The sequence below is a fragment of the Candidatus Poriferisodalis sp. genome, assembly GCF_965208925.1.
In the GTDB taxonomy this organism is placed as follows: Bacteria; Actinomycetota; Acidimicrobiia; order Acidimicrobiales; family Poriferisodalaceae; genus Poriferisodalis.
The window spans coordinates 1,375,208-1,605,893 of sequence record NZ_OZ242364.1 but is presented as its reverse complement, the minus strand read 5'-3'; the positions used below and the strand labels follow the sequence as shown (position 1 = coordinate 1,605,893).

Below are 230,686 nucleotides of genomic sequence, written 5' to 3'. Positions count from 1 at the left end.
GCGGCTGGCGGGTGTGCCTGCGATGGCGGTGTGGTGTCGGTGGAGATTGTAGGTGTGGACCCAGTTCTGGAGGCGTCGGCGGCGGTCGGGTTCTGAGCGGAATTTGTGGTTGTAGAGGAATTCTTCGGCCATGGTGCGGTTGAACCGTTCGACTTTGCCGTTGGTCTGAGGCCGGTAGGGGCGGGTGAGCCGGTGTTTGGTGCGGTTCTCGGCGAGTGCCTCGGCGAACTTGTCGGACGTGAAGTTCTTGGCGTTGTCGGTCATGACGGCGTCGATGCCGACGTTGAGCCGGTCGAACCAGTCGCGGGCGTTGCGCCAGAACGCCGCCGCGGTGACAGCGCGTTCGTTGTCGTGGGCCTCGACGTAGGCGACGCGGGAGTGATCGTCCACAGCGACATGCAGGTAGGTGTATCCCCGCCGTTTGCGCTTGGCGCGCTTGGCCTTGGCCGAGCCGCGGCCGTGGACGCGCCAGCCCCCGCCGGGGGGCACCTTGGCGACCTTCTTCACGTCGATATGGACCAGCTCGCCCGCATGGGCCTTCTCATAGCGGCGCACCCGCTCACCGGTGGGCCGGTCGATCCAGCTCAGCCGGTTCAGGCCGTGGCGCACCAGCACCCGATGCACCGTCGACGCCGGCACGCCCACCCGCGCGGCCAGCCGCGCCGGGCCGAGCCGCTCCCGGCGCCGCAGCGAGCAGATCCTCTGCTCGACCCGCCCCGGAGTGCGGGCCGGCGAGCTGACGGGCCGGCTCGACCGGTCCTCGAGGCCAGCTCGCCCTTCGGCCTGGTAGCGCTTCACCCACTTGTCCACCGTCTGACGGGCGCAGCCCATCTGAGCCGCCACCGCCGTCTTGGACTGGCCAGCCGCCACCCGCTCCACCATCACCAGCCGAGAATGCGGCGACAGCCTCGGCCGCGGCGCAGCCCGCCGCACCGCCACTGCACTACTGTCGATCACTGAGCCTCCGTTCGCAGACGGGATCCCAACAGACCCCACACTGCCACGGAGGCTCAACTCATCCCAAGACCAGAACCGTCAACAACGTCCATGGGCACTACAGCTAGTTCTCGCCACTTTGCCTGAATCTCGTTACCAAACTCGACCGTCGGCGACGCGGACAAGACTTCCTGCAGGGAACCTCTGTCGATGGTTAGTTGATGCGAACGCTCCAACTGTTCCATCATCCAATCGCCGACCGTCAGGTTCTCATTGTGGTCTTCGACGATGTACTCGCAGATGAACTGCGTCAATCGATCTTCGTTCCAGCGCTGCCATATATTGAACCGATTCTCGCCCAGGCCGAGACCTCGGTCGTTACGTATGAGTATTTTCTGTCCGTCATCGAGCACGACGTACTCGGATAGCTCGACACGGACTGCAGCGCTCGCGCGTCGTGCCTTCACACCGATTTCGACTGCCGGTACAACTTGAGGATTCGACGGAGGCGTACCGGAACGTGATGTCACTAGTTGCGCCAAAGAGGCTTGTGTGCCCGAGTGTGCCACATCGCTTTGGGGTGACGCGTCCGCTTCTGCTTCAACGGCGCCGGCGTGGTCGTCATCACCAGCAAGTTCGCACACGACCAACAACTTCGCTACCGCGTGTGGACCACCGTGCACTCCATCATCCCTGTGTCTCGCCATTTCCAATTAGGAGCCTAGTAACTAACCGAGCAGTCCAAATCCGCACGATGCGTTTCGGTCGGCCCCGCATGAATGTCCCGAAAGCCAGGAACATCAATCTTCACCGACACCACAGAACGCCAACTCTGCCTAACTGACGGTTGATCACACGTGACGTGTAGCGATACACGTTCTTCCGGTCGAGCTTCGCTAGTCCTTGAGCCCTTGGATTCATACCAGCAGTGCGAATAGTCGCGGAAACAGTAGTACGCCTCCAGATCAACTGTCACATACGCAGTATCGGGGCATGCATCAATGGAGTACTCATCCCAGAAGGCTTTGACTGCAACATCGCCAGGTGGGTTACGAGAATCGTGGATGTAGTCGCTGCTGCCATAGATGTGGCAGCCAAGATAGGGCCACGAACCACCCGCTATTCCGGCGCCTCCTCGTGGATTCAACCAGCCGTCCAAGTCGCCGCCGCTGGTCTCCGGCGCTGGAGCTGGCGCTATTCCGGCGACAATGGGTTCGCCGGACGACTTCCCCGATTGACCCACGGCGGGTCCGTCGGCAGCCGATGCAGGTGACACCGTCCAAGCGGCCAACGTCACCGCACTGAGCACGGCCACTCCGCATACGACCCGTAGCTTGAATCTCATTCGCTCTACCTCCATGGCGATGACGGGTCAGCATAACCCATGAAGAGATTGGGTCAACTTCTCCAATTTGATTCACACATGAGGCGCGATGACTCATCGGCGGAGGCATTCTTTGGCCTTCCGCCGATTCTTCGGATGCGATCTGCCGAGTGGGTCTTGGCTCAGCGGAACAGGCCGTCGCCGATGCCCTCGGCGATCTCCTCCGGCGAGTAGCCGGTTTCGGCCCACACCTCGAAGTTGTGCTCCCCCAGGTACGCGGGGCTGAGATGGCGGGGCGTCCAACGCTGGCCGTTCCACAACCCGGCGAATGCGTCGACGGTCCGCTCGCCGAAGACTGCGTGATCGACGGCTTGCCAGAAGGCACGAGCAGCATGCTGGGGATCGTCGGCGAATAGCTGGTGGGAGCTCTGCACCGGCCCCGCCGGCACACCTGCGCCCTGCAGGGCGTCGGCCGCCTCGGCTGCGGTGCGGCCAGCAGCCCACTCCCCCAGCACGACGTCGATCATCGACCTGCGGTCCCGCCGGGCCGCCTCGGTGGCGAGCGAGGGATCGTCCAGCCGGGGATCGGCGAGCAGGCCGACCAGCCCGAGCCACTGCGCCGGCTCGGTCACCGTGACGGCCACGAATCCGTCACCCGTCGCATACACCTCGTTGGGCACATGGTCTGCAATGCCGTCGCGGTTGCCCTCGGGGCTCGGCGGCGACACGCCAGCCGACTGGCGGATGACCGCCGCGCCGATCGAGTAGGTCCCGACTTCGAGCTGCGCCATGTCGATGCGCTGCCCCTCGCCGGTGCGCTCACGGGCATACAGCGCGCCGACGGTAGAGACTGCTGCGGCATAGCCGGCCAGGTGGTCGTTCAGCGAGAAGCCCGGGCCGACGTCGCCGCGATCGGCGAAGTTGGTGAGGTGCGTGATGCCGCACACGGCGTGCACCGTCGGCGCGTACGAGATGACATGCCGCCACGGTCCGTCGTGGCCGCAGCCCGACATCGTCACGTAGACGAGCCGCGGATTCCACTCATGCACGGTTTCCCAGTCGAGTCCCCACGAGTCGAGCACCCCTGCACTGAAGTTCTCGATGAGCACATCGCAGGTCTCGATCAGCCGCCGGGCGGCCGCCAGCGCGTCAGGATGCTTCATGTCCAGCGTGGCGCTGCGCTTGGAGCGGTTCCACACGAAGTAATACGGGAAGTCCGGGGAGTTGACGATGGTGGAGCGCTCCTCGCTCTGGATGCGGATCACATCGGCACCCAGGTCGCCGAGCAGCTTCGTGGCCGACGGCCCGGCCAGCACCCAGGTGAAGTCCGCCACACGGATCCCGTCCAGCGGGCGCCGATCGCCGTCGTTCCCGGTCGACGCTGCTTCAGCCATGCTGCCGGTGTCGCCATTGCGTGCCTCGGTGGGCGGCGCCGCCCACGACGCGAGCACCTCGTCGAGCGGCGTGTCGACACTGGCCGGCGGACTCGGCGGGACTGTCCCTGCTCGGCCGGCGTCGCTCCAGCGAACCAGCCGGCTCGGCACCCGAACCGGGCCGGGCTGGCCAGATGCAGCACGATCTGACACTCGCGAACCGTTCGCTGCCGCCGCGCCGGGCGGCAGGACGTCGGCGAGGAACTCCCGGTGCGCGAACTGCGGGTTGGCGCAGACCTCAGCGATGTCGAGCACCCCGCCGAAGGCCACATGCCGCTCCTGCGCCTCCCACCACACCTCACGCGCATCCTGGGGCCGGATCCACCGCCGCACGGCGTCCATCACCTCGTCCACGCTGAGCAGCAGCTCAGCCGGTTCGAGGCCCAGCCACTTCTCGGCATCGCCGGCCCCGGTGGAGATCATCCACTCCAGCAGCAAGTCCGGCGTCGGAGTGGGCGTGATCATGACGTAACCGCCGTCTCCCCCCGTGCACTCGGCGAGGTCATAGGCACGCAGCCAGTGCAGAGCGCCCTGGCGCGGGGCCACCTTGGGCAGGGGCAGCAGGTCGTCGAAGAAGTACTGCATGAACAGGTTCTCGATGGAACCGGTGACGGTCTCGTGAACGGACAGGTCGACGTGCGCCCCCCGACCTGTCGAGCGTGCTGAGGTCGCCGCGGCGACGCCGGAGGTCGCTGCGACGAAGCCCGCGTAGTTGTACGCCTGACGGCCCCACACGTTGAGCGGCCGGTCAGCCAGGCCCGTGAGCGCCATCATCCCGCCCATGGCGGCGGCCACCAGGTCTGAGCCGAGCCAGTGTGCTCGCGGGCCGGTGCGCCCGAACGGCGTGATCGACACCTGCACCAGTGCTGGGTTGACTGCGCTCATGTCCGCGTAGTCGAGGCCCAACTCGGCCAGCCGGCCAGGGCGTTCGGTCTCGACAATCACGTCGGCCGCAGCAGCCAATCGACGGTACGCCTCTCGACCCTCGGCGGTGCCCAAGTCCAGGCGGCAGCGGCGCTTGCCGCCGTCGTACCACCAGTCGGCAACCCCACCGAGCGCCGCTGAGGCCGGATCTGCCAGCGGCAGGCCCGGCGAGCCCGTGCCCACTCTCACCACATCGGCACCCAACTCGGTCAGCAGCTTCGTCCCGAATCGGCCCTCGTCTCCCGTCAGGTCGACGACACGCAAGCCCGACAGCGCCCCGTGGACCGTCGAGGAGTCCTGACTGTGGGAGCCGGCAGGCGGGTTCATGACGGCTCGAAACTAGCCCCGGCGTGCGCTCCAGCAGATGGCGACGGGCCTTCCGGCCGAAGACGCCGATGACGCAGCCGCCGCGGGCCGCGAGCGCTCAGTCGAACGCGGCTGCCATGAAGTTGCGGTACAGCTGCTCGGCATCAGAGGCGAAGCCCTCCATGCAGCGGTCCGCGTCAGCGGCCAGCGCGTCCAGCGAACCGGGCCCGAGCGTCGACTCAAGGGCCTCTCGGTAGGCGTCGATGGCTCCCCAATTCCGCACCGTGTCGTCCTCCACCTCGACGTGGTATTGCATCGACCAGGCCCGCGGCCCGACCCGCATCGCCTGCACGCGGCACTCCGGCGAGCTGGCGAGCACCACCGCGTCGTCGGGCGGCTGTGCCACCTGCACCGAGTGCCACTGCAGCGCGTGCTGGCGGTCGCTCATCTGGCGGAAGATCGGGTCGTCGCGGCCCTCCGGCGTGAGATCCACGGCCAGCACGCCGATCTCGGGCGGGCGCTGCGGCCCGCACGTGCCGCCCAAGGCGTCGGCCAGCAGCTGATGCCCCAGGCAGAGCCCGAGGAACGGTCGCTGCAGCTCGCGCACCCAGCGGCGGATGGCCCGCTTCTCGGGCACCAGCCAGGGGCAGTCCTCTACGTCCCACACGTCCATCGGGCCGCCCATCACCCACATGGCGTCGAAGTCCTCCAGCGGCGGGATGGGCTCCCCTTCGTCGAGCTCGACGGCGGTCCATTCGACGCCGTCGGCCCGCAGGAAGTCGCGCAGCCGCCCAGGATGCTCGCAGTCGATGTGCTGCAGTACCAGGAGTCGCATCGCCCCCGTTGCTACCACGTCGAGGACGGGGGTCAGTCTGGGGTGGTGCAGAGACCCGCGAGGCTGCTGATCGCGGTGTCGCGGCGGGGCTGGCGCACCTCGTGCTCGTCGTAGCCGTTGGTGGTGTAGCCGAGCGACAGCCCGGTGGCCGGATCGGCCCAGGCCAGCTGCCCGCCGGCGCCGTTGTGCCCGAATGCCATCGGCGACACGGTGCGGCCCAGCCCGCGCATGTTCGACATGCCGTCGTCGCCGGCCAGGAACAGCCCGATCGAACGGTTGGCGGGCATGCCCATCGGGTCAGGCAGGGTGTTGCGCACCTCGCCGGTGCCCGTGGCCAGCATCGCGGGATCCCAGAGTTCGTCGGGGTTGTGGAGCAGGCCCTGGTAGAAGAGCGCCAGATCCACAGCGGTGCCGAAGCCCCCGCCGCCCGGCACGCCCACTTCCCGAACCGAGGGCTCGTTGAAGCGCAGGATCGCCTCGTTGGTGACCTCGGTCATAGGCAGCTCCCGCACGCCGAAGGTCGCCTCGAGCTCGTCGGGCGTCGCCGGCTCGCCCACCAGGATCAGTTCTGCGATGCCGTCCTGGTCGTCGGGCGCCAAGCCCAGCAGCTGGGGCAGTCCCAGCGGCCCGGTGACCCGGTCGTGGACTCCGTCGCGGAAGTCGTTGCCGGTGACTGCGTTGATGATCTCGGCGAGCACCCAGTGCGCCGACGTCGGGTGGTACTCGTAGCGCGTGCCGGGCTCCCAGTTGAGCCGCCAGTTGGCCATGGACACCAGCCGGGACTCCGAGGTGTCCCACTCCGGCGGCTTCAGCGGGGCATGCGGGAAGCCCGAGGTGTGCAGCATCACCTGCTCAACGGTGATCCGGTCCTTGCCGTTCTCGCCGAATGCCGGCACGTAGCCGGCCGCGGTGGCGTCGAGCTCCACCACCCCTTCGCTGATGAGCTGCCACATCGTCGAAGCCACGAATGGCTTGGTGGCCGAGAAGATGCAGTAGCGGGTTTCGTCGGTGGCATCGCCGTAGGTGGCCTGCGCAACGATCTCTCCATCGAAGCCGACCGCCACCTGGCAGCTCGGCAGCAGCCCCGATTCCACCTCGCGCTTGCAGCGGTCGAGCAGCGCGTCGATGCGGGATGGTTGGACAGTGGATGCAGCGTCAGTTGTTGTGCTCACGGCCTTGGCCTAGCACCCGCGGCTACGTTCTCGCTCGCGAACAAGAGCGGGAAGCCCCGGGCCCGAGCGGCCCGTGAGCGAAGCTCACATGAGCGGGAAGCACAGGGGGACACCATGAGCGACAGCATGCCGGCCGACGGCAAGATCGAGTTCGGGCTGGCCATTCGCCGCAGCGACGACATCGCCGGCCAGGCCCAGGAGATCGAAGCGCTCGGCTACGACTACGCCACCACCGGCGAGCACGTCTTCTTTCACGTGCCGACGTCGAACGGGTTCATCTCGCTGGCGGTCGCAGCCGGGGCCACCACCACGCTCAAGCTGATGACGTCCATCACGCTCATCCCGCTCTATCCGGCGGCGCTGTGCGCGAAGCTCGCCGCGTCCCTCGATGTGGCTTCGGGCGGGCGCTTCCATCTCGGCGTGGGCGTGGGCGGCGAGATGCCGTCGGAGTTCGAGGCCTGCGGGGTGCCGGTACGCGAGCGCGGCGCCCGGACCAACGAGGCGCTCGAGATCATGCAGCGGCTGTGGACCGAGGACGACGTCACCTTCGAGGGCCGCTTCAACACGCTGTCCGGCGTGACGCTCGCGCCCAAGCCGGCATCGCCGCCTCCCGTGTGGGTGTCGGGCCGCCAGGACGCCGCGTGGCGGCGGGCGGCACGGTACGGCGACGGCTGGCTGCCGTACATGTACACGCCCGAGCGCCTGGCCGAGTCCAATGAGGCCATCGCCCGCTACCGGGAGGACGCCGGCAACCCCACGCCGGTGACGCCGGGGCTGTTCATCTTCTTCTGCTGCCATCCCGACAACGACACAGCCATCTCCTACGCGGCAGAGCGGCTGTCCAAGCAGTACGCCCAAGATTTCAGCCAACTGGTGCACAAGTACGCCATCGCCGGCGATCCAGATCGCTGCGTGGCGCGCCTGAACGAATACATCGACGCCGGCGCCCGCACGATCGTGCTCAGTGCTGCCTCCCCGATGAGCTATATCGAGCAGAGCGAACGTTTCATGGCCGATGAGGTGCTGCCACGCATCCGCGAGGGGCGGGCCTGATCGCCGAAGGGGACGCCGATGTCCGCAAAGCGATTCTTCGAGACCACGCTGGCAGCGGAGCGCATCGAGGAGCTCAGCGCTTCGGGAGCATGGCCGAACCGGCTGCTCGACGAGCGGATCGACAGGTGGACGGCCGAGCGGGCCGGCGAGCCGGTCATCACCGATCGCTTCGGCACCATGACCTGGGGCCAGCTCGGCACCGAAGTGGACGCTGCCAGCAAGGGCCTGCTGGAGATCGGCGTGCGGCCCGGCACGGTCGTCCAGCTGCAGCTGCCAAATTGGCGCCATTTCGTGGTGACAGCGGTGGCGTGCGACCGCATCGGAGCGGTGGTGAACCCGGTGGCACCGATCTTCCGGCACAACGAGCTCACGGTGATGAGCGATCTCGGACGGCCGATGGTGGTGGTCACCGCCGACAGCTACCGGGGCTTCCAGCTCGCCGAAATGCACGCCGAGCTGCGCGAGCGCTGCGAATGGGTCACCGAGCTGGTGGTGGTGCCCGGCCCCGAAACCCTGCAGTCGGATGCGAGCGGGGACGAATCGTGGCTGCCGGAGGGTGCGATCACCTGGGAGGACCTGATCGAGGAGGGCCGGTTCTCGTCCTACGACCGCGCCGCGGTCGACCTGTGCCGGCCGGGGCCCAACGACGTGTGCGAGATGATGTTCACCTCGGGTACCACGGGCCTGCCTAAGGGCGTCATGCACACCCACAACATCCTGTCGGTGGCCGTCGACGCCTTCCTCGACACGGTGTGCGTGGGGCTCGAGCCGCACCCCGGCGCCGGCGCGCCGCAGGCGTACGTCACCCATATGGCCTCCACCCTGGGCCACCAGACCGGTTACCTCTACGGGATGCGGCTGCCGCTGTACACGGGCGGCCACGTCGTCATGCAGGACGTGTGGGACCCCGCGGAGTTCGTGGGGCTCATCGGCAAGCACCGGATCCAGCTGTCGATGGGTGCGACGCCGTTCCTGGCAGATGTGCTCGACGTCGACGATCTGGCCGGCTACGACCTCTCCTCGTGGCAGCGATTCCTGTGCGCGGGCGCGGCGATCCCTCGCCCGGTGCTCGAACGTGCGCTCGAGCTGTTGCCCGATTGCGTTGTGATGCCGGGCTGGGGCATGACCGAGACCGGCCTGCTGACCGTGGGCCGGCCCAGCGACCCGCTCGAGCGACGGCTCACCGACGGCCGGGCCGTGGACGACAACGAGGTCCGGGTGATCGGCGAGGCCGGCCAGGCCGTGCTGGAGGTCGAGGGCGACCTGCAGTGCCGCGGCAGCGCGCTGTTCGCCGGCTACATGGCCGGGCGGGAGTTCACCGAGCAGTTCTGGACAGACGGCTGGTTCGACACCGGCGACCGTGCGGTCATGAACAGCGACGGCTACATCAGCATCGCAGGACGCACGAAGGACCTGGTGATCCGCGGCGGCGAGAACGTCCCCGTCAAGGAAGTCGAAGATGTCCTGCTGCGGCACCCAGCTGTCGGTGTTGCCGCGATCGTCGCCAAGCCTCATGAACGACTCGGCGAGATCGGCTGTGCGTTCGTTCAACCCATCGGCGAAGCGCCGACGCTGGCTGAGCTCACCGAGTTTCTGAACGACCAACAGGTGACGCGCCAGTTCTGGCCCGAGGAACTCGTCATCGTCGACGAGTTCCCGATGACGCCGAGCGGCAAGATCCAGAAGTACCGGCTGCGCGAACGCTTCAGCTAAGCCGCACAGGCTCGCGTTTCGCCACGGGTGTCGACGGGACTAAGTCGGACAGGTCATCTGAGGCTTCCGTTGCAGGCGACCAAAGACGACGATCCCCGATCTACGCACCAATCTGGGCACCCTATGTGTGCCAGTAGCAAATGGCGTCGTTCGGAGGCAGCTGAATGCAGTGTTGATGAATGACTGCCTCACATGTCCATCCCTTGCGGGAGTGATCTGGATCCCACACGCAGTAGTAGTCGGTATGGGCACCGGCAGGTACGGTCGTGGCCAATAGCGCAAACATGGCAACGAGAATCGCAACGAAAGCACCTCGCAGCCGTTTCAACACACTCCTGCTGTGGCGCTAATTGGGCGCAGGAGGAAGTCCATCGCCCGCCGATACCAGTCTGTCCGACATCTTGCCTCGATTCATTTCGGCCTTCGCTTGGAGCGATGGCCTCATGGCTGAATGAGCAAAACACTACATGATGCCGAGATAATGCGTATATCTACAGATTCCTACACTTGGAGTTCGCCGGGGCTCGGGACAGTCTGCGATGTTTCACGCAGCTCAGCTGGATCGGCGCCATGGCATGCCATATCGGCCCGCATGTCACACCAGGGCCCCACCAGTCAAGGCGCCGAGCGATGCGTGATCGGGATACCGTCGGTTGTGTAGGTAACTCTCGAGTCCCACAGCAACCAGTCGGTGATGCCAAGATCAGCTGCAGCGTCGATCTGAGCGCGAACCTCGTCTGGCCCATACTCGATGGCCAAAGAAAAGTCCTGCAGCCAAGGCACGACCGCCGTGTTGGTGCCGCTGAGCACTCTCTGGAATTGAGCCAACGATGCCCGAGTGATGTCGTAGGGCTGGGCCTCGGGATGGGCCACGCCATACTCGCCTCGGCCCCAGTGAGATGGGTAGACCATCGGCGCCACGTAGTCGACGTGATCGGACATAGCGCCGATGTCCTGCGCCACCCACTCACCCCGGTCGGCTGCAATACCGAACACGGCCACGCCGTGGAACACTTGATGGCTGCGCAGCATCTTCCCTGCTTCGGCCAAGAAACTCACGATGACCGGTGACGGGTCGCCGCCGTCCCAACCGGGAATCCGCATCGCGCTCAGATCGCCTTCAGGACGGCGTATGTAATCCCACATGATGTCGTCGATGCCGGCCGCGGCCGCCTCGGCTGCAATGTCCAAGTTGTACTGGCGCACCACCGAGTTGTTGAAGTTGGTAAAGCCGCCATAGCTCGGCAAGAGACTCCCGTCTGGCGTTTGCAGGACCCAGTCGAGGCTGCCATTCGCGACGGCGTATCGGGCCAGTGCCGGATCTCGGAACGCCACAATGCGCCCGATGACCCGCACGCCCAGTCCGTGCAGCTCGTCGATGGCGTCCCGCAGGTCGTACAGCTCTCTCGACGCACCGGTCAGCTGGGCCAGCCGTACCTCGGTCCGGTGGCCGATGCGACCATCCTCGTCCTTGAGGTCAAGCTGCACTGTGTTGATGCGGCCCTGCTCTATGAGTGAGATGACGTCCGACCGAAGTCCGTCGTGAGCCCAGGCGGCGGCGCTGACGTGAACTCCGGTGGTGTGCGGGTAGCCGATCGGCACGATCACATCGAATTCGGTGCTGTTGCCGGCAGCGTCTGTGGCGATCACCGGGACCGGGCCGCCAGGCGGGCTCGGCAAGGTGAGGCTGAACGTGCCCGATGCCGTGTCGAGTTGCTGATCCCCGATCTGCAGGGACACGCCAGGCTCGACGGAACCGGCCAACACCACCTGCTCGCCCAGTGCCACCGGATCGAAGACCCTGGGCAGTTCCACCTCTGGAGGTGTCCCGTCCACCGTGAACGTGACCACTGCGGTTGCCGTGCCGAAGAAGCGCCGATCGACGTCAAGCGTGACGACGTGCGCGCCTTCGGTCAGTTCCGGCACCGGCCACACGATCCGGTTGTCGTAGCGCTGCACGCCGCTCACCGGGAAGCCGTCGAGCAGCATCTGCGCCGAGGTGACGTCGCCGCCGTCGACGCTGAACTCCAAAACGGTCCCCGCCAGCCTGGCCGGCTGCAGCATCGCACCTTCGTTGATGCCCGAGACGGTGATCTCGGTGACGCGCAACGCGTTCATCGCCACGAAGCCCACGCCGATGGTGGCAGCGATCAGCAAGATCGCGACGACCAGACGCCCGTGACGACGGCGCCTGGGCGGCGGCCCCGCAATGCCGACCACGGCGCGGTCGGCCGCCCGGCGCGCACGCCGGCTCAGACCCGTTGCATAGAGCGGCGCCTCGGGCTTCGGCGGCCGCCACGGATAGCCCCAGCCCTCGGCCGGGTCGGCCGGACCGGCTGTCTCGTGGCCATCGGGGCCGCCGGCAAGGTCGTTTCCGATCAGGGACGGCCCCACTTCATGGCCGTGCCGGGTGAGCGACCAGCGCGCTCCCCGCAGCCCGGGCACGGAGCCGGCCTGCGCCACGATGCCCGATTGCTGCAGCGTGCCGAGCGACATCTGCACCGTCTGGTTGTCCAGCGCCACGGCCGCGCTGATCTCGCCGATCTCGGCCGTTCCCCCTCGGCTGAGCAGCTCGCGCAGAACGCGCCTGTCGGCGGGCGCCAACAATGGCATCGGATCGAGTGTATTGAGGCCGCCAGATGGCCTTCGGTCAGGCGTGCCGCCGATTCAGCTCAGCGATGCCTGGGCCGGATGGCGGGCCGTGACCGTCGTGGTGATGCCGCCTCGCACCAGCCAGCGTGTCTCGACCGTGGCTTGCTTGGGGGCGACGGCCGCTACCAAGTCGTCGAGGATGCGGTTGGTGATGGCTTCGTGATGGACCGGCTCGTCCCGGTAGCTCCACAGGTAGAGCTTGAGCGATTTCAGTTCCACGATGCGGCGATCGGGGATGTACGCGATATCGACCGTGGCGTAATCGGGCTGCCCGGTCACGGGGCACACGCAGGTCAGCTCAGGCGTCGTGCACCGCACCTCGTAGTCGCGGTCCGGGTAGGGGTCGTCGAGCGCGATCAGGTCTCGGGACGGTTCGCTTCCCATGTCGGAACTCCTCGGCTGGCGGGCGCAGGTACCCGTCAGTACGACAGGGTGGCGTGCGGGGTGTTCTCCGCCAACCCGAGCGGCGTCACCGCAACGAATTCGGTGCGCTCGGTGAATTCAGCCAGGTTGCGGGCGTTGGTGTAGCTCATGGCGCTGCGCAGGCCGGCCATCAGCTCTCCGATCAGCTTGCCCGCCTCGCCCCGGTAGGGCACGGTGCCCTCGACGCCCTCCGGCGCCCGCTGCTCGAAGTACTCGTCGTCGACTTCCTCGCCGTGGCGCTCGGCCCGGGCTTCGATGGCTTCGAAGCTGGCCATGCCGCGGATGCGCTTGCGCAGACCGTGCGGGCCCTGCTCGACCTCGCCGGGACTCTCCTTGGTGCCCGCCAGCATGCTGCCGATCATCACGGTCTCCGCACCCACGGCCAGCGCCTTGGCAATGTCGCCCGATGTCCTGATGCCGCCGTCGGCAATGACCGGTACGTCGAACCCGGCCTCAGCCAGTCCGATGACCACGCTGTCGGTCGCGGACAATTGCGGCACCCCCACCCCGGCCACCAGCCTCGTGGTGCAGACCCCACCCGGCCCGACACCCACCTTGATCGCGTCAGCGCCAGCGTCGGCCATGTCGATCGCGCCGTCGATGGTGGCCACGTTGCCGGCGATCACGTCGGTGTCGGCGAAGTGGTCCTTCAGGCGGCGAACCCCGTCGATGGCGTGGTCGGCGTGACCGTGCGCGATGTCGAGCACGAGCACATCGGCTCCTGCCGCTACCAGTGCCTTGGCCCGGTCGCCCATGTCGTGGTCGGTGCCCACGGCGCCGCCAGCAACGAGCGTGCCGTCGGCGGCGTTCTTGATGGCCGTGATCTGGGCTGCCTGCGCGTCGATGGGCATGAACCGGTGGACGATGCCCGCGCCGCCCAGACGGCCCATGGCGATTGCCATTTCGTGCTCGCAAACCGTGTCCATGTTGGCGGCAATCACCGGCAGATCCAGCGGGATATTGCGGGACAGTCGGGTGCGCACAGACACGTGGCTGCGGCTGCGGATCGACGAGCGCTGAGGCACGATCAGCACGTCGTCGAAGGTCAGTCCGGTTCTCAGGTCGCGGAGTTTCATGAGCGGCCCCAAGCTACCGTGAGCCGCCATGAGCTCCCGGCGCCGGACCGTCTTGACGGTCGTCGCGCTGCTCGTGATCGTCGCCGCTGCAGCGGCTGTCGGCGTCTGGCGGGTGCTCGGCGACGCCCCCGAAGAGGTCAGCCTGGCCGAGGCAGTCGAAGTCGCTGAACAGGTGCAAGAAGAGGCCGAGGCCCAACCGGACACAACGGATGCTGGCAGCGATGTTCGCCAGCGCGACGACGCTGTGCAGGAGACCGACGAGAACAGCGACGCCAGCCATGCAGGCGACGGCGATGGTGCGGCCGGCGCAACCAGCAGCGAAAGCGGCACCGATGTCGACACGACATCCGACGGCGTCGCGATGGCCGCTGCCGAACTTGACGGCACGTGGGCTGTGGATGCAGAGACCGGGGAGTTCACACTGGAGGACGCAACCGGTTCCTTCGCCGGATTCCGGGTTGACGAGGAGCTTGCGCGCATCGGTGCATTCACCGCCGTAGGTCGCACCGGCGATGTCAGCGGCAGCTTGGTGATCGCTGAGGAGTCGGTGACCTCGGTGGAGATCCAAGTCGACCTGACCACGCTGCGAACCGACGACAGCCGCCGCGACGGTGCGATTCAACGGGCCCTGCGCACCTCCCAGCACCCGACTGCGACGTTCTCGCTCACCGAGGAGCTGAGCATCGACGGCGCGGCGGAGGCCGGCACGGCCGTCACCCTGTCCGCGGCCGGCGACTTGACCGTGAACGGCATCACCCAACCCGTCGTTGTCGACATCGAGGCCCAGCTCGTCGGCAGCGTCATCGCCGTCGTCGGCTCGGTCGAGATCATCTTCGCCGACTTCGACGTGACCGTGCCGCAGGTGCCCATCGTCCTGTCCGCCGAGGACCACGGAATCATGGAGTTTCTGTTGCTGTTCCGGCGCTCTTGAGCGTCTGAACCATCAGACACAGAAGACGCTCTTGACCTGAGAAATCTGCCGGCGCAGCGTTGAACCGGCGGGTCGGGCATCATGTGGCACCGATCCGGCACATCAGGTTGAACTCAGGAGCACCACATGGCACCCATGTCTGCAGCACCGCTGTCCAAGTCCTACGCCACCGTCAACGGCAAGCAGATGGCGTACCACGAGTCCGGCTCCGGCGATGCCGCGGTGTTCCTGCACGGCAACCCGACGTCGTCGTACCTGTGGCGCAACATCGTGCCGCACGTCTCGCCGCATGCTCGCTGCATCGTCCCCGACCTGATCGGCCAGGGTGACTCCGACAAGCTGGACGACACCGGGCCCGACTCGTACCGGTTCGTCGAGCACCGCGGCTACCTCGACGGCCTGCTCGACCAGCTCGACCTCGGCGACAACATCACGTTCGTGATCCACGACTGGGGATCGGCACTGGGTTTCGACTGGGCCAACCGGCACCGCGACCGCGTCGGCGGCCTGGCGTACATGGAGGCCATCGTGCGGCCGATGTCCTGGGCGGAGTGGCCCGAGGCGGCAGCCGGCATCTTCCAGGGCTTCCGGTCGCCTGCTGGCGAGGAGATGGTCATCACCAAGAACCTGTTCGTGGAAGCGGTGCTGCCCGGCTCGATCCAGCGCAAGCTGTCCGACGAGGAGATGAACGAATACCGGCGCCCGTTCGTCGAGCCCGAACACCGGCGTCCCACCCTGACGTGGCCGCGCCAGATCCCGATCGAGGGCGAGCCGGCCGATGTCACCCAGATCGTGACCGACTACGGCGAATGGCTGTCGAACTCAGACGTGCCCAAGCTGCTCGTCAACGCCGACCCCGGCGCGATCCTGAACGGCCCGCAGCTGGAGTACTGCCGCACCTGGCCGAACCAGACCGAGGTGACCGTCAAGGGCAATCACTTCTGCCAGGAGGACAGCCCCGACGAGATCGGCCAAGCCATCGCCGACTGGCTGGCCAACCGCTGATCCATCGGCGGCGTCAGTGCTGCCGCCGAGCTAGCTCAGTCCGACTGCTTGACGGGCGCGGGCCTCGCGCTGCTTGCGCTCGATCTCCTCGCGCTTCTCCACCGGAGTCTGGTTGGTGATCACCTGGTAGAGGTCGGTGTCGATGTCGTCGAGGACGACGTCGCCGGCCAGCACCGCTGACTTCCAGTCCTGGTGCTCGGCGTCGCGCTCGTGGAACTCGGGCATCACTTCGGCAGCGAACAGCTCGAGGCTGGAGCAGATGTCCTCGTGGGTGTTCTTGCCGGCCTGGTTCAGCAGGATGAGCTGATCGACGTGCGCCTCTTCGTACATCTCCAGCTTGCGGCGGATCGTGTCGGGTGAGCCGACCAGGCCGACGTTGTTGCTGGCCTTCTGGCCCTTCGGCGACTTCTTCCACTCCTGGTACTCGTCCCACAGGTTGACCGAGCCCGGCTCGACCGGGCCGTGGGAGTTGTAGAAGACCAGCGAGAACTGGAAGAACGTCCAGCCCTCGGCCTTGGCTTGGGCCTCCTCGTCGGTCTCCGCGCACATGAACGGGCTGACCACCGCGACACCGGGGTTGGTCTGGTAGTCGCAGAGCAGATCGAGGTGGTTGAGGTAGTTGTTGTAGTAGGCGTTCACCCAGGCTCGGGCGGCATCGGCAGACACGAACGAGAAGCCCAGCGCGCCCATGCCCCGCTGGGCGGCCATGACGATCGTGTCGAGCTGGCTGCAGGCCACCCACAGCGGCGGATGCGGCTTCTGGTAGGGCTTCGGCACCACGTTGCGGGCGGGGAACTTGAAGACCTCACCGTCGTAGGAGTGGTTCACTTCCTGGAACATCGGCATCAGGCAGCGCACGGCGTCCTCCCACACGACGCGCTTGTCGCGGAAGCGGCGGTCGAAAGGATGCAGCTCGGTGACCGAGGAGCCCTCGCCGATGCCCAGCTCCACCCGGCCACCGCTGACGATGTCGAGCGTGGAGACCCGCTCGGCCACCCGAGCGGGATGATTGGTGGGCAGCTGCACGATGCCGTGGCCCAGCCGGATGTTCTTCGTGCGCTGGCTCGCGGCCGCCAGGAACACCTCGGGTGCCGAGCTGTGGCTGTACTCCTCCAGGAAGTGGTGCTCGACTTCCCACGCATAGTCGTATCCCAGCTTGTCGGCCAGCTCGATCTGGTCGAGCGCCTGCTGGAACAGCACATACTCCGAGTCGTCGTTCCACGGCCTCGGCAGTTGGAGCTCGTAGAAGATGCCGAACTTCATGGGTCGCCTCCGGGGTCGCGGGCCGTCGGCCATCCTACGTTGGAGGCCTTCCGCGGTTCCCGAGAAGGCTGGGTTCAAGGCTGAGAGCAGGCCGACCAGACACTAGTGTTTGGTCTGAGGGCTGTACGAGGGCAAAGACCGCAATGGAGACAGCAACCGTCGGATTCATCGGCTTGGGCACGATGGGCGGGCCCATGTGCGTTCGCCTGGCTCGTGCCGGCCATGCCGTGCAGGCTTTCGATCTGAACCCGCAGGCCCTGGAAGCTCCGGTCGAGGCCGGTGCGACAGCGGTCGGCTCGGCTGCGGAGGCGGCGGCTGGTGCCGGGGTCTTGCTGACTTCGCTGCCCGCCCCCACCCAGGTCGAGGCCGTGATGTGCGATGCCGGTGCGCTCGCGGTGTTGTCGCCGGGATCGACGTGGGTGGACTTGACGACGAGTCGGCCCGAGCTGATCCGCCGTCTGGTCGCCGAGGCGCCGCCTGGCGTTGCCGTGGTCGACGCGCCGGTGACCGGCGCCGTGGATGGTGCCCGCAATGGCAGGCTCACGCTGTTCGCCGGCGGCGAGCCGGAGGCGATTGAGCGCGTGCGCCCGGTGCTGGAACGGCTCGGGCGGGTGATCGCTTGCGGCGAGTTGGGCACGGGCTGTGTGACGAAGCTGGTCACGAACCAGCTGTGGTTTGTGGGTGCTGCGGCACTGGCCGAGGGGCTGGCGGTGGGCGCGCGCAACGGCGTGGAGCTCGGCGACCTCTGGGAGGCCATCAAGGCCAGCGTGGGAGACAGCTTCGTGGCCCGCCATGACGCGCCCAGCATCTTCGCCGGGCATTACGACCCGTCGTTCTCCTTGGGACTGTGCCTCAAAGACCTGGGTCTGCTGGCCGAGCTGGAGGAAGCAGTCGGGGCCGACCTGCCGATGACCGCTGCCGCCCGCGCGGCGTTCGCCCGTGCGGCTGAGCGCTACGGCGACGATGCGCCGGAGCTCAGCGTGGCACGCCGCATCGAAGACGATGCAGACCTGTCGCTGCGGCTCGACGGCGACTGGATCCCGCACTGGGAGGCATAGAGGGATGAACGTGGCCAGCCCGAGTCCGACCCGATCCGATGAGGCGGCTGAATCTGCAGCGGCGCTTGGCGTGGATCGCCTGGTCGACACTGAGCGCTACCCGCTGGATGGGCGAGACCTGCCCGCCGACGATGCGCGCCACGCTGCGTACTGGCGTGCGGTCGAGACAGCTCGGACGGGCCTGCGGTCTGACGGCTGCGCACTGCTGAAGGAATTCGTCACTCCGACCGCAATTCGCCTACTCAACGACGAGATCGTCGCGGCGAAGCCGCAGACCCACTTCTCGATGCAGGTCATCAACCCGTACTTCCACACCCAGATCAATCCCGAATTCGCCGACGACCATCCGGTGAACACGTTCACCGAGCGGTCGAGCGGCTTCATTCCCGGTGATGCCTGGCCATCGGTGTGCGCCATGGACACGCTGTTCCGGGCACCCCAGGTCTGCCGCCTGCTGGCCGACTGCCTCGAGATCGACGAGCTGCACTGCTACGACGACCCGCTGGCCGGCCTGACGGCCAACATCCTCGATCCCGGTCAGCAGTTCCCGTGGCACTTCGACACCAACGACTTCGCCGTGACGGTGCTGGTGCAGCCCGCGGACGAGGGAGGCCTGTTCGAGTACGCGCCTGGGGTGCGCACCGCCGCCGACGAGGGTTTCAACGCCATCGGCGGGCTGCTGGCCGGCGGGCGCGACGGCGTGCACACGCTGGACCTGTGCCCCGGCGACCTGCAGATCTTCCGCGGCCGCTACTCCCTGCACCGGGTGACCCGGGTTGCTGCGAGCTCGCAGCCTCGCCACGCGGCGATTTTCGCCTACACGCACCAGCCCGGCGTCATCGGGCGAGTCGAGCGAACCCGCCAGCTATTCGGCCGGGTCCTGGCCGAGCACGAAGAAACCGAGCGCAGCCGCGTGCGCGAGGACGACCTGCTGGACTGACGCAACGTTGCCGGCTCAACCGGCGTCGGGTGGTCCCAGGAGCTGCCGGGAAATCGATGGTGCTCGGCGCCGGTGAGCGGCGTACGGTGCGGGCGTGAGCAATACCGACCAGTCAGCACAGAACGGCGCGCAGGCCCCCTCGACACGCATGAAGCTGCGGCGGATGGCCGAGCGTGGCCGCTACGGCGACGACGAGGTGCGCGAGATCCTCGACGCGGGACTCATCGCACACGTCGGCGTGGACACGCCCGACGGGCCGCTGGTGCTGCCGATGGCATATGGCCGCGACGACGAGAACCTGTACCTGCACGGAGCGCTGGCCAACCACTTGCTGAACTCCGGCGAGGGCACCGAGATCTGCGTGACGGTGACCCATCTGGATGGCTTGGTGATGGCACGCACGCCGTTCCACAACTCGATGAACTTCCGGTGCGTCGTGGTACGCGGACTGGCTCGCCGGATCACCGACGCCGCCGCCAAGGAGCGAGCCCTGAAGCTGGTGACCGACCACATCGTGGCCAACTGGGACACGTCACGGCCGCCGAGTGCAGAGGACCTGCGAGCGACGCTGGTGCTGGAGCTGCCGCTGGCGGAGGCATCCGCCAAGGTGCGATCTGGCGACCCGGTCGACGACGCCGAGGACATGGCCGGCAACTGGTGGGCCGGCGTGGTGCCCCTCACGACTCGCTTCGAGCTGCCGACGCCCGCTGCCGACCTGACCGAAGGCATCCCCACCCCCACCGCCGTCGCCAACCTCGCCCACCGCACCCCCGACGCCCGCGCATCGAACTAGCGGCCGCAGGGCCGCCGTGCCCGCCGTGGCGTCACAGGCTTATTCGCGGCCCTCGGTGGGGACTGCCGGATCAAGCGTGTGGTAGTCGGCGGCATCGTCGACGAAAATGGCCAGTTCGGTGTGCAGGCCCGAGGGAAGGTCGAGCGTGCCGGCGCAGATCGCAATGGTGTCGCTCTGATGCGCTTTGCCCTCCCCCACCTTCCAAAACAGCGACGCGCCGCACTCCCGGCAGAAGCCGTAGGCCACGTTGGGATCGTCGGCCGGGTGGTGCCACGCCAAGGATGCGTCGGAAACCATTCGGAGGTCCGCGCTCTTGCATCCAGTAGCCGCCATGAAGTGCCCCGTCCAGCGACGGCACCGCCAGCAGTGGCAGTTCCACACCTGCCGGATCGGCCCATGTACCTCGTAGCTGACACCACCACACAGGCAATGACCCGATGCCACCGGCTTTGACACAGACTGGGCCGTTTCGCTCATGACACTCCTCCGAAAGCGAGCCGTCATCTCGGCAAGGCTGTGATTTTCCCATGGCGCGGGAGGCAGCCTGGTCCCCGTTCCCGTCGCATCGAATCTCGGTCAGGCCTAAGAAATCCGCGAACAAAGCGGCTTCCCGGAGTAGGACACTTTGCGTACGGTGTCCGCCATGGGCGCGACCGGCCACGCTGAGCAAGACCTCTCAGACAGAAGTCCATGGTTGACGCTTGCGGGCTTTGGCCCAGCTGGCTTGAGGGCCGAGCCGGGCAGTATTGACGACGCCGTCTACCACCATGACGTGGCGCAACCGGACGAGGGCTCCGGGGGCACGACGAGCGCCAATACTCGTTTGTGGATGCCACGAGCTTCGAAGTGATGCGCCAGCGACGAATCCGCGAAGCCCTGGCGTTCGACGGCGACTTCGCCGCTGCCGGTTTCGTCCACGTGCTCCCCTGACCGAGGCCTATGTAGGTCGCCTGACTCGCAACTGCCTCGAAGCGGCGAAGAGACTGAGAGATGCCGGTGATGGAGACGCTGCGTGGGTCGATCACGTCGGTGGGCTTCGCGTCGGGTCATCGGTTCGTGATCGGCGACTGGCGGCACAGTCCCATCGGCCCGTTCGCCGACATCATGTGGGCACAGCCCGACGGGCGCCGGATGCTGCTCGCCGAGCCGGCGGTCGCGGCCTACATCGTCTCGGTGTATCCGTTCGACGAGGTACGCGACCAGGCAGTCACAGCCGAACGCAAGGGTCGCATCTACACCGTTGCTTCGGACGGCCTGAGGCTGGACATGAAGATTGGCCTGGCGACGCTCCGCTTGCCGCCACGCCCCCGCAGGATCACTTCGACTGTCGAGAACTGGTGCGCCCGCAAGCTCCTCGATGTCCGCACTCATGGCACCAGTCCGACCGGCGTCGTCGAGTGGTACCGAACCCGCTCAGCCCGCAGAGTTGTCGCCGCGACAGCGAGCCTCGACGGTGTCGACCTCGGGTCGCTCGCCCCCCTCGACCCACCGCTCGGCTTCGGCTTCACCGACCCGTCCCGGCAGCCATCCCACGTCAGGCTGCGCGTCGACCTACAGCGCAGTGGCTGATTCGACATTCCGGGCCCATTTCAGTGTTCGCTGCATTCTCTCGATGCTGTGCGCGCGCTGCAGTGGGTCGCAGTCAGCCTGCGGACACAGAGACACGGAGCCCGCGTCGTAGAGTGTCTTCCGTGAGCAGCCGAGCGGAGCTATGGACGATCGGCCACTCCAATCATGAAGCGGGGCACTTCCTCGGGCTCCTGGACCAGTACGGAATCGAGGTAGTTGCCGATGTCCGCTCTCAGCCGTACGCCAAGTACGCAGAGCACTTCAGCCAGGCGCCCTTGAAGCGGTTGCTCGCCGATGCCGGTGTCGCCTACGTTTTTCTCGGCAGGGAATTGGGTGGAAGGCCGTCGGAACCTGAGTTGTACGACGACGCTGGCCACGTGCTCTACGGAGAGGTCGCCCGGAGCAAGAGATTCAGCGAGGGTCTTGAGCGCCTACTGCACGGAGCCGAGACTCATCGCGTCGCAATGCTATGCAGTGAGGAGGACCCAACACTTTGTCACCGTCGACTTCTGATCACGCGGGCGCTGTTGGATACCGAGACGCCACCGACCATCGAACACATACGGGGCGACGGACGACTCGTCTCAGAACTTGAATTGGGCCGCGCGGACTCGCTCGCGGGCGAACAGCTGGCACTATTTGGAGCTACCACCACATGGAAATCTGCACAATCGGTTTCACAAAACACAGCGCGCAGAGTTTCTTCGAGCTCTTGACTTCCGAAGGCGTGGAACAAGTCGTAGACGTACGACTGAACAACACAGGTCAATTGGCCGGCTTCGCCAAGAGGGATGACCTTCGGTATCTGCTGAATCGACTCTGTGGCGCCGAGTATCTGCATGAGCCCGAGCTTCTTGCCCCAACATCTGATCTGCTCAAGGCTTACCGGAATGATGAACTTACGTGGGACGACTATGAGCTTCGCTTCCTCGAGCTCATGACGCACCGCAGGCTCGAAGACAAGCTGTCACCTGAAATGTTCACTACGCGTACTGCCCTCCTATGTAGCGAACACACCGCCGAACACTGTCACCGTCGCCTGATTGTCGATTACTTGGCGATTCACTGGCCCGACATAACTGCATTGCATCTGCCACGATCAGCTGACATCAACCTTTAGGCAGGCAGGCTCTCATGTCCCGTACGGAACTGCTGTGCCTGGCAAATTCTTGGAAGCTGGGGGGCCGGTGCTTCGCTGGCCTAGCGAATGACGGCTCTTGGGTACGGCCTGTGACAGATACGTCTACTGGCACGCTGCCCAACAGTGCATGTGTTCTCAATACAGGCAGAGTCGTAGAGGCGCTCGACGTTGTGAAACTGAAGCTGAAACGCCCGGAGCCAAGACTCTACCAGCCGGAGAACTGGGTAGTTGGCAACAAAGAATGGCATTATGTGAAGACACAAACCCTCGGCGACGTAGGCCAACTACTTGACAGTGTCCGCGCAGATGATTCACCTATTTTTGGCACACGTACTGATAGCGTTTCATGGCAGCGCATACAGGAATCTCCACCAGCAGCATCGCTTACGTTAATCAGAACGTCGAATCCGCACTTTTATGTGCGACGAAAACCCAACGGATCCAACCAAACACGTGTGAAGTTCGTACATGGCGACAGCGTGTATGATCTATCCATATCATTTGAATTGGCCTTGCCCCACAATGACACAGGAAGCAATGAGTCGCCTACAGACTGGTATCTCACAATAAGCCTCGGAGAGCCATTCGAAGAACAACATAACCGCTGTTACAAGCTAGTCGCGGGTGCACTCGAGATTCCCCGATAGTGGTCTACGGCTGGGATTGGCCACGGCAGCTACACGGAATGGGTTGTTCAAGCTAAGCGTCCAACGATACGTGCGTAGGTGCTCTGATCTCGCAAGTCTCGGACAAGCTTCTCAACCCATGCCGATGTGTAACCATATCCACCGGCCAACTTGTCGTAGCGGCAGTAGCGCTGATCGGTTGCCTCAGGCTCGCCGGCATCGCTCGGCGGCCGAACCTTGAAGTACTTCCAGCATCGCGTGTGGGTGTCCATGGTGAAACGGGCATTGAGTTGACTGCTCACTCGCTCAACGACGTCACTCGGTCGATGCAGATCGTCTGAAGCGACAGCCACTCGCTTCGGCTTGGTCACGATGGCGGTATGAGGCAATGCTGCCAAGAGTTCGTCGCTGACTTCGTCAGACTTCACGAATGTCACCGCTGCATCGGCGCTGCGCTCGCGGTTGGCGGTCGTCGAGACGAAGAAGATCCGCATGCAGTATCGAGCGTCGCCCAGAATCTCTTCGGGCACTTGTCGGCGCTCCCTGTCCAAGAACTCAACGATGTCGAGAGGTAGCTGAGCCTGGATTCGCTTTAGCTCCGGCTCACGTCTGAACTTGCCGATCTGGAGTGGCAGGTAGAGCTGATCGCCTAGGGCTGATTCCGCACCGAAGTTGCTGACAAGGACTTCCTCAAAGTTGATGAGCATCGACTGGGCGTAGCCTGCGGTGGGTGCATCGAGTGCTGGCAGGTAGCGATGAGCGATCCGGTTCCGCAACCGCAGGAAGTAGCGGAGGTTTTCGGCCACCGACGGATGCAGTCGCTCCTCGCCGGCGAGACCGATCAGCTCGTCCGTGTCGAGGATTCGCGGCCGGCCTTCGACAGTCCTGATTTTGCGGTCGTCGTCTCGGTCGAAGTAATCGATGCCCTCGCGTTCGAGAATGGCCTGCAACAGTGAATTCCAAGCAATGACCATCAGCAGGATGAACTGCTCTGTCCGATAGCCGCTGCTTGGGTCGTTGAAGGCTCGAAGAGCCGCTAGTGCGCTCTCACGCGCTTTCGCGACCAGCAGGTACTCGACGCTCAGCTCGTCGGAGTCGGATGGCGGGATGCCGTGGACCCGAAGCATGCGTTCAAGCTCCTCGATCCGCTGCGCCTGACGGGAGCGGCCCTCGGTTGCGATACCAAGCCACTTCTTGACATAGGCGGTGAATGCCTTGCCATGCGACGTGGGGTTGTCCCAGAACTCGATCTCGAGGGCCGACTTGGGCTCGCCCGCATGCCAACGGTCGAACATCTCCTGAGCAACCCGGCGGTGATCGTCATCGCTCAGGCTCCCATCACCTGTGCCTGCCACCTCAGCGACCGTATGCGCGTAAGTGAAGCCGAGCGCGGATGTAGCGCCGCTACTGGGTTTAGGTACGCGCTCGAAGGAACCATGAGGCATGCCCCGGTTCCATCGCGGCCACCGCCTCCTGCGATGGCAAGGGGCTGAAGGAGACAGGTAGCCCGTGGTCGCGACTGAGCTGAGTTGGCGCTGGACCGCTCAGATTTGGCAGTCGCGCTTCTCGACAATGACATCGTCCCCAGCCTCCGGCGCGAAGCGCGCAGGCTGCCATTCGGTCCACGGTGTTCCATACTCGGAAACAGACCTAAGGAACCGAAGAGCGGTTCTGACGCTGGCACTCGGATGCCGACGACTATCGACCGTGTCGAGGTCGCCAAGTACACGGATTCGGTATTCGACCGAGGCCCAGTATCGGAACCGAGCTGGGGGCGGACTGTCAGGAATCGGATCACCCGACCAGTGGCCTGGCTGCCAGCTGTCGACGACGACGCCGATTGATTCATCGTCCAATGGGTCGAGCCCAGTCACCACAGTTGTTGGTACGCCGTACTTGAGGGCCGACCATGCGCGATCGATCAGAGTACAATTGTTCGCATCTTTACGCCATTCGATTTGGACTTGGCGTCCTGGTCTCGCTTCGTCCCGAACTCGTAAGGTGAGCCGAGCGACGCCGTTGGACACGACCTCGCCCCTCAAGCGGTGCGGCGGAATCTTGATCTTGTACTCGCTGATGGTCTCGACAGCGAGTCCGGGCACCGAGTCCCGACGAGCTTCGATCCTCGCAATCACCCGTCGGGTCACGGCACCTCGCACCAACTCACGAGTCGCGACTATCAGCCTTGACCTCCGCACGGAGTTCAAGGCCCACCTCGACGATCTGCGCAACACGCGCCACAATCTGGTCGAAGACGCGAGAATCGCCGTTGCGACAACGATCGCAAGCACCTCGATCGTCAAGACTTCGCGAAACGTCATTACAAGACAGGCTCGCCAATTGCCGCAGCGGTCAACGCTCTAGTTTCCGGTTCGCTGCTAGTGGGGCCTTAAGCAATAGACCGCTCGACCACGCGGGGACGAACCTCCGAGACCGACGCGGGGTCACCGCTCTGAAGCCCACCGTGCTCAACGCCTAAGCCCGCGGAGGTTTGCGTTCAGCGGGGGTAGGGGTCGGGAGATCTGAGGCTGGGATGAGTGGGCCGTGGACGATGCGTTCGAGGAGGTCGCCAGCTAGCGGGGTGGCCTCAACTGTGTGTTCGAGGATCGCAAGCAGCAGGAGGAGTTCCTTGGACTGGGTCCAGCGGGCAGGGCGGATGTCGTCGAGTTCGCTGGATTTCTTGCCCTTGCGGTTTTTCATTCGGTAGCCCAGCCACGATTGCAGCACCTTGAGGCCGGAGACTTCGAAGTCCCAGACTTCGGGGCCAACCGGAGCGAAAACGCCATTGCCGACAAGAAGCTCCTCGCTCTCGAGGTCGTAGTCGAAGCCCTCCGGCATACCGCTGATGGTCACGACTTCGACAGCTCGGCTTTCGGGCAGCCTGGCGTTCTTGTTGGGGGCGAATCGTTCACCCCAGGTGTGCCACCACAGGAGATCACGCCCGAAGGCGACGGCCTCATTGAACAGGGCCAGATCGCTTGTCATCGGAATGTGCACGGGTCCAGCAACTTCAGCAAGCTGGTCGCCGTATCGCTCGCTGAACGCCGCCGTGCCGCCGAGACCGTAGACGTAGGCCATGAGGTCCTCAGCCGTCGGAGTCTCACCAAGTGCATCGCCGACAGTTGCCAGAACCCCTCTTGTGACATTGGCTGTTTCTGATTCTGCATCGCGATACAGCGGCATCATGCTGCCATCGCCGTAGGAACCCCTGAATGCGTGAACATCCGGGACTTCTGCGCCAGCGATCAGAACTGGGCCTCGGCCCAGAGGGATTGACGAAGTTATGGTCGAGAGCACAACCTGATCTGGCCCCATCGTTCGCCAGAGTTGGGGGCGCGGAAAATCGGCGACGCGGTTGTCCGCTATGACCCACTGCCGGTCGAAGCTGCGGTAGCCGTACCGAGCGAGGGTCTCGGGTTCCGCCTCACGATCAAGGCTCTTCAGCGAGGGAAGCCGGACTGATCCGCCCCGCAGTGGGCGCACCCTCGAGGCTGCCTTACGATCACGCGTCTCTTTCAGCAGATCACCACGCCGTCGTGGTACCGCTTCAGCAAGAGCACGCCAACGGCGCCGCAAGACACTCGCTGACTCTGCGATGGGCCATGTGCGCTTGAGCTGGCATCCGGAGTGACTCCAGGGGAACAAGTCGGTGATCTCCGGCCACTCGTGATACTCGTGCGCACTCACGGGCACGAAACGCTCCAAGCGTTCGCCGGCTACGAGTTGCAAGCCTCCATCCAGCTTCATCCGTTCCAGACTCGCGAACTTGTCGGCCCGACTGCCTTCGATGCGGCAGAAGCGCACTACGCAGCTACCGGTGGACGTATCGCCAGTACGGATACCAACAGCGATGGCGACCGGTGTCTGAATGTCGAAGACGTTTCCATCTTTGTGTGCGCCCCTCAGATCGCCGCCGAGGTCGATGATCCACAGCTCATCGAACGTCTCACGCAGCAGGTGCCGCACGCCGCCCATCGAAACTCCCTCGAGATACGACGACGCCGTAATGAACGCCACGATGCCCGGGCCTGGCGGCAGTTCAGTCGCCTGCCACACGGCCCAGCGCCAGAAGTAGACGTAATCGTTGTACACAGCCTTGAGGTGGATACCCAGCCCTGCTTGACTCATTGGTTCCGTGACTGCTCGCAACAGAGGCGAACCCTCAACGCCGGGGGTCTCAAAGCGGACGACACCGCCCTTGCGCTTGCCAGTGTCGCCAAGGGCCCGCTGTTCGCGGTCATACGGCGGATTGCCAATCACGACCGTAAAGCACTTCCGCGCCTTGAGATCCGCTGCCGCGGCACCCTCGACGGAGATTGGGTCAGCCATCGTGCCAAATTGGCCTTGGGTTGCCTGATGCTCAAGAGAATCGGTAAGCAGCACACTGACTTCCGCATCAGCGATGCCGTGAGTGTGAAGCTCCAAGGCCACCTTGAGATGCGCGATCGCATAGGGGCCAAGCATCAGCTCGAAGCCATGCATCTGCGGCAGCACGTGGCGGCGCAAGTGTTCTGGCCATTCGTTCTCGCTGCCGCCGCCCGACAGGAACGATTCGCGGGCTTGGCGTAGCCAAGCCACGAGGAATGTGCCAGTGCCAGTGGCCGGATCGATCATGGTCACGAACGGCTGATCTGCCGACACTTCGCCGGGGACGTCGAAGCCATTGCGCGCCGCAGTCTCGGCCCAACTGGAGGAGTCGGCCACGCCCATTGCGAGACCGAATCGTTGGCGCAGCACCTCGTCCACGGCCCGCACCATGAAATCGACCACCGGCTGAGGCGTATAGAACGCACCGGCGTCGGCGCGCATCTTGCGGTCGTACTGCTTCAGGAACTCTTCGTAGAAGTGGATGACTGGGTCGCCGCCCTTCGCAGTCGTGCCGAACTGGTCGAGGATCGCTTCGACGTTGCTGACACGAAGATCGGCGATGAGCTGGTCAAGGCCGCTGCCGGCAAGGTCGAGCACGCTGGCCTCATCGTGGACCTGTTCGAAGAACGCCTCTAAGAACGGATTGGACAACGGCACAGCGGAGTAAACGGGCGACGTTCCGAAGTCTTCCGGCGAGGTGACTCGGCTCGACAGCAATCCGTAGACGAGCGTCTGCGCACACATGTCAGCGAAACGGGCCGAGTCCACGTCGGCGATCAGCTGCGAACGGACGGTTTCGAGCATGGCTGTGAACGGGCCCGCTCCCTCTTCCGCAGCCAGTGCTTCATCGATCTGCTCGCGAAGGTCCCTGGCACAGGCAGCCATCTGCTCAGCCAGTCGGGAAGCAGTCGAGATGACCGCGCCGTGAGGCAGCTTGAACGCCTCCCGCCACTGAGCGGCCCATGCGTCGGCGACTGCCTGATCGTCGGCAGGCCATGCCAAGCGTGGCAGCAGTTCATGATGGAGCCGCGCAAGGTGACGGTCGCTGCCTTGACGGGGTCGCCACGCCAAAGAGCGGATCTCATCTGCGCGCCCATCGCGGTTCCACAGGGCCAGCAGATGCAGCTGCACTGTCTGGTCGCCCCCGGTGGTCACCACGAACAGCAAATTCTCTGCATCCCAACGCGGTCGGTTGTCACCCGGCGCCCGTTGGCTCCGTCGGCGAGCAAACGCTTGGGCCACCCGCCGGAACTGAGTAACGGGCAGCCGTTCGCGATCGAATTCGACGAAGAAGATGCCCCACGGCTGATCAGCACTCAGCGGTCGCAACTGGCGCAGCCGTCGCAGGCTCGACATCTCAGCCGGGTCGATGCCGACCTCCTCCGGCAGCCACTCCCAAGTCAGATGCTCCTCATCCATGTCTGCGACATCGAGTGGCCAGCCGAGCTCCTCCCCCAAGTACTCGAACAGATCGGACTGGGTGCGGATGCGCCGCAGCACCGAGCCGCTCAGTGTGGGCCGTGGTTGCGCCATCAGTTCAGCTCCATCCAGCAGTCGAGGCGTGGACGTGGCGCATCGGCCGGGACCTGAGCCACCCGCTCGTAACCGTTCGCAATGTGCGCGAGCACCCGATCTCGTACCTTGACCAGATCGGCCGGATCGAAATCGGTACGGCGGAGAGTCTTCGGCGTCGACCGAATGTGCTGCGCGATGTCACCGATGTCATCGTCTGCCTCGTGAATCACATCGGCGTCGGCGTTGTAGAGATACCAGCGGGTTGAGCCAGCTTCGAGGGTGAATGTGCCTGTCTCGGTGTCCAGCGCCGGAAGCGTGTAGCACAGGAACACACCACGCACGCCTTCGTCGACATCATCTTCGGCAAGAGCCGAGGTCCCCGGCAGCTTCGGGTCTCGCGAACGCCAAGCCGGGTAGTGGGCTTCGCTATCTCGACCGGAGAAAGCAGCGCCCGGCAGCGCCTCAAGTCGCTCGGCGAGGCCGGCGTGATCGCGGAGCAGGTCTTGGTACTCCAAGTGCATCTGCTCAATCGACGTCACCTCGCCCTCGTAACCGGCGTTGAACTCCTTGAGTGCCTCGTAGTCGTCTTCAGGTTTCAACAACTTTCGGCCCTCGATCCCGAACGTGCGCGAGATCAGCAGTGTCTTACCGCTGACGCGCCCATACAGCCGAAGAATCCGGTCAAGGTCATCGGGCGGCAGGAAGTTCCAGAACTTCACCTCCCCGCGCTCGGACGCTGCGGCGGGGTTGTCAGCCTTGATCTGATCTTCGATGGTTGGGTTCATGCGGCGGTCGACTCGTCCGATGCGTTGCATGAGCCGCACCGGGTTCCAATGGATGTCGTAATTGATCAGCAGGGTCGCGTCCTGCAGGTTCAGGCCCTCCGACAAGACATCGGTCGATACAAGGACGGTTATCTCCTCGCCTGATTCCAAGTCGGTCGGAGAGATGCCGTTGTAGTAGGGCGCGAATCGGCGTATTGCCGAAGCACGCCGGGCTGACGAGCCACCATCGAGCTGCGCGAGCCCTGCGATACCGGCCTCGCGCAGGTGCTTCGCCAGATACCGGGCCGTGTGGGCAAACTCGGTGAACACGAGCACCTTGCGACCTCGCACCTCATCGCTCTTCAGCAATTCGATGAGTCGGCGCAGCTTGTCGTCGTCGCTCGGCTTGAACTCCTTCGTCTTGGCCAAGAATCCGGCGATGCGATTCAGGTCGTGCCGAACCTCAACCAGGATTGCCGAGACGTCGTAATCGTCGCGGTTCAGTTTCTCAGCCGCCTCCTCCCACTCGGGAGGAACGATGTCATCAGTGTCACCATCGCCGTCGAACTCGTCGTCGTCGACATCTAGTCCAAGCTGCTGCTCGGGACGGAAGCCGATGATCTCGGCGTTGTCGTAAGTCCATTGATCGAGCTCGGCGCGCTCACGCGTCGTCTCGACGTTCGCACGAGCGAAGGCCAAGAGCTTCCGCATGAGCATGTCGAGCGAGAGATGGAATGCGAAGACGCTGCTCTCGAAGCGCTTGAGGAACATCGACCTGATGAGGCCGACGACCTGCTTCTGACGGTTCTCGTCGAGAGGATTGATGTCAGCACTGTCGCCGATGTAGTAGTGCAACGGGTAATAGATCGGCAGCGTGAACAGCGGATTCTCGCGCTTGAAGGCTTCCTCGAACATATCGAGCACTTCGCCGTACGACTTGCGGATCGAGTAGTCGGCGACCTGGGGTTCCTGCCGACGAGGGAACATCGCTGTGTCAGCGCCCTGTGCGATCTGGCTTCGCTTGGCGTACGCGCGGCTGCGCTGCACGACCAGCTCACGCGAGATCGCACCTGTTCCGATATGGCCGATGCTCTCGTCAGCGAGCTCGAACAGCATCGGCTGCCCGCCATCAGCGCCGCCGGAAGTTCCTTCGAGAGCGCGTTCAACGTTTCGGAAGTGCGTCGTCAGGTTGTTGATCCCCAGCGTCTGTGCAAAGTACCTGTCGTCCCCGGCGGTGAACAGCTCGATCATGTGGCGAAGGTCAGTGACGCGGTTGTTGATCGGCGTCGCTGTGAGCATGAACAGCTGCTTGTACCGGTGAGAATCGCTGCGCTCCCCGGCACGAGAGCCATGCGCGCCGTGCACGAGATCGAATAGCCGCCAGTAGCGCGAGCGGGTGTCCTCGCCTCCTGGGCCTTCGTACACCCCCTGACGGCCGCGGTTCCGGAAGTGGTGAGCCTCATCAATCACGACGGCATCGGCCAGCCCAGCGATCCGCTCAAACCGTTCGGGGTAGTCGCCACCACGGCTGAGGTCGGTGTGAGCAAAAACCGCGAGGTTGGAAAAGTCGGTACCCCCGCCAGCACCACCGATGTGACCAAGCCACTGGCGAAGATGCGGTATCCAGACGCCCTCGACGGCGGCCTTCGGAGCGAACAGCACAACCCGCTTGCTCTCGCGCAGCACGAGACGCTCAATGAGCATGAGACCGACGAAGGTCTTGCCCAATCCGACGCCATCGCAAAGGAAGGCCCCGCCGTGCTGGCGAGCGATCTTCATGAGCGACCAATAGGCCTCACGCTGATACTGGTCGAGCTGGTCGAACACCTTGGATTCGGTTCGATCCCACTCGCCTCCTGGAAGCTCGTGGCCCCGGAAGTACTCGTGCAGCGCCTTGGCGTACACGATGAACGGTGTCAGCTCGGCAGTGTGGCGAGTGATGGTCTGCAACACCTCGTCGGTGACTGGCTCTGCGCGGTCCCAGTGCTCATCGAACCAGCCCTGCAGCTGCGCAACCTCGGCGCCGACCTGCACTTGGATGTTGAGCTCCGTGTTCTGCGTCAGGCCCGGACGAGTGAAGTTGCTTGAACCCACCAGCGCCCTGGCTCCCACCACCTCAAGCTTGGAGTGTGTGATGTAGGCCTTCGCATGGAACTTCGACTTGCGGAACACGCGGCACTCGATCTGGCCGCTCTTCAGAGCATCGACAATGGCCGCGACGCCGTTCAAGAACGGGTTCCGGCCCTTCTCGCCTTCCAAACTCCCGTCCAAACGCCCAACGCGCTCGGTGAGTGCTGTCGAGAATGCCTGCTTGGTGCGCAGCGAGACCTCGTCGCCCATGAGAATGCGGATCTTGTCGAGCTGCTGCCAACGCCCGTCCAACTCCAGCAGCGAGCCGATTTCGAAGAACCCGGTCGCTATGTCGAAGCGGTGCGAAATCTCACACCACTGCCGCAGGTACTCCAGCCCGGTCCAGCCGGACACCGAATTGTCCACGATGAACAGCTCGCTGCCGTCGGTACCGCCACCGCGACTCGGAGCCCGCTCACTCATCGGCGCGACCATACCGGTGCCTTGTGACACGACCGATGCGAACGCGCCGGACCGGACTCGGTAGCGGCGGGGTTGAGCGGTTATCGGCGCTAGCCACCGGCTGGTGGGACGGCGAGGCGATAGATCCAATGGCTGCCGCGCGGGTCGATTGCGTGAAACAGCAGGTGTTCGCCGTATTCGCTCCAGCGCAGAGTCGGCGTGCTGCCTGCAGCGGTCTGCGCACCCCCGTCCACGGCGACCGTGTACTCCTCGGTGCTGCCCGGATCGCGCAGCACACGGACGGCAACGGTTGCGCGGTCCGCTGACCACTCGCTTATCGCTGCGATTGCCGATCCGTCGCCTGACCACGAACCGCGGCTGTCGACAACGCCATCCAACAGCACTGAGCCGGACAGGTCGTCGAGCCGCACCATGCCCAGTTCACCGCCGATCCGGTAGGCGATGGCCTGGCCGTCGGGAGACCACGATGGCGCCGACAAGCTTTCGGCACTGGCCGAGATCACCTGCTCGGTGCCGTCCGACAGGTCCACCACGACGATGCGGTGCTCGAAGCGGGTGCTGCCGTCGGCCTCGCTCACGCGCAGTCGGCGGGCGAACGCAATGCGGCCCTCGTCGGGAGACCACGCGGGGTCGTGATCCAACACGTTTCCGTGCGTGACCTGAGCGAGGCCCAAGCCATTCGGCAGGATCATGAAGATGTGGCTGGCCCGCTCTCCCTCCACGATCGCGCCCTGCGAGAACGCAATCCACTGGCTGTCAGGCGACCACACCGGCGCATTCAGGCCGTACTGGGCCGTGAGGAAGGGCATATCGCTCGTTCCGTCACCGTTGGCAACCCACAGAGTGCTGCCGACCCGGAACACCATGCGCCGGCAGTCGGGCGACCACGACAGGTGATCGACGCCTTCGGGCTTGGTGCTGGCGAAGCGCAGGGGGAGCTGCACCCGCTGAGCGGGAAGCACTCCCCTGCAGACCTCGGCGGGGGGGCCGGGTTCGTCGAGCCGGACCCTGCTGGGGATGTACGGCTCCACGCCCGACACTGGATGCTCCGGTTCGCCGAAGGCCTCCGACAGCTCTGTGCCGGACTCGTCGCCGGCCTCGGTTGGCTCGTCGCCCGATGCAGACGGCTCCGAATCCGCCGGCGCCTCGGCAGCGGCAGCGGTCGTCAGCGGCGCGGCATCCTCCTCGGGCGCAACCGCATCTGCACTCGTCTCGGGGACCTCTGCTGCCGACTCGGCGTCGTCGGCGGCCTCATTTGTTCCCAACAGCGAACTGACCGCGGCAGCAGCAATGAGCAGTACGCCAGCGACGGCCGCGACCAGCCACCATCGCGTTCGAGGCTCATCGGATCCGCGGCGGCCCGAGCGCTGTACCACCATGCGCGCGACCGTACTTGCAACCGCTCACGCGCAGCCCGTCAGAGGACGGACGAATCCGCGCATCTAGGGTGGCCCGGTGCCCAAGCCGCTGATCGGACTGTCGGGACGGCGTCGCGCCGGCGCACGCATCCGGGGCTTCCCGCCGGTGTTCGTCGACGTCGAGGTGGATCTGTACATCGCTCACTACGCCCAAGCGGTCCACGCCGCGGGGGCCGTCGCGGTGCATGTGCCGCTCGACGCCGACCCGGCCGAGGTGGTGCCTCGCCTCGACGGCGTGCTGCTCACCGGCGGCGAAGACGTGGCCGCCTGCCTGTACGCCGATCGCCTGCACGAGCAGGTGTACGACGGCATCGACCCGTTCGCCGAGCGCGCCGCCGGATTCGACAACGACAGCAGCAGCGTCGTCGACATGGTTCCGATGCTCGCTCGCAGCGGCGCCGAACAGAGCAATCCATCCGTCGCCGACGACAGCGTTCCGCTGCGCGATGCGTTCGAGATTGCGCTGCTCGACGCCGCTGTCAACAGCGGCTTGCCGGTGCTGGGCATCTGCCGCGGGCCGCAGCTCATCAACATCGCCGCCGGAGGCACCCTGCACCAGCACCTGCCCGAGCACGCAGCCACCGACGGGCCGCCCGACGCCACGCCCCACACCGTCATCACCGTCGAAGGCAGCCAGCTGCGCGAGATGTACGGCCCAGAGGTGGCGGTGAACTCACTGCATCACCAAGCAGTGGATGAACTCGGCGACGGCTACATCGCTACAGCCCACTCCCCCGACGGGATCATCGAGGGCATCGAGCATGCGGAGCTGCCGATCCTGGCCGTGCAATGGCATCCCGAACTCATGGCCGAGGCACTCGTCGATCCCTGCTTCCGCTGGCTCGTCGACAACGCCAGCCGCTGATCAGCTGCCGGGAGCAGCGCCCTCGACGGCAGCGCGCACTCGCGGGATGACACTTCGAGCCAGACGCTCCAGCGAATCGTTCATGATTGAGGGCTGCAGGCCGGGCGGGCCGCCCCACGTGCACACATCGGTGACGCCGTACTGCCCGATGAACGCAGTCAGCTCGGCCGCGCAGTGGTCCTCGTCGCCGACGATCCAGCCTTGGGGAATCGCGCCCTTCGACGGGTCGAACGCCGTGAACTCGTCGGGTGTCTCGTCGAAGAGCCGGGCGTACACGCCCGCCCGGTAGCGCTCCGCGGCCCGGATCTGCTGCCAGGCGCCCTCGCGGTCGTCGGTCACGAACACCGAGCGGATGATGCCCACCCGGTAGTCGCCGGGATCACGCCCGGTCGCCCGCAGCTCGTCCCGCCAGGGCTCGAGCACGATGCCGGGTGCACCCTGGGGCAGCAGGTGTGTGTCGAACCGGGCGGCCCGCAGGGCGGCATTGCGGCTCATGCCTGCGATCCACAGCGGCGGCCCGCCCGGCTGCACCGGCGCAGGGGTCACCAGCAGATCGTCGAAGCGCCAACGCTTGCCTTCGAAGCTGAACGGTTCGCCCTGCCAGGCCAGCTGCAAAATCTGCACCAGCTCCTCGGTGAGCGACACCCGGCGCGACTGGGGAATGCCGAACCCCCGGAACTCGTGTGCCGCGTAGCCCATGCCGATGCCGAGCTCGATGCGCCCGCCAGAGATGTTGTCGAGCACGGCAAGGTCTTCGGCAAGACGGATCGGGTGGACGAACGGCGCCAGCAGGATGTCGGTGGAGATGCGAATCCGGGACGTACGCGCCGCCACCGCACCCGCCATGGGCACGAAGTTGGGCAGGTGGCCGTCGTCGAGGAAGTGGTGCTCGGTGAACCACGCCAGCTCGAAGCCCAGTTCGTCGGCCATCTCGAGCTGGTCGAGCGCCTGCGCATACATCTCGACCAGCGGCACGTCGCTGCCGGGCGGGCTGCGCAAGTCGTGAACGACGCCGAATCGCAGGGGTTGAGCCATTGCCGGAGACTAGGGCCAGGCGGGCCACGCCGACCGGTCGGCGCCATGCCGGCACGAAATTTCCTAATGCCCGTTCGACTATTGTGGGAGGCAGATCACTTGGGGGGACCAGACATGGCAGCTGCAGCGACCGACGGCACCTCGAACGGCAGCGCCGGGGGCACGAACGACTACGAGGTCATCATCATCGGCGCCGGCGTGGCCGGCATCTACCAGATGTACCGGCTGGCCGAGCGCGGCGTGCACGCAACGGTGCTCGAGATGGGCAGCGACCTCGGCGGCACCTGGTTCTGGAACCGCTACCCCGGCTGCCGCTTCGACTCGGAGAGCTACAGCTACGGCTACTCGTTCTCCGAGGAGCTGCTCGACGAGTGGCACTGGAAGGAGCACTTCTCGGGCCAGCCCGAGAATCTGCGCTACCTGAACTATGTGGCCGAGAAGTTCGACCTGCGCCAGTACATGCAGTTCAACTGCACCGTCGAGTCGGCCCACTTCGACGACGAGGCGGGCAAGTGGCGGCTGCACCTGACTGACGGCCGCGATCTGAGCTGCCGCTTCCTGCTGACCGCGCTGGGTCTGCTGTCCGCACCCACCTACCCCCGCATTGAGGGCGTCGAGGCCGACGGCACCGATGTGTTCGAGGGTCCCTCGTTCCACACCTACCACTGGCCCGCCGAGCCGGTCGAGATCAAGGGCAAGCGCGTTGCCGTGATCGGCACCGGCGCCACCGGCGTGCAGGCCATCGCCGCCATCGGCGAGCAGGCCGAGCACCTGACGGTGTTCCAGCGGCGGCCCAACTGGTGCGCGCCGCTGCACAACAGCGAGATCTCTCCCGAGGAGATGGACGGCATCCGCGCTCGCTACGACGAGATCTTCGCCCAATGCGCTCGCACCCCGGGCGGCTTCGTGCATGAGCCGATCCGCAGCGGATTCAACAACGTCTCCGCCGAAGAGCGCCGTGCACAGTGGGAGAAGCTGTACGGCCAGCCCGGCTTCGGAATCTGGATGGCCAACTACCGCGAGATCTTCTTCGACGAGGAGGCCAACGCCGAGCTCTCGGCGTTCATCGCCGACAAGATCCGCGAGCGGGTCGACGACCCCGTCGTGGCCGAGAAGCTCATCCCGAAAGACCACGGCTTCGGCGTGCAGCGGGTGCCGCTCGAGACGAGCTACTACGAGACGTACAACCGGCCGAACGTGTCGCTCGTCGATCTGCAGGAGACGCCGATCGAACGGATCACGCCCACCGGCATCCAGACCACCGATCAGCACTACGAGTTTGACCTGATCGTGTACGCGACCGGTTTCGACGCCATGACCGGTGCCTTCGACCGCATCGACTTCCGAGGCACCGGCGGCCAGAAGCTGGCCGACAAGTGGTCCGACGGCCCGGTCACGTTCCTCGGCATGATGGTCAACGGCTTCCCCAACCTGCTGACGATTGCCGGCCCGCAGAGCGGCTCAGCCTCCACCAACTACCCCCGCGGCATCGAGATCGGCGTCGAGTGGGTCACCGGTCTCATGGACTTCGTCTGGAAGAACGGCTACACCCGCTTCGAGGCAGACGCCGAGGCCGAGCGGGAATGGACCGACCACGTCATCGACATGTACAGCATGATGCTGATGCGCAAGGCGCAGGGCTGGTTCACCGGGTACAACTCCAACATCGACGGGCACGAAGCGGGCACGATCCGCTACTTCGTGTACAACGGCGGCGCTCCCAAGTACAAGCGCCGCATCGACGAGGTCGCCGACGGCGACTACCAGGAAGTCGCCTTCAGCACCGAGCGCGAGCTGGCAGGCACCGCCTAGCGCCGCTGCCGATCAGCGTGCGCCGCTGAGCGCGCACAGGCGAGTTCCCCATTCCGGTGAGGTGAATCGTGGACATCTCAGGCGCCGCTGCCATCGTGGGAGTCGCCGAGACCGACTACATGCGCGGCACCTCGCTGAGCGTGCCCGAGCTGGTGCTGGAAGCGACCATGGCCGCCATCGCCGACGCCGGGCTGGACCCCAGCGAGATCGACGGCATCCTGCCGCCCCCGGGATTCATCTCGTCCGAGGAGATCGCCGCCAACCTCGGCGCAGACGACATCCGCTACGCCGTCACTGTTCACATGGGCGGCGCAAGCCCCGTGGCAGCGCTGCAGTCGGCGACCATGGCGATCGCCGCGGGCATCGCCACCAACGTCGTCGTCACCGTGGGCTGGAACGGCTACTCGGCAATGCGGCCCCGGCCCGATGCCCGGCCCACGAAACGCCGCATGGAAGCCGGCCCGTTCGTGGATGTGAGCCGCAACTTCTACGCGCCCTACGGCGTGCGCTCGGCGGTGCAGTGGTACTCGATGTACATCCAGCGCTATGTCGACCTGTACGGCGTGGAGCCCACCGACGCAGCCCAGGTCGCGCTGACCTGCCGCGAGCACGCGCACCTCAACGACAAGGCGCTGATGGGCGGTCGGCCGATGACCATGGACGACTACCTGGCCTCGCCGCTCATCACCGAGCCGATGCGGAAGTTCGACTGCTGCCTGGAGACCGACTGCGCGGCCGCGGTGGTGCTGACCTCGCCCGAACGAGCCAAGGACCTGCCCCATGCACCGGTGCTGTGGCTGGGCGGCGCCGAGGGGCACCCCTACCCCGCCGATGAGATCACCAACCGGCCCGACATGCTGAAGCTCGGCCTGGACTCGGCTGCGCCGCGGGCGTTCGCGATGGCGGGCGTCCAGCCGGCCGACATGGATTTCCTGCAGATCTACGACTGCTTCACCTACGTCGTGATGATGGAGCTCGAAGCCATCGGCATGTGCCCGAAGGGCGGCGCCAAGGAATTCGTGGCCGACGGGAACATCTCGCTCGCAGGCCGCTACCCGATGAACACCCACGGCGGCTTGCTGTCCCAAGGTCACGCCTGGGGTCTCAACCACGTGGTGGAAGCGACACGCCAGCTGCGTCACGATGCCGGCGACGCACAGGTGCGCGGCGCCGAGCTGGGCGTCGTGACCGGCTACGGAGACCTCGGCGACGGCAGCATCGCCGTGCTTGCCCGAGGCTGAGGACCGGCCGCGATGAACCCGATCCGATGAACCCAATCCAATGAACACAGCCAAGCCGGCCCGCAAATACGTGCCCAAGCCGGAGGGCCTGAATCTCGAATTCCACCTGGCCTGCCTGGAAGCAGGGACGCTGTGCATCCAGCGGTGCACCGACTGCGCGCTGTTCCGTCACCCCCCGCGCTGGTACTGCCCGTCGTGCCACAGCCGCAGCTACGACTTCGCGCCCGTTGCCGGCAGCGGCCGCATCTACTCGATGGCGGTGAACCACTTCACCATCGATCGCGGTTGGGCCGACGAGCTGCCGTACATCACCGCAGTGGTGGAGCTCGACGAGGGCCCTCGCATTGTCGGCTCACTGCGCGATGCGGGTCCAGGCGAGGCCGGCCTCGGGCGGCCCGTGCGCGTCTCGGTGGAGCCTCGAGGCACCGAGTTCGCCTACCTCTGGGTCGACCCGGCCTAGGGGCCCGATCGCCCTTTGACCGGTCAGCGCTGATTACCCTCCGGCCGTCGCCAACCGGAGGATCCCCCTGCCCATGAGCATGCTCGGCACCCGCGTGGAGCGGAAGGAAGACCCAGAACTCCTCACCATCGGCGGCACGTACGTCGATGACATCGAATGCGAAGGCGCACTGCACGCAGTGTTCGTCCGATCGACGATGGCCCACGCCGACATCACGGCCATCCAGCTCGACGAAGCACGGCAGATGCCTGGCGTGGTGGGCGCCTTCACCGCAGCCGATCTCGAGCTCAGCGCCGATCCGCCTCGCATGCCCATGCTCAATCAGCAGATGCTGCGCTCCCCGCTGGCGACAGATCGGGTGCGGTATGTGGGCGAGCCGTACGCCGTGGTGGTCGCCGAGTCGCAGTCCCAGGCGACCGACGCCGCCGAGCTGGTGTATGCCGACTACGAACCGCTTGACGCTCTGCTGGACACCGCCGAGGCCGCGCTCAATGACCGTCTGCTGTTCCCCGAAGCCGAGACCAACACGGTGTTCGCCATCCCGCCGAGCCAGCAGAACGGGCAGGATCCCTTCGCCGACTGCGAGGTCGTTGTCGAGCTGGCGTTTGACAACCCCCGGATGACTGCGGCCCCGCTCGAGCCTCGCACGGCCCTTGCCTCGTGGGACGCCGGCGCACAGCGGCTCACCTACTGGGCATGCACCCAGTTCCCGCATCAGACCCGCGACACCATCTCTGCCTTCTGCGGGCTGGAGCCCAGCCAGGTGCACGTCATCACGCCCGATGTGGGCGGTGGATTCGGGGCCAAGAACGCCCAGTACGTCGAGGATTTCGTGATTGCCCGCCTGACCTGCCGTCTCGGACGGCCGGTGCGCTGGGCCGAGACACGTTCGGAGGCCATGATCGGCTTCACGCACGCTCGGGCAATCTCGTATGCCGCACGCCTCGGGGGCACCCGAGACGGCGACGTGACGGCATACGAGGTGGATGCGCTGCAAGACGCCGGCGCCTACCCGATGGTCGGTTCGGTACTGCCGATGTTCGTCCGCATCATGGCGACCGGCGTCTACGACATCCCGAACGTGGCGGTCTCCACGAACTCGGTCACGACGAACACTGCCCCGGTGGGCGCGTACCGGGGCGCTGGGCGCCCGGAGGCGGCGCTGGCGATCGAGCGGATGATGGACCTGTTCGCGGCGGAGATCGAGATGGACCCGGGCGAGCTGCGCCGCCGCAACTTCATCCCTCCTGAGGCGTTCCCGTTCACGACACCGACCGGCGCGGACATGGACTCGGGCGAGTACGCCAAGGCCCTCGACGCCGTGATGGAGGCCGCGGACTATGCCGGCCTGCGGGCCGAGCAGGAGCGGCGCCGCTCAGCGGGCTCGCCGAGGCTGCTCGGACTGGGCTGGAGCGCGTACGTGGAGATCTCGAACCCGATGGGCGCGCCGGAGTTCGGCAGCCTGGAAGTCCGCGACGACGGATCGGCGCTGGTGCTCACCGGCTCGTCCAATCACGGCCAGGGCCACCACACGGCATACGCCCAGATCGCGAGCGACCTCACCGGCATTGCGTTCGAGAAGATCGAGGTACGCCACGGCGACACCGACGAGGTCAAGCGTGGCGGCGGCACCGGCGGCTCCCGCTCGCTGCAGACGGGCGGGGTGGCAGTCTTCGAAGCAGCGCAGGCTGTGGTCGAGCAGGCCAGGGAGGCGGCCGCGACGATGCTCGAGGCCGATCCCGCCGACATCGTGCTGGACGTCGACGCGGGCACGTTCGCCGTGGTCGGCACCCCCGCCCGGTCACTCGACTGGGCTCAGATCGCTGCTCATGTCATCCGCTCCGAAGGCGGCGAGCTGCACGCTGAGAGCGATTTCCAGCCGCCGGCCGCCACGTTCCCCTTCGGCGTGCAGCTCTCGGTCGTAGAGGTCGACAGCGACACCGGCCAGGTCACGCCGCTGCGCCATGTGACCTGCGACGACGCCGGCGTGATCGTGAACCCGATGATCGTGGAAGGCCAGGTGCACGGCGGGGTTGCGTCGGGGATCGCCCATGCGCTCGGCGAGGTGTTCGTCTATGACGAGGACGGCAACCCGCTGACCGGCAACTTCATGGACTACGCCATCGCATCAGCCGCGGAGCTGCCGAGCTTCGAGCGGATCCCGCTCGAGACCCCGACCGATCGCAACCCGCTCGGCGCGAAGGGGATCGGCGAGTCGGGCACCATCGGGGCCACACCGGCAGTGCACAACGCCGTGGTGGATGCGCTGTCGCATCTCGGTGTGCGCCACGTCGAGCTGCCCTGTACGCCCGAACGGGTCTGGCGGCACCTGCAAGAGCACTAGCGACATCCATGCCGCGTGGCGGCGCCTGGGGGCAGGTTCAGCGCGGCTCGGTGGTGTTGAGCCCGCTCGCCAGCACGGCGATCAGGGCTGCAACGCCGATTCCGGCCGAGGCGAGGTAGGTGGCAGTCGGGCTGACCGTGAAGAGGGGCAGCCAGACCACCGAGCCGATGGCGTGGCCGACGAAGCGGTGGGACAGGGTGAACGACAGCGCACCCCCCCGGTTGTCAGGCGCAGCCACCGAGGCCAGCGACTGAAAGCTGACCACGACGGTCTGCGTCGCGGCGCCTGCGACAAGCCAGATGGCCGCCAGCGTCCAGGCCGATCGGGCAACCGGCAGCATGGCGACCAGTCCCGAGCAGACGGCGATGGCCACGGTGGCGGCCTGGCGCCCGCCCCAGCGATCCAGCACGATCCCCCACAGCGGCGCTGCTGCCATGCCGGCCACCCCGCCTGCGAACAGCAGCAGGCCGGTCCTGGATCCCGTCAACCCGATGACGTCGCGACTGCTCAGGCCCACGAGCACCCGCGCCCCGATGGGTCCGAGGGCGCTCAGCAGCGCGGTGGCTGCCAGCAGCAGCACCGGGCGGCGCAGCAATGTACGCATGCGGGGACGTGCGCCGAGCGTCTGGGTCGTGCCGGCAGCGCTGGTTCCTGCGTCGGCGGGGTTCGGCATCAGCAGGGCAATGGCGGCACCGACGACGGCCGTCGCCAGGAACGCCAGCCGCCAGTTCACATCGGCGCTCAGGCCGCCCAGTATCGGAGCCGTCAGCTGGCCGAGCGCCTGACCGGCGGCATAGCGGCCCACGATCCGGCCCACGCCCGATGCGGCCACCGCCTCGGTCAGCGCTGCCAGCAGCAGCGGGGTGATGAACGCGTTCATCGAGCCTTGCGCGACACGAGCCACCAGGAACCACAGGTATGACGGGGCGATGGCACATGCCGCCGTCGCGACGGCGTACAGGGCGATCGCCGGACGGAGTATCCGGGATCGGCCCCAGCGGTCGGCAATCGTGCCCGACACCAGCAACAGGCCTGCGAACGGCAGCAGGTAGCACCACAGCGCCCACCCGATCTGAGCGGTCGTGACCGAGTAGGTCGTGCGCAGCTCGGGGATCATCGGCAGCATCACGAAGGTGCCGAGCGGCCCCATCGAACCGCCGAGATAGAGCAGCGCACGGCGCCACTCGCCGTTCACCGCCGTCTCCCCATAAGCCCCCGCACGCTACTTCGCAGCCGCTGGAGGGATTTAGGCGTTCGCACTGCTGCCCGGGGCGCAGCCGCTCGCGCCTACGATCGCCGCGCGACGAACGGGGGCAGTCATGGCCGAAGAAGCGCCTATGCCGTCCCGACGCCCAACGCCCACGGCTTCCGAAGCCGGATTGTCTCATGTGCGGGTGCTGGAGCTTGCCGGCGGTGTGGGAATCGCCTGGGCGGCGAAGCTCTATGCCGACCTGGGCGCCGACGTCATACGCGTCGAGAACGGCAACGACGCGGTCCGGTTGCGGCCCCACGATGTTCACCGATGGCTGAATTCCAACAAGCGGTCTGTCCGATCACTGAGCGATGAGCTGATCCGCGGTGCCGACATGGTGATCCACGATCGCCGCGACCTGCCGGATCTGACGCAGCAGAACAGCCAGCTTGTCGTGCTTGCCTTCACTTCGTTCGGACTCACCGGGCCATATGCGCACTATGACGCCGCCGAGATCAACGTCATCCACGCATCCAGCTGGGGGAATCTGTCACCGGGCGGTGCCACTGATCCCGACCTGCCGCCCCTGAAAGCGCCGGGCCATCACGCCAACATCAACGTGGCCAGCGTGGCCGCGATCGTGGCCCTTGCGGCCACCGAGCGAGCCGCCGTGAGCGGCCAGGGCGAGCACATCGACTTCGCCGCCGTCGCAGCAGCAGCCAAGATCACCGAAGTCGCTCCTGCCGCAGTCTCGTTCCTGGGCGTGGTGGCCTCCCGGCTCGGCACCCGCACGGTGGTGCCGTGGCGGATCTTCCAGTGCACCGATGGGCTGCTGCAGCTCATCTGTCCCGAGCAATCCCAGTGGGAGGCCTTCGTCGAGCTCATGGGCTCGCCCGAATGGGCGTCACTCGAGGTGTTCGCCACCGGGCCGGACCGGACCCAGAACGCCGATGTCCTCAACATGTATCTGGCGGAATGGTTCGCCGATCAGCAGGCCGACGAGATCTACCACGCGGCCCAGGCTGCCCGAGTTGCGGTGACACCGGTCAACACGATGGCCCAGCTCGAAGCCAACGAGCACTTCGCCGAGCGCGGGTTCTTCGCCACAACCCCCGACGGGCTGAAGCTGCCGGGGCCGGGGTTCCAGATGGATCAGCCGTGGTGGCGTCTGGCTGCCGAAGCACCCGACGCCGGCGCCCACGAGGGAGAAGGCTGGCGGCACCGCACGGTTCCGGTCCGCAATGCCGAAGCCGTCACGGGAACCAACAGCAGCTCCGCCGCAACCCGGGGGCGCCGCCCGCTTGAGGGAGTGCGGGTCTGTGACTTCACCTGGATCTGGGCCGGTCCGTTCTGCACCCAGATCTTGGCCCACCTCGGAGCCGACGTCATCAAGCTCGAGTCTCCCGACCATCTGTGCATGTTCCGGCGGCTGCCGCTGAACCCGCCCGACAGCCCGCCGCCGCCACATGACACCTCGGGCCTGTTCCAGCTCTACAACTCCGACAAGCGCAGTGTCGGCATCGACTTGTCGCACCCCGATGCCGCGGAGGTCGTTGCACGGCTCGTCGCCATCAGCGACGTAGCGGTCGACAACTTCGGCGTCGGCGTCATGGATCGGCTCGGGTTCGGTGCCGAGCAACTGCGCGCCATCAACCCGGACATCGTCATCGCCTCGCTGTCCGGCTATGGAAGCACTGGACCCTGTGCCGAATATGTGGCGTACGGGCCCGCGGGCGGGGCGTTCGCCGGCCTGTACGCCTCCAACGGCTACGAGGACGGTCCGGCGCTCGAGACCGGTGTGGCTGTCGGCGATCCATGCACGGGTATCACCGCTGCATGGGCGGTGGTGGCATCACTCGCAGCTCGCCGCCACAGCGGCATCGCGGCCACGATCGACGTCGCGATGACAGAAGCCGTCGCAGCGACGGTCGGCGAAGGCTGGATGCAGTACGTGACCGACGGCCGATCGCCCGCTCCCCTCGGCAACCACGATCCGATCTGGTCGCCGCACAACTGCTACCGGGCTCACGGCGACGACGAATGGGTCACCATCGCCTGCACCGACGAACCCATGTGGCAGTCGCTGTGCGCGGTCATCGATCCTGGCCTCGCCCGGCGGCCAGAGTTCGCGACAGCTGCAGATCGCAAGCGGAACGAAGCCGAGCTCGACGCCGCCATCTCGGCATGGACGCAGTCGCGAGATCGCCGGCAGATCACCGAAGAGCTGCAGGCAGCCGGCGTGACTGCCTTCGGGTCGGTGACGTCACACGAGCTGTGGACGGGCGACGCCCACTTCGAAGCGATCGGCATGCTCGAACGGCCCCACCACCCGCTCACCGGGGACCGGGTGGTGCCAGGCATCCCCTGGCGCTTGAGAGACGGCCCCAACGGATTGCGGCGCCCGGCGCCCCTGCTGGGCCAGCACACCGTCGAGGTCCTGACCGATGTGCTGAACTACGCGCCCGAAGAGGTGGGCGAGCTGATGGCCCGAGGAGTGGTTCAGGAGCCCGCCGCGGCTCAAACGCACTGAGGCAGAGCGTGAGCTGCGAGTCCACACCGCCTTCCCGCGGCCTCGGGGTCATTGCCGCGCTGCGATCTGTATTGCATTTCGTTAGACTCAATGCATGACGCAACTGGTGGCGCGGATCGATGACAGCCTGCTCGCCCAGCTTGACGAACTCGTCGCCAGCGGGGATGCGCGATCCCGTTCAGATGCGGTGCGGCGTGCCCTTGAAGAAATGCTCGACCGCAGGCGACGGCGCCAGATCGGCGAGGCCATCGTGGACGCGTACCGCCGGATTCCCGAGACGGACGACGAACTGGAATGGGCGGCCCACAGCACCCGGACGCTCATCGCTGAGGAGCCGTGGTGACACCTGCTCAATGCGACGTCTGGTGGGCCGAGAGCGAGAACGAGCGGCGGCCGGTGCTCGTCGTCACCCGCAACGAAGCAATCGATGTGCTCAACAAGCTCGTCGTCGCCCCGATCACACGCACCGTGCGGGGCATTCCAACTGAGTTGGCGCTCGACGCAGACGATGGACTCCCCCACCCCTGTGCAGCGTCGTTCGACAACCTCCGAGTGGTGCTCAAGTCACACCTCACTGAGCGCGTCAGCGCCTTGCCCCACCGTCGACCGGAAGTTTGCGCCGCGCTCGGCGCCATGGCGGACTGCTGATCGGCGAAGCGCGAACCGATCTCAGGCGCTCGCGGCAGCTTGGACGGTGGTGGTGACCTCGGGCGTCAGGTCGAGGCCGTGGAAGTTCTGCAGGCGCTCGATGGTCTCCGCGTAGCGCTCACGCTTGCGGGCTTCCCGATCGGGGGCACGCTCGGCGAACTCGGGCATCACCTCGTTGGCGAACAGCTCCATTGACTCGCAGATGTCCTCGTGGCGGTTGCGGCCCGCCTGGCTCACGAAGATCAGCTCGTCGACGCCGGCGTCCTCGTAGGCCCGCACGAACTCGCGGATCTGGTCCGGTGTGCCGATGCAGCCGCGCAGCGAGTCCAGACCGCCGGCCGAGACCAGGTTCTCGGCGCCTTCGGAACCGACGGCTGCCTGCACCGTGGCCGTCAGCTTGGCGAATCCCATCTCCTCCCGGTTCTCCTCGAACTGACTCCAGATGTCGGTCGCGCCGGGCGTGTGGGTGCCGAAGGCGTAGTAGTGCAGCAGCGAGTACGCGAAGAAATGGAAGCCGTCGAGGCCCCGGTCGATCGCCGTCTGCTCATCGGGGTGGCACATGAAGCCCGTCGTCACCGCGATGTTCGGGTTCGGCGCCAGTCCCGCCGGGTCGGTGCAGGCCTCGAAGGCGGCGTAGTAATCCGACACCCACTGACGGGCCTCGTCAGGGTCGATGAACGAGAAGCTCAGCGCACCGAGGCCCCGCTGGCCCGCCATCAGGATCGTGTCGCGCTGGCTGCACGCCACCCACATCGGCGGGTGCGGGCGCTGCAGTGGCTTGGGCACCACGTTGCGCGCCGGCATCGAGAAGAACTTGCCGGTGTGTCCCTCGTACGGCGACTGCGCCATCATCTTGGCGATCTCAGGCACCGCCTCTTCCCACATGGCGCGCTTGTCGGCCCGCTCGATCTCGAAGCCGCCGAGCTCCATGTCGCTCGACGTTTCGCCGGTGCCGAACTCGACCCGGCCGTTCGAGATGATGTCGAGCGTGCCGATGCGCTCGGCCACCCGGGCCGGATGGTTGTAGCCGGGCAGCACCGGAACGATGCCGTGGCCGATGCGGATGTTCTGGGTGGTCGCAGCGCAGGCCGACAGGAACACCTCCGGCGCCGAGGAGTGCGAGTACTCCTCCAGGAAGTGGTGCTCCACCTCCCACACCGTGCTGAAGCCCAGCTTGTCGGCGAGCTGCACCTGCTCGAGGGCCTCGTGGATGACGCGGGCCTCGGCGCCGTCGTCCCAAGGACGGGGCAGCTGGTGCTCGTAGAAGATGCTGAAGCGCATGTCGGTTCCTTTCGCGTTCAGTCCAAAGCTGCGATGCTGGCGAACGCAGCGTCCACGATGCGACCGCCCCGCGGATCGCCGGTGATGGCTGCATCCATCCTGTTCATCACGTAGGCCACCGACGCTCGCACGTCGAAGTCCACCACGGCAATGGATCCGCCCCAGCCGCCCCAGTACATGTGATTCGGATTCGGGCTGGTCACCCAGCCGTCGAGCTGGCGGGCGAATCCCAGGCCGTGCCGCAGGTGCAGCAGCAGCACCTCGTCGACATTGTCGATCTGCTCTTCGAGGCCCCTGCGCGCCCCGGCCTCGGACATGATCCGCACGCCGTCGACGGCGCCGCCGCACGCCAGCATCGAGTGGATGCGCGCAACCGCACGGGCATTGCCGATCCCGCCCGCAGCGGGAATCTCGGCCGCTCGCCACTCACGCGTGCGAGGCTCGGTGGCGTCCAGCGCGCAGCTCGACAAGGTGCGCACAGCGACCGAATCGGGGTCGATCGGCACGCCGCTCGCCTCGAGCACCTCCAACAGGGACGGTGGCGGCAACAGCTCGCCGACTCGGTGATCCTCCGAGGCGGGCAGGCTCATCCAGAAGTCCGCATCCAGCGGCTCGGCGATCTCCTCGCGGAACCAGTCGGCCATGCGCTTGCCGGTGATGCGGTAGAGGATCTCGCCTTCGAGGTTGCCTTGGGTGACAGCGTGATAGCCCGATTTGGTGCCCGGCTCCCACCACAGCTCTTGGGCAGCCAGCCGTTCGGCGATGGCATCAAGGTCGTACAGGTCCGCAGCCGTCACCGGCGGCACGAATCCGGGCAGCCCCGCCGTGTGCGACATGACGTGGCTCACCAGCACGCCCTCCTTGCCGTTCTGGGCGAACTCGGGCCAGTACTCGCACACGGGCGCATCGAAGTCCAGCTCGCCGCGGTCGGCCAGGGCGAGCATGCAGGTGGCCGCCATGGTCTTGGTAGTGGAGTACACGTTGACGATGGTGTCCCGTTCCCACGGGGTGCCGTGCGGGTCGGCGTCGCCGGCCCAGATGTCCACGACAGCCTCGCCCTCGAAGGTCACCGCCGCCGCCGCGCCTACTTCGAGGCCTTCGGCGAAGTTCCGCTCGAAGGCGTCGCGGACAGGCTCGAAGCCCTCCTTGCACGTCCCGTGAATGTCCATGGCCTGCCCTCTCTGCCGTACCGGGCCGCATTCGCTGCGGCTTGCTGGCACATGATGGCAGCGAAGTCTCGCCGAGACGCAACGCCGCCCAGCGGGCACGTGACGCGTAGCGTGTCGGTGAGGTCAGCAGATGAGCATCACGGAGACTTCAGCTTCGAGCGTCCCTGACGGCAGCGGCGTCACTGCGGCCGCGCTGGAGGTGCGGAACCTGGTGGCCGGCTGGGGGGGTGTACCCGCCGTGCGCGGACTGTCTTTGCACGTGCATCCGGGCGAGGTCGTGGCGCTGCTGGGGCCCAATGGCGCCGGCAAGACCACCACGCTGCTCACCATCGCAGGCGTGCTCAAGCCCATCGACGGCGAGATCGAGGTGCTCGGCTCGCCCCTCGGACATGCCAGTGCCCACCAGATCGCCCGCCGCGGCGTCGCCCTGCTGCCTGAGGACCGCGGCATCTTCTTCCAGCTCTCCGTCGCGGAGAACCTCCGCCTGCACCGCCACCGTCACAGCGAGGTCGCCGAGTCTGATGTGATCGGTTGGTTCCCGGCCCTGGAAGAGCTGCTGGACCGCCGGACCGGGCTGCTCTCGGGCGGTGAGCAGCAGATGCTGGCACTGGGATGCAAGCTCATCGCCGATCCGAGACTCCTGATGGTCGACGAGATGAGCCTGGGACTCGCGCCGATCATCGTGGAGCGGCTGCTGCCGGTGGTACGCCGCATCGCCGACGAGACAGGCACCGCGGTGCTGCTGGTGGAACAGCACGTGCACGCAGCGCTGGCCATCACCGATCGGGCATATGTGCTGAACCACGGCGAGCTGGCACTGTCAGGCACCGCCGAGGAACTGTCACAGCGGCCCGAAGTGCTCGAGGCCAGCTACCTCGGGGAGCGCACCCTCGACCAGGAGTAGCGTCGGGACCGCTATGCGCTCTCCACTGACACGATTCCTGGCCCTGTTGCTCACCCTCGGGCTTGTCACCGCCGCGTGCGGTGGTTCCGGCGACGGAAGCAGCGACGACGACGCCGGGGCCGAATCGGCGCCCGCCGCTGCCGACGAGACTGGCGACGGGGCGTCGGCGACCGATGACGGGGACGGTGCCGGCACGGCGGGTGAGGGCGACAGCGTCGGCGACACCTCAGCGGCCACGGCCACCATCGACCGCACCGGCGAAGTCATCAAGGTCGGTTACGTCAACAATGAGGGCGGCAACATCTCACTGCCGGAGCTGCGCATCGGCGGCGAGGTGGCCATCGGGGTCATCAACGACGCCGGCGGGATCAACGGCGCCATGATCGAGCCGGTCATCTGCCTCTCCGACGGCACGCCAGAGAGCGCCATCAACTGCGCTGTCAAGCTCATCGAGGAAGACGTCGTGATGGCCTACATGGGCGTCGAGCTGGCGTCAGAAGCGGCGCTCAGCCTGTGGCTGGACGCCGGCATCCCCTACGTCTCGTCCCACTCGTGGGGCCCCACCGAGCGCAACAGCCCCGGAGCATTCCTGCTGCATGTCGCCACCGGCGCCTTTGCCGTCGGCCCGGCCAAGACCTTCAAAGAGCTCGGCATCGATCACATCGCCGTGGTCATCCAGGACTTATCCACCGCCCTGGACTTCATGGACAACATCATCGCTCCGGTGCTCGAGCACCACGGCATCAAGATGACGCGCGTCGTGGTGGACATCGCCGCGCCCGACTGGACCGCCGCAATCGCTGCAGCTCAGTCCGCCGGTGTCGAGGGCATGATGGGTCAGCTCGACGAGTTCGGCTGCATCGGCATGGTCGGTTCGGCTGCCGCGAGCGGCTTCGACAAGCCGATCTTCGCCGGGTCGTGCACGCTCTACATCGACGTGCTCGGGCCTGCTGCTATCGGCACCTACACCCAGGGCGACCAATGGGTCCCGTGGGTCGCCGAGTTCGCGCCGCCCGAGATCCAGGACCGCCTCGACGAATACGCGGATCACATGACGGCGGCCGGGCACGAGAAGCTGATCGAGGGCTTCGGCATCGCGCCGTACGGGGCATGGCGCGAGATCGAGTTCATTCTCGAGACGATCGAGGGCCCGATCACTGCCACCTCGATCACCGATGCATTCACCAATGCGGGCGAGACGCCCGGCTGGTTCGGCCCCAACCTGCGATGCGGGCTGGCGCCGTGGCCGCCGGAGTCCTCGCACTGCATGTCGCACATCATGGTGTGGCAGGTCGTCGAGGCCGACGATGGAACGCTGCGCCGGATCGTGCTCGGCGACGGACTCTTCGACGCCTACGAGCTGAGCGGGCTGTAAGGAGGCGAAGCCGCGGCCCGAACGGCGCGTGAGCGGAGCAGACACGAGCGGAAATAGCGGCCATTATCTGAAGGGCCTCTGGATGATCTGCGAGCATCTGCGGATGAGTGATCGGCGGGTCTGAATTGGATCAGTACCTTCTCTTCGCGATCATCGGCTTGGGATCGGGCTGCATCTACGCGGCCCTGTCCATGGGCCTCGTCATCACCTACCGGGGCACGGGCATCGTCAACTTCGCCACTGGGGCCATGGCGATGTGGGGGGCCTACGTCTACGACGAGCTCAACCGCACCGGCGACCTCGTACTGCCCGTGGTCATCATCCGCAACCGCATCGGCCTCGGAGGATCCTCGGGCACGGTGCCCTTCGCGGTGGCGATCATCCTCGCCGTGCTGTCGTGCAGCCTCATCGGCCTGATGGTGCACTTCTTGGTCTTCCGGCCGCTGCGACGTGCCCCGATCCTGGCCCGCGTGGTGGCATCAGTGGGCGTGCTGCTGGTGGTGCAGGCCCTGATCGTGATGCACTTCACCAGCGGGGCCCGCGTGGTCGCGCCGATCCTGCCCAACGAACCGGTCAGCTTCGCCGGCATCAGCTTCTCGCGTGACCGCCTGTGGCTCACCGCTGTCGTGCTGGCAACGACGGTTGCGGTGTGGGCGTGGTTCCGCTTCACCCGCATAGGTCTCGCGACACGGGCATCCACCGAGAACGAACGGGCGGTCAGCCTGGCCCGTTACTCGCCGCAGGTGCTCGCCGGTTCCACCTGGGTGCTGTCGGCCACCGTCGTCGGCTTCCTCATGATCTTGGCATCGCCGATCGCCCCGCCGAACCCCAGGACATACATCCTCGCGATCGTGCCGGCGCTCGCCGCAGCGGTCATCGGCCGGCTGCTGTCCATCGCAGTCACCGTGGCGGCCGCCTTCGCCCTCGGCATCTTCCAGTCGATCGTGGTGTACCAGAGCACCAGCCCGTGGTGGCCCGACTGGGCCGTGTCGGGGATACCCGAGGCGCTGCCGTTCGGGGTGATCGTGATCGCCCTGTTCGGCCTGGGCCGCACGCTGCCCACCCGCGGTGCAGTCCAAGCCGACCCCCTGCCCGAGGTCACCAGGCCCCAGATGCGCCCGGGTGTGATCGCGGCGATGGTGGCGGCCGCCGGCGTGCTGATGGTGGTGGCCCAGGGCGGCTACCGCATCGGGATCATCACCAGCATGATCATGACCATCGTCATGCTGTCGCTGGTGGTGCTGACCGGCCTGGTCGGCCAGATCTCGCTGGCGCAGGCCGCCATCGCCGGCGCCTCAGGCTTCGCTCTCAGCAAGCTGGGCGACTCGCTCGGCATCCCGTTTCCCATCTCGCTGCTGCTGGCGGCCCTCATGGCCACCGGATTCGGGCTCGTGGTGGGCGTCTCCGCCCTGCGGATTCGCGGCGCGCAACTCGCCGTGGTCACGCTGTCGGGTGCCGTGGCGCTCGAGGAATTCGTCTTCCGCAACACGGCCATCACCGGGCTGTTCGGGAACCCCATCTCCGGCCCGACGCTGCTCGGGGTGGACCTGAGCATGCGAGAGGGACGGAACTTCGCACGGCTGCAGTTCGGGTTCCTGGTGCTGGCCGTGGTGACCGTGTGTGCCGTCGCCGTGGGGAACTTGGCGCGCAGCGCCACCGGGCGACGGTTCCTGGCCATCCGATCGAATGAGCGTGCCGGCGCGTCCATCGGCATCTCGGTCGCGAGGACCAAGATGCTCGCCTTCGGGATTGCGTCGTTCCTGGCCGGGGTGGGCGGCGCGTTCATCGGCTTCAGCCGCGGCCAGCTGTCCGCAGAGAGCTTCGCCGTGCTGATCGGCCTGAGCTTCCTGGCGTTGGCCTACCTCTGCGGCATCACCAGCGTCGCGGGGGCGATCATCGCCGGATTGTTCGCACCGCTCGGCGTGGTGTACATCACCGCCGACCGGGTCGCCCCGCTCGGCCGGTGGTACCAGTTCGCGGCCGGCGTCTCGCTCGTGCTCGCCGCCATCTTCTTCTCCGAAGGCGTCGCCGGCGCCTACCGCCAGAATCTCCGCAGGCTGAAGGCCTGGCGCGCCGCCAGGCGAACGGTCACCGCCATCCGGGAGGGCAGCGATCCCCTCGAGCGGCTCGGCGACGCCGCTGAGTACCCGAGCGGTCAGATCCCTGCTGGGTCGCGCTACCGGCGCAAGATCCGGCCGACGAGCTTCGCTCACGCTCCTGTCGTGCTCGACGTCGCTGATCTCACGGTGAGGTTCGGCGGGCTGAAAGCCGTGGACGGCGCATCGCTGCAGATTCGCGAGGGACAGATCGTCGGCCTGATCGGGCCGAACGGTGCCGGCAAGACGACATTCGTCGATGCGCTGACCGGTTTCGTGCCCTCGCGCGGGCAGGTCACATTCTGCGGGAAAGCGCTCACCAGCGAGCCGCCGCATGTGCGCGCCCAGCTCGGCCTGACGCGCACATGGCAGTCGCTCGAACTGTTCGACGACCTGACCGTGCGAGAGAACGTGCAGGTCGCTGCCGAGCATTCCTCGTTCGGCTCGGTGCTGGCCGACTTCGTGAAGCCGACGAGACCCGCCGAGGAATCGCGGGTGGATGCGGCTATGGAACTGGTCGGGCTGGCGCGTGACACCGCGGCGAAGCCCGCAAATCTGCCGCTGGGCAGCCAGAAGCTCGTGGGCGTTGCGCGTGCGATCGCGCCGGCGCCGCGGGTGATGCTCGCCGACGAGCCCGCTGCGGGGCTGACCACTCCGGAGAGCATCGCGCTGGGCGTACGACTGCTGGATGTGGCTTCAGAGGGCGTGTCGATCCTGCTGATCGACCACGACATGGGCCTCGTGCTCGAGGTGTGCGACTACATCTACGTGCTCGAATTCGGCCAGATCATCGCCCAAGGCACGTCAACGGAGATCCGGACCAACGAGGCGGTTATTGACGCCTACCTCGGCTCAGGCGCCCACGCCTGAGTTGCTCAAGCCGGTTCCGGATCGCGGCGCCGGGCCACCTCAGCAGCGATCAGCAGCGTCGCGATGGCGGCGACAATGCCGAGCACGAGCACAATCGCCCGTGCGTCGGGATCGTGCGCATCGGGGTCGAGGGTTGCGGCGGCCTGCAGGAGGTCATCGAGCAGCGTGTTGACGTCAGCCTGCAGCGCAGAAGTCGCTTGACGGCTCGACGCGATCAGCTCGGCTTCCTGAGCGATCAGGGGAAGCCGGTACCGGAGCGAGTCGAACAGGTTGTCGTCCCCGTCGCCCAAGGCGATGAACTGGCGTGTCAGCGGAACCAGTTGCGGGTGCACCGCGCTTCCGCCCTCTCGCTCCAAGTACGCGGCGCTCGTCTCCAGGCGGTGGGCCGCCGTCGTGAACCTCTCCTCGGCTTCAGCAATCAACGTCGGCTCGGAAATGACAAACGTGATGATGAATCCTGAGAAGGTTCGGAAGAGCGAGCTGAAGACGAGCGTGAGGTGCCGGTACCGCATGAGCTCTGAATGGGATAGCGGATCCGAATCGGCGGGCACATCCTCGGCGAACTCACTCCTTCCGGTCAGCATGTAATACAGCTGGTTGTCGAGGCTCGAGACGACCGCCGGCCGAAGCTGGTAGTCGAAGAACGCCCTCAGTTGCGCCCGTTGACCTTCGGCGGCCTGCAGTGCCCCTACGAGCTCCGGGCGGCCGTCATGGATCTGCTCGACGTCGGCCTGCGTTTGGTCGACCGATGCGCGCATCCGGGCGACGGCGTCACCGTGACCCGCGGCATCGAGGATGTCCAAGTTCTGGTGGATGCCGGAGATGTCGGCTGTGGCAGCGTCCCGGGTTGCCGGCAAGTCTCCCAACGGCGTCGTCGGGGCGCTCCTGGCCGTGGCAACCGCCGCGACGGAGCCCACATGCTGGTCAACTGCCAGAGCTGCATTCAGAACTTCGGCGATCCCGCCGTACCCGTCGACGGATCCGACGCTGTCGACCGCTTGGGTCAAGAACGCCGCAGCCTCCGCCTGCAGCGCCGCCACAGTCCCGTCAATTGCGGTGATATCGCGCGCCTCCTGCGCGCCCAGACCCAGGCGGATCTTCATCATGTCGATCATGTTCGCTTCGCCGTAGGCACCGTCCACGAGTTCCCTCGAGAGCGGGATCAGCGTGGGATCCAGATCTTGGTGGGTGTCTTCGGCAAATACCTCGAGGCTGTCAGAGAGCTGGTACATCACGAGGTCGATGTTCTCTTCGACCGTGGCGATGAAGGCAATGTTCGGCTGCCTCGCCGCAACCTCGAGCAGGACCGAGCCCTGGTCGACTTGCTGCGTCATGAGCGCGAGGCGCGAGTACCGCAGCAGGTCGTCGGGTGAGACGGCATCGCCGCGATCGGAGATCAAGCCAGCGAACACGTCGTCCTCGCTCGCCACCGACGCGGGCACAAGCTCCCAATTGGTCATGGCGATGATCTCTTGCCGGCGTCGTTCGGATTCGCGCAGCACCTCGGCCAGGGCGAGTCGCCGGCGTTCGATCTCCGCGGCGGTCTGGGCAAGGTCATTGGTCAGCTCACGCATCGTCGCCGATGCCTGCTCGTACCCCGCGGCCTGCAGGGCGTCAAGCTGCTCATTCAGCGCATCGATCTCAGCCTCCATGGAGGCTCGGGACTCTGCCAAGGTCTCGGGCGTCATGCCCGCGTTGGTTCTCACCGATGCAGCGTCCGCCAGGGACTTCACCTGTCGCACCACTGCCAACGCGGTCGTCACCGCACCGATGTCGGGTTCGTCATCCGTCGGGGTTGCCGAGTCGCCGGCGACGACCCAGCCGACGGCCGTGCTCGCAGCGATGAGTGCAAGCACGACCAGCGTGATCGTGGCCAGCCTGGCCGACACCCGCAGACGGCCCATTACTGCGTGTCCCCAAGATTGGCTGCCGGAACGAACCTGCCCTCGTCGTTGATCACGGTGAGGAGCACCTCGTCAGAGCCCTGGTTGTCGTCCGGCCCGTAGTGCAGGCTCACGCCCGAGAGGTCGATGGACTGCAACTCGGTGAATGCGCCCAGGAAGCACTTGCGTGTGAGGTCGGCCCCGCACGTGTCAAGTGCGACGATGGCCAATCGTCCCGCCAGGTACCCCTCCAGCGAGGCGAATCCGGGCGCGGCGTCCGGATCGATCTCGCCGAGTGCGGCCCGGTACTCCGCTACGACCGGGGTGTCGGTGTCATCCGGAATCGGAACCACCTGGGTGACGTACACGCCGGGGGCATCGTCTCCCAGCTCGGTTGCCAGCGCGTTGCTCCCCACGAAGGAGACCGCCATGAAGACGGGATCGACGTCCATGCGCAGCAGCTTGATCGCCTTGGCCACGGGCTGGTAGGCGCCGATGAAGATGACCGCCTCGGGTTGCGAGTCTGCGATGTGGAACACCGCAGCCTTCACCGCGCTGGAGTTCCGCTCGTAGTACCAGGTGGCAACGGGAGCGAGCCCGCGTCTGTCGAGCGCCTCGGTCACACCGTTCAGGCCGGATTGGCCGAACGAGTCGTTCTGGTACATCACTGCGACCCTGGTGACGCCCAGATCGGAGGTGAGCCGCTCGACCATGTGCTCGGTTTCCTGCGCGTACGAGGCTCGCAGGTTCACCACCGAATTCAGATCGGGATTCCGCAGGAAGCCGGCGCCGGTGAACGGGGCCACGAACGGCACGGCCCGCGACTCGGCGAGGGGAACAGCGGACCGCGATGTCGGCGTCCCCACCTCTCCGATGAGGGCGAACACCCGCTCCTTGGCGATCAGATCACGCGTGTTCGCGAAGGCAAACCCCGGCTCGTACCGGTCATCCAACGTGACCAGCTCCAGCATGCGACCGTGGACGCCGCCTGCTCGGTTCTGCTCGTGGAAGGCAGCCTCGATGCCCAAGCGCATGGCGTGCCCCAGTGCCTGCGCCGGGCCGCTGAAGGCCGCCGACTGCCCGAACAGGACACGATCGTCGGAGACGCCCGGGTTCGCCGGAGCACCAGCCATCGGCGCTGTTGTGGGCGCAGCATCCTCAGCGGCGTCGGCCGTCGGAGCATCATCCGGCGCGGCACCGGTGCACGCCGCCATCAGGATGGCTACGCCCGCAACCAGAGCTGCGAGCCCTCGGCTTCCTGGGAAGGGGTTGGCCGTGACTCTGGACATGGCGTCGTTCCTTTGGCGAGCGTCGCGGAAGCGTCCCGTCAAGCGACGGATGAGGCGACAGTAGATGCGCCGCAGAGGTGCCCGGCGATAACGGCGCGTATCTGCATGAGCGCTCTTGGTCGTCAGCGTGAATCTCAGTGATACGGCCTAGCAGCGGGCTCCCGCGACGAGGGCAGCGTGGATGCGGGCGGGATTCAGCGGCAGCTCGTCGATGGTGATGCCCATGGGCGCAAGCGCGTCGCAGACTGCATTCGCGATCGCGGCGTACGGGCCGAGCGTGCCGCCCTCGCCCACGCCGCGGATCTGGTTCAGGTTGTGCGCCGGGTCGGCCACGTGGCCCAGCTCGATCGACGGCATCCGGTCGGCGGTGATGGCCAGGTAGTCCATGAAGGTGCCCGAATGCAGCTGGCCGTCAGCGTCATAGACGAAGTGCTCGTAGAGCGCGCCGCCCACGCCCTGCGCTATGGCGCCGTGCATCTGGCCCTCCACGATCATCGGGTTGATGACGCGGCCGGTGTCCTCCACGCACACAATGCGCGCCACGTCCACCTCACCGGTGTCGAGGTCTACGGCAACCACCGCGGCTTGCGCGCCAGCAGCGAACGTGCCGGTCATCGGGTCGTAGAAGCGCATGGCCTCCAGGCCAGGCTCGACGCCAGGCGGGAGCCGGTGCGGTTCGAAGTAGGCCACGTGCGCCACCTCGCCGAGGGTGACGCCGACAGCAGGCGCATCCTGCGTGTGGATGAAGCCGTCGTCGATGCTCAGCCAGTCGGGCTCGGCCTCGAGCAGGTGAGCCGCGATGACCAACGCCTTGGTCAGAACGGCACGAGCTGCCAGCGTTGCTGCCCCCGAGCCGATGACGCCCTGACGGCTGGCGAATGCACCCATCCCGAACGAGATGCGATCGGTGTCGCCCATCTCTACCGTCACCTGCTCGACCCCGACGCCGAGCTCGGCGGCTACCACCTGCGCCATGGTCGTTTCCAGGCCCTGGCCCTGTGAGGTGACGCCCATGGCGGCAGTGACCGTCCCCGACGGGTCGATGCGCACCTCGGCCGACTCGTGGCCGGTGCGGAACGGCAGTCGCGGGCCGGCCGACGCCTTCTGCCCCAGCCCGGTCAGCTCGTTGTAACAGGCGAAGCCGATCCCGGTAGCTGCCGTCTTGCCGCGGGTCGTGCTGGGGGCCGGCCCGGATGCTGCGGCACCATCACTGCGCGCCGCCTGCTGGGCCCTCCGGAAACCTTCGTAATCCACGAGATCAGCCGCCTGTTCCAGGCACTCCACGTAAGTGCGTGAATCGTGCACCAGTCGCGTGGGCGCCGTGTACGGCAGATCCTCGGGTGCAACCAGGTTGCGACGGCGGATGTCGACGGGGTCCATGCCGAGCTCGGCGGCCGCGTCGTCGAGCAGGCGCTCCATCACGAACACGGTCGCCGGCCGGGCCACGCCCCGGTACGGCCCGGTCGGCGTGGTGTTGGTGGCCACGCCCAGCACCTCGCAGCGGTAGTGGAAGAGCTTGTAGGGGCCGGTCAGCAGGCCCCCAGCCATGAGCGGCTCGATGCCAGCCGTCCACGGCGGCGAGCTGTAGGCGCCCACGTTGGCATGCAGCACCGCATCGATCGCGACCAGGGTTCCGTCGGCCTCGAATCCAGCCCGCACCGTGTAGTGATGGTCGCGGGCGTGAAGCGCGGTGGCCATGTGCTCAGAGCGGGTTTCCACCCACCCGACAGGGCGGCCGAGCCGCCGGGCGAGCTGGCTCACCACGACATCTTCGGGATACAGCGCTCCCTTGACGCCGAACCCGCCGCCGACGTCGCCGACCACCATGCGTACGGCGCTGTCAGCCAAGCCGAGCACCTTCGCCAGACCGTTGCGGTGCAGGTACGGCACCTGGGACGTGGCGTGCAGCGTCAGCTTGGTGCCCTCGCGATTCCAGATCGCCACAGCACCACGGCCCTCCATGGGCGTGGCCCCGTGCCGGTTGGTGCGGTAGCGGCGCTCGACCACCAGATGCGAGCCGGCGAGCGCTGTGTCCGCGTCACCGGCATCGAAGGTGCGGGTGACGATGAGGTTGTCGGGTGCGATGTCATGTACTGGTTCGGAAGGATCCGCGGCAGCAGCCACGGCGTCGACGTGCACCCGGAGCTCGTCGTAGGCCACCTCCACGAGCTCGGCGGCATCGGCGGCCGCTGCAGCAGTGGCGGCCACCACCGCCGCAACAGCCTCGCCCTGGTAGCGCACCTTGTCGGTCGCGAGCACGGGCTGAGGAGTGTTCACATGGGTCGGCAGCGCCGACTCGGCGACGAGTGCCAAGCCGGCGAAGTCCGGGTCGGCGCCGGCCGCGACGTCAACCACACCGGGAGCCTGCCGAGCAGCCGAGACATCGATCGAAACGATCCGAGCATGCGCCACGGGACTGCGCACGAATGCCACCGCGAGCTGCCCGTCGTAGCGGACGTTGGCGATGTAGCGGCCGCGCCCTCGCAACAGCCGGCCGTCTTCGCGCCGGGGCACCGGCTCGCCGAACGGGCCGCCCTCGGTGGGCGCTGTCTCATCCAGCCGGAATGGCTCGTCTGCCACGGTGCTCTCTCCCCGACCGGCATCTCACCGGCGGTGCGAGCACAAGCCGGGCAGATGACATGAGCCGCTCAGACCATCGAGTAGCCGCCGTTGACGGAGACGGTTTGGCCGGTGGTCCATCCTGACAGCGGCGAGGCCAGCAGCAGCACCATCGGCGGCACGTCGTCGGGCACGCCGACCCGCCGCAAGGGGTACATCTTGGCGATGCGGGCCATGCGCTCGTCGTCGGCATTGCCGGTGTGGTGGGCGAAGCGTTCCGAGCGCACCAATCCGAGCGACACCGTGTTGGCACGGATCCCGTTGCGGCCGAACTCCTTGGCGACCGACTTCATCAGACCCATTGTGGATGCCCGCGTGGTGGCCACGCCCGCGAGGCGGCTTTCGCCCACCCGGCCTGAGTCGCCCATGAGCGACACGATCGATCCCGCTGTGCCGGCGTCGACCATGTGACGCACGACTGCCTGGGTCATCCGCATGGTGCCCATCACCGTCACATCCACCATCCGCGCCAGCTCGTCGGGGTCGGCGTCGACGAACGGCCCCGTGTCGGTGTAGGCGGCATTGTTGATGAGCACGTCGATGCCGCCGAACTCGCTGACGACCTGGCCCACCGTGCGCTCCACATCGTCCTGGCTGGTGACGTCGCATCGGACGGCGAGCGCTGCCCGACCCGACTCCTGGGCTGCGGCAGCACCCTTCTCGGCGCCTTCGCTCGAAGCGTTGTAGGCGAAGGCCACGTTCGCACCCTCGTCGGCGAACGCCGCGGCGATGGCCAATCCCAGCCCCTGTCCGGCGCCAGTCACCAGGACGTTCTTACCTGCCAGCTGCAGATCCATCGCACGCTCCGCTCTGTGACTCGCCGCCTACCCGAGGCGACGCAAGTCTGCCGCGAGCGGAGCGAGAGCGCCCACGCAACATCGCATCGCACGAATGCGACGGCCGACAAGTACAGCCGTAATCCGGTGCAGCGCGGCTGTGGCCTAGGGGTATGGTGACGGCCATGGGGTACGAGCCGACGGAATACCACCCGGCCTTCGAGGAGTACTCCGAGACGGTGTACGAGCTGGCCGAGGACGGCGTCGAGGTCATCCAGGCGCGCATCGCCGAACGGCTGGAGGTCTCGCGCCCAGCGGTGTCGGAGATGATCCGCCGTATGCAACGTGAGGGCCTGGTCAACGTGGATGACCACGCCCACATCAGCCTCACCGACGAGGGTCAGCAGATCGCCACGACGGTGGTGCGACGGCACCGGTTGGCCGAGCGGTTCCTGACCGACATCTTGAAGCTGAACTGGGCGGATGCCCATCACGAGGCCGGCCGCTGGGAGCACGTCATCTCGCCCGTCGTCGAGCAGGCGATGATGGAAGTGCTCGAAGATCCGAACACGTGCCCGCACGGCAATCCGATTCCCGGCACCGACTATGTCGCGCCGACCGATGCCAAGCCGCTTGCCGAGATCGGCGCCAGCGGCGCATTCACTGTGCAGCGCATTCCCGAAGAGCTCGAGTTCGAAACGGGACAGCTCGAGTTCCTGGAGCAATCAGGGCTGATGCCGGGCCGAGCGGGCGAGGTTCTGTCGGTGGCTCCCGATGGCACCGCCACCGTCCGGATGCCCGAAGGCACGGTCGGCGTGAGCGCCTACACCGCTGCCCGCATCCTCGTCACTGCCACGGTCTGAGCCAGCCATTCGCGCGCAGACCGGGCGTCGGCGCTGCGCCGGCGCGACCCGATTGCGCTTGTGGCGTTAGCGATGCCTAACATGGAGCATCAAGATTGCGTGTACCGCCCGGCGGTGTGCGCATGAGTCGCCCGAGAGGCCGCCGCTGCCATGATCGTCTGCCAGTGCCTCGCCACGAACGAGGCAACCATCCGGCACTTCGCTACACACGGTGCGGTCACGGTGGCGGACATCGGTCGGGTGTGCGGCGCGGGCACCGATTGCGGCAGCTGCCTGATGACGATTCGAGCCGTGCTGGATCAATGTCGAGATGTCGAGCTTGATCCGGCGCACCACAGGGTGCACTCCATCGCGTTCGACCCGATTGTCGTCGGCACCTGATCGCTGCAGGCGGAACACGGCGCGACGTGCGCTGCGACGATGGGCGCATAGGGTGGAGCCATGCGAGGTTCGCCTGAAGTCATCGAGTTCTTGAACGAAGCGCTCACGGCCGAGCTGACGGCCATCAACCAGTACTTCGCCGCCTCGAAGATCGCTGAGAACTGGGGCTACGGCCGGCTGGCGTCGCAGTATCACGAGGAATCCGTCGAAGAGATGCGCGATGCCGAGAAGCTGATGGAGCGCATCCTGCTGCTGGATGCGCTGCCCAACATGCAGCGGCTCGGCACGGTGATGATCGGCGAGACCGTGCCCGAACAGCTCGCACTCGACCGCCAACTCGAAGAGAACGCCATCGAGCGGTACCGGGCCGGCGTGCGCCTGTGCCTCGACCACGGAGACGCCGGCACCCGCGAACTGCTGGAGCACCTGCTGGTCGGCGAGGAAGAGCATCTCGACTGGATCGAGACCCAGCAGAGCCTCATTGAGGACATCGGCGTCGAGCGCTACCTGCAATCTCAGATCGGCGACGAGTAGAGCCGCTCGCACCCGGTGTGCAGGGCGGGGCCGCCCTCTGCTCCGGGAATCCAGCAGGTTCCAACCTCGCAGAGTTCGGCCCCGCCCTGCACACCTGACGTACCGGTGCGCTACGAGGTGCCGAGCAGTTCGATGCCGGGGTCGTAGGCGGCGGCTGCGAACCAGAAGGTGTCGATGTGCTCGATGGGCTGGAGCTGGGCGCCCGCCAACGGGCCGTCGAGTGCCCGGCCGAGTATTGACCAGGTGGAGCCAGTCTGATCGTCGGTGAATGCTCCGGGGCCAGCCGAGCTCGCGGCGCCGGGCTTGCGGGTGAACGTCAGCGCCTGACCGTCCACATTGGGGTCGAACACGCCCGTCGCGCCGACATCACGTCCGAAGGCCACCTGCTGATGCTGGATCGGTGTGGCCGTGCCGGGGAGATGGAGCGCTACCACCGGCGTGCCGTCCAGGTCGAGCGTCAGCACGCCTGCTGAGCTCAGCGTGTCGAGTTGCACTGCGACCGAGGCGCCGCCATGGCGGACGACCAGCACGCGGGTCTGCGGTGGCAGGCGATCGTCGGGCGTGCCGCTGAAGAACATCGGATTGCCGTCGGGCGTGTCGTAGTTGACGTAGGCATTGGTGCCGTATGAGCGCCCGAAGCCGCCGGGACGTGTCATCACCAGGCCGTTGGGGTGCTCGGCGAGGAACGTCTCCCAAGCCACGGTGGCGACTGGGATCAGCTCGAGCTGCGATCCGGTCAGCGCGCCGGCGATGGCCTGCCCGGTGTAGTGGGCCCACAGGCTCTCGGTCTGACGGTCGTACATCACAAGCGCCGAGTTGTAGAGCCGCCCCGAGGTGCCGAAGTCGAAGATGCGATCGCCGAGCTGGCGGTAGTACCCGATGGCCGTATTGCACAGCGGGCAGAAGGTGATGGTGACCGGCTCGCCGCCGACGGTGTCGTTGACGATCTCGTGCCACAGCAGCACCTGCGCGGGGTAGGCACGAGCGTCGCCGTTGAGGGTGAGCGTGACCACGGCCTCCTGCGGCTGCAGGAAGCCGACGTCGGTAGCCCGCTCGAACTCCGGTGCGTCGATGGACGGGATGCCGTCGGGCGGCGGCCCGCCGGAGAGGACATCGAGGGGCGACACCAGCGGTTCGGGCAGCAGCGGTGCGGTCATGCCCTCGCGCAGCGCGGAGACGGTGGACTCACGCGGGCCGCCGGGGATCTGGGTGACCCTGACGTCGACGATCAACTCATCTGGCGAGGTCGACCGGGGTGCCGCGGCTGTGGTCGCCGGCGCGGACTCGGCGCTCGCTGGCCCCGTCGAATTGGAGCCGGCGCTGTCCGGCTCAGCCTGCTGATCGCTCGACGGCGTGTCAGCACAACCCGCCGCGATGAGCATGAGCGCTGCTGCCAGCAGTGCCAGCACGCCGCGGGCACCAAGCCGTCGTGTGGCCGCTGACGTCAGCCGGAACCGATCCAGACGGCGGCAGGTCGTCGTACCAGCGCGGATGTCGGCCGGTACCGATGCCGCTGTCGTAGGAGCCATCGTGCGACGGTACTCCGGCTGCCCGCGCCGCCATGTTCACAAGCCGATGCACCTGCGTCCCGGCAGATGCCACAGCGCCCAAGACCCCGCCGGTTCGTCGACGAGATGCCGGGCGTTCGTGCAGCGCTGTGCCAGGTCATCGTCGGCGATCACCAGCTCGGAGCACGGTCGGTCGCCGGCGTTCAGCCTGACCCGTTCGTGGGTGATCTCGGGCAGCTCCAAGCGGTAGAGCCACAGCGCGTAGTCGGGCACCGACATCCGGTCGTGAGCGAGACAGATCAGGCCGTCGTCTTCAACAGCGCCCGACACGGCTTCGGCGGCGGTGACCTGGTCGCGTGCGACGGCACCGACATCGGCGAGATGGCGATGGTTCGACACCGTGCCGACCGTCCCCAGTGCCAGCACGCCAGCGACGAGCGTGCCGAGCGCGGCCGTGGGGGTGACAGCGGTGCGTCGGCGGAGACGCCCGCTGCCGCTGTCCGATGCCGGCCGCGGGGCTGATGCGACGGGTTCTCCGGCATCGATGGCCGCGTAGGAGCGCCGCGCTGCGGCGGCGAGCAACGTGCCGAGCAGGGTCACAGCGAGGGCCGCCACAGCCACGGCGCTCAGCCGATCATCGAGCCACGTCCACGCCGGGCTGAACGACAGCGTCATGATGCGGCGCGGTGCCGCGTCGTAGTCGCCGGCTACAGCGACCACCACTGCAAACGAGATCACCAGCACGGCCGTCGCTGTCCCGAGCACGGCCGAACCGCTTGGCGTCAAGGTGCTCCGACGACTCGCCGTCGAACATGGCGAAGCACCGATGCCCGACGTCGCCGATTCTCCGCGAGGCGCTGTCGGCCGGGCCGCGAGCCACGCCAGCGCGGCGACGGCCAACGGCACCGCCCACGGGTCGACATAGCGGCCGTAGAGCAGCGCATCGGCCCGTGCGCTTCCAGTGAGTGTCCAGCCGCCGAGCAGCACCGCTCCGAGCGCTCCGAGCGCCAAGCAGACCAGCGCAACCGTGAGCGGTTCCAGGTTGCTGGTGCATTCCTGCGGAGGCCGAGCGCCCGGGCTTCGGTCAGCGCCCCTGGACAACGGCTCTCGGCGACGCCGTCGCCTGAGCAGCCCTCCGGTTGTCTCTGCCGGCAGATCCGAGACGGTGACCTCATCCGCGTCGTCGACAGGCCACCGTAGGCACAGCCTGAGTGCGACCCCTAATCCCGCCACCAGACCGATGACGCCGAGCCCGACAGTTCCGCCGCCCAAGGCCAGCAGCTGTCCCAACACTGTGGCGATCGGCTCGGCGCCACGGTCGAGCTGCGCCGCCTCGCTCAGCCGCTCCGTGGGCCAGGTGCCGGTCAGCGACAGTGCGAGCGCAGTTGCAGCACCGCCGACCAGCAACCCGCCGCCAAGACTGGCCCACGCTCGACGGCCGATCCGGCAGAGCAACGCCGTCAGCACCACGGCGGCGACCAGCACGATCATCCGGGCGTGCAAGGCGACGGCCAGCGTCGCTACCAGTCCTGCCCGGGCCCACGCCCGCCGGCTCGCCCCAGAACCGGCAACCTTCGCGGCGAAGGCCACCGCGAGCGCCACGACGAGCACTGCCAGGGTCAGCAGCGTCTCGGGCCAGGCGATGCGCGAGGCGCTCGACAGCGACGGGTGCACCGCGGCGATGAGTGCAACAGCCCCGGCAATCCACCAGCGCTGCGAGCAGACCAGGCCGAGCCGGCCCGCCACCAGCACGGCGGCCGTTGCAGCCAGCGAGTTGACGACCAGCGCGAGGTAGTGCACCACCTCGCCCTGGGTCCCCAGCAGCGAGACCTGCGAGATAGCCACCAGCGGCGCGATCAGCAGTCCGTAGCCCGGCTGGAACGGGATGTCACCGGGCGCGAACCCGTCGCCGCCGACCCACTGGGCGATGCCCAGGTACGCCGGGATGTCGGGCACCGCCACGGGTCCCCCGGCCACGATCGCCGTGCGCAGGTGCACCACGAGCACGGCGAGCAGCACGCCCATCCCCACTGAGGCCCACACAAAAACCTGCGGTGTGTCGCGCTGCATGTCGCTGGGAAGGCTGTCACACCCCGGCGCGCCGTCGGGCGCCTCCCCTAACATCGAACGGGGCACCACGGAGGTCGCACGATGTCACAGGGCCAGGCGGCAGCAGACGCGGGCACACGTCCGGCGATCAGCATCGACCCGCAAACGGGTCGCAAGATCTTCAACACCCGAGCGGCGAAGGCGTCAGAGAAGATCCAGGGCAAGGGCTACTCGGTCAACGCCGACGAGCACGCCAAGGAGCTGCCGCCTCCCCCGCCGGGTGCTGTGTTCAACGCCGAGGAGCAGGCCAAGTACCGGGACTTCAAGGAGGCCCGCCGGGGCGCGGCCGACTACATGGCGATGGAGGGCGAGTTCAAGCGCTACCTCGACGACGTGTATTCCGAGCCCCCGATCGAGCGGGACGCGCTCAACGACGAGTGCGAGGTGCTGTGCATCGGCGCCGGGTTCGCCGGACTGCTGCTGTGGCACAAACTGCAGGCCGCCGGCTTCAGCGACGTGCGCTTCTGCGAGAAGGGCGGAGACGTCGGCGGCACCTGGTACTGGAACCGCTACCCCGGCATCGCCTGCGACGTGGAGTCATACAGCTACCTGCCGCTGCTCGAGGAGATGCAGTACATCCCGACGATGAAGTTCGCCTCGGGCTTCGAGATCCTCGAGTACTGCCAGGCAATGGCCGACAAGTTCGGCTTCTACGACCAGTGCCTGTTCCACACCACGGTGGATTCGACCACCTGGGACGAGGAGACCGGCCGCTGGACCGTCTACACCGACCGCGGCGACGCCATGAAGGCCCGCTACGTGATCCTGGCGAACGGCATTCTCACCAGCCCGAAGCTGGCACGCATCGACGGCATGGCCAGCTTCGCCGGCGAGTCGTTCCACACTTCACGCTGGGACTACAACATCGACCTCGAAGGCAAGCGGGTGGGCATCATCGGCACCGGTGCCACGGCGGTGCAGGTCATCCCCGAGATCGCCAAGGTGGTGGGCGAGCTGTACGTGTTCCAGCGCACGCCGTCGTCGATCGACGTGCGGGACCAGCGGGCCACCGATCCTGAGGAGATCGCCGAGTGGTCGAAGGAGCCCGGCTGGGCGCGGGCCCGGCGCAAGCGCTTCTCCCGCATCTCGTCGGGCCGCACGGCGATCAAGGCCAACGACGACTACCTGGCCGGCCGGGTCGACGACTTCAAAGAGCGCAAGCAGCATGCTCGCAAGCTGTCGCCCGAGGAGCTGGTGCAGAAGCAGCTCAACACCAACTTCCGGATCATGGAGCAGATCCGTGCGCGGGTGGACGCGATCGTGGAAGACCCTGCGACCGCCGAGGCGCTGAAGCCCTACTACCCCTATGGCTGCAAGCGGCCCACCTTCCACGACGAGTACCTGCCCACGTTCAACCTGCCCCACGTGCATCTGGTGGACACCGCCCCGATGGGCGTGCAGGAGATCAACGAGCGGGGCGTGGTGCACGAGGGCATCGAGTACCCGCTGGACGTGCTGATCTACGCCACCGGGTTCCAGTGGATGGCGACCTCGACGTTCAACATGATCAGCGGCCGTGACGGCGTGACGCTGAGCGAGAAGTGGCAGACCGAGGGCACGCGGACCTTCCTGGGACTGCACAGCCACGGCTTCCCGAACCTGTTCATCGTGTCGGGTCCCCAAGGCGGCGGCGGCAGCTTCAACTTCACCGACGCCATCGATACCCACGGCGACTACATCGTGTGGATGCTCACTGAGATGCGCGACAAGGCGTGGAACGTGGTGGACATTACCGAGGACTCAGAGGTGAACTACGCCGAGCACTGCCGGGTGGCCGACATCACCACAGCTCCGCTGCGCGACTGCCTCTCGTACTACAACGGCCACGGCGACGCTCAGCCCGGCAGCCTGGCGTACTACGGCGGCGGCTACTGGCACAAGTGGCGGATCGCCGCGCAGGAGTCGCTGGACCCGTACCTGTTCGAGTTCAAATCCGACCAGGTGCCCCAGCCCGCCGGCTAGCTGCCCGCCGGCCGGGTCGACCGCCGGCGGAACTCGGTTCTCCGCGGCGGCACCTCAGCTGATGCGGCGGGTCAGCGGTTGGACCACTTCACCTGGCGGCGTTCCAGGAACGAGGCCATGGCTTCGCGGCTGTCCTCGGTCAGCGACGACATGATCTGCGTGCGGTTCTCGAGGTCGATGCCGGCGCGCAGGCTGCCGATCTCGAGGTTCGACCACATGACTTCCTTGGTCATCCATACGCCGAAGGGGCTGTTGGCCGCGATCTCGGCAGCGACGCCGAGGCAGGTGTCCATGAGGTCGTCGTCGGGCACGACGGCGCTGACGAGCCCGATCCGGTCGGCTTCGGCGGCGTCGATGACTCTGCCGGTGAGCATCAGCTCCCAGGCCCGGGAGGCGCCGATGAGGCGGGGCAGGATCCAGCTCACGCCGATATCGCATCCCGAGATGCCGAGCCGCACGAACGCAGTGCCGAACTTGGCTCGCTCGGCGCAGTAGCGGATGTCGGAGGCGCAGGCGATGGCAAACCCGCCGCCCGCGGCCGCCCCGTTGATGGCGGCGATGATCGGCTGGCGCACGTCGCGCATGTGGTGCACGAGCTCGGCGATCTCCTGCTGCACGGCCATGCCGCGCTGGGGCGCGCCTAGGTCTTCGGTCCCCGGCACGCCGCCGAACCCGGTGAGGTCGAGTCCCGCGCAGAAGCCGCGGCCTGCGCCAGTCAGCACGACCGCACGAGTGTCGTGGTCGGCGTCGACGGCGCTGAATGCGCTGTGCAGGTCGGCGACCAGCCCGTGGGTGAGGGCGTTCAGCCGCTCAGGCCGATTGAACGTGATGCGGGTCACACCGTCAGCTGGTGCGTCGATGGCTAGGTTCTCGTAGCTCTCGGACATCTGGGCATCCTCTCGCTCAGCGGTCGTTGGCGACACTGTGTCGGGCAGCGACAGCACAGTAGCCAGCGGTGCCGGAGCACTCTCGGGCCGGTCTGTCCGGGTGGCGGCAGCACTCAGGGGATGGGCAGTGCTGAGCGAGGCCGCTGGGGCGGCGGACACCGCCGACCGGGGACGTAGCCCACAATGTGCCGATGGCAGACGGGAGCGGCGCGAACAGCGGCAGCAGCGCTCGCAGCGGCCGTCGGGGTCGCTCCAGCCGTGTCGCAGCACGAACGGCAGGCCCGGAACCGTCAGCCGAACAGGCCACGCCGCGGCGGCGCATCCCGCCCTATGAACTGCTGAACGAAGCAGCGCTGGCACGCCTGGAAGCACATGCCGACTGGATCCTGGATGAGATCGGCGTCGAGTTCCGCGGAGATGATGAGGCGCTGGAGCTCTTCCGGGCGGCTGGGGCGCGCGTCGACGGCGTGCGGGTGCGCTTCGAGCCCGGTCTGGCTCGTCAGCTCTGCTCGACCGCGCCGAGCCGGTTCGCTCTGTGGGGCCGCGACGGCCGGCGCGTCGAGATCGGCGGCGACCACGTCGTGTTCACGCCCGTCTACGGGCCGCCGTTCGTCACCGATCTGGATGGCGGCCGGCGCTATGCCACCATCGCCGACTTCGCGAACTTCGTGAAGCTGACGTGGATGTCACCGTGGCTGGCTCACGGCAGCGGCACGGTGTGCGAGCCGGTAGACGTCCCGGTCAACAAGCGGCACCTCGACATGGTGGACGCCCACCTGCGCTGGTCGGCCAAGCCGTTCATGGGCGCCGTGACGGCGCCAGAGCGGGCCGAGGATTCCATCGCGATGGCCCGGATCGTGTTCGACGCAGCATTCGGCGCCGAGTTCATGGAGACGCACTGCGTGATCCAGGGGAACGTGAATGTCAACTCGCCGCTGGTGTGGGACGACACGATGAGCGGTGCGCTCAAGGCCTACGCCCGGGCAAACCAGGGTTGCCTGATCTCGCCGTTCATCATCGGCGGGGGCATGGGCCCGGTCACTCAGCCGGCGCTGATCGCCCAGGCCCACGCCGAAGCCATGACCGGGATTGCGCTCACCCAGTTGGTGCGGCCCGGCTCGCCGATGATCTACGGGAACTTCCTGACCACCATGGACCTTCGTTCGGGCGCGCCGACCTTCGGCACCGCCGAATCGACGCTGGCCACCTATGCGATCGGCCAGCTCGCCCGGCGGCTGGGGCTGCCGTTCCGTTGCGGGGGCCACTACACCGCATCGAAGATCGCCGATGCCCAGGCCATGCAGGAGTCCGCCGATGCGATGACACCGGGGCTGCTGGCCGGCGCGAACTTCATCCTGCAGGCGGCCGGCTGGCTGGAAGGCGGCCTGAGTGTCGGGTACGAGAAGTTCGTGATGGACGCCGACCGCTGCGGCATGCTGCACCGGCTGCTGGAAGGCCTCACCGTTGACGACAACGAGCTTGGCGGGGCGGCGTTCAGCGAGGCCGGGCCGGGCGGGAATTACCTGGCGACGGCGCACACCATGGCCAATTTCGAGACGGCCAACTTCGAGGCTGCGCTGTGTGACACGCGCTCGTTCGAGCAGTGGTCCGAGGAGGGTGCGCTCGACATGGCCCAACGCGCCAACCGGCAGTGGAAGCAGATGCTCGCCGACTACGAACCTCCCCCGCCACTCGATCCGGCCGCCGATCGCGAGCTGCAGGCATTCGTCGAAGATCGCAAGGCAGCCGTCCCCGACGCCTGGTACTGAGCCGCGCGAACCCGATCTGGCTTCGGTTTGCCCAACTAGCTTCCCATTGCTGAGCAAGGAGCACGGTATGGCGCAGTCGCTCAGGTTCGGGATCGTGCACGACTTCCGCTGCCCGCCGGGCAGCGACGTGACCATGCCGCAGGTCTATGCCGAGACGTTCGAGCAGGTGGTGCTGGCCGAGCAGCTCGGTTTAGAGCAGTGCTGGTTCACCGAGCACCACTTCATCGAAGACGGCTACCTGCCCAACTTCGTGCCGGTTGCCGGTGCTGCGGCGGCGCTCACCACCACGATGCGGTTCTCCACCGACATCTGCCTGATGCCGTTCCGCGACCCGGTGCGGCTGGCCGAGGACCTTGCCGTGCTCGACAACATCTCCGACGGCCGGATGGAGCTGGGCATCGGCATGGGCTACGCCGCGCACGAGTTCGCCGGATTCGGCCTGCCGCTCAGCCGGCGGGTGTCGCTGACCGAGGAGGCCATCGAAGTACTGCGGCTTGCGTGGGCGGGCGAGCCGTTCAGCTACGAGGGCAGGCGCTATTCGTACCGGGACCTGCGCGTCACGCCCGACCCAGTGCAAGCCGGCGGTCCGCCGCTGTGGGTGGCGGCCACCAGCGAGGCAGGTGCCCTCCGCGCCGCTCGCTTCGGCACCAACTTGCTGCCCCAAGGGCCGAAGGCCGCGGTGCTGGATCCATGGAAGGAAGCGCTGGTGGCTGACGGCCGCGACCCCGGCGACAAGCGGGTGGGGATCATCCGCGGCGTGTACGTGACCGACGGCCGGGACCCTGCCGATGACCCGACGTGGGAGGCGATCGCCGCCGCGGAGAAGTACCGGCGGGATGTGTACATCGGCATCATCAAGGCCAGCGCCGACCACAAGGCGACCGCCCGTGAGCGGGCTGCCCGCACCGGGCCACGCGAGCCCGACCCGCTGAACCCGCTGGTGTGGACCGTCGGCGACGCCGACCAGTGCGTGGCCGAGCTGACCACGATGATGCGCGACCACGACGTCACCGACCTGGTCACCTGGGGCGGCCCACCCGGCCTGCCGCCGTCCGTGATGAACGCCGCGCTGGAACGTTTCGCCAGCGATGTCATACCCCGAGTCCGCGCTGACCTCGCGCGCTGACCGTCCGGTCCAGCAATCAGGGCCTTCGGCCGCGCTCGCCGGGAAGCACACGCGCCGACTGGCCTATGGTCCCGGCATGGACATTGCTGACCGTCTGGAACTGCACGAACTGCCGGGGCGATACGGCGACATCATCGACGACCGCGACTGGGACCGGCTCGGGACGATCTTCACCGACGACGCGGTGTTCGACCTGACCGACCTGGGGGCGCCGCGACTGGAGGGCCTGACGGCGATCCGGGACTTCATGGCCGACGAGGCCGAGCACCCGCGCACCCACACCATGACCAACATCTACGTGAACGAGACCGACACCGGCGTGGAGCTGAAGTTCCGCATCCTGGCGCTGCTCGGCGGCGGCAAGGTGGGCACAGCCTCGTATCACGACCTGGTGGTGAAGACTCCTGACGGCTGGCGCGTGCAGGACCGCATGCTGAAGCATCGCCGCACCCAGGTGTATCCCGACTGAGTTGCCAGTGGCCCGATTCTCGGGCTCGACGGAGGATCAGTCGAGACCTCAGTCGGACTGCGGTGCGTGGTCGGCGAGCCAGGCACGCCAGCCGGCGTCGTCGCGCTCGGCTATGGCGGCGCCGTCGGGGCCGTAGAGATACAGCCAGACCGAGACCATCGTGAACCCACCGCCGTCCTCGGAGGTCAGGAAAGCCGTGCCGGGTGCGGGGGTGTCGGCCAGCAGGCTGATGCGGCGGGGGCCGGTCTCGATGACGGTGCCGCCCAGCTTGGTGTCATCGTCGGCGGCCACGTCGAACCGGTCGCCGACATCGGGCATCTTGTCGATGCCGAGCCCGCCGGCGAGGATCTCCCACCCCTCCTCGGGCGTGACCGGCCACATCACCATGGGCAACGCAGAGGTGGCGGTCTGGCCGGCGAAGTGCTCGAGGTGCAGCTGCAGGTTGGCCATGAACAGCTTCCAGCCGTCCACCATCGCGTCGTACTGCGGATCGCCGTCGGCGAAGCCGGCGTTGTGCAGGCGCACGGTGCAGGTGTTGGCGTCGTTCGGCTCGACCGTCCACTCGAACGTGAGCCCGCCGACACCCTCGCCGCCGTCGAACACGATCCGGTGCGGCGGCTCCCACACGGCGACCCGGCCGGCGATCTGCATCTCCGGCTCGGGCCCGAACGATGCGACCCCCGCTCCTCCAGCACGTTCCTCAACAGTGTGCGGCACGTACCACGACGAGATCCCCGGCCCCGTCGCCACCGCCCGCCACACCGTCTCAACGTCGCCGATCACCTCGACCGACAGATCAATAGCCCGTCCCGTGTCCGTCATGCCCTCAGCTTGCCCGATCGCGTTGATCTACGCATACACGATGGGTGGGTCGCTAAAGGACAGATGGCGGGGTCGGGGACAGGGTGTTGAGCCAGAAGGTGGTCATGTCTTCGACGAAGAGGGGGGCGAGTTCGGGGGTGCCGCCGATGTGGGCGCCGCGGACGCCGTAGCCCGCGTTGATGGAGTAGAGGAAGCCGTCGAGGTCGACCAGCGACGGGTCCGGTTGATCGGAGGTCGGCGGGATGAAGGCGCCGTCGTCGGCGATGTAGACGGTGGGCGCTCCCGGTGTGACGGCAGCGTCGGCGATGTGCTCGAGCGGGGTAGCGCGGTCGAAGCTGTGGTGGGCGTCCGCCACGACTCGCACCGTGGCATCGCCGCCGGCGACGTGCATGGCATGGATATGGGCCTGCACCTGCATCGGCGAGCACCAGTCGTCATGATCGCCGATGATCGCCCGGACACGTGTGCTGCCGACTGCGGGGTCGACGAATTGGTGTCCCGACCAGGGATAGGCGGCATAGACGCCTGCCAGCTTCGGGGCGCCGGAGGCTGCCGCCAGGTGCACCGATGCGGCGCTGAGCACCGCCGAGCCGCCCCGGCTGTGGCCTTGCGCGCCGATGCGGGACGCATCGATCTCGGGGCGTGAGGCAAGCGCTTCCGCTGCGGCCAGGACATCCCAGGCGCTCGCCGCGAAGGAGAACTGGACTTGGTTGGCAACCGTCGAGGTGACGCTGCGAGGACCGAACGGATCGATGCCGCACGCGGCGATGCCGACGTCGACGATGGCCGATGCATGGGCGAGGTGGTGGGGCGCGAGCCCGAGACTGCCGGGCACGACGATCACGACCGGGAATGGCCCCGGACCATCGGGCAGGAAGAGCTTCGCCCAGATGTCCTGGCGGGGCATGGCGCCGGTGTCGGAGATGGCTTGGTGGAAGTTCGTGGGATTCGCCGAGGCGATGGTCAGCGCTTCGCCCGCGCGGCCGTTGACCAGGCGGTAATCGACGTCATAGGCGGCGCTCACGTCGGCTGGCGCGTCGCTCGCGTTCTCGCTGTCTGACACCTACACAGCCTGCCGCGTCCCGGACCGGCCGACGGCCACGGCACGCCGGCACGAGCGTCAAGCGCCGAGCGTCAACGGAGGCGCGCTGACAAACTCACCCCGTGCCTGATGGGATCGGGCCGCCGCACGGCGAGTCGTCCGCCCACGCAACCAGCGCGAAACCCGTTCGGCGCCTGATCGCCCACCTGATCGATGGGTTCTTCGGCCTACTGGTGCTCATGTTCTGGTGGCTCGTCTTCGTGTACCTGCCGTGCTGGCTCCTCTTGCTGGCATGGGGTCAGACACCGGGCAAGTTCCTCACCGGCTTGGTGGCCGTGCGATCCGACGGCACCCCATTCGGCTGGGGCCGTATGTTCGTCCGGGAGATTTTCCAACGCCTCTTCTGGAGCGTCTCGCTGGGTTTCGGGGCGATCTTGGACGCGGGTGTCCTGATGCTCAGCGGCGACCACCGGTCTGTCACCGACCGGGTCGTCGGCAGCACCATCGTTCGCGTCTCGGCTGTGCGGTCCTAACCAACCCCATCTCATCAGCTGTCTGCGAGAATGCCGGCCGTGTCAATGGAGCCCGAGACCCCGCCCGAGCGCGAGATCTCGCTCGATGACTTCGCCGCCGGACCCTTCCGGCGCCTGACGGCCTATCTGATCGACAACTTCCTGATCCTCACGGCCCTCGTCTTCTGGTTCCTCATCTTTGTGTATCTCGCGTGGTGGCTCCTCGTGCTGGGACGAGGACGAACGCCCGGCAAGCAGCTCGCCGGGATCTTCGCCGTACGGCGAGACGGCTCACGATTCGGCTGGGGCCGGATGTTCATCCGCGAGAACTTCAAGCTGCTCTTCTGGACGTTGACCCTCGGGCTCGGCAGTGTCGCCGACATCGCCGCCATCCTGTTGCGCAAGGACCGGCGATCCGTGACCGACCTCGTCACAGGCAGCGTCCTCGTCTACGCCCCCAGTGGGTGAGATTCCCCGCAGACGAGACAGCCGCCCACCGCCAAACCCGCAAGGGCTACCTGCGCGCAGGCATAGCGCTGGGCCTGCAACGGCGATTGCCCAGAAAACCAGCGCGATGCAATGCAGCGGCGCCTCTACGGTCGGCGGGATGAACCCGGCCAGGCCAAGCCTTGAGACACCGGCGGGAACACCCTCCGTCCTTCCGGGTGTGCTGGAATCTCAGGATTTGCTACAGACGTCGCATATATGCGACACTTCTCTCATGGAAAACGTGGCCTCACGGGAGCTTCGCAACCAGACTCGCGAGCTGCTTGATCGGGTCGCCGCGGGAGCGTCGATCTGCATCACTGTGCACGGCAGACCGGTCGCCGAACTGAGGCCCATCGAAGAACGCCCTCAGTGGATGAGCCGCGAACGCTTCCTCCGCGATGTCTTGGCCCATCAGGCGGACCCCGGCTTGGCCGATGACTTGGCAGATCTCAAGTCCGAGACGACGGACGATCTGCCGTGGCCATGAGTCAGGGGTTGGCGGACACGTCGCTGTTCATCGCACGCGAGGCCGGTCGTCCCATCCGCAGCGACGCACTCCCCGATCGGCTGAGCGTGTCAGCCATCACTATCGGCGAACTTCGCGTCGGTGTGCTGAAGGCATCCGACACCGTCGTGCGCGATCGCCGACTCTCCACGCTCACGAGCGCACTGGCGCTGCATCCGCTTCCCGTGGACAGCGACGTGGCTGCGGCATGGGCACGGTTGCGGGTCACTCTGCGGGAACGAGGCCTATCAATGCCGATCAACGACTCGTGGATCGCAGCTACGGCGGTCGCCCACGGAGTTCCTGTCGTCACCCAGGACGCCGATTTCCTTGAACTCGACGATTTGGGCGTCGTCAGAGTGTGACCCGAAGAATCGGTCGTCGGCGATTCGGCGTCGGGAGCATCTAGCTTGCGGACGTGTCGGATTTTGAGGTCGCGGTTGTCGGGCGGGGGCTGATCGGCAGTGCTGCTGCCCGACATCTCGCAGAAGCGGGGCATTCGGTGGCGCTGATCGGGCCCGGTGAGCCGGAGGACTATGCCGCGTCAACCGGTCCGTTCGCGAGCCACTACGACGAGGGTCGCATCACGCGGATGATCGATCCGGATCCCGCTTGGTCGCACTTGGCCATCCGCTCGATCGGCAGGTACGCGGACATCGAGGAACGCTCGGGCATCCCGTTTCACACCGGTGCCGGGCTGGTCTATTCGGGTGCCGATCCGCAGGCGGATCTTGCCCACGCGCTCGAACTCGACGTCGACGCGCGTGAAGTCACCGCTGCCGAGGTTGCGGAGCGCTTCGGGATCGACATGTCGAGTGCGGACACGATCATCCTCGAAGCTGCACCGGCGGGCCACATCAATCCACGGCGGATGATCGTGGCGCAGAGCCGCCTGACGGCCGCAGCGGGCGGGACGGTCGTGGACGCGCCCGTCTCCGCTGCCGTGCCGACGCCCGACGGCGTGCAGCTGGCCGTCGGCAACGACACGCTGCTCGCCGATGTGGTGCTGTTGTGCACCGGGGCGTGGGCGGCCGACCTGGTCGGCGTCGACCTGCCGCTCGAGCGCAGCCTGCGGACGATCCTGATGGCCGAGCTCGACGACGGTCCGGCGCTGCCGAGCCTCATCTCCCGCACCGACCCGGCCACCTGCGAGGAAGATCCTCGCCACGATGTGTACTGGGTACCGCCGGTCCGGTTCCCGGATGGACGGGTCATGCTGAAAATCGGTGGCTACGACCCCGCCGCCACCTTCGCCGACGATGTGCCCGCCGTTGTCGACTGGTTCCGCAGCGGCGGGAGCCAGGCCGAGGCCGATGATCTCGAGGACCGTCTGCGGGAGTTCCTCCCCCGCCGCACGATCCTGTCCAAAGACATCAAGCCTTGCGTGGTCACGAACACGCCGCACGATCTGCCGTGGATCGACTGGGTCGACGATCGCGTCGCTGTTGCAGTGGGCGGATGCGGCTCGGCGGCGAAGTCGGCCGATGAGATCGGGCGGCTCGCGGGCATGCTCTTCACCGAGGACGGCTGGACCGACCCGGTGCTCAAGCTGGAGTCATTCCGGCCCTGATCGACGCCCGCTCAGGTGTGCGGTTCCAGCAGCTCTAGGCGGTTGCCGAATGGATCGTCCACATAGACGCGGTCGTAACCCTCGAGCGGTTCGTCTCGCACCGTGACGCCTGCGGCTCGCAACCGCTCGACCAAGGCGGCGAGATCGTGCACGAGCAGGGCGGGGTGGGCCTTGCGGGCAGGCCGGAACGGGTCCTCGACACCAAGATGAATCTTGACAGCGCTCGTTCCCGAATCGCTCTCGAACCAGCACCCGCCACGAACCTCCAGGTGCGCCGGCTTGGGCACCCGGGGCAACCCGAGCAGGCCCTCGTAGAACGCCTGCGCGTCAACCTCACGGCCCGGCGGCATCGCCAGCTGCACGTGTTCGATGCCGACGATGCTCATCAGTGAGCCCTTGCGGGCGATCCGCACTTCATGCGGCGCGTGCCGATGGCACGGTTCGAATGCGCCATGCTGCCATCCTGCCAACTGTGACGAGCGATCGGCATCAAGCGGCGGAGGCCAAGGGCCGCGACATGTCGATGCGGCAGAGCCGCGGCCAGAAGGGAGGTCGAGCATGAGCAGCGTCGTGGTGACGGGGGCGAGCTCGGGGATCGGCGAGGCGATCGCCCAGCGATTCGCGGCTGATGGCTGGGACGTATTGACCGGCAGCCGCAGCGAGCCGAACATCCAAGGCGCAGCGTGGCTGCAGACCGACGTGGCCGACCCGGCCCAGGCCGACGCCCTCGTCGCCGCTGCTGTCGAGAGATTCGGTTCGCTCGACGTCGTAGTGAACAACGCCGGGGTCCAGGTCGAGAAGACCATCGCTGACACCACCGACGAAGACTTCGATCTCGTCGTCGGCGTCAACGTGCGCGGCGTGTTCAACATGTGCCGGGCTGCGGTACGCCAGATGCCTGACCAGCCCAGCGGCGGCGTCATCATCAACATCGCATCGATCGCCGCCACGCACGCCGACGCGGGAATGGCCGTCTACAGCGCGTCCAAGGGCGCTGTCGAAGCGCTCACCCGGGCCATCGCCATCGACCACGGCCACGAGGGCATCCGCTGCGTCGCTGTCAGCCCCGGCTGGATCAGCACCGCCCTCGCCGACGCCGCTTTCGAGAGGCAGCCCGACCCCGAAGCAGCCCGCATCGAAGCCCTCCGGCGCCATCCGGTTGGGCGTCTCGGCACACCCGCCGACGTCGCCGAAGCCGTTGCCTGGCTGGCCTCGCCGATGGCCGGATTCGTTTCGGGCAGCGTGTTAACTGTGGACGGTGGTCTCACCGCCCAGAGCCCCATCGGTTGAGCTGGCGACCGAACCGTCCGCAGGTGCCGTGACCCAGCATGGCGCGGCCGGCGACATCACCACCTACAACCCGCACCTCGGCAACCGGCTCGGCATCGCCGACGCACCTGCAGTGACCGGCGCGGCGATCGACAGGCGGGAGATACACGTCGATTTCGCCGATGGGCGGCAGCGAGCCTTCGCCGGCCAGTGGCTGCGGCACTGCTGCTGGTGCCCAGACTGCGGCAACCCGGCCGACGGCATCCGATTCACGACGGTTGCCAGCTTCCCGTCGGACATCGCGCCAGCCCAGGCTGAGGTCTGCAATGGCGACTTGGTGCTGACATGGCCGGATGGCCACCGGTCCACCTACGGCAGCGACTGGCTCATCGCCAACGCCTACGACGAGGCGGCTCGTCGGCGCCGCGCCGCATGGCAGCCCACCACCTGGCGGGCCGAGCTCACCGAGCACTTCCCCACCGTGAGCTGGACAGATGCGTGCGACGGCGGTGCCGGCCAGCTCGAGGCGTACCGCATGCTGTGCGACTACGGCATCGTGCGCATCGATCATCTCGGCACCGAGTCCGAGCAGACCGAGCAACTCGCCAACCTCGTCGGCCCCATCCACGAGACCACGGTCTATGGCCGCATCTACGACGTGCGGGCCGAGCCCGTGGCGAAGCTGGGCGCCAAGACCGGCATGGCCCAAGCGCCCCACATCGACGACGCCTTCTACTACTCCCCGCCGGGCATCGACATCTTTCACTGCCTGGTCAACACCGACGTCGGCGGGATGAGCACCTACGTGGACGGCTTCGCCATTGCCGAATCGCTGCGCGCCGACGAGCCTGACGCATTCGAGGCACTGACCACGCTGGCGGTCACCCATGTGCGGCGCCACCCCGGCGAGATCAACCTGCGCAACCGCAGCCCGGTCATCCGCTTGGACGAATTCGGGCGCCTCAGCGGCATCCGTTACTTCGACCGGGCGCTCGGCCCGCTTGACGTGGCACCAAGCGACATCGACCGGATCTACGACGCCATCCGGGCCTTCAGCGACCGCATGGCGAACCCCGAATTCACCGCCACCATCCGGGTCGAGCCCGGCCAGGGCATGCTCATCGACAACCACCGGGTGATGCACGGCCGAACGGCATTCGATCCGGCCTCCGGCCGCCACATCCGCCTCTGCCACGTTCCCCGCGACGAGTTCCACGGTCGCCTGCGCGAGCTGAGCCTGCGCTTGGATCCCGAAAACCACGACCTGTACCTGCCGCAAGGTTCGTGAACGCGCCGAAGGAGGCTGCAGCCCGGTGAGCAAACCTGCCAAGTGGTCCGACCCGGCGAAGAAGCTCTTCCCGCACCAGGTCGGCTTCACCGCGCCGCCGATGGACTTCGACGCGGCCCCCACCGACTTCCTGCGCATGTGCCCGCCGTCGGTGGGCGTGCACGGCCGCCTGCTGCACGCCCCCGGTTACGCGCACCGCCTCAGCGACCGGGCCGGGCTGTTCCACCTGCTTGAGGAGACTGTGCACTGCCTGTCCAACAGCGGCGCCGACATGGTCGGGCAGGTGGGCACGAACTGGGTGCATGCCGCCGGCACCGACGCGTCCGACATCCGCCGATTCACTGCCGAGATGTCGGAGAAGTACGAGACGCCGTTCCACATGGCCGGCCTGACGCTGGTGGAGGCCTGCGAGGCGCACGGCTACGAGCGGGTGGCCCTGAACGCCGTGTACTTCTGGCCCGACTGGCGTGACGGCGTGGTGCGATTCCTGCGCAGCGCCGGCATCGACGTCGTGTGGGCGCAGAACTTCGTCGACCAGGGCTGGTACGCCACCCAGGACGAGGTGAACGATTGCACTTGGATCTTCCCCGGCGACCTGGCGCTGCGGTCGTGCGAGTACACCGTGAACCAGGCGCCCAACGTGGACGCCGTGCTGGTGAACGGCATGTCCAACTACCGGGACGACGACGGCCTGCCCCGGCGCTTCGTGAGCCTGGCGGCCGGCATCGAGGCGGAACTCGGCGTGCCGATCATCTCGTCCGACATCAGCCTGTACTGGCGAATCTTCCGCTCGCTCGGGGTGGAGCCGCTGGGCCGGCAGGGCTCGCTGCTGTCCTCCTTGCAGCGAGCAGGAACGGGTGCCGAGATCGCTGGGTGATGCGACGGAACCGAGGACGGTGCCGGTGCGTTGGAATAGATGAAGCAGCGACCGGTACCGCGCTTCGCGGTGCCCACGAAGGGCCACCGATGCAAAGGATTCGACGAGCGATGGCGGCCGTCGGCGTGACATCCGCGCTCGCGCTCGTTGCGGCGGCATGCGCGCCCTACGACGCCACGACGGAGTCGGTCATCGAGCCGGTGGGTGCCGACGCGTCGGTGAGGGGCACCATCACCTACCGGGAGCGCATCGCGCTGTCGCCCGACGCGGTCGTGACCGTCCAACTGCGCGACACCAGCTACGCCGACGCTGCAGCGGTGCTGATCACCGAGCAGGTCATCAGCCATCCCGGCCAGGTGCCGATCGACTTCGAGCTGCGCTACGCCAGCGACGAGATCGACGACCGCAACACGTACTCCGTCTCGGCCGTCATCACCGAAGGCGACGGTCGGATGGCGTTCATCAACGACACCGCGTACGACGTCATCACCCGTGGCAATCCCCGCCGCGTCGACATGACGCTGGTGATGGTGGAACCGCCGCCCGAGCTGGCACCCGAGGGCTGGAGCCCCACCGACCCCGAGCGGGTCGAGGAGCCGGTGCATGTCACTGGCGTCGAGATGCTGTGGGAGGGCGTCACCAGCTCCGGCAGCGACGGCTACCTGCGAGTCAACTTCGCTATCTCACGCGAAGACGGCTGCTATCACATTGGCCGCGAGGAAGTCGCCCGCGACGGCAACCGCTACGACGTCACGGTGACGGCCTTCGTGCCCGCACCGCTGCCGTGGGCGCAGGACTGCTCAGACCGCGACGTCGAGCTCGACGCCATCGTTCACCTCGGCGAGATCGCCAGCGGCGAGACCCTCCACGTGACGGTCAACGGCGAGCACGAGCACCGCTTCACCTCGCCGTGACGTCCCGGCCGCGGGGCTGCGCAGCGGCCCGGGCGATGTGTCTGAGCAGGGGCCGCTGATGAGCTGCTGTTCAGCCGCTGACGACTGCCGCTCGCTGCTGATGCTCCGGGCGTCGCCTCGCGCGGCGCACGCCGGTGTAGGTGAAGAACGTGGCCAAGATCAGCGCCAAGCCGAACAGCGCGTTCGCGTAGTTCACGCCGCGGTACTGGAACGTCTCGTACAGCGCACCCGAGCTGAGTCCCGCCATGGCGCCCGCGCCGAGCATGGCGAAGTCGCCCACGCCCTGCACCGACACCCGCTGATGGATCGGGTACAGCTCCACCAGCAGGCTCGACGCGGCGACCACGCCGAAGCACCAGCCCAGTCCGATGAGGAAGTTGCCCATGAACACGCCGAGCACGCCCGCCGGCGGCGTCACCGCCGCCCACCAGGCGCCCCAGGTGCAGAGTCCTCCCGCGAGATACAGCATCGGGTACTTGCCGACCGAGTCGGTGAGCCGGCCGACCAGGGGCGACAGCAGGTACATGCCCAGGATGTGGAAGCCCATCATGTGGCCGATGACGTTCTGGGATTGATCGCCCGCGTTCATGTGCAGCGGGGTGAGCGCCATCACCCCCACCATCGTCACCTGGCTGACGATCATGGCGAACACGGCGAGGCGCGCCTCGCGCCGTTGCATGATCAGCGAGATCGCTTCCCGCACGGTCGGCTTTGCCTCGGCCTTGCGGCTGCCGTTGGCGACGCCCTCGGCCGCCATCTCGTTGGCCATGTGCAGCGGGTCGGGCCGCAGGAAGATCTCCACGATCGCCGCCGCCAGCAGGAACATGACGCCGGCGAACACGTACGAGCCGGTCTTGTCGGGCAGGCCCAGCGAGACGCCCACGTCGCTGGCATAGCCCGACACCACCGACCCGGTGTAGGAGCCGAACGTGGTGGCCCACACGATCATGCTGATGGTGCTGGCGCGCCGGTTCTCCTGGGCCAGGTCCGACGCCGCGTAGCGGGTGGCCAGGTTGGCGGCGTTGCCAGCGCCGGCGCCGAACACGCCCAGGCACAGCAGCGGGTAGCTGAGCAGGATGGCCCCCAGCACCGCCAGCGTGGCACCCCCGGCCCCCACCAGGTAGCCGAAGCGCAGGCCCGACCGGCGGCCGTACTTGTTCATGAGCTTCGACATCGGGGCGGCTACCGAGGCCGAGCCGATGGACAGGCTGCTGGCTGCGATCGTGGCCAGCGTGGAGCTGCCCGTGATGTCCTCGGCCAGCAGCGCGCTCACGATGTAGGTGGCGACCAGTCCGAATCCGCCGGCGGCCTGGCTGGCGATGAGCACTACGACCGTGCGTCGTTGGACGCGTTCGCGGTACGCGGGCGTGTAGACGGAGGCACGCTCCACGGCGAACACTGCATTCTGCGACACAGCGTCCCCCGGCATCGCAACAGCTTGGCGCACCCGGCCGCTGCATGCACGACTGCGCGGAACGCTGGGCCGACGGGTCGCGTTGGCTCGCTGGGCTGACGGGCTGATCTGACTGGCGGGCGAGGGTGACCGGGCCACCGGCACCCGCTATGGGTCTTGCGTACAGTCCCGCAGATGCACGTCGGCATCACGCCCATCAACTCGGCCGCCTACCTCGATCCCGGCTACCTGCGATCGTTCGCCCAGCAGCTCGAAGAGCTCGGCTATGAATCGGTGTGGACGTTCGAGCACGTCATCGTGCCGCACGACTACGAGAGCCGGTACCCGTACAACCCCAGCGGGAAGCTGGCGATCCCGTCGGACCAGGGCTTCACCGACCCGTTCATCGCCCTGACCTTCGTGGCCGGAGCCACGCAGCGCCTGCGGCTCGGCACCGGCGTCAACATCGTCACCCAGGCCAACGCCCTGTCCTTCGCCAAGCAGGCATCGTCGCTGGACCACCTGTCGGGCGGGCGGCTGGAGCTGGGCATCGGCGTGGGCTGGCTGGAGGAGGAATTCGACGCGCTCGGCGTGCCGTTCGACCGCCGCGGCGCCCGGGCCGACGAGTACATCGACGCCATGACCGCGGCATGGACCGGCGAGGACGTGGATTTCCGGGGCGACTTCTTGGACTGGACCGGGTTCTCGATGCTGCCGACACCGGCCCAGCGACCTCGCATGCCGCTGCTCATCGGCGGTACGACGCCGCCGGCCATCCGGCGCCTGGTGGCCCGGGGCGACGGCTGGTACGTGATCCACAAGGATCTCGACGACTTCAAGCGCCTGATCGGCGAGATGCATGCCGAGTGCGATCGCCAGGGGCGTGACCCGGCCGAGCTGGCGCTGACCGCGTACTGGAACCACCACCGCGAGGGGCTCGAAGGTCTCGAGGTGTATCGCGATCACGGCGTGCAGCGGCTGCTGGTCAACACAGCGGCGCTGCGCATGGGCCGGCCCGAGGACGCCGTTGCGCAGTTCGCCGAAGAGGCGTTGCCGGCCTGCAACGAGGCGTAGCAACGAGCCGCCGTTCGCGCTTGCCCGGAGCACCACCCGCGGGATGCCGGCCGGGTTGGCTACTCGCCGATGGAGATGCTGATGCTGCCCGACGGGTGCAGCGAGCAGTAGGCGCTGATGGCAGCAACCTCGTTGAACGAGTGCTCGGACTGCTCGCCCGGCCCGATCTCGAACGGGCCGATGGTGTGCGCCACCGAGTCGCGGTTCACGATGATCAGCACATCACGCAGCGTGAAGTCGAGCTCGTCGGGAATGACCTCGACATCCTGGCCGGCTGCGAGAGCGGCGGCCGTACCCGGCGGGATGTCGATCGTGTAGGTGTCACCAGGCGGCTGGTCGACGAAGCGCGCCACTACGACCGGGATCGTCGCTATCAGCAGCCCGCCCACGAGGTACAGCAGCAGGGTGCGCTGGTTCGGCCAGCCCCGGTCGCGCCGACTCGGCCCGCCCGAGCCGGATGGCTCGCCGGATCCGAATCCTTCAGGCTCGACGCCGTCGGACTCAGCGCTACCGGACTCAGCCATCGCCCTGCTCAGTCGTCGGACCAGGTGCGCGCGTCGGGGTCGTCGCGGTCGAAGTAGCTGCGCACGGCTGTGCGCGAGCTCTCGCTCTTGCCCATGTAGCCGACGGCGACGTGGTCGAGGTGGTTGATGGCCCGGCCGAGCGGCATCGCCTGCGCGTTGATCGACGCCTTCGACGACGTGACCGGCACCGGCGGCTGGCTCACGATGGCTTCGGCCAGGCGCTCGGCGGCCGGCACCAGCTCGTCGTCGCTCGACACGGTCTCGGTGAAGAAGCCCCACCCGTCCAGCTCTTCCATGCCGTAGGTGCGGCCGAGAATCAGCATCTCTTTGGCACGGTGCGGGCCCACCAGGTTCACCAGCGCCGGCACCGAATGCCAGGTCAGGTTGAAGCCGATGCTGACCTCGTTGAGCGTGAGGCTCATCGACGGGCTGCCGATGCGGAAGTCGCACGCGGCCGGCAGCACCCCTCCCCCGCCGATCATGTAGCCGTGGCACAGGCAGATAGTGACGGCATTGAGATGCATGAGCGTGTCGTACATGCGGGCGCCCGCCTTGGAGCCGAGCATGGTGTCGAGGCTGGTGCCGCGCCGCTGCTTGAGGTCGGCGCCCGAGGACAGGCTCTTCCCCTCGCCGCGCACGATCACCACTCGCACGCTCGGGTCGGCATCCAGCGCCAGGCACGCGGCGTGAACGTCGGCGATGAGCTGGGAGTTGACGGCGTTGTGAACTTCCGGGCGGTTCAGCACCAAGTGGCGCACCGGCCCGTCGCCGTCCACCCGCACGGTCTCAAGCTCCAACGACATCGCTGCTCTCCTGTCAGCCGGCTCCCATTCCGGCCCCCATCATGTCGCCAAAATCGCCGACGATCTCGTCCGGCGGCGGCGCCTCGATGGTGATGTCGGCGCCGTAGTCGTCGTAGTCGATGACGTTGGTGATGTCGAGCATGCTGGCGAAGGCGTCCCCGAAGCCGTCCGAATCCGTTTCGTCCGGATCGCCCATGAGCTCTTCCATGACGGCACCCAAGTCGAGGCTCAGGCGCCTGATGAAGCCCTCGCCGTCGATCCAGACGTCGAAGATGAGCTCGTCGAGGCCGAAGTCTCCGGCGAAGGGAATACCGCCTCCAGCGCCATCTTCACCTCCGAACGCGGCCGACGCTTCGGCCGCCAGGGCCGCTGCATCGACGGTGAGCCGAACGTGGGTAACCGCCAGCCCGTCGAGGTCGTCCTGACCGACGATCTCGGCGCCGGTCAGGTGCTGGATCAGGAAGGTGTTGTCGTTCGGAAGCTGGCACACGCCGCTCGCCGGTGTGCCGCCTGGCACGGGTGAGGGGCACGGGATTCCCATGCTCGCGGCCGCCTGCGGATCCAGCGTGAACCAGCCCTGGGGCATCGCGTCGCCGACGAGACCTTGCATGCCCTCGGGCACCACGAACTGCAGATACTGGACGCCGTCGACGTAGCGGATCTCGATTCCCGGACCCTCCCCGCCGGGTCCCGTCATCTCCGCGAATTGCGCCGTGAACGAACGGTTCTGGTTGCCGTCTGTCTCGAACTGCACGGCGAAGCTCGCCATCTCGGCCATGTCCAAGCGCATCTCGCCGCGCACCGACGACACGGCGCTGTTCTCGATTGCGGCGATCAGCAGGCCCATCGCATCGGTCGGCAGCTCGCCGGCGGCGGCCGTGGTTGGCGGCGCTGCTGTAGTGGGAGCCGGGCTGGTCGGGAGCGGTGCAGTGGTTGCCGGTGACGGCGTCGCCTGCGTGGCGACGTCTGCTCCGTTTCCGTTGCCGGCATCGCCGCCGTCGTCGCCACCGCATGCAGCGACTGCCAACGCCACGGCCGCGCCAACTGCCGCGAGCCTCGCCTTGCGAGCCTTCACGATCATCATCTCCTTGCCGGAGCGGCGGCGCCGTCTGTTGGGCACCGCTGACACGAACCGGCCTGCGGCCAGTATCTCAGCAGTTCTTGGCCGCGCAGGGTCACCTTTTGTTGCAGTCGGTTCATGGCCGGGGCCGCGGACCGGCCGTCGAGAACCTCTGGCTAGAGGGGGTGGGCGCCGGGGTCCATGCCGAGGCGGGTGCGGCCGTAGGCCTCGCCGACCGTGTCGAGATCGGCGACCTGGTGCTGGGAAGCCATCGTGACGTCCCGGAAGGCCTGCTGCAGGCGGCTGCCGTCGAAGAGCGCCCGGCCGCCGGCGGCGTTGGCAACCTGGTCGAGTGCTCGGCGGCACAGCTCGATGGCGTAGGTGCCCTGGTACTTGGCGTGGGCTCGCAGCGCCTTGGAGTCGTTGCCTTCTGCGGCCTGGCGCAGCAGCTCGACGGTGTCGGCGATGAGCAGCTCGGCGGCTCGCACCTCGGTGTTGGCCTCGGCCAGGCGCATGTGCAGTCCCGGGCGGTTGGCTTTGGCGGTGCCCATGTAGCGATCGTCCTGGACACCGAAGCGGTCGGCGGCATCGTCGAGTCCGGCGCGTGCGAGGCCGAGCGCCGTCGCTGCGACGTGCACCGACAGTCCGGGCAGGACCGGCGTGTGGTACAGCGATGTGCGGTGGCGGGCTGACCACGGTGAACGGGCGCCGAGCAGCTCGCCGGAGTCGAGCATGCGGTGGGTGGGCACGAAGGCCTGCTCGGCGACGACATCGCACGAGCCGGTGCCGCGCAAGCCGATTGCATACCAGTTGTCGTCGACTCCGATGTCGGCACGTGGCATCACCACGTGGATCAGGCGGGGGCGTTCGCCGGGCTCGAGCACTTGGGAGCCCAGCAGGAACCAGTCACCCCAGATCGCGCCGCTGGTGAAGGGCCAGCGCCCGTCGACCAGCCAGCCGCCATCGCACTCGGTGGCCGAGCCGACGGGGGCCAGCGAGCCTGGCACGATCGCGTCGAGATCGGCGCCGTACACCTCGTCTTGGAGGTCTTCGCTCATGGAGCCGATCATCCAGCTGTGCCCCACCAGCACCATCAGCACCCACGCCGCAGCGCCGTCGCACAGCGCGGCCTCGCGCACGTTGGCAACCATGTCGGCGAAGGTGAGCTCGTCGCCGCCGACCCGCCCGGGCACCAGCAGCCGCAGCGCGCCCGAGTCGCGCAGCGCCGAAAGCGAGGGCTCGGACAGGCGGCGGTGCTCCTCGTTCCAGGCGGCGTGCTCGGCGAGCACCGCGCCGACGCGCTCGTCGATGCGCAAGTCGCTGCCCGAGCCGTTCGGATCAACCGATCCGGCCTCGCCTGCAACGTCGCCTGCGCTCATCTCACCACCCCTACTTGACGATTCCCACGTCGCTATTCCTACTTCACGATCCCTTCGGCGCGCAGATCGGCGATGTCGGTGGGCGACCTGCCCAGCTCGCTCAGAATCTGGTCGGTGTCGGCGCCGCGCTCGACGGCGTGGCGCAGTTCGGGCATGCCGCCGGCGAACAACGCAGCGGGTCGGTGCTGGCGGATCGGGCCCACGATGGGGTGGTCGACTTCCCGCACCACCCCGGAGTGCTGCACCTGCGGGTCGGCGGCGATCTCGTCGGGACGCAGGGCTGGCGCGACCGGCACGTCGGCCGCGATGAGACGCTCGACCACGTCGTCGCGGGCTACACCGGCCACCACCTCGCCGAGCGTGTCGATCATGTCGCCGAAATGCGCCGCCCGGGGTCCCGGTTCGGCGAAGCGAGGGTCGGTGAGCAGCTCGGGCCGGCCGAAGGCGTCGGCTACGCCCTGCCAGTGGGCGTCGGTGAGCGGCATCATGGCCACATAGCCGTCCAGGCACGCCAGCAGCCGGTAGTCAGCCAGCAGATTCGGCCGGTGATCGGCATCATCGGACAGCACCGTGTGGTCCATCATCGCATCGGGCCACATGAAGCTCACCGCCGAATCGAGCAGCGACAGCTCCACGTGCTCGCCCCGGCCGGTGCGCTCGCGGGCGAACAGCGCTGCGCACACGGCTTGAGTCCACGTCAGGGAGGTGACCTTGTCGGGGATGAAGCTCTTCACGAACTGGGGCTCGCCGTCACCGCCCTGCACAGCGGCAATGCCGGACCAGCCCTGGATGACCGCGTCATAGGCAGGGCGTTTCGAATAGGGCCCGTCTCGGCCGAAGCCGCTGATCGACACGTAGACGATGGTGGGGTTGCGCTTGCGCACGTCGGCCTCGCCGATGCCGAGGCGCTCGGCCACGCCGGGACGGTACGCCTGCACGAACACGTCAGCGGTGGCCAGCAGGTCGGCCATGAGCTCGCGGCCCTGGGGCGATGCGATGTCCATGGCCAGTGAGCGCTTGCCTGCATTGATGTTGGCGAACCAACCCGACATGCCGTTGCGGCTCGACCCGAACATGCGCAGCGGATCGCCGACCACCAGGTCTTCCACTTTGATGACCTCGGCGCCCTGGGATGCCAGCAGGTGCGAGCCGCCCGGCGCAGCGATGAACGTGGCGATCTCGACAATACGGATGCCGTCAAGCGGTCCGGGTCCGGTCGAATTCGACATGGTGCGTATCGGTCCGCCCACAGCTACGGCAAGCAAGAACCGCTGCGAACCTACTCGCCTGGGCCTCGGCGATCGTCGCCGTCGGAACGCGGGCTCGGCGAGCCGCTGCCCGGTGCGAGTGGCCGCTTCGGTGACAAGCTGACCGGATGGACATCCTCGTCATTGGGGGAACCGGGCCGACTGGGCCTCACATCGTGAACGGGCTGGTGGATCGTGGGCACACCGTGACGATCCTGCACACGGGGCGTCACGAGGTCGACACCATCCCCGCTCACCTCGAGCACATCCACACTGATCCGTTCGATGAGGAGGCGTTCCGGGGTTCGATTGAGGGGCGCACGTTCGACGTGGTGTTCGCGATGTACGGCCGCCTCCGGGCCATCGTGCAGGTGCTTGCGGGCCGCACGCCGCGACTCATCTCGATCGGGGGCGTGCCGGTGTACAGCGGGTACGCCGAGCCTGCCGTCGAGTTCCCCGAGGGGATGCCGGTGCCGACCGTCGAGGACGATCGCCTGGTGGGCGACGAGCGCTCGGGGCCCAAGCCGCTCAAGATGACCGAATCGGAGGAGCTGACGTTCTCGCTGCACCCCGATGCCACGCACTTCCGCTACCCGTACATCTACGGCCCCAACCAGGTGCTGCCGCGGGAATGGACGCTGGTCAAGCGTGCGCTCGACGGCCGGCGCCAGATCATCGTGCCCGACGGCGGCCTGACGGTTGCGACGTCGGCGTTCGTCGAGAACGCCACCTCGGCGGTGCTTCTCGCGGTGGACCATCTCGATGAGTCGGCGGGCGAGATCTACAACGTGGGCGACGACCGGCAGTTCACGTACGCGCAGGTCGCGCAGATCATCGGCGACGAACTCGGCAATCCCTTCGAGCTCGTCTCGGTGCCCGGTGGGCTGGCCGCGCCTGGCGCACCGTTCCTGCTCAACCACTCGTCGGCGCACAGCATCCTCAGCACCGAGAAGATCCGCCGCCAGCTCGGCTACCGCGACAAGGTGGACCCCGCCGAGGGGCTGCGGCGCACCGTGCGGTGGCAAGCGGAACACCTGCCCGGCGACGCCGGCGTGCTGGCCCGGCTGCAGGACCCGTTCGACTACGCAGCCGAGGACGCGCTGATCGCCGCGACAGAGCGCTACGCCGAGGCGGTGGGGCGCATCGAGTGGGAGCAGATGCCTGGCTGGACCTTCGGCTACTACGGGCCCCGCGAGAATCCCGGCGGCCGCCGCGGCAGCTTCCGGGGCTGACCATGCTGTCTCTGGCGGCGTGCTGACCTCGGCGATCACTCTGTCCGTCGAGCAGGCGAAGCCGGCTGTGCGGCGCGAGACTGCGCGGTGCTTGCTGCGGAGGGCGCGGGCGAAGTTCGTGAGTTGGGGGCAATGTGACGGCGACTGTTGCTGAGCTGGCGGCGGGCTACCGGGACGGGTCTCGGTCGCCGGTGGAGGCCACCGAGGATTGCCTGGCGGCGATTGCGTCGCTGGACGGGCGGGTGGGGGCCTGGCAGTCGGTATATGCCGATGAGGCCCGCGCGGCGGCTGAGGCGGCCGAGGTGGCGCTGACGCTGGCAGCGGGCGAGCCGGTGGGTCCGTTCTGGGGCGTGCCGTTCGCGCTCAAGGACATCGTGGATGTTGAGGGCCGGGTGACTACGGCGGGCTCGGCTGAGTGGGCTGGCCGGGTGTCGCCGGCGACGGGCACGGTTGCTCGGCGGTTGCTTGAAGCCGGCGGCGTCCTGCTGGGCAAGACCAAGACAGTCGAGTTCGCCATGGGCGGCTGGGGCACCAACCAGCACATGGGCACGCCCTGGAACCCGTGGGATGCCGAGGTGCTGCGCACGCCAGGCGGCTCATCCTCGGGTTCGGGCGCGGCGGTAGCGGCCGGCATGGCGCCCTGCGCTGTTGGCACCGACACAGGCGGGTCGGTGCGGCTGCCGGCTGCGCTGTGCGGGATCGTCGGGCTGAAGACCACCGAGGGCCTGCTTCCGATCGACGGCATCGTTCCCCTGTCGCACACGCTGGACACGCCGGGACCGCTGGCCCGCACAGTGCTGGACGCGGCGCTCATGTTCGACGCCATGCTGGGCACGCCTGCCGCCGAGGTCGAGCGTGACTGGCTGGCCGGTGACGGTCGCTACGGGGCGATGCGTGCGGCGCTCGAGCGTGGCCTGGGCGGGCGACGCATCGGCTGCCTGAGCGATGCCGAGCGTGCGGGAGTGGATGCTGCACAGCTCGCTGCCTACGACGCGGCGCTCGAGGTGCTGGTCGGACTGGGTGCCGAGGTGGTGAACTTCGACCCGCCGACGTCGTTCGAGGAGATGAAGAACACCCGGTTCGTGATCGTGACCGCCGAGTCGTACCACTACTACGGCGAGCTCATGGAAGACCCGACCTCGAAGGTGGACGAGCGTGTGCGTGCCAGGGTGCTGCCGGGCGCCAGCATCACTGCCAGCGAGTACATCGCAGCGATGGTGCAGCGGCGTATCGACCTTGCCGAGTTCGCCGCGGCATTTGAGGGCTTCGATGCGATGGTGACGCCCACGACGCCGATGCTGCCGCTGCCGGTGGACGAAGCCGACGAGACGAACACCCCGGCGCTGTTCACCCGGGCCGGCAACTTCCTGGCGCTGTGCTCGACGACCGTGCCGACCGGCGTGTCGCCGGCTGGGCCGGCGGGGACAGCGGGCGGTCTGCCGACGTCGATCCAGTTCATGTGCCGGGGCGGCGACGAGACGCTGTCGCTGTCGCTGGCGGCGGCCTACGAATCTGCCCGGGGGCCGATGCCGAACCCGCCGCTGTGGGCAGGAGGCGAACAATGAAGATCATCTGGATGCGCACGGCGGCCAACGGGCAGACAGAGTTCGAGGATCTGGAGATCGCTGCACGGCAGGGCGAGAGGGGCGCAGAGACCGGAGTGTTGCCGGTGGCCGGCGTCATCTTCCGCACTGAACAACCGGCCTTGGATCTCGACTTTCACAACGCCCCGCGACGTCAACTTGTGATCCCGCTGAACGCTGAGGTAGAGGTGGAAGCCGGAGACGGGAGCGTGCGGCGAATCGGCCCGGGCGAGGTACTGCTTGCCGATGATCTCACCGGGCAAGGGCACAAGTCGCGCTTCCGGCCCGCGGGAGCCTCCATGCTGTTCGGGGTGCTGCCTGACGATGCCGACCCCGCCGCTTGGCGCGCCTGACGCGGACGGCGCTCGGGCAGACTCAACCGAGGCACCCCCGACCGACGAGGAGCAACCGTCATGGGCAAGGCAACGGTGATCGGCAGCTTCAGCTGCCAGGACGGCAAGGCCGACGAGATGGAAGCGGTGCTGGTTTCGATGGTCGAAGCCGCCCGCGACGAGCCGGGCGTGGAGATCTACTCGTACCACCGGGGCGAGGGGAACACGTTCTGGTTCTTCGCCCTGATGAGTGATGCCGAATCGATGCAGCATCACGGCCAGACACCGGCCATGCAGGAGGCGATGGCGGCGTTCGGACCACTGATGGGGTCTCCCCCGCAGATGCAGATGACGACACCGGTCGCTGCCATCGGACTCGACCTCTAGCGCACGCGGGCGATGATCGACAAGCGGGTCGCGAGCGCAGCCGAGGCCGTTGCGGACATCGGCGACGGCGAGACCGTCATGATCGGCGGTTTCGGCGAGGCCGGCAGCCCGATCGAGCTTGTCCACGCCCTCATCGATCAGGGCGCCTCGGAGCTGACGGTCATCAGCAACAACGCCGGCAACGGCCAGGTCGGGCTGGCGGCGCTTATCCGCTGCGGCCGGGTCTCCAAGATTGTCGGCTCGTACCCGCGCAGCTCCAATTCGACCGTCTTCGCCGACGTCTATCGAGCGGGGCGCATCGAGCTCGAACTGGTCCCCCAAGGCACCCTCGCCGAACGCATCAGGGCAGGCGGCGCCGGCATTCCGGCCTTCTACACCCCCACTGCGGCCGGCACCGAGCTGGCCGACGGCAAGGAGCGGCGTGACTTCGATGGCAGGCCGCACCTGCTCGAATACGCCCTCACCGCCGACTGGGCGCTCGTCAAGGCCCAAGCAGCCGACTGGCACGGGAATCTGCGGTTCAACAAGACAGCTCGCAACTTCGGACCGATCATGGCCATGGCTGCTTCGACCACGGTGGTGCAGGCCTCGACGGTGGACGCTCCGGGTTCGCTCGACCCCGAGACCATCGTCACGCCGGGGATCTTCGTCAACCGTGTCGTGCATGTTGCGGATCCGGCACAAGAATTCGATCTGGTCGCCCAGGGAGCGCATTACCCATGAGCACGCCACCGCCAGCCCACGAAGATCGGCTCACACGGGAGCAGATCGCTGCGCGGGCCGCGCAGGACATCGCTGACGGGTCATATGTGAATCTCGGCATCGGCATGCCCGAACTGATCGCGCAATTCGTGCCTGAGGGCCGCGAGATTGTCCTGCACACCGAGAACGGTCTGCTGGGGATGGGTCCAGCGCCGGCGCCTAATGCCGTCGACCCGGAGCTCATCAATGCAGGCAAGAAGCCGGTCACCGCCAATCCCGGAGCCGCCTACTTCCACCACGCCGACAGCTTTGCCATGGTCCGGGGAGGGCATCTGGACCTGTGCGTACTCGGCGCGATGGAGGTTGCCTCCAACGGCGATCTCGCGAACTGGTCGACTGGGCGGGCCGATGCCATTCCTGCTGTCGGCGGCGCGATGGATCTGGTGTCCGGTGTTCGGACCGTGCGCGTCATGACAACCCACTGCACGCGTGACGGCACGCCCAAGCTGGTCGAGAAGTGCTCGTACCCGCTGACCGGGGAAGGCGTCGTGAGCCGGATCTACACCGACCTGGCCGTCGTTGATGTGACAGCGGAGGGCTTCGCGCTGGTCGAGACGGCGCCGGGCGTCACCTTCGATGAGGTTGCTGCGCGCACGGCTGCACCGCTGCGCGACGCCCGCTCGGGGCCCGACGCCTGAAGCTCATCCTGCACTCGCGGTTCTGGTTCCCGATCGCGTCTTGATCCTTCTCGTGCGCTGCAGTAGGCCGCGCTCGCCGAGCGATCACGGGCAGACCGCGAGTGTTCGGGTGACGAGGTCGTCGAGGGCGAGTTCGCCGACGCCGGCGAGGGAGACCTGCACCCGGCCGTTCCATGCGTCGGGCCAGTGTGCTGAGATCGGGCGGCCGGACAGGCCCCACAGGGCGCCCACGGTTGCGCCGTTGCAGTCGGTGTCACACCCCGCGGCGACAGTGTCGCCTATGGCGGCAGAGAAGTCGTGCTCGCCGGAAAGGAGGCCCCATGTGACCAATGCCAAGTTGTTCACCGTGTGCACAGGCGACATGCCGTCGTAGGACCTGTGGATCGGGGCCGGGCCGTCGTCGGCAGTGGCGCAGCGGATGCCGAGCGCCATGGCATCGACGCACGCCGAGCCGGCCGGCAGCAACTCCATGGCGGCTTCGATCGCCGTCAGCATGGTCGGGCTCGATGGGATGGCTGCGCCGATCGCAGCGACGGCCTGGGCGCCGTACACGCCCTCGCCGCGGTGGGACAATCGGGCGTCGCGGGCGGCGAGTTCAACTGCGAGGGCGGGTTCGCCGGGTGCCACCCAGCCGTACATGTCGGCGCGGATCTGTGCCCCGATCCAGTCGTTGAACTCATTGTCGCTGCATTCGTCGAGGTCGAATCCGGCGGGCTGCCCGAAGGCGAATGGTGTCGAGGCCTTGGCCATCAGCACGGCGTAGGCGGCACGTTCAGCGGTGAACGTCAGGCCGCCGGGCAGCCAGCGGAACCAAGCCCGGGCCACGTCCTCGGTGGTGAAGCTGGTGCCGTGCTCCTCGATCAGCATGAGCGACAGCACCGTGTAGTTGATGTCGTCGTCGGGCACGGCCGCGACCAGGCGGTCCTTGCAGGCGTCGGCGTTGCGCTCGACGGCTGACGGAGCTTGCGGCAGCAGCGGGACGTAGTCGCGCAGCGGCAGGGCGCCAGCTTGGGCGAGGTAGTCGTGCAGTACTGCAGGGCCTTGGCGCATCGACAGCAGCTCGACGGGCTTGCCGAGCATGCAGCCGCTGATCCGACCGATCCAGGCACTGCGGATCCGCTGTTCGAGGTTCGGGCTTGTCACCGCTCGTTCTCCTTCGGAATGGCCACGCCAGTTCGGAACAGCCACGTCAGCAAGGTAGGGCTCGCTCGCAGCTCGGGCGTCATGCGTACACGACGACCCGGCCAGCGGAACCTGACGGAGCAGACCCGGCCCCCAGCCGTAAGGTGGGCGGCGTGCTGGCGGTGCTGATCCTGTTGCTCATCTCGGTGCCGCTGCTGGAGCTGTTCGTGATTGTGCAGGTGGCGGGAGGACTCGGCGCCGGCCAGACCATCCTGCTGCTGGTCGCGGTGTCAGTCGTCGGGGCGTGGATGGTGCGGCGCTCCGGGCTCGGGGTGCTGAGCCAGATCCGCACCCGCTTGGCGCAGGGCGAGATTCCCGGCAACGAGCTCGTGGACGGGCTGTTGATCCTGCTGGCCGGCGCATTCATGCTCACACCCGGCTTCCTGACCGACGCTGCCGGGCTGGTCATGCTCTTCCCGCCGACCCGCAAGGTCGTACGCTCGGTGCTCGTGCGCCGCTATGCCAAGCGAGTCGACATCGCTGGCTGGTCAGGCGCACAGGGCAGTCCTGGCGGTCCTCGTCGCTTCGGCTCCCCCCTCGACGCCGAGAGCTACACGAAGGACACCGATGACCGGTCCAACTGACTTTCCGGAGCCCCACGGCATGGAGCGCGCGCCCTCCGAGGGCCTCATCGCGCTGAAGGACCGACTGCCGTTGGGCATCGCGCTGCTCGCGCTCATCGTGGCGATCGCGGCGCTGGTGGTCGCCCTCGGCGACTCCGACGACGACAGTGCCGCCGCCGTTGATGACCAGCCTGAGGCCACTGCGGTCACGTCGGCACCCGTGGCAACCGCACCGGCTCCGATTCCCACCACGACCATCAGCACGGTCCAGACGCTGCCGCCCGCGCCCACAACGACGGCCGGGCAGCAGGTCGTGACGGCCACCACGGCAGCCGAATCCGACGAGGAGGCCGAGCAGCGCCTGGTGCTGGCCGTTGTGGGCATCGGCTACGACAGCACACTCAACGTGCGCGAGGAACCGGGCGGCCAGATCGTGGCCAGGCTCGACTCAGCGGCCACGGGCATCGTTCCCACCGGCACGAGGCAAGAGGTGTCCGACGTGCTCTGGCACGAGGTGCACGCTGCCGGTGTAGTCGGCTGGGTCAGCGGCGACTACGTGACTCCGTTGGGCGCGACCGTCGACACCACCACCGAGATCGTGGCGCGCCTCGGCCAGACGCCCAGCGCGGCGAACCTGGCGGCGCTGGGACGGACCGTCGCAGGCGCCGTGGCATCAGAGGAGCCCGAATCGCGAGTGAGGATCTCGGGCGAGCCCACCGTGGGCGAACTCAGCGAGGTCACGATGGATGTTGTCGGTCAACCGGACGATTCGATCCGCGGCTTCCGGCTGCGCGTGTTCGCAACGCGCAATAGCGACGGTACGTTCACGCTGCGCAACGTCGAGGGCACCGTGATGTGCTACATCGATCGCGGCGTCAGCGCGCAGGGCCTCTGCAACTGACGGATCCGGCCACGGGAAACCCGAAAAGGCTCCCCGTGCAAGGCGTTCGCCTGCGGGTGTTCGTTGTCGCCATCGTCGGGGTAGTGGCCTTCGTGCCCGGCCGGTTCGTCTACGCGGCCATCGACCATCCCCTTGTCGGCACGCCGTACGGCACGGCGCTCGCAGTATGCGCAGCGGTGGCAGTGCTGAGCTGGATGGCGTCGATCCTGACGCGGGACGCCTCCTGGGTGGACCGGCTGTGGTCGATCGTGCCGGCGCTGTACTGCGGGATCGTTCTCGCCGACGTGGGACTCGGCTCGACTCGGATCACCGTGATGACAGCGCTCGTGTGCGCGTGGGGAGCACGGCTCACCTTCAACCTCATCCGTCGGGGCGGGTGGCGGCCCGACAGCGAGGACTACCGGTGGAGCTATCTCCGAGAGCAGATCAGTCAGCGAAGAGTCTTCGGCTGGCGGCTCGGCGACGTGGGCTTCCAGACATTCAACGTGCTCTTCGTGTCGTTCGGCCAGATGGCGCTCATCTGGCTGTTCACGTCGCCGGTCCACCAAGCGTGGCTGCACGCCGAGGTGCCGCTGGGCTGGCTGGACTACGCCGCGATCGTGGCGTTCTTGGTGCTGCTGGTGCTCGAGACCGTCGCCGACGGGCAGATGTGGCGGTTCCAGCAGAACAAGGCACGCCTCATGGCTGAGGGCGCCGAGGTGGAACGACCGTTCCTCGCCGAGGGACTGTTCCGCTACTGCCGCCATCCCAACTGCACCTGCGAGCAGGCCATGTGGATCGTGTTCTACCTATTCGCGATCTCGGCATCAGGCCGGCTCTGGCACTGGACCGGGCTTGGCTGGGTGATCCTGGTGCTGCTGTTCGCGGTGTCGACGAGGCTCACCGAGCAGATCTCGGGCGAGCGGTATCCCGCCTACAGCCGCTACCAGGCTGCGGTGCCGATGTTCGTGCCGAACCCGCTGAACCCGAAGCGGCGGCGAGCGCAGCCGGTGTACATGTAACGCCGTTGCCAACAGGAGGCCGCCCGGGCAAGCGGCAAAGCGGGCTGGCTAGGCGGGTTCGGGCATCTCGGCGGTGCCGTAGCCCTCGTCCACCACGCCTTCGGTGAAGAAGGCCTCCCACCACAGGCCGTTGGGGTCGGTCACCCACGACTTGTGCTGGAGCTGGTAGCCGCACACCAGGTCGTTCTGGTCGGACCGGGACAGGTCGGCCGCATCGATGTGGGTACGCAGATCGGCGAGCTCGTCGTGCGTTTCCACCTGGATGCCGTAGTGAGCCGAACCCGGCTGCCCGCAACCATGGGTATCGAGCGAGAAGTTGACCCGTGGGTCGTCGAGCATCCACTTTGCGTAGTCGTGGCGCCGCAGCGTGGGCTCACAGCCGAAGAGCCGTGTGTAGAACTCGACCGACTCGTCGAGGTCGTCGACCTGCAGACCGATGTGCATACGCCGCATGACCCGCACGATAGAGCGCCCCACGGTCGGCACGAAAGGACAAGGCCGGACAAATCCACGGCAGACTCATCGCCATGCCCTATGCGCCCGCCAACATGCATGAAGCGACAGCGATCGAGCTGTACTACGAGACCCACGGCGATCCGGCCGACCCTGCCCTGCTGCTGGTGAACGGGTACTCCTCGCAGATCCTGGGGTGGCGGGCCGGCTTCCGGGAGCAGCTCGCCGAGCGGGGGCGGTTCGTCATCAGCTTCGACAACCGCGATGTCGGCCTGTCGACGCACTTGGACGGCGTCGAGGTGGACGTGGTGGCGGTCACTCAGGCCGCGCTGGCCGGCGAGCCGCCGCCGCCCGTGCCCTACACGCTGTCCGACTTCGGCGACGACGGCATGGGGCTGCTCGACCATCTCGGCATCGAGGCCGCTCACATCGCCGGGGTGTCGATGGGCGGGATGATCGTGCAGCAGATGGCGATCGATCACCCCGGCCGGGTGCTGTCGATGACCTCGATCATGTCGACGACCGGTGAGCGGGGCTACTTCGAGGCGGCACCCGAGGCGCTCGCGGCACTGACCGCCCCACCGCCGGTCGACCGGGGCGAGTTCATCGCCAACGGCGTCGAGTCATCGAAGATCTGGTCCAGCCGACGCCACTATGACCCCGATGCGATGGCCGGGTTCCTGGCCGCCGCATTCGACCGCATGTTCTACCCCGAGGGGCTCCCCCGCCAAATGGCGGCCGTTCGAGGCTCGGCGCCCCGAGCCGAGGCCCTTGGGCGGTTGGGAGTGCCGACGCTGGTGATCCACGGGCGCGACGACACGCTGATCCTGCCGAACGGCGGCGAGCGCACGGCCGAGCTGATCCCGGGTGCGCACCTGCTGCTGCTCGGCGACATGGGCCATGACCTGCCCGAACCGCTGTGGCCGGTCATCATCGACGCCATCATCAGCCACACTGCTCACGTCGGAACCCGTCCCTGACATCGACGGGGTCCGAGCGAATACATGACCGGGCGACGACCCGGCTACGACGAATCGAGGCTCTCGATATGAAGCTCCTGGCGTTCGCCGCCTCCAACAGCAGCCAGTCGATCAACCGGCAGCTCGTCGACTACGTCATCGGGTTGCTGCAGGGCGGCGAGATCGACGGTGTGGACCCCGATGCGCTCAAGATCAGCACGCTCGATCTGAACGACTTCGAGATGCCGATCTACAGCATCGACCGGCAGGAGGTCGGGGGCATCCCGCAGCCGGCGCACGACTTCTACAACGCGCTCGGGGCGGCCGATGCGCTGCTGATCTCATTCGCCGAGCACAACGGCTCGTACACGGTCGCCTATAAGAACGTGTTCGACTGGGCGTCGCGGATCGACATGCGCGTGTACCACGACAAGCCGATCGTGATGCTGTCCACATCGCCGGGCGGCGGGGGTGGCGGCTTCGTGCTGCGAACGGCTAGTCACCTCGCCGGGTACTTCGGCAACGAGATTCTGGCGACCCTGTCGATTCCCCGGTTCGGCGAGAACTTCGACACCGAGGCCGGCGCAGTGAGCGATCCCGACCTCGATGCCCAGCTGCGGGAGGCCCTGGCCACGCTGTCGGGAGTGCTGAGCGGAGGCTCTGAAGAACCCGCTTCGTAGCACTGGGCTGAGGCCGCTTCGTCGGTACGGTGCACCATGCGCGAACTGCCGAGAACCGGGACGTCGAGCGCCGGTGACTGACGCGACCGTTCTCATCGCAGGTGCGGGGCCGGCAGGGTTGTCGATGGCGATCCTGCTCGGGCGACTCGGGCTCGACGCGATCGTTGTGGAGCGGCGCGGAGGTGTGAACCCGCACCCTCGGGCCCGATCGGTCAACGTGCGGACCGCAGAGATCATGCGCCAGTGGGGCGTGCTGGATGAGATCGAGGCCGCGAGCCTGCCGTTGCCGTGGACCGAGCAGTTCGTTTACTGCGAGACGCTGGCCGGCACCGAGATCGGCCGAGTGACGACGGGAGTGCAACCGGTCGTGGACGGTGTGGAGCTGTCGCCGGCGCCGTGGCTGCTGACGTCGCAGGATCGGATCGAGGAAGTCCTGCTGCGCCGACTGGCGGGCATGAGGGAGGCGCAGACCTGCTGGGACACGGAGCTTGTCGAGGTCACCCAGGACAGCGACGGGGTCGCGGCGGAGGTCCGTGACCCGTCGGGGACCCGGCAGCTTCGTGCCCGGTGGCTTGTGGGCGCCGACGGGGCCGGGTCGCGGGTGCGCCAGAGTCTCGGCATCGAGATGGATGGCATTGCCGGCTTCGGCACCATGATCAACTGCCAGTTCTACGCCGACCTGGGCCCGTGGAGTGATCATCGCCCGGCCGCCCTGTACTGGACGACGAGCCCGGCCCGCAACGTGTTCCAGAAGATCGACACCGACGACCGCTGGCTGTGCCAGATCAACTACGACCCGTCTATGCACCGGGCGGAGGACTTCAGCACCGACATGGCGGCGCAGTGGATCCGGCGTTCGATCGCGCCGGATCTTCCTGAGGACTTCGACCTGCGGGTCACCGATGTCATCCCTTGGGTCATGTCCTCGACGGTGGCCGAGCGATTCCGCGACCGGCGGGTGTTCCTGATCGGCGATGCTGCGCACCAACTGCCGCCGACGGGCGGCTTCGGCATGAACACGGCTGTTCAAGACGCCCACAACCTGGCGTGGAAGCTCGCGGCGGTGGCCGGTGGCCACGCCGGCGAGGGGTTGCTGGACACCTATGAGACCGAGCGGGCACCGGTCGCGCAATACAACGCTGACCGGTCCCGTGAGAACTCCCGGAGCGTGGGGCGCATCCGGCGGTTGGTCGAATCGGGCACGGCGACTGTCGAACAGAAGCGCGAGGCCCTCCGAGCCTCCACGCAGTACGGCAACTGGCTCGGGATGGATTTGGGGCTGCGGTACGACGAGGGGTGCTTGATTCCTGACGGCACTGAGCCCCCGCAGGTGGATGACCCAGTCTCCGACTATGTGCCAACGGCGAGGCCGGGACACCGTGCTCCCCATGTGCCGATCGATGTTGACGGTGCCACATCGACGCTGGATCTCTACGACTCACAGTTCGTGCTGCTGTGCGGGATTGACTGCGACGCTGCTGCCGCGGCTGGCAAGGGGGAGGCCGGCACTGAGGCGGACCTCGGCAGCGGCTGTGCACATCCAGCGCTGCGCGTGCTGCGCTTGGGCGTCGACCTCGACGATCCGGGCGGCCGGCTGGCTGACGCTCACGGCATCGGCCGCATGGGTGCAGTGCTGATCCGGCCCGATGGCCATGTCGCCTGGCGCAATCCACAAGCGACGGCGGATGCAGCGGCAGCTGCGCTCGCCACGTTGCTCGCGCGGCCTTAGCCAAGCGCTGGCTAGGGCTCCCACAGCAGGGTGTCGGCCATGAACTGGCTCCAGGCGAACCAGAACGACTGGTGGCCTTCGATGGGATTGCCGGCGGCATCGACGGCACGCACCCCGCCGCCGTCGAGCTGCAGCGTGACGCCGCTGAGCTCCACCGCTCCGCCGGCCTTGAGCTCGGCCACTGCAGCATCAACGGGGAACGCAACGGGTGTGCCATCGTCGAGCACCACACCGAAGACTTGGTCTTGAACGTCGAGGCGCTCGTCGACGTCACCGACCGGGAAGATCGGCCCGTCGTCGTCGCGGCCGCCCAGCGGGTTGAACGGATAGCTGCGTCCGATCCCCCCGTCCTCCGCCACGATCGTCGTCTCTGGATGGGCGGCCTTCCATTCGCCCCACGTCGTGGTGACCACAGTTGTCTGGGGCAGCACCACGCCCTGCTCTCGCAGCGGTCCCGACACCGCCTCGCCGGTGAAGGTATTGAACACCGACTTGGTGATGAGGTCGTACATGACCTTGTTGGACCGTGACAGCAGGCCCGAGGTTCGCAGCACGGGCGTGGCCACGCCGTCGGGCACCTCCTCGGTCAGGTACGCCTGGGCCGAGCCGCACAGCGTGCAATACGGCATGCCGATGCGGCGCCCGGCGAGCGTGTCGTTGATCATCTCGTGGATTTCCATGATGTGGCGGGGATAGGCCCGGGCCTCGCCGCCGAGAACGACGGCGAAGACGATGCCGTCGTCGGGGTACCAGGAACCGCCCTCGGCGTCTGTGACGCCTGGATTGTCGAGAGCGGGGATGCAACCTCGGGGGCACGGACGGGGGTCGCCGAGCTCGCGGTTGTCGATGAGCACACCGCCCCAGCTCACGATGCGCCAGTCGATGTCTGAGTCGACGTCGTCGAAGAACGGCTGCCAGCCGGGTTCGACCAGCGTGAACAGCCGCTCCTTGTACTCGGCGTAGCCGTCGAAGACTGGCAAGTCCCAGGCGAGCAAGTGGTCGGTTACCGATTGCCATGGGCTGCGCAGGGCGACGGAGTCGTCGATGAGCCGGGTGCCGGTCAGCGACTGGAAGGCCGAGATGGCCCCGTCGGTGAGCTCACCCGGAGGGACGAACCTGAGCAGGTCCGAGACGATCCACCCGAGTCGAGGGTCACCCGTCTGGCCTAGCCGGGCAATGGCGTCGCCGCTGATGCCGCCTCGCTGCAAGCCGGACCAGATCATGTTGAGGTCGTTGAGCGCGGCGCGTTGCAGCGGGCCTGTCTGCACCTCGGGCGCGGGAGGGAACGTATAGCCGAGGAAGTTGCGCAGCTGGCCGGTTTCGCGTGGGTCCAGAACCACAGCGTTCCCGTCTTCGCTCGCGTCGGCGACCCCCGCCGACGTGTCCGCTGTCGTCTCCGGGGCGTCAGCAGTTGCATCGGCAGATGTTGCCGACGTGTCTTGCTGGCCAGCGTCCTCGCCCGACGCTGCTGCTGACGTGTCCGCAGCAGGTTCGGTTCCCGGTGGCGGCGTACGCGTGTCGGAAGTGGCACAGGCCGCTGCCAGCAGGGTGGCTACAAGCAACGCCGTGACGGATTGGGCGAGGATGCGCCGGATCGTGCCGGGTGGTGCTGCTCCGGTCAGATGGGCGCAGATGCGGCACCGCACGCGGCCACCCTATGACGCACCAAGGATCACCTTGCCCTCGCCACCTGACCGCTGGGCTGCGTGCAAAGCGGCTGGTGCCTCATCGGTACGCTCGGTAGCGGACTGCGGCTGCCGCAGTCGGCGGCTCCAGTGTCAGCAGGCGGCGAGCCCGGGAGGTTGCCCGATGTTCCGATTGACATCGCTGGACCACATCGTGCTGCGGGTTGTCGACGTCGAGCGGAGCATGGACTTCTACACCTCGGTGCTGGGCTGCAGCGTCGAACACATCAACGATGAGATCGGCCTGTATCAGCTGCGGGCCGGCGATTGCATCATCGACTTGGTCGACGTAGCGGGCGTGCTCGGCAGAGAAGGCGGCCCGCCGCCGGGTCCGACGGCGCACAACGTGGACCACTTCTGCGTTCGGATCGAGCCGTTTGACGAGGACCACCTGCGCAAGCACTTCGCTGGCCACGGCGTCGAAGCGGGTCGCCTCTACAACAACTGGGGCGCAGACGGCCGTGGACCGTCGATGTACGTCAAAGATCCGGACGGCAACACCGTCGAGCTCAAGGGTCCCCCGACTCAGCCCTACGACCCGGCGGTCGGCTACATCCACGCGTCGTAACGTGCTCGAGGGCAAGCGAATCGTCGTGACCGGAGCCGGTGCTGGCATCGGTGCCGCCATTGCGGTCACCGCTCGTGGCTATGGGGCCGAAGTGTTCGGCGCAGACATCGACCGCGGCACCACAGTCGATGGGCACTACGACGTTGCCGACGAGACCGACGTGGCCAGGCTGTTCGCGGCCGCCGTCGAGCAGATGGGCGGCATCGACGGGCTGGTCAACAACGTCGGCATAGCGGGTCCGACTGGCCGGGTGGAAGACTTGGATCCGGCAGCGTTCGATCACTGTGTTCAGGTGAACGTGGGCAGCACGTTCCGCTGCACCGCTGCGGCGGTGCCACTCCTGTCCAGCGGCGGCTCGATTGTCAACATCGTCTCGACAGCTGGGATCTTCGGCTATCCGCTGCGGAGTCCCTACGCCGCCTCGAAATGGGCTGTGGTGGGTCTCACCAAGACGTGGGCCATGGAGCTTGGCGAGCGCGGCATTCGGATCAATGCCGTTTGTCCCGGAACCGTCGAGGGCCCGCGCATGGACGGCGTAATCGAACGGGAAGCGGCCGCTACTGGCAACACTGCCACGGAGATCAAGGCCGGCTACGCCGCACAGGTGTCGATGCGCACGCTGATCACCGGCACCGACATCGGCGAAGCCAGTTGCTGGCTGCTCTCGGACGCCGCCCGCTATGTATCGGGCCAGATCCTCAGCGTGGACGGCAACACCGAAACGCTGCGCGCCGTTGCACCCTGACAAACCTGGCAGATGAACAGATCGCTCGTCCAGGTCTCGATTAGTGCATGGAGAATGACTGGGAAGCGAGGGCTCCCAGCGGAGTGGCCATAGCGGCGAGACCGGCCCCGAGTCGAAGTCGTCGCAGCGGTCAGCCCGCGTCGGACCACAACGTGGCTTCGTAGCCGTCCTCGAGCTTCTTGTCGATGACTGCTGGCTCGGCCTGCAGGTCATGCTGGGAGGCGAGGATGTCACCAGCGGTGGGCGCTTCGCCGTCCGGCCACGTCGACGTGTCCCAGATGCTGGCTCGTATCAGCGCTTTCCCGCAGTGGAGAAAGCACTCGTCGACATCCACGACCACAGCCGTCTTCGGCGTCCGATTCCCTACCGCCACGGCTTCGCGGATGTCCAGATCCGTGGTCAGCGATGCAGTGCCGTTCACCCGCACCGTGTGGTCGCTCCCGGGAACGAAGAAGATCAGGCCAACCTGGGGGTTGTCGAGCAAGTTGGTGTACGAGTCGAGCCGGTTGTTGCCAGCGAGATCACCGAAGGCGAGGCGGGCGCCGTCACCGAGTACCCGGGCGAATCCGGCCGGCCCGCCGCGGGGCGACGCATCGGTGCCACCGGCGCCATGGGTTGCCAGTACACACAGCGGCGAGAGCGCCAGGAACCGGGCCGATTCGGCATCGATCGCCGGCACGTTCTTGTTGGCCACCAGCTTGGATGGCTGGCGATAGATCTGCCGCAGACTCGCTGTGTCGCTGACCTGTCCGTTCATCGCTCATCCCCTCGCTGATTGCAGTCTTGCTGCTACGGGGCCACTTCGGTATCCCTCGATCCGCAGCTCAGCGATTCAGCCGGACGTGGTCCGTGACCGGGGTGCGGCGCTCGCGGGGCGAGGCCGGTACCGCTGCCTCGCGGGGTGGGGCTGGTGTGACCGTCCAGCCATCCCCGGGGGGAGCGGGGCCGGTCGGCGGGTGCAGCACCAGGTTGTACTCGTGCAGGCGGTGGTGGTGGACGTGGCACAACAGCGCCAAGTTGTCGAGGCAGGTTGGCCCCTCATCAATCCAGTGCTGGATGTGATGCCCGTCGCAGTGAACCGGGGCCCGCTCGCAGCCGGGCCACACACAGCGTTGGTCGCGAGCAATCAGTGCCCTGCGGAGACCTGGGGGAATGGTGCGCTTGGCCCGGCCGACGTCGAGCACTTCGCTGGGGCCGCCCATCACGACCGGTATGACTTGGGTGTCGCAGGCGATCCTGCGCAGGTCGGCGGCGCCGAGCACGGTGCCGTTCTCGGTGATCGCAGCGGCGCCGGGAACTGCCAACGGGTCCATCGCCGGCCTCGATGCCACGTCCGCGGATTCAGCATCGGGCGTTGCCGACACTGGACGCGCGAGCGGCGGCGACTCGCCGTTGGCGCCCGCGGCCGAAGCCCGTCCGGTCAAGCCGTCACGCAGATTGTCCAGCGTGGTGAGCACGATCATCTGCGTTGGATTCGGCACGATCCAGATGTCGTCTCCCGTGCCCTGGCCCACGACGTTCCCGGAATCGCGGGACACGGAACCAGCGTTTTGGCCAGCGCCGGCGGATGCAGCGCCTCCGTCCGCTCCTGTCGCACCTTGGGCGCCGACGGCCGTGATCAGCCACGCGAGCGCATCGGCGGCACGTTGCTGGACGCTGCGCCGCTTCGATTCGGGCAGATCTTTGTCGCTGCGCCAATTCCGCTCGATAGCGCTCACCAAGAGACGGTTGATTGCGTCGCCGGTCAGCGCGTCAAACTTGGCACGCAAGTGCCACATGCCGTTGTCGGGATCGATCCACATCGAAGCCGATCGGGCAGCGCGCTGACGAGCCTGCCGCTGCGCATCGCTCTCGCGTCGCCACGCGGCTTCGGCGGCGCGCACGGTCTTCCGTGTCTCGTCGGCTGTTTGGTTTCGAGCCTGCCTGCACAAGTCCCTTCGCACCTCGTCGGGGACCTCGGCCGCAGCAACCAGGGCAGCTTGCTCTGCGTTGATCGCACCGTGCCCCAAGGACGCGGCCACCTGCGGCTGAGCATCCAGAATCTCTGCCTCGCGTTCGACACGTCGGGCCAACGCGCCTCCCACCCCGGTGGCATTGATCAGTGTCTCGGCTGCCGAGGCCTCCCCACGGCGCGCATGCAACCGGCGCCGTGAGGCCTCGGCCGCAAGCGCACTGCGGGCGCCCTCCAGCACGTTGATCGCCCGCTGCACTGCCTGCGCGCACCACACCAGGTCGCCGTCGTCGACCGACCGAGCCGCCGACGAATCAATCAGCGGACCGGCGCCAGCCAGCGGCCCCACTGCGGCATCCACAGCATCACGGACACCCCGAGCACCGGCGACATCGCTGCCCAAACCGTGGCCGTCGCCGCTCCCTTCGCCCTCACAGCCTCGTGCCAGCCGGCTGCGCAGCTCGACCAAACAGGCACCACCGACCGCCGAGCGGAACGAACCCCGGCGGTCACCGACCGGTCGGCTTCGTACGGCGGAGGTCATGGCGGCCAACGTAAGAGAGGGGTGTGACAAGTTCTTCCGCGCTGGCGCCGCAGCGGCGACCTGCAAGCCGCCGTACGGGCTCCGCCCCAAAAAGATGCGGACCAGAAGCCGCCACTGCCCTACCGTACTCCCATGGCCGAGGCAGACCGCAACGCCTGCGAGCAACCCGCCGTCGCCTGCCGCCGCAGCGACGGCACGTTCCAGCAACGACTTGCGGCGTCCATGAAACGCCACCGCCGCATTCTCGATCGCCTCGCCGGCGAGTCCGGCTGAGCGGCCCCCCGTGAGCACCCGCTGCGTCGTCCTCCCCCGGGGCATCAACGTCGGCGGGCATAACCGGGTCCCCATGGCCGAGCTGCGCCCCAAGCTGGCCCAGGCCGGCTACGGCGACCCCGTCACGATCCTGCAGAGCGGCAACATCATCGTCACCGCCGAGATCACCGCCGACCAGCCCGGCCGGCCCAGCGCCGCTGCCGTAGCCGCCGCAGTCCAACAACTCCTGGCCGACGACTTCGACGTCCACGTGCCCTGCGCGGCCCGCACCGCCGCCGAGATCGAAGCCATCCTCGAGCGCAATCCACTCGGCCACGTCGCCGACGACGGCTCCCGCTACCTGGTCAACTTCCTGTCAGCGGAACCGAGCCCCGCAGCCGTCCGTGAGCTCGTCGATGCCGACCACAGCCCCGAAGTCCTCCACGTCGAGGGCACAGAGGCCTACGTCTGGGCACCCGAGGGCGTCAAGGCGCTGCGCCTGTCGTACTCGCACTTCGAGCGACACCTAGGCGTCACCGCCACCGCCCGCAACTGGAACACGCTCGAACGCATAGCCGCCAAGCTCTAGCCGCCCAGCACTCGCCGCCCCGGCAACACATTCTCAAGCAGCGTTCGCACCCAGAAACGCCCGCAGATGCTCGGTCAAGAGCTCGGGCTGGTCGATCGGCACCAACGTCCGGCTGTCGTCGATCCACACGAGTTGCGCTTTGTCGAAATGCTGCGCGAGGCGCTCGGCATGCGCCGGGGGCATCAGCTTGTCGTCGCGTGCCCACACGACGAGCACGGATCCGCCGAATGATCGCTGCTGCTCCGCCCACTCGCGCAGCTGCGCTTTCTTCGGCACGCTGCGCAGGTACTTGTCGAGATCACGCCGCACCCGACGGTCGTGCCGCAGCGGTTCGATCCAGCTCATGAACACGTCGTCGGGGACCCGCTTCGCCGACATGCCGCCGAACGTCATCGGCAGATGCCGGACGAAGCGGGGCCGCAGCAGCTGAGCGGTCAAGAAGGTGCCGCCGGGCAGCGCTGCGTTCAGGCACAGCAGCCGGCCCGGCAGCCCGGGCGGGTAGTTGTCGAATGCTTCGCAGGACACGAGCACGAGGTTCGCCGCCCGGTCGCTGCCGCCGGGGCTGATGACAAGCTGGGCGCCGCCCCAGTCGTTGCTGACCAGCGTGACGTCGCGCACGTCGAGCTCGGCCAGAAACGCAGCGATCATCTTGACGATCGACTCGAGGTCAAGGGCGGCATCGTCGGGCATCGGTGTGCGGTGAGCGCCGAACGGCAACTCGGGCACGATGCACCGGTAACGGTCCCGCAACCCGTCCACCACGTCATCCCACAGGCTGCCGCTGGTCAGCACGCCGTGCAGCAGCACAATCACAGGACCGTCGCCGCCCGTGTCGGAGTACATGAACCCTGCTGCGGCTTGCCTGTGAGGCTCCATCCGCCCACTCCCGACGCTGCGTGCCAAGCGTAGGCATGCCCCAAGACGCCCCATGCCTACCGCTGCGAAACCTCTTGTACCGGACCTCAAGGCCACCGCTACGGTCGGTAGGATGCGAGGCCGGGACGCCATCACCTACCTCATCGAGGCGAAACGCCTCGAGCAGATTGCGGTCGAAGGCCGCCAGAAGGCGGGTGACGAGGTGCTCGGTCAAGCCGAACGGCGGCTCGGCACTGCGAACGCCGGGATCGACTTCGGCGACGTCGCCGGTGCATTCGCCGTTGCGTACGACGCATACCGAATGGCGGCCGAATCGCTCCTGCTGCGTCAGTCTCTGAGGCCGATGTCCGGGGAGGGCTCTCATGTCACTGTCGAAGACGCAGTCTCGGCTCAGTTCTCGGACTCCATCCCCGAATTCGCGAAGCCGACATTCGAGAGATTCCGCCGGAAACGTCACTCTGCGCAGTACTACGACGCAGACACGCCACCGCTGACGAGCGAGGACGCGATGTGGGCGATCTCCCTGGCCAGAGCGGCAGTGGACGGCTCTCGCCGAATCGCCGAAACGGTTGCCGTGAAGCCGTTCAGCCCTGACCAAGGTCGATCTGCACGAGCGGCCGGCTGACGACGGTTGCGTGAAAGCTGCCGGTGCCGTCGTCGATCCAGCCGGCCGGGCGCACCGCGTCCTGGACGGGGCGGCCGAGTCGCTCCTCGGCTGCGGAGAGCGCTGCGTAGAGCCGGTCGCGGTCTGGTGAGCCCAGCACGAGAACGTCGATATCGGCAACGGGTCGCGTGCCCCCATCCTCAGACCAGCGGGCTGCCCACGATCCGTAGACATACGCAGCATCGATGCCGTCGACATCCGCCAGCACCTCCGCAAGCACGTGCGGGGGGCCGAACGCCCTCACCAGCACGTCGGCAAGGCCCCGGTAGTAGGGGCTGTCGGTATTCGCTCGCACAAGGCGGACGTTGCCGATCTTGCGGCTTGTGACGATGCCGGCAGCCTGCGCCCGCTCGATTTCTCTGTGCACAGAGCTGATCGGCAGCCCCAGCATCGCGGCGATGTCGGTGACGCTGGCTTCGAGTTCGGGGTCGCCGAGCAGCCGGGCCAGAATCTCGCCCTGCTGACGTGACCGCAACAGCGGCAACAATTTCGGCGTCGCCGATTTACCCATATTTTGGAAACTATATCCCTGTATACGGAATTACCAACGGCGCCCGAGTATGGCCAGGCTCAATCAGAAAACGGCTTTGGCTGACGGGGCTGGGCGGCCAGAATGTCGGTCGTGACGCTGCTGGAGGTCGAATCGCTGACCAAGCGGTACGGCTCGATCACCGCCGTCGACGACCTGTCGTTCTCGGTGGCGCCCGGCGAAACCGTCGGGCTGCTGGGCCCCAACGGCGCCGGCAAGACCACCACGATGGGCTGCATCGTCGGCCTGCTGCAGCCCGACGGCGGGCAGATCGCTGTCGACGGGCTGGCGCCGAACGCGCCGCCGGTCAGCGCCATGGTCGGGTACGCGGCCCAGCGGACGGCGCTGTACCTGTCGCTGCGGGTGTCGGACAACCTGTCCTACTTCGGCGGTCTCTACGGCCTGCGGGGCGGCTCGCTCACCAAGGCAACTGAGAAGATCGTCGACCTCTTCGACCTCGGCCCGTTGACCGAACGCAGGGTGAAGGACCTCAGCGTGGGGCAGCAGAAGCTGGTGCACCTGGCGACCGCCGTCATCCACGAGCCCCGGCTGCTGCTGGTGGACGAGCCGACGGCCGGTCTCGACGTCTCGGCCCGACAGCGGGTGATCGACGGCATCCGCCGGCTGGCGGCCCAGGGCACGGCGGTCATCTTCAGCACCCACTACCTCGAGGAAGCCGACGAGGCGTGCGACTCGCTGGTGATCATCGACCATGGCCGGCGGGTCGCGGCCGGGTCGCTCGCCGACCTGCTCGCAGCCGTCGCCGACTCGGCCACCGTCATCACGCTCGGCAGCGGCGAGACCGTGTCGTTCGACGACCGTGACCTGCTGGCGGCGATCAATTCCGTCGACCAGGACCAGATTGCCGAAGTGGTGGTGGAGCGGCCCTCGGTCCGCCGCCTGTACGAGCGGGTGATCGGCGCGGACGACGGCAACAACGCTGCCGGCAGCACCGCCGACGCCACCGCCGAAAGCACCTGCCGATGACGAAAACCCTCCTCGTCACCCGCAACGAGCTGCGCCTGCTGCGCCGCGACCCCTTCCCCCTGTTCGTCCTCATCGGCATGCCGGGCGTGCTGCTGTTCTTCGTGTCCGACGCGCTCATCGGCGGGCCGGCGCACTCGGTGCCCGCCCTGGCCTCGCTGTTCGCGCTGCTGGGCACCGGATCGATGGGGTTCTCGTTCTTCCGGGAGCACGGATGGGGCACCTGGGACCGGCTGCGCATCGCCCCGATCCGCACGATCGAGATCATCACCGGCAAGGCCATCCCCATGCTCGCCGTGACCGCCGCCCAGCAGCTCCTGCTGGTGGCCGTCGGCATCGCCACCTTCGGCCTCGAGGTGCCCGGCGGCGCAGCGCAGCTCGTCATCACGGCACTGGCCTGCGCGGCCACCTACGTCACCCTGGCGATCGCAATGACCTCGCTGTGCCGCACCATGTCGCAGCTCAACGCCGCCTCGATGCTGGGCACGATGGCCGTCGCAGGCGCCGGCGGCGCCATCGCCCAGATCACCACACTGCCGGGCTGGGTGCAGGCCATCGCCCCCGCCAGCCCCGTGTACTGGGCAATCGACGCCTACCGCAGCGTGCTCGCCGGCGAGCAAGGCTTCGGCCGCGCCATCGCCATGCTGCTCGGGTTCACGGCCCTGTTCATCGCCGTCACCCTGTGGCAGTTCCGAGCCGACAAGCCCAAGGACTGGCTCGGCGAGTAGCCCAGCGGCCGAAACGCGAACCGCCCGGCTACTCGTCGCTGGCCTCAGTGAAATCGAGGTCGTAGTTGAAGTACGCGCCGTCCCCGAATCTCCACTCGCTCCACACCTCCAGCAGGTGCATGCCGGTGCGCTCGGCGGTGTAGAAGCGCCGGTCGCCATAGAAGTCCGCAAGGTCGTCTTCGGACATGCCGTCCAGCGGTTTGCCGTCGTCGTCACGCAGCCGCATGCGGGGGACGCGTCCGTCCCAACGCCAGTCGCTCCACGGGTAGGTAACCCTCCACATCTCCAACTGGTATCGCTGGCCTTCCTCCAGATACACCCAGTACCAGTCCGCATCCCCTGGGGGTACGTGTCCGAACGCGGTGTCGTCGAGCGCCACATACGCGTGGGTGCGCGCGCCGTCGGGATGGTCGGTGCCGTAACCGGGCGGCTCCGAGACGCTCACCAGCGGCCGTTCGACGACCGTCACCCGGTAGGTGCCCCGCTCGCCCCCGGCTGAGCCCGCTGCGATGTAGTAGGTGCCGCCGGTGTCCACCGTCAACAGCAAGAAGCTGTCCAGCGCCGCGCCGGAGTCGGCATCGCTCGTGCCGGCCACCAGCGTCCCCGTGCTGTCCATCACCCCGTGCAGGTGCGGATCGGGCAGGGTGCCCCGGCGGCGCCCGCGGCCGTCGAGCCACACGAAGTACTCCTGGTCGGCCTCAAGGGTGACTGCGAACCAGTCCTGGTCGCCCAGGTACTGCACCTGCCCGTCCACGCTGCCGCCCACGGCGACCGTGCCAGCAGTCGTGGCGTCGCCCGCGAAGTCGTCGGTGAACCCGGCGCTCACGTCGGCTACCGACACCTGGTAGGTGCCCACCTCGCCAGACCCGACATCGATGTAGTAGGTGCCCGCGGTCGACACCTCGAAGATCAGCTCGGCGTCCGCGCCGTGACCGCTGTCGGCATCAGCAGTGTCCGCGACCATCGTCCCGACGCTGTCCATCACCCCGTACAGGTGCGGGTCGGCCAGCGTGCCGTTCTTGCTCGGGGCGCCCTGCACCTCCAGCCAGTAGGTCGTGTTCGCCGCCAGGGTCACCGCCAGCCAGTCCCGGTCGCCGCGGTAGTCCACCTCTGCGGACGTCGCTCCCCCGTCCACCGCAACCGTGCCGCTGGTAGCGGTGCCGGCGGGATAGTCGTCGACGCCGGCCGTCAGCTCGTAGGTGCCCCGCCCGCTGTTGCCGGTGCCCACCGCGACGTAGTAGGAGCCGGCAGACGCAGGCTCGAACACCACCTGTGCATCCGTGCCCACGCCGCCATCAGCGTCGGAGGTGCCCGCAACCAGCGTGCCGGCGCTGTCGAACACCCCGTACAGGTGGGGATCGGCCAGCGTCCCCCGGCCGGTCGAGGCGCCCTTGGCCATGAACCAGTAGCTGTGCCCGGCCGCCAGGGTGACTTCGAACCAGTCCTGGTCGTCGCCGATCTCCATCTCGCCCACAGCGGCAGCCCCGCCGACCGTGACCACGCCCGTCGTGGACGTGCTGGCCGCAAAGTCGTCGACCACCTCGCTCACCGCCAGGTTGTAGATGCCCAGACCCGACGCCGCCGCGCCGGCGATCACGAAGTACGTGCCCGAAGCGGTAGGCCGGTACCACACGGCGCTGTTGTTGCCGGTACCGCTGCTGTCGTCGGAGGTGTTCGCCACTGCGGTGCCGTCTTCGAGCGTGATGCCCCAGATCTTCGGATCCTCCAGCGTGCCGGAGGCGGGCGTGCCCGGCGGACTGTCGACCCCCAACAGCTCGATCACGTACGCCGTGCCGGCTACCAGATCCACCGCGAACCAGTCCCGGTCGTTGGCGAAGTCGACACGCGCCCGGGTGCTGCCGCCGACCGACACCGCCCCCGTCGAGCTCACATCGGCGGAGTGATCGCCCGACAGCACCACCTTGTACTCGTGGACATATCCCGTCACGTCATCGGACACCGACACCGTCACCTCGGTCAGCCCGTGCTCGGCGACGTCGATCTGGTGGCCTGCCGTGTTCGTGTCGGCATCGGCCGGCGAGATCGCAACCCCGAACGCCGGATCTGCCGCCTTCGCCTCGGCCGCCACCGTCACCTGCGCGCCGGGGCGATCCATCTCGTAGAGGAAGGTCTCCGACGAGAACGACGGCACCGAGCTGCCGTCCACGGTCAACGAGGCCAGCAGCGGCGCCGAGGAGCCGACGTAGTCGCTCACCGCGACATCGATCCTGAAGAGCCGCTGGCGACCGTCGAGGCTGTAGTGCTGGATGGCCTCGATGAGATAGGTGCCCGCTTCCATTCTCGTTCTGAGGCGCCCGTGATCGGGGCACGGGATGTCGAAGTAGGCGAGGCACTCGTCGTTGTCGTAGTCGGCGTGATCGAAGTAGTGCGCTAGCTGCGTGCCGTCAGAGGAGCGCACCACGGTGTGGGTGCTGGTCGTCCACCAGTCCGCGTGCCCAGGCTGCCTGGTATCGAGACGGATCGTCACGTCGCTGATCCGGGGCAACGTCAATTCGTAGAAGTGCGCGTTCCCGGTCGTCGTTATCCCAGCGGGGAGATGGCTGATCCACTGCGGATACTCGAAGAGCGAAGTGCAGCTCGGCACGAAGCGGCCCGACGCTGTGAGCGTGCCGTCGCCTTGATCTTGCAGATGTTCGAGCTCGCAGCCTGCGGGGAGGATCGCCGAGAGCGGGCTGTCGCGCGAGACGGTGATGATGTAGGCGTTGACGGCGTTCTGGGTGTTGCGGGCGATGACGCCAATGACGGTCTGGGTGGGGACGCCGTCGGGGCCGGGCTCGGCCAGGTTGACCTGATGGCCATCGGTGATGTCGTCGGCGTCGGCGGGGGTGACGATGTAGGTGGTGCCTGCGGGGGCGGTGGCGTTGACGGTGACAGTGGCGACGTCGGCCGCGACTTCTGCGGTGTAGGCGGTGGTGCCTGCGGCGAACGCCGGACTGAGGGTGGTGTCGGCGAGGGTGATGCTGTCGAGCGTGGGCAGGTTGGTGTGGCGGGTGAAGATGCCGGAGGACCGCAGCCGTCCTGGTTCGAGGCTGACCTGCGATTGCTTGCCGGGCGTCTGGGAGTAGCGCGGGGTTGCGCCTGATGCCTGCTGGCTGATGAGGATGACGTAGGCCCGCTGGCGCAGCCCGTCGGCGGAGGTGACGATCACCAGCACCAACGTGTCGCCGTCGGCGGCGAGGGGGGCTTGGTGGCCGCCTTCGACCGGGTCACCGTCGTCGAGGTCCGGGGTGAGGGTCGGGTCGTCGCCGTGCAACGTGATGACCTGCACGGTGGCGTCAGTGTCATGCAGGCCGGTGATGATCGTGGCGGTGTCAGCGTCTGGGTCAGCGGTGGTCTCGTAGCGGGTGGTTGCGGGATCGAATCTCAGGTCGTCGACGCCGTCGACGGCGAGCCCGTTCAGCTTCGGCGGCTCCGAGCCCTGCTCTGAGGGACCCGCTCCGGGGACGTCGACCACCGCCCAGTAGGTCCGCTCGGCGCCGTCGGCGGCGACGACGGTCACCGCGATCACGGTCTGCGCGCCCTGCGCGAGTGCGACTTGGTGCCCCGTGGCGACGGCGTCTGCGTCTGCGGGCGAGACGGTCGCCACCGATGAGGAATTGGCGGGACCCGCCTCCACCGTGATCTGCTGGGTTCCCGCCGGCGCGGTCGCCGAGTACAACGTCACCTCGGGATCGAATGCGGGTGACAGCGCGAGCGAGCCCACAGTCAGCGACGCCAGTCGCGTTGTGGCCCCAGGCCCTCCGATGTTGGCCTGGGGAGAGTTGCGCAGCATGCGCCCGCCGGCGGAGCACACCGAGGCGGCCGACGCGCAGTCGGCTGGCGCGGCGAGCGTCACGGTCACGTCGCCGGGTCCGTCGGGCGTCACGGCGAGCTCCCAGGTCTTGCCGACGGGCGACACTTCCGACACGGCCGCCAGCGAACCGCCGGTCACCGTCAGCGCATCGGCGAGCAAGCTGGAAGTGACGCCGAGGTCGGACTCGTCGAAGTTGAGCCGCAGCGTGAACTGCGACGACCCGTCGTGCGCGTCCGGCACCTGGGAGAACCACGCGCCCGGCGGCGCCGTGCCGCGCTCGGGGAGCGCGTCGGTGCCGGCGCTGAGCGACACGTCGAGCGCGTCGCCTACCGAGCCGGTCAGCAGGCCGTCGGAGGGCCACCAGTACGTGCCGCGCAGCGGCAGCCCGGCGGGCACCAGGCTGTCGGAGGCGACGAACTGGCGGCCGTCGATGTCGAGCACGAACTCGGTGTCCAGCGAACGGCGCAGACCCAGGTACAGGCCGCCGGCGATCTCTGCGAGCAAGATGACCCCATAGGTCGACCCGTCAACATCGAAGCTCTCCGAGGTCAGCGAGCCGAAGTTCGCCCAGCGCGAGTAGCCGACCGTGCCATCGGTCGCCCCCACGTCCAGCACCGCCGTCCACGCCTCGACAAGGTCCGTGCCAGTGCCCAGATCCGTCTCGGTGCCCGGGTCCGTGCGGCTGTCGGCGGGCGATTCCGACGAGTCTGTGGACGTCCCGCCGACGGGCTCCCCCACCGGCTCGGACAGCTTCAGTTTCATGCGGTACCGCACGGGGCTGGAGGACTCCACCCGCACCTCATAGGTGCCCGCCGCCAAGGTGATGCTGAACCGCTCATCAGAACGCCCCAGCTCGACGCCTGAGCCCAGCAGATCGCCCCCGGCGCTCTCCAAGTACACGTCCGCGTTGGCAGTCAGCAACCGCAGCACCACCTCCACCGACTTCGGCGACGACAATTCGAACCGGTACCGCTCCACACCGCCCGCCGCGTCGTCAATCGTGCTGTTGACGACGGTCTTGGCCTCATCGGTGATGTCACCCAGCTCCACCGCCGGGACTTCGTCACGAAGCTGCAGCTCCGGCGACGCCGCCATAGCCGACGCCAACGGCCCCAACACCGCCGCCGCACCCACCAGCACCGCGACCCCAGCCCTCAAGAGCCGCGACCCGCGGCCCCACCAAGCAGCAGCGGCCCCCATTCAGACTGATTGTAGTTATCACTACTAGACAGCCCGGGGACAGAACCCCTAACCGCTCCCCCGCCAAACAGCGCTCACCGGCGGCCTCTGCGCTAGCTCGAGTCCGGCATCCTCCGCCGTGGGAAGATCGCCCGGTCGTCCTGACGCAACTCCGCCAGAGCTCGCAGCTTGGCCTCTTCGATCCGCCGGGCGCGCTCGGGATCGCGACGTGCCTCGTCCCGCAATTCGCTGAACTTCTTGGTGCTCGGCATCAGCAGAGTCCTCCTGTTCGCTGCGCTCCTCAGGGAAGCCGCGGCCCGATCCAATGCCAGGACGAATGCCCTGCAAAACCGGGTGCCAACTAGCCTGTCTAGTGCGGTTGACACACTATCGGCGACGAGTTGAGGCGATGACCACCTACGCAGTGACGTACCGGCGCGACCCCGGCGGCGACATCTGGCTCGTCGACATCGACGGCATGGCCGACGTCCACACGTTCGGTCGGAATCTCGACGAGGCGGCAACCAATGCCCGCGAGGCCATCGCTGTCACCGCCGATTTGCCCGAATCCGCGGTGGAGCTCGACGAGCGCATCGACGTTGCCGACGTCGATGTTGCCGAACTCTCACGCCTGCGTGACCAAGCACTGGAAGCCCACGAGATCTACCTGGCCCGCCAGCGCGCCGCCGCGCTGCGCCTCACCGAGGCCGGCGTCTCACGCCGCGATGCGGCCCGGCTCCTGGGCGTGTCCCACCAACGGGTCCAGCAACTCGTCGCCGGCTGACGTGAGCGATACCTAGGAAGGTTCAGGCGACTTGCACTGCGTCGTGAAGCTGGCCGGGCGGTTCTGCGGGAAATGACAGCACGAGATGTCGGTCTAGCCCGGACGCCACACGGGCGAGGGTGTCGATCCGATTGCGTGCGCCGCCGCCCTCTTCCAGGCGGGAGATCACCGACTGCGTAGTGCCCATGCGGTCGGCGAGCTCCCGCTGGCTCAGACCCGCCTGCACCCGGAGATCGTGAATGAGCTGACCCAGGGCGAGATCCTGCTCGACGGCGGCACGCGTCACAGGAGAAGGCTCACCGCGACCCGCCTTGACATCCTCCCAACGAGATCGATTAGCCACAGCCCGGCTCCCTCACGGATCGCTACCCGCGCACTCGGCGGCAACACGACGCGCCCGAGCGATCTCGATGCGCTCGTTGTCGCGCTGTTTGCGAAACGTCGTCAGGAGCACTACGCGACCGTCCATCGTGAATCGGTACGTAATGCGTCGGGATGTCGGCCCGAGCGTGAACCGCAGCTCGAACAGACCGCCGCCGAGACTTCGCGACAACGGCATTCGTGCCATTGCGCCCAGTTCGGCAAGCCTGTCGATGATCACGACGACGCGGTGCCAGTCGGCTTCGTTGAGCTGATTGAGCCACTCCGCTACCTCGTCGTGAATCTCGACGTCTGCCACGGGAAGGATAATCGCATTATTGCGATAATGCCAGCAAAGCGATTTTGGCGATGCGAAGGCCTAGGCGGGCACTCTGGGCGATGGTTGACGTGACGGGGTCACGATTCGTCGACAATTGCAGCGCAATGACTGCTGTCCACCAGCTCCGGCTCGGCCGCATGAGCCTGCCGCAGAGCCACCCACGAGCCGCGGAGCAAATCTGCGAGATCTGCTGCTACGTCATCGATCACCCCGACGGGCTCATCGTGGTTGACACCGGCCCGAGGGCCGGCCACCTGCTCATCGACGAGTTGTATGCGCCGGAGGTGGCGGTGATCACGAGCGTGCTCGCCGCCGCCGGGTTCGATGAGCGTGACGTTGCCGCGGTGGTCAACACGCATCTGCACTTCGACCACTGCGGCCAGAACCATCTCCTCGGCCACGCCCCGGTCTGGGTCACCGAAGCTGAGCTGCGGGTGTCGACCACCGAGCGCTACACGGTGCCCGAGTGGGCTCACATCGAGCCGAGCCGCCTCCGACTCGCCGCTGACGGCGAGCTGATTGCGGACGGAGTCCGAGTGCTGCATACCCCAGGCCACTCCCCCGGGCACCTCTCAATCGCCGTGCAGACGGAACGAGGCCTCGAGATCGTCGTCGGCCAGGCCTGCTACTCGTGCGCAGAGTTCGCCGCGGCCAGAACAACTGCAGACGACATGCACGATCCCGCCTGGCACTCCGCCGGCATGGAATCCGTTGCCCGGCTGCGCTCCCTGAACCCAGCCCGAGCCCACCTCAGCCACGACCCTCAGGCATTCGAGGCCTAGACGCTAAACAGCCCCGACCGGAGTCGGGGCCGTTGGACCGGGGTTACGCGCCCCGGTGGGGTGCCCTCACGGTATCGGAAAAACGGCCTCAGCCGAAGCTCGCATGCTGCCTACTGTCAGCTCGGATCCGCAGAGCGCTCGGCCGGCGGCGTAGCCGAACTTTCGTAGGAAAAGCAATCGGGGGGCGCCGCCACGGTTGGCGTCGCCCCCCAAATTCTGCCCCAAGCAGCTTCAACGAGAGGCCGACGAGGTGCTTACGACGCTCACAGTATTGGCACTCCCGCTGCCTTGGCAACGCAATTCTGAACGCGCCCAGATCAGCGGATACCCGCTCTGCGCCGAGACTCGGCTGAGAATTGCCACCGGGCTAGCTCGCCACCCCCACGGGCAGCTCGTCCCACACCTGGCCCTCGAGCTCCCGGCCGCCGACCTTGGGCGTCCTGCCTCCCCACTGCTTGAAGAAGAACGCCACGCCCGCCGCCGTGCACCTGTCGCGCAGCTCGGTGACCCACTCCAGCTCCATGGGCCGGGCGCCGGCGCCGGACTCGCCGCCGGCAATCACCCAATCGATGCCCGCAAGATCGAGCTCGCCGAGCGGGCCGAGCAACGGCTCGGCGCTCACGAACCTCACCGCTGCGGGCACCTTGCGCAGGTGATCGATGCGGAAGGCGTACCGGCGAGTCTCCACGCTCACGCCCATCCACAGGTTCGACGGCCAGTCGAGCTCGCCTGCGATCCGGCTCAGCCGCCGCGCTCGCTTGGTGAGCACCTGGTAGGTGTGCTGGGGCGTCTGGCGGATCACCTCGAAGACCTGCGCGATGAACTCGGGCGGCACATCGTCATGAAAGAGATCGCTCATCGAGTCCACGAACACGAGGCGGGGTGCGCTCCAGCGTCGAGGCACATCGAGCGATGACCGATGCAAGGTGAGCTTGAAGCCCGGCCCGCTCGTCGACGGGTCGCCGTCGTTCTGGTACTTGGGCGACCCCATCGCCTTGAGCCGCCTGGCCAGGGTCTGCGCATAGCAGCGGTCGCAGCCCGGAGACACCCGATCGCAGCCCGTGGTCGGGTTCCACGTCGCCTCGGTCCACTCGATCGCCGAGCCTTAGGCCCACCGCTCCGTAGCAAGACCCCTATCTGAGTCAAGGCCACCAGAAGTGCGCTCAACAGCAGGGGTGAAGGATTGGCCGCATCCTTTCGCGAACCTCACGCATGTGAGACGTCAAACGACCGGCTCGTTATTGCCGCTCTAGCTCCTGTCGATTAGCTCTGCATGCTCCTTGACGAATCCAAGCCATCGAGACGGCTTCTGGCTATAGCCATTTACCACTTGGCAAATTGTAAACAATAGAGTTTCCCGCGCTCTGGACATCATCACATGAAGAAGAGCGAGTTCTTCCCTTACGGCCGGGTCCGAATCCGGCAATCCCTTCACAAAGAAGCTAGGTATCTGGCCTTCCTCGAATCCGAGGATTACCACTCTATCGTATCCCTGTCCTTTACCAGCATGTCCCGTTAGCAAATGCACACCTGGTCCGACAGGAATGTCTGGGGCGCTCGTCGAGCGAATTCGCTGGATGCGTGTCTGCAAGCTTCCGTCATCGCGTTGCTCTAGCAACTCATCAATTGCATCCCGAAGTTCGATCTGAGTTTGCACGTCCGATTCCGCTAAGTCCTCAAAACACCTCAAATAGAGTTCATTGTATTGCTCCGCTTCTTCAGCTACCGTGCGGACCACGGGCCCTACATGCCTCTTCAGCAGGTTAATGATCATTGGTTGATGCAAAGGGTAATCCCATATCTCTACTTGGAGGTTCGAGGCGTTTGCTCGTCGAAGAAACGCTTGACGCCTGGGTCCTGCCTTCATCCGGGAAAGGATGCCGACAGATAACCCTGCAGATTGGTCGTCATAGTCCGCCTCTGACTGCCATTCACCAATTTGCTCACACAACCAATCTGCTTCTTGCTCAGGATCTCGAAACCGCATGACTTCGACTTTTCCTCGTCCCCGCCATTTCGAGGGCTCGGCGGACTCTAGTTCTGAACCTCCCAACTCCTTTGCGATTGAGCTAACGGCCTGAAGAACTTCTGGAGACGAGCGGTACGACTTCTTTAGCTCAATACGCTGGGGCGTTCGTTTCTCGATCTGCGCATATACCCACGTTGGGTCTGCGCCAGCGAATGCATAGATCCCTTGAGCCCGATCACCGGCAAATGCCGTGCAACCGGTTCCTATTGGCTCAATCAGTTGATACTGGACCCGTGTGAGATCCTGGACCTCATCAACTAAGAGATATGCGAACCGTTCGCTATATAGCTCAGCGACTAAAGGATGCTGTATCACACGCAACCCCATGCGCAAGACATCATCATGGTCCATTAGACCATCAGACCGCAATGCCGCCTCATACGACATTGCGGCTGCGGAATTGCTTTGCTGTAGGCGTGCAGTCACCTCGTCATCGGAGTACGCCCCAGACTTCGCGATCCGTATCGCGCGTCTGACGTTTTCGTGCTCGCTGGGAGGTACGTCGTACTCTTTGAATGCGCTTCGCAGAATGCGATCTAGCTTTCTCGTATCCGGCGGCTTTTCTCGCAGTGGATCATCCAAGATGTAGGGATGACAGCCATATAGGTGTGCGGCGAGACCATGGAAGTTCAATACGGTGATCGACTCAGAACGGCTACCACCTAGATGTTCCAAAAGCCTAGACGCGACGTTAGCTCTGGACCTGTTCAAGAAGGTCAACGCGAGGATCCGGCGTCCTGGCGGTAACAGTCCCATGCGTATGCAATTGGCCGCTCGCTGCGCAAGCAACTCCGTCTTGCCACACCCGGGTGGTGCAACAATCAACGTGTCGCTCAACGAGCGCGACTCGCTCCACTCATCTGGCATCATCTCGGTCACTGTCGGGCCGCCCGTTTCACGAGCTCAACAACTGTCCTAATGGAGCTAGCTTGGACGGACGTAAAGTCGGACGCGATAGCCGTGGCGGCTTCAACCTTATTTCGTCGCGCAAATTCAGCGACGTCTTCGGCCGTAAGGGAGCTAAGCGCGGATACGCCAGCACTCGCGAGAATTTGCCCTTCAGAAAATAGCTGTGAACCTGTCAGCAACGCAACCGTATCTGTCACACCGAGGGATCTAGTATATTCGTCTTCGAGATCGACTGACGAGACAAAGAAATCATGTGCTTTGAGATCTCCTATCGCAATATCGAGCGCCTTTGCTGGCAGATGTGCCTCAGCGTCATCAACTAGGCCTAACAGCCGCTTGCCAAATCCCAGCGTGCCGAAGAGCCGGATCGCTGGAGCAAAGTTGCCGGCACCATTTAGGGGCACGACCGTTACGTTCAGTTTGTTCAAATCGATACCCAGATGCGCTGCAATGGCGCTGAAGATTATCCTGTCTGAGACGCCCTCAACAAATACGATACTCTCTGCTGTAAGCGGTTCGAGAGCCGAGTCAACCCACCAGTGTTGATAGTGTTTTGTATTGCCGGCAAAATGAGCTCGGGCGAGTTGCCCACAACCTTGATGTGACAATGCAACAGCATGCTCAGGCAAGTATTGACTCAGAACAGGGGCAGCGTGTGTCGCGATCACACTTTGGCCCTTCGACAGAATCAGCAACTTCGCAAGGCTCGCTTGACTTCGGGGATGAAGATGAATCTCTGGTTCATCGATGGCTATGATCTTCGACGATTTCCTAGCTAGCAATTGCACTGCTACAGTCGTAAGGGACCGCAATCCATCTGATTGAGCTGCCAAAGGTACCGCGCCAAGTCCTCGGTCAACCTTAACATCTAGATCGGCCAAGGGCTCCTCGGTCGTAGACCTAGGCAGGTCAATCGATACATCATCCGGCGACAGCGGCGTCGGATAGACTGAGGAGAGGCCAACGGCCAACTCGGTCCTCAATTCACCTAGTGCTGTGGAACGAACTAACGCCTCACTCAAGCCAGACAAGGCTTGCCCGATGTCCGACGCGCCGGTGTCGTCTAGAGCCACTGCTGAGAGTAGCGAGCGTACTGCGCTAGTTCGCCCGCTGCCAAGCTCTCTATCAGGAGAGCGATTGGCGGCGAGGTACGACCATCCGATCTGAATAAGATCGTCCCGACTAATCGACATATCCTTGACTGACGGTTTCACAAAATCTCTGTGGATCTCGAGTCGATCGGGATCAACGCTGGAGACCGATGCCGATAGTCTCGCGGTAAGCCAAGAATTGCCTTCGTTGGAGCCGGTGCCGACTTCGATCTTGTCGGCGAAGTGAGCCTTTTCCGAGTCGTCGAAATGCTCGAGCCTGACTTCAACCACTAATGGGTGTTCGGGATCTCGCAACTGACCGGCATCGAGCGAAGCCGCGAGACTTCCCCACGTCGCCCCCAGAACGAGATCGAGCAACCTGAGAATAGTAGATTTACCGATTGCGTTGGGACCAACGAATACTACATGGTCGCGAACTTCTATATCAACATCGTCCACTCGATGATGATTTGATATTGATATTCTCGAGATTCTCACTGCGGCTCCAAGATTGCATGAGTTGGCTAGAGTCAGCCTGAGTTCTAGAACGTATCAGCATCGGCAGGCGGTTACTCGAAGTTAAGCTGGTTTCAGCCCGCTGTCTGGAAGCTAAGCCATATTGCGCGCTGAGTGCGCGGGAGTGACGGGCGATGGCGGTCTGCTGACGGGCCTGGTGCATCAAATGCGTCAAACCGGCGTCGGAGCCGAGATGGCCCAGCATCGCGGCTGAAGGCGCTTCACGCGAAATGGCCGGAGAGCCGGAACTGCCGCCAGTAGCTCGACCTCCAACCGAGCCACTAGAGAGACGAGGAGGATCTGATATTGCCGAGTAACCGTGCGCAGCCCCAAAAAACCCGTGACGCTTCCTCGCGCCCGAGCAGGCAGGTTAGAAGCCGGCTTCGCAGGTGATCGTTGCATCAATAGGCAGCGCTGCAGGTGATCTCGTACTCATCCCATGCACTTAGTTGTCGTAGAGCGCTACGAACATGACCGCGTCGAGCCGGCATGCTCACTTCGGTCGTGAGACTCGCTGCAAGATCGGGATCAGAGTCGGCTGCCGAATGAAGTTCGGAGATAAGGGCGTCGACAGCGTCGACTACTGCCATGTGCTGCATGTTCGCAGCGTCGAACTCGGGTACTGCCCTGGCTGGAAGGGTGTGGAGGTGGCGGTCACCGAACGCACCGGCTGGGATATAGCCGTCGATGCGCTCAAGAACAGCGGGGCTGTTGAGCATGCCGGCGAAGTAGATCGCTTCTTCCTCAGAGTTGCAGTCGGCCCAGTACAGGGTTTGGTCGATGATGACGGGCGGCGATTCGTCGGCGTAGAAGTGCGCCGCCGCCGGGATGCCGCCCCCCGCTCCATACACGACGATCCAGGACCCGCGGATGTGTGACTGATGGCTGAGTTTGAGGCGCATGTCGAGCCCGCGGTTCCACCAGTCGATGATCGAGTCGAAATCGCTCACATGCAACACGTCGCTGAAGTGAGCCTCGGCCTGGGAATTGATGCTGATGTCAACGTGAGTTGCCGGATCCCACTTGAGGCCGCGGTACAGGACCGGCAGAACTGCCCGGCTCGGCGGGGCCAGGACAAAGGGTGCGAGGTGCTTGGACAGGTACACCGAGTGGACAAACCGGGCTGGGATCGCTCTTTGGGTGACTTCGAACTCGAGGTGCTTCTTCGCATCGCCCACCAAGAACCAGTCGGGCGAACCGCGCCGAATCGCCGAGATCGTCGCTCGCCGGCCTGAGGCCATCTCCGTGCCGAAGAAGACCAAGCGCCTGGGCATGATGTCGGCGCCCTGTAGTGCGAAGCCGGGTCGGTACGGATCCACGACGCCTTCTGCGTGTTCGCTGTGGGACCAAACGAGACGGTCCCCTGACTGCACAAAGTGGGGCGCATCCACTGGAGCGCCTGGAACGATGTGGCCCGGGATCCTCGTCAGCTCCGAGGGGGAAGCCTTGGAGCCGATGATGACCACTGCGCGGTTCTTGAAGGTGCCGCTTTGGACACTCCACATCTCGTCCAGTCTGAGCTGGAAATCTGCTTGGCCTCCGAACCCCGATACACGCAAGCGGAACCGGTTGTGCTGGGTGCCGTTTCGGATCGTGTCGGGCAGGACGCATGCGACGTAGCCGCCGTCGGCGAGGTAGTGCTCAATCGAATGAACCAAGAACACTGTCGCCATCTCAAGATGGGGCGCTGCCGCCCCCCAGGGTTTCAATCCGTACCGATCCGCGAGCCTCTCGAGGGCCGGTCCGAAGGGGTTGTTGTCGACTTTGCTCATAGCGAGCCAAGGCGGATTGCTGATAATGCCGTTGAACTGCCCGGCGACGAGCTGTGGCCAATAGGCGTTGCGGATGGCGAACGCCCACACACCGTCACGGCCGCCGCGTTCGAGTTCAGCGAGGCGAACGATCAGATCACGCAAGAACGCGCACGTCGCCTCAGCTTCCTGATGGTCCAGCTGTGAAGCCCCTGCGGTGTCAACGGCGTCCTCGATGAGTTGCTGGATCTGACGATCTTGGGGAGCCCGAGGCGGAAGACTGGCCAAGTGGCGGGACAGCCCCTCACATCCGCTCAGCAGCGCGTCGAAGAACACTCGGCGTTCAGGTTGAATGAGGAACTTCGGCAGTTCCGTATCCCGGTCAAAGAGTCGAAGCTGATACGAAGCCTCGTCACCGTCGTCGGGAGCGCGCTGACCAAAAACTGGCGAAATCTCGAATAGCGAGTCGGCTTGGAACACCGGCAGCGTCACGACATGCGCGCCGTCGAAAGGCTCCAAGGCGGAGCGGTTTGTTTGAACCCAGTTGGCTTTGGCCAACATAACGGCGAGCGGGTCGATGTCGAATCCCGTGCAGGCCTCAACCAGACGGTCAAGATGCTCTTGAGTTCCCGGCTGGATGCCTGCAGCGCGAAGCCGCTCGCGCGTCTTCTCTGCCACCGCTACGAGCATCGTCCCACTGCCGCAGCACATGTCGACGAAGTGGGGTCGCTCACCGGTTCCGAGCCGGTCGAGCAACGCGTCTGCCATGGCATCGGCAAGTGTCTTGGGTGTCATTTCTTGGCCGAGCAGAACGCGCTGGGTTCTCGTCGCCATCGCCGCCAGAAGCCCGCCGAACAGGTCGTCGGCAGGCTCCACCGAAAAGTCATAGGCGGCAAGATCCGATTGAAGCAGACGTGCGAACGGCCGGATTCGGTGAATGTGAGACGGCCTCGTCAACCAACCGAAATAGTCGTCCTCGACAAAGCGACGGAGGCCCTTTGCCTCGAAGAAGTCGCCGTTGAGAATCTTGTCGATCTCAGAGCCGTCACTGTGCAACGCCCGCTGCGCGATGACGTTGGCGCACATCAGCCTCGCCAGCGTCACCAAGTAGAACTCCTGCACGTAGGTGTCCACGTCGAACGCAGGACCGCCGGGCGAGAGATGGGCCACGAATCTTGACCACACATGCTCAATGAGGGCCTCGGAATCTGGATCACTCTCGAACGCCTCTTGGACTGCCTCTCGAAACCGGGCGAGATGTTTGCGGCCGAAGCCGCTATCTAGATCGAGGTAGTCGGCCACCGAAGAAGCCGTCAGCGGACGGGCACCGCCACGCCCGAGATGGTCTTGCCAAAAAATCAGAAGCTTGCTCGCAGTATCGGCATCCGCCTCGTTGCACGTCAGGGTGGGCCCGAGTTGGGCCAGCTCGACATCGGCGACGCGGTAGCTGCCTGCTTCTTGTTCGGAGACGCCCGCCAGTTCATACGCGCGCCATTCCACGCCGTCGGAGAGGACACCGCGGATCTTGCCGGGCTCTGCACCGGTGTTCAGCAGACCGGTGCAGTACTGGCGAACCTGGTGCTCGCCTGACTTGAATCGGGCGACGTCTCTCAGGTCCGATTCATATTCGATCGCAGTCAAACCGACGACACTGTCCGCGTAGCCGCGCTCCTGGTGGTCGTCAGCTATCAAGAGGTGCTCTTCCGCGCCTCGGATGTGGCGTTCCACCCACCACGGCCGAGCCGCTGAAGAGAAGGTCCTCGCCAAGCCGTCAATCAGAGTCTGACGGATGACGGTCTCGTTGGCGCCGCCGTCCCGGGCTCGGTTGGCGTCGCTGATGAGATCGATCAACGCACCTTCGTCGTACGGCAGAGAGGCAGACATGCTCAGCGTGCTCGTCGCAGGCTTCGGAGTGCGTTCGTCCCGCGTGCTGTCACACCGATAAGTTCGGCGACGACCTCATCTATGGTGTCAATTGCTGATTCTGAGGCGCCATCACGGGCCAAGTGCTGGCCGCACTCGACCAGTGTCGATACGGCCTCGGCTCTCGGCCGCGGCAGCGGCACCCGGCGCAGATGTGTCGCTTCGACTTTCAGGGCGCCGCCTCCCATCACGGTCCCAGTCGTTCCCAGTACGGCTGCCGCGAGCGAGCTCGACAGGAGCGCTGCCAGGGCAAAAGGTGGCAGAGCCTGCGGATGCGAGGGGTTGCGCCAGAGTGTTGAGAAGTTCGCGTCGACGGCGAAGCGCCTCTTGTCGCCGCCCACCTCGTCGCTTCCGTTGATAAACGTGCGCGGATTTCGCGCGTTCACCCGCGGCAGGAACAGCTCAGGTTGGTGACGGTTGGTGATCGGTGGCAGGTGGTACCAGCATCGGCCGGGGCGGACGTTTGTCCTCACAGCTGACAGTTCCGGCAGCCTCCTTGTGCGGCCATGCCTGTCAATGGACGCGTTCTCTCCTGCGATGATCAGCCGGGCCAGGTCGCCTTGAGCGGGGCGCACAGCGCCGACGCACTCAGGCGGGATATCGCATGCCAATGCCCAGCCTTCCAGCACCAGCACTGCTCCTTGGGGTCGCGTGACAATATTCGCCGTCTTGGGCAGTTCCGCCTGTCTGCGCACGGCTGGCCGCACGACCTGGTCGGGCAGCTCGAGCTCGATGTCCGGCAGCAACACCGAACGCCACCTGCCGTCGCCGAGTCGCTCGACGTAGAAGAACCTGTTGGCACCGGTCCGGAGGCCTTGCCCAACACTCCAGCCGAGTCCGGCCAAGTCCGTGAGGGACGAGTGCTGAGCAGCCCCGATGATGACGCTGACCGCTTCGGGCAAGTGCCGTTGATGCTCGGATTGGCCGGTTTCGGAGGACGTAAACCACTGCGGTTGCGTGCTTCGCAACAGTTCTACGAGGTCGCTCTCGTTGGACCATCGAGACGAGAGCGGGGACGTTGCCGGATGAGACCCGTCCCGGACCCATCTTGCGAAGCCTTGTTCGGGCTCGTCGACTGCGAATGCGGTCCCTACGACGCTCTGAGGTGTTCCCGCCGAGCTTGGAACCCGAACAACTAGGTGTTTCCCAGGCCCCTGAGCTGACTGTTTGTCCTCGACGCGGCGCGCCACAACGAGCGTTGTTCGCACAAGCGATTCCTCGAACCAGCAGGTGTCGTCGTCGATCACCACGCATTCGATCTCGAAGAGCCGTCGCAAGACGTACAAGACCGGGGCTGCATAGTCGCGCGACAGCCACGTATCGGGCACGACCATCCCCAGGCGACCTCCCTGCCTTACCTTCGACGCGCACAGCAGCCATGACGGCACCGCCAAGTCCGACAGGCCGCTATAGCTGCGAGCGATGCGCAAGACAAGCTCGCGCTCGCGTTCGGTGAGCGCCGTGCTCCGCTCCAGCAGGGCCAAGAGACCAGCACGCACCTGCCTGGCCGAAGGCACTGCGGTCTCCTCGGTTCCCAAGCCGCTCTGCAGTTGGTAGCGGACATAGGGAGGATTGGTGATTACCAGATCCCATGCGTCAGGCAGGCATTCCCACGATCTTCCATCGAACGCGGAACCCGAAACGATCCGGACATCAGCCGCAAGTCCTTCGGCTCGCTGGACGCAAAGACCCGCCGCCGCATCGTCGAGCTCGATTCCGCCGATCAGCTCCGGCTTCGAGCCGAGCTCCGCGCAAGCGACGAGCATGTCCCCTGAACCGACCATCGGGTCCAAGATCGAGGCCGCCGCTGATGCATCGCACAATGCCGCCAGTGCTCGGGCCAGCCGCACGCCCGTGAAGTACTGCCCGAGTCGCTTCCGCTGAACTGACTCCACAGTCACGTCGGCGCTCTTGATGGGTTTAACGTCGCCGGCACGGACAGCGTGCGCAATGACGTGGACTGGTGCTGCTTGATAAGCCCGTAGAACTCGTGGGTCCCCATCGGCACTTCTAGACCGGCTCGGATCGACTCGGCCGCGAACCGGGACCACATTCGCTGCGCGCTGAGCTCGCTTGTCCTGCCCGCCGCAGCGCGAACTAGTCCACGGACCGCTTCAGCGGTGTCAGGTTGAGCCCGGGAACAACTGAGCGGTGACTCGCAGCTTTGCGGACGATGGCCATGCGACAACAGGAAGACCGCATCGTCCCGCGTCCCGCCTTCAGACACGACTTGCTTGAAAGTGACCTGACGCTTGTCGAGAATGCTCGTCTGATCGACGGACAGTCCGTTGGACGCGAATGCTTCGCCGAGCGCTTCCCATACTGCAGGTTTCGAGGCGTGGAAGACCACCGTCGCGCAACCGTCCTGTTTGAGAACCCGCGAGACCTCAGAGAAGACCTTGGCGAGCAGTCGGCCGTACTCCCGCACTGTCTTGTCTTGTGCGGGGCTGACGATCACCTCCGATGATCGGTCCGATAAATGGCCGAGCCAGGCCTCGTTGATCTGGTTGATCTCTGCATACGGGATGTAGGCGCCGAACGGCGGGTCGGTGAACACATAGTCCACGGCGTCGTCCGCCAGATGCAGCCGCGTCGACGACCCACAAGTGATCTCGACTGTGCTTCGGCTAGCAAACGTCAGCGAGAACGCCTCGTGCAAGGTGCGGATCTTGCGGTCGAGGCCGTCGATGATGTTCTTCTCGACAGGCAGTCCGCTCACATACAGGACACCGCTCTGGGCACCGGTAACGACGAGATCCTTTTGGGCCCTCTTGGCCACAACGCGGGACAGCAGAGTCGAATGCGAAGCGTTGTATGACAGCACCCAGACTTGCAATGCCTTGCGGACTGCTGCGTTGGGATGCTCAGTCACCAGCGCCCATAGACGAGCCAGAACCGCCAGATTTCGTTGGGTGTAAAAGTGGTGGAAACGAGAAATGCCCTGGTGGTAGCCGGAGCGGTAGAGGTCTCCCCACCCCACTTCGTCCGTCGGCACCCAGTCGACGGGCCGCACGGGTACAAGACCGAGAATCCTCAGGTCTTCCGGTGTCGGTCCTCGCGACCAAGTTGCCGATGCCGAGCGCCCGTAGACCCGCACGGGAACTCGAAGCCGCTGCTCGAACCGCTCGCCAGTGACAGAATCGAGCACGGTTTCGACGACGCGCTCACACTGGTCGACACGCAGACGCATCTCGCAATGAGCGCAAACGAACGCCGACTCGATCGAGGCGGGCGCTAGCCGCGCCGCTGCCTCATAGAAGCTGACTTCGCTGTCGCAGCAAGGGGTCCGGAGTACCTCTGACCAGATCACATAGCGGATTTGGCCTGGAGTGCCGTCCGGTGCCGCTGCCGCATACAGGTGTCCGACATCAATGCGTGCACGAGCCAGTACATCGCGTGCCGCCGCCTGAAACACATCTGGGTCACACGGGCTGGCCATCACTTCGCCGACGAGCGCCCCGATTGGGCTCAGCTCATATACGTGAGCCGATCTCGGGCCCCATTCGACATCGAGATCCGCGTCTCGAGCCAGCTGCTGCATCCGGTCCGTCGGACGATCACACAACGAGGCCGCAACGCCCGTTGTTCCGCTGCCGCCGAATACGTCCAGCACTGACTGCCCAGGAGTGGTGTGCGCCGCGATGAACACGCCGATGACCTCTGGGTCGATCTTGGTGGGGTACGAGAACGCGTTGAACAAGGGGCCGGTTCGTCGCGCGACCAACGGTCGTTCATACAGTCGAGTCATGGCGAAACGCAGCCGGCGCGGGCCCTTGTGGCGGGCCGAGCCGGCCCGTGCTGAGCCGCACTAGCGCGCAGCCTAGGTTCCGTCGAACCCGGCGCGCGGTATTCCGCACGCCAAGTGACGCGGCCGGCACGTTCCAGCGCATCAGCAACCATGACATGCGGTCGGCCATTTGATCTTGGCTTCGGGAACCGTGATGACGGTGCCGAAGCTGGGTGAGCGGCCTGGCTTCGCCTGGGACGGCCGAGGAGCCAGCCCTCGTTGACGGATCCGTGCGAGTCGCACTTCAATTCGCGGCGAAGACGACCGGTGCGGTCAGCGCCGTAGCGCTCATGAATGAAGCGGTTCCTCCGGACCTCCGTGCTCGTGCCATGGCCAGTCATCGGTGCTGTCTCCTACGGCTCGCGTCAATCGGCATGCCACCGGAGTTGACATGGGGGGTGTGACGCGAAAGCCGAGCAACCTGGCGAGGGTGCGGCGACTACTCGCCCACCGGTGTGTCACGCTGGCTCATGGCGCGCATCACGGTCATTGCGGACGACGACTGGGACGGCGAGCTCGGCGAGCTGTACCCCCGGGTCGTGGACCCCGCCTGGGGCCGGGTCGACCACATCTTGGCCATCCACTCGCTCAACCCTCGCAGCATGGCCGCACACCAAAGCCTCTACGAGTCGGCCATGGCCGGCACCGCCACGCTGCGCAAGGTCGAACGCGAGCTCATCGCCCTGGTCGTCAGCCTCACTAACGACTGCCACTACTGAGTGGTCCACCACCGGCGCGGTCTGCGCCGCCTCATCGCCGACGACGAGCTCGTCGCCGCCGTCGAGCACGACTGGACCACCGCAGGGCTGTCCGCAAAGCGCACCGCCATGCTGGCCTACGCCGTCAAGCTCACCGAGACCCCCGCCGCCACCACCGACGCCGACGTCGACGCCCTGCGCGACGCCGGCTTCAGCGACCGCGACATCCTCGACATCACCGAAGTCGTCGGCTACTACGCGTACGCCAACCGCATCGCCGACGGGCTCGGCCTCCAAACCGAAGACTGGATCCCCGACTAGCGCACGGACACGGCCTTGGCACTGCAGCTCGGCCTACGCTGCATCCGAAGGCCGCTGTGGCCGTGTGCGTCTGTCAGGAGAGCTCGACTGCCTGGAGGCTGCTGCGGCTCGCCCGGTAAATGAACGGCCCCGGCACCTCATACAGCCTCTCGATCCGTCGCCACTGCGTCATCAGAACCTCAAGCTGGCCCCAAACCGTCCCGGCATCGGCGCTTGTGAGCACCACCAAGCGTGCGCTGTGATGGACGACCGCGGCCAATTCAGCAACTCGTCGACTGATTCTTCCGTCACGCGTGATGGCGATCATTCCGTCGGCGGCCGTGTACGGGATCCACGCGGTATCTGGGGTGTCGGTAGTGGTGACAGCGCAGGGTGCGCGGGCGAAGCCATGCATCTGAGCTCCCGGGTCCCCGGGATAGGTGACGTCGGGCCTCAGTGCGCCCACGACTTTGGCGAGACCGAGGATGTCGGCATCGAAGTAGAAGCGAACGGTGGCAGGCTTCACGCGGCGTGCGCTGCGACACGCGACGTTTCGTAGGCGACAGCCCACCTGACATTCTCGAGCGCCAGGTCGAACTGTTCGGCCACTTCGTTTTCGGTCTCGCCTCCGTCAATATGCTCAACGATCGCCGTCGTGCTTATGCCCGCGATGGCCGGCCGACCGAATCGCTTGTCCGGTCGGCATCGGACCGGGGATGCATCGTCAGCATGCGGTCGCCACGCGACCGGTCGGTCGTCGTCCCATTCCACCCGCTTCACGAATGAATCAGCAGGCGGAAGGAGCAGCGGCTGGCCATCCACCACCGCGATGAGATGCAGTTCGCCGCGCAGATCGCACCGCTCCTGAAATCGGACGAGCAGTCGTCGTCCCTCGCCGACCCAAGGCGCCGCGTACGCCAGCGGATGCGCTACGCCGAGCTCGTCGCGAAGGGCAGAGACAAAACTGCGAATCTCGTGAAGCCGAACTTGGAGATTGCGCCGATATTGGCGCAGGAGCCCTGCTTCTAGGAATTCCGGCCAGGTGAGACGCGTGTCACCGGTCGCTTCGACCCGAATGACTGGCTTGTAGTGGTGGCCGCTTCGCTCGCCACCCTCTAGCCACCAACCGAGCGTGCTCCGGCTGACAGCAAGGATCGCCGCTGCGTCGGTCAGCGAATAGACGGGTTGGTTCAGGTCGAATGCTTGGGATCCGTTCAGCGTCCGCTCCAGTCGCCGTAACTGTCGGACATCATGACTACCACCAGTTTGGGCTCAACTACGAGGCAATTGACACCCGCCGTTGCGACCCGGCGCCCCTTCAGCTGAACTCGACATCCACAGAGCGCCTGAGATGCTGCCGGGTCACGTTCGAGCCTCTCGGCGTTCCGTGGTCGCCCTCGCTGAGGCTCAGGTGCCGCGAGCTTGTACTGCGTCCTTCGAGGCAAGCGCTGTCAGTCGCCGGCTCGATACAAGGCCCACGGCTGTCGCCGGTAGGAGCAGCGCGGAGCCCAACGATCCCCACCACGACGAGACTCCGAGGTCCGGAGCGCTCATCCGTCCCAACGCCCACAGTGCCAAGCATGACAATACCGAGGCGGCAAACCCGGCGATGAAGGCGGCACCGCCGCTGGCAGCCACATAACGCCCATCGGGCCAGCGCGGCGTCTGCCACCAAGATGGTGAGCCGGCAGTGTCGGGCAACTCGTACGCGATCGGGGCAACAGCCCACGGCCCACGCTCGACCTCCGCACGAGCGCGAACGTTCAATGCCCGAAGGGCAACGGCCGAGATGGCCAGCAGCAGCACGACGGCCAACCCGGACCCAGGCACCACTGCACTAGTCGGAATACCAGCTAGCCCAAACAACCAGATCCCGGCTGCGGCTAGACACCAGGCGCCGACCTTGATCCACGCAGCGATTCCGTCGTCCCGCGGACTGATCAGCCGCCCATCAGCCCAACGAGGCCGGCGCCATGAGGACGACGAGGGCTTCATCAGAGGCCCCTCAGGGGCCAACTCGGGTTCAGCGCTGACACTCACAGACGTTCCACTCGACCAATTCGACCGTAGCGAACAACCCACCCCCTCGATGTCGCCGGCCGCTATGCCTACGTCAACCGCATCGCCGACGGGTTAAGAGGAAAAAGAAAACCCGGCCCCTCAAGGGCCGGGTGGTTTATGCCGTCAGGTTAACCAGCGGGTTCAGCAAGGCAATGCGACCTACTCTGCACTGTGTGGTCGGCGTGGCCGACATCGTGCGGCTGGCGGCGCCGATGGGGTCGCGTCTGCGGATCGGCATCGACGGTCCTGGCGGATCTGGCAAGAGCAGGCTGGCTGCAGAGCTGATCCGTTGCTGGCCGAGCTCGGCCGCGCTCGTTCACGGCGACGAGTTCGGTCGACCGACGACCGACCCAGCCAGATCGGAGCAACGCATCGGCGGTCTCTTCGATCTCTCTCGGCTGGAGCGAGAGGTGCTCGAGCCCCACGAGAGCGGCGCGCCCATTCGATACCGGCGCTACGACTGGAACGCAGACCGGCTCGGCGAGTGGATCAGTGCGCCGCATGACGGCACGCTCATCGTCGAGGGCGTCTACAGCACCCATCCGTCGATCCGCGACCGGTATCACTTCCTCATCTGGGTCGAAGCGGACCGTGCCAGCCGGCTTGCTCGCGGATTGGCTCGTGACGGCGAAGCTGCGAGATCCCGCTGGGAAGACATCTGGATGCCGGTCGAGGACCGCTACCGAGCCGAGCACCGCCCCGACGACGCCGCTCACCTCGTGCTCGACACCACCGACACAACCGATGGCGACGAGCTGACGTTCCGAGTCACCGGCGGGAGCCGGCTTCCGGAGTAACGCACCCGCAAGACAACAAACGTCCCGCCAAGCCGCCGGGGACATCGGCTTGACCGTGGCGAGGCGCGGTTCCTAGCGTTCGGCGTGTCGGCGGCGGCGTTCGGTGCTGCCGCACGAACAGGGGGAATCAGACATGGCTGACATGAAGCTGGCGTTGTACTTGCCGAACTTCCGTGACCACGTGACCGTCCAGGAGCTCGAGGACCTCACCGACCTCGCCGAAGAACTCGACTTCGACTCGATCTGGACGCTCGACCGCATCGTCGTGCCCGAGGTCTCCGACCGCGGCGAGCTCGAGTACCCGTTCGGGATGATGGAGCAGTTCCCCACGCAGCTCCCCGTCTCGGCCCGCGGCCAGTGGTTCCAGGGCTGGCCGCTCATCCCCTGGCTCGCCGCCAAGACCTCGAAGTGCCGCATCGGCATGAGCATCACCGACACGCCCTACCGCTCGCCCGGCGTGTTCGCTGCCGAGATCGCCACGGTGGATCACCTGTCGAACGGGCGCGTCAACGTCGGCGTCGGCTCGGGCTGGATGCCCGAGGAGTTCGCTGCCGCAAGCGCGTCGCACCTGTTCCCGAAGCGGCACAAGCACGTGCGCGAGACCATCGAGATCTGCCTGGGCATCTGGACGAACGACCTGTTCGAGTACCACGGCGAGTTCGCCGACTTCGGCCCCAGCGGCTTCGGCCACAAGCCGCTGCAAGACCCGCATCCACCGATCTTCATGAGCGGCCTGCGCAACCCGGCCATCTCCGCCAAGCGAGTGGCCCAGTACAACCTGTCGGGCTGGATCGGCATCCAGGACACGCCCGAGGAACTGACCGAGTGGCTCACCGCCTTCGGCGACGAGCTCGACAAGCTCGACAGCTCGCACAGCGTCGACGACATGGAGATCTCCAGCATGTGCTGGTTCGTGATCACCGACGAGCCGACCGATCAGGCCCGCAACGGCAAGCTGACGAACCTGCTGGCAGGCACCGCCGATCAGATCACGCAGAACCTGATCGAGCTGAAGGCTGCCGGCATGACCATGCCCCTCATCTGGCCGCCGTTCGCCGATGTGCCGGTTTCGAAAACGCTCGACGACCTCCGCCAGCTCAACGACGAGATCCTGCCCCAGGTGAACGCCGCCTAGCGGCTCGGCGGCTGCGCAGCTGTCAGCGGGTGCGGCGGACTGCAGCGACCAGCCCGACCGCGAACCCGACGAACTCGATGAGCGCCAGGCTCAGTGCGGTGTGGAAGAACACACCCGCGCCGTCGCCGATCACGTTCGAGTGCAGGTCTGGCGTGTCGAGAACGAAGTGCAGCAGGTAGCCGAACACGAACGACGCATACATCGACGCGGCGAACAGCGCAGCGCCCAGCCGGACGCTGCGACGGAACGCCAGCCACACCGCGGCCAGCGGCAGCAGCGTCACCACCACAACGATGTAGACGAGCTGCGCAGCCGGAATCGGCACATCTGCAGCGGCATGGCCGTAGGTGTGCGTCAACCCGACGCCGAGATGCAGCGCGGCGATCCCCGCCAGCGTGACCTGCTCGAACCTCGCGGATGCCGCCATGACAACCCCCATTGTCGCGGCCGATCGGCCGCTCTCCGGGCTGCCCGTCAGGCTCAAACGAGCAGCGATTCGAGCTGGCCTCGCACCTCGGGTCCGAACCGGAGCTCAATCTCGTCGAGCCACTCGCCGAACTCGCCCTCGATCTCCGACGGCCTCGGTGCCCGAAGGTCGATCTCGGCACCGAAGTCGTAGAAGTCTGTGGTCGTCACGATCTCGTCGGGCAGCGCCGTGAAATCCACGCCGAACCGTTCGGACAGCGCCTGCCAGTCCATGGTCTCGGTCAGGACCGACCGGTGAATCCGCAGATGCTTGTCCAGCCAGAGCTCGATCGTGAGTTCCTCTGGCGTAATGCCGCTCAGCACGTCCGCGAGGCTGCCCTCCTCCACGCTGTCAGACGGCACCAGGCCTGCCGCGGCCGCGTCCAGCGTCGCCAGAACGCCTGTCGTCGGAACCCCGCGAATCTCCGCGTCGCCGATGATGACCGCGTCGAGCACGTAGTCCGCGAAGTAGTCATCGGCCTCGGGAAGGACGCACTCATCACCGCCCTCGTCACCGTCAGAGCCCGGACTCCCCTCTGCCGGCCCGCAGTCGAATCCGAGGTACTCCATCGTGGCGCGGCCCACGGTGAACCAACCCGACGGAATCTCGATGCCCGATCCGCGACGGATCGCCTCGGGAATACGCAGACGCATGTACACCGTGCCGTCCACCGTGAGGAACTCGTTGCCGAGCATGTCTTCCGGGTCGTCACCGGGACTGCCTCGCAGCGAGATCGTCCACTCGTTGAACTCCCCGTCGTACTCGCTGATCTCGAATGACCAGCCGAACGGGCCGAGGTCGGCGACGCTGTGGGAGCGCACGGGCTCATCGACATCGCTCTCCAGCACCTGTGTGACGATGGCGACGAGTGCCTCCGGGCTCGTCAGCGGGTCGAGTACGCCGGACACGTACTCGACGTCGCCGTCGCTCTCGTCAAGGTCGTCGAGGCCGCCTGGTCCCAATGCCTCGACAGCCGCCGGCGTTCCGACAGCCCGAGTCAGCCAGCACGCCACTGTGGCATCAGACCGGGTCGCGCAGGCGTGGCCGTCTCCCACCGAGACTCTCCCGAACACCCCGCTCGGTGCGCCCGCCTCGCCGACCACGCCTTCGCCCCAGCAGACGATGGCCCCGTCGACGCGCACGGCACACGCATAGTCGGCAGCCACGTCCACATAGCGATACAGCCCGTCGGGCGGGTCGGTCTTGCCGCCCGACGCATCGCCCCAGCACTCCACCCGGCTTCCGAATGCCACGGCACACGCGTGATGACTCCCCGCAGCGAGCTGGAGGAACTCGCCGCCCGCGGGCGGCGACGCCGTGCCGTGCTCATCGGAGCCCCAACACGAGATGTTCCCCTCGGGCCGCAACCCGCACACGACATGCGCAGCTGCAGCGATCTGGACGAACGCGCCGTGAGGTGCGTCCGCGAGCCGAGTGCCATTCTCGTCCCAGCAGGTCACTGTCCCATCGAGATGCAGCCCGCATCCGCCGACGTGCCCGGCAACGACCTCGGTGAACCGCTCCCGCGGAGGCTCGATGCCCCCGTATGAGCCATAGCTGCGGCACACCGCCGCTCCATCGACCCGGATCGCGCACGACCACGGGAGGCTGGCCTCGATTGCCGTGTACCGGCCTGGCGGGAACTCAGGCGGAGAAGTCGGCCAGGCACCCCAGCAATCGACCTGACCATCTGCCCGGACAGCGCAGCTGTGCCGGAATGCAGCCGAAACGGCCGTGTACTTGCCGGGCGGCACGTCGACGAGATCATCGATCCGGTAGCCCCAGCACGTCACGACGTCGTCGATGCCCACAGCGCACGATTGCTGAGAGCCAGCCGTCACCGACGCGAAGCGCCCCGCAGGCGGATCGGCCGCACCGGCGGAATTCTCACCCCAGCACGTCACCTCGCCTCTCGTGCCGAGTGCGCAGGCGTGCCCGGCGCCCACCGAGACCTGGGTGAAGGTGCCGCTGGGAACACTGGAGAGAAGCGACGTATTCAAACCCCAGCAGGTGACGCTCTGGTCGTCGCGTACTGCGCACGAGTGAAATGGCCCGCTCGCTACATCGATGAAGCTTCCTGCGGGCACCGACAACTCGGCATGCTCGAGGTGTCCCCAGCACGCAACGGTGCGATCAGTCCGCAGCGCGCATGCGTGGGACACGCCGAGCGACACCTTGCTGAACGAACCCGCCGGGGGTGGCTCGTCACCTGCTGCTGTCGAACCCCAGCAGGCGAGTGTGCGGTCGGGGCGGATGCCGCACGCGGCGTCGTCGCCGGCGGCGATCGCAACGAACTTCCCAGCAGGAGCGTCCGTCTGGCCTGCCGCGTTCGAGCCCCAGCACGCTACGTCGGCGGTGGTGCGGAGGCCGCACGCAATGCGACCTCCCATCGACACCGATACGAACTCGCCGTCCGGCGGTTCGGCTTCGCCGTTGCTGTTGGCGCCCCAGCAGGCCAAGGCGCCATCAAGCGACAGCGTGCACGCATTGAAGTATCCCGCGGCAACGGTGACCGCATCGGGGAGATCGATGCGGAGTTCGGCGTCAGTCTCGACTGCACCGCTGACGGACTCCTGTTCGTCGGGAAGCGCCTCGTCGCCCTCGGCTGGCACCTCGCTCGTGGACGTAGACGCCGCTTCGTCTGCGGTGTCGCCGGGCAGCTTCTCAGAGACGCAGGCGGCAGCGATGAGTGCCCCCGCCAAGACAATCAGCGCCACCCGATTCCAGTGCCCGCCAGAGGATAGTTGCGAGTACTTTGAGCGGTCCACGCGGCCACTGTAGATGTGCGCCGTGCCCTCATCCCTAGCGCCGCCAGGGCGTGATCTAGCGTGGTCGGGGTTTGCGGCCGAATCGGCAGACAGGATCGGGTATGCGCTTCCAGAAGACGCTCATCGGGACGATGGCGGGACTGCTCGTGGTGTTGAGCCTCGCTGCTTGCAGCGACGACGACAGCAACGACATCGCCGGTGTCGGCCAGCGGGCAGCGGCAACGATGTCGGGTGCTGACGGATCGCCGATGGGCACCGTCACGCTGGAGCAAGGGCCGAACGGCGTGCTGATCTCCGCCGACATCAGCGGGTTGACGCCGGGCGCTCACGGATTCCACATCCACACCATTGGTGCCTGCACGCCGGACTTCAGCGCTGCAGGCGGGCACTTTGCTCCCGGCGGACAAGGTCACGGATTCATGGATCCCGATGGACGGCACGGCGGCGATCTTCCGAACCTTCATGCAGCCGGCGACGGCACCGCCCGGGCGGATGTCTTCACCGATCTCGTGACGCTCGCAGCAGACGCCGAGACTTCCATATTCGACTCCGATGGTTCGGCGATCATCATTCACGCGAAGCCGGACTCCTACGGACCCGAACCGGGCGCCGGCGACCGCGTCGCCTGCGGCGTCATCGAGCGCAGCTGACACTCTCGTTGGGTTTCCCGACGACTCGCCGACGAGGCGTCGTGCCCGCCATGGGGGAACGGTTACCGTGCGCGGGCGCATATCTCGCTAGGGGGCCGCATGCACACTGAACGACGCGAACTGGACACTGGCGACGGACAGCTTGGGCTGTACATCGCCCGACCGGACGGCGACGGCCCGTTCCCGCTGGTGATGTTCTTCCATCACGGACCGGGATTCGACGACGGATCGCGTGAAGCCGCAGACGCCATCGCCAGCGAGGGTTTCTGCGTTGCGGTGCCTGACCGGTACTGGCGCAACGGACCGTGGCTGACGTTCGACATCGCTGCGCTCTTCGCCGAGGGCCCCGACTCCCCCGCTATGCAGGAATTCCTGGGCCTGCTGCTGGGCACCACCGACGACATGGTCGACGCAGACATCGCGGTGGCGCTGGCCTCGCTGCACGACGACCCGGCGGTGGACACCGTCAACGCCGGATGCATCGGCTACTGCATCGGGGCGCGCACCGTGGTGCGCACACTCGCCGGCCGCTCGAACACCTTCGTCGCCGGCGTGGGGCTGCATCCCTCGTTCTGCGTGACGTCCGAGCCCAACTCGCCGCATCTGTCGGTACCCACGATGACGGGGCGGCTGCACATGGCACAGGGCGCCGCCGATCAGCTTGCGTCGCTCGAAGAGAACCAGCCCCTGCTCGACGCCGTCACCGAGCTCGGTGACCGGGGCAGCACTGATGTGATCGAGGGCGCCGACCACGGGTTCGCCGTGCCGGGCGGGCACGCGTATCACCCCGAGGGCGCCGCCCGCTCGTACGCCACTGCGTTCGCCATGTTCGGCGAGCATCTCGGCAGCAACGCCTGACGCCCAGGCCGAGCGTGCGGCCCTCGGCCGCGACGCCTGCGGGGTCATCGAGCGCAGCTGACCCGGCCGACGACCTGCCGCGCGAGCGGTCAGGTGATGCCGAGCTGGGCCTTGCGTTCCCGGGCGTAGTTGGTGATGAGCTGATCCGCGGTGAGCCCGATGACGGCCACGTTGAACCCGGCCACCAGCCCCTCCCCGACGAGGGCTTGCTCGGTGCGGGCCAGCAAAATCTCGTCGCCGAGGCCGTCGATTCCCCCGATGAACGCAGAGATGATCACCAGCAGCAGCCCGAACAGCAGCACCTGGTTCATCCCCAGCATGATCTCGGGGAAGGCCATGGGGAACTTGACCTTGCGCAGGAGCTGCCAGCGGGTGCAGCCCGACATCTCCGCGGCTTCCACCATGTCGGGGGGCACATTGCGCAGGCCGAGCATGGTGTAGCGCACAGCGGGCACGGTGGCGTAGATGACGATGGCGGTGAGCGCCGCGACCGGGCCGACCCGGAACAGCATCACCACCGGGATCAGGTAGATGAACGACGGCAGCACCTGGAATGTGTCCAGCACGACCTGCACCGCGGCATAGCGCCGGGACGACGTCGAGGCGAACACCCCGATCGGCACGCCGATGGCCACGCTGACGATCAGCGCGGCCACGACCAGGTAGAGCGTCTCCATCGACTCGATCCAGAAGCCGGAGAACGCCAGGTACGCCACGAACAGCGACACCATCGCGGCGAGCTTCCAGCCGCCGAATCGCCACCCGACCGCCGCCGCCAGCACCAGCAGGCCGATCCACGGCAGGGAACCGAAGCCGTCGCGCATCGGGAACAGGACCTCGGTGATCATGAAGTCGCGGAAATAGCCCAGCGGCGTCTTCAGGTTGAGCTGCACCCAGTCGACCAGCCATTCCCACACCGGAGCCGTGCTGATCGTCCAGCTCTTCGGCAGCAGCTGGGCGTGACTGGTGAGCTGGGCCAGGGCCGTGCCGACGGCGGCCACCGCAGCGGTCGCGACCCAGTAGGGATGGCGTGCCAGCCACGATTTCGACAGGTCGACGTGCTCGGGCCGGCGGGAGCCCGCGGCCTGGCTGAGCCGGTCGAGCATGATGGCCATCAGCACGATGGCCACGCCGTACTCCAGCGCCTTGCCGATCCGCAGGCTCTGCAGGAAGTTCAGCAGCGGCAGACCCAGCCCGCGGGTGCCGACGAACGAGGCCAGCACCGTCATGCCGAAGCACTGCATCAGCACCTGGTTCACGCCCACCAGCAGCTGCGGGCGTGCCGCCGGCATCTCCACCTTCCACAGCATCTGCCAGCGGGTGCAGCCCGACGTGAGGCCCGCTTCGAGCACTTCGGTGGGCACCGTCTGCAGGCCCAGCAGGGTGAGCCGGGCCATCGGGGGAACGGCGAACAAAATCGTGGCGATGGCGCCGGCCTCGTCGCCGATGCCGATGAACACCGAGATCGGCAGCAGGTAGGAGAAGTGCGGCATCGACTGCATCACGTTGAGCACCGGCACCAGCAGGCCCTCGAACCACTTCGCCTTCGCCGCCGCCAGGCCGGCCGCCCAGCCGAACAGGGCCGCCAGCGGGGCCACCACCACCACGATCGACAGCGTGATCATGGAGTCGTCCCAGATGTCGAAGAACACCAGGTAGAGCGAGCAGCCGCCGGCCACCACCGCCAGCCGCCAGCCGCCGAACTTCGCCCCCGCCACCGCGAACAGGCCCACCAGCACCACCCACGGCACGGCGCCCAAGCCGAACGGGCCCTCCCCCGCGATGAGCAGCTGCTCGCTGAGGTCCAGCGGGTACTCCAGCCAGCCCGAGACCGTGCGGGTGACGTCCTTGACGTTGAACAGGCCCAAGAGCTGCTCGTCCTTGAGGTACAGCAGCGCTTCGTTGGCCCAATCGGGCAGGAACCGGAACTCGCCCAGCTTTGACAGGAAATCGGGGAACCAGCCCGGCGCCGCCTGGTGGAAGACCTGTATGGCCAGGTAGGGCGACACCAGCAGCAGCGCCATGCGCCAGCCCCGCAGGCGGCCGATGCGCTCCAGCAGGCTTTGTGGCCCAGCGGACTCTGCGGCGGACCCCGCAGCGGGCTCGGTCGCTGTGGTCATCGAATCGAGTTGCCCACCTCGGACCCGTTGGCGCCCCAGATGGCATCGATCACCGCGTCGCGGCTCAGGCTGCCGACCGTCGTGCCGGCGCCGTCGACGACCCGGAGGTTCTGCGAGGCACTCAGCACGCTGGCCGCGATGTCCCGCAGCACCGCATCGGCCGGAACGGCTGCCGCGTCCGGCGCGGCGTCGGCCGCAGCCCCCATCACGCTGGCCGCGGTGAGGATCCGGTCTCGCTGGACATCGCGGGCGAAGTTGCGCACGTAGTCGGTCGCCGGCTGCGTCACCAGGTCTTCGGCGCTGCCGAGCTGCACGATCTGGCCCTCGTAGAGAATGGCGATGCGGTCGGCCAGACGGATCGCCTCGCTGAAGTCGTGGGTGATGAACACGATCGTCTTGTGCAGCACCGACTGCAGGCGCAAGAACTCGTCCTGCATCTCGCGCCGGATCAGCGGGTCCAGCGCAGAGAACGGCTCGTCGAGGAACCACACGTCGGGCTCCACCGCCAACGATCTGCCGATGCCCACTCGCTGCTGCTGGCCGCCCGAGAGCTCCCGCGGGTAGTAGCCGCCACGGCCCTCCAGCCCTACCAAGGCAAGGATCTCCTCGGCTCTCGCCCTGCGGGTCGCCCCGTCCACTCCCTGCACCTCGAGGGGGAAGGTGATGTTCTCGGCCACGGTGCGATGCGGGAACAGCGCGAAGTGCTGGAACACCATGCCCATCCGGTGCCGGCGCATGTCGATCAGCTCACGGCTCGATGCCGCCAGCAAATCAACGCCCGCAAAGTGGATAGTGCCTGCGGTCGGTTCGACCAAGCGCGACAGGCACCGCACCAGCGTCGACTTGCCCGAGCCGCTGAGGCCCATCAGCACCAGGATCTCGCCCGGCATCACGTCGAGGCTCGCCGCCACCACCGCGGGGATGTAGCCCGCGTCCTTCACCTCGTCGACCGACGGCGCCCCGTCGTGGCGCTCGAGGAACCGCTGGGGATCGGGGCCGTAGAGCTTCCATACATCGCGGCACGAGATCACGGCGTCACCGTTCACCACAGCACCACCCATGCTCTGCCGGCTGGTTAACGCAGCCGACGGGGAAGAGCGCCGATCCCGGGATCGCCAGATCCGAGATTGCAGTGCCCTTCCCCGTCAACCGCGCCTCGGGAGGAGGTCCGTTTCTTGTCCGCTGGACCGCTCAGCCGTCGATCCAGCTCCGCCAGAGATCCTCGTTGGCAGCCAGCCATTCCTGGGCTGCCTCTGATGCTTCCTTGCCGTCCACATCCACCGCTGCGGCCATGGCGGCCAGCATCGGGTTGGTGAAGTCCATGCGCTGCACGATGGCTGCAGCCGTGGGCCACTTGTCGGGGAAGTGGATGCCCACGCCCGTCTTGAGGTAGCCGTCGGCCGGGTTGCCGCAGTCATGGGTCAGTTCTTTGTTGGTGCCCCATTCGGGATCGGTGCGGCAGGCGTCCTCGAAGGTCGGGAACTCGATGAACTTGCCCTCATAGACGGCTTCCACGAAGTTGGGCGTCCAGTTGAACAGCACGATCGGCGTGTTGTCCGCCGAGGCTGCATCCAGCTCAGCCCACAAGGTGGCCGCCGAACCGGCGTTGATCACCTCGAAGTCCATGCCGAGGCCCTCGACGCGCTCCTCGTCGCCCTTGAGCCAGTCCACCGGGCCGCCCAGGAAGCGTCCCTTGTCGCCGGTCTCTGCGGTCGCGAACAGGTGAGCGCACGCGTTCAGCGCCTCCCAGTCCGGGAGACCGGGGCACTGCTCTTCCACATAGATCGGGTACCACCACTCCTCACGGGTCACCGCGTTGTGAGTGGCCCAGTCGAGCACGCAGCCGGCATCGACCTGCTCCTGGAAGGCCACACCGAAGGCGCCTTCCCAGACCTCGTGGACGAGCTCTATGTCGCCGTCGCACATCGACTGGTACACGACCTGGCTGTCAGACGGCACATATTCCACGCTGAAGCCGGCCGCTTCCAAGATGCCGCCTACCACCTCAGCGCCGACCAGCTGGCTCGACCAGTTGTGCAGCGGAATCCGGATGGGATCGCTCGAATCGGCCATCTCCTCTTCTTCGGGCTCCGGTGCCTCGGTGGCCGCCGGGGCTTCCGTGGCGGCGGGTGCCTCTGTTGCAGGCGCCGCCTCATCGTCATCGCTCGTACAGGCCGATGCCACTAGGGCGAAGGCCATCAACGGCAATACCAGCTTGCGAAGTATTGACATCGCATCCTCCAGTTGTGATCGTTCCCTCGCGGCCGCAGTCATAGACAGTGACTGCCCCCCAGAACTTTCCTGAAAGTAGCACGATCTAGAACCACACTAAAACCATCTACGCCGCCCGATTGCGAGTTTCGTTGCCAACAATCTGTCAGAACTAGTACTCAAATGCGGACACTTCTGAGTCGATATTTGTTTTGTGAATGGGCTGTGACTATAGCGGCAATATGTGTGATCAATTCGTTGCTTTCTTAAGATATCCATCCATGGCGTGCATCTTTTCTTTGCGTCGCTTTCCGCGCGGACTCAACAGCGAAAGTGCAGGTAGTGAGGCCGTGATGCTCGCGTCAGATCGTGCACATGTTCATGCAGATCTCACTCTCATGCATGCGGCAGCGTTCAAAATCTCACAATCACACACGCAGGCGCGCGCTAGGTAGTGGCATATGTGAACGGATCGTGGCAATTCTCGCCAGTTTAGTGACTGCTTCAGTTTCTTATTCTGTGATAAGCCATAGTTTGATGTACTAGGGCTGATATTCCTGCAGTATTTCGACAGAGGTGCAGCAATGGCCGATCGCAAATCGAAGCAATCCGCCGACCGGGCAACCAGCAGCCGGATATCCAAGCTGAGTTCGGCGATCCTGCGCATCAATCAGAGCCTCGACGTCGCCACGGTGCTCGAGGAAGTGCTGGAGAGCGCTCGAGAGCTCACCGGGGCACAGCTTGGCGTCATCATCACGGTCGACGAGCGAGGCGAGATCCGGGAATTCGTCACCGGAGGTTTCTCGCCCGAGAGCCGTCGCGTGATGGTGGAGTGGCCTGACGGACCGCGGTTCTTCGAGCACCTGCGGGACCTCTCCGCGCCGCTGCAGATTCCGGATCTTGCGTCGTACCTGCGCTCGATCGAGCTCTCCGTGCCGGACTGGGCCTCGACGACGTTGCAGGGCGCGCCGATGCTGCACCAAGGCGAGCATCTCGGCATGTTCTTCTTGGGAGACAAGGTGGACGACCAGGAAGACCGCCAAGAATTCACCGGCGAAGACGAGGAACTCCTCGTCCTGTTTGCATCGCAGGCAGCGACGGCAATCTCGAACGCCCGAACGCACACCGCCGTCAACCGGGCTCGCGCCGACCTCGAAGCGCTAGTGGAGACGTCGCCGATCGGGGTCGTGGTTTATGACATGGCGGCCGGCCGTGTGGTGTCCTCCAACCTCGAAGCGCGCCGAATCATGCACAAGCTGAGCAACCCGGGCCAGCGCACCAAGGACCTGCTCGACGCAGTGAGGTGGCGTGTGCGTGACGGGCCGGACCTGTCCTTGGCGGACGTCCCCGTGGATCAGCAGCTGGAGCAGGCTGCGCAGATGCGCGCCGGGGAGATCACCCTGTCGGTACCCGACGGGCGCCGGGTGCGGACCCTGATGAACGTCACCCCGATCGGTTCGGCACACGGCGAGAGCGACTCGGTGGTGATCACCATGCAGGACCTCGCCGGCCTCGAGGAGCTGGAGCGGCGGCGGGCGGAGTTCCTCGAGATGGTGAGCCACGAGCTGCGGGCCCCTCTGACGTCCATCAAGGGCTCCGCGGCGACCGTGCTCGGAACGACACCAGCCCCGCCTCAGGCGGAACTGCTCCAGTTCTTCCGCATCATCGACGAACAAGCCGACCACATGCGCGGTCTCATCTCCAATCTGCTGGACGCGGGGAGCATCGAAGCCGGCACGCTCACGGTCACTCCCCAGCCGTCGAGCATCACCGATCTCGTCGACAGGGCCAGGAACAACTTCCTCAGCGGGGGCGGGAGCAACCCTGTCGTCATCGATCTCTCGCCGACGCTGCCGCCGGCCATGGCCGACCCCGAGCGCATCACACAGGTGCTGAACAACCTGTTGTCGAACGCGGCCCGGCACGCCCCCAAGACGTCCCCCATCCGGGTCGAAGCGATCCACGAAAACGGCTTCATCGAGATCTCGGTGACCGATCAAGGCAGCGGGATCCCGCCTGAGCAGCTCCCGCACCTGTTCAAGCGGCGCTCGGGTCTCGCCGACGGCACCGGACTGGGCCTGGCCATCTGCAAGGGGCTCGTGGAAGCCCACGGCGGCCGCATCCGAGCCCACAGCGCCGGCACCGACAAGGGCGCATGCTTCACCTTCACGCTTCCCGCCGCCTCTGCCGAAGCAGCCCCTCGTGTCGCCGCGCAGCGGTCGGCCGGGCAGACAGAAGCCAAGACGCCGATCCTGATCGTGGATGACGACCCGCAAGCGCTGTACATGGTGAGGAACGCACTCTCGACGGCCGGCTACGCCCCGCTGACGTCAGGCGACCCGGGCAAGCTTGCCGAACTCATCCGAACGGAACGGCCCAGCCTGGTGCTGCTCGACCTCATGCTTCCCAGGACTGACGGCATCGAGCTCATGAACAGCACCCCGGAGCTCGCCGAGCTGCCGATCATCTTCATCTCCGGGTACGGCAGGGACGAGACGATCGCCAGAGCGCTGGAGAATGGCGCAGCCGACTACATCGTCAAGCCGTTCTCGGCCATCGAGCTCGTCGCGAGGGTCCAGGCGGTGCTGCGCAACCGGGCCGGACCCCAGACCTACGCGCGTGGCGACCTCAGGGTCGACTTCACACGGCGGCAGGTGAGCCTGGCCGGCTGCGCAGTGGCCCTCACGGCCACCGAGTTCGACCTGCTGCGCCTGCTCGCCGCCAACGCAGGAGGGGTCGTGACCACCGACATGCTCCTGCGGCAGGTATGGGGCCACTCAGACTCGAACCACACCGACCGCGTGCGCGCCGCCGTCAGGAAGCTGCGGGCAAAGCTCGGCGACGACGCTGCAGCGCCCGTCTACATCTTCACCGAGCACGGCGTCGGCTACCGCTTGGCCGCCTCGACTGAGGGCTAGGCGGCGGGGCGCCGCCGCCGGCACTGTCCGGCGCAGCCATAGCGTTGAGTCACTGCGGGCGCCTACGCCAGCGAGAAAGGAGCCCGTCGCATGAGCACCGAGCGGGTCGTGATCGTCGGCGGGGGCTTCGCCGGGCTCAGCGCCGCCTACACGCTGAAGAAGCGGGGCATCACTCCCCTGCTGCTCGAGGGTTCCGAGCGAGCCGGCGGGCGCGGCAAGGGCGAGCAGGTCGACGGTTTCTCGGTGGACATGGGCGCCTTCGTCTTCACCGCCACCTACGACACCGCCTTCCGCATCTGCGACGAGCTGGGCCTGCCGCTGGTGCGCTCGCAGATGAAGTTCGGGCACCTGCGCGGCGGGCGCTGGGTGACCACCACGCCGGAGGGGTCGCTGCGGAGCTTCGTGCGGCAGCTGCCCGCAGCGGCAGCCATGGGCTTCCTGTCGCCGTCGGGGTTCCGGGCCGGCACCAAGGTGATCAGCCAGATCCGTCGCCAGACGGACTACATGAGCTTCGCCAGCGACAGCCCCCTCGCCGAGATCGACGACGGCGAGAGCTTCGGCGACTACCTGGAGCGGCTGGGGGTGCCCCAGAAGCTGCAGGTGACGCTGAGCGGGCCGCTCAAGATGATCTTGGGCGATCCGGCGCCGGCCGGCCAGGCGCTGATGCGGGCCTACATCGGCGAGACGATGCTGAGCGACGGCGAGGTGTTCATGCCTGAGCGGGGCATCGGCTCGCTGAGCGCAGCGCTGGCCGCCGAGTGCGCCGAGGTCACTCGGGTGTCGGCGCCCGTCAGCAGGATCGTCGTCGCAGACGGAACGGCGACCGGCGTGGTCGCCGGCGGCGAGACCATCGAGGCCGACGCGGTGATCTGTGCCGTGCCGGGCACGAAGGTCGCAGACTTGGTACCCGAGCTGCCCGCGGCGGTTCGCCAAGCGCTGGGCACGGTCAGCTACTCGACCGGCTGCCGGGTGGTGATCGGCCTCGACCGCTCGCCGCTGCCCGCGGGCTGGCATGGCGCGATCTACGCAGAAGACCGCGACGCCCCGCTGCTGATGGACCGGTCCAAGTTCCTGCCCGCGTGCGCGCCGCCGGGCCACAGCATTCTCGACCTGCTCATCGGGCGCGTCCGCGCCAAGGAGCTGTTCCCGCTGGACGACGAGACGATCAAGCACGAGCTGCTGAGCGCCGCTCGCCGGAACGCGCCGCCGGGCTCCGCGCTCCCCGGCGATGACGAGGGCCTGTTCTTCCGCGTCTACCGCTGGCCCGAGGCGCTGTGCATGGGCGAGCCCGGGATGCTCGCCGCGCTGGCGGAGGTGCCCGGCCAGCTTGCGGGCAGCATCGACGGCCTGTTCCTGACGGGCGACTACATGGGCATCCCGTCGGTCAACGGCGCCCTGTCCACCGGCGAGAGCACCGCCAACCACGTCGCCGACCTGTTGGCCGCCCGCGCGAGCTAGAAGCTGTCGCCCCCCGTGCAGGAGGCGAGCGCGCGCAGAGCCGATGAAGCGAATGGACGCACGTCCAGCACCCCTTCGAGCTGTTCGGCGACGGCCAGCAGCTCGTGGTCGCATCCGTGGCGTCCGACGAGCTGGATTGCTGCCGGCAGTCCGTCGACGAACCCGACAGGCAGCACCACCGCGGGATGGCCGGAGACGTTGAAAGGCACGGCGAACGGGAAGGCGCCCCACAGCTTCGACACGGGCTCGCCCGCGATGGCCGCCGGCCGGCATCCGAGCTCGAACGCGGTGGTGGCCGTGGCGGGGGTGGCGATCACGTCGTAGTCGCCGAACCAGCGGTCGACTCGCTCGCGGTACGTCACCAGCGCAGTGCGGGCCGCCGAGACAACAGCGGGATCGAGTCGCTGCGCTGCCTCGAGAGACCGGCGGCAGTACCAGGTCAGCTCGTGGGGGCCGTCCAGCAGGTGACCGCGGCGCTCGCCCTCGTCGGCCAGCACCAGCGGGCCGAAGATCTCCTCCCAGCCGCCGAGATCAAGATCCACCGGGTGCACGTCGTGCCCGCACGACGCAAAAACCTCCACCGCGGCAGCGGCCGCGGCGCCGATGCCGGCATCGATCGGGCGGCCCTCGGGCCTGGCACACCATGCGACACGGCGAGGTTCCGCGTCGCCGGGGGCATCCCGGTCACTGTTGCCGTCGGAGAGCACCGCATGCATGCGGCGTGAATCGGCGACGCATCGCGCCAACGGGCCAGCAGAGATGAACGGGCTGAACGCACGGAACCCTCGCTCGTCGTGGACGGTGCCGTAGGTGGGCTTGAAGCCCACGAGGCCGCAGAACGACGCAGGAATGCGAATGGATCCGCCGCCGTCCGACCCGAGGCCGAGGGTGCACATGCCCGCCGCAACCGACGATGCGGCGCCGCCGCTCGAACCGCCGGCTGTGCGGAGAGGATCGAAGGGATTCGCCGTGTCGGCACCCAGCAGGTTGTCAGTGGTGGCCGATTGGCAGAACTCCGGAACGTTGGTCTTGCCGACGAAGACGGCCCCGGCACGGCGCAGCCGGCGAACGGCACCCGAGTCGTGCGGCATCACGTCGTCGGCGTGCGCCAGCGAACCGAGCGTGGTGACGTGACCCTCGATGTGAAAGGCGTCCTTGATCGACACCGGCACGCCGGCGAGGGGGCCGGCAGTGCCGTCGCGATACGCCGCCTCTGCGGCGACCGCCTGGCTGCGGGCGAGCTCCGCGGTGGTGAGGACGACGGCGTTCAGCAGCGGGTTGACCTGGGCGATGCGCTCCTGCGCCTGTTCGCAGACCTCGACCGGTGACAGCGCGCCGCTGCGGTACGCATCGATGAGCTGATGCACCGGCCACCACAGGGGTCCCTCATCCACGAGCCGACACGCCGCCCGAGACAGTGAACACCTCGCCGGTGATGTAGCCCGACTCGTCCGACGCCAGCAGCGACACCATGGCCGCGACATCGTCGGGTTGCCCGATGCGACCCAGGAAGGCCTTTTCGATCAGGTAGCTCTTGAAGAACTCCTCCGGATAGATCTTGCGCAGGAAGTCGTTGTAGATCAGGCCCGGTGCGATTGCATTGACACGCACGCCGTGGCTGCCGTTCTCGGCGGCGGCGACACGGGTGAGCGCGAGGACGCCGGCTTTGGCAGCCGAATATGCGGCGCCGTGCTCGGCCGACATCTCCCAGGCGGCTATCGACGAGATGTTGATGATCGAGCCGCTCCCGGCGGCGATCATGTGGGGCAGCGAGGCCCGCATGCACACGAACGTGCCGGTCAGGTCGACGTCGAGGCAGCGCTGCCACGTGTCGGTGGACATCTCGGCCACCGGCTCGATCTTCGACCAGCCTGCGTTGTTGACCAGCACATCGAGCCTGCCCTTGGCCGCAGCGGCCTCCTCGATGACGGCGTGCACCTGGGCATGGTCGGTGACATCGAGGTGGTACGAGCTGACCTGCCTGCCCACTTCGCCGGCGAGCGTGTCGGCGAACTCGTGGCACCGGCGCTCGTGAGCGTCGGTGACCACCACATCGAAGCCGTCATGGGCGAGCCGCCTCGCCGCTGCGGCCCCGATGCCGGCGCCGGCGGCTGCGGTCACCAGCGCCACTCGCTGTTCCGTGGTCATCAGCCTTCTCCCTCTGCGTCGACGTTGGCGATGAGGTCGTCGGCCAGCTGCGCGAGACGCTGCTCGCGACCGCCCGACAGCAGCGCGAAGGTGATCCGGTCGATGTCGAGCTGCCAGAGCTCACGGATCCGTTCGACGCAGGTGTCGCGGTCGCCCGCCAGCGCCACTGACGTGACGAAGTCGTCGGACACGATGTGCTTGTGCTCCGCCTGGAGCGACAGGTGGTCGACGAGGCCGTACGCGCCTGCGGCGCGCTCGAACTCGGGGCGGAATCGCTCCCACGCAGGCGGCATGCGCTTCCACGGATGGAAGGTGGCCGCCTGGCTGACGGCCCAGGCCCTGACGTCGCCGAGGGCGGTCTGGCGGTCATCGTCCATGGACATGGTGACGAACAGGTCGACGGTCAGCTCCGAACGGTCGCGACCGGCTGCCGCCAGTCCCTGGTGGATGAACTCGAGCTGCCACATGCAGAACTCGGGGTCGGCGGCGCCCATGAGCACGACGCCGTCGCACGTCTGTGCGGCGAGCTGCAGCATGGCGGGCTGGGACACAGCCAGATAGATGGGGACTTGCCGCGTCGCGGTGGCCAGGCGCACCTGGCTGCCGTAGAGATCGCATGGCTCGCCGCTGAAGAGCTGCCGGAACTCGTCGATGCCCGAGCGCAGCTCGGCCAGCTTGGACGGTGCGCCTCCGGCACCGAGCACCGCTGACCATCCCGCGCCGAGACCCAGCACGGCGCGGCCGCCGGACAGCTCGTCGACTGCGGCGGTGGCGTTGGCGGTGACGGTGGGGTGGCGGGTGACCAGATTGGTGACGCCTGCCCCGATGAGCACCGTGTCGGTGGAGAGCGCTGCCAGGTTCATGGCGGCGTACACGTCCTTCATGCCGAGCTGGAAGTCGATGAACCACAGCGCCTCGAAGCCTCGCTCGTCGATGGCGCGGGCCAGCTCGGCCGTGCGGCTCAACGGCTCGCGAGGGCTCACGCCCATGGAGATGCCGTAGCGACGCTTCATGCTGATTGCCTCTCACCCAGGAGCCTGGCGATCAGGGTGCCGTAGGCGCCGGGCTGGTCCACGGAGATCAGGTGGCCGGCGCCGGCTATCTCGTGGTACCGGCTGCCGGTGACACGTTCGGTGATGATGTCCGATGCCCTGCGGGGGCAGAAGACGTCGTCCGATGCCCCGATGACGTCCACGGGAACCTCGACGTTCTCGAGCAGCGGGTTGAGCGGCTCGGCCCGCAGGCCGATCATCGCCTTGGCGGCGTTGATGTAGCCGCTGCCGTCGCCGATGGCGGCCAGTCGCCTCGCGGTCACGGCGTCGATGTCTGACTGGGTGACGATCTGGGCGGCCGTGTCGTCTCGCAGGCCTGCGGCGAAGGCGCCCGCGTCGCCGGCTTCGAGCTGGGCGATGCGTCCCGCGAAGAACTCGGCGGCAGCCGAGCCGACCACCGACGAGGTGGCCACCGCGATCAGATGGCTGATCAGGGTGTCCGCCGCCGTCGCTGCCCGCAGCCCGATGGTGCCGCCCAGCGAGTAGCCGACCACTGCGGCAGGGCCGGTCACGTTGCGCAGGAACGCGTCGAGGTCGCCGCTGAGCTGCGACAGCGCGCCGGTGCCCTCGCCGGCTGTCGTGCGGCCGTGGCCGCGCAGGTCAAGCGCGTAGACGGTGAACCTGCCGAGATGGCCGGCGATGCCTTCCCAGGACCGATGGTCTTCGGCCAGTCCGTGCAGCAGCACGACGGGCGGTCCCGAGCCGTGCCGGGCGTAGTTGACCGTGATGTCGCCCAGCTCGACAGTGCTCATCGAACCGTCTCCCTGTCCGGGCCGGCGCTGCTGCCGGGCGTCGTCTCAGCGGGCTCGCCCGCAGCGACGAGCTCATCGCGGAGCTGCTGCTTGCGGATCTTGCCTGCCGCTGTGCGCGGGAAGCCGTCGACATGCACCAGACGCTCGGGCCAGCAGCGGCGCGGCAGTCCCTGTTCGGCGCAGAAGGCGAGCACCTCATCGAGGTCGAGCGGGATGCGGGCGTGGACCACTGCGCAGATGCGCTCGCCTAGCCGTACGTCGGGCCATCCGATCACGGCCACGCCGACCACCTCGGGATGGGCGGCGATCGCGTTCTCGGTCTCGACGGGCGAGATGTTGACGGCGCCGCGGATGATCAGGTCCTTGAGTCGTCCGGTGATCGATACGTAGCCGTCCGCGTCGATGCGGGCGAGATCGCCGGTCCGGAACCAGCCGTCGCCGACCATGTCCGCGGCGTACAGCTCGGGCTGGCGGTAGTAGCCGTTGAACACCCCCGGCCCGCGCATGACCAGCTCGCCGCTGCCTGCATAGTGCAACACCCCATCGGCCTCGAGAATGCGCAGTTCCAGCCCGGGCAGTCCCACCCCCACCGTGGTCTCGACCTGGCACTCGGTCGACGCCCGAACGCAGGTGGTGAGGCCGCCTTCGGTCATGCCCCACAGCGGGGTGACGAACGTGTTCGGCATCTCGGCGCGGCAGCGCCGGATGAGCGCGGGCGGCACTTGGGCACCGCCGCACAGGAAGCTGCGCATCGATGCCAGCTTGGGCTCGCCGGCTTCCCAGCGGGCATCGGCCAGATCCAGCAGGAACGGTGTCGCCGCCGCCGTGAACTCGGCCCCATGGCGGGCCACCAGCTCCAAGGCCGCCTGGGCATCCCATTCGTCTTGCAGGATGAGCGGCGCACCCACGAACAGCGACAGGCGGCAGCCGTGAATGGCACCGACGCTGTGGCCGAGCGGTGACGGCATGAATACCGGCGTGTGCTGGTTGAGATCGAAGCGCTCGGCGAACTGCATGTTGAGCGCGGCCAGCGAATCCTCGCTGTGACTCACGGCCTTGGGCGGCCCGGTCGTGCTTGAGGTGAACATGAGGTGTGCGGTGGATTCCGGCACGTTGTAGGCGACGGCCGGGGAGCTCAGTGGGCCGTCGGGCGCCAGCCGGCCCCCTTCCGCCACCGCCAAGGAGACTGGCCCGCAGGCCGCCGCGGCGGCGGCTCGCCGGACGGCGTCTGCAGGGCGGTTGCCCGAGCCCTGGCCGTTGCAGACGACCAGGGCCGGCCGGGTGAGCTCGAAGATGTGGCGCAGATGAGCCTCTGGCGTGGTGACAGGAGGCGTGGCCGGCACATGGCCCGCCCTCAGCACGGCCAGGAACATCACCATCCAGTCGGCGCAGTTCGGCAGCAGGATCACCACCGGCCGCCTGGCGGTCCCGGCGAGCGAGCGGATCTGCTCGGCAGCGGCGCCGGCGGCGTGCCACAGCTCCCGCCGTGACATGGCGGCGCCATCGCTGACCAGAGCGAGCTGGTCGGGGCCCTCGCCGACATGGGCCTCGAATCGATCGATCAGCCGGCGGCCCGTCCACCATCCGGCGCGGCGATAGCACTCCGCCCGGTTGTCGCTCACGGCGCTCCTCCGTTCGCCGCTGGGTCCGTCCCCGGGAGTATTGCAGGCTCGCCGGGTGTTCATTAGAACGACTTCGCTTTTGCTTTTAGTGCATGACCGATGTGCGGATAGGCTTGCCCGCTGCGAGCTACCGGGCCGCCGAAGCGATCATGGCCATTGAACCCACCACTCCGAAGGGTCGCCGGACACGGCAGACGATTCTCGACGCAGCATCGACGGTCTTCACCAAGGACGGCTACGTCGATGCCCGCATGAGCGATGTCGCGGCAGAGGCCGGTCTCTCGCTCGGCGGCCTGTACCGGTACTTCGAGAACAAGGAAGACCTGTTCAGCAGCGTGATCCGCGACATCCATGAGGAGCTCTTCAGGCGGAGCAGGTCGTCGACGCCGATCGGCGACGATCCTGAGGCCGCGCTGTTCGAGGCCAACCTCGGATACCTGCAGCACTACCGCGACAACAGGGGCGTGATGCGCGCCTTCATCGCGGCGACCACCGTGGAGCAGCGTTTCACCACGATCTGGTGGACGATGCGCGAGCGTCACGTGGCCCGGTTCGTGCATGCGATCGAGAACGACGACCGTGTCCGGCTCGACGGGCTCGACCCGGCAACGGTGGCCCGGGCCATGGCGTCGCTGGTCGAGCAGACCGCCTACACCACGTTCGCCCACGATGCGCTCAACACCACCACGGTGGACGTGAAGACGGTGGCGCGCATCGTGACCAGAGCCTGGTACCGGAGCTTCTACGGCGAACCGGACGGTGCCTGAGGGGATCGGGCAGGGCTCGCCGTCGTGGGCGCCTCGCCTCGGCGCAGGTCCGGCGAGCATCTCAGAGCTCTGAACCCAGGTAGGCGGCCGCCAGCCGCTCGTCGGCCAGCAGCTCCCGGCTGGTGGCCTCCAGCGCCACCTCGCCGGATTCGAGCACGTACGCCCGGTCGCAGACCTCGAGCGCCTGGTGGGCCCGTTGCTCCACGACGATCATGGCGGTCGTCTCGCTCTGCATCAGGCGCGTGACGCCCTCGAAGATGTCGTCCGCGGCGCGTGGCGCGAGCCCCATGGACGGCTCATCGAGCATGAGCAGCCGGGGGCAGGCCATCACCCCGCGCGCAACCGCCAGCATCTGCTGCTGGCCGCCCGACAGCGCGCCCCCGTCGCGGCCCCGCATGTCGGCCAGGGCCGGGAAGATCTCGAAGACGAGCTCGCGGCGCTCGTCGTGCCGGTTCTGCGCAGCCCTGCGGTGGCTGCCGAGCCGAAGGTTGTCGGCCACGGTCATCGACGCGAAGATCATCCGCCCCTGTGGCACGTGCACGATGCCGGCTTCGACTCGCTTGTGCGGCGCCTGGGCGAGCAGGTCCCGATCGTCGAAGCGGATCGAGCCGGAGTCGGGCACCACGGTGCCGCTGATGGCCTTCAGCAGGGTGGTCTTGCCGGCGCCGTTGGGGCCCAGGATGGCCACATGCTCGCGGGGGCCGACGCGAAAACCGACTGATCTCAGCGCGGGGATGCCGTCGTAGCCGGCGCACAGGTCACTGATCTCGAGCACGTTCCATCCATTTCGAGCCGAGGTACGCCTCGACCACGCGCGGGTCGGACACGACCTCGTCGGGTGAGCCGTGCGCAATGATGTGGCCGTCGTCGAGTGCCACCACCGATTCGGCGTAGCGCACCAGCGATCGGACCGAGTGCTCGATCACCACGATCGCCGTCTGCGGCGCAACAAGGTCGTCGACGATCTGGAAGAAGCGGAGACGCTCGGCCTCGTTGAGGCCTGCGAGCGGCTCGTCGAGCAGCAGCAGCTCCGGTTCGCTCACCATTGCCCGGGCCAGCTCGAGACTCTTGGTCTCGGCGACGGTGAGCGCGCTGAGCTGACCCAGTGCCTTGCCGGCGATGCCGACCCGCTCGAGCATCTCCATCGAAGCCTGCACCGGGTGCTGCACCGACGCGCCGATGGCGGCGACGACCACGTTGTCGAGCGGCGACATGAGCCCGAAGCCCTGCGGCACCTGGAACGTGCGGGAGATGCCGAGCTCGTAGCGCCGCGGGGCCCGGATGCGGTCGATCGGCACGCCCTTGAAGCGGATCCGCCCGGCATCGGCGCGCAGGTGGGCGGTCATGATGTTGAACAGCGTCGTCTTGCCGGCGCCGTTCGGGCCGATGATGCCGACCCGCCGTCCCGCATCAACGGTGAAGGACACGTCGGACAGGACGCGATTGGCGCCGAAGCTCTTGGCCACGCCGTCCACCTCGAGCACCGGCGCATCACTCGCTGAGGGCGCTGCTGCCGGGCGCCGGGGCCTGCGCGGCACCCTCAGCAGCGGCGAGGGCCGCGGCGACGGCGCCAGCACACGCTGCAGCAGCGGCCGGCCCGGCGACTCCGGCGGCGCCCCGAGCCGTGCTGCGAGCCAGCGGCAGGCCCATCCGGCAGCAGGCAGGATCCCTCGCGGCATCAGCAGCGCCACCAGCACGAGCGCGGCGGCATAGACCAGCTCTTGCGCACCGGGCACGGCCTCGCCGATCGAATCGTCCAGGAACATGGCCAGCGGGATGAGGAACGCCGCGCCGACGACCGGTCCCCACGTCATCCCGACCCCGCCGACGAACGCCACCGACAGCATGACGATGACAACGGTGATGCCGAAGACCTCCTCGGCAACCGTCACCCGCAGCACGGCCTTCACCCACAGCACGGCCATGGCCGCCGACAGCGCAGCGGAGATCATGAAGGCGGCGGACTTCCAGGCCACCGTCCGGATGCCCACGGCGCGGGCCAGCACCTCGTTGTCGCGGATGGCTCGCAGGGCGAATCCGAATGACGTCACGTCGATCAGCTCGCTGATCAGCAGCGCGACGATGAGCATCCCCAGGCCGACCCACACGTAGGTGTGCGCGTTGGAGAACTCCATGAACTTCCACTGATTCTCCGGGTGGAACGGCACCGTGAGCTCGGGCTCGCCGTAGTGGGAGACGAGCAGTTCCAGGATGAGCGGGAACGAGATGGTCGCGAGCGTGAAGTAGAAGCCCTTGAGCCGGAACGTGGGCAGGCCGATGACGAAGGCCACCGCCGCGGCGGCACCCATCCCGATGGCCATGCCGGTCCACGGCGACATCCCGCCCTCGCGCAGCAGCACGGTGAAGCCGTACGCGCCGATGCCGACGAATGCGCTGTGGCCCAGCGAGATCTGCCCGGCCTTGGCCATGAGATTCCAGGCCACGCCCGCGAGCGCCCACACGACGGCGAGAGTGAGCACCCGCACATGGAACCGCTGGTACAGCCAGCCGTTGAGCAGTGCCACGGCCGCGATCAGCACGACGAACGGGATGAGGCGTCGTGTCATATGGCTCGCTGGACCTTGCCGAACAGCCCGTTGGGTCGCACGTACAGGATGAGCAGGAACAGCGCGAACACCCAGACGTTCTTCACGGCTGCCGAGGTCCACACCTGCGACACGGACTGGATGATGCCGATGAGCACCCCTCCCACGAAGGCGCCGCTGACGCTGCCGAGGCCGCCGAGCACGACGGCGGCGAACATCACCACCACGAACCGCAGGCCCACGAATGGCGTGATGCTCTGGAACGTGACGAGGGCCGATCCCCCGACGGCGGTGAGCGCCACGCCCACGCCGAACGCGATGCGGTTGGTCCGGTCGATGTTGATGCCCATGTAGGTGGCGGCTTCCCAGTTCTCCGACGCGGCCCGGATGGCGCGGCCGGTGCCGGTCCGGTTGAGGAACAGGAACAGCAGCGCTGCGACCAGCAGCGACAGCCCGAAGGCGTACAGGCGCGCCCGGCTGATGAAGATGTCGCCGATGAAGTCGCCCTCGTTGGCGTAGGACGGCGCCACGACGCGTGGCTCCGAGGAGTACCTGATGAGGATGAGGTTCTGGAAGATGAGCCCGAGGCCGATGGTGAGGATGACCTGGGCGTCGTGGTTCTCGTGCCGCCCGATCACAAAGCGGATGAAGAGCCAGTGGACCGCCATGCCCAGCAGCAGGAACACGGCGAAGACGCCCGGCATGGCCAGGAACGGGTCCATGCCGATGCCGCCCGCGAACAGCGCCCACGACAGGTACATGGCCAGCATCATGAAGTCGGCCTGGGCGAAGTTCACCACCCGCATCACGCCGAAGATCAGCCCGAGCCCTGAGGCCAGCAGCGCGTAGACGCCCCCGATGAGGATCCCCGGGATGAGGAACTGCAGGAATTCAGTCATCTAGGCCGCTCAGGCGGCGCCGCGAACTTCGCGTTACTCCCAGACAGGCTCGCAGATCGCGAACTCCTCCGGATAGACGGTGCACGGGATCAGCCTCCCGTCCACTTCCTGCCATTGGGCCAGCACGCCGAAGTGCTGGTCGATGCGACCGGACGCACTGAAGCTGATGGCCGACGCCGGCATGAGATCCACCGCCGGGCCCTGGGTCAGCTTGACGGTGTTGAAGGCCTTGGCGACCGCAGCCGGCGACGGATCGCCGGACTGCTCCAGCACGGCGGCGATGAGATGGACCACGAAATAGCCGCCGATGTGATCCTGGCGTGCGTAGGGCTGGTCGATCGCGGCCGCCAGCTCGTCGAATGCGTCGCTGCCCGCCAGCGGGTTGGCGTAGACGAAGGTGGACAGCCCGGCAACCTCCGGGCCCAGATCGGCCCACGCGGGCAGCAGGCCCTGCCCGCCGCTCTGGATCACCGGTGCGGTGACGCCACGTGCGATCAGCTCGTTCTGGAGGGCGCTGACGTCGCTGAACGCGAATGCGAGGTTGAAGATGACGTCCACGTCGGCGTTGGCGATCTTCGTGGCCACACCCGAGGGGTCGTCGAGCCCGCCGGGTGCCCACGTGTCGGTGACGGCAACCTCGATGCCCCGCTCGGCGAACTCGGCCTTGAGTGCCTCCTGCAGCGGCACCGCTGCAGCCGATGTGGAGCCCACCACTGCCACGGTCTCCATGGTGATGCCTGCCTGGTCGAGTCCGGGCTGGATGGCGTCGAGGACGAGGCCCTTGATGGCCGATGCCGGCGGCGAGTAGCCGAACACGTGGGTGAAGCCCTCGCGGTCGGTGACCGAGTCGGCGAAGCTCTCGGTGACGAACGGGATGCCGGCTCGCTCGGACACCTCGGTAGCGGCCAGGCTGAACGACGACAGCCACGATCCGGCGATCGCCGACACGTCGGGCTCGTCGTCGAGGAGGCGCTCGACGGCGGTGGCTGCCTCTTCGGCGGAACCGCCCGCGTCGTAGATGGCGAGCCGCAGCGTGGCATTGCACAGCGACTCGATGCCGCCGGCCGCGTTGATGTCCTCCACCGCTTTGCTGGCACCGGCGATCTCGGCGCTGCCGACGAAGGCGAAGGTTCCCGACATCGGCCACACCGTGCCGATAACCACCTCGTCGACGCAGTTGCGATCATCGACCGCTGCTGCGGCAGCGGCCTGTTCGGCTTCAGCCTCGGCGGCTGCGGCGGCTTCTTGGGCTTCGGCAAGCTGCTTCTCGAGATCGGCGACGACCTCTGGGTCGACGCCTTCAGCGGCCTGGGCCTCGGCCAACGCAGCCTCGGCGGCTTCGGCCTTGGCAGCGGCCTCCTCGGCGTCCGCCTGGGCGGCTGCCGCGGCGTCCTGTGCCTCTTGGAGGGCGTCGGCGTCTGCGGTCGAGTCCGTGTCTGTGTCGCTGGCGCACGCAGCCGCGAGCAGGCCGGCGACGGCGAGCAGAAGTATCAGCAAGCGCCACTTCGTTGCGAGTCGCGTTCTGTTGCGGGGCCGGGTTCCAGGCATAGCCGCTCCTTGGGCCTCCAGGGCCGGCCTCCGGCAGCTGCATTCGACCGGCCGAGATCGATGTGCGCCCGACACTATGCAGCCCCGGACCGCAAGTCAAGAGACTGATATCGCTTTTTTTATAGCGCTCGCTATTGGACCGACAGCAGGAGCGTCAGAGCTTGACCGGACTCTGTCGGCGCATCCGCCGCGCCGGCCGGACGAAAGCCTGCAGCCTGGTAGAGCGCTACCGCGGCGCTGTTGGCAGGAAACACCTCGAGCGAAATGGACTCAAGCCCGAAGCCTCGGGCCCATGCAAAACCGGCTGCAAGCAGTTGCTCTCCGTACCCCCGACGACGAAAGGCAGGGGCTACCCACATGCCCCAGACGACCGCTTGCGCCTCGATTGGGCCCTGGCCGATGCCCATCATCGCCTCGGCACGGCCATCAATATCGACCACGAAGACCGCACCAGGCCGGCCGGCGAAGGTTGCAAGCCGACTACGCCAGGTCGCGTCATCGAACGAGGCCTCGCGTTCGTAACTCGATTCGAACGCTGCGGGGTCGCACGCCAGCGCCCGCAGCCGAACGGACCGGTAGACGTCCACCTCCGACGCATGCAGCTGCCGCACGACCACTCCTCGCAAAGTACTGAGCCGCCCGCCCGAAGCCCAAGCCGTTTCCGGCGGGTGGCTCGCTCAAAGTCCGATCAGGTCGGCGATGAGTTGGCGGATCTGTCGCAGCGCGACGGGGCCGATGTTCGTGCCCGTCGCCTCGACGACGCGGTCGACGCTGAGCGTCGTGGGCAGGTGCGCCTGGGCGACACCGAAGCCGGCGACGTCGACTTCGCTCAGCCATCCCCGCTTCGTGGTCGTGCACGGGACGACCACGATTGCGTGCTGTCGAAACTCGAGCACATCGTCGGACGTGATGACGATCGCCGGTCGCACGTACCCCGGCTCGCCCCTCGCCGGTGTCCCGAAATCGCAGCGGAGGATGTCACCCGCTTGCATCGGCGACATCGTTCGCTGACGCATCGAGCACGGCTTCGTCATCGGGATCGAGCGGCATACTCGCGAGCTGAGCCCCGATGATGCGTCGGCGCTCCCGCCGGATCAGCTTCTCGATCTGCGCATCGAACGTGAGCCCCTCACGATCGGCAAGCTGACGCAAGGCATCCCGAGTCCGTACCGAAACCTTAATGGTAGTCGATTCAGGCATACCGATGAATATACTCACCGCGCTCTCCGGCTCGTCTCTCACGCCTGCAGCTGCCGCACGACCACGCCTCGCAAAGTACTGAGCCGCCTGATCATCCCCCAATTCGTTTCCGACGGACTCCATCTGCTGGCACCAACCAACCGAGCCTGTGCTCCGGTGCGGTCTTGGGCCTCAAAATCCCTGAGGTGTGCGCGTATCTTTGGAACTACGTTCACACGTGTCCGGTGGGGCGGCAGTCGAATCCTCATCGGCGTGGGGAATGTCCATGGTCACTCAGGCGCTCAAGAACTTCGAAGCGTACGAAGCGCGTCATCGAGCCGAACTCGAACCTGAGCACAACGGCAAGGTCGCGCTCATGCACGACGAGGAGGTCGTCGGCATATACAGCGACTGCGAGTCTGCGTTCGCCGCCGGCATGAAGACGTACCGAAGAGGCGAGTTCTCCTTTCAAGAAATCGGTGCAGAGCCAGTGTTCGTGAGCGCGCTCGGCCTCGGTGAAGCAGGGTGAGCGAAAGGGTCATCGAGATCCAGCAACGCCAGATCGTCACCGAGATCGAAGTAGCCATGGCAGTGCCCGGAGAAGGCGGGAAGTTCACCGGGCTCATCGACACTGGCACCCAAGAGTCGGGCATATCGGAGCGCGTGATTGAGCAGCTCGCGGCAACGGCACAGCTGGCGCCGGACACCTACAAGCGAGTCGCCTCACTCGGACGCGCGGGAGTCAGGACTCCCGCCTTTCGATTGTGGATGGGACTGCGCTTCGACAGTCCCGGAAGCCAGTCAGGCTTTGGAGGAGGCTTCGGCACGTTCTGGCAGATTCCGAGCCGGCCAGAAGGCTTCGACGTGCTTGTCGGCATGGACATCATCGAACGCTTCGCCGTCAAGATCGACAGAGGCACCTGCACTCTCCAGCGACGATGAGAGGGCGGCGTCGAGGGTGACTGACTAGTCCACTTTCGCTTCGCCAGCGGACTGAGCGGACTGTTTCATCTTGTGGGCCAATATGCGTGCACTGATCACGGTGATGATCCCGCACAGCAACACATACAGCGCGACCGTGAGATTGCTCACGGGTGGAAAGGCCCACTCCAGAAACTCGGGCACGATCACGGGACCCAGCACGCACGCCGGGAAAAGCGAGCACCAACTCGCCACCCAGTAGCGGCGCGGCAACGCCCTGGCAAGCTGACGGGGTCGCAACAGGAGCCGCCAACGGCCGGGTCTGCTCTGCTTTTCTTGCCTCGCCGCCTCCGGCGTGATGATCAAGGCGTACAGCAGCAGATAGACGGCGCTGATCGTGGCTGTGCTGATGATGACGTCTCGCAGACGGTGACGATGGAACTCCTCAATGCAGACGAGTACCGGCTGCTCCGGACTGCCTTCGACGGGCACGCCGTCGACCGACTTCCATCCCATCGTGCAGTGCTCCAGCGGATGTGCTCCGGCCGGGACGGCGAGAACGAACACCGAAGCCAGCACAGCTGCGCCCGCGACCAGCCTGCCAATGACGATTCTCACCGGCGGTCGCCCTGACATCTCCGACAACCTACGGCGACTGAGCGCCACATAGCATCGACGTAGGCCATTCCGCTGCGGCAGGTCATCATGGGCCGATAGGCGCACCACGCCGCCGATCGCTCTAGTTGTCCACACAGCAGCGTGGCATCCGCCGACAGAGGGGATCGCATGTCGCTTCTGGCGAATCTTGACGGCGTGAACTTGTGGGTGGTGGCGCTTGTCCTGTTTGTGGCAGGGTGCGTGTATCTCCTGCCGTCAGTCGTGGCGGCGTCGACGCGGCACCGGCACACAGCCGCCATCGCCGCCTTGAACGTCCTGCTGGGATGGACGATTGCCGGCTGGCTGATCGCGTTCGTGTGGGCGCTCGTGAATCCGGTCAGAAGACCACAAGGGCACGCCACCAGATAGCCCTGCGGCAGCTGCCGAGTCTGGTGGGGAACTCGCTTGGCGGGCCGCGTACGTTCAGAATCAGGCGAGACGTGCGCTCAAGTCGGCGAATTCAGCTCTCGAGACCCATTTCCGCCTAGGTGGCGAACACATGGGGTCTCCGATGGCCAAGGGATCTGGTGGGATCTTGGCCAGTCGCTTCGTTCCTGGTCAGCCCGGGCGAATCGCAGCCGGAGCTCGAATCTCCACATTGGCCCGATCAGGGCATTTCCGCTGGTCACAGCGTTGCGTGGAGTCGATCGGCTAGGCCACAGGTGCACAACACGCGCTCTCGGGGAGCCAATTCGGGGTCAAAATGGCCGATTTCAAGGGTTCTGAGCTCCCCCAGGCGATAAAAGTCATGAGTTGGCTTCGGTTTGCTGTTCGACGTCGCTGAGGCCGGACCGCTGTGGTGCAACGTGAGCAGCGAGCTGTTGGGGTGATTTACCCAGGGCTGTGCGGAGGCTGTGGGGTCGTCCTCCGCGCGCTGACGCTGAGATGCACCGCTGAATAGCGGCTGGTCAATCAGAGAGTTCCTCGGTCCATTGGGGATAGAGGTGGCAGGCCGCCTTGCGGCCGGGGGCGATTTCACGCAGCGGCGGTCGGGACTCATGACACTGCGGCTCGGCGAAGGGGCAGCGTGGGGCGTAGACGCAGCCCCGAACCGGTGCGGCCGGTTCGTGATCGGTCGCCGTGGGTGCTGCCTGCTGTCGCGCGCGCTGGACTACCGGATCGGCTACGGGGCTCGCCCGCAGCAGGGCATTGGTGTAGGGATGCGCGGGCGCAGCGGCGACCGCTCCGGTGGGTCCCGATTCCATGACCTGACCGCGATAGAGCACTGTCACCTCGTGGCAACAGTGGCGCACCACGGCCATGTCATGGGAGATGAACAGGTAGCTGAGCTGCCGCTCCTCCTGCAGGTCGCGCAGCAGGTTGAGGATCTGCGCCTGCACCGAGAGGTCGAGTGCGCTGACGGCCTCGTCGAGGATCACGAGCTCGGGCAGATCGATGATCGCCCGGGCGATACAGATGCGCTGCAGCTGGCCGCCCGAGAATGCGGCGGGGCGACGATGCGATGCAGCGGGGTCGATGCCGACGGCTTCCAGCGTGGCTGCCACCCGATCCGTCATCTCGGCTCGGGTCGAGATGCCCCGAGAGCGAAGTGGTTCTTTGAGGCTCCAGGACACCGGGTACCCGGGATTCAGCGATCCAAGAGGGTCTTGGTACACCGCCTGTACGCGTGCGGGGAGCCTTCTACGCACGGAGGCCGGCAAGTCGACGATGTCGCGACCGCCGAATCGGATGCTGCCCCCCGAAACCGGTGCCAACCCCAGGACGGCCCTGCCGAGCGTCGACTTGCCCGCACCAGATTCGCCGACCAGCCCGGTGGTTCGGCCACGCTCGACGGTTGTCTCCACGCCGTCGAGCGCCACGATCGGTCTCTTGTGGCCGCGCGTCCGGTAGCGCACCGTCACGCCGGAGACGTCGAGCACTGCATCGCGCGTCGGGGTTGACTCGACGTTCACGGCAGCACTCCCTCGCTCACCAACTCCGCCGAGCGGACACAGCGTGTGAGCGAGCCTGTGTCGGCGATCTCAAGGCTCAACGAGGCCGAGGTGCACCGGTCGGTGCCGTAGGCGCACCGGTCGGCGAACCGGCATCCCCGAGGCCACGAGCCCGGCGGCGGAACGCGCCCGTCCACTGCGGGCAGCCGCTCGCCCGGCGCAGCCGTCGACGGGTCGGCCGAAATCAAGGCAAGCGTGTAGGGGAAGCGCGGCCGGGCGAAGGCCGTGTGTATGTCCGCCTGCTCGACAATCTGGCCTGCGTACATGACCGCCACCCGATGGGCCATGTCAGCGACCACACCCCAGTCGTGCGTAATCAGCAGGATCGCCAGCCCATCGGTGCGCTGCAGGTCGCGCAGCAGCGCCAGAATCTCGGCCTGCAGGGTGACATCGAGGGCCGTCGTGGGCTCGTCGGCAATCAGCAGTCGCGGGCGGCCCGCAATGGCCAGTGCGATGGCGGCTCGCTGGGACATGCCGCCCGACAGCTCATAGGGGTACGACACCAGCACCCGACCGGGCTCGGAGAGCTTGACCTGTTCGAGGAGTTCGAGTGCCCGGACCGTCGCTGCCTTGCGTGGCATGGGCTCGTGGCGGCGGATTGCCTCACGCAGGTGACTTCCGACCGTGTGGGTGGGATCCAGGCTCGCCAGCACATGCTGGGAGACGAAGCCGATGCCGCGGCCGCGCACCTCGCGGTATGGGCCTTGGTCGTCCGGCGTCAGCCGGATGCCGCCGAAACGCACTTGGCCCGATGTCGCAGCGATGCCGGGCGGCAGCAGTCCCATAACCCCCAGTGCGGTGATGGACTTCCCGCAGCCCGACTCCCCCACCAGAGCGAGCGTCTCGCCCCGGTGCACCGCGAACGTGACCCCGGTCACCAACGGCAATGGCACCTGTTGGTTGAACGCTGCTAGTGAAAAATCGCGGACCTCGAGCAGACCATCAGAGCTCGACGGCTCCAGCGCCGCTACGCCGCTGGTGGAACCCACATGGGTGTTGACGTCCTTGGATACCGGGGCGCGGCGCCGATGATGCCGCTGAGCGGGTCCGGTTTCTCCAGCGGCCACATCACGCAGCGCATCTCCCAGTGCCCCAAGCGCCAGCACCGTCACGGCGATCGCAACGCCGGGCGGGATCAGCGGCCACGTCGCCCTTGAGATCACCCGCGACGCCTCGCCGATCATGGCGCCCCACGTGGGATGCGAACCGCTCTGTAGCAGCCCGAGGAAGGACAGGGCCGCCTGGACGACCAGACTGATTCCGGCGAAGACCGACGCCTGCGCGAGCACGGGCCCCATGATCCGGCGCAGCACGTGTGTGCGCATGATCCGCGCCGGTGGGACACCGGAGACCTGCGCAGCCGTAACGAACAGTTCCTCGCGCACGGCGAGCGTCGTGCCGCGGGCCACTCGAACTAGTCCGGTCGAGGCCAGCAGTCCCAACGTCACCATGGCGGCGAGCACGCTGGACCCAAAGACGCCGAGCACGACCAGGATCACGATGATTGCCGGGATGGACTGGACCAGCTCGACGAATCTGCTGATGGCGGCATCGACAGCGCCCCGCCTGTAGCCAGCGAGAATGCCGAAGCTGACGCCGACGGCGAGGAACACCGCCAGCGCCTCGGCCGTTGCCACCAGCGATGGCCGGATGCTGTAGATCAGCTGGCTGAGCAGGTCCCGGCCGAGCGTGTCGGTGCCCAGCCAGTGCGCGCTCGACGGTCCGCTCAGCACGTCGCGGAGATCTTGCTGGCCGTGTGGGAACGGAGCGATCCAGCCGGCACACAGGCCCACGATGATGAGCAGCAAGAGGTATGCGGCCGACGCTGCACCCCACCGATGGCGACCGCACACGGCCCACGCCCGGCTCATCGCGCCGGCTTTCACGCAGCCTCCGTCGTCCATCGTGTCGGTGCGCGTCGCGCCGCAGACCGCAGCCTCGGATCCAGCAATCCGTACGCACAGTCGACGAGCAGATTCGCTGCGATGACGAGCAGCGTGAAGTACACGACGATGCCTTGGATGACGGGCAGATCTCGGGTGCCTGCTGCCTCGACGGCGGCGCGGCCCAGCCCGGGCAGCGCGAACACCGACTCGACGGCCACAGTTCCGCCCAGTGCACCGATGAACACCAGTCCGACGACGGTGATGATCGGGATGGCGGCGTTGCGCAGCCCGTGACGGCACGCGATCGAAGCCTCGCTGAACCCGGCCGCCCGCAGTGTCCGTACGAAATCCTGACCGAGCGCGGTCGAAAGTGCCTCTCGTGCCTGACGTGCGACGATCGCTGCGGCCGGCACCGACAGCGTGGCGACCGGCAACGCCAGCGAACGCAGCCACGCCCCCGCTCCATCACCGAAGTTGACGTAACCCGTGGGAGGGAACCAGCCCAGGTGCACGGCGAACAGCACGATGAAGACAAGTCCCAGCCAGAAGTCAGGGATCGCCAGCCCACCGATGGAGAATCCGTCGACTGCGCGCCCGAGGCGACTCCCACGCGCCCCGCCGATGCCGATTGCCACGCCGACGACCGTTGCGACCAGCACAGCGCCGCCGATCAGCGACATCGACGGCACCAGCCGGTCGTTCAACTGCGATGTCACCGGCTGCCGATTGATCATCGACGTGCCGAGGTTTCCTTGGACCGCCCCGCCGAGCCACGTGCCGTACTGGGACCACACCGGACGGTCGAGACCGAGGTCTTCCCTCACCTGTTCAAGCTGGGCTTCTGTGGCGTTGCGGCCTGCGAGCGACACTGCCGCATCGCCCGGCAGCAGCGCCACGAGAACGAACGACACCGCGGTCGCCGCGAACGCGAGTGGTATAGACCACGCCAGCCGGCGCGCTGCGAGCCGGAGGACCGCCATCGTCTCCGTGCCTAGCCGATGGGAACGCAGCGAATGGGCGCTAGACGGCGGTCGCTGCGGTCGCGCCTGCCTCCCTCACTCGGGGCGGATGTCGGCCAAGGTCGGGATTGACGAGTTGGCACTGGTGGCCTCGATGCCGGTTAGACCCTCTGCGAGATACCACGGAAGGGGTGAGCCCATGACCGGCAGCACCCAGGCTTGGTCGACAAGCCGGGCATTGATGCGTCGCTCGACATCGGAAGTGTCCCCCACGGTGGCGAAGTACTCGGCGTACAGCGCGTCCAGCTCGGGATCGACTGTGCCGAATGGGTTGAAGGGCCCCGCCGGGTTAATGAAGAACGACTGGTATGTCTGCATGTTCGACACCCCATAGAACATCGCCACCGCGGGGTATTGCGCCGAGACCAAGCCCGTGAAATATGCCGTGGGATCGGCCACAGTGGTGCGGTCGAGCGTGACGCCCACCTCGGCGAGCTGACCGGCGACCGCCTGCGTCAAGATGTCGAGGCCGATGATGCTGGCATCGAGCACCCCGATGGTGATGCCGTCGCCGTAGCCGGCCTCGGTGAGCAGCGCTCGGGCTCGGTCGGGGTCGTAAGCGTTCAGCGCGTCGAGCGCAGGATCGTGCCCAGGCTGACCGCTGAGCGCGTATTGACTGAGAGCGAAGCGGCTGTCGCCGAGCAGCGCTGCAGCAACGGCCTCGCGGTCGACTGCATGGTTCAGCGCCCGGCGCACACGCACGTCCCCGAGCGGCCCTGATACAACGCCATCGCGGTCCACCAGGTTGATGCCAACGATGGACATCGGTGCACCGATGACTGTGATGCCCCCTTCGGCAGCAGCAGACATGGTGGTCGCGTCCCCCTGCGCGGCTTGCAGCTGACCAGCCCGGATCGCCTCGATGATGGACGACGAGTTGGGGATCACGCGCACGATGACCTCGTCCCAGTGAATGCGGGCGGGATTCCAGTAGTGCGGGTTCGGAACGAAGGTGTACGTATCGTTCGGCGTCGACTCCTCGGAAACGAGCATGTAAGGACCCGCGCCGGCAGTTCCGAGATCGAGCGTCTCAGGTGTTTCGAGCGCGGCAGAGCTGATGACGTTGCCGACACCGGAACCTTGGGCGAAGAAGAAACTCATGCCGGGATCGGGCGTGCTGAGCACCAAGGCCACCGAGCGCGGACCGGTGATCTCGATGTCGGTGACTGACGCCAAGGCTTGCGCCAAGGCTGTCGGTTGCGAGCGCACGTACTCGAGGTACGTCTTGAGCGCCCCGGCGTCGAGATCAGTGCCATCGCTGAACTTCACTCCCTCGCGAAGTGTCAGCTCGTATCGCATGTTCTGGTCGTCCGTGTACCCGAACTCGACGGCAAGGTTGGGGGCGAACGAGCCGTCCGGCTGCATGATCACCAGCGAGTCGTAAGCCCACTGATAGAGCGCTCCGAACGCTGGATCGCCGATTCCGGGATTCAGACTGGGAGGCGCTCCGACGACCCCGAACGAGAGTGTTCCTCCGCCGCCCAAGACCGGCGCTTCCTCTCCGGGAGCAGCGAGCTGGTCCTTACTTGGCACCGTTTCCGTTGTCGATTCGGTGCTGCCTTGTTGGGACCCCTCACCGCCGGACGATGCGTCCTCGCTGGACGGCGCCGTCGCGGCCGTCGTCTCAGCACCGTCAGGTGCCAGAGAATCATCCCCCGCGGCATCCCCGCCGGTGCCGCAGGCTGCGAACAGCATCGCCACCGACGCGAGCGCTGTAGTCCAACGCAGCGACCGCCGATTCGAACGTGGCCTTCGACCAAGCAGAGCCAGATGCGTCCCCATGAATCCCCCTTCGCATCCACGTGGTGGCTGCCGGACTCCCGACAACACTTACTCGTGTAAGTATCCTATGCCTGCCATGCAGGTTGCGTCAAGACACGAGTCCCGACGTGCTGCCGCCGGCCGGGATGATCTACGCCGATGCTCGGTCGATCAGTACAGCCGGCTCGTCGAATCCCGCTCCATAACCTGCAGCACCGGCGGCGGGTACCGCACCGTCGCGTCGGGATCGCGAACGGCCGCTTGAACGCAAGCAGCCAACGCTTCTCCGAGCTCTGACATCGCCCCCGTCACCGAACTCAACGAAGGAGTTGTGGCACGCGACGCCGGCACGTCATCGATACCGATGACCATCACCTCGCTAGGCACGCGGACGCCCGCGTCCACTAGGGCGCTCAGGATCGGCAACGCGTAGTCGTCGTTGTAGCCGCAGATCGCGTCGCAACCTGCATTCACCCAGCGGCTCACCTCGTACCGGACCGAACCCGGAGATGACTCGACCGTCTCGAAGCGATGCCGAACGTCGGCGCTCGCAGCGACGGCCCCGAGTGCCGGTGGCAGAAGCGGGCTCTTGGAGCTCTCGTAGTACTGGGACGGCGCGGCGTACACGATGTCTGTCGCGCCACGTTCGATGACGTGTGTCAACTGCAGCTCGCGGGCCTGAACGCTGATGAGATCCATGGCGCTGAGATGGCTGGGCACGTCAAGGTCGGCCGACACCCGGGCGATGCCGGCTCGGGACATCTGCACCACAGCGGCATGGTCGGCCGGGAGGATGAGATCCACAAAAGCAGCAGGGCCTAACCGCAGCCAGGCGTCAGCGGCCTGCTCGGGTGTCGGGTACATGGTCGCGTCCGAGACCAGCGTGAACCCTTGACGATCGAGTGCGGCCGAACAGGCATTGATCACATTCGCGAACACATGCGACAGCGGCGCGTCACCGAGCGGGAACAACACAATGTCGCTGCGCCCGAGCCGCAGTGCCCTCGCGCTCCGATTGGGCAGATATCCCAAGCGCTCGGCCGCCTCGAGCACCTTGCGACGCGTCTCATCGCTGATGGTCTGGCCAGGCGTGTTGTTCAGCAAATAGCTCACCGTCGCCCGTGACACGCCGGCCTCGCGAGCCACATCGGCGCTCGTGACACGTTTCACTGCCACCTCGCCCGCATCGTCCTTGAAGGCGTTAACTTAATCGAGTAAGTACAGCGCTCTGCGTCGCAGCCCGCGCCCGTCGACTGAGAGGAACTGGGCATGCATCCTCATGACCCCCAGCGCATCGCATGCGCCACACCGAAGTATGTCACGGGCCGTCACGGCTCCCGGTTTGCGTCTTGTCCCCGGCAGCCGCTGCAGCAAGCGGTGGTTCGATGAAGGGCTTGGACTGGCGCTATCGAGTGCTCGCGGGCATCCCGTTCTTCAACCCGGGCATCTCCTCGATGTCAGACATCGCTCACCTTCGCGCCCGTCACGACCGCGCCCCACGGTGGGCGACGGGACGGCCGGCATCGGGAGTCGTCAACCGGCACCTCCGTCTGCCGCCTCCACACACGAGCCTTCGGGTCCGCGTCGACGAACCAACCGAGCGGTGCGATGGCCCGCTGCCTTTGATCGTCTATGTCCATGGCGGCGCCTGGATGTTCTCAGACATGGATACGCCGGAGTGGCTCACCACCCGCGTCGCACGCCAAACCCCGTCCATCGTGGCTTCAGTCGAGTACCGGCTCGCACCCGAGCATCCATTCCCGGCAGCCGTCGAGGACTGCTGCCACGCATTCAGCTGGCTGGCCGAGCACGCGGAACAACTCGGTGCCGACTCGCGACGCATAGCGGTGATGGGCGACAGCGCGGGCGGCAATCTGGCCGCGGTCCTGTGCCTCATGGCCCGCGCCCGCGAGTGGCCGCCCATACGGCACCAGACGCTCATCTACCCCGCGTTGGATCTGACCCTGTCGAGTGCCTCGATTGACTCCGAAGCAGATCACGGCTTCGCGACACGAGCGCAGCTCGAGACCGTACGGCGGCTCTACCTCGGCGAGGCCGACGCCACAGACTGGCGGGCCTCACCCCTGCATGCCGATCTGCTGAAGGGCCTCCCTGCGGCACACATCATCGTGGCCGGCCACGACCCGCTACGCGACGACGGAATCCGCTACGCGAAGCGCCTGCGCGACAACAACGTGAGAGCAACACTGAGCACCTACGCAACGATGACCCACGGATTCCTCGCACTTCGATTCGCGCCGACGATGCGTCGGCGGGCGGTCACCGCCATCGTGAACGAGGTTGCCGCTGCGTTCAGTTGAATCTCCCGCATCCACCGCAGTGCAAGCAAGCTCCCAAAGGTTCCTCTGCACGTTCGCGCGTGCTGGGCTTGAGCAAGCGAGGCACTACTCAACCAAACCGAGTCAGCTCCAGTGATCCAGAAACACTCGACAGGAAAACCCCGCGCCGATCTCTGAGCGGCTGTGGCAGATTTACGGGCTCATGGTGTGCGGGAATCCACGACGGCGTCACCGACAAGCGCGATGTTGAAGCACTTCCTCCGTTGGGCATCGGGCAGACTCGACGACACTTCTCGATCGAAGACGCTTGTCGACACAGGAGTTCAAGCATTTGTCGACGAGCGGCAGGGCCCTACGTTGATCGACCTGTCGGAGGAGTGGAACCTCACGTTCGAACTACTGGACGACACACAGATCTGGCGTGAGCGAGCTGTTCACGAGATCCTGCTGCGGGACAGTGACCATGTTGACGCCACGACCGCCTATCAGATCCGGATACCCCTCGAGCTCATCCGTCGTTACGCACCGGGAGCGCAGGTGACCGACCAGATGCGCCTGCTCCTGCCATTCGCTGCTCGTCCAAAGAGTCTCCTGCTCAACTTCGATCTCGCAGGTGCCGAAGGCAAACACGCATCACTCGTCCTCAAGCGAGACTCTGCCCTCATCCAAGCCGGCTACATGTCGCACGTCGATGGCCGCCCGATCGGGGACCAACCTGTCGGAGGAGCACTGTGGGCAGGCGTCTCGGACTACACGCCCTGGGCGTGGCGAGAGCACTACGTGGGGCGCGAGAAGCAATCCCAGAGACTTCGATTGCTTGGTCGGGACCGCGAATGGCGAGAAGAAGCGCTCGCCAACTACCTCAATGCGGATCTCGAATTGGGCATCAACGCGCACCACGTCGCAAGATGGCAGCACCAAACTGAGGACGCCCGAAGAGCGCTGATCGAGGCCCTCGGTGAGGGCGAGGACGCTGAGTCTTCCTCGGAGTGGATTCTCTTGGCGATCCCATTCATGCCCATCCGGCCACGTGGGATTGCCGACATCGACATCCTCGTCGCCGAGTTCTGTGACGCCGTCGATTCCATGAGCCTTCGCGCTCGGCGCTCTTTGGCCGAACTTGGACGTCGATGGCACGTGATCATCGACACAGTGGTACCCGTCGACCGCCCGTGCACTGTCAAGTTGTCCGAACAGCGACCGTGGCGAGGCGCCCCATCGCCATACCTGCGACAAGAAATTGAAGTGGGCGATGCGTCGACCACCCACATCGAGATTCGCGCTTCAGATCATGGCGTTGTCCTCGACCGCTTGCGCGTCGACGACTTTGCAGGCCATCGCGTGGACGTCAAGGTCAGCGACGATGCACGCGAGACAGCTGACGCCATCGCGCTGTACGCGGACGCGGGCACGCCACCCGGCGTCGTGCGAGTCGGCCTTCGGGCTCGGCCTCGCCGCGGCTACCGACGCCCAATCTGGTGGCTGCAATCGCTCATCGCGATGGCAGGCACCACCATGCTCTGCTTGCCGGTGACCTTCGCTTACCTAGTCGAGAGCTTGGCTCTCTTGACGTTCCCGCTCACTCTCGCAGGTGCCGTCGTTCTCAGTCGTGAATCGACTTCGCTAGCCGAGAGACTGCTTCGGCGAAGCCGCACGCTTCTCATGGCCTCCATCGCAGCACTGTGGGTTGTGGCGCTCAGCCGATTGCTGCTTCACGCAGACGTGGGGTGGGCCGAATCGGCTTGGGTTTGGGCACGGGACACCATCAGCATTATCGGCTGAGGAATACACTGAACTCAGAGAATCAGGAGGCACGATGGCCAAGAACGGCGCTAAGGGCAGCGGCCGGAACGGTGCCGTGAAAGGCCGCAGCCAGTTCCAGAATCCGAAGAATGGCAACTGGATCAAGCGCGATGCGTCCTCGGGCCGGTTCATGGCCATGAAGAGGTCTGGTGGGCCATTCAAGGGTGTGCGGCGCGAGCACTGAGTGACGCGGAACAAGCCCCGGAGCCTGGCTCCTGGGGCTTGCTGAGTGGTGGCGGGGGCAGGATTTGAACCTGCGACCTTCGGGTTATGAGCCCGACGAGCTTCCAGACTGCTCCACCCCGCGGCGAGACTGATCACACTACCAGCGGCCTCCCGACGCCAGCAAGGCTGCACGCGGGAATTCGCTCAGCTGAGGATCGAAGTCTGCTGAGGCTTAGGACGTCTCGGGATCTGGACCCTCGCCGGCTGGCGGTTGCTGTGCCGCACTCCTTGATCGAATGCGGTTCCGAAGCGACGCGACGTAGCGCTCATCGGCTCGCCCGACGACTGGACCGGTGGCGCCGTCGAGAATCACCTCACGGAGCAGTGACCGTGCTTGATCAGATGGCATGGGCTCGCAATCGGCCTCGTCCATCGTGGGACTTGCGCGGGCCTAGCCGGTGGCGGCTTGTTCGAGGATGCGGGCGGCTCGAGCGATGAGGCCTTCGGCCTCGTCGACGGCCTCCTGGTAGGCGGCCAGGTCGCCCTCGCGCAGCGCGACATCGGCACGCTCGAACGCCCTGGCGGCGCGCTCGAGCAGATCGCTCACTGAGCCAGTGTCGGGCGTCGTCGCCGGTTCGTCGTCGGCTGCATCGTCGGGCTCGGCGGCAGCCGGCGCTTCGTCTTCGGTAGCGGGCGCATCGGGCGTTCGCTCGGGTTGGCGCACCGTCCCGTTGCCGATGTCGATGCTGGCGCCGATGGCCTTCTCGAGCGCTCCTTCGAACGTCTCAGAGATCACCACGTTCGAGCCAATGCCGGCAATCACCAGCTGCAGCTCGGGCACCGCGGTCGGGCCGGTGGCCGCAATGAACAGCGGCCGCACGTACAGCAGCGAGTTCTCCACCGGGATCAGCAGCAGGTTGCCGGGCCGCACCACCGAGCCGTTCTGGTTCAGCAGCGTCAGCCGCTCGGAGATCTCCTCCTCGGTCTGGATGTTCGAGTTGAACAGCGCCGGACCGTCGATCGGCTGATCCGACCGGATCTCGAACACCTCGATGTCGCCGTAGCGGTCGGGGTCGTTGTGGACCACCATGAAGCCTTCGAGGTTCTTGCGAGAATCGTCCTCGGAGAACGGCACGAACGGCCGGAAGATCACGAATGACGCAGCATCGTCGCCCGGCAATCGGAACAGCAGGTACTGCGGCGAGATGCGGGCCTCGACCGTGGCGATCACCTGCCCGGTGGTCTCGTCGCGCACTGTCTCCACCGTGGTCTGGCCGATGGAGTCGCCCGGGTCCTGCGCCACTGCCCACGCACCCGCAGCGTCGTAGAACTCCGACGGGTCGCTCAGGCGGTAGCGGCCCCACGCATCGGTCTGCACCCGGAACAGGTCTTCGGGATAGCGGAAGTGCTCCTGCAGCTCCATCGGCGGCTCTTCCTCGGAGAACAGATCGGGGAACTGCTTGATGTACGACTGCACGATCGGGTCGCTGCGGTCCACCACATAGAACGTGACTGTGCCGTCGTGCGCATCCACCACGGCCTTCACCGAGTTCCGCACGTAGTTGAACGGGTCGCGCAGGTCGCTGCCCAGCGTGGCCGCCCGGGAATTGGTGCGCTGCGCGTACGGGAACTGCGTGGTGGTGGTGTAGGCGTCGAGCACCCACTTCACCTTCCCGTCGAGCACGACCGGATAGGGGTCGTTGTCGTAGGACAGGAACGGCGCCAGCAGCTGCACCCGCTGGGTGATGTCGCGGTTGTAGAGGATGCGGCTCTCGCCTTGGATCTCGCCCGACACCAGCAGGTTCGGCTCCGCGAAGCGCACCGCGAACGCCAGGCGCCGGAAGAAGCCGCCGACGCCCACGCCGTCGGCACCGTCGTAGCGGGTGGTCTCGGTGCGGTCGTCGTCGTCCTGGAAGTCGACCTCGGCCCGCTGGGCGCCCACGATGGCGTAGCCCTGCAAGTCCTCGCCCACGTACAGGCCCGGCTCGTCGAGCTCAAGCGCCTCCGCGCCCGGCGCCGTCACCCCCGGGATGTCGCCCAGCGCATAGGCCGGGCGACCGTTGGCGTCGACCCCATTCGCCGGCGCGGCAGCCACGCCGTAGCCGTGGGTGTAGGCGACGTGCTCGGTCTCCCAGGTGTCGGTGGGCAGCTCGGTGGGGCGCAGCTCACGGGCCGACAGCACGATCTGGGTGATCTCGCCGTCGATCTCGTAGCGGTCCACGTCGATGTCGCGGAAGTCGTAGAAGCTCTTGATGCCCTGGGTCTGCTGGAACGTGTCCTGCATGACGGCGGGGTCGAGCAGCCGCACGTTGCGCACCGTGTCGAAGTTGTTCTCGATGTCGGCAGCGGTGAGCTCGGGTTCGTAGTCGAACTCGCTGGTGGTGACATCGTCGAGATCGAGCGCGATGCGGGTCATCTCGATGTTGCGCTCGATGTAAGGCGCCTCGCGGGTGGACTCCGAGGGCTCCACCTGGAAGCGCTGCACGATGGCGGGGTACGCCGCACCCGCCAGGCCGGCGATCACCACCCACAGCGCTACGGCGATCACCGGGTAGGTGAAACCGCGCCGCCAGATGTTCACCACGAGCAGCAGGAAGCTGAACAGGCTGATCACCATCAGCAGCCGCAGCACCGGCAGCTGCGCGTTCACGTCGGTGTAGGTGGCGCCGTCGACGAAGCCCCGGGTGGACAGCGTCAGCTCGAACTGGTCGAAGTAGTAGCCCACCGCCTTGATGAGCGCCAGCAGGCCCAGCAGCAGCGACAGGTGCGCCTTCACCTGCGGCTGCACCCGGCTGCCGGCGGGGGCCTGCACCCGGATGGCACCGTTCAGGTAGTGCCAGATGGTGGTGAAGATGAACGTCACCAGCACGGCGGCGAACGCCCAGCCGACCAGGAAGTTGAAGAACGGCAAGCGGAAGACGTAGAAGCCGATGTCGCGGCCGAACTGCGGGTCGGTGAGGCCGAAGTCGGTGGCGTTGATGAAGAACAGCCACGCTTCCCACTGGCCCGACACGCCGGTGCCGACCATGAAGGCGAGCACCAGCGAGACGCCGATGCGGATGAGGGCGCGGCGACGGCGGGAAATCTGGTGCCAGCGAGCGGCGATGTCCTCGGCCGGCCCTGTGGGGGTGGCGCGCGCGGCGAGCCGCTCGGCGATGAACAGGTTCACCCAGAGCAGGACGAAGAAGATGGCCGTGAACAGCAGGCCGAGACCGATCTTGGCCCACAGCACCTTCCACCACACCGAGGCGTAGCCCAGGCTGTCGAACCACAGGTAGTCGGTCCAGAAGCCGGCGAGGCCCCGGATGGAGAACAGCAGGATGAGGCCGGCCGCGACGACGATGCCGATGATCAGGCGGAACCGGGTGAGGCCGCGTGGGCGGCGTGGCATCCGGCGGGGGCCGCCGGGACCTCGGGGTCCCTGGGGTCCTTGGGGGCCCTGGGGTCCGCCTGGCGGCTCGGACGACGGGGGCGGCATGTCCTCGGGCGGGCGCATACGGCAGCGAGGCTACTGGGGAGCGCAGGCACCGCAGCCGGCGGACCGCGCCGCGGGCGGGCGGGGCGCGTAGGTTCGGCGCCGTGCGGCTGGCGGTACTGGTTTCGGGCACCGGATCGATCCTCGAAGCGATGCTGGGCGTCGGGCTGCCGGTGGATCTGGTGGGGGCCGATCGGCCGTGCAGGGGGCTGGGCATTGCGGCCGATGCCGGAATCGAAACAGCGCTGGTGGAGCGTTCGGAGTGGACGACCGCTGGGGGCGGCGAGGCGGGACGGCGCTGCTTCGACCGGCAGGGCTACAGCTGCAAGCTGGCCGCGGTGCTGGACGGCCGGAGCGTCGACGTGGTGGCGATGGCCGGCTTCGGCACCGTGCTGGACGGGTCGTTCTTCGAATGGGGCGGCGGGCGCTACCGGGGGCGTGTGCTGAACACGCACCCGTCGCTGCTGCCGGCGTTTCCGGGCTGGCATGCCGTGCGCGACGCACTGGATGCGGGGGCCGCCGAGTCGGGCTGCACGGTGCATGTGGCGATCCCCGAGGTGGATGCCGGCCCGGTGCTGGCGCAGCGTGCGGTGCCGGTGCTGACGGGCGACGACGAGGCGACGCTGCACGAGCGCATCAAGGCAGTAGAACGCGAGCTCTACCCGGCGACGATTGCGGCGTTCCTGGAGCGCTGCGCCGGCGAGTCGGCAGGCGATGACGCCTGCCGGGAAGTCGATCCCAGAGGCAGGCAGGAAGGACAGACCCGATGAGGGCGTTGATCTCGGTGTGGGACAAGACGGGCGTGGTGGACTTCGCGACCCGGCTGTCGGGCCTCGGGTGGGAGATCGCCTCGAGCGGCGGGACGGCTGCCGCGCTGGCCGATGCCGGTGTGCCGGTGCTGGCGGTGGAGGACGTCACCGGCAGCCCCGAGATGCTGGACGGCCGGGTGAAGACGCTGCACCCGCGCATCCACGGCGGCATCCTGGCCGACCGGTCGAAGCCGGCGCACCTGGCGTCGCTGGACGAGCACGGCATCGCGGCCATCGACCTGGTGGTCTGCAACCTGTACCCGTTCCAGTCCGACCCCGGTCCCGAGCTGATCGACATCGGCGGGCCGGCGATGGTGCGGGCGGCTGCGAAGAATCACGGCGACGATGACGGCGGTGTGGGCGTGGTGGTGAACCCGGCGGACTACGAGCCGGTGCTGGCGGAGCTGGAGGAATCGGGTGCGCTGGGCGCGGCGACGCGGCGGCGGCTGGCGCGGGCGGCCTTCGCCCACACGGCCGCCTACGACGCGGCGATCGTGAGCTGGTTCGACGAGCCGGCCGGCGACGGCGGGATCGAGGCGGCGCCGGCGGGCGGGGCATCGCCCGAGGCCACTCCCCTGCCGCCGACGGTGCACCTGGCGCTGGAGCGGGTGGACGAGTGCCGCTACGGCGAGAACCCGCACCATCTCGGCGCCCGCTACCGGCCGGTCGGCGGGTCGACGTGGTGGGACCACGCCTACCAGCACAGCGGGCTGGCGCTCAGCTACCTGAACTTCTTCGACGCCGATGCGGCGTGGCGGATCGTGCACGACCTCGGCGATGCCGAGCGCTCTTCGGCTGTGGTGATCGTGAAGCACGCCAACCCGTGCGGCGCGGCGGCTGGCGACGATCTGGCCGACGTGTACCAGCGGGCGTACGACTGCGACGCGCGCTCGGCATTCGGCGGGATCGTGGCGTTCAACAAGATCGTGGATCTCGACACGGTCGAGCGCATCGAGGCGGCGGCGCAGGCCGACCTGATCATCGCGCCCGGCTACGAGGACGGCGTGGTGGAGCGCATCGAGGCGAAACGGCGCAACACCCGGGTGCTGGAAGCGCCGCGGCCCGATGAGGCCGGCATCTCGCTGCGGCAGATCAACGGCGGCTGGCTGGTGCAGTCGCCGCAGACGTTCGCGTCGGCGCCCGAGGACTGGCAGGTGGTCACCCAGCGCCAGCCCACGGCCAGCGAGCGGGCCGACGCCCGCTTCGCCTGGCGGGTCTGCGGGCATGTGACGTCGAACGCGATCGTGCTGGCCCGTGACCGCACGGCGTGGGGCATCGGCGCCGGCCAGCAGAACCGGGTGGAATCGGGCCAGCTCGCCGCCGTCAAGGCCGACGGGCGGGCTGCGGGCGGGGCCTGCGCCAGCGATGCGTTCTACCCCTTCCCTGACGGCGTCGAGGCCGCTGCCGAGGCTGGCGTGGCAGTGGTGGTGCAGCCCGGCGGCGCCCTGCGTGACGACGACGTGATCGCCCGGGCCAACGACCTCGGCCTCGCCATGCTGTTCACCGGTGAGCGGCAGTTCAGGCACTGATATGTGGCGAAACCCTCAAACGCAGGCGGCACTGATGAGTGCCGGAACCAATAGGCACAGTCGGCACTAGTGGCACGAACATCGAAGGCGATCGCGGCGGCCCTCGTCGTCGCGGGCTTGGTGGGCATGTGGCCCACGAGCGCCGGCGCGCAAGCGAGCGGATCGGCAACGCTGCCGCCTCCCGACGTGCTGGGCGACTGCACCGGCGCCGTGCCGGTGATCGTCGCCTCCGACGCTGCTGCGCAGTCCGACATCTACTCGGCGGTCACGCTTGCGGGCGTGCTCGGAGCCACGAGCTGCATCGTTCTGGCCGGGGACCGCGACGAGCCATTCCCGCAGTCCCAGCTCGACAGGCTGGCCATGGCAGCGAGCGGCGGCTACGTGGTCGGCGGGCCCGCCGCCGTGCCGGACGCCAAGCTGTCGGGCCGCGACATGTTCCGCGTGTACGGCGCGGACCGCTGGGAGACCGCGGCCGCGGTGGGTGCGGTCGCGGCAGCACTGGCGGCGGGCGAAGACCCCGATGTCTCGGGCGACGATGACCAACCTGATGACGACACCCCCGCCTGGCAGCAGCGACTGGTGACCGAGTTCTCGGCCGCCCTGCGATCCAACGCTGCCCCTGAAGACATGTGCATGTCGCTGTACCGCAACGGCGAGCCGATCTTCGAGCACCAGGCCGGCACGCCGCTGCTGCCGGCGTCGCTCGCCAAGCTGGCGACTGCCTCCGTGGTGGTCAGCGAGCTGGGTGCCGATGCGACGTTCACCACCCGGGTGGTTGCCGATACCGGAGCGCTCGCTGCGGTCAGCGACGGCGTGCTGCGTGGCGACCTCTACCTGGTCGGCGGCGGCGACCCGGTGCTGGCCACGCCCGGATACATCAACCGGATCGTCCCTGAGCGCCCCTACACCGACGTGACCAAGCTGGCGGACAGCGTCATGGCGGCACTCGACGCGCACGGCATCGACACCATCGAGGGCGCGATCGTCGGGGACGGGTCGTGGTTCGCCGACGGCGAGCAGACCTACACCTCGCACTACCCGCCGGGCGCGACGCCGGACACGCCGCCGGTGTGGAAGCAGTCATACATGACGGAGAACCTGGTGGGCGTGTTGTCCGGGCTGGTCATCAATGACGGCTACTCGCCCTACACCATCAGCCGGCGAAGCCACACCCGCAGCGCTGATGCGACCCAAGCAGCAGCGTCGGACTTCGATGACCTGCTCGAAGCACGCGGCATGGTGATCCGTCACCGGCCCCGCTCGGGCAGCGCGCCATCTCCGAGCGAGGCGACTTCGCTGGGCAGCATCACTTCGCCGCCGGTGGAGGACATCCTGGTGCGAATACTGAGGATCTCGGAGAACACCCCGGCGGAGATGCTGTTCAAACAGATCGGTCGGCACCACGGCGATTCGTCTCGGGCGGCCTCGGCGGCCGCGGCGACCACTGCGCTGCGCGATCTCCTGGGCAGCGCCGCCGATGGCGTCGTACTGGTGGATGGCTCGGGCCTGTCAATTCACAACCGGATGAGCTGCGAGGCGGCAGTGCGGTTGCTGCTGCTGGCCGGTGACGATTCCCGCTTCGCGGCGTCGCTGTCCATCGCTGGTCGAACCCCAACGCTGCAGAGCTGCGGCCCACGGCCTGCTCCAAGTGGCGGCTCGACCAACACGGTCTACGCCAAGGGCGGTCAGCTCAACGACAGCTCGTCCATCGCCGGGGTCAGCACTGCTCCCAACGGCGACGTGCTCACCTTCGCCATGATCGCCAACGAGCCCCTCATCATCCGCCTCGGCAGCTGCAACGCCCTGCGTCAGCTCACCCTCGACGCCATCGGCCGCTACACCTACGGCCCCGCGAGCTGAATTCAGGCCGCCTCAGCGAAGCGCTGCGGACTCAGTGCTGCCGTCAGCGCAGCAAGCTCGGGCGTGACCGTCCTGCCCGAGATCAGCGCCGCCGCAAGCGTCGAGATCGCCGGCGCCGTCTGGATGCCGGTGCCTCCTTGCCCTGCGCACCAGAAGAATCCCGGAATCACCGGGTCGAACCCAACCACCGGCACGCGATCCGGTGCGAAGGTCCGCAAGCCGGCCCACGTCGAACGAACCGAGCGAATATCCAACCGAGTCGCCCGGTTGACCGCCTCGATGCCTCGGGCCACGTCGATCTCGCGTGGCCGCGCATCACCTGGGTTGTCGAGGTGTTCATCAGCCGGTGAACCCAAGAGCTGGCCGGGTCCCTCGGGCTTGAAGTAGAAGCTCTCGTCCGCAGCGATCACCAGCGGCCAGTCGTCAGCGTCGAGGTCGGTCGAGAACGTGAAGACGGTGCGGCGCAACGGTCGCAATCCGACGGCCTGCGCAGCGGCCATTCCAGCAACTTCGTCAGCCCAGGCACCCGCAGCGTTCACCACGACGTTGCAGCTGAGCGGTCCTTCCCCCGTCTCGACTTGCCAACCGTCGTCTCGCCTCACCAGCTCTCGCACACCGTGGTCGCGAAGGATCGTCACGCCTTCGGCGCGCACACCGCGCACGTACGCCTGGTGAAGACCTGCGACATCGATATCGAAGCCGCCGTACTCGATCACTCCCCCGGCCAGCCACTCCGGGTCCAGCGCAGCGCAGATCGCGACCGTGCGCTCCACGTCGAGCAGTTCGCATTCAGTCGCGGTGACTTGGTTGGCGTCGATCCGCTCCTGTAGGTGACCTTCGAACCCGTCGGGCGCAACCCACAGCACATTGCGCGGGATCAGCACGGCACTGTCAGCCAGACCGTCAGCGTCCGAGTCGAGAAACGCGCGCGACGCTGCGCTCAGCCGCCGGTTGGCCGGTTCGCCGTAGGAAGCCAGGAACTGCGCGGCTGAGCGGCCCGTGCTGTGGGCGGTCAACGTGGCCTCGCGCTCAACAACCGCAACCCGCGCACCGTCTTGCCCCAGTGCGTACGCAGCAGAGATGCCGGCGATTCCCCCGCCGACGACAACGACGTCGTACGCGTCGTTCATTAGCGACCTCCCTCCTTCATCCAGAAAACCATTACGTCCGCGGCGGTCGTGCGTGCCACATTCGCAAGGTGAGCTTCCCAAACGATCGAGCGAAGCCTGCGCTTCGCGCACAGTAGTGCAACCATGCAGCCTTGTAGATCTACATGTTTCTCTTGTACATTGGCATCGTGGCAATTGTGCAGTACCGGGTTTCGGAACGAGGTCAGATGGCCCTGCCGGCTGAAACACGCCGCCGCTGGGGAATTGCTTCCGGAGGATCTGTCGAGATCGCAGACTTGGGCGCTGCGGTGGTGGTGGTGCCGGCCGGTCGGGGCGGATTGCGGTCGATGCTCAGCGAAGCCCTTGAAGATGCCGGCGGCTATCAGTCGCTCGCGCGCCGCGTCGCTGCCAGCGAACCCGATCTCGCTTGAGTCCGCATCTGCGATGACCCCAGACCTGTCATGAGCAACGGCGTCCTCGTGGACGACCACATCCTGCTGAGGATGCTGCTGGGCGAGGAGCCACGCGAGTTACGGCCCCGAGGCGGCATCGTCGCCACGACGGGGCTGTGGTACCACCGTCTCTGCCGTGCGCTCGCCGACCAGGCTGTTGTCGGGTCGATGTCGCGCCAGCTCGGAGATGTGTCGCCCGGCGTCGCGGCCAGCGTCATCGCCACGGTCATCGAGCTGCCGGCATCGATCGAGCTGGTGTCGCTTCGTGCGCTCGGCTGGCCGATGGGCGAACTCATCCGCGACGGTGCTCGCCTCAACCTGCTTTCCCTCGAAGCACTGGCTGCCGCTCGCTTTCTGGATGCAGAGATCTGTTGCGCGCAGGCCAACGAGAACGAACCTCTCATGGAAGCGGCCCGCAAGCACGCAATATCGGTTCGCAACATCCAGATCTGAGCAGCGAATCAAACTCCCAAAGAAAACAATTGCGTCCTCGACGACGGCATGCGTCACACTTGGTAGATGAATTTCAGTATTTTTCACACTCAGACTGCCACATCATCTGCACGCAGATTGCATGATATCTTCATGCTAGATTCATGCAATGGCGAATCTCCAAGTCAGGAACATGCCTGATGAGCTTCACGAGCGGCTTCGGCGCTGCGCCCAACAGCGCAACTGTTCGATGAGCGCGGTCGTGCTTCAGGCCCTCAAGCGCGAACTCGAGTGGTCCGAGTGGAAGGAGCGGTGGGAATCAATTCCTCCGCTGGACATCGACGTAGACGTCGTCGCCACCCTGGACGAGGTGCGTCGCGAGCGTGACGAGGAGCTCTATGGACGCCTGCGTCATTGACTCCTCCGCTGCAATTGAGTACTTGCTGCGCACCCCCACAGGAAACGTGCTGGGGGACACATTCGAGGGTCGTTCATTGGCAGCGCCCGAAATGTTCGATGCCGAAATCGTCTCGGCTATGCGCCGCTTCGTAGCCCACGGCGTCATTGCCGAGGCACGTGCCGAGACGCTGCTCGACAACCTGGCCGATTTTCCTGTCGAACGCGTCTCACATCGATTTCTCGCACGGACGGCATGGCGCTACCGGCACAACGTCACCGCCTACGACGCCATGTACGTCGCCGTAGCCGTCGCCAGGCGCGCCCCCCTGCTCACGGTCGACGGCAGGCTCGCACGAGTGCCGAGTCTCGGTATCGCCGTTCATCACATCCAGCTGAGCTGAACGGCGGCTAGCTCAGCCGAGGAGGCCCATGCCTGCGACGGTGTCGCGCTCGTCGACCAGTTCGGCCCAGGAGGCTTCGATGCGGGAGCGGCTGAAGTCGTCGAGCCCGAGGCCGGTCACCACGTGGTACCGGCCGCCGGCGACGGTGACGGGGTATGAGGTGATGATGCCCTCGGGGGCGCCGTAGTCGCCGGTGGACGGGATGCCCATGGACACCCAGTCGCCGCCGGGCGTGTCAGACGCCCAGTCGCGCATGTGATTCACCGCGGCCGATGCCGCCGACGCCGCCGACGAGGCGCCCCGGGCGTTGATGATGGCCGCGCCGCGCTGCTGCACGGTGGGGATGAAATCGTCCTCCAGCCACGCTTGATCGTCCACCAGGGCTGCTGCGTTGTGGCCGCCCACCTCGGCATGGAAGATGTCGGGATACTGGGTGGCGGAGTGGTTGCCCCAGATGGTCATGCGGGTCACGTCGTTCACCGACACGCCTGCCTTGGCAGCGAGCTGAGCGACGGCCCGGTTGTGGTCGAGGCGGGTCATGGCGGTGAACTGACCGTCAGCAATCCCGGGCGCATTGCGCATGGCGATCAGGCAGTTGGTGTTGGCCGGATTGCCCACCACCAGCACCCGCACGCTCGGGTTCGCCGAATCGCTGAGCGCCTTGCCCTGGGTGGTGAAGATGCCGCCGTTGGCCTCGAGCAGATCGCTGCGCTCCATCCCGGCCTTGCGGGGCATCGAGCCCACCAGCAGCGCGTAGTCGGCACCCTCGAAGGCCTCGTTGGGGTCTGAAGTGCCGGTGCGTGACGCCAACAGCGGGAAGGCGCAGTCGTCGAGCTCCATCATCACGCCGTCGAGCGCGCCCATCGCCGGAGGGATCTCCAGCATGCGCAGCTCGACCGGCTGTTCAGAGCCGAGCATCGCCCCTGACGCGATCCGGAACAGCAGGCTGTAGCCGATCTGGCCGGCGGCACCCGTGACAGCAACTCGTACGGGATCGTTCACTGCTCTCTCCATCGCTGGTGTGTGCAGGCGCACCAGCCTGCGGGGCTGCGGGCGTTTCTAGCGCGGCGGCGCGGCAACTGCACCTGCGTCACCGCCATCCACATCGAGCCGCGTCGACGCGCAGGCTTCGGTCGTGTCTCAGCCGGCGGCGGCAGCGGCGTCGACGGTGTTGGCCAGCAGCATCGCCCGGGTCATCGGGCCGACGCCGCCCAGTCGGGGCGTCACCCAGCCGGCCACCTCGCCGACCGACTCGTCCACGTCGGAGAGGATCCTGCGGCCCTCGCGGGTGATGCCGCCGCCGACCACCGCTGCGCCCGGCTTCACCATGTCCGGCGTGATGATGCCCGGCACTCCGGCCGCCGCGATGAGGATGTCGGCCTGGCGGGTGTAGGCGCCGAGGTCGGCGACACCCGTGTGCACCACCGTGACCGCCGCGTTCGCCACCGGCCGCTTCAGGGCCATCAGCAGCGCCATCGGGCGGCCGATGGTGAGCCCCCGGCCCACCACCACCACGTGTCGCCCCTCCACCGGCACGCCGTAGTGCTCGAGCATCACCTGGATGCCGCGTGGCGTGCACGGCAGCGGGCCGTCGACGCCCATGACCAGTCGGCCCAGGTTCACGGGGTGCAGGCCGTCGGCGTCCTTGACGGGATCGATGGCCAGCAGTGCCGCTTCCTCGTCGAGCTGGCGAGGCAGGGGGAGCTGCACGATGTAGGCGTGCACCGCCGGGTCGGTGTTGAAGCGCTCGATCACGGCGTCCAGCTCGGCCTGGGTAATGTCGGCCGGCAGCTCCTCGTGTATCGAGGCGATGCCCACCTCGCCGCAGTCCCGGATCTTGGCGCCCACATAGCTGTGCGACGCCGGATCATCGCCGACGAGGATCGTGCCGAGCCCCGGCTGCAAGCGTTCCTGCATGATCCGGATGCGCAGGTCTTCCTTGATCTGTTCGGCCAGTGCCTGGCCGTCTAGCAGCACTGCAGTCACGGCGAGCCACCGTAGTGGCCGCCCGCAGAGGGGTCGGCCTCAGGACCCTCCCGAGGGAAGGGCGCCGCGGGTGCGGGCGGTGCGGCGCCGGTGCAGACGGCGAAGGGCTGGTGAGACCGCCGCCAATGCAGCGTCGGCCACGTTCAGCACCCGACCCGCGGTGCCAGGGGTTTCGTTGTCGATGAGGTTGCCCATGACCTGCAGGGTGAGCCGCGCGATGGCGTCGGTGCCCACCGCCAGCCGCAGGCCGGCGCGCAGGATGCGCGGATGCCCGATCAGGAACGAGAAGCGCCGACCGGTGCGCAGGAAAGCATCGAAGCGCTCAGCCACGAGCCGGTCATAGGTGTCGGGCACTGCGCTGGGATCGGCCGCGAAGAGATCGGCAGCGAGGATGCCGGTCTCGAGGCCGTAGTCGATGCCCTCGCCGTTCATCGGGTTGATCAGCCCGGCCGCGTCGCCGATGGCCACCCAGCCGGGACCGTGCCGCCGCACCGCGCTCATCGGCAGGCGCCACGCCCGGGGACGCTCCAGGTACGGGCCGAGCTGCCAGCTCTCGGCCACCAGGTCGCGGTAGCTGTCGCAGAGCCGATTCAGGTTCAGCTTCGCGAAGCCCCTCATGGTGCTGAGCGCGCCGACGCCGACGTTGACGGTGCCGTCTCCTGCGGGGAACAGCCAGCCGTAGCCGGGCACCGCGGTGCCGTCGGGGTCGCGCAGCGTCAGGCACGCCTCGAGGTACTCCTCGGCGTGGCGGGGCGTTTCGGCGTAGGTGCGGATGGCGAGGCCGAACGGCTCGTCGGGATCACGCAGCGCACCCAGCATGCGGGCCGCCTGGCCCTGGGCACCGGCGGCCAGCACGACCAGATCGGCGGTCCAGCGCTCACCGCCGGCGGTGACGCCGACGGCGCGGCCGTTTTCGAGGATCGGCAACGCCTCGGTGCCGAAGCACAGCTCAGCACCGGCCGCCGCAGCGCCGTCGCACAGCGCGCTGTCCAGCCGGCGGCGGGGCCACACCGCCCCGTAGGGCCCGAATTGCCCGTTCGCGGGCCAGTCCAGCTCGCGGACACGCTGCCCGGCGATCATGCGCAGCCCGGCGATGCGGTGTGCATCGTCCAGCGAGACGCCCAGCTCGTCGAGCGCGGCAACCGCACGCGGGGTCAGACCGTCACCGCAGACCTTGTCGCGCCCCGGTGCGCCCTTCTCGAACGCGGTCACGCCGATGCCGGCCCCCGCAGCGCGCATGGCCGCCGCCGCACCGGCGGGACCAGCCCCGATCACGATCATGTCCCGGTGCGGCACCGCTACAGCCTGCCGACCTCGGCGCCGGATCGCTCAGCCCGACGTGACGGCGGCGCAGCCCGCTCCTCGACAGCCACTCGGCACGGCACCTAACTTGCAGCCATGACCGAGACGCTCACAGGCACCGACCGCTCGGCCGGCATCAGCTACGACGAGCTGTTCGACAACGACACCCACCCGGTGTCAGAGGCGCTGCGGCGAGTCGGCGAACACCAGCCGGGCAACACGCGGGTGCCGGCCCCGGTGTATTACGCCCAAGACGTCCATGACTTGGAGGTGGAGCGGTTGTGGGGCCGCGTCTGGCAGCTGGCCTGCCTCGAAGAGGAGATTCCTGAAGTCGGCGACTACCACGTCTATGACATCGCACACCTGTCGTTCCTGGTCATTCGCACAGGTCCGGACGAGATCAAGGCGTACCGCAACGCCTGCCTGCACCGGGGCCGCAAGCTGCGCGAGCACCACGGGCGCGGCGCCTCAAGCCTGCGCTGCCCTTTCCACGGCTGGTGCTGGGAACTGGACGGCTCCATGAAGGAGATCCCCTGCCAGTGGGACTTCCCCGACGTGGACATGGCCGACTACGGGCTGCCTGAAGCCCTGGTCGGCACGTGGCACGGGTTCGTCTTCATCAACCCTGATCGGAACGCGACACCGCTGGCGGACTACCTCGGCGATCTTGCCGACCATTTCGAATTCGTGCCCTTCGAACGCCGATTCAAGGCGGCACACGTTTCCAAGCTGATGCCGATGAATTGGAAGACGTGCCAAGAGGCGTTCATGGAGAGCTACCACGTGGTGGCAACGCATCCGACGCTGATGGAGTCGCTCGGCGACGCGAACAGCCGCTACGACGTTTTCGGCAACTACAGCAGGGCGATGACCGCCACAGGCGTGCCCAGCCCCCATCTCGACGAGCAGCCCCGATGGGAGCGCATCGACGACGGCAAGGAGTACGGCCGCTGGCGGCACCCGATGAGCGGGCACATCTATGAGCGTGATGCGAACGGGCACGTCGCGGTCACTGACCTCGACGGCAACCTCAGCACCTTCGACGAGGACGGCAACCACCTCGGCGGCCTGCAGACACAGGCCGACCCGCACCTGTGCAAGTGGATCGGCGGTCCGCTGCCGCCGGGCTTCGAAGAGATGCCGCTGATGACGCCCCACCCGCCGCCGGAGGTGACCAACGTGCGGGGATGGCTGGCGGACCGCAAGCGAGCGCAGGTGCAGCGGCAGGTCGGCGACGCTCTCGACGTCGAGGCCGTCAGCGACGCCGAGATGATCGACTCCATCTTCTTCTCGGTGTTCCCCAACTGGTCGCCCTGGGGCTGCTTCAACCCGATCATGTACCGGTTCCGGCCGAACGGCGACAACCCCCAGGAGTGCATCTTCGAGGTGATGCTGTTCCCGCCGGCGCCGGCCGAGGGGGCAGCGCGGCCAGCACCGGCCAAGGTGCGTCACCTCGGTTTCGACGACGACTGGACCCTGGCGCCCGAGCTGGGACCGCTCGCGAAGATCTTCCAGCAGGATTCGCTCAACCTGCCGCTGGTGCAGAAGGGGCTGCGAGCCCAAGAGCAGCAGGAAGTGATCTTCGCCTCCTACCAAGAGACCAAGATCCGGCACTTCTACCAGCACTACTTCGAGGCGTTGGGATCGCGACTCGATCGCTCGAGTGGCGCGGTGGCTGTTGCTTCAGAGTCCGCAGTGCGCGTGAGCACAGCCTCCAACGGCAATCCCGACTGAGCCTTCAGCTCCGCTCGCTGCCGAGACGGCCACCCGACCACCACGACTCGAACGCGGGCTCGATCGCCGACCAGACCAACTCGACGATCGGACCGCTCGGGGGCACGACGTAGGTGAATGCTCCGTATCCGTCATCGGGCGATGCAGCCGCCGCGGCGACCTGCCAGCCGGCGCTCACGCAGCGCTCGGTCTCCGCAGCCACGTCGTCGACCCACACGCCTACGTGATGTACCCCCGGATCGGCCGAGCCGTCCCAGATCGTGCCCCGCTCACCAGCCAGCAGCTCGAGATGCTGCGGTCCTTCGCACGAGTAGGCGAACGTCAGCGCGACGGTTTGCAGACCCTGCTGCGGCGTCCACACCTGCTGCGCCGGGTTGTGCTGCACCGACGCCCACGTGACGCCCAGCGTCGGGCCCATCTCAGCCATGGCCGCATCCACATCCGGCACGCGGATTCCCGTATGGAACAGCCGCTGGTAGTCGATCATGGGACAGCCCTCCGTGCCGCGGCCATACTCGCGCATGCCGCATTGCCAGTGACCGGGAGAGATGGCAAGGCAGGTTCGGCTGGAAGGACCGACACTCATGGGACGACTCGACGGCAAGGTCGCACTCATCACCGGGGGCGCCAGCGGCCTCGGCGAAGGGACGGTGCGTCGCTTCGCCGAAGAGGGCGCCCGGGTGGTGGTGGCCGACATCCAGGAGGAGGCAGGACACGATCTCGTCTCATCGCTGGGCGATGCCACGAGATTTCACCGCACCGACATCACCGACGAGTCCGACGTCGAGGCCGCCGTGGGGGCCGCTGTCACCGAGTTCGGACAGTTGGACTGCATGTTCAACAACGCCGGCATCGTCGGGGCAGTCGGCTCCATCGCCGAGACACCAGTGGAAGCGTGGGACGAGTCGCTGGCGGTGCTGCTCAGGGGCGTGTTCCTGGGGTGCAAGCATGCGGCTCGGGTGATGATCGCCCAAGGATCGGGCTCGATCATCTCCACCTCGTCGGTCGCGGGCATCGCAGGAGGTCTCGGCCCGCACGCCTATACGGCCGCCAAGCACGGCGTCATCGGGCTGACCAAATCGATTGCGAACGAGCTCGCGCCGCACGGGGTGCGGGCAAACGCCATCTCGCCCGGCAGCATCGTCACCGCGATGACCGCTTCGGTCATCAGCGGCGACCACACCGACACCGACGCAGCGCACCGGCTCATTTCCGCAGGCTCGCCGCTCGGATTCGGCGGCATGCCCATCGACATCGCCAACGCCGCGCTCTATCTCGCAAGCGACGACGCTCGTTACGTCAGCGGGCACTGTCTGGTGGTGGATGCCGGACTGACCGCTGCGGGCGCGGCGCCCAGCCGCTTCCACCGCGGTGCCGGTTCGGTCATCGGTGAAGCCGGCCGGCGCGGGTAGCGGGCGCAGACGAACACGGAGCAACCTCTTGACCATCATCTCCAGTTCGCAAGCAGGCGACAATCGAGTGGCCGAGTCAGCCCGAGAGCGCCAGGAAAGATCCAGATGAGCCACGAGACGCTGGTCGAACTCACCCGCAGGACCCTGCAGCACGCCCGGGCGGGCACCGTGCCGCTGGCGGGCGAGATCGGGCGGGTCCCGGCTGCGAACTACTACGACCCGGGTCGCTGGCAACTGGAGATGCAGCGCGTCTTCAAGCGCACTCCCCTAGTGCTGGGCTTCACCTGCGAACTGCCCGAACCGCGCAGCTACAAGGCGATGGACGTGGCAGGCGTGCCGGTGTTGCTGTCACGCGGCGCGGACGGCGAGATGCGCTCGTTCGTGAACATGTGCAGCCACCGAGGCTCCATCGTCGTGCGGGAGGGAACCGGCTCGGCCCGCAGGTTCACCTGCCCCTACCACGCCTGGAGCTACGACAACGAGGGCCGGCTGGTCGGCATCCTCGACCGCGACGAGTTCGGCGATCTCGACCCCGACTGCAATGGCCTCACCCCGCTGCCGGTCGCGGAGCGAGCAGGGATCATCTTCGGCGCCGTGACGCCGGGGATGCCGTTCGACATCGACGCGTACCTGTGCGGCTACGACGAGATGCTGGAGCATCATGACTTCGAGAGCTGTGCGTACGTAGGCAGCCAGACCGTCGACGGCCCCAACTGGAAGGTGGCCTACGACGGCTATCTCGACTTCTATCACCTGCCGATCCTGCACCGGGAAACGTTCGGGCCCGGCTACTCCAACAAGGCCATCTACGACGCGTGGGGCCCGCACCAGCGGGTGACCTCTCCCGATCGCCGGTTCCTGGCGCTCGACGACATTGAAGAAGACGACTGGCCCACCGATCTGCTGACTGACGGAGTGTGGACGGTCTTCCCGCACACCTCGGTCGCAGGGTTCAACGTGGGCGCCGACGAGGTCCCCGGCGGCGGGAGGATGTACATGATCTCGACGCTCTTCCCTGGCGACAATCCCGACACGTCTCGCACTACTCAGCACTTCCTGGCCGCATTCGAACCCACCGAGCAACTGGAAGGGCTGATCGAAGCTCAGCAGGCGTTCCTGCTGCATGTCGTGCGCGACGAGGACTACTACAACGGCAACCGGATTCAGCGGGCGGTCAAAACCGGTGCCAAGACGGAGTTCTTCTTCGGCCGCAACGAGGCCGGCGGCCAACGCTTCCACGGCTGGGTAGATCGTCTCGTGGCCGCAGAGACCGACGACGACTTCGCTGACCTCTTTGTCGGTGCTGAGGTGTCCTTCCAGCGGTAGCTGGAAGCATCAGACACAGTCAGCGGTAGCTGGAAGCATCAGACACAGTCAGCGATAGCTGGAACCATCAAGCGCGGTCTTTGGCGGCCAGCCAGCGCGCTGTCGCCTTGAACATCTTCGAGCCGTCGTAGCCGATGCGCTGTGTCGGCGCCACCTCGAGTATCACCCGCCGCGGCGAGTCCAAGAACGAGACGAACGTGGCTTGGCCTGTTTCGTTGCCGGGGTACAGCGCAGCGGCAAACTCCGGATAGAACCACGCCTTGGTCTCGACGTCGTCGTGAACCGTGCAGGTGCCCTTCCAGGTGATCGCCTTGTTGCGCGGTATCGGCGAGCCGGTGCTGGTGACCACGATGCACACACGCGGATCACGTCGCACGGCGCTGATACGCGCCCGCTGGCTCGACGCCGTCAACCAGAAGCGCCCGTCACGCCAGATGTACGACATGATCACGCCGACGGGCCAACCTTCACGATTCGCCCAGATGAAGGTGCACTCGTTGTGTGCGAGCAGCAATTGCTCTTCCACGTCGGCGTCGAGGTCGTACACCGAGACGTCTTCGTAGTTCTCCTCGGGATGGATCTCTGATGATTCCTCTGTCACTGTGCGACTCCGTTCGACGGCGTGGCCTGCTAGACCGGTCGGATGCCTGCGTATCTCATCGCGAACTATGACGTCGTCGACCCCGACAAGTACAAGGAGTACCAGCGTGGCGCCGCCCCCATCATGGCGGGCGGCGGCAAGCTGTTGGTGCTCGACCCAGCGTCGGTCATCAAGGAAGGCGACGCCGGGGCGCAAACGGTCGTCATCGAATATCCCACCATGGAGGCCGCTCGGGCGGCGTACGAGTCGGACGACTACCAAGCCGTTGTGGGCATCCGATTGGGAGCAACCACCAACGGCCGCGCAGTGCTCGCCAACGGCATGGGCTGACCAGGCTGGATTGTCTGCCTGAACGCCTCCGCCCAAGACGCCCTGGTCGACGGCGGCTTCACCAAGCGAGTCAACTATTGAGCCACGACGGCGACCAGCGTGACGACGCGGGCAGCAATCCGCCTGCACGCATCGACGCGCATCTCGTCGCCGGCGGCAAGTACCACGACATCGACTTCGCCCGGGCCGAGCTGCTCGGGCTGCTCGCCGAGCACCCTCACGTCCGGGTGACTGTCTGGCCCGATTACGAGGCCGCGGATGCCATCTGTGAGGGTGCTTTCCTGGTCAGCTACACCTGTGATGTCCGGCCGTCCACCGGGGCGCAGGAGACGATCGCCGACTGGGTGCGCGGCGGCGGGCGCTGGGTTGCGCTGCATGGCACGAACGCTGCGCTTGACCTCGGCCGGCCCAACGGCGTGGAATCGCCGCGGGTGTTCCCGACCTGGGCGCAGACGCTGGGAAGCCAGTTCATCGCGCATCCGCCGATACAGCCCTATCCGGTCGAGATTGCCGACCCAGCGCATTGGCTGGTCGCAGACATCGAGCCCTTCGACACCGACGACGAGCTGTACCTGATGGAGTACCACGACCGCGACGCACTGCAGCCGCTGCTGCAGACGCGCTGGCAAGGAGAAGCACGCGGTTTTGCCGAGTCCGACTGGACTGACGGCGACGAGACGCACTTGATCCAGTACGTGCGGCCGCTGGGGCGAGGCGCAGTGCTCTACAACACGCTCGGCCACTGCCGGGGACACTGGGACATGGCGCCAGTGCTGGAGTACTACGCCACCATCGAGCGCTGTTCGTGGACCAAGCCCCAGTACTACGAGCTGCTGCGACGCGCCATCCGCTGGGCGCTCGGCGAGACCGGCTGAGCCGCCGGCCCGAACAGCCCGAAATCGTCAAGGTCAACCATGGGATGATCCTCGCGCTAGGTGCCCGACAGCGCTGCAACCACTGGCGCGAACTCCGCCATGTTCGCGCCGCGGACCGTCACGTAGCTGATGCCGTAGGCGTCGCGGCGGTGCTGCAAGGTCTCGCAGATCTCCGAGACCGAGCCGATGAGCGCATGCGGGTGGCGTGCCAGCTCTTCGGGCGGCATCCCGAAGGCGCCGGCCATGGCCTCCAGCGTCGGCTGCGTCGCATCGGTGACGGTCGTGAAGTAGGCGCCGATCTCGATCTCGAGATCGGCGAAGCGATCGCCGGCGCCCTCGCGGACCCAGTCGATCTTGGCGGCGGTGCCAGCGGCCGTTCCCGATCCGATGCCGTGGGCGCCGATCTTGCCCGCGGAGTTGTCGAAGTTGATCGACACGATGTCGGCCATCTCGCCCGCGGTGCGCAGCACACGCGGCGCACCGCCGCCGATCATGATCCGCGGCCCGCCGGGCTGCGGCGAGGCGGGCACGGCGGCCATGTCACGCACCTGCACGTGCTCGCCGTCGAAATCCAGCTCCTCACCGGCGAAGAACGCTCGCGCCAACTGCACATGCTCGATCATGCGGTCGATGCGGACGCCGGGCCGGTCCATCGTCACGCCCATCGCCTCGTACTCGCTGGTCACCCAGCCCGCACCGAACCCTGGCTCCAGCCGGCCGTCAGACAGCAGGTCGATCGTGGCGAGCGACTTGGCCAGCACGACCGGCTGGTGGTAGTCGACGCACATCACCCTCGCGCCGATGAGCAAGTTCTGAGTGACCGCCGCGGCAGTGGCCATTGCCGGCAGCGCCGCCAGATTCTGGGGCGGATGACTTGCGGCGGTCATCGCCGCGCCGGGGCCGAGGTAGTGGTCGGCGAGGTGCAGGCAGCTGTAGCCGAGGTCCTCAGCAGACCGAGCCAAGTCCTTCCATTCTCTTGCTGAATCGGCATTGAATGCCTGGACCCCGAATCGAAACGGTCGGCTCACGGGGACACCTCCAATAGTCCGGCTAACTCTCAGTGGATTCGGACCGAGCGCTCAGGAATCTGTCAGCTTGGCGCGTCCGGCCGCCGCGGCGAGCGGCAGCAGCACCAACTCGTGGGCGAATTCCAGGGCCCGCACGGCGATGGCGAACGCGGCTGCGTCGCCGACCCCGAAGCGCTCGGCCAGCAGGGCTGCGACCACGACCTCGCGCACGCCGAGCCCGGCCGGTGTGATCCCGACCATGCCCACGACGATGCCCGCGGCGGTGGCACCGGCAATCAGCCAGACGTCATCGACGCCGGCGGCGAGCAGCGCACCAGCAAGCAGTACCGCCGCCATGAGACGTTGCGCCACTGCCAGTCCATAGACGAACGCAGCTCGCCACACGGTGGCGCGCTCGGCGCTGAGCGAGTCGGAGTGAATCCGTTCTGAAAGCCAGCGCAGAGCGGGTGCTCGACGCATCAGGCCGTCGATGCGACGCCACCAGGTCCCGGCACCCGCCAAGGTCCACGGCAGCGTCACCAGACCGATCGCGGCACCAAGGCCGAGCACGATGCGTGCGAGCCAGCCACCCGCGGTGCCCAGCCAGTCGGCTGGCGCCCACAGCGCCGCGAACACCGCCGACCAGCCGACCAGCGTGGCGGTCTCGACGATCACCGACGCCCCAGCGGCAGCCCGATTCACGCCCAGTGGAGCAGCCAGGCCGGCCCGGGCGGCAATCGGCACCAGCCCGGTCGGCAGGTAGCGCGTCGCCTGGGACAGCATCCAGACACGCAGCGCCGGGCCTTGCGCCACCCGTGTGCCGTAGCCACCGATGAGCTCCCGCCATCCGAGTGCCAAGCACCAGGTGGCAGTCACCGACACCACGACGGCTCCCAGCAGCCCCACGGCGTCGACCTGCAGGTCGATCCGGCGCAGGTCGTCCCAGTAGCGAACCGCCAGCCAGACGATCATCGCCGCCGTTGCCAGACCCAGCAACCACCGCACCCCAGCGCCGGTTCGCCGCCGCTCGCCGATGCTGCCGTCGGATCCCGTCACGACTGCACGCCCGTGAGGCCGAGCATCCACCATGTCCGGCACGCTTGGCGCATCTGCCACCGAGCCAGCATCGCGCCGAGCGTACTTGCGCTCTCGGGGACGACTTCGGGCGAGGTCCGCTGCGAGACTGGGCGTGTGCGAGTCGTGCTGGTGGCCCCTGGGTTTCCGACCTCGCTCGACGACCACCACAAGCCGTTCCTGGCCGATCACGCACGGGCGCTGGCGGCCGCCGGCGCCGATGTAACCGTGGTGTGCCCCGCGCATCCGGACGCGCCGCGCCGCGCGGAGGTGGGAGGCATCGAGGTGCACCGGGTGCGGTTCGCCCCGGCCGGAGTGGAAGCGCGGGTAGCGCTGGGCGAGAGCTACCGCGTGTTCTCCGGGCTGTCAGCGCTGTGGGTCATCCCGATGATTGCCCGGCTCACCCTCGCCGCGGCACGCCAAGCACGCTCCCGCCCGCAACGCACGCCCGGCTTGGCCGCGTCAGCAGGTGACGCCGCAGTCATCCACGGCCACTGGTGGTTCCCCTGCGGGCTGGTGGCCGTCGCTGCCGCCGCTGCGGCTGGACGCCGAGCGACGAGCGTGGTGCACGTGCACGGTTCCGATGCGGCCGTCACCACCAACGCCGTGCACCGCTGGCTGGCACGCCGGGTGCTGCGCCGAGCGAACGCTGTTGTGACGGTGTCCGAGGATCTGCAGGACTGGGCGATCTCGCTGATGCGACGACCTCGCGGCCGGCGCCCCCAGCCGACTGCCGAACTGGCTGGACGCCGAAGCGGGCCCCTTCTGCAGGTCGTGTCGATGCCGGTGGGCAGCGACCGGCTGGGAGCGCCCACACCGGCACCCGCGGACGGCCCCGTGGTCGGCGTCGGCCGGCTCATGGCCGAAAAGGGCTTCGACGTGCTCATCGAGGCCGTGGCGCTCATGCCCGCACAGGAGCGACCCGAACTGGTCATCGTCGGCGACGGCCCCGACCGTGCACTGCTCGAAGCACTGGCACTGCGGCGAGGCGTGAGCGCAACGTTCGCCGGAGCGGTGGCGCCGTCTGAGATCGGCGACTGGTACCGCCGCGCCCGCCTCGTGTGCGTGCCCAGCCGCCGCGAGGGTTTCGGGATGGTCGTGGCCGAAGCTCTCGCCGCGGGTCGCCCCGTCGTCGCCAGCGCTGTCGGCGCCGCACCCGCGTTCATCATTGACGGAACCAACGGACGCCTCGTCCCGCCCGACGATGCCGCCGCGCTCTCCGATGCTCTCACTGCTGCCCTGCAGTCAGGCCCAGATATGCCCGATCCGGGTGCGGACCCGCTGGCAGCGTTCAACCCGCAGGCCCACGCTGCAGCGCTGCTCGAGATCTACCGGCAGATCGTGCCGCAGTAGCTACAGCTCGGCGACGATCTCCGCCATCAGCTCGCCGGCCTCGGTGGGGTTCAGGCCCACTCGCACCCCAGCGTCGCGCAGCGCATCCATCTTGGCCGCCGCAGTTCCCTTGCCGCCCGAGACGATGGCACCGGCGTGGCCCATCTTCTTGCCCGGAGGCGCGGTCACCCCCGCGATGTAGCTCGACACCGGCTTGGACATGTGGTGCTTGATGAACTCGGCAGCCTCTTCCTCGGCCGAGCCGCCGATCTCGCCGATCATCATCACGGCCTTCGTGTCGGGATCGGCCTCGAACGCCTCGAGGCAGTCGATGAACGACGTGCCCGGCACCGGGTCACCGCCGATGCCCACACAGGTCGTGACGCCAATGTCCTTCTGCTGCAGCTCGTACAGCGCCTGGTAGGTCAGCGTGCCCGACCGGCTGACGATGCCCACCGGCCCGCCCGGCTTGGCGATGTGCCCCGCGGTGATGCCGATGTTGCACTCCCCCGGCGTGATGATGCCCGGGCAGTTCGGCCCCAGCAGCCGGACATGCGGGTAATCGCGCTTGAGCATGTTGAAGAAGCGGGCCTCGTCGTGCGCCGGCACACCCTCGGTGATGCAGGCCACGAACTCGATGCCGGCCTCGGCGGCGTCCATCACGGCGGAGAACACGCCCGGAGCGGGGATGAAGATGCACGAGGCATTGGCACCCGTCGCCGCGACCGCCTCGGTGCAGTTGGCGAACACCGGCACGCCCTCGACGTCGGTGCCGGCCTTGCGGGGATTGGTGCCCGCCACCACGTTGGTGCCGTAGTCGCGGTTCAGCATTCCGTAGTAGCGGCCCTGCGAGCCGGTGAGGCCCTGGTAGACGACCTTGGTGTCCTTGTTGACGAAAATGCTCATCTCAAGCTCCCGTGATCAGGCCGCAGCCATCGCGACGGCTCGACGGGCGGCGTCGAGCATGGTCGGTTCCATCACCAGCTTCTCGTTGAGGTGAGGGGCGAGGATCTCCCGCCCTTCCGCGGCGTTGGTGCCGTCGAGGCGCAGCACGATCGGCGCCTCGATGTCGACCGCGTCGAGCGCCCCGATGATGCCGTTGGCCACTTCCTCGCCGCGGGTGATGCCGCCGAAGATGTTGATGAAGATGGCCCGCACGTCGGGATCGTTGTTGATGACCTCCAGCGCATTGGCCATCACCTGAGCATTGGCCCCGCCGCCGATGTCCAGGAAGTTGGCCGGCTTGCCACCCACCTGGTTCACCACGTCGACGGTGCTCATCGCCAGTCCGGCACCGTTGGCGATGACGCCGACGCTGCCGGCGAGGCCCACGTACTGCAGGCCCTTGGCGTGGGCGGCCTCCTCGCGCTCGTCTCGGGGCTGGGTCTCGTCGTACTGCGCATAGTCCTCGTGACGGAACACGGCGTTAGCGTCGAGGGTGACCTTGGCGTCGAGCACATGCACCCGGCCCTCGGGCGTCAGGATCAGCGGGTTGATCTCGACGAGGTCGGCGTCGCCCTCGGTGTAGGCCGTGTACAGCTTGCGCAGGATCTCGACGGCCTGATCGGTGGCGGCCGGATTGAGGTTGGCGCCCTCCACCCAGGCGCGGGCAGCCTCTTCGGTCAAACCCTCGGCGGGGTCCACCAGCACCTTGCTGATGGCGTCGGGATTCTCGGCCGCCACGGTCTCGATCTCGACGCCGCCCTCGGCCGACAGCATCCCGAGATGCTTCTTGGCCGAGCGGTCCAGCGTGAAGCTGGCGTAGTACTCCTCGGAGATGTCCGACGCCTTCTCGATCCACAGCCGCCGCACGACGTGGCCGTTGATGTCGAGTCCCAGGATGTTGGATGCGTGGGTCCGCACATCGTCCACGGCGGCGGCGAACTTGACGCCGCCCGCCTTGCCGCGCCCGCCGGTGTGCACCTGTGCCTTCACCATCACCGGCGTGCCCAAGCGCTCCGCGGCGGCCACTGCTTCGTCGACGCTGAAGGCGACTTCGCCGTCGGATACCGGCATGCCGAAGCTCTTGAAGAACTGCTTGCCCTGATACTCGAAGAGATCCACGGCGGGGAGCATAGGAGGGTGGGTTGTCGCCCGCTGTGGAGGCGGCGGCAGGGCTCTGCTCCGGGAATCCAGCAGGTTCCAACCTCGCAGAGCCCTGCCGCCGCCTCCACAGCTCATGCGGTTGTCTCCCCCCGCCGGCGTACTAGGCGGGGGGGCGGCGGAGGTTGGCGAAGCTGGCTACGAGGGTCTTGGTGCCGACATCGGAGAAGTGGACGGTGACCTCCCAGTCGTCGCCGTCGGGCCGCATGTCCTGCACGACACCCGCGCCGAAACGGGCGTGCAGCACATCGTCTCCCACCCCGTAGCCGAGGTCGGCCGAGGGGGCCGGCTTCGGCTCGCCCATCCGGGCGGCCACCCGGCGGCGGGCCTCCTCCCGGCGAGATTCACGGCCCTTCGCCGCGTTGTCGTCGTGGCGCGTGGGATCGCTGCGCGGGTGGCTCCGGCCGGCCAGCTCCGACTCGTCGAGCTGGCTGTACTCGCTGGGCTGGCTGGCGCTTCGGTTGGCGCCCCAGTCGCTCGTGACCGACCGCCACGAGCTGCCGAGACGCTGCGTGTCGTCGGAGCGGTCGTCCAGCAGGTCCGGCGGGATCTCGTCGATGAACCGGCTGGACGGGTTGTAGCTGGTCTGGCCGTGCAGCATCCGGCTCCATGAGTGGGTCAGGTACAGCTGCTTGCGCGCCCGGGTGATGCCGACGTAGGCCAGCCGGCGCTCTTCCTCCAGCTCGCCCGGATCGGTCATCGAGCGGTGGTGCGGGAAGATGCCGTCCTCCATGCCGGTCACGAACACGATGTCGAACTCCAGCCCCTTAGCGGAGTGCAGCGTCATCAGCGAGACCTGGGAGGCATCGGTCATCTCGTCGACATCGCTGACGAGCGACACCTGCTCGAGGAACTCGTCGCACGATGCGAACTCGGCAGCGGCGCCTGCCAGCTCTTCGAGATGCTCCAGCCGTCCGTCGGACTCGACAGTTCCCTCGTCGTGCAACGCCTGCACATAGCCCGACTCGTTCAGCGCCACTTCGAGCACAGCAGCGGGACCCTCGTCGATGCGGGCCCGGGCACGGCTCATCAGCTCACGGAACTGCTGCAGGCCGCTGTTGGCAGTGCCGCGCACACCGAGTGATTCCATCCGGTCGATCGCCTCGGCGAGCGACGTGCCGCCCCGCGCCGCCGCATCGTCCAGCTTGGCAATCGTGCGGTCGCCGACGCCGCGGGCCGGCAGGTTCACAACCCGCTTGAGCGACACCTCGTCGGACGGGTTGACCGCGGCCCGCAGGAATGCCAACGCATCCTTGATCTCACGCCGGTCATAGAACCGGGTGCCGCCGATGATCTGGTAGGGCATGTCGTTGGCGACGAGCTCTTCCTCGATCACGCGCGACTGGGCGTTGGACCGGTAGAAAACCGCCGCGTCGGACCAATCGATCTGGCCGTCGCTATGCATGCGCCGCAGCTCCGAGCAGACATATCGAGCCTCGTCTTCCTCGTTGGTACCGCGGTACCGGATCGGCTTGGCACCACCAGCCTGATCAGTCCAGAGGTTCTTCGACGGCCGTCCGAAGTTGTTGCGGATCACCGAGTTGGCTGCGTCCAGGATGGCCTGGCTGGAGCGGTAGTTCTGGTCGAGCACATAGGTCGAGGCATGGTCGAAGGTGGCCCCGAACTCCAAGATGTTGGTGATGTCGGCGCCCCGGAACGCATAGATCGACTGATCGGAGTCGCCCACGACGAACACGTTCTGCAACGGGCCGCTGAGCAGCCCGATCAGGCGAACCTGTGCCAGGTTCGTGTCCTGGTACTCGTCGACCAGGATGTGCTCGAAGCGCTGCCGGTAGTGCTCCGCCACCTCGTCATGCGCGCTGAGCAGCTCCACGCCCAGCATCAGCAGATCGTCGAAGTCCATCGCGCCGGCGCGCCGCAGCCGCTTCTGGTACTCGGAGTAGACGCGGGCCACTTCACGATTGAACGGCCCGCCGCCGTCGGGTGATTCGGCCACCTCGGCTGCGCGGGTCGGTGCGGTGAGCTGGTTCTTCAGTGTCGAGATCGCTGCGTGCACAGCGCGCTCGTTGTACCGCTTGGGGTCGAGGTCGAGGTCGCGTACGACATAGCGGGTGAGCCGCCGCGCGTCGGCTTGGTCGTAGATGCTGAACGTGGCCGGATAGCCGATGGCGTCAGCGTGGCTGCGCAGTATGCGGGCGCAGGCGCTGTGGAACGTGGAGATCCACATCCGGCGCGCCACGGGACCGACAAGGCTGCCGATGCGATCCCGCATCTCCCCCGCGGCCTTGTTGGTGAACGTGATCGCCAGCAGGCCGAACGGGCTGACCTGGCGGTGCGCGAGCAGGTACGCGATGCGGTGGCTCAGCACCCGGGTCTTGCCTGAGCCGGCCCCGGCCACCACGAGCGCCGGGCCATCGCCGTGCAGCACGGCGGCCCGCTGTCCGGCGTTCAGCGGTGCGAGGATCGGGTCGCTGCTCAGGTCGTCATTCACGGGCGGCCATGCGGGGGTGGTGGATTACGTCGTGTAGTCGGCGTTGATGCGGACGTACTGGTCGGTGAGGTCGCAGCCGTACACGGTGAATGAGCCGGCTGTGCCGTCGGAACGAACGCCCAGGTCCACCGAGATCAGCACTTCGTCGGATGCCAAGTAGGCCTCCAGCTCTGCGAGGGCCTCGGGGGTTGCTGGCGTGGGATACACCTCTTGGTCGCCGAAGCGGATCCTGATCCGATCGGGATCGATGTCGGTCTCGTCGCTGCACTTGCCGATCGCCATCGCCACTCGGCCCCAGTTGGGGTCGCGCCCGTGTACTGCCGTCTTGACGAGCGGCGAGTTCACGATGGCCTTGGCCACACGCTTGGCCTGCGCGTCGTCGCGAGCGTCGCTCACCGTGACCACGATGAGGGTCTCGGCGCCCTCGCCGTCAAAGGCGAGTTGGCGTGTCAGATCCAGGCTCACGGCGCCCAGCGCAGCCTCCAGCTCGGCTTCGTCGACGGGCCCGGCCACACCGTTCGCCAGCACCACCACCATGTCGCTGGTGGAGGTGTCGCTGTCCACGCTGAGCGCGTTGAACGTGACATCGCACACGCGGCGCAGCATCGCGTCGAGCCGATCGGGAGCGATCTCGGCGTCGGTGGTGATCACCGAGATCATCGTGGCCATGTCGGGCTCGATCATTCCCGAGCCCTTGGCAATGCCCACCACGGCCGCCGTTCCGTCGCCGGCGGGGATCGTCACACGGGCGGTCTTGGGATGCGTGTCGGTCGTCATGATCGCGGTCGCGGCGGCCACTGCATCGCGCGACCACACAGTGCTCGGGGCGCACGCATCGTCCGAGCCCGCCTCGACAGGCACGGCGCCCGCCCGCAGGGCAACCTGGGTTGCCTCGTCATGGCGGGCGATCAGCCCGTCGAAATAGGCATCCACCTTGCCTTCGGGATAGGGCACGCCGATCAGGCCGGTGGAGCCCACCAAGACGTGGTCGGGCTCGCAGACCAGCAGTTCCGCGACACGTCGTGCCAGGTTCGCGGCGTCTCGCTCACCCTGATCCCCGGTCGCCACGTTGGAGTTCTTCGACACGACCACCACGGCACGCGCCCGACCGTCGGCCACGTTGGCTCGGCTGAGACGCACGCTCGCACCGGTGAACAGGCTCTTGGTGAACACTCCCGCCGCTGCGGCCGTGTGGTCGGCCGCGAGCACCATCACATCGTCGGTGTCGTCCTTGATGCCGATGTTGCCGACATGGCAGCCGAAGCCCGCCGGCAGCTCCACCGATGCGGCCGCATTCGCGGCACTTGCTGAAGTCGTCCCGTTCGAGGCCATTGATTCTGACGCCATCCCTTCTGAGGCACGGAGAGCCTCGGCACGCGCTGACCGCGGGGCAAGAACTCGCCGCAGGGCCACGGTAGTTGTGGCCGCTCGTCAAGCCTTCGGCAATTCGGCAGATCGGCTCAGCGATCGCTGTCGGGCACGGTGAAGCGCTCATCGACGTGGAGTGTCCAGCGAGCGCGCTGGCGATTGGGGTCGGTGGTGCTGGTGTTGCCCGTCGGCGAGCCTGCGCAGTCAACCGGCAGCACCATGCCGCGCAGGAAGCTGGCCTCCATGGTCTCGCTGCCCCAGAACACGACCTCATCGCCGCCCGATTCCCACCACGGCTCGCCGGGTACGCCGCTCCGGTAGCGCTCACCCGACTGTTCGATGTTGAACGTGCCCCGCAGCAGGCAGCGGATTCCCGGACCGGGATGGGTGTGGGGATCGGAGATGTGGCCCGCTCGCGACGTGATCTGGTCGAGTCGGAGCAGCCACTCGCTCCCGCGGGCCAGGTCCAGCGTGGTGATGAGCCGGCTCATACGGCGGATCGTGAGCAGGCCGTCGCCCTGCAGCGCTGTCTGGGGCTTGTTGGGCAGGTCGACTTCCCAGCGCCAGATCTGCGACCATTCCGCGCGGCCCTGTATTTCGCAGCCTGCTGACGCCGCGGCCGACTCACCGGCTCGCAGCACGCTGCCATTGACCTCCACCTCGCCATCTCGCACGTAGAGCAGTCGCGGCAGCGGGCCGAGCGGCGCGGCGGTGGCGCCGCCGGCCGTGATCTGGTCCTGGCAGAAGTTGATGTTGTACGGCATGAGCCTCAGCCGCCCGGCTGCTGGCCGCGGATCCGTGGCCGCATGATGTACGGCCACGGGAAGGGCACCTCGCCGAACGGCACCTCGATCACGGTCGGCTCATCGGAGCTCAGCGCCTCGCGCAGGCACGGGCGCAGCTCGTCCGGCGTGCTCGCCCGTACGCCTCGCACGCCGAACGAGTCGGCCAGCTTCACGAAGTCTGGGCTGGTGAGCTCACTGGCGATGACCCGGCCCTCGAACCGCTCGCGCTGGATCCGGCGCACATTGCCGTAAGCGTGGTCGTTGAACACGATCGTCGTCAGCGGGATCCGGTGGTGGGCCGCGGTCGCCAGCTCGTTGATCGTGAACAGCGCTCCCCCGTCGCCCACAATCGACAGCACCGGCACGTCGCGCCGGGCATGTGCCGCGCCCAGCGCAGTCGCGAACCCGTAGCCGAGCGTGCCCTGGTATCCGGCGGTGAGGAACGTCCTGGGTCGGTACACGTCAAACCCGAGCCAGGACACGTAGCCGCACTGGGTCATCTCGTCGACGAAGACGCCCTCGGGCGGCAGCTCCGCCCGGATAGCGCCGAGCCAGCCGTACTGGGGCGCAAGGGCCTCGGCGGTCGCGGCCTCGGCATCGGCTCGGGCGACCTCGACTTCGGCACGCCATTCGGAGCGGTCGGCTTGCGTGGCGCCGAGTGCATCGGCAAGCAAGGGCAACGCGTCAGCAAGATCGGCATGAATGCCCGCCGTGGGCGGTCCGAAGCGGCCGATCTCATCGGTGTCAATGTCGATGTGGACGATCTTGAGGTCGTTGTCGACTCCCCATACAGACTGCTGCATGCCCATCCGGCTGCCCAGCCCGATCACCAGGTCGACCTGCGGCCAGAGCTGGTACGCCGTCGGCGTGGTGATGCTCAACGGGTGATCCGAGGGCACCACGCCGCGCCCGCTGCGGAAGGCAACCACCGGCGCTGACAGCCGCTCGGCGAGCTGTGTGACGTGCTCTGAGGAATCCTGGGCACCGCCGCCCACCACGATCATCGGCCGCTTCGCGCCGGTCAGGAGCTGCGCCGCTTCGGCGATGGCTGCGGTGTCGGGCTCCGGGCCGGGACGCGCCGGCGCAACAAGATCATCGGATACGGATTCGGCGGCCGAGCTCCAGACGTCGGTCGGGACCTCCACGCCGACGGGCCCCTGGCGCCCCGAGCGCAGTGCGGTCATCGCACGCTGGAGCACGGCGTGAGCATCGGCGCCATCGCTGATGCGCTCGGCGTGCCGGGTGAGCCGTTCCAGCACGCCCAGCTGATCGGGCAGCTCGTGCAGGGCGCCGTACCCCCGGCCGATCCCAGCAGAGGGGATCTCGCTCACCAAGGCCAGCACCGGCGCGTTCGTGGCGTACGCCGTGCTGAGCGCCGCCGCAGTATTCAGCAGGCCGGGCCCTGGCACGACGCAGAACGCCTGCGGCTGCCCGGTCGCCAGCGCAGCGCCGAGCGCCATGTAGGCGGCGCCCTGCTCGTGGCGGGTGTGGACCGGTGCCAAGGCATCGCGGCGGTCGTACAGCGAGTTGAAGAACGGGTCGTTCTGCACCCCAGGCAGGCAGTACAGGTTGTCGAACCCGTTCGCGATGAGCGTCTCGACCGCCAAGCTCGCCACCGACTGCGTCATGAGTGCCCTCCGACTCAAGGCGACCGTACCCGAAGCGACTCATCCGACCGCAGAAACCCAGATTCGGCCTCGTTCCTGAGCCAGACCCTTGCCGGAAGGGCAATTCGCCTTAGCCGGATTGGGCGCCGTCGCTAGCTTGCCCCGGATGGCTGACTTGTGGACGGTGGAGGTGTTCAGAGCCGACGATGGGACGATTCCCTATCGACAGTTCGGCGACTCGCTGTCCGATTTCAAGTTCGCTGCACTCGACATGGCCATCAAGCATGTCCTGGCAAGTCGAGGGCTCGATCTCGCTGGCTCGCATTGGCTCAAGCCGCTCGGCGAGGGACTTCACGAGTTCCGGATTCGGCATGAGGCGCGCGACATCGCCCGAATGTTCGATGCGGAAGCCCCAAGCGTGGGCACCAAGAAGGAATCTGTGCTCTTGCGCATCTTTGTGCACTTTCACGGCGAGAAGGTCGTCCTGCTGCTCGGCGGTTACGACAAGGGCAGATCCCCGAAGGCGAAGCGCCAGCAGCGAGAAATTGAGCGTGCACGCAAGCTGCTAGCGCAGTACAAGGAACGTCGGCGTCGTGAGCGACGGCGAGATCGTTGACGCCCTATGGTGAATTTCCTATAGTGCTGCGCGAAGAGGAGACTCAGATGTCACTCGCATACGACGAGGTGTTCGCATCGCGCCGGGCACGGCTCGGCTCTGAAGCTGTGACGCAAGCCGAAGTCTTCGCGAAGGCGTACGAGATCGCTGTGCAAGTGATGGACCTGCGCAACAAGCTCGGTCTCACCCAGGCGCAACTGGCTGCGCGTTGCGACATGAGCCAAGCAGACATCAGCCGGATAGAGCGCGGTTCAACTAGCCCGACTGCACGCACCCTGCAGAGGATCGCGGATGCGCTCGACGCCGATCTGCGTCTCGTCGCCCGCCCGCAAGCTTGAAGCGCTGACAGAGACAGTCGGAACCGCTACCCGGATGCCTCGCGCCCTTCGAGACACAACACGCGAGCCCTCGGAAGTGACGATGGATTTTGGGCGATGGCGACCCATCATTCTCGGTGTCGCTGCCGTACAGACAACATCGCAGACGCCGGCGGACATCAGGCGGCGCCTCGGGCGAAGGGTCAGGCACTGCCGATCAGAGAATCTCGATTCGACGCGGCGGGACGAGGAGACGGCGAACATATGGTTCAGCTAGATCTCCCTCCTGACCAAACCCGGAACGCTGATGACGTTGAGCACGCAATCCACGTACACGCAGCTCGTCCGAGAGTGGTTCGGCTAGTGGGAAATCGTCTAGCGACGGCCGCTGCGCCATTCACATTCCATCCGATGCGTTCTCGTAGCTCGGCGTGAGAGATACCGGCAGTGTCCACGGATCTGGAGCACCGGCAGTGCGTCATCTTGGACTTGGCTGCCAATCAGACCACGTCAGGAACGCCTGCCGATGTCCTCAGTGGCCACAGGCTCGTAGCACCTGCTCAACTTCCCGCTCCCAACCAGTGAGATTCCATTCGCCCGTACCTTGCCACGATGCCGTCCAAGACAGACCGTGCAGGGTCGTGTGTCCTTGGATGAGTCCGGCTCGAACCGCTGCAATGAATGCGGTGTGCTCGCCCGTCGGCATGTACAGATAATCCTCGGTTCCCGCAGTACTGACGCGCCAACGCGTACCGTCGCTCACTGTCGAGCCGACTGGACCCACGCGGTAGCTCGTGTTGACGTACAAGCCGCCGCTTCCATCTTGGGCGTATGCGGTCCCGTCGCTATTCCTTGCAATTGCAACAGCAAGAGTCGCATCGGCACTGCAAGCGATGATGAGGTTGGACTTGCCAGACTTGCTCTGCTTGAGTCTCGCTGACCCTGCGAAGCCATCGAGTGCGTTGCCCCATCCGGTCCATTCCCAAAGCTCGGCTTCGGTCGCGTCCTCAGCCTGTGTCGGTGCACTCCCAGCAGCCTGAATCGGCGCGGCTTCTGGAAGGTAATCCTCGTCGCCTCCGAGATTCCAGACGATTTGTACTACTGCTCGCTGAGTTGCCCATCGATCCGCGCCCGAGACTCGTACCGCGCGATCGATACCCAGGGCCATCAACAGCTCGGCCGATATGGCCGCTGGGCCGCCTACGACGAACACGACCTGACGACCGGCGGTGACCTCCGCGCTGTCAATCTGCATACCCACCGCAACGCCATCGGCAACATCGAGCAGGCACCGGTCCCCGGATCGGAGACGCAGCGCTTCGGCGAGCATGTTGGCCGCCGCTCGATCCTCGGTCACTGAGGCCTTGACCAGCACAGCGAATTGTTCGCAACCGGTGTTGTTGGGAAGCTTGGGTACCGAGGGCTCATGGGCGGCAAGCGGCGTCTCAGCCAACAGCAGAGCTGCGACAGCGGCGAAGGCACTGACTCCAAACCGCACCAACCTGCCCTGACGAGAGTGAGGCTGGCCAGAGTGCAACGGATTCATCGACATCGGCACAGTATGGCCGTATCTCCATTGCGACAGAGCGGCTGAGACTCTCTACATCATGTAGATCGCTGCGGTGACTAGGGACTAACTCAGCTAGCCCGCACTTGGCCTTGGGGCTTGCCACTGTGTGCTTCTAGGCCGGGAGATGCAGATCGATGCGCTCGAGGAATTCGAGTCCTCTGCTCGTAACACGCCTCTCCTCGCGACCCAGAGCAACCACATAGCCCGCGCTTCGAAGCCAGCAGAGGCGGTCTCCAACCTGGCCTCGCGTTTGCCAACTGAAGCCATACTTCCGGTTGGCGATACCTAGAAGCTGCTCCCGCGAGCGCACTCCGGTCCGGAGCTCAAACAAGATCTCGCCGATGAATCTCACGTTGGCATGCAGAATGCCGAACGCAAGATCATCATCGCCGCTGTCCATCCATTCGCGGGCCGGCTGACTTGGGTACATCTCGCTATCGGCGTTGCCGCCTGGCTCAAGGAAGCCACACCCCTTGAGGTCTTGAATGTTGACCCGTGCACTCGATTCTGTGATCTCGTACGTGCTCATATAGCTCCGCCAAAGAGAATCTGCCGAGGTCTGATGCGTGGCGGCGCGTGTGAGAATCCACCGCAGGGTTGCAAGCTGCTCTTCGTTGCCTCCCGCGAGACGGGACAGGCTCTTGCGCCGAGCGGCCCACGGCCGGACCGTTGGCAAGGCGGCTGGGCACATCGATATGGAGGGTAGCTACGCCGCACCGGCCATACCGAGTGATCGCACTCCTTGGCACCACCGCCGCGGCAGCTCCCATTCGCCTATTGCCATCTGGAGGTGCCGGCGGCTTGAAGGCGACGTCGTAGAGGGCTTGGTTGACGCCGAGCACTTCACTCACGATGCGCGGCGAATCGCGCTCGCGCGCATTCTGAGACCGGTGGGCCCAGCCGCCGTCATGGCCATGGGCAGCTAGCCAACGTTGTTTGCGAACTCAGGCAGTAGCAGGCAAATCCCCGGCAACATTCTTCGACGGACGCCGACGCATGGGCACTGTATCGCTGGAACATTGAAGTCTCAGCAGCAGTGCTCCCGATGGCCGCAGACCTCGAAGTCACTCTCCGCAACACGATGCACGCGCTGCCGGCGGACCGATTTGGACGCGAGGACTGGTGGGCATCACCGACGCTGCTGCTCGACGACGTCACGAACGAAATGCTGGCTGGCGTCGTTCCGAAGCATCAGAGGAAGATTGCCAAAGGCACCGTGAGTCCGGGTCGGGTCATCGCCGACACCACGCTCGGCCTATGGGTTCACCTCCTCAGCCGCGGCGGTCACAGCGCTCTTGGACGATCGGTCAACTACGAGCCAAGGCTCTGGCGTCCCACTCTGCGCTTCGGATTCCGAACAGGAGCAATATCCCCGTCAGGGCAAGAGCGGAGACCCCCTCGTTCGGAAGTTCACCGACGAGCACTCGTGTTCCAACGGCTTCGGAACCGTGCCGTTCATCACGAGCCACTCTTCAAGGGCATCATCATTCCAGGATCGAACACACTCATGCCCCTCGATGAAGTGTGGGAGCGAAGCATCGAATTGCTCGGATGGATGTGCCCAGATCTCGCTGCGCTACACAGCGAGTCCGGTGACTTTGCGGCAGTCTTGGCCCGTCGGCCAGCTCCTTGATCAACCGGCTTGTCCCGCCAGCGCCCTATTCTCATTCGATCGTGCCGGGGGGCTTGGAGGTGATGTCGTAGCAGACGCGGTTGCCGCCATGCACCTCATTGACGATGCGCGACGAGATCTGCTCAAGCCAGCTCGTGTGGCGGGCGGGCTCAGTCGGCAGTCATAGCATCCTCGCTGGTGACGACGCTCACGATGTTCGGACCGACCAAATGATCCCGTGGCAGCCGGACGGACCGGAATCGCATCCAGGCGTTGCCCTAGCCTGACCCGGTCGCTGGTACACGCAGCGAGACCTTGCCGGAAGGGGAATAGCGGGTGGCCGGGATCTGTGGCAGCTCCTCGCGGAGTGCACTTCGGCGGGTTGCGGCGGCAGCACTCTGCACCACGCTCGTCGTACTGACCCTGCCTCTGCCGGCTGGCGCTCAAGGTTCGGGCGCCGAGACCCGGAGAATCAGCGGCCCGACTGTCTACGACATCGCCGCGGAGGTTGCCGGCGGCACATGTGACTCGAAGGTCGGCTCGCACAGCGTTGCACTTGCCTCTGGTGAGAATTGGCCGGACGCGCTCGCCGGTTCCGCGCTGGATCGACCGCTGCTGCTGACGACACAGGCATTCCTGCCTGCACCTACACGTGCGTATCTGGAGCCATGCCGAGCTCACCCCAAGGCGAAAGTGATCGTCTTAGGAGGCCATGCTGCGGTGTCTTCCGCCGTCGAACAGGATCTGCGCGGCATGGGATTCCGGGTCGACAGGATTGCCGGCGCCGACCGCTACGAGACAGCACATCGGGTGGCTCGATTGTTCGCGCCCGACGAACTTCCGAATGTGTTCGTGGCATCAGGCAAGAACTACGCCGATGCCGTTGCGGCTGCACCGAGCGTGAGCCGCGAGACCCCGCTCATCTTGACGGCACCCGGTTCGCTGCACACGCAGGTGCGGCAATTCCTGACGACGGAGGACCGGTCGATCGGAGGCGTGACCATTCTCGGCGGGAATGCAGCCGTTGCCGAGACTGTCGAAGACGAGATCCGCTCGCTGGGCCTGACGACTCGCCGAATTGCCGGGTCCGACCGATACGAAACGGCAGCCTTGATAGCGCGTGAATCGTTCGCGATATCGGGCTGTCACCCCGTCCGTGACGTAGCGGTTGCAAGCGGCACTTCTCCGTACGGCGGGCTCGCGGCCTCGGCGGTGCGTGGTCCCTGCCAGCCGCTGCTGTTGGCACCGAAGGCAGGCCAAGACATTCCGGCATCGCTGGTGTCTTTCGGAAAGGCATGGAGGCTCTCGGTCGGAGACTTGGGAAGCGCATTCGTCACAGGCATCGGGTCGTCGAAGCAAGTACCCGACGGGGCGCTCACGGCGGTGGCAACGGGTTCCCAACCCACAGTGGATGCGGAAGCGGATGATGATGGAAGCAGTTCGAGTGGGGCTGCCGATTGGGACGAGCTTGCAGCATCGGTAGTGCAGGTGGTGTGCCTCAATGCCGCAGGTGTCGCTCAGGGCTCCGGCTCCGGATTTGTCACCGGAAGTGGACGGCAAGTTGTCACGAATCACCATGTCGTCGTAGACGACCGTAATCGCGTGTGTGCGACGATCAGGGTACGGGTGGGCGGAACTTTCAGCGCTGCTCCGACCCGCACGATGATTGCCACGGTTGTCCGTTCGACTCGAAGCCGCGACCTCGCGTTGCTGTCCTTAGACGCTACGGGCGCGCCACTTCCAGCACTAAACGTGGCCTCAGTCACACCAAAGGCAGGTGACGCGATCACGGTGTTGGGCTACCCAGGAGTCGGCGGCGACACCATGACGCTCACCACGGGCCGCTACTCGGGAACGACGCGACTCGAAGGGCAAGTGTGGATCAAGACTGATGCCCAAATTGCACCCGGCAACAGCGGCGGCCCCGCATTTGACGCCAGGGGACGCCTGATCGGCGTACCGACTGCGGTCAATCCAATCACGTTCTCTGACGCCGAGGACATCGTTGGGACACTTGGCCTCATCGTGCCTGTTTCCGATGTGGTCTCGCTGCTTGACGGGACCTTGGGCAGCAGAGATGAGGCTGATGCAGTCGGTGACGGTGAATGGATCCGCGACTTCACGACGAACGGTCGTGACCCGTACGTCGCTCTGCTAGCAGAAGCCCGTGACCACACCATGACGGGGCTGTACGCCGATGTGGAACCTGGGCTGTTCGTCTTCTGCAATGACTACGTGGAAGTCGACTTCTGGTGGTCCGTCACGCGCAGCTGGGGTCAAGGGCCCTATATCGCAGGGCAGATCGACTTTCAAAATCCTGATTGGCACGGTCGGGTGCCCGTGGGATACCGCATTGGTGGCGAGCACAACGAGTTTCAGATCGATCTATGGTGGCCAACCAGCGACAACGCGGGCTTCGTCTCAGGTGATCGAGGCACCGAATTCGTAACGGCCCTACTTGCAGGATCGGGTTCCTTGGCACTCGCCTGGACCAACTGGGACGACAGCTCTGAACTCATTTTGTTCCCGTCCATGGACGGCTTCGCCAGCGCCTACGAACACCTCGAAACGCACTGCAACTAGAGGCCCGCCAGACGCAACAGCGACACTTGGAAACCTTGTATGTCGGGCGTGATGCGGGGTCCGCAATGCCTATTCCCACTCGATGGTGCCGGGGGGCTTGGAGGTGATGTCGTAGACGACCCGGTTGACGCCGGGCACTTCGTTGACGATCCGTGACGAGATCGACTCGAGCAGATCGTGGGGCAGGCGGGCCCAGTCGGCCGTCATCGCATCTTCGCTGGTGACCGCTCGCACAATGATCGGGCGGGCGTAGGTGCGCTCGTCGCCCATCACGCCCACGCTGCGGATGTCAGCCAGCACGGCGAACCCCTGCCAGACCTCGTTGTCGAGGCCAGCCTTCGCAATCTCGTCGCGCACTATGACATCGGCCGCTCGCACCGTCTGAACAGCCTCGGGCGTGACCTCCCCCACGATCCGAACGCCCAGGCCCGGCCCAGGGAACGGCTGGCGCTGCACGATCTCAGGCGGCAGGCCCAGCTCGGCTCCGACGGTCCGCACCTCATCCTTGAACAGATTCCGCAGGGGCTCCACCAGCTCGAAGGTCATGTCTTCGGGCAGCCCGCCTACGTTGTGGTGGCTCTTGATCTTCGCCGCGGTCGGCGAGCCCGATTCGATCACGTCGGGATACAGCGTCCCCTGCACCAGGAAACGAGCGTCGGTGATGCCGCCCGCGGCCCGCTCGAAGATGCGCACGAACTTCTCGCCGATGATCTTGCGCTTGTCCTCGGGATCGGTCACACCGGTCAACGCCTCGAAGAACTCCTCGGCGGCCCGCTCATGGATCAGCTCGATGCCCTGCGTGCGCCGGAACGTGTCGGTGACCTGCTCGCCCTCGCCGGCACGCATCAGCCCCGTGTCCACGAACACGCAGGTGAGCTGGCTGCCGATGGCGCGCTGGGTGAGCGCGGCGGCCACGGCGCTGTCCACCCCGCCCGACAGCCCGCAGATGGCCCGTGCCGAGCCGACCTGGGCGCGGATGGCCTCGATGCTCTCGGTGATGACGTTGGTCATCGTCCACTCGGAGTTGATCCCGCAGATGCCGTGAAGAAACCGCTCCAGCTGGGCTTGGCCGCTCGGGGTATGCGCGACCTCAGGGTGGTACTGCACCCCGAAGAAGCGTCGCTGCGGGTCTTCGATGACCGCAGCGGGACTGTCCGCGGTGGATGCCGTGATCGTGAAGCCGTCGGGCGGTTCGACCACGGCGTCGAAGTGCGACATCCACACAGGCTCGGTCGAGCCGACGCCGCCGCCGGGATCGCCAAGCAGTTCGGAGGGCACTCCGGCGCTTGTCATGGTGGTGCGTCCGTACTCGCCACGGCCGCTGCGGTCGACCTGCCCGCCGAGGTCGCGGGCCAGCAGCTGCGACCCGTAGCAGATGCCCAGAATGGGCACGCCCAGCTCATACACGCCGGGGTCGATGCCCGGGGCGCCCTCGACGTGCACCGATGCCGGCCCGCCGCTGAAGATGATCGCGGCGGGCGAGCGCTCGGCCAGTTCCGCTGCAGTCGCCGTGTGGGGAACGATCTCGGAATAGACCTGCGCTTCGCGCACCCGCCGGGCGATCAGCTGCGCATACTGCGCGCCGAAGTCCACCACCAAGACCGTTGGGTGGGCGGCCGGGGCGGCCGCCGGCGAGTGTGGGGGCATAAGTCCGGCGCCGCAGCCGCGCCACGTAGGGGAAAACAACGAGGGTACCGCTGGGTCCCGGCGGCATTGCGGGATTTGGCAGCCGAGTGCCGCCAGACAACGACACAGGGCCGGCGCGAACGCCGGCCCTGCGCCTGTCTGGGAGGAGGTGGAGCGGGAGCTACATCATCCCCGGCATGCCGCCCATGCCGCCGCCCATGGCGGCAGCAGCCGCAGCGGCAGCGGCGGGGTCAGCTTCCTCGGGCTTGTCGGTCACCAGCGTCTCGGTGGTGAGCAGCAGCGCTGCGATCGACGCTGCGTTCTGCAGCGCCGCACGGGTCACCTTCGCCGGGTCGATGACGCCGGCTGACACCAGGTCTTCGAACTTGCCGGTGTCGGCATTGAAGCCTGTGTTGCCGTCGGACTGCTCGATCTGCTGCACGATGACAGCGCCCTCGTAGCCGGCGTTCTGCGCTATCTGGCGGCTGGGACCTTCCAGCGCCCGATGCACCATGCGAGCCCCGGTGGCCTCGTCGCCGTCGAGGTCCAGCGCTGCCACTGCAGCACGAGCCCGCAGCAGCGCAGTGCCGCCGCCGGGCACGATGCCCTCTTCGATCGCAGCCCGGGTGGCCGACACCGCGTCCTCGATGCGGTGCTTCTTCTCTTTCAGCTCGACCTCGGTGGCCGCGCCGACCTGGATCACCGCCACACCGCCGGCCAGCTTCGCCAGCCGTTCCTGCAGCTTCTCGCGATCCCAGTCGGAGTCGGTCTCGTCGATCTCGCGCTTGATCTGCACAACACGCCCATCGACGTCGCCGCTGTCGCCGCCGCCCTCCACGATCGTGGTCTCGTCCTTGGTGATGATCACCTTGCGGGCGGTGCCCAGCAGGTCGAGGGTGGTGTTGTCGAGCTTCAGGCCCACCTCTTCGGAGATGACCTCGCCGCCGGTCAGGATCGCCATGTCGGCCAGCATCGCCTTGCGTCGCTCGCCGAAGCCAGGCGCCTTCACGGCTGCCGATGAGAACGTGCCGCGGATCTTGTTGACCACGAGCGTGGCCAGCGCCTCGCCCTCGACATCCTCGGCGATGATCACCAGGCCCTTGCCGGTCTGCATGACCTTCTCGAGCACCGGCACCATCTCGGCGACCGCGCCGATCTTGCCGTTCACGAACAGCAGGTACGGGTCGTCGAAAACAGCTTCCTGACGGTCGGGGTCGGTCACGAAGTACGGCGACAGGAAGCCCTTGTCGAACTGCATGCCCTCGGTGAATTCGAGGTCGACGCCGAACGTGTTGGACTCCTCCACCGAGATGACGCCGTCCTTGCCGACCTTGTCGAACGCCTCGGCAAGCGTCTCGCCGATCGTGGTGTCGGCTGAGGAGATGCCGGCAACGCTGGCGATCTTGTCCTTGTCGTCGGAGACGTCGGTCGACATGTCGACCATCTCGTCGACAGCGGCAGCCACAGCGGTCTCGATGCCACGCTTGAGCTCCATCGGGTTGGCACCGGCTGCCACATTGCGCAGACCCTCACGGACCATGGCCTGGGCCAGCACGGTGGCGGTAGTGGTGCCGTCGCCAGCGACGTCGTTGGTCTTGGTGGCCACTTCCTTGACGAGCTGAGCGCCCATGTTCTCGAACGGGTCGTCCAGCTCGATCTCGCGGGCGATGCTCACGCCGTCGTTGGTGATCGTGGGAGCCCCGAATGACTTCTCGAGCACGACATTGCGGCCCTTGGGCCCCAGCGTCACCTTGACCGCGTCGGCCAGCTTGTTGACGCCAGCTTCGAGGCCTCGCCGGGCCTCCTCGCTGAACTTCAGGATCTTCGGCATGTGTTGGTTCTCTTTCTTGTCGGCGCAGTCAGCGTCAGGCCACGATGGCCAGGACGTCGCGGGCGCTCAGGATGAGCAGGTCCTCGCCGGCCACGGTGATCTCGGTGCCGCCGTACTTGCTGTAGACGACGGTGTCGCCGACTCCGACATCCATCTGGATGATCTCGCCCGACTGGTCGGAACGCTTGCCGGGGCCGACCGCAAGTACCTCGCCCTGCTGGGGCTTTTCCTTGGCGGTGTCGGGGATGACCAAGCCGCTGGCGGTGGTCTCCTCCGCGTCGCTCGGACGCACGACGATGCGGTCCTCAAGTGGCTTCAGGTTCATGGTCGGAAGTGCCTCCTGTGGCGCTGTGCCCTGTCTGGGACGTGTCATGGAACTGCCCGGCGGCACTTAGCACTCTCACCGGGCGAGTGCTAACGATACGAGGCTCGTTGGGCGGCCACAACCTCAGCGCAACCCGATATGACGCTTATGTTCACGCGCTGTCTGTAGCGCCGCAATTTCGACAAACGACTCATATCCGGTCATTACTCGCCCTCCGGGCGCCAGCGATCCGAGGCCGAGGCTGTGGTCCGAAACTTGGCAGCGCAGAGATGGCCCGGACTCCGACGCGCCAAGCGTGGCTCGCACTACGCGCTTCCCGGCAACGGCAGGTCAAGGCAACGTCTCGTAGGCTCGGCCGTCCGATACGGCGGACGCAGAGGCAGCGATGTCAGCGCAAGTGTGGAACGGCCGGGACTACTACACCGTGCAAGGAGGCCGCGATGACCCCAAACGCTGGTGGCTGGCACGCCGCGGCTTCCTGAACGGCGGCCCACACGAACGCTATTGGCGCCCGCTGGAACACTTGGAGCAAGGACACCGCGTCTTCGCCTATGTGGCGCGCCGCGGTGGCAATGTCGGCGGCTACGTCGGCGTCGGTGAAGTGACCGATGAGCCGATGTGGGTCAAAGACGCGACAGTGCATGTCGGGGGCGTACCACGACCGCTCGTCGAGCTGTGCGGTATCGACGAGCATTTCTTGCGATTCGCGGCCTGCGAAATGGTGGTGCCGGTCAGATGGATCTCTGAGCCCCGAGACATTGAGGACGCATTCTGGGAATCAGGTCTGAAGACCTTCCGAAACACAGCCTGCAAGCTGACGGATCAGGACACCATCGACAGAGTCTTGGCTGCGTTCGACCTCGACAGCCTCACCTGACCGTACTGTCGCCGGCGCTCAGGCAGGCCCCTATGTCACAGGCCCTCCGTAGAGTCCGCATCCATGGGACGACGCATGTGTAATTTGGGCCGCAGTCAGGATGCGGGTCCGTGCGCGAAGGGGCTACGTATGGGGGGTCGGTCGCTGTGAGCGTCAGCGGGACCGATGCCACCGATGTCCTGTTCGACTACATCACAGGCGAGGAAGTACCGGCCACTGCGGAGGAGCGGGAGGCCGTGCAGGTAATGCTGAGACGCCTCGTGGAGGACTTCGGGTACCCCAAGGATCACATCAAGAGCCGCCCCCAGCATCGTGTACGAAAGTCTCCGTCGGACGAGTCGGGCACCTATCCCGTCGACATAGCGGTCTTCGAGTCGCCGGCCAAGGTGGAGGGCGAACTCCGCCTCGTCGTCGAGTGCAAGAGACCGAAACGAAAGGAGGGCCTCGAACAACTGAAGCTGTACATGGAAATGTCGGCAGCCTCCGTGGGCGTCTGGTTCAACGGCCAAGACCACCTCTACCTGCGCAAGATCGTGTCACCGGGAGGAGAGCGGTCGTTCGTCGAGATTCCGAGCATTCCCCGGTTCGGCCAGAGCATCGACGACATGGGCAAGCAGTTGCGCCGAGACTTGATGCCTGCGTCGAACCTCAAGGCGGTTTTTGGCGACCTGCGCAACCACCTTGCCGGCAACGTCGTAGGCATCACGAGAGAAGTCGCGCTCGCAGAGCAGATGCTCAACATCGTCTTCTGCAAGCTCTACGACGAGCGCTACACGGCCCGCGAAGATGTCGTCTCGTTCCGTGCAGGGGCCCAGGAAACTGCCGAGGAGATCGCTCAACGCGTGAATGGACTGTTCGACCGCGTCAAAGATCAGTACACAGATGTATTCGCCGAAGACCACCGCTTGGCCATCGATTCCACGAGCTTGGCCTACGTAGTAGGCGAACTCCAGAACTACTCACTCATGGGTTCCAGTCGCGATGCCGTCGCCGATGCATTCGAGGTGTTCGTCGGCCCAGCTCTGCGTGGTACCGAGGGCCAGTTCTTCACGCCACGAAATGTCGTTCAGATGGTGGTGGAGATGCTCGATCCCAAGCCGGAAGAATCAATCATCGACCCGGCTTGCGGCTCGGGCGGTTTTCTCATTCAGGCGCTCGATGCGGTCTGGGCGAGGCTGTCCGAACGGGCACCAGAACAAGTCTGGGACGACCAGACATTGCTAGAAGAGCGGAACAAGGTAGCGGGACGCCTGCGAGGTATCGACAAAGACACCTTCCTCACAAAAGTCACCAAGGCCTACATGGCAATCATGGGCGACGGCCGCGGCGGCATTTTCTGCGAGAACTCACTGGCTGCAGTTGACACGTGGAGCGACAAATCGCGCGAGCACGTCCGTCTTGGCACCTTTGACATCGTCGTGACGAATCCGCCATTCGGCAGCAAGATCAAGATCAACGACGCGGACATCATCAGCCAGTATGAACTCGGCCACAAGTGGAAGTCGGATCCTGAGACTCAGGAATTCGCTCTCACTGAGTCAGCGTATGTCCAGAGGCCTCCTCAGATCCTTTTCCTCGAGCGGTGTGTAAAGCTCCTCAAGCCGGGTGGGCGCTTAGGCATCGTGCTTCCCGAGAGCATGGTCGGGAACCCCTCCTATCGGCACGTCATGCAGTGGTTCGCCAAGAACATGCACTTGCAGGCCGTCGTCGCTATGCCCGAGCCGCTGTTCAAAACCAGCGGCAAGGGTGGCACCCACACGAAGGTATGCGTTGTCGTCGCCACGAGGAGAGACGCCACTGACGACAGCAGTACCACCGCTCGGCGGTTGTTCATGTCGGACGTTCGATGGTGCGGCCATGACTCCCGAGGCAACCCGACGGAGCGAATGGTGGATGGTGAGCGGGTATTGCTCGATGAGGTGCCTGAGGTGGCCGGGTTGTACCGGCGCCACGCCGCCAGCGAAAAGCTGCCTTCTGCACGGCTCGCCCACCAGATCATGCATTCCGACGTGCGATCGGACATCTACGTGCCCAAGTACTACGACCCGAGGCTGCCCGTCCGCGCAGCTGAGTTGGAGCGGACTCATCTGCTGCTGGGCATCGGTGACCTCGTCGAGTCTGGCCATGTGGACATCGCCTCCGGTGTCGAGCCCGGCAAGATGTCCTACGGCACTGGCACGATCCCCTTTATCCGCACTTCGGATATCTCCAACTGGGAACTCAAGGCCGATCCGAAGCACAGCGTGAGCGAGGACGTGTACCGAGCCTTCAGTTCCAAGTGCGAAGTCGAGGTCGGGGACATCTTGCTGGTGCGAGATGGCACGTATCTGATCGGAACCTCCGCCATGATCACCAAGGCAGACAGCGAACGTCGACTGCTGTTCCAGAGCCACATTCTTAGGCTTCGGCTTCTCAAGCCTCTGGCAGTCGCGGAATCGGATCACCCCGAGGACACAACAGCGCACGCGTACCTACTCTTCGCGGCGCTGAACTCTGAGTTTGTGTCGCAGCAGGTGCGCGCTTTTCAGTTCACCCAAGACATCATCGACACGCTTGGCCAACGGGTTAAGGAACTGCAGTTGCCTGTCCCGCGAGACTCGAACGAGCGACGGCGAATCGCCGATAAGACGCAGAGAATCGTTGAGGGTCGTTCGCGACTGCGATCGGACGCGGCGAGCTTGGCTCAGACGATGGCGGCGGGATACGAAGACGAAGCAACGCACTCGTCTTCGATTCGCTGAGCCTGATGGACTGGTCTCAGGCGAGGAAGTCGATGCGGAGGTTGGGGTCGGCGCCGCCGTCCAGGGGGGAGGGGCCGTCGCTGGCCAGCCGGTACCAGGCGGTCGCAGCGATCATGGCGGCGTTGTCGGTGCACATTGCCCGGCTGGGCAAGTAGGCGTTGAAGCCGTCTTCGGTGCAGATGTCGAGCGTTCTTTCACGCAAGGCGCTGTTGGCTGCCACGCCGCCGGCCAGGCAGATGCCCGCCGCCCCGACCTCATGGGCCGCTCTGCGGGCTTTGTGCGTGAGCACGTCGGTCACGCAGGCCTGGAACGACGCCGCGACGTCGGCGGTGGCGACCTCGGGGTTGGCCCGAACCCAGTTGATGACCGCTGTCTTGATGCCCGAGAACGAGAAGTCGTAGCCGTCGTCCAGCATCGCCCTCGTCAGCGGGACGGCCGTGGGGTCGCCCTCGGATGCCAGCCGGTCGATGACGGGACCGCCCGGGTAGCCGAGCCCCAGGTAGCGGGCCACCTTGTCGAAGGCCTCCCCGGCGGCATCGTCGCGGGTGGCGCCCAGCAGGCGGTAGCGGCCATGCCCTTCAAACGAAATGAGCATGGTGTGCCCGCCCGACACCAGCAAGGTGACCAACGGGAACTGCACCTCGGCGTCATGCTCGTCGAGCAGCGCGGCGTACAGGTGGGCTTCGTGGTGGTTGATGCCGATATAGGGGACGTCCCACACCAACGCCAGCGCCTTGGCTGCGGCCACACCCACGAGCAGGCTGCCCACCAAGCCGGGACCGCAGGTAGCCGCAACGACGTCGATGTCGCTGTCGGCGGCACCGGCCTCCACCAGCGCCTCGGCCACAACGGGCGTGATGAGGGCTTCGTGAGCGCGGCCGGCAATCTCGGGAACCACTCCGCCGTAGCGGGCATGGAGATCCACCTGGCTGCTGACGATGCTGGAACGCACGTCGCGGCCGTCGTCCACGACTGCTGCGGCCGTCTCGTCGCACGAGGTCTCGATGCCGAGGATGGTCGTCATGACACTCCCATGCCTGTGTTCATTGCGCCCTCGGTAACGCCGAGGGCCGTGCTCGATGCGCCCTCGGTAACGCCGAGGGCCGTGGCGATGCCGTCCAGGCGCTCGCCGTGGGAGGGACTGTCGATGTCGTGGCACCACATCACCAACGCATCCTCTCGCTTTCCTCCAGGTCCACCCCGGTAGTAGTTCTTGCGGCTGCCGACGGGCGCATAGCCGAACCAGCGGTAGAGCCGCTGCGCCGCGGCGTTGCCCGAACGCACCTCCAGCGTCAGCGCCTCCAGCCCATCGATGCTTCTGGCCTCGCGGTGCAGCGCCAGCATCAGCCGTGCACCCACGCGGTGGCCCTGGCAGTCCGGATGCACCGCCACGGAGGTGATGTGCCCTTCGCCGGCCACGATCATGAAGCCGCCGTAGCCGATGACGCCGGCAGGTCGACCGTCGGGACCCGGCGTGCAGGCCACGCGGTAGACCCGCTCACCGCCCCGCTGCAATTCGTCCAGGTACAGGGCCATCGACCAGGGCCTCGGGTACACCAGCTTGTCGATACGACGGATCTCGCGCAGATGCTTGCGGCGCATCGGGACGATGATCGGCGCTGGGCCGGATGCAGCCGGGGCACGCCGCCGGCCAGCAGGCACTGCGGCACTGGACGCGGCCGGCATGGTCACGATCGCTCCCGCTGCTGCCAGTTGATGCGGGCGTCGGGGGCGCGCAGGTACATCGGCGCGATCTCGGACGGGCTGACGAACTCCTCACGCAGCGCTCGCGCGTGCGCCAGCTCCACCAGGGCGCCGGCATTGGGATGGCGCAGCCCCTCCCGGCCGATTTCCGCCCCCCGCACGTTGCCCAGCACCTCCGCGTATCGGTCGGCTCCGTCGCCCACGATCAGCGTTTCTGCACCCGTTGCCATCAGCTGCGCGGCAACGTCGGCGGGCTGATCCACGGCCGGCGGGCTCATGAGCTGGATGCCCCCGGGTGCCCGCCGGTAGGTGGCGTAGAAGATCTCGCCCCGGCGAGCGTCCACGGTGGAGACGATAAGTCGATCGCTGAAGCGTGCCGGGAATGCCGCGAGATCGAGGCTGGAGACGCCGATCATCGGGATCCGGCAGGCATGAGCGATGGACTTCGCAGTCGCCAAACCCACCCGCAAGCCGGTGAACAGGCCCGGGCCGACATCGACGGCCACCAGGCCGATCTGCGACAGCTTCATCTGCGCCTGCTCGCAGAGGAACTGGATCGCCGGCACGAGCGTCTCGGCGTGGCGCCGGTCGCGGGTGGTGTGGAAGGAGGCGATGATGCCTTCGTGCCCGCCGATGGCCACGCCGACCTGGGGCGTCGCCGTCTCGATGCCGAGAACTAGCACTGCGCTGCCTCCGCGCAGTGGTGTACTAGCACTGCGCTGCCTCCGCGCAGTGGTGTACTAGCACTTCGCTGCCCCCGCGCAGCGGTGAACTAGCACGGCGGCACCGGGAAGCTGTCGGCGAAATGCCACGCCGCGGCGAGCGAATCGGCGCGGGCATGCCAACTCGAACCGACCAGGTCGGCCTCGAAGATGCGGATGTCGGGCGACTCGCCGGGGTCGGCAAGCCGGATGCGCACGCGCAGGAAGTCGCGTGGAAGCTCGCCGATCACTACCTCGCCCCACTCCACGCACACCACCGCATCGTCGTCGAGCAGCTCGGGCAGGTCCAGGTCGAGCACCTCGCCGAGGTTCTCCAACCGGTACACGTCGAGGTGGTGCAATCGCAGGCGGCCCTCGTAGCTCTGTGCCAGCGTGAAGGTGGGGCTGGTCACCGGCTCGGCAACCCCGAGCGCTGCCGCCAGGCCCTGCGTGAACACCGTCTTGCCGGCACCCAGATCGCCCGACAGCAGCAGCACATCGCCTGGGCGCAGGAGCGGGGCGAGTGCCGCCGCGACAGCTCGCGTCCCGGCGGCGCTCGTGGTGCGGAACCGCATAACGGAGCCTGTTTAGTGGCCTGCGCCGGATTCGCCACCGCCGTTCACGGCATCGACCGGTGCTTCCCGCTCTTGTTCCCGATTCCCATGCGATACGGGCTCACGGGCCGCTCGGGCCACGGCTTCGCCTAGCGGCTCAGCCTCCGAGCGGTGGACACGAGGAACGCGCAGGGAGATCCCGGTGAGCACTTCGTAGGGACTGCGGCCCGACCAATCGGCCAGATCGATGACGGTGACGCGCTCGTCGCCGTGGCTGCCGATGAGCGTGACCCGATCGCCGTTGTAGGCGCTGGCGTCTCCTATGTCGACCATCGTCTGGTCCATGCACACATTGCCCACGACGTGGTGGCGGGCCCCGTCGATGAGCACACTGGTCGGGCCCTGCGCAGGATCGTGCGCCGGTCCCGTGCCCAGCGAGCGGGCGTAGCCGTCGGCGTACCCCACGGGCAGCGTGATCACCCGGGTCTGACGGTCCGCGGTCCAGGTGCTGCCGTAGCCGACCGACGCGCCCTCCGGCACCACCTTGAAGTACACGACCTCGCTGTGCCAGCTCAGCACAGGCTCGGTGGGCAGGGCAGCCGCGATCTCAGGCTTGGGCGCGACGCCGTACAGCAGGATGCCAGGACGCACGCTGTCGAGGTGCGCCTCGGGCAAGCGGGCGATGGCCGCGGATGCCGACATGTGCCGGACCGGGGTGGGCAGCGAATGGCGTTCGTAGAAGTTCACCGCCTCGTTGAAGCGATCGAGCTGGGCGCGAGCGTGTGACAGATCGGGCGCGTCGGCGTTGGCGAAGTGGCTGAACACGCCCTCGACGCGGACCGAGCGGCAGCGGAGCGACTCAGCGAACAGCTTGTCGGCGTTGTAGTGGTGCACGCCGATTCGCTCCATGCCGGTGTCGATCTTGAGATGTGCCCGGGCGGTGGTGCCCGCAGCCTGCGCCGCTTCGTCGATCTGGCGCAGCTTGTCGATCGACGGCGCGGTGAGGATCAGGTTGTGGGCGAGGAACAGCGGGATCTGGCGCTCGACGGCGCCCCCGAGCACATGGATGTCGACGGTCACCCCGACACTGCGCAATGCCAGTGCCTCCTCGACATAGGCGACGGCCATGCACGACACCCCGGCCGCCGCCAGCGCCAGCCCGACGTGGGCGATGCCGTGTCCATAGGCGTTGGCCTTGACAACGGGCACCACCTCGGCCTCGCCGACGTGGCGGCGGATCGCAGCCAGATTGCGTTCGAGCGCGCCAAGATCGATATCGCACCAGGTGGGTCGCATCTGGGATACGTCGGGTTGGAGCAGGCGCATCGGAGATGCGTCCGGCCCGGCTGGCTGCATCTGGGATGCACCGGGTTCGGATAGCGGCATCTCTGCTGCGTCGTTCATGTGCTGCTCGTTTCGGCACCGGCGGCAGCGAGGCCAGCTCGCGCCGCCCCCAGGAGCTCCGCCTGGTGCATCGCAGTCAGCGGCGTGAGGGCTGCGGCAGGATCATGACCGCCGAAGGCGGCGGTGCGACCGTGCCAGTGCGCAGCAGCGGCGGTTCCCAACAGCACGGCGTCGGGTTCGGTCGCACCGGCGGACAGGACTGCGGCGATCACGCCCGAGAGCACGTCGCCCGATCCAGCGGTCGCCAAGCGCGCCGTCCCCGACGCGGCCGCCAGCACAGCGGCCGACGGCGCGCTGGTGTTGGCGGCAGCCCGGGCGGCCACGAGCGTCGTCGGTCCTTTCAGCAGGACAACGGCATTGAGTTCATCCGCTGCACGGCGCACTGCATCGAACCGGTCGGCCGCGGGCGGGCCGCCTGTGAGCTTGGCGAACTCTCCGTCATGGGGTGTGAGGACGGTCGGCGCGGTGCGTTCATGCAGGCACTCGGGATGCTCCGCCACTGCCGTGAGGCCGTCGGCGTCGACAACCAGCGGCACCGGGCAGTCGGCAATGAAGCGGGCCGCCTGAGCCAAGGCGGTGGGGTCGGCGCCGAGCCCAGGACCGATGATGGCAGCGTCGAAGCGTTCGATGCCGTCGAGCGCGGCATCGGCCCACTCCCCGGGCCGGAGGTCGCGCGCCACCGCCTCGGTCGGTCGAGCGACGTCGGCCGCTCGCACTCCCGGCGAGCTGACCACGACCATGCCGGCGCCCGCTTGCTGGGCGGCCGCGCACGCGAGATGTCCGGCGCCGCGCATCTGGGGCGAGCCTGCGATGACCCGCACGGCCCGGCGCCACTTGTGGGCCGCCGGCTCAGCGGCCGGCAACGCGGCATCGGCATCGGCATCGGTCACCAGCCACGACATTGCCCCGCTGGTGTCCAACCCGATCGGGGCAAGTTCCACCTCGCCAGCGGCGGCCGCTCCGGGATGCAGCAGCAGGCCAGGCTTCAGCGCGCCGAAGGTGACGGTTGCCGCTGCGGGCCAGCAGCCGTGGTCCTCACCAGTGAGCGCGTCGATGCCGGAGGGAATGTCGACCGCAAGCACGGGCGCCGCCGGCGCTCGGTCCGCACCCCACGACCCGCGCAGCCCGGTCCCATACGCCGCGTCGATGACGAGGTCCCACGCCGCTGATGCGGGCGACTCAGCGTCGGCCGTGGCAACGAGTTCAAGCGCCTCGGGTGGCGTCACGACTCCGCAGCGCACGCCCCATCGCTCCAGGGCCGCCGCTGCGACCCGCCCGTCTGCGCCGTTATTCCCCTTGCCGGCGGCCACGAGCACCCGCCGCCCGTACGTGCCGCCCATCATCCGTCGGGCTGCGATGGCCACAGCGGCACCGGCACGCGCGACCAGTACATCGGTGCCTTCAGGCGCGGCCGCGTCGATAGCCGCCATCTCAGCCGGCGTCACGATCGGGATCACCGTGTCGCTCCGGGCCTATTGCGCCAGCACCATGGCGGCTGCCACCGAATCGGTGTGGGTGAGCGTCACCTGCCATTCAGACAGGCCTGCTGCTGCCGCCCGCTCGGCCGCGAGGCCCCGAAGCACCAGCTCGGGTCGGCCGCCGGGGTGGCGTGCCACTTCGATGTCCCGGAACTTGCACGCACCCAGGCCGATGCCCAGCACCTTCATCACCGCCTCCTTCGCGGCGAATCTGGCGGCGAGGCGGGTGTCGGGATCGACCGTTCCCATGGCATAGGCGAGCTCTGCAGGGGTGAACAGGCGGGCGCGCATGCCGCTGCGCCGTTCGAGCACTGCGGCGAATCGCTGGACGTCCACCATGTCGAGCCCGATCGAGGTGCTCACGCGCCCACCCAATGCTCGGCGAGCACATATACCGGTCGGGTCAGGAGATCGAAGACGTCGAGCGTGCCGAGCAGATCGTCGCGGAACCATGGCAGCGTCTCAGTGACTGCGTCGGCGAGCGCCCCGTAGCGACCGCGGTAGCCCATCAGCACTGCTCGCATCGCAGGCGCACGCAGCCGCTCGACGAAGCGGCAGTGCAGCAACGTGAGCCCGGTGGTCGTTCCGTCCTTGGTCTCGGGAATGTGGAGCACCGTGCGGCCGTCGCGTCCGCGGGCCACGGTGACCTCCCGCTCGTAGGCGGCACGGTGCTTGCTGCCGCGCAGCTGCGGGTTGGTCGCTGTGCGCGACTCGATGCCGAGCGCGGTGCCGCCACGGTCCGTCAGCCAGATCGTGATCTCCGGATTGCTGGCCGATGCCACCTGACCCTCGATGCGGTATCGCGACCAGCCGGTGACCTCGGCCACCGCCGGGTCGAGCGCTGCCAGCGTGCGCAAGGCCGCATACGACAGCCGGTCCCTCGGCGCGCCGGCTTCGAGCGCTGCTGCCACCAGCATCGAGTCGAGCAGCGTCTCGTCGGCACGCGAGATGCCGACGGTGACGGTCTTGGCCTGGTGCTTGATGGTGTCGACAGGTCGGGTGAGCTCGTCGATGGCAATATTCAGCGCATCGGTGAAGTCGTCGATGACCACCGAAGGCAGCCCCACCTTGCCGATGTCCGCCTGGTACATCTCCAGCGGCGTCATGCCCACTGCGTACCGCAGCACCGCTCCCAGGCGAGCCGCGGTGCCCGCCCGCAGGTGCCCGTCGTAGCTGCCTGCACGCACGCCGTCACGGAAGCGATTGGCCGGGGCGCGCAGGCGCTCGGCCAGCACGGCCAGCAGGTCCCCCTCGCGGCCGGCAACCGCAAGCATCGATTCGTCGCGGCCACCGGCCGCGAGCAAGGACTCGGTACTGGCGCGCATCTCGCGCAACGGATCGGCGAGCGCGTCGATCGTCAGCGCCGCCTCGTAGCCGTACAGATGACCAGCAGCGGTGGCCAGCACGAAGTCCACCGCCGGATGCACTGCGGGGACCTCCAGCAACTCCGCCGCAGCATCGAAGCGGCCGGTGCCGGCGGAGGCCACCACGATGGGCGTCGCCCGGTGTGCCCGGTAGATCGCCACCTCCTTCGCAGCGTCGTCGGCGACTGATCCGGTGAGGCCTGTCGCGCACACCCAGATGAGCGGCTCGCACGAGAGGTCGATGTGCTTCTTGTCCTCTGTCCCGTCTTCGGCGACGGCGTGGTAGCAGACCTCGGACAGCTTGATGCGAATCTCACGGGACGCGATCCGGTTGGCGCCGTTGCCCACCACGGCCCAGTGGCGGTGTGCACCCACGTGGCGACGGGCGATCCGGGCGATCTCGTCGTGCGATGCGAGCACAGTTTCGAGTGCGGCAGGCAGCTTGACCAACGCGCCAAGCAGATCGCTGATGGCGCCGGTCGTCACGGCGTCGTCGGGTCGGATGTCGGCAGCGATGGCGGAAGCGAGCAGCGCACACGCCGCTACCTGTGCGTAGAAGGCCTTGGTGGACGCCACCGACATCTCGACATCGCGGCCGTCGGAGGTGTAGAGGACGCCGTCGGCGCGGTCGGTCAGGTCGCTGCCGCGCCGGTTGACGATGGCGACCACGGCCGCGCCCCGAGCGCGAGCGAGATCGACCGTGCGATTGGTATCGGTGGTAGTGCCGGACTGGCTGACAGCAACGACCAGCGTGTCGGACAGGTCGGCGTGCAAGCCGAAGCCGCTGAACTCGGTAGCCAGGGGTGCCGTCACCTCCACGCTGCGCAGCGTGCGCGATGGCGCCAGGAGGGTCTCGACGAAGTGCGGCAGCGACGACGCCGCGGCTGCCGCTGTGCCTTGGCCGATGGCGACGATGCGGCGGATGGAGCCGTCCCGCAGCCGGGATCGGACATCGGCAGGCAGGGAGTCGGGTCCAAGCCGGGCGTGCCGCAGCCGGGTGGGGGTGGCTGTATCGATGCGGCCACGCAATGTGGCTGAGTCGATGCGGCCACGCAATGTGGCCGTGTCAATGCGGCCACGCAATGTGGCCCGGAGCGAGCGGGGGGCTTCACCGATCTCCTTCAGCAGGAAGTGCGGGTAGTCGCCCCGGTCGATGTCACGGGTGGTGACCTCGGCAGTGACGATGTCACCGGCTTCTACGGGCAACTCCGTGCCGTCGTAGGAGAAGCGGCGCAGCGCGGTGAGCTCGGCCGCCGCGCCGGCGGGCGTGCCGACCAGCATGATCTGGCCGCGACTGCCCACGGGGTTCGCCGGGTCGGACGGTGTCTCTCCGTCAAGGCGGACGTACTTGCGGCATTCCTCGACCAAGCCGTACGGCTCGCTCGCGACGACATATGCCGGGCCTGTTGCACCCACGTACAGCGCCTGCCCGCTGCCCCGCAGTGCCAACGCCACCACGTCGGGCGTCGCGGAGACATGCGCCGCTATCGCCACGGAGCCCTCGAAGCTGCTGACGGCATCAGCGAAGGCTCGCCGAAGCTGCTCCGACCCAGCGGTCGGGCGCTCGCCATTCGAACTCGCAGCGAGCGCCTGGCGCAGCATCGTCGGGATGACCTTGGCGTCAGTGGTGATCTCGGGCGCAATCTGAAGATGGCGCTGCGCGATCAGGTCGGCGTAGTTGTCCACGTCACCGTTGAGCACAGCGGCGATGTGCGCGACATCGCCGCCGGCCGAATCAGCGATGTGCGCAACGTCGTCGCCGTCTGTGGTTGATGCGGAGGGATCCCATGCATCGAGGGGATGGGTGTTGGGCACCGAGACAATGCCGATGCTGGCCCACCGGGTGTGGCCCAGCACGACCGTCTCGGCGCCGTCGGCACACAGAGCCCAGCGCAGCAAGCTGTCCTGGCAGATCTGCGATCTCAGTGCGGCCGTGTTGTCGCCGAGCTCTCCGATTTCCGACGCCGTCTTATACACGAACGCCAGACCGTTGCCAGTGTTCCGCGCCGCGCCGGCACCGAAGAGCGGGTCGGTGAGCCGTCCGCCGTGCGCGCCGCCCGCACCGGGGTCAAGGCGCGCCCCGTGAACGAATACTTGCAGCCCGGCGGAGTCCCGCCCTCGAACTTCGAGGCGGTCGAGTGCGGACAACGCCACCTGGATCGACCAGAGCCCGCCCACGGCTGCCGCCGGGGGCGTGCCGCCCCAGAGACCGATCACTTCCCGCGCCATGCGCAGACGGTCCCGGCGCAACGCGAATGCGTGGTCCTTCAGCTCGCTCAGGCAGGCATTGATGCGCTCGATGCGGGCGCTCTCGTCCGTGGGCAGCACATCGCCGGCATCAACTGCCCTGTCGATGTCGTCGACAAGTGCATCCACCGTTGCCAACGCGGTCTCGATGTCGAGCACACACTTGGCGTCGGATACCAGCAAGCGGACTCCGGGCAACGATCGCAGCGCCTCGTCGGCGTCTCGCAGCACCGTGGCCGCGGCATCAAGCCGCTCGAGGGGGTCGCGACTGTCGAGCGGAGCGTCGGAGCTGCCCCCGGAGGCGGCGGCGGCGAGCAGATCTGCGGCGTCATGCAGCCGCGGGACAACCGCAGAGGCCTCCAGCGCACCCCGGTCGTCTCGGCGGCCGACGACGGCCACAATCCCGCACACAACAGCGAGGGTACCGAGCACCCGACAGCCAGTCGGCCCGGTCAACAGCCGCCGGCGGCGGCGGTGAGGGCTGCGTGATTAGATATATGAACCTGCTCACAAATTGGGGGTATCGCCATGGCAATCACGGGAGTCATGCGAGCTGGCTACGTCCAGATCCGCTCCACCGACATGGAAGGCTCGATCGTCCACTACCGGGATCGAGTCGGCCTCAGCCACGTCGGGACCGGCGATGACGGCCGGACCTACTTCAAGGCGTACGACGAGTTCGACCATCACAGCGTCATCCTGCGGCCAGCCGATTCGCCCGGCATGGACTTCATGGGATTCAAGGTGCGCAACGACGCCGATCTGAGCGAGCTGACCGACAAGCTGTACGCCCACGGCATCGAGGTGGACCACCTCGAGCCCGGCTCGCAGCCGGGGCTCGGCCGCGTGGTCAGCTTCCAGATCCCAGCGGGACACACCATCCATCTCTATGCCGAGATGGCCATCGCCGACAAGACGCCTCCGACGCACAACCCCGATGTGTGGGATGAGGAGCCCCGCGGCATGCGGGCCACTCGCATGGACCACTGCCTGCTGTACGGGCCGAACATCGCCGAGACGGTGGAACTGTTCACCGAGGTGTTGGGCTTCGAAGTGTCCGAGGTTGTCGTGGCGCCGGACGGGTCCTATGTGGCGCCCTTCCTGAGCTGTGCCAGCAAGGCCCACGATGTGGCGTTCGTCGCCGCGGAGGAACCGGGCATCTTCCACCACGTGTCGTTCTTCCTCGAGAGCTGGAACGACGTGGCGCACGCCGGCGACGTCATGAGCCGGTACGACATTCCGGTCGACATCGGCCCGACCCGCCATGGCATCACCCGCGGCCAGACGATCTACTTCTGGGATCCGTCCGGCAACCGAAACGAGGTGTTCGCCGGCGGGTACATCTACTTCCCCGATGTGCCTCAGAGGACCTGGGATGCCGAGCAGCTCGGCAAGGGTGTGTTCTACGTCGACCGCCGGCTCAACGAGGCGTTCCTGAACGTCTACACCTGATCGACGATCACGTCGGCGAGACGGTCCACCAGATCCGCTGCCTCGCTCTCGGTCGGCGCCTCGACCATGATGCGGATGACCGGTTCGGTGCCGCTGGCACGCACCAGCACCCGCACATCCGGACCTGCCCCGGCGGCGATGCCATCGACTGCACGCTGAATCTCATCGG

198 protein-coding genes, 1 tRNA gene and 3 pseudogenes (2 of these 202 cut by a window edge) are annotated in these 230,686 nt (G+C 66.8%); 94 read left to right on the top strand and 108 right to left on the bottom strand.

Annotated elements, in window-relative coordinates; all coding sequences use genetic code 11:
- From ACOGI5_RS07160 to ACOGI5_RS07140, 5 genes are all read right to left on the bottom strand, one after another.
- Positions 1 to 933, bottom strand: partial view of an IS481 family transposase gene (locus tag ACOGI5_RS07160; RefSeq protein WP_419865454.1) — the 5' portion only. Its footprint begins 30 nt before the window's first position; only the first 933 of its 963 coding nucleotides appear in the window; it begins with the start codon at positions 931 to 933; the stop codon falls past the left edge of the window.
- A gap of 77 nt (positions 934 to 1,010) precedes the next feature.
- The gene (locus tag ACOGI5_RS07155) at positions 1,011 to 1,619 is read right to left on the bottom strand and encodes a hypothetical protein (RefSeq protein ID WP_419863734.1); all 609 of its coding nucleotides are present in this window, start codon (positions 1,617 to 1,619) and stop codon (positions 1,011 to 1,013) included.
- Positions 1,620 to 2,442: 823 nt separating this feature from the next.
- The gene (locus ACOGI5_RS07150; protein WP_419863733.1) at positions 2,443 to 4,944 is read right to left on the bottom strand and encodes a CoA transferase; all 2,502 of its coding nucleotides are present in this window, start codon (positions 4,942 to 4,944) and stop codon (positions 2,443 to 2,445) included.
- 97 nt (positions 4,945 to 5,041) lie between these two features.
- Entirely contained in the window at positions 5,042 to 5,758 is a 717-nt protein-coding gene (locus ACOGI5_RS07145) for a type 1 glutamine amidotransferase (protein WP_419863732.1), read from the bottom strand.
- A gap of 32 nt (positions 5,759 to 5,790) precedes the next feature.
- Complete coding sequence (locus ACOGI5_RS07140) at positions 5,791 to 6,930, bottom strand: serine hydrolase domain-containing protein (protein WP_419863731.1); 1,140 nt, start codon at positions 6,928 to 6,930, stop codon at positions 5,791 to 5,793.
- A gap of 114 nt (positions 6,931 to 7,044) precedes the next feature.
- Here ACOGI5_RS07140 and ACOGI5_RS07135 point away from each other — a divergent pair, with 114 nt between their 5' ends.
- Positions 7,045 to 7,983 carry an LLM class flavin-dependent oxidoreductase gene (locus tag ACOGI5_RS07135; protein WP_419863730.1) on the top strand — a complete coding sequence of 313 codons (939 nt, stop codon included), beginning with the start codon at positions 7,045 to 7,047 and terminating at the stop codon, positions 7,981 to 7,983.
- 18 nt (positions 7,984 to 8,001) lie between these two features.
- Positions 8,002 to 9,696 (top strand): AMP-binding protein, encoded by a 1,695-nt coding sequence (locus tag ACOGI5_RS07130; RefSeq protein WP_419863729.1) that lies wholly within the window; start codon positions 8,002 to 8,004, stop codon positions 9,694 to 9,696.
- Positions 9,697 to 10,311: 615 nt separating this feature from the next.
- Here ACOGI5_RS07130 and ACOGI5_RS07125 read toward each other — a convergent pair.
- The 3 genes from ACOGI5_RS07125 to guaB are packed head-to-tail and all read right to left on the bottom strand — an operon-like array spanning position 10,312 to position 13,847.
- Entirely contained in the window at positions 10,312 to 12,309 is a 1,998-nt protein-coding gene (locus ACOGI5_RS07125) for a putative glycoside hydrolase (RefSeq protein WP_419863728.1), read from the bottom strand.
- 54 nt (positions 12,310 to 12,363) lie between these two features.
- On the bottom strand, positions 12,364 to 12,732 hold the full coding sequence (gene queF, locus ACOGI5_RS07120; RefSeq protein ID WP_419863727.1) for a preQ(1) synthase: 369 nt from the start codon (positions 12,730 to 12,732) through the stop codon (positions 12,364 to 12,366).
- Positions 12,733 to 12,767: 35 nt separating this feature from the next.
- The gene (gene guaB, locus ACOGI5_RS07115; protein WP_419863726.1) at positions 12,768 to 13,847 is read right to left on the bottom strand and encodes an IMP dehydrogenase; all 1,080 of its coding nucleotides are present in this window, start codon (positions 13,845 to 13,847) and stop codon (positions 12,768 to 12,770) included.
- Between the two features lie 28 nt (positions 13,848 to 13,875).
- On the opposite strand from guaB, the gene ACOGI5_RS07110 reads away from it, so the two are divergent.
- A complete protein-coding gene (locus tag ACOGI5_RS07110; RefSeq protein WP_419863725.1) occupies positions 13,876 to 14,778 on the top strand; it encodes a YceI family protein in 903 nt (300 codons plus the stop codon).
- 135 nt (positions 14,779 to 14,913) lie between these two features.
- A complete protein-coding gene (locus tag ACOGI5_RS07105) occupies positions 14,914 to 15,783 on the top strand; it encodes a haloalkane dehalogenase (RefSeq protein ID WP_419865453.1) in 870 nt (289 codons plus the stop codon).
- 30 nt (positions 15,784 to 15,813) lie between these two features.
- Here the strand turns inward: ACOGI5_RS07105 and ACOGI5_RS07100 are convergent, their stop codons facing one another.
- Positions 15,814 to 17,046 carry an LLM class flavin-dependent oxidoreductase gene (locus tag ACOGI5_RS07100; protein WP_419863724.1) on the bottom strand — a complete coding sequence of 411 codons (1,233 nt, stop codon included), beginning with the start codon at positions 17,044 to 17,046 and terminating at the stop codon, positions 15,814 to 15,816.
- A gap of 143 nt (positions 17,047 to 17,189) precedes the next feature.
- On the opposite strand from ACOGI5_RS07100, the gene ACOGI5_RS07095 reads away from it, so the two are divergent.
- From ACOGI5_RS07095 to ACOGI5_RS07085, 3 genes are all read left to right on the top strand, one after another.
- Positions 17,190 to 18,104, top strand: a complete 915-nt coding sequence (locus tag ACOGI5_RS07095) for an NAD(P)-dependent oxidoreductase (RefSeq protein WP_419863723.1) — start codon at positions 17,190 to 17,192, stop codon at positions 18,102 to 18,104.
- A gap of 4 nt (positions 18,105 to 18,108) precedes the next feature.
- Complete coding sequence (locus ACOGI5_RS07090) at positions 18,109 to 19,044, top strand: arpA protein (protein ID WP_419863722.1); 936 nt, start codon at positions 18,109 to 18,111, stop codon at positions 19,042 to 19,044.
- A gap of 94 nt (positions 19,045 to 19,138) precedes the next feature.
- Positions 19,139 to 19,837 (top strand): pyridoxamine 5'-phosphate oxidase family protein, encoded by a 699-nt coding sequence (locus ACOGI5_RS07085; RefSeq protein ID WP_419863721.1) that lies wholly within the window; start codon positions 19,139 to 19,141, stop codon positions 19,835 to 19,837.
- A gap of 39 nt (positions 19,838 to 19,876) precedes the next feature.
- On the opposite strand, the gene ACOGI5_RS07080 is transcribed toward ACOGI5_RS07085, so the two are convergent.
- The gene (locus tag ACOGI5_RS07080; protein WP_419863720.1) at positions 19,877 to 20,314 is read right to left on the bottom strand and encodes a GFA family protein; all 438 of its coding nucleotides are present in this window, start codon (positions 20,312 to 20,314) and stop codon (positions 19,877 to 19,879) included.
- A gap of 324 nt (positions 20,315 to 20,638) precedes the next feature.
- Between ACOGI5_RS07080 and ACOGI5_RS07075 the strand changes: the two are divergent.
- The 5 genes and pseudogenes from ACOGI5_RS07075 to ACOGI5_RS07055 all read left to right on the top strand — a co-directional run.
- Positions 20,639 to 20,767: pseudogene (locus tag ACOGI5_RS07075) on the top strand (VapC toxin family PIN domain ribonuclease); the annotation flags it as partial.
- Between the two features lie 69 nt (positions 20,768 to 20,836).
- Entirely contained in the window at positions 20,837 to 21,406 is a 570-nt protein-coding gene (locus ACOGI5_RS07070) for a hypothetical protein (protein ID WP_419863719.1), read from the top strand.
- Positions 21,407 to 21,429: 23 nt separating this feature from the next.
- Entirely contained in the window at positions 21,430 to 22,122 is a 693-nt protein-coding gene (locus ACOGI5_RS07065) for a DUF488 family protein (RefSeq protein ID WP_419863718.1), read from the top strand.
- A complete protein-coding gene (locus ACOGI5_RS07060) occupies positions 22,062 to 22,526 on the top strand; it encodes a DUF488 family protein (RefSeq protein ID WP_419863717.1) in 465 nt (154 codons plus the stop codon). Before ACOGI5_RS07065 ends, ACOGI5_RS07060 begins: the two co-directional genes overlap by 61 nt.
- Before the next feature lie 14 nt (positions 22,527 to 22,540).
- Positions 22,541 to 23,194 carry a dual OB domain-containing protein gene (locus ACOGI5_RS07055; RefSeq protein ID WP_419863716.1) on the top strand — a complete coding sequence of 218 codons (654 nt, stop codon included), beginning with the start codon at positions 22,541 to 22,543 and terminating at the stop codon, positions 23,192 to 23,194.
- Between the two features lie 47 nt (positions 23,195 to 23,241).
- Here ACOGI5_RS07055 and ACOGI5_RS07050 read toward each other — a convergent pair whose 3' ends face one another.
- From ACOGI5_RS07050 to ACOGI5_RS07035, 4 genes are all read right to left on the bottom strand, one after another.
- Entirely contained in the window at positions 23,242 to 24,528 is a 1,287-nt protein-coding gene (locus ACOGI5_RS07050; protein WP_419863715.1) for a DUF3644 domain-containing protein, read from the bottom strand.
- Between the two features lie 1,120 nt (positions 24,529 to 25,648).
- Positions 25,649 to 28,543 carry a type ISP restriction/modification enzyme gene (locus tag ACOGI5_RS07045; RefSeq protein WP_419863714.1) on the bottom strand — a complete coding sequence of 965 codons (2,895 nt, stop codon included), beginning with the start codon at positions 28,541 to 28,543 and terminating at the stop codon, positions 25,649 to 25,651.
- Between the two features lie 530 nt (positions 28,544 to 29,073).
- Positions 29,074 to 32,373: a helicase-related protein gene (locus tag ACOGI5_RS07040; RefSeq protein WP_419863713.1), complete on the bottom strand. Its 3,300-nt coding sequence runs from the start codon at positions 32,371 to 32,373 to the stop codon at positions 29,074 to 29,076.
- 89 nt (positions 32,374 to 32,462) lie between these two features.
- Complete coding sequence (locus tag ACOGI5_RS07035; RefSeq protein ID WP_419863712.1) at positions 32,463 to 33,752, bottom strand: hypothetical protein; 1,290 nt, start codon at positions 33,750 to 33,752, stop codon at positions 32,463 to 32,465.
- A gap of 76 nt (positions 33,753 to 33,828) precedes the next feature.
- Here ACOGI5_RS07035 and ACOGI5_RS07030 point away from each other — a divergent pair, with 76 nt between their 5' ends.
- Complete coding sequence (locus ACOGI5_RS07030) at positions 33,829 to 34,656, top strand: gamma-glutamyl-gamma-aminobutyrate hydrolase family protein (protein ID WP_419863711.1); 828 nt, start codon at positions 33,829 to 33,831, stop codon at positions 34,654 to 34,656.
- Here the strand turns inward: ACOGI5_RS07030 and ACOGI5_RS07025 are convergent, their stop codons facing one another.
- Complete coding sequence (locus tag ACOGI5_RS07025; protein ID WP_419863710.1) at positions 34,657 to 35,691, bottom strand: LLM class flavin-dependent oxidoreductase; 1,035 nt, start codon at positions 35,689 to 35,691, stop codon at positions 34,657 to 34,659.
- Positions 35,692 to 35,805: 114 nt separating this feature from the next.
- Here ACOGI5_RS07025 and ACOGI5_RS07020 point away from each other — a divergent pair, with 114 nt between their 5' ends.
- The 4 genes from ACOGI5_RS07020 (at position 35,806) to ACOGI5_RS07005 (ending at position 41,548) form a co-directional block, all read left to right on the top strand.
- Complete coding sequence (locus ACOGI5_RS07020) at positions 35,806 to 37,503, top strand: flavin-containing monooxygenase (protein WP_419863709.1); 1,698 nt, start codon at positions 35,806 to 35,808, stop codon at positions 37,501 to 37,503.
- 68 nt (positions 37,504 to 37,571) lie between these two features.
- Entirely contained in the window at positions 37,572 to 38,744 is a 1,173-nt protein-coding gene (locus ACOGI5_RS07015) for a thiolase C-terminal domain-containing protein (RefSeq protein WP_419863708.1), read from the top strand.
- Positions 38,745 to 38,784: 40 nt separating this feature from the next.
- Positions 38,785 to 39,204, top strand: a complete 420-nt coding sequence (locus tag ACOGI5_RS07010) for a Zn-ribbon domain-containing OB-fold protein (protein WP_419863707.1) — start codon at positions 38,785 to 38,787, stop codon at positions 39,202 to 39,204.
- 73 nt (positions 39,205 to 39,277) lie between these two features.
- Positions 39,278 to 41,548, top strand: coding sequence for a xanthine dehydrogenase family protein molybdopterin-binding subunit (locus tag ACOGI5_RS07005; RefSeq protein ID WP_419863706.1), 2,271 nt, complete (start codon positions 39,278 to 39,280; stop codon positions 41,546 to 41,548).
- A 37-nt stretch (positions 41,549 to 41,585) separates the two neighbouring features.
- Here ACOGI5_RS07005 and ACOGI5_RS07000 read toward each other — a convergent pair whose 3' ends face one another.
- Positions 41,586 to 42,743, bottom strand: a complete 1,158-nt coding sequence (locus tag ACOGI5_RS07000; protein WP_419863705.1) for an MFS transporter — start codon at positions 42,741 to 42,743, stop codon at positions 41,586 to 41,588.
- 124 nt (positions 42,744 to 42,867) lie between these two features.
- Here ACOGI5_RS07000 and ACOGI5_RS06995 point away from each other — a divergent pair, with 124 nt between their 5' ends.
- The 3 genes from ACOGI5_RS06995 (at position 42,868) to ACOGI5_RS06985 (ending at position 45,918) form a co-directional block, all read left to right on the top strand.
- Positions 42,868 to 45,270, top strand: a complete 2,403-nt coding sequence (locus ACOGI5_RS06995) for a CoA transferase (RefSeq protein WP_419863704.1) — start codon at positions 42,868 to 42,870, stop codon at positions 45,268 to 45,270.
- A gap of 94 nt (positions 45,271 to 45,364) precedes the next feature.
- A complete protein-coding gene (locus ACOGI5_RS06990; RefSeq protein WP_419863703.1) occupies positions 45,365 to 45,613 on the top strand; it encodes a ribbon-helix-helix domain-containing protein in 249 nt (82 codons plus the stop codon).
- A complete protein-coding gene (locus ACOGI5_RS06985) occupies positions 45,610 to 45,918 on the top strand; it encodes a type II toxin-antitoxin system PemK/MazF family toxin (RefSeq protein ID WP_419863702.1) in 309 nt (102 codons plus the stop codon). Before ACOGI5_RS06990 ends, ACOGI5_RS06985 begins: the two co-directional genes overlap by 4 nt.
- A gap of 21 nt (positions 45,919 to 45,939) precedes the next feature.
- Here ACOGI5_RS06985 and ACOGI5_RS06980 read toward each other — a convergent pair whose 3' ends face one another.
- Together ACOGI5_RS06980 and ACOGI5_RS06975 are read right to left on the bottom strand one after the other, a co-directional pair.
- Entirely contained in the window at positions 45,940 to 47,199 is a 1,260-nt protein-coding gene (locus tag ACOGI5_RS06980) for an LLM class flavin-dependent oxidoreductase (protein WP_419863701.1), read from the bottom strand.
- A gap of 17 nt (positions 47,200 to 47,216) precedes the next feature.
- Positions 47,217 to 48,368, bottom strand: a complete 1,152-nt coding sequence (locus ACOGI5_RS06975; protein WP_419863700.1) for a serine hydrolase domain-containing protein — start codon at positions 48,366 to 48,368, stop codon at positions 47,217 to 47,219.
- Positions 48,369 to 48,498: 130 nt separating this feature from the next.
- Here ACOGI5_RS06975 and ACOGI5_RS06970 point away from each other — a divergent pair, with 130 nt between their 5' ends.
- From ACOGI5_RS06970 to ACOGI5_RS06960, 3 genes are all read left to right on the top strand, one after another.
- Complete coding sequence (locus ACOGI5_RS06970; protein ID WP_419863699.1) at positions 48,499 to 49,272, top strand: ABC transporter ATP-binding protein; 774 nt, start codon at positions 48,499 to 48,501, stop codon at positions 49,270 to 49,272.
- Positions 49,273 to 49,285: 13 nt separating this feature from the next.
- On the top strand, positions 49,286 to 50,647 hold the full coding sequence (locus ACOGI5_RS06965) for an ABC transporter substrate-binding protein (protein WP_419863698.1): 1,362 nt from the start codon (positions 49,286 to 49,288) through the stop codon (positions 50,645 to 50,647).
- 125 nt (positions 50,648 to 50,772) lie between these two features.
- Positions 50,773 to 53,613: an ABC transporter permease subunit gene (locus ACOGI5_RS06960; RefSeq protein ID WP_419863697.1), complete on the top strand. Its 2,841-nt coding sequence runs from the start codon at positions 50,773 to 50,775 to the stop codon at positions 53,611 to 53,613.
- A gap of 5 nt (positions 53,614 to 53,618) precedes the next feature.
- Here ACOGI5_RS06960 and ACOGI5_RS06955 read toward each other — a convergent pair whose 3' ends face one another.
- The 4 genes from ACOGI5_RS06955 to ACOGI5_RS06940 all read right to left on the bottom strand — a co-directional run bounded on the left by ACOGI5_RS06955 (position 53,619) and on the right by ACOGI5_RS06940 (position 60,201).
- Complete coding sequence (locus ACOGI5_RS06955; protein WP_419863696.1) at positions 53,619 to 55,517, bottom strand: hypothetical protein; 1,899 nt, start codon at positions 55,515 to 55,517, stop codon at positions 53,619 to 53,621.
- On the bottom strand, positions 55,517 to 56,785 hold the full coding sequence (locus ACOGI5_RS06950; protein ID WP_419863695.1) for an ABC transporter substrate-binding protein: 1,269 nt from the start codon (positions 56,783 to 56,785) through the stop codon (positions 55,517 to 55,519). Before ACOGI5_RS06950 ends, ACOGI5_RS06955 begins: the two co-directional genes overlap by 1 nt.
- A gap of 147 nt (positions 56,786 to 56,932) precedes the next feature.
- Positions 56,933 to 59,365, bottom strand: coding sequence for a xanthine dehydrogenase family protein molybdopterin-binding subunit (locus ACOGI5_RS06945; protein WP_419863694.1), 2,433 nt, complete (start codon positions 59,363 to 59,365; stop codon positions 56,933 to 56,935).
- Positions 59,366 to 59,433: 68 nt separating this feature from the next.
- Complete coding sequence (locus ACOGI5_RS06940) at positions 59,434 to 60,201, bottom strand: SDR family NAD(P)-dependent oxidoreductase (protein WP_419863693.1); 768 nt, start codon at positions 60,199 to 60,201, stop codon at positions 59,434 to 59,436.
- Between the two features lie 164 nt (positions 60,202 to 60,365).
- Between ACOGI5_RS06940 and ACOGI5_RS06935 the strand changes: the two genes are divergently transcribed.
- From ACOGI5_RS06935 to bfr, 3 genes are all read left to right on the top strand, one after another.
- Positions 60,366 to 61,043: a metal-dependent transcriptional regulator gene (locus tag ACOGI5_RS06935; RefSeq protein WP_419863692.1), complete on the top strand. Its 678-nt coding sequence runs from the start codon at positions 60,366 to 60,368 to the stop codon at positions 61,041 to 61,043.
- Between the two features lie 150 nt (positions 61,044 to 61,193).
- Positions 61,194 to 61,424: a (2Fe-2S)-binding protein gene (locus ACOGI5_RS06930; RefSeq protein WP_419863691.1), complete on the top strand. Its 231-nt coding sequence runs from the start codon at positions 61,194 to 61,196 to the stop codon at positions 61,422 to 61,424.
- A gap of 60 nt (positions 61,425 to 61,484) precedes the next feature.
- Positions 61,485 to 61,958 (top strand): bacterioferritin, encoded by a 474-nt coding sequence (bfr, locus tag ACOGI5_RS06925; protein WP_419863690.1) that lies wholly within the window; start codon positions 61,485 to 61,487, stop codon positions 61,956 to 61,958.
- Positions 61,959 to 62,068: 110 nt separating this feature from the next.
- On the opposite strand, the gene ACOGI5_RS06920 is transcribed toward bfr, so the two are convergent.
- Complete coding sequence (locus ACOGI5_RS06920; RefSeq protein WP_419863689.1) at positions 62,069 to 63,487, bottom strand: DUF3179 domain-containing protein; 1,419 nt, start codon at positions 63,485 to 63,487, stop codon at positions 62,069 to 62,071.
- A gap of 36 nt (positions 63,488 to 63,523) precedes the next feature.
- The gene (locus ACOGI5_RS06915; protein WP_419863688.1) at positions 63,524 to 65,536 is read right to left on the bottom strand and encodes a hypothetical protein; all 2,013 of its coding nucleotides are present in this window, start codon (positions 65,534 to 65,536) and stop codon (positions 63,524 to 63,526) included.
- Between the two features lie 81 nt (positions 65,537 to 65,617).
- Between ACOGI5_RS06915 and ACOGI5_RS06910 the strand changes: the two genes are divergently transcribed.
- Complete coding sequence (locus ACOGI5_RS06910) at positions 65,618 to 67,537, top strand: flavin-containing monooxygenase (RefSeq protein ID WP_419863687.1); 1,920 nt, start codon at positions 65,618 to 65,620, stop codon at positions 67,535 to 67,537.
- A gap of 71 nt (positions 67,538 to 67,608) precedes the next feature.
- On the opposite strand, the gene ACOGI5_RS06905 is transcribed toward ACOGI5_RS06910, so the two are convergent.
- Positions 67,609 to 68,424, bottom strand: a complete 816-nt coding sequence (locus ACOGI5_RS06905) for an enoyl-CoA hydratase/isomerase family protein (RefSeq protein WP_419863686.1) — start codon at positions 68,422 to 68,424, stop codon at positions 67,609 to 67,611.
- A gap of 191 nt (positions 68,425 to 68,615) precedes the next feature.
- Between ACOGI5_RS06905 and ACOGI5_RS06900 the strand changes: the two genes are divergently transcribed.
- The 3 genes from ACOGI5_RS06900 to ACOGI5_RS06890 all read left to right on the top strand — a co-directional run bounded on the left by ACOGI5_RS06900 (position 68,616) and on the right by ACOGI5_RS06890 (position 71,788).
- Positions 68,616 to 70,193, top strand: a complete 1,578-nt coding sequence (locus ACOGI5_RS06900; RefSeq protein WP_419863685.1) for a trimethylamine methyltransferase family protein — start codon at positions 68,616 to 68,618, stop codon at positions 70,191 to 70,193.
- 67 nt (positions 70,194 to 70,260) lie between these two features.
- A complete protein-coding gene (locus tag ACOGI5_RS06895; RefSeq protein ID WP_419863684.1) occupies positions 70,261 to 71,319 on the top strand; it encodes an LLM class flavin-dependent oxidoreductase in 1,059 nt (352 codons plus the stop codon).
- 76 nt (positions 71,320 to 71,395) lie between these two features.
- Positions 71,396 to 71,788, top strand: a complete 393-nt coding sequence (locus ACOGI5_RS06890) for a nuclear transport factor 2 family protein (RefSeq protein WP_419863683.1) — start codon at positions 71,396 to 71,398, stop codon at positions 71,786 to 71,788.
- A 48-nt stretch (positions 71,789 to 71,836) separates the two neighbouring features.
- Here ACOGI5_RS06890 and ACOGI5_RS06885 read toward each other — a convergent pair whose 3' ends face one another.
- Positions 71,837 to 72,610 carry an SRPBCC family protein gene (locus tag ACOGI5_RS06885; protein ID WP_419863682.1) on the bottom strand — a complete coding sequence of 258 codons (774 nt, stop codon included), beginning with the start codon at positions 72,608 to 72,610 and terminating at the stop codon, positions 71,837 to 71,839.
- A 52-nt stretch (positions 72,611 to 72,662) separates the two neighbouring features.
- Positions 72,663 to 73,673 (bottom strand): dienelactone hydrolase family protein, encoded by a 1,011-nt coding sequence (locus tag ACOGI5_RS06880; RefSeq protein ID WP_419863681.1) that lies wholly within the window; start codon positions 73,671 to 73,673, stop codon positions 72,663 to 72,665.
- A gap of 101 nt (positions 73,674 to 73,774) precedes the next feature.
- Here ACOGI5_RS06880 and ACOGI5_RS06875 point away from each other — a divergent pair, with 101 nt between their 5' ends.
- The 5 genes from ACOGI5_RS06875 to ACOGI5_RS06855 all read left to right on the top strand — a co-directional run bounded on the left by ACOGI5_RS06875 (position 73,775) and on the right by ACOGI5_RS06855 (position 76,728).
- On the top strand, positions 73,775 to 74,185 hold the full coding sequence (locus tag ACOGI5_RS06875; protein ID WP_419863680.1) for an RDD family protein: 411 nt from the start codon (positions 73,775 to 73,777) through the stop codon (positions 74,183 to 74,185).
- A 45-nt stretch (positions 74,186 to 74,230) separates the two neighbouring features.
- A complete protein-coding gene (locus ACOGI5_RS06870; RefSeq protein WP_419865452.1) occupies positions 74,231 to 74,632 on the top strand; it encodes an RDD family protein in 402 nt (133 codons plus the stop codon).
- Positions 74,633 to 74,885: 253 nt separating this feature from the next.
- The gene (locus tag ACOGI5_RS06865; protein WP_419863679.1) at positions 74,886 to 75,140 is read left to right on the top strand and encodes a type II toxin-antitoxin system Phd/YefM family antitoxin; all 255 of its coding nucleotides are present in this window, start codon (positions 74,886 to 74,888) and stop codon (positions 75,138 to 75,140) included.
- Positions 75,137 to 75,523 carry a type II toxin-antitoxin system VapC family toxin gene (locus ACOGI5_RS06860; RefSeq protein ID WP_419863678.1) on the top strand — a complete coding sequence of 129 codons (387 nt, stop codon included), beginning with the start codon at positions 75,137 to 75,139 and terminating at the stop codon, positions 75,521 to 75,523. The genes ACOGI5_RS06865 and ACOGI5_RS06860 overlap by 4 nt, the downstream gene beginning before the upstream one ends.
- 53 nt (positions 75,524 to 75,576) lie before the next feature.
- Positions 75,577 to 76,728 carry an NAD(P)/FAD-dependent oxidoreductase gene (locus ACOGI5_RS06855; RefSeq protein WP_419863677.1) on the top strand — a complete coding sequence of 384 codons (1,152 nt, stop codon included), beginning with the start codon at positions 75,577 to 75,579 and terminating at the stop codon, positions 76,726 to 76,728.
- An 11-nt stretch (positions 76,729 to 76,739) separates the two neighbouring features.
- Here the strand turns inward: ACOGI5_RS06855 and ACOGI5_RS06850 are convergent, their stop codons facing one another.
- Positions 76,740 to 77,114, bottom strand: a complete 375-nt coding sequence (locus tag ACOGI5_RS06850) for a VOC family protein (protein ID WP_419863676.1) — start codon at positions 77,112 to 77,114, stop codon at positions 76,740 to 76,742.
- Positions 77,115 to 77,286: 172 nt separating this feature from the next.
- On the opposite strand from ACOGI5_RS06850, the gene ACOGI5_RS06845 reads away from it, so the two are divergent.
- From ACOGI5_RS06845 to ACOGI5_RS06830, 4 genes are all read left to right on the top strand, one after another.
- The gene (locus tag ACOGI5_RS06845) at positions 77,287 to 78,018 is read left to right on the top strand and encodes an SDR family NAD(P)-dependent oxidoreductase (RefSeq protein WP_419863675.1); all 732 of its coding nucleotides are present in this window, start codon (positions 77,287 to 77,289) and stop codon (positions 78,016 to 78,018) included.
- A 28-nt stretch (positions 78,019 to 78,046) separates the two neighbouring features.
- Positions 78,047 to 79,285 (top strand): TauD/TfdA family dioxygenase, encoded by a 1,239-nt coding sequence (locus ACOGI5_RS06840; protein WP_419863674.1) that lies wholly within the window; start codon positions 78,047 to 78,049, stop codon positions 79,283 to 79,285.
- Between the two features lie 25 nt (positions 79,286 to 79,310).
- The gene (locus tag ACOGI5_RS06835) at positions 79,311 to 80,162 is read left to right on the top strand and encodes a hypothetical protein (protein WP_419863673.1); all 852 of its coding nucleotides are present in this window, start codon (positions 79,311 to 79,313) and stop codon (positions 80,160 to 80,162) included.
- 110 nt (positions 80,163 to 80,272) lie between these two features.
- On the top strand, positions 80,273 to 81,076 hold the full coding sequence (locus ACOGI5_RS06830) for a YbaY family lipoprotein (RefSeq protein ID WP_419863672.1): 804 nt from the start codon (positions 80,273 to 80,275) through the stop codon (positions 81,074 to 81,076).
- A 70-nt stretch (positions 81,077 to 81,146) separates the two neighbouring features.
- Here ACOGI5_RS06830 and ACOGI5_RS06825 read toward each other — a convergent pair whose 3' ends face one another.
- On the bottom strand, positions 81,147 to 82,505 hold the full coding sequence (locus ACOGI5_RS06825; RefSeq protein WP_419863671.1) for an MFS transporter: 1,359 nt from the start codon (positions 82,503 to 82,505) through the stop codon (positions 81,147 to 81,149).
- A gap of 159 nt (positions 82,506 to 82,664) precedes the next feature.
- Here ACOGI5_RS06825 and ACOGI5_RS06820 point away from each other — a divergent pair, with 159 nt between their 5' ends.
- Positions 82,665 to 83,543, top strand: coding sequence for an LLM class F420-dependent oxidoreductase (locus tag ACOGI5_RS06820; protein WP_419863670.1), 879 nt, complete (start codon positions 82,665 to 82,667; stop codon positions 83,541 to 83,543).
- Positions 83,544 to 83,602: 59 nt separating this feature from the next.
- Here the strand turns inward: ACOGI5_RS06820 and ACOGI5_RS06815 are convergent, their stop codons facing one another.
- From ACOGI5_RS06815 to ACOGI5_RS06795, 5 genes are all read right to left on the bottom strand, one after another.
- A complete protein-coding gene (locus ACOGI5_RS06815; protein ID WP_419863669.1) occupies positions 83,603 to 84,067 on the bottom strand; it encodes a cupredoxin domain-containing protein in 465 nt (154 codons plus the stop codon).
- A gap of 8 nt (positions 84,068 to 84,075) precedes the next feature.
- A complete protein-coding gene (locus ACOGI5_RS06810) occupies positions 84,076 to 84,870 on the bottom strand; it encodes an enoyl-CoA hydratase/isomerase family protein (protein ID WP_419863668.1) in 795 nt (264 codons plus the stop codon).
- Between the two features lie 13 nt (positions 84,871 to 84,883).
- On the bottom strand, positions 84,884 to 85,945 hold the full coding sequence (locus ACOGI5_RS06805; protein ID WP_419863667.1) for a hypothetical protein: 1,062 nt from the start codon (positions 85,943 to 85,945) through the stop codon (positions 84,884 to 84,886).
- A 161-nt stretch (positions 85,946 to 86,106) separates the two neighbouring features.
- Entirely contained in the window at positions 86,107 to 87,309 is a 1,203-nt protein-coding gene (locus tag ACOGI5_RS06800; protein WP_419863666.1) for an acyl-CoA dehydrogenase family protein, read from the bottom strand.
- 38 nt (positions 87,310 to 87,347) lie between these two features.
- On the bottom strand, positions 87,348 to 88,538 hold the full coding sequence (locus tag ACOGI5_RS06795) for a CaiB/BaiF CoA transferase family protein (protein ID WP_419863665.1): 1,191 nt from the start codon (positions 88,536 to 88,538) through the stop codon (positions 87,348 to 87,350).
- 146 nt (positions 88,539 to 88,684) lie between these two features.
- Between ACOGI5_RS06795 and ACOGI5_RS06790 the strand changes: the two genes are divergently transcribed.
- The 6 genes from ACOGI5_RS06790 to ACOGI5_RS06765 all read left to right on the top strand — a co-directional run bounded on the left by ACOGI5_RS06790 (position 88,685) and on the right by ACOGI5_RS06765 (position 93,490).
- The gene (locus ACOGI5_RS06790; protein WP_419863664.1) at positions 88,685 to 89,788 is read left to right on the top strand and encodes an epimerase; all 1,104 of its coding nucleotides are present in this window, start codon (positions 88,685 to 88,687) and stop codon (positions 89,786 to 89,788) included.
- Between the two features lie 134 nt (positions 89,789 to 89,922).
- Positions 89,923 to 91,353 carry an amidase gene (locus ACOGI5_RS06785; protein WP_419863663.1) on the top strand — a complete coding sequence of 477 codons (1,431 nt, stop codon included), beginning with the start codon at positions 89,923 to 89,925 and terminating at the stop codon, positions 91,351 to 91,353.
- Positions 91,350 to 91,724, top strand: a complete 375-nt coding sequence (locus ACOGI5_RS06780; RefSeq protein ID WP_419863662.1) for a hypothetical protein — start codon at positions 91,350 to 91,352, stop codon at positions 91,722 to 91,724. The genes ACOGI5_RS06785 and ACOGI5_RS06780 overlap by 4 nt, the downstream gene beginning before the upstream one ends.
- 60 nt (positions 91,725 to 91,784) lie before the next feature.
- Positions 91,785 to 92,090, top strand: a complete 306-nt coding sequence (locus ACOGI5_RS06775; RefSeq protein WP_419863661.1) for a putative quinol monooxygenase — start codon at positions 91,785 to 91,787, stop codon at positions 92,088 to 92,090.
- Positions 92,091 to 92,102: 12 nt separating this feature from the next.
- On the top strand, positions 92,103 to 92,813 hold the full coding sequence (locus ACOGI5_RS06770) for a 3-oxoacid CoA-transferase subunit A (protein WP_419863660.1): 711 nt from the start codon (positions 92,103 to 92,105) through the stop codon (positions 92,811 to 92,813).
- Positions 92,810 to 93,490, top strand: coding sequence for a 3-oxoacid CoA-transferase subunit B (locus ACOGI5_RS06765; protein ID WP_419863659.1), 681 nt, complete (start codon positions 92,810 to 92,812; stop codon positions 93,488 to 93,490). The genes ACOGI5_RS06770 and ACOGI5_RS06765 overlap by 4 nt, the downstream gene beginning before the upstream one ends.
- A gap of 84 nt (positions 93,491 to 93,574) precedes the next feature.
- Here the strand turns inward: ACOGI5_RS06765 and ACOGI5_RS06760 are convergent, their stop codons facing one another.
- Positions 93,575 to 94,633 (bottom strand): ADP-ribosylglycohydrolase family protein, encoded by a 1,059-nt coding sequence (locus ACOGI5_RS06760; RefSeq protein ID WP_419863658.1) that lies wholly within the window; start codon positions 94,631 to 94,633, stop codon positions 93,575 to 93,577.
- 152 nt (positions 94,634 to 94,785) lie between these two features.
- Here ACOGI5_RS06760 and ACOGI5_RS06755 point away from each other — a divergent pair, with 152 nt between their 5' ends.
- Genes ACOGI5_RS06755 through ACOGI5_RS06745 form a run of 3 tightly spaced genes read left to right on the top strand, consistent with a single transcriptional unit; the run spans position 94,786 to position 97,137 of the window.
- Entirely contained in the window at positions 94,786 to 95,256 is a 471-nt protein-coding gene (locus ACOGI5_RS06755; protein ID WP_419863657.1) for an FxsA family protein, read from the top strand.
- Entirely contained in the window at positions 95,240 to 96,136 is an 897-nt protein-coding gene (locus ACOGI5_RS06750; protein ID WP_419863656.1) for a hypothetical protein, read from the top strand. Before ACOGI5_RS06755 ends, ACOGI5_RS06750 begins: the two co-directional genes overlap by 17 nt.
- Positions 96,137 to 96,171: 35 nt before the next feature.
- Positions 96,172 to 97,137 (top strand): DUF1295 domain-containing protein, encoded by a 966-nt coding sequence (locus ACOGI5_RS06745; RefSeq protein ID WP_419863655.1) that lies wholly within the window; start codon positions 96,172 to 96,174, stop codon positions 97,135 to 97,137.
- A gap of 48 nt (positions 97,138 to 97,185) precedes the next feature.
- Here ACOGI5_RS06745 and ACOGI5_RS06740 read toward each other — a convergent pair whose 3' ends face one another.
- On the bottom strand, positions 97,186 to 97,590 hold the full coding sequence (locus tag ACOGI5_RS06740; RefSeq protein WP_419863654.1) for a VOC family protein: 405 nt from the start codon (positions 97,588 to 97,590) through the stop codon (positions 97,186 to 97,188).
- Positions 97,591 to 97,664: 74 nt separating this feature from the next.
- Here ACOGI5_RS06740 and ACOGI5_RS06735 point away from each other — a divergent pair, with 74 nt between their 5' ends.
- The 3 genes from ACOGI5_RS06735 (at position 97,665) to ACOGI5_RS06725 (ending at position 100,958) form a co-directional block, all read left to right on the top strand.
- Entirely contained in the window at positions 97,665 to 98,570 is a 906-nt protein-coding gene (locus tag ACOGI5_RS06735) for an alpha/beta fold hydrolase (RefSeq protein WP_419863653.1), read from the top strand.
- A gap of 68 nt (positions 98,571 to 98,638) precedes the next feature.
- Positions 98,639 to 99,229, top strand: a complete 591-nt coding sequence (locus ACOGI5_RS06730; protein WP_419863652.1) for an NADPH-dependent FMN reductase — start codon at positions 98,639 to 98,641, stop codon at positions 99,227 to 99,229.
- A gap of 73 nt (positions 99,230 to 99,302) precedes the next feature.
- Positions 99,303 to 100,958, top strand: coding sequence for an FAD-dependent monooxygenase (locus ACOGI5_RS06725; protein ID WP_419863651.1), 1,656 nt, complete (start codon positions 99,303 to 99,305; stop codon positions 100,956 to 100,958).
- 11 nt (positions 100,959 to 100,969) lie between these two features.
- On the opposite strand, the gene ACOGI5_RS06720 is transcribed toward ACOGI5_RS06725, so the two are convergent.
- The gene (locus ACOGI5_RS06720; RefSeq protein WP_419863650.1) at positions 100,970 to 102,604 is read right to left on the bottom strand and encodes a DUF3179 domain-containing (seleno)protein; all 1,635 of its coding nucleotides are present in this window, start codon (positions 102,602 to 102,604) and stop codon (positions 100,970 to 100,972) included.
- Positions 102,605 to 102,767: 163 nt separating this feature from the next.
- On the opposite strand from ACOGI5_RS06720, the gene ACOGI5_RS06715 reads away from it, so the two are divergent.
- Together ACOGI5_RS06715 and ACOGI5_RS06710 are read left to right on the top strand one after the other, a co-directional pair.
- Positions 102,768 to 103,211 carry a VOC family protein gene (locus tag ACOGI5_RS06715; protein ID WP_419863649.1) on the top strand — a complete coding sequence of 148 codons (444 nt, stop codon included), beginning with the start codon at positions 102,768 to 102,770 and terminating at the stop codon, positions 103,209 to 103,211.
- 1 nt (position 103,212) lies between these two features.
- Positions 103,213 to 103,956, top strand: coding sequence for an SDR family oxidoreductase (locus tag ACOGI5_RS06710; RefSeq protein WP_419863648.1), 744 nt, complete (start codon positions 103,213 to 103,215; stop codon positions 103,954 to 103,956).
- A 130-nt stretch (positions 103,957 to 104,086) separates the two neighbouring features.
- Here the strand turns inward: ACOGI5_RS06710 and ACOGI5_RS06705 are convergent, their stop codons facing one another.
- Together ACOGI5_RS06705 and ACOGI5_RS06700 are read right to left on the bottom strand one after the other, a co-directional pair.
- A complete protein-coding gene (locus tag ACOGI5_RS06705; RefSeq protein ID WP_419863647.1) occupies positions 104,087 to 104,713 on the bottom strand; it encodes an MSMEG_1061 family FMN-dependent PPOX-type flavoprotein in 627 nt (208 codons plus the stop codon).
- A 67-nt stretch (positions 104,714 to 104,780) separates the two neighbouring features.
- Complete coding sequence (locus ACOGI5_RS06700) at positions 104,781 to 106,451, bottom strand: DUF222 domain-containing protein (protein WP_419863646.1); 1,671 nt, start codon at positions 106,449 to 106,451, stop codon at positions 104,781 to 104,783.
- Between the two features lie 132 nt (positions 106,452 to 106,583).
- On the opposite strand from ACOGI5_RS06700, the gene ACOGI5_RS06695 reads away from it, so the two are divergent.
- A complete protein-coding gene (locus ACOGI5_RS06695; protein WP_419863645.1) occupies positions 106,584 to 106,724 on the top strand; it encodes a hypothetical protein in 141 nt (46 codons plus the stop codon).
- A gap of 10 nt (positions 106,725 to 106,734) precedes the next feature.
- Positions 106,735 to 107,292, top strand: coding sequence for a DUF1697 domain-containing protein (locus tag ACOGI5_RS06690; RefSeq protein ID WP_419863644.1), 558 nt, complete (start codon positions 106,735 to 106,737; stop codon positions 107,290 to 107,292).
- A 33-nt stretch (positions 107,293 to 107,325) separates the two neighbouring features.
- On the opposite strand, the gene ACOGI5_RS06685 is transcribed toward ACOGI5_RS06690, so the two are convergent.
- Positions 107,326 to 108,135, bottom strand: coding sequence for an alpha/beta fold hydrolase (locus ACOGI5_RS06685; protein WP_419863643.1), 810 nt, complete (start codon positions 108,133 to 108,135; stop codon positions 107,326 to 107,328).
- Positions 108,136 to 108,280: 145 nt separating this feature from the next.
- Here ACOGI5_RS06685 and ACOGI5_RS06680 point away from each other — a divergent pair, with 145 nt between their 5' ends.
- Positions 108,281 to 108,793: a hypothetical protein gene (locus ACOGI5_RS06680; RefSeq protein ID WP_419863642.1), complete on the top strand. Its 513-nt coding sequence runs from the start codon at positions 108,281 to 108,283 to the stop codon at positions 108,791 to 108,793.
- On the opposite strand, the gene ACOGI5_RS06675 is transcribed toward ACOGI5_RS06680, so the two are convergent.
- Positions 108,753 to 109,343, bottom strand: a complete 591-nt coding sequence (locus ACOGI5_RS06675) for an ArsR family transcriptional regulator (RefSeq protein WP_419863641.1) — start codon at positions 109,341 to 109,343, stop codon at positions 108,753 to 108,755. The two genes, ACOGI5_RS06680 and ACOGI5_RS06675, sit on opposite strands and share 41 nt — an antisense overlap.
- Positions 109,344 to 109,454: 111 nt before the next feature.
- Between ACOGI5_RS06675 and ACOGI5_RS06670 the strand changes: the two genes are divergently transcribed.
- Together ACOGI5_RS06670 and ACOGI5_RS06665 are read left to right on the top strand one after the other, a co-directional pair.
- On the top strand, positions 109,455 to 110,348 hold the full coding sequence (locus ACOGI5_RS06670) for an ABC transporter ATP-binding protein (RefSeq protein WP_419863640.1): 894 nt from the start codon (positions 109,455 to 109,457) through the stop codon (positions 110,346 to 110,348).
- Positions 110,345 to 111,073, top strand: a complete 729-nt coding sequence (locus ACOGI5_RS06665) for an ABC transporter permease (RefSeq protein WP_419863639.1) — start codon at positions 110,345 to 110,347, stop codon at positions 111,071 to 111,073. The genes ACOGI5_RS06670 and ACOGI5_RS06665 overlap by 4 nt, the downstream gene beginning before the upstream one ends.
- 28 nt (positions 111,074 to 111,101) lie before the next feature.
- Here ACOGI5_RS06665 and ACOGI5_RS06660 read toward each other — a convergent pair whose 3' ends face one another.
- Both ACOGI5_RS06660 and ACOGI5_RS06655 read right to left on the bottom strand, forming a co-directional pair.
- Positions 111,102 to 116,087 carry a pre-peptidase C-terminal domain-containing protein gene (locus tag ACOGI5_RS06660; protein ID WP_419863638.1) on the bottom strand — a complete coding sequence of 1,662 codons (4,986 nt, stop codon included), beginning with the start codon at positions 116,085 to 116,087 and terminating at the stop codon, positions 111,102 to 111,104.
- A 92-nt stretch (positions 116,088 to 116,179) separates the two neighbouring features.
- The gene (locus ACOGI5_RS06655; protein WP_419863637.1) at positions 116,180 to 116,338 is read right to left on the bottom strand and encodes a hypothetical protein; all 159 of its coding nucleotides are present in this window, start codon (positions 116,336 to 116,338) and stop codon (positions 116,180 to 116,182) included.
- A 137-nt stretch (positions 116,339 to 116,475) separates the two neighbouring features.
- Between ACOGI5_RS06655 and ACOGI5_RS06650 the strand changes: the two genes are divergently transcribed.
- Positions 116,476 to 116,850: a helix-turn-helix domain-containing protein gene (locus tag ACOGI5_RS06650; RefSeq protein ID WP_419863636.1), complete on the top strand. Its 375-nt coding sequence runs from the start codon at positions 116,476 to 116,478 to the stop codon at positions 116,848 to 116,850.
- A gap of 22 nt (positions 116,851 to 116,872) precedes the next feature.
- On the opposite strand, the gene ACOGI5_RS06645 is transcribed toward ACOGI5_RS06650, so the two are convergent.
- Entirely contained in the window at positions 116,873 to 117,136 is a 264-nt protein-coding gene (locus ACOGI5_RS06645; protein WP_419863635.1) for a helix-turn-helix domain-containing protein, read from the bottom strand.
- Between the two features lie 69 nt (positions 117,137 to 117,205).
- Positions 117,206 to 117,529 (bottom strand): type II toxin-antitoxin system RelE/ParE family toxin, encoded by a 324-nt coding sequence (locus tag ACOGI5_RS06640; protein WP_419863634.1) that lies wholly within the window; start codon positions 117,527 to 117,529, stop codon positions 117,206 to 117,208.
- A 125-nt stretch (positions 117,530 to 117,654) separates the two neighbouring features.
- On the opposite strand from ACOGI5_RS06640, the gene ACOGI5_RS06635 reads away from it, so the two are divergent.
- Complete coding sequence (locus ACOGI5_RS06635) at positions 117,655 to 118,332, top strand: MBL fold metallo-hydrolase (RefSeq protein WP_419863633.1); 678 nt, start codon at positions 117,655 to 117,657, stop codon at positions 118,330 to 118,332.
- Between the two features lie 367 nt (positions 118,333 to 118,699).
- Here ACOGI5_RS06635 and ACOGI5_RS06630 read toward each other — a convergent pair whose 3' ends face one another.
- The 7 genes and pseudogenes from ACOGI5_RS06630 to ACOGI5_RS06600 all read right to left on the bottom strand — a co-directional run.
- Positions 118,700 to 119,428 (bottom strand): DUF5131 family protein, encoded by a 729-nt coding sequence (locus ACOGI5_RS06630; protein WP_419865451.1) that lies wholly within the window; start codon positions 119,426 to 119,428, stop codon positions 118,700 to 118,702.
- Positions 119,429 to 119,581: 153 nt separating this feature from the next.
- Complete coding sequence (locus tag ACOGI5_RS06625) at positions 119,582 to 121,228, bottom strand: UvrD-helicase domain-containing protein (protein WP_419865450.1); 1,647 nt, start codon at positions 121,226 to 121,228, stop codon at positions 119,582 to 119,584.
- An 8-nt stretch (positions 121,229 to 121,236) separates the two neighbouring features.
- Entirely contained in the window at positions 121,237 to 122,859 is a 1,623-nt protein-coding gene (locus ACOGI5_RS06620; protein ID WP_419863632.1) for an ATP-dependent nuclease, read from the bottom strand.
- Positions 122,860 to 123,278: 419 nt separating this feature from the next.
- Positions 123,279 to 126,512: a hypothetical protein gene (locus tag ACOGI5_RS06615; RefSeq protein ID WP_419863631.1), complete on the bottom strand. Its 3,234-nt coding sequence runs from the start codon at positions 126,510 to 126,512 to the stop codon at positions 123,279 to 123,281.
- 2 nt (positions 126,513 to 126,514) lie between these two features.
- Positions 126,515 to 128,452 carry an N-6 DNA methylase gene (locus tag ACOGI5_RS06610; protein WP_419863630.1) on the bottom strand — a complete coding sequence of 646 codons (1,938 nt, stop codon included), beginning with the start codon at positions 128,450 to 128,452 and terminating at the stop codon, positions 126,515 to 126,517.
- The gene (locus ACOGI5_RS06605) at positions 128,449 to 129,966 is read right to left on the bottom strand and encodes a DNA methylase (protein ID WP_419865506.1); all 1,518 of its coding nucleotides are present in this window, start codon (positions 129,964 to 129,966) and stop codon (positions 128,449 to 128,451) included. The genes ACOGI5_RS06610 and ACOGI5_RS06605 overlap by 4 nt, the downstream gene beginning before the upstream one ends.
- 150 nt (positions 129,967 to 130,116) lie before the next feature.
- A pseudogene (locus ACOGI5_RS06600) lies at positions 130,117 to 130,299 on the bottom strand (DNA methyltransferase); the annotation flags it as partial.
- A gap of 509 nt (positions 130,300 to 130,808) precedes the next feature.
- Here ACOGI5_RS06600 and ACOGI5_RS06595 point away from each other — a divergent pair.
- Positions 130,809 to 131,357: a carboxymuconolactone decarboxylase family protein gene (locus ACOGI5_RS06595; RefSeq protein ID WP_419863629.1), complete on the top strand. Its 549-nt coding sequence runs from the start codon at positions 130,809 to 130,811 to the stop codon at positions 131,355 to 131,357.
- Positions 131,358 to 131,430: 73 nt separating this feature from the next.
- Here the strand turns inward: ACOGI5_RS06595 and ACOGI5_RS06590 are convergent, their stop codons facing one another.
- Positions 131,431 to 131,862 carry a hypothetical protein gene (locus ACOGI5_RS06590; protein ID WP_419863628.1) on the bottom strand — a complete coding sequence of 144 codons (432 nt, stop codon included), beginning with the start codon at positions 131,860 to 131,862 and terminating at the stop codon, positions 131,431 to 131,433.
- Positions 131,859 to 132,107, bottom strand: coding sequence for a DUF433 domain-containing protein (locus ACOGI5_RS06585; RefSeq protein ID WP_419865449.1), 249 nt, complete (start codon positions 132,105 to 132,107; stop codon positions 131,859 to 131,861). Before ACOGI5_RS06585 ends, ACOGI5_RS06590 begins: the two co-directional genes overlap by 4 nt.
- Before the next feature lie 1,463 nt (positions 132,108 to 133,570).
- Here ACOGI5_RS06585 and ACOGI5_RS06580 point away from each other — a divergent pair.
- Together ACOGI5_RS06580 and ACOGI5_RS06575 are read left to right on the top strand one after the other, a co-directional pair.
- Entirely contained in the window at positions 133,571 to 134,194 is a 624-nt protein-coding gene (locus ACOGI5_RS06580; RefSeq protein WP_419863627.1) for a uridine kinase family protein, read from the top strand.
- Between the two features lie 142 nt (positions 134,195 to 134,336).
- Positions 134,337 to 135,329, top strand: coding sequence for an LLM class flavin-dependent oxidoreductase (locus tag ACOGI5_RS06575; protein ID WP_419865448.1), 993 nt, complete (start codon positions 134,337 to 134,339; stop codon positions 135,327 to 135,329).
- 22 nt (positions 135,330 to 135,351) lie between these two features.
- Here the strand turns inward: ACOGI5_RS06575 and ACOGI5_RS06570 are convergent, their stop codons facing one another.
- Both ACOGI5_RS06570 and ACOGI5_RS06565 read right to left on the bottom strand, forming a co-directional pair.
- Positions 135,352 to 135,756 carry a hypothetical protein gene (locus ACOGI5_RS06570; protein ID WP_419863626.1) on the bottom strand — a complete coding sequence of 135 codons (405 nt, stop codon included), beginning with the start codon at positions 135,754 to 135,756 and terminating at the stop codon, positions 135,352 to 135,354.
- A gap of 53 nt (positions 135,757 to 135,809) precedes the next feature.
- The gene (locus tag ACOGI5_RS06565) at positions 135,810 to 138,563 is read right to left on the bottom strand and encodes an RCC1 domain-containing protein (protein ID WP_419863625.1); all 2,754 of its coding nucleotides are present in this window, start codon (positions 138,561 to 138,563) and stop codon (positions 135,810 to 135,812) included.
- Positions 138,564 to 138,664: 101 nt separating this feature from the next.
- Between ACOGI5_RS06565 and ACOGI5_RS06560 the strand changes: the two genes are divergently transcribed.
- A complete protein-coding gene (locus ACOGI5_RS06560; RefSeq protein WP_419863624.1) occupies positions 138,665 to 139,213 on the top strand; it encodes a superoxide dismutase family protein in 549 nt (182 codons plus the stop codon).
- 99 nt (positions 139,214 to 139,312) lie between these two features.
- Entirely contained in the window at positions 139,313 to 140,071 is a 759-nt protein-coding gene (locus ACOGI5_RS06555) for a dienelactone hydrolase family protein (protein ID WP_419863623.1), read from the top strand.
- 89 nt (positions 140,072 to 140,160) lie between these two features.
- Here the strand turns inward: ACOGI5_RS06555 and ACOGI5_RS06550 are convergent, their stop codons facing one another.
- The 3 genes from ACOGI5_RS06550 to ACOGI5_RS06540 form a co-directional block, all read right to left on the bottom strand.
- Positions 140,161 to 142,191 carry an ABC transporter permease gene (locus ACOGI5_RS06550; RefSeq protein WP_419863622.1) on the bottom strand — a complete coding sequence of 677 codons (2,031 nt, stop codon included), beginning with the start codon at positions 142,189 to 142,191 and terminating at the stop codon, positions 140,161 to 140,163.
- Complete coding sequence (locus tag ACOGI5_RS06545) at positions 142,188 to 143,237, bottom strand: quaternary amine ABC transporter ATP-binding protein (protein WP_419863621.1); 1,050 nt, start codon at positions 143,235 to 143,237, stop codon at positions 142,188 to 142,190. The genes ACOGI5_RS06550 and ACOGI5_RS06545 overlap by 4 nt, the downstream gene beginning before the upstream one ends.
- Before the next feature lie 145 nt (positions 143,238 to 143,382).
- Complete coding sequence (locus ACOGI5_RS06540) at positions 143,383 to 144,423, bottom strand: ABC transporter substrate-binding protein (RefSeq protein ID WP_419863620.1); 1,041 nt, start codon at positions 144,421 to 144,423, stop codon at positions 143,383 to 143,385.
- 563 nt (positions 144,424 to 144,986) lie between these two features.
- Here ACOGI5_RS06540 and ACOGI5_RS06535 point away from each other — a divergent pair.
- Together ACOGI5_RS06535 and ACOGI5_RS06530 are read left to right on the top strand one after the other, a co-directional pair.
- Positions 144,987 to 147,320, top strand: coding sequence for an ATP-binding protein (locus tag ACOGI5_RS06535; protein ID WP_419863619.1), 2,334 nt, complete (start codon positions 144,987 to 144,989; stop codon positions 147,318 to 147,320).
- A gap of 90 nt (positions 147,321 to 147,410) precedes the next feature.
- Positions 147,411 to 148,778: a protoporphyrinogen/coproporphyrinogen oxidase gene (locus tag ACOGI5_RS06530; protein ID WP_419863618.1), complete on the top strand. Its 1,368-nt coding sequence runs from the start codon at positions 147,411 to 147,413 to the stop codon at positions 148,776 to 148,778.
- On the opposite strand, the gene ACOGI5_RS06525 is transcribed toward ACOGI5_RS06530, so the two are convergent.
- Genes ACOGI5_RS06525 through ACOGI5_RS06505 form a run of 5 tightly spaced genes read right to left on the bottom strand, consistent with a single transcriptional unit; the run spans position 148,775 to position 154,352 of the window.
- Positions 148,775 to 150,172 carry an amidase gene (locus ACOGI5_RS06525; protein WP_419863617.1) on the bottom strand — a complete coding sequence of 466 codons (1,398 nt, stop codon included), beginning with the start codon at positions 150,170 to 150,172 and terminating at the stop codon, positions 148,775 to 148,777. The genes ACOGI5_RS06530 and ACOGI5_RS06525 overlap by 4 nt on opposite strands.
- Positions 150,165 to 150,926 (bottom strand): SDR family NAD(P)-dependent oxidoreductase, encoded by a 762-nt coding sequence (locus tag ACOGI5_RS06520; protein ID WP_419863616.1) that lies wholly within the window; start codon positions 150,924 to 150,926, stop codon positions 150,165 to 150,167. The genes ACOGI5_RS06525 and ACOGI5_RS06520 overlap by 8 nt, the downstream gene beginning before the upstream one ends.
- Complete coding sequence (locus ACOGI5_RS06515) at positions 150,926 to 151,939, bottom strand: LLM class flavin-dependent oxidoreductase (protein WP_419863615.1); 1,014 nt, start codon at positions 151,937 to 151,939, stop codon at positions 150,926 to 150,928. The genes ACOGI5_RS06520 and ACOGI5_RS06515 overlap by 1 nt, the downstream gene beginning before the upstream one ends.
- Positions 151,936 to 152,730: an alpha/beta fold hydrolase gene (locus ACOGI5_RS06510; RefSeq protein ID WP_419863614.1), complete on the bottom strand. Its 795-nt coding sequence runs from the start codon at positions 152,728 to 152,730 to the stop codon at positions 151,936 to 151,938. Before ACOGI5_RS06510 ends, ACOGI5_RS06515 begins: the two co-directional genes overlap by 4 nt.
- Positions 152,727 to 154,352: an AMP-binding protein gene (locus tag ACOGI5_RS06505; RefSeq protein ID WP_419863613.1), complete on the bottom strand. Its 1,626-nt coding sequence runs from the start codon at positions 154,350 to 154,352 to the stop codon at positions 152,727 to 152,729. Before ACOGI5_RS06505 ends, ACOGI5_RS06510 begins: the two co-directional genes overlap by 4 nt.
- A 92-nt stretch (positions 154,353 to 154,444) precedes the next feature.
- On the opposite strand from ACOGI5_RS06505, the gene ACOGI5_RS06500 reads away from it, so the two are divergent.
- Positions 154,445 to 155,119: a TetR/AcrR family transcriptional regulator gene (locus ACOGI5_RS06500; protein ID WP_419863612.1), complete on the top strand. Its 675-nt coding sequence runs from the start codon at positions 154,445 to 154,447 to the stop codon at positions 155,117 to 155,119.
- A gap of 61 nt (positions 155,120 to 155,180) precedes the next feature.
- On the opposite strand, the gene ACOGI5_RS06495 is transcribed toward ACOGI5_RS06500, so the two are convergent.
- From ACOGI5_RS06495 to ACOGI5_RS06465, 7 genes are all read right to left on the bottom strand, one after another.
- Positions 155,181 to 155,894, bottom strand: a complete 714-nt coding sequence (locus tag ACOGI5_RS06495) for an ABC transporter ATP-binding protein (protein WP_419863611.1) — start codon at positions 155,892 to 155,894, stop codon at positions 155,181 to 155,183.
- The gene (locus ACOGI5_RS06490; protein WP_419863610.1) at positions 155,878 to 157,686 is read right to left on the bottom strand and encodes a branched-chain amino acid ABC transporter ATP-binding protein/permease; all 1,809 of its coding nucleotides are present in this window, start codon (positions 157,684 to 157,686) and stop codon (positions 155,878 to 155,880) included. The genes ACOGI5_RS06495 and ACOGI5_RS06490 overlap by 17 nt, the downstream gene beginning before the upstream one ends.
- Positions 157,683 to 158,564, bottom strand: coding sequence for a branched-chain amino acid ABC transporter permease (locus ACOGI5_RS06485; protein WP_419863609.1), 882 nt, complete (start codon positions 158,562 to 158,564; stop codon positions 157,683 to 157,685). Before ACOGI5_RS06485 ends, ACOGI5_RS06490 begins: the two co-directional genes overlap by 4 nt.
- 33 nt (positions 158,565 to 158,597) lie before the next feature.
- Entirely contained in the window at positions 158,598 to 160,061 is a 1,464-nt protein-coding gene (locus ACOGI5_RS06480; RefSeq protein ID WP_419863608.1) for an ABC transporter substrate-binding protein, read from the bottom strand.
- Positions 160,062 to 160,243: 182 nt separating this feature from the next.
- A complete protein-coding gene (locus ACOGI5_RS06475) occupies positions 160,244 to 160,723 on the bottom strand; it encodes a GNAT family N-acetyltransferase (protein ID WP_419863607.1) in 480 nt (159 codons plus the stop codon).
- 66 nt (positions 160,724 to 160,789) lie between these two features.
- Positions 160,790 to 161,104, bottom strand: coding sequence for a type II toxin-antitoxin system PemK/MazF family toxin (locus ACOGI5_RS06470; protein WP_419863606.1), 315 nt, complete (start codon positions 161,102 to 161,104; stop codon positions 160,790 to 160,792).
- Entirely contained in the window at positions 161,091 to 161,312 is a 222-nt protein-coding gene (locus tag ACOGI5_RS06465; RefSeq protein ID WP_419863605.1) for a toxin-antitoxin system protein, read from the bottom strand. The genes ACOGI5_RS06470 and ACOGI5_RS06465 overlap by 14 nt, the downstream gene beginning before the upstream one ends.
- A 217-nt stretch (positions 161,313 to 161,529) precedes the next feature.
- Here ACOGI5_RS06465 and ACOGI5_RS06460 point away from each other — a divergent pair, with 217 nt between their 5' ends.
- The gene (locus tag ACOGI5_RS06460; RefSeq protein WP_419863604.1) at positions 161,530 to 161,820 is read left to right on the top strand and encodes a hypothetical protein; all 291 of its coding nucleotides are present in this window, start codon (positions 161,530 to 161,532) and stop codon (positions 161,818 to 161,820) included.
- On the top strand, positions 161,817 to 162,233 hold the full coding sequence (locus ACOGI5_RS06455) for a hypothetical protein (protein WP_419863603.1): 417 nt from the start codon (positions 161,817 to 161,819) through the stop codon (positions 162,231 to 162,233). The genes ACOGI5_RS06460 and ACOGI5_RS06455 overlap by 4 nt, the downstream gene beginning before the upstream one ends.
- 24 nt (positions 162,234 to 162,257) lie before the next feature.
- On the opposite strand, the gene ACOGI5_RS06450 is transcribed toward ACOGI5_RS06455, so the two are convergent.
- Entirely contained in the window at positions 162,258 to 162,791 is a 534-nt protein-coding gene (locus ACOGI5_RS06450) for a hypothetical protein (protein ID WP_419863602.1), read from the bottom strand.
- Positions 162,792 to 162,998: 207 nt separating this feature from the next.
- Here ACOGI5_RS06450 and ACOGI5_RS06445 point away from each other — a divergent pair, with 207 nt between their 5' ends.
- On the top strand, positions 162,999 to 163,238 hold the full coding sequence (locus ACOGI5_RS06445) for a superinfection immunity protein (RefSeq protein ID WP_419863601.1): 240 nt from the start codon (positions 162,999 to 163,001) through the stop codon (positions 163,236 to 163,238).
- A 539-nt stretch (positions 163,239 to 163,777) separates the two neighbouring features.
- Here the strand turns inward: ACOGI5_RS06445 and ACOGI5_RS06440 are convergent.
- The 5 genes from ACOGI5_RS06440 to ACOGI5_RS06420 all read right to left on the bottom strand — a co-directional run bounded on the left by ACOGI5_RS06440 (position 163,778) and on the right by ACOGI5_RS06420 (position 170,663).
- Positions 163,778 to 164,782, bottom strand: coding sequence for an oligopeptide/dipeptide ABC transporter ATP-binding protein (locus tag ACOGI5_RS06440; protein ID WP_419863600.1), 1,005 nt, complete (start codon positions 164,780 to 164,782; stop codon positions 163,778 to 163,780).
- The gene (locus ACOGI5_RS06435; protein WP_419863599.1) at positions 164,779 to 166,707 is read right to left on the bottom strand and encodes a dipeptide/oligopeptide/nickel ABC transporter permease/ATP-binding protein; all 1,929 of its coding nucleotides are present in this window, start codon (positions 166,705 to 166,707) and stop codon (positions 164,779 to 164,781) included. The genes ACOGI5_RS06440 and ACOGI5_RS06435 overlap by 4 nt, the downstream gene beginning before the upstream one ends.
- Positions 166,704 to 167,687: an ABC transporter permease gene (locus tag ACOGI5_RS06430; protein WP_419863598.1), complete on the bottom strand. Its 984-nt coding sequence runs from the start codon at positions 167,685 to 167,687 to the stop codon at positions 166,704 to 166,706. Before ACOGI5_RS06430 ends, ACOGI5_RS06435 begins: the two co-directional genes overlap by 4 nt.
- Before the next feature lie 75 nt (positions 167,688 to 167,762).
- Positions 167,763 to 169,421 carry an ABC transporter substrate-binding protein gene (locus ACOGI5_RS06425; protein ID WP_419863597.1) on the bottom strand — a complete coding sequence of 553 codons (1,659 nt, stop codon included), beginning with the start codon at positions 169,419 to 169,421 and terminating at the stop codon, positions 167,763 to 167,765.
- A 237-nt stretch (positions 169,422 to 169,658) separates the two neighbouring features.
- Positions 169,659 to 170,663, bottom strand: a complete 1,005-nt coding sequence (locus ACOGI5_RS06420; protein WP_419863596.1) for a LacI family DNA-binding transcriptional regulator — start codon at positions 170,661 to 170,663, stop codon at positions 169,659 to 169,661.
- Between the two features lie 209 nt (positions 170,664 to 170,872).
- Here ACOGI5_RS06420 and ACOGI5_RS06415 point away from each other — a divergent pair, with 209 nt between their 5' ends.
- The 3 genes from ACOGI5_RS06415 to ACOGI5_RS06405 all read left to right on the top strand — a co-directional run bounded on the left by ACOGI5_RS06415 (position 170,873) and on the right by ACOGI5_RS06405 (position 173,774).
- Positions 170,873 to 171,808, top strand: coding sequence for an alpha/beta hydrolase (locus ACOGI5_RS06415; RefSeq protein WP_419863595.1), 936 nt, complete (start codon positions 170,873 to 170,875; stop codon positions 171,806 to 171,808).
- Between the two features lie 336 nt (positions 171,809 to 172,144).
- On the top strand, positions 172,145 to 173,569 hold the full coding sequence (locus tag ACOGI5_RS06410) for a hypothetical protein (protein ID WP_419863594.1): 1,425 nt from the start codon (positions 172,145 to 172,147) through the stop codon (positions 173,567 to 173,569).
- A gap of 34 nt (positions 173,570 to 173,603) precedes the next feature.
- Positions 173,604 to 173,774 carry a hypothetical protein gene (locus ACOGI5_RS06405; RefSeq protein ID WP_419863593.1) on the top strand — a complete coding sequence of 57 codons (171 nt, stop codon included), beginning with the start codon at positions 173,604 to 173,606 and terminating at the stop codon, positions 173,772 to 173,774.
- A 46-nt stretch (positions 173,775 to 173,820) separates the two neighbouring features.
- Here ACOGI5_RS06405 and ACOGI5_RS06400 read toward each other — a convergent pair.
- Positions 173,821 to 173,897, bottom strand: a tRNA-Met gene (locus ACOGI5_RS06400).
- Positions 173,898 to 174,206: 309 nt separating this feature from the next.
- Positions 174,207 to 177,251 carry a UPF0182 family protein gene (locus ACOGI5_RS06395; RefSeq protein WP_419863592.1) on the bottom strand — a complete coding sequence of 1,015 codons (3,045 nt, stop codon included), beginning with the start codon at positions 177,249 to 177,251 and terminating at the stop codon, positions 174,207 to 174,209.
- 83 nt (positions 177,252 to 177,334) lie between these two features.
- Here ACOGI5_RS06395 and purN point away from each other — a divergent pair, with 83 nt between their 5' ends.
- From purN to ACOGI5_RS06380, 3 genes are all read left to right on the top strand, one after another.
- Complete coding sequence (gene purN / locus ACOGI5_RS06390) at positions 177,335 to 178,000, top strand: phosphoribosylglycinamide formyltransferase (RefSeq protein WP_419863591.1); 666 nt, start codon at positions 177,335 to 177,337, stop codon at positions 177,998 to 178,000.
- Entirely contained in the window at positions 177,997 to 179,568 is a 1,572-nt protein-coding gene (purH, locus tag ACOGI5_RS06385; RefSeq protein ID WP_419863590.1) for a bifunctional phosphoribosylaminoimidazolecarboxamide formyltransferase/IMP cyclohydrolase, read from the top strand. Before purN ends, purH begins: the two co-directional genes overlap by 4 nt.
- Positions 179,569 to 179,637: 69 nt before the next feature.
- Positions 179,638 to 181,428, top strand: a complete 1,791-nt coding sequence (locus ACOGI5_RS06380) for a D-alanyl-D-alanine carboxypeptidase/D-alanyl-D-alanine-endopeptidase (protein WP_419863589.1) — start codon at positions 179,638 to 179,640, stop codon at positions 181,426 to 181,428.
- 2 nt (positions 181,429 to 181,430) lie between these two features.
- On the opposite strand, the gene ACOGI5_RS06375 is transcribed toward ACOGI5_RS06380, so the two are convergent.
- A complete protein-coding gene (locus ACOGI5_RS06375; RefSeq protein WP_419863588.1) occupies positions 181,431 to 182,558 on the bottom strand; it encodes an NAD(P)/FAD-dependent oxidoreductase in 1,128 nt (375 codons plus the stop codon).
- 167 nt (positions 182,559 to 182,725) lie between these two features.
- On the opposite strand from ACOGI5_RS06375, the gene ACOGI5_RS06370 reads away from it, so the two are divergent.
- The 4 genes from ACOGI5_RS06370 to ACOGI5_RS06355 all read left to right on the top strand — a co-directional run bounded on the left by ACOGI5_RS06370 (position 182,726) and on the right by ACOGI5_RS06355 (position 184,221).
- A complete protein-coding gene (locus ACOGI5_RS06370) occupies positions 182,726 to 182,968 on the top strand; it encodes an AbrB/MazE/SpoVT family DNA-binding domain-containing protein (RefSeq protein ID WP_419863587.1) in 243 nt (80 codons plus the stop codon).
- A gap of 30 nt (positions 182,969 to 182,998) precedes the next feature.
- Positions 182,999 to 183,442: a hypothetical protein gene (locus tag ACOGI5_RS06365; RefSeq protein WP_419863586.1), complete on the top strand. Its 444-nt coding sequence runs from the start codon at positions 182,999 to 183,001 to the stop codon at positions 183,440 to 183,442.
- Between the two features lie 148 nt (positions 183,443 to 183,590).
- Positions 183,591 to 183,839: a FitA-like ribbon-helix-helix domain-containing protein gene (locus tag ACOGI5_RS06360; protein WP_419863585.1), complete on the top strand. Its 249-nt coding sequence runs from the start codon at positions 183,591 to 183,593 to the stop codon at positions 183,837 to 183,839.
- The gene (locus ACOGI5_RS06355) at positions 183,805 to 184,221 is read left to right on the top strand and encodes a type II toxin-antitoxin system VapC family toxin (RefSeq protein ID WP_419863584.1); all 417 of its coding nucleotides are present in this window, start codon (positions 183,805 to 183,807) and stop codon (positions 184,219 to 184,221) included. The genes ACOGI5_RS06360 and ACOGI5_RS06355 overlap by 35 nt, the downstream gene beginning before the upstream one ends.
- A gap of 12 nt (positions 184,222 to 184,233) precedes the next feature.
- On the opposite strand, the gene ACOGI5_RS06350 is transcribed toward ACOGI5_RS06355, so the two are convergent.
- The 3 genes from ACOGI5_RS06350 to ACOGI5_RS06340 all read right to left on the bottom strand — a co-directional run bounded on the left by ACOGI5_RS06350 (position 184,234) and on the right by ACOGI5_RS06340 (position 187,503).
- A complete protein-coding gene (locus tag ACOGI5_RS06350) occupies positions 184,234 to 185,235 on the bottom strand; it encodes a malate dehydrogenase (protein ID WP_419863583.1) in 1,002 nt (333 codons plus the stop codon).
- 126 nt (positions 185,236 to 185,361) lie between these two features.
- Positions 185,362 to 186,207 carry a bifunctional 5,10-methylenetetrahydrofolate dehydrogenase/5,10-methenyltetrahydrofolate cyclohydrolase gene (locus ACOGI5_RS06345; RefSeq protein WP_419863582.1) on the bottom strand — a complete coding sequence of 282 codons (846 nt, stop codon included), beginning with the start codon at positions 186,205 to 186,207 and terminating at the stop codon, positions 185,362 to 185,364.
- Positions 186,208 to 186,246: 39 nt separating this feature from the next.
- Complete coding sequence (locus tag ACOGI5_RS06340) at positions 186,247 to 187,503, bottom strand: NAD(P)/FAD-dependent oxidoreductase (protein ID WP_419863581.1); 1,257 nt, start codon at positions 187,501 to 187,503, stop codon at positions 186,247 to 186,249.
- A 102-nt stretch (positions 187,504 to 187,605) separates the two neighbouring features.
- On the opposite strand from ACOGI5_RS06340, the gene ACOGI5_RS06335 reads away from it, so the two are divergent.
- Entirely contained in the window at positions 187,606 to 189,243 is a 1,638-nt protein-coding gene (locus tag ACOGI5_RS06335) for an aromatic ring-hydroxylating oxygenase subunit alpha (protein ID WP_419863580.1), read from the top strand.
- A gap of 4 nt (positions 189,244 to 189,247) precedes the next feature.
- Here ACOGI5_RS06335 and ACOGI5_RS06330 read toward each other — a convergent pair whose 3' ends face one another.
- Positions 189,248 to 189,730 (bottom strand): VOC family protein, encoded by a 483-nt coding sequence (locus ACOGI5_RS06330; protein WP_419863579.1) that lies wholly within the window; start codon positions 189,728 to 189,730, stop codon positions 189,248 to 189,250.
- A 97-nt stretch (positions 189,731 to 189,827) separates the two neighbouring features.
- On the opposite strand from ACOGI5_RS06330, the gene ACOGI5_RS06325 reads away from it, so the two are divergent.
- Together ACOGI5_RS06325 and ACOGI5_RS06320 are read left to right on the top strand one after the other, a co-directional pair.
- Positions 189,828 to 190,655, top strand: coding sequence for a glucose 1-dehydrogenase (locus tag ACOGI5_RS06325; RefSeq protein ID WP_419863578.1), 828 nt, complete (start codon positions 189,828 to 189,830; stop codon positions 190,653 to 190,655).
- 105 nt (positions 190,656 to 190,760) lie between these two features.
- On the top strand, positions 190,761 to 191,981 hold the full coding sequence (locus ACOGI5_RS06320; RefSeq protein WP_419863577.1) for an aromatic ring-hydroxylating oxygenase subunit alpha: 1,221 nt from the start codon (positions 190,761 to 190,763) through the stop codon (positions 191,979 to 191,981).
- A gap of 67 nt (positions 191,982 to 192,048) precedes the next feature.
- Here ACOGI5_RS06320 and ACOGI5_RS06315 read toward each other — a convergent pair whose 3' ends face one another.
- A complete protein-coding gene (locus tag ACOGI5_RS06315; RefSeq protein ID WP_419863576.1) occupies positions 192,049 to 192,582 on the bottom strand; it encodes a pyridoxamine 5'-phosphate oxidase family protein in 534 nt (177 codons plus the stop codon).
- A gap of 42 nt (positions 192,583 to 192,624) precedes the next feature.
- Here ACOGI5_RS06315 and ACOGI5_RS06310 point away from each other — a divergent pair, with 42 nt between their 5' ends.
- Entirely contained in the window at positions 192,625 to 192,912 is a 288-nt protein-coding gene (locus ACOGI5_RS06310) for a DUF1330 domain-containing protein (RefSeq protein ID WP_323672358.1), read from the top strand.
- Between the two features lie 77 nt (positions 192,913 to 192,989).
- Positions 192,990 to 193,787: a ThuA domain-containing protein gene (locus tag ACOGI5_RS06305; RefSeq protein ID WP_419863575.1), complete on the top strand. Its 798-nt coding sequence runs from the start codon at positions 192,990 to 192,992 to the stop codon at positions 193,785 to 193,787.
- Positions 193,788 to 193,843: 56 nt separating this feature from the next.
- Here ACOGI5_RS06305 and ACOGI5_RS06300 read toward each other — a convergent pair whose 3' ends face one another.
- The gene (locus tag ACOGI5_RS06300; RefSeq protein WP_419863574.1) at positions 193,844 to 194,815 is read right to left on the bottom strand and encodes a TIGR03621 family F420-dependent LLM class oxidoreductase; all 972 of its coding nucleotides are present in this window, start codon (positions 194,813 to 194,815) and stop codon (positions 193,844 to 193,846) included.
- Positions 194,816 to 194,866: 51 nt separating this feature from the next.
- Positions 194,867 to 195,910, bottom strand: a complete 1,044-nt coding sequence (locus ACOGI5_RS06295; RefSeq protein ID WP_419863573.1) for a lysylphosphatidylglycerol synthase transmembrane domain-containing protein — start codon at positions 195,908 to 195,910, stop codon at positions 194,867 to 194,869.
- Positions 195,911 to 195,985: 75 nt separating this feature from the next.
- On the opposite strand from ACOGI5_RS06295, the gene ACOGI5_RS06290 reads away from it, so the two are divergent.
- Complete coding sequence (locus tag ACOGI5_RS06290) at positions 195,986 to 197,221, top strand: glycosyltransferase family 4 protein (RefSeq protein WP_419863572.1); 1,236 nt, start codon at positions 195,986 to 195,988, stop codon at positions 197,219 to 197,221.
- On the opposite strand, the gene sucD is transcribed toward ACOGI5_RS06290, so the two are convergent.
- The 6 genes from sucD to ACOGI5_RS06260 all read right to left on the bottom strand — a co-directional run bounded on the left by sucD (position 197,222) and on the right by ACOGI5_RS06260 (position 205,536).
- Entirely contained in the window at positions 197,222 to 198,106 is an 885-nt protein-coding gene (sucD, locus tag ACOGI5_RS06285) for a succinate--CoA ligase subunit alpha (protein ID WP_419863571.1), read from the bottom strand.
- Between the two features lie 15 nt (positions 198,107 to 198,121).
- Positions 198,122 to 199,264, bottom strand: coding sequence for an ADP-forming succinate--CoA ligase subunit beta (gene sucC, locus ACOGI5_RS06280; RefSeq protein ID WP_419863570.1), 1,143 nt, complete (start codon positions 199,262 to 199,264; stop codon positions 198,122 to 198,124).
- Between the two features lie 142 nt (positions 199,265 to 199,406).
- The gene (locus ACOGI5_RS06275; RefSeq protein WP_419863569.1) at positions 199,407 to 201,755 is read right to left on the bottom strand and encodes an ATP-dependent helicase; all 2,349 of its coding nucleotides are present in this window, start codon (positions 201,753 to 201,755) and stop codon (positions 199,407 to 199,409) included.
- A gap of 24 nt (positions 201,756 to 201,779) precedes the next feature.
- The gene (gene argJ / locus ACOGI5_RS06270; RefSeq protein ID WP_419865447.1) at positions 201,780 to 203,087 is read right to left on the bottom strand and encodes a bifunctional glutamate N-acetyltransferase/amino-acid acetyltransferase ArgJ; all 1,308 of its coding nucleotides are present in this window, start codon (positions 203,085 to 203,087) and stop codon (positions 201,780 to 201,782) included.
- Positions 203,088 to 203,215: 128 nt separating this feature from the next.
- Positions 203,216 to 203,887, bottom strand: coding sequence for a hypothetical protein (locus tag ACOGI5_RS06265; RefSeq protein ID WP_419863568.1), 672 nt, complete (start codon positions 203,885 to 203,887; stop codon positions 203,216 to 203,218).
- A 5-nt stretch (positions 203,888 to 203,892) separates the two neighbouring features.
- Positions 203,893 to 205,536: a thiamine pyrophosphate-dependent enzyme gene (locus ACOGI5_RS06260; RefSeq protein ID WP_419863567.1), complete on the bottom strand. Its 1,644-nt coding sequence runs from the start codon at positions 205,534 to 205,536 to the stop codon at positions 203,893 to 203,895.
- A 145-nt stretch (positions 205,537 to 205,681) separates the two neighbouring features.
- Between ACOGI5_RS06260 and ACOGI5_RS06255 the strand changes: the two genes are divergently transcribed.
- Positions 205,682 to 206,131, top strand: a complete 450-nt coding sequence (locus tag ACOGI5_RS06255) for a hypothetical protein (RefSeq protein ID WP_419863566.1) — start codon at positions 205,682 to 205,684, stop codon at positions 206,129 to 206,131.
- A 47-nt stretch (positions 206,132 to 206,178) separates the two neighbouring features.
- Positions 206,179 to 206,469, top strand: coding sequence for a helix-turn-helix domain-containing protein (locus ACOGI5_RS06250; protein ID WP_419863565.1), 291 nt, complete (start codon positions 206,179 to 206,181; stop codon positions 206,467 to 206,469).
- A gap of 511 nt (positions 206,470 to 206,980) precedes the next feature.
- On the opposite strand, the gene ACOGI5_RS06245 is transcribed toward ACOGI5_RS06250, so the two are convergent.
- From ACOGI5_RS06245 to ACOGI5_RS06235, 3 genes and pseudogenes are all read right to left on the bottom strand, one after another.
- Positions 206,981 to 208,000 (bottom strand): hypothetical protein, encoded by a 1,020-nt coding sequence (locus tag ACOGI5_RS06245; protein WP_419863564.1) that lies wholly within the window; start codon positions 207,998 to 208,000, stop codon positions 206,981 to 206,983.
- Between the two features lie 130 nt (positions 208,001 to 208,130).
- A complete protein-coding gene (locus ACOGI5_RS06240; RefSeq protein WP_419863563.1) occupies positions 208,131 to 208,547 on the bottom strand; it encodes a hypothetical protein in 417 nt (138 codons plus the stop codon).
- Between the two features lie 1,135 nt (positions 208,548 to 209,682).
- Positions 209,683 to 209,833: pseudogene (locus tag ACOGI5_RS06235) on the bottom strand (hypothetical protein); the annotation flags it as partial.
- 133 nt (positions 209,834 to 209,966) lie between these two features.
- Between ACOGI5_RS06235 and ACOGI5_RS06230 the strand changes: the two are divergent.
- Positions 209,967 to 212,213: a cell wall-binding repeat-containing protein gene (locus tag ACOGI5_RS06230; RefSeq protein ID WP_419863562.1), complete on the top strand. Its 2,247-nt coding sequence runs from the start codon at positions 209,967 to 209,969 to the stop codon at positions 212,211 to 212,213.
- Between the two features lie 69 nt (positions 212,214 to 212,282).
- Here ACOGI5_RS06230 and guaA read toward each other — a convergent pair whose 3' ends face one another.
- From guaA to groES, 3 genes are all read right to left on the bottom strand, one after another.
- Entirely contained in the window at positions 212,283 to 213,860 is a 1,578-nt protein-coding gene (gene guaA / locus ACOGI5_RS06225) for a glutamine-hydrolyzing GMP synthase (RefSeq protein ID WP_419863561.1), read from the bottom strand.
- A 160-nt stretch (positions 213,861 to 214,020) separates the two neighbouring features.
- Positions 214,021 to 215,670, bottom strand: coding sequence for a chaperonin GroEL (groL, locus tag ACOGI5_RS06220; protein WP_419863560.1), 1,650 nt, complete (start codon positions 215,668 to 215,670; stop codon positions 214,021 to 214,023).
- 34 nt (positions 215,671 to 215,704) lie between these two features.
- Positions 215,705 to 215,995 carry a co-chaperone GroES gene (groES, locus tag ACOGI5_RS06215; RefSeq protein WP_419863559.1) on the bottom strand — a complete coding sequence of 97 codons (291 nt, stop codon included), beginning with the start codon at positions 215,993 to 215,995 and terminating at the stop codon, positions 215,705 to 215,707.
- A 385-nt stretch (positions 215,996 to 216,380) separates the two neighbouring features.
- On the opposite strand from groES, the gene ACOGI5_RS06210 reads away from it, so the two are divergent.
- Both ACOGI5_RS06210 and ACOGI5_RS06205 read left to right on the top strand, forming a co-directional pair.
- The gene (locus ACOGI5_RS06210) at positions 216,381 to 216,872 is read left to right on the top strand and encodes a hypothetical protein (RefSeq protein ID WP_419863558.1); all 492 of its coding nucleotides are present in this window, start codon (positions 216,381 to 216,383) and stop codon (positions 216,870 to 216,872) included.
- A gap of 245 nt (positions 216,873 to 217,117) precedes the next feature.
- Positions 217,118 to 219,613, top strand: a complete 2,496-nt coding sequence (locus tag ACOGI5_RS06205) for an N-6 DNA methylase (RefSeq protein WP_419865446.1) — start codon at positions 217,118 to 217,120, stop codon at positions 219,611 to 219,613.
- Between the two features lie 16 nt (positions 219,614 to 219,629).
- On the opposite strand, the gene tsaD is transcribed toward ACOGI5_RS06205, so the two are convergent.
- From tsaD to ACOGI5_RS06165, 8 genes are all read right to left on the bottom strand, one after another.
- A complete protein-coding gene (gene tsaD, locus ACOGI5_RS06200) occupies positions 219,630 to 220,637 on the bottom strand; it encodes a tRNA (adenosine(37)-N6)-threonylcarbamoyltransferase complex transferase subunit TsaD (RefSeq protein WP_419863557.1) in 1,008 nt (335 codons plus the stop codon).
- Positions 220,634 to 221,299, bottom strand: coding sequence for a ribosomal protein S18-alanine N-acetyltransferase (gene rimI, locus ACOGI5_RS06195; RefSeq protein WP_419865445.1), 666 nt, complete (start codon positions 221,297 to 221,299; stop codon positions 220,634 to 220,636). The genes tsaD and rimI overlap by 4 nt, the downstream gene beginning before the upstream one ends.
- 2 nt (positions 221,300 to 221,301) lie before the next feature.
- Entirely contained in the window at positions 221,302 to 222,000 is a 699-nt protein-coding gene (gene tsaB / locus ACOGI5_RS06190; protein WP_419863556.1) for a tRNA (adenosine(37)-N6)-threonylcarbamoyltransferase complex dimerization subunit type 1 TsaB, read from the bottom strand.
- Between the two features lie 89 nt (positions 222,001 to 222,089).
- A complete protein-coding gene (gene tsaE / locus ACOGI5_RS06185; protein ID WP_419863555.1) occupies positions 222,090 to 222,593 on the bottom strand; it encodes a tRNA (adenosine(37)-N6)-threonylcarbamoyltransferase complex ATPase subunit type 1 TsaE in 504 nt (167 codons plus the stop codon).
- A 12-nt stretch (positions 222,594 to 222,605) separates the two neighbouring features.
- A complete protein-coding gene (gene alr, locus ACOGI5_RS06180; protein WP_419863554.1) occupies positions 222,606 to 223,976 on the bottom strand; it encodes an alanine racemase in 1,371 nt (456 codons plus the stop codon).
- Positions 223,973 to 225,433, bottom strand: coding sequence for an NAD(P)H-hydrate dehydratase (locus ACOGI5_RS06175; RefSeq protein ID WP_419863553.1), 1,461 nt, complete (start codon positions 225,431 to 225,433; stop codon positions 223,973 to 223,975). The genes alr and ACOGI5_RS06175 overlap by 4 nt, the downstream gene beginning before the upstream one ends.
- Positions 225,434 to 225,448: 15 nt before the next feature.
- Complete coding sequence (locus ACOGI5_RS06170; RefSeq protein WP_419863552.1) at positions 225,449 to 225,817, bottom strand: holo-ACP synthase; 369 nt, start codon at positions 225,815 to 225,817, stop codon at positions 225,449 to 225,451.
- A complete protein-coding gene (locus ACOGI5_RS06165) occupies positions 225,814 to 229,476 on the bottom strand; it encodes an SIS domain-containing protein (protein ID WP_419863551.1) in 3,663 nt (1,220 codons plus the stop codon). The genes ACOGI5_RS06170 and ACOGI5_RS06165 overlap by 4 nt, the downstream gene beginning before the upstream one ends.
- A gap of 117 nt (positions 229,477 to 229,593) precedes the next feature.
- Between ACOGI5_RS06165 and ACOGI5_RS06160 the strand changes: the two genes are divergently transcribed.
- A complete protein-coding gene (locus ACOGI5_RS06160) occupies positions 229,594 to 230,517 on the top strand; it encodes a catechol 2,3-dioxygenase (RefSeq protein WP_419863550.1) in 924 nt (307 codons plus the stop codon).
- Here the strand turns inward: ACOGI5_RS06160 and ACOGI5_RS06155 are convergent.
- Positions 230,508 to 230,686: the 3' end of a phosphoglucosamine mutase gene (locus tag ACOGI5_RS06155; protein WP_419863549.1), read on the bottom strand. 1,288 nt of this gene lie beyond the right edge of the window; only the last 179 of its 1,467 coding nucleotides appear in the window; the start codon falls outside the window, past its right edge; the stop codon is at positions 230,508 to 230,510. The two genes, ACOGI5_RS06160 and ACOGI5_RS06155, sit on opposite strands and share 10 nt — an antisense overlap.

Excerpts from the sequence above, each read along its gene's own strand:
- ACOGI5_RS06265 (WP_419863568.1), bottom strand. The coding sequence starts at position 203,887 with ATGCCGTACAACATCAACTTCTGCCAGGACCAGATCACGGCCGGCGGC.
- ACOGI5_RS06560 (WP_419863624.1), top strand. The coding sequence starts at position 138,665 with ATGCGCTTCCAGAAGACGCTCATCGGGACGATGGCGGGACTGCTCGTG.
- ACOGI5_RS06465 (WP_419863605.1), bottom strand. The coding sequence starts at position 161,312 with ATGCCTGAATCGACTACCATTAAGGTTTCGGTACGGACTCGGGATGCC.
- ACOGI5_RS06255 (WP_419863566.1), top strand. The coding sequence starts at position 205,682 with ATGGCTGACTTGTGGACGGTGGAGGTGTTCAGAGCCGACGATGGGACG.
- ACOGI5_RS07135 (WP_419863730.1), top strand. The coding sequence starts at position 7,045 with ATGAGCGACAGCATGCCGGCCGACGGCAAGATCGAGTTCGGGCTGGCC.
- ACOGI5_RS06735 (WP_419863653.1), top strand. The coding sequence starts at position 97,665 with ATGCCCTATGCGCCCGCCAACATGCATGAAGCGACAGCGATCGAGCTG.
- ACOGI5_RS06635 (WP_419863633.1), top strand. The coding sequence starts at position 117,655 with ATGACTGCTGTCCACCAGCTCCGGCTCGGCCGCATGAGCCTGCCGCAG.
- ACOGI5_RS06850 (WP_419863676.1), bottom strand. The coding sequence starts at position 77,114 with ATGAGCATCGTCGGCATCGAACACGTGCAGCTGGCGATGCCGCCGGGC.
- ACOGI5_RS06210 (WP_419863558.1), top strand. The coding sequence starts at position 216,381 with ATGTCAGCGCAAGTGTGGAACGGCCGGGACTACTACACCGTGCAAGGA.
- ACOGI5_RS07105 (WP_419865453.1), top strand. The coding sequence starts at position 14,914 with ATGTCTGCAGCACCGCTGTCCAAGTCCTACGCCACCGTCAACGGCAAG.
- ACOGI5_RS07100 (WP_419863724.1), bottom strand. The coding sequence starts at position 17,046 with ATGAAGTTCGGCATCTTCTACGAGCTCCAACTGCCGAGGCCGTGGAAC.
- ACOGI5_RS06885 (WP_419863682.1), bottom strand. The coding sequence starts at position 72,610 with ATGACGGACACGGGACGGGCTATTGATCTGTCGGTCGAGGTGATCGGC.
- ACOGI5_RS07110 (WP_419863725.1), top strand. The coding sequence starts at position 13,876 with ATGAGCTCCCGGCGCCGGACCGTCTTGACGGTCGTCGCGCTGCTCGTG.
- ACOGI5_RS06795 (WP_419863665.1), bottom strand. The coding sequence starts at position 88,538 with ATGTCGAATTCGACCGGACCCGGACCGCTTGACGGCATCCGTATTGTC.
- ACOGI5_RS06405 (WP_419863593.1), top strand. The coding sequence starts at position 173,604 with ATGGCCAAGAACGGCGCTAAGGGCAGCGGCCGGAACGGTGCCGTGAAA.
- ACOGI5_RS06870 (WP_419865452.1), top strand. The coding sequence starts at position 74,231 with ATGGAGCCCGAGACCCCGCCCGAGCGCGAGATCTCGCTCGATGACTTC.
- ACOGI5_RS06910 (WP_419863687.1), top strand. The coding sequence starts at position 65,618 with ATGTCACAGGGCCAGGCGGCAGCAGACGCGGGCACACGTCCGGCGATC.
- ACOGI5_RS06530 (WP_419863618.1), top strand. The coding sequence starts at position 147,411 with ATGAGCACCGAGCGGGTCGTGATCGTCGGCGGGGGCTTCGCCGGGCTC.
- ACOGI5_RS07095 (WP_419863723.1), top strand. The coding sequence starts at position 17,190 with ATGGAGACAGCAACCGTCGGATTCATCGGCTTGGGCACGATGGGCGGG.
- argJ (WP_419865447.1), bottom strand. The coding sequence starts at position 203,087 with ATGGCCTCGAACGGGACGACTTCAGCAAGTGCCGCGAATGCGGCCGCA.
- ACOGI5_RS06375 (WP_419863588.1), bottom strand. The coding sequence starts at position 182,558 with ATGAACGACGCGTACGACGTCGTTGTCGTCGGCGGGGGAATCGCCGGC.
- ACOGI5_RS06695 (WP_419863645.1), top strand. The coding sequence starts at position 106,584 with ATGGCCGAGGCAGACCGCAACGCCTGCGAGCAACCCGCCGTCGCCTGC.
- ACOGI5_RS06845 (WP_419863675.1), top strand. The coding sequence starts at position 77,287 with ATGAGCAGCGTCGTGGTGACGGGGGCGAGCTCGGGGATCGGCGAGGCG.
- ACOGI5_RS06655 (WP_419863637.1), bottom strand. The coding sequence starts at position 116,338 with ATGCCGAGCACCAAGAAGTTCAGCGAATTGCGGGACGAGGCACGTCGC.
- rimI (WP_419865445.1), bottom strand. The coding sequence starts at position 221,299 with ATGCCGGCCGCGTCCAGTGCCGCAGTGCCTGCTGGCCGGCGGCGTGCC.
- ACOGI5_RS06940 (WP_419863693.1), bottom strand. The coding sequence starts at position 60,201 with ATGGATCTGCAGCTGGCAGGTAAGAACGTCCTGGTGACTGGCGCCGGA.
- ACOGI5_RS06485 (WP_419863609.1), bottom strand. The coding sequence starts at position 158,564 with ATGACTGAATTCCTGCAGTTCCTCATCCCGGGGATCCTCATCGGGGGC.
- ACOGI5_RS07130 (WP_419863729.1), top strand. The coding sequence starts at position 8,002 with ATGTCCGCAAAGCGATTCTTCGAGACCACGCTGGCAGCGGAGCGCATC.
- ACOGI5_RS06260 (WP_419863567.1), bottom strand. The coding sequence starts at position 205,536 with ATGACGCAGTCGGTGGCGAGCTTGGCGGTCGAGACGCTCATCGCGAAC.
- ACOGI5_RS06920 (WP_419863689.1), bottom strand. The coding sequence starts at position 63,487 with ATGGCTCCTACGACAGCGGCATCGGTACCGGCCGACATCCGCGCTGGT.
- ACOGI5_RS06890 (WP_419863683.1), top strand. The coding sequence starts at position 71,396 with ATGGACATTGCTGACCGTCTGGAACTGCACGAACTGCCGGGGCGATAC.
- groL (WP_419863560.1), bottom strand. The coding sequence starts at position 215,670 with ATGCCGAAGATCCTGAAGTTCAGCGAGGAGGCCCGGCGAGGCCTCGAA.
- ACOGI5_RS06515 (WP_419863615.1), bottom strand. The coding sequence starts at position 151,939 with ATGAAGCGTCGCTACGGCATCTCCATGGGCGTGAGCCCTCGCGAGCCG.
- ACOGI5_RS06555 (WP_419863623.1), top strand. The coding sequence starts at position 139,313 with ATGCACACTGAACGACGCGAACTGGACACTGGCGACGGACAGCTTGGG.
- tsaE (WP_419863555.1), bottom strand. The coding sequence starts at position 222,593 with ATGCGGTTCCGCACCACGAGCGCCGCCGGGACGCGAGCTGTCGCGGCG.
- ACOGI5_RS06675 (WP_419863641.1), bottom strand. The coding sequence starts at position 109,343 with ATGGGTAAATCGGCGACGCCGAAATTGTTGCCGCTGTTGCGGTCACGT.
- ACOGI5_RS06490 (WP_419863610.1), bottom strand. The coding sequence starts at position 157,686 with ATGACACGACGCCTCATCCCGTTCGTCGTGCTGATCGCGGCCGTGGCA.
- ACOGI5_RS06240 (WP_419863563.1), bottom strand. The coding sequence starts at position 208,547 with ATGAGCACGTACGAGATCACAGAATCGAGTGCACGGGTCAACATTCAA.
- ACOGI5_RS06500 (WP_419863612.1), top strand. The coding sequence starts at position 154,445 with ATGACCGATGTGCGGATAGGCTTGCCCGCTGCGAGCTACCGGGCCGCC.
- ACOGI5_RS07145 (WP_419863732.1), bottom strand. The coding sequence starts at position 5,758 with ATGCGACTCCTGGTACTGCAGCACATCGACTGCGAGCATCCTGGGCGG.
- ACOGI5_RS06335 (WP_419863580.1), top strand. The coding sequence starts at position 187,606 with ATGACCGAGACGCTCACAGGCACCGACCGCTCGGCCGGCATCAGCTAC.
- ACOGI5_RS06770 (WP_419863660.1), top strand. The coding sequence starts at position 92,103 with ATGATCGACAAGCGGGTCGCGAGCGCAGCCGAGGCCGTTGCGGACATC.
- ACOGI5_RS06980 (WP_419863701.1), bottom strand. The coding sequence starts at position 47,199 with ATGCGCTTCAGCATCTTCTACGAGCACCAGCTGCCCCGTCCTTGGGAC.
- ACOGI5_RS06540 (WP_419863620.1), bottom strand. The coding sequence starts at position 144,423 with ATGTCAATACTTCGCAAGCTGGTATTGCCGTTGATGGCCTTCGCCCTA.
- ACOGI5_RS07035 (WP_419863712.1), bottom strand. The coding sequence starts at position 33,752 with ATGGTGGTACAGCGCTCGGGCCGCCGCGGATCCGATGAGCCTCGAACG.
- queF (WP_419863727.1), bottom strand. The coding sequence starts at position 12,732 with ATGGGAAGCGAACCGTCCCGAGACCTGATCGCGCTCGACGACCCCTAC.
- ACOGI5_RS06160 (WP_419863550.1), top strand. The coding sequence starts at position 229,594 with ATGGCAATCACGGGAGTCATGCGAGCTGGCTACGTCCAGATCCGCTCC.
- ACOGI5_RS07005 (WP_419863706.1), top strand. The coding sequence starts at position 39,278 with ATGAGCATGCTCGGCACCCGCGTGGAGCGGAAGGAAGACCCAGAACTC.
- ACOGI5_RS06685 (WP_419863643.1), bottom strand. The coding sequence starts at position 108,135 with ATGTACTCCGACACGGGCGGCGACGGTCCTGTGATTGTGCTGCTGCAC.
- ACOGI5_RS06900 (WP_419863685.1), top strand. The coding sequence starts at position 68,616 with ATGGCAGACGGGAGCGGCGCGAACAGCGGCAGCAGCGCTCGCAGCGGC.
- ACOGI5_RS06520 (WP_419863616.1), bottom strand. The coding sequence starts at position 150,926 with ATGACCACGGAACAGCGAGTGGCGCTGGTGACCGCAGCCGCCGGCGCC.
- ACOGI5_RS06310 (WP_323672358.1), top strand. The coding sequence starts at position 192,625 with ATGCCTGCGTATCTCATCGCGAACTATGACGTCGTCGACCCCGACAAG.
- ACOGI5_RS06865 (WP_419863679.1), top strand. The coding sequence starts at position 74,886 with ATGGAAAACGTGGCCTCACGGGAGCTTCGCAACCAGACTCGCGAGCTG.
- ACOGI5_RS07020 (WP_419863709.1), top strand. The coding sequence starts at position 35,806 with ATGGCAGCTGCAGCGACCGACGGCACCTCGAACGGCAGCGCCGGGGGC.
- groES (WP_419863559.1), bottom strand. The coding sequence starts at position 215,995 with ATGAACCTGAAGCCACTTGAGGACCGCATCGTCGTGCGTCCGAGCGAC.
- ACOGI5_RS06250 (WP_419863565.1), top strand. The coding sequence starts at position 206,179 with ATGTCACTCGCATACGACGAGGTGTTCGCATCGCGCCGGGCACGGCTC.
- ACOGI5_RS06615 (WP_419863631.1), bottom strand. The coding sequence starts at position 126,512 with ATGTCTGCCTCTCTGCCGTACGACGAAGGTGCGTTGATCGATCTCATC.
- ACOGI5_RS06245 (WP_419863564.1), bottom strand. The coding sequence starts at position 208,000 with ATGTCGATGAATCCGTTGCACTCTGGCCAGCCTCACTCTCGTCAGGGC.
- ACOGI5_RS07090 (WP_419863722.1), top strand. The coding sequence starts at position 18,109 with ATGAACGTGGCCAGCCCGAGTCCGACCCGATCCGATGAGGCGGCTGAA.
- ACOGI5_RS06995 (WP_419863704.1), top strand. The coding sequence starts at position 42,868 with ATGGCCGAAGAAGCGCCTATGCCGTCCCGACGCCCAACGCCCACGGCT.
- ACOGI5_RS06395 (WP_419863592.1), bottom strand. The coding sequence starts at position 177,251 with ATGCGCCCGCCCGAGGACATGCCGCCCCCGTCGTCCGAGCCGCCAGGC.
- ACOGI5_RS06800 (WP_419863666.1), bottom strand. The coding sequence starts at position 87,309 with ATGAGCGCAGGCGACGTTGCAGGCGAGGCCGGATCGGTTGATCCGAAC.
- ACOGI5_RS06430 (WP_419863598.1), bottom strand. The coding sequence starts at position 167,687 with ATGGCGGTCCTCCGGCTCGCAGCGCGCCGGCTGGCGTGGTCTATACCA.
- ACOGI5_RS06510 (WP_419863614.1), bottom strand. The coding sequence starts at position 152,730 with ATGAGCACTGTCGAGCTGGGCGACATCACGGTCAACTACGCCCGGCAC.
- ACOGI5_RS06815 (WP_419863669.1), bottom strand. The coding sequence starts at position 84,067 with ATGGCTGAGTCCGGTAGCGCTGAGTCCGACGGCGTCGAGCCTGAAGGA.
- ACOGI5_RS06830 (WP_419863672.1), top strand. The coding sequence starts at position 80,273 with ATGGCGGCCGTCGGCGTGACATCCGCGCTCGCGCTCGTTGCGGCGGCA.
- ACOGI5_RS07080 (WP_419863720.1), bottom strand. The coding sequence starts at position 20,314 with ATGAGCGAAACGGCCCAGTCTGTGTCAAAGCCGGTGGCATCGGGTCAT.
- ACOGI5_RS06935 (WP_419863692.1), top strand. The coding sequence starts at position 60,366 with ATGGGGTACGAGCCGACGGAATACCACCCGGCCTTCGAGGAGTACTCC.
- ACOGI5_RS07125 (WP_419863728.1), bottom strand. The coding sequence starts at position 12,309 with ATGCCATTGTTGGCGCCCGCCGACAGGCGCGTTCTGCGCGAGCTGCTC.
- ACOGI5_RS06825 (WP_419863671.1), bottom strand. The coding sequence starts at position 82,505 with ATGCCGGGGGACGCTGTGTCGCAGAATGCAGTGTTCGCCGTGGAGCGT.
- guaA (WP_419863561.1), bottom strand. The coding sequence starts at position 213,860 with ATGCCCCCACACTCGCCGGCGGCCGCCCCGGCCGCCCACCCAACGGTC.
- guaB (WP_419863726.1), bottom strand. The coding sequence starts at position 13,847 with ATGAAACTCCGCGACCTGAGAACCGGACTGACCTTCGACGACGTGCTG.
- ACOGI5_RS06740 (WP_419863654.1), bottom strand. The coding sequence starts at position 97,590 with ATGCGGCGTATGCACATCGGTCTGCAGGTCGACGACCTCGACGAGTCG.
- ACOGI5_RS06930 (WP_419863691.1), top strand. The coding sequence starts at position 61,194 with ATGATCGTCTGCCAGTGCCTCGCCACGAACGAGGCAACCATCCGGCAC.
- ACOGI5_RS06715 (WP_419863649.1), top strand. The coding sequence starts at position 102,768 with ATGTTCCGATTGACATCGCTGGACCACATCGTGCTGCGGGTTGTCGAC.
- ACOGI5_RS06665 (WP_419863639.1), top strand. The coding sequence starts at position 110,345 with ATGACGAAAACCCTCCTCGTCACCCGCAACGAGCTGCGCCTGCTGCGC.
- ACOGI5_RS06730 (WP_419863652.1), top strand. The coding sequence starts at position 98,639 with ATGAAGCTCCTGGCGTTCGCCGCCTCCAACAGCAGCCAGTCGATCAAC.
- ACOGI5_RS07055 (WP_419863716.1), top strand. The coding sequence starts at position 22,541 with ATGTCCCGTACGGAACTGCTGTGCCTGGCAAATTCTTGGAAGCTGGGG.
- ACOGI5_RS06895 (WP_419863684.1), top strand. The coding sequence starts at position 70,261 with ATGGCGCAGTCGCTCAGGTTCGGGATCGTGCACGACTTCCGCTGCCCG.
- ACOGI5_RS07070 (WP_419863719.1), top strand. The coding sequence starts at position 20,837 with ATGGAGACGCTGCGTGGGTCGATCACGTCGGTGGGCTTCGCGTCGGGT.
- ACOGI5_RS06365 (WP_419863586.1), top strand. The coding sequence starts at position 182,999 with ATGAGCAACGGCGTCCTCGTGGACGACCACATCCTGCTGAGGATGCTG.
- ACOGI5_RS06820 (WP_419863670.1), top strand. The coding sequence starts at position 82,665 with ATGCACGTCGGCATCACGCCCATCAACTCGGCCGCCTACCTCGATCCC.
- ACOGI5_RS07025 (WP_419863710.1), bottom strand. The coding sequence starts at position 35,691 with ATGGCTCAACCCCTGCGATTCGGCGTCGTTCACGACTTGCGCAGCCCG.
- ACOGI5_RS06445 (WP_419863601.1), top strand. The coding sequence starts at position 162,999 with ATGTCGCTTCTGGCGAATCTTGACGGCGTGAACTTGTGGGTGGTGGCG.
- ACOGI5_RS06705 (WP_419863647.1), bottom strand. The coding sequence starts at position 104,713 with ATGAACGGACAGGTCAGCGACACAGCGAGTCTGCGGCAGATCTATCGC.
- ACOGI5_RS06915 (WP_419863688.1), bottom strand. The coding sequence starts at position 65,536 with ATGCAGCGCGACACACCGCAGGTTTTTGTGTGGGCCTCAGTGGGGATG.
- ACOGI5_RS06775 (WP_419863661.1), top strand. The coding sequence starts at position 91,785 with ATGGGCAAGGCAACGGTGATCGGCAGCTTCAGCTGCCAGGACGGCAAG.
- ACOGI5_RS06575 (WP_419865448.1), top strand. The coding sequence starts at position 134,337 with ATGAAGCTGGCGTTGTACTTGCCGAACTTCCGTGACCACGTGACCGTC.
- ACOGI5_RS07040 (WP_419863713.1), bottom strand. The coding sequence starts at position 32,373 with ATGAGTGAGCGGGCTCCGAGTCGCGGTGGCGGTACCGACGGCAGCGAG.
- ACOGI5_RS07010 (WP_419863707.1), top strand. The coding sequence starts at position 38,785 with ATGAACACAGCCAAGCCGGCCCGCAAATACGTGCCCAAGCCGGAGGGC.
- bfr (WP_419863690.1), top strand. The coding sequence starts at position 61,485 with ATGCGAGGTTCGCCTGAAGTCATCGAGTTCTTGAACGAAGCGCTCACG.
- ACOGI5_RS07150 (WP_419863733.1), bottom strand. The coding sequence starts at position 4,944 with ATGAACCCGCCTGCCGGCTCCCACAGTCAGGACTCCTCGACGGTCCAC.
- ACOGI5_RS06650 (WP_419863636.1), top strand. The coding sequence starts at position 116,476 with ATGACCACCTACGCAGTGACGTACCGGCGCGACCCCGGCGGCGACATC.
- ACOGI5_RS06790 (WP_419863664.1), top strand. The coding sequence starts at position 88,685 with ATGGACATCCTCGTCATTGGGGGAACCGGGCCGACTGGGCCTCACATC.
- ACOGI5_RS06700 (WP_419863646.1), bottom strand. The coding sequence starts at position 106,451 with ATGACCTCCGCCGTACGAAGCCGACCGGTCGGTGACCGCCGGGGTTCG.
- ACOGI5_RS06970 (WP_419863699.1), top strand. The coding sequence starts at position 48,499 with ATGAGCATCACGGAGACTTCAGCTTCGAGCGTCCCTGACGGCAGCGGC.
- ACOGI5_RS06550 (WP_419863622.1), bottom strand. The coding sequence starts at position 142,191 with ATGACCACAGCGACCGAGCCCGCTGCGGGGTCCGCCGCAGAGTCCGCT.
- ACOGI5_RS06205 (WP_419865446.1), top strand. The coding sequence starts at position 217,118 with ATGCTGAGACGCCTCGTGGAGGACTTCGGGTACCCCAAGGATCACATC.
- ACOGI5_RS06360 (WP_419863585.1), top strand. The coding sequence starts at position 183,591 with ATGGCGAATCTCCAAGTCAGGAACATGCCTGATGAGCTTCACGAGCGG.
- tsaD (WP_419863557.1), bottom strand. The coding sequence starts at position 220,637 with ATGACGACCATCCTCGGCATCGAGACCTCGTGCGACGAGACGGCCGCA.
- ACOGI5_RS06470 (WP_419863606.1), bottom strand. The coding sequence starts at position 161,104 with ATGCAAGCGGGTGACATCCTCCGCTGCGATTTCGGGACACCGGCGAGG.
- ACOGI5_RS06955 (WP_419863696.1), bottom strand. The coding sequence starts at position 55,517 with ATGGGCCGTCTGCGGGTGTCGGCCAGGCTGGCCACGATCACGCTGGTC.
- ACOGI5_RS06325 (WP_419863578.1), top strand. The coding sequence starts at position 189,828 with ATGGGACGACTCGACGGCAAGGTCGCACTCATCACCGGGGGCGCCAGC.
- ACOGI5_RS06780 (WP_419863662.1), top strand. The coding sequence starts at position 91,350 with ATGAAGATCATCTGGATGCGCACGGCGGCCAACGGGCAGACAGAGTTC.
- ACOGI5_RS06625 (WP_419865450.1), bottom strand. The coding sequence starts at position 121,228 with ATGCCAGATGAGTGGAGCGAGTCGCGCTCGTTGAGCGACACGTTGATT.
- purH (WP_419863590.1), top strand. The coding sequence starts at position 177,997 with ATGAGGGCGTTGATCTCGGTGTGGGACAAGACGGGCGTGGTGGACTTC.
- ACOGI5_RS06860 (WP_419863678.1), top strand. The coding sequence starts at position 75,137 with ATGAGTCAGGGGTTGGCGGACACGTCGCTGTTCATCGCACGCGAGGCC.
- sucD (WP_419863571.1), bottom strand. The coding sequence starts at position 198,106 with ATGAGCATTTTCGTCAACAAGGACACCAAGGTCGTCTACCAGGGCCTC.
- ACOGI5_RS06990 (WP_419863703.1), top strand. The coding sequence starts at position 45,365 with ATGACGCAACTGGTGGCGCGGATCGATGACAGCCTGCTCGCCCAGCTT.
- ACOGI5_RS06350 (WP_419863583.1), bottom strand. The coding sequence starts at position 185,235 with ATGGAGAGAGCAGTGAACGATCCCGTACGAGTTGCTGTCACGGGTGCC.
- ACOGI5_RS06965 (WP_419863698.1), top strand. The coding sequence starts at position 49,286 with ATGCGCTCTCCACTGACACGATTCCTGGCCCTGTTGCTCACCCTCGGG.
- alr (WP_419863554.1), bottom strand. The coding sequence starts at position 223,976 with ATGAACGACGCAGCAGAGATGCCGCTATCCGAACCCGGTGCATCCCAG.
- ACOGI5_RS07060 (WP_419863717.1), top strand. The coding sequence starts at position 22,062 with ATGGAAATCTGCACAATCGGTTTCACAAAACACAGCGCGCAGAGTTTC.
- ACOGI5_RS06950 (WP_419863695.1), bottom strand. The coding sequence starts at position 56,785 with ATGTCCAGAGTCACGGCCAACCCCTTCCCAGGAAGCCGAGGGCTCGCA.
- ACOGI5_RS06765 (WP_419863659.1), top strand. The coding sequence starts at position 92,810 with ATGAGCACGCCACCGCCAGCCCACGAAGATCGGCTCACACGGGAGCAG.
- ACOGI5_RS06975 (WP_419863700.1), bottom strand. The coding sequence starts at position 48,368 with ATGGACATTCACGGGACGTGCAAGGAGGGCTTCGAGCCTGTCCGCGAC.
- ACOGI5_RS06680 (WP_419863642.1), top strand. The coding sequence starts at position 108,281 with ATGCGAGGCCGGGACGCCATCACCTACCTCATCGAGGCGAAACGCCTC.
- ACOGI5_RS06415 (WP_419863595.1), top strand. The coding sequence starts at position 170,873 with ATGAAGGGCTTGGACTGGCGCTATCGAGTGCTCGCGGGCATCCCGTTC.
- ACOGI5_RS06570 (WP_419863626.1), bottom strand. The coding sequence starts at position 135,756 with ATGGCGGCATCCGCGAGGTTCGAGCAGGTCACGCTGGCGGGGATCGCC.
- ACOGI5_RS06535 (WP_419863619.1), top strand. The coding sequence starts at position 144,987 with ATGGCCGATCGCAAATCGAAGCAATCCGCCGACCGGGCAACCAGCAGC.
- ACOGI5_RS06660 (WP_419863638.1), bottom strand. The coding sequence starts at position 116,087 with ATGGGGGCCGCTGCTGCTTGGTGGGGCCGCGGGTCGCGGCTCTTGAGG.
- ACOGI5_RS06810 (WP_419863668.1), bottom strand. The coding sequence starts at position 84,870 with ATGTCGTTGGAGCTTGAGACCGTGCGGGTGGACGGCGACGGGCCGGTG.
- ACOGI5_RS06320 (WP_419863577.1), top strand. The coding sequence starts at position 190,761 with ATGAGCCACGAGACGCTGGTCGAACTCACCCGCAGGACCCTGCAGCAC.
- ACOGI5_RS06330 (WP_419863579.1), bottom strand. The coding sequence starts at position 189,730 with ATGATCGACTACCAGCGGCTGTTCCATACGGGAATCCGCGTGCCGGAT.
- ACOGI5_RS06425 (WP_419863597.1), bottom strand. The coding sequence starts at position 169,421 with ATGCTGTTCGCAGCCTGCGGCACCGGCGGGGATGCCGCGGGGGATGAT.
- ACOGI5_RS06905 (WP_419863686.1), bottom strand. The coding sequence starts at position 68,424 with ATGTCCGAGAGCTACGAGAACCTAGCCATCGACGCACCAGCTGACGGT.
- ACOGI5_RS06750 (WP_419863656.1), top strand. The coding sequence starts at position 95,240 with ATGACCGGTCCAACTGACTTTCCGGAGCCCCACGGCATGGAGCGCGCG.